Origin of the sequence: Neolewinella maritima (genome assembly GCF_923081025.1) — a bacterium.
Classification (GTDB): domain Bacteria; phylum Bacteroidota; class Bacteroidia; order Chitinophagales; family Saprospiraceae; genus Neolewinella; species Neolewinella maritima.
Window position 1 is genome coordinate 57,672 of record NZ_CAKLPZ010000005.1, and the last position, 213,820, is coordinate 271,491.

Consider the following 213,820-nt stretch of genomic DNA (forward strand, 5'->3'; position numbering starts at 1 on the left):
CATCCGGCCCGGTGATGTGGCGGTAAGTCCCAGCATCGCCTATTCCGCGCCGGAGAGTCTGGCTCAGGGAGAATTATCGAAGTTCACCGTAGGCTACGAGAACCTCTCTCCGACAGCTATGGATAGTTTACTCATCGCCCTTACCGTAATTAATGAGCAGAACGACGTATCCGAGCTTAGCCAGCGGCAGGCCCCGGTAGATGGCCGGGGATCGGGTATCGTCACCTTCAACCTCCCCATCAGCGAACAGGATACGCGCATCCGCCTACAGCTCACCCTGAACCCCAACGGCGATCAGCCCGAAACCTTCACCTTCAACAACTTCCTGAATACGGACCTGGGGGTAGTTTCCGATCGTATCGCGCCCGACCTGAAAGTATACTACGACGGCCACCGCATCCGCGACGGCGAGCTCATCAGCGCCAAGCCCGAGATCCTAATGCAACTGCGCGACGAGAGCCCCTTCCGCCGCCTGGACGATTCGAGTGCCTACTTCATTCAACTCACCGCCCCCGATGGCGCGAAGGAGACCATCCGCATGGCCGACAGCCGGGTGGAATTCATCGCCGCTAACCCTGACGGAGAGAATATGGCCGAAGTATACTTCCGGCCCGAACTGCTACAGGACGGTACCTACTCGCTGGTCGTCCAGGCCAGCGACCGCTCCAAGAATGCCTCGGGTAAGCTGGCCTACCAGCAGTCCTTTGAAGTAGTTAACGCCCAGCTCATTACCAACGTGCTGACCTACCCCAACCCCTTCACCAGCCAGACCCGCTTCGTCTATACCCTCACCGGCAATGCCGCCCCCGACGTGTTCCGCATTCAGATCATGACGGTCAGCGGCCGGGTCGTGCGCGATATCGACCTGCTGGCCTACGAAGACATCAGCCCCGGCACCCACCAGACCGACTTCAGTTGGGATGGTACCGATGAGTATGGCGACTTGTTAGCCAACGGCGTATACCTCTACCGCGTCATTACCTCTGACGGGGAGGGCGACGCACTCGAGGCTTACGACAATGGTACCGATCAGTACTTCCGCAATGGCATTGGCAAGGTGGTTATCCTGCGGTGATCCGCATTTAGTACTATCCCGTGTAGATACACGACAAGTTTTGTATTTAGTAGATATTGCAAAATATTGTTCTACATAAATCTATGTAGACAATATTTTCGTATATTCAGGTAAGGTTATACAATATATCTTCATTTGTTGATGTATCTCACCTGTACTAAACTACTTACACTATGACATACACGTTGCCCACCGGGCAGGATTAGGGTAACACCCCTTCCCCCCCTCTCTTCCTTTTTATGATTTAGCTGTTTGGCGTGAGCTATCCGGTGGACTCCCTTTCGCGAGGGTCATCACTGGTAGCCCGGCCTCTAATCCCTCCTGGCTTCTTAGCTCGGACTAGGGGCGGTACGCAGGTACCCCCAACGGTGTAATTGTCCTTATCCACCCTCTTCCAGGGGTGTACTGCCTGGCTTGTGTCCGGGCTGAACGTCTGCTCCGCAGCCGACCACCCCCCTCATGCTTAAATACTATGACTATGAACTTCTACACATTACCTTACTTCGTCAGCTTGCTGCTGCTCTTCTCTTTCACCGCATCCGGTAAGCCTCCTGGGTCCGCAGCCTCCTGTGCCTGTGAGATCAGCAAGGTCAACGATAAGCTGAGCTATTCTCCGGCTTGCAGCGTACCGGAGGACATTTGTACATTGGTTCTCCACGAGGGAGTCGGCGCGGTAGACCTGACCGCCTTTATCGACCTGCGCGATGTGTACATCAAGTTTCATGATCATACCCATCCTACCCTGCTAGCCAGTGCGCTAGTCAGCAAGCATACCCGCCTGGAAGTGACTGACCGCAACGTTCGTCTCGACGTGGTTGCCGGAGGGGCAGTAGTTGGTAGCCTGGTCGGTCCGGAGATCGCAGACTACTACAATACGGCATTCCTGAGGCTTGATCTGTTGGTATGCCTAAGCATCAACATTACCCTATTTTCGGTCGACCAACCCTATACCGGAGCCTGTCAGTTCAACACTGGTGGCATTTTACCCGTCACGGTAACGTACTTCAGTGCCATTGCCCATCCCGAGGGAATAGCGCTGCAGTGGGAGACGGCTGATGAGACCGACAATGACTATTACCGGCTGCTACGCAGTACCGATGCCACTTCGTTTACCCATCTGACCTCCATCAGCGGTAGGGGTACTACGGGGCAGGTAAGTACCTACCACCACCTTGATCGAACCCCCACCAGTAGTGCAACCCTCTACTACCAACTGGAACAGGTCGACTTCGACGGAACCGTACGGCAGCTCGGCATCCGTGCCGTTACTATGGGGGAATACCATACACCGCTGGTTGCTTACCCTAATCCCATCTCGGCAGCAGGGGATCGGCTACACTTAACCGGTCTGCCGAAGGAGGGTCCCCGTAGGGCAGTATTGCGACATACTAATGGAAGTAGCGTATCTCAACTGACTATTGGCCCCGACGGGACGCTTGCGCTACCGATCGGTGTCCGGCCGGGCCTATATATGCTACAGGTAGGCACTACCACGCTACGCCTTAGTATAGCGCCCTGAGCGCGGCTAGCGCTGCACCCGGTACAGGGTCACCTCCTTCACCCACAGACCGGTCTCGACACCGGTCTGGGTGGGGGTACTGATAGTGAGTTCGCTGCTGCCCGCAGGTATGCTTAGAATACCGAGCTCGTGTTCCGCCCAATCGTAGGGGTACACCTCCTTGCGTTCAACGCGGTCGGCGACGGGAAGTTGCTCCACCTTGGTTGCCGGGAGGGTGGCCTCCAGCGGGGGGCCATTTTCTGCCCGAAGTATTACTGCCTGACCTACATCAGGCTTATATCCAGGGTCCTCACCCCGGTCAACATGTACCCCAGTTGACGCAGCATTCAGTGCGTAACGTAAGGTAACGGCGTAATTGGCCGCGCGGTCGGTGGTAATCGGCCAGTATGCACCGTCTATCCCCAGGTCCACAAAGAAGTCGTTGGCCCAGCCATATGTATCCCGGAAGTGGGTACGCCCCAGCGGTTCGCCCTCATGGGCCAGCAGGCGTACCGGCCCCGGGGCCGCGTCCAGGGCTATCTGGGGAGCCACCAAGTCCGGCCTGCCAATACTGAGTGCGAACTTTTGGTAAGTAGCGGCTAGTAGCGCACCGGTATCGCCAGCAGTAGTGTAGATATTGGTAGTCTGGCCGGGATCGCGGGACAGATCGTAGAGTTCATGGCTAGTACTATCCCGCGCTACGTACAGGTACTGGCTATCGCGCATACTGCCAGGGTAGCCCGTGTAGTCGTAGCCCTGTTGAAAGGCGTACACGTAACGCTCGGTGAGCTGTCCGCCGTCAAGCAGCGGCTTCAGGCTCACGCCATCCAGGTCCTCCGGTACCGGCTCACCGAGTAGGTCGAGTAGCGTAGGCAGCAGGTCGATATGTGCAGCCGGAGTAGTGAATACCCGCCCGTTGGCCGGATGGTCACCGGGGAGTTTGATGCTGAAGGGGACCCGCACGCTTCCCTCGTCTACCTGCCCCTTAGTGCCTTTGAGTCCCATCCGGTAGCGGTTGCCGTTGGGTCCGTTGTCGGTGGCAAATACTACGATGGTGTTCTCTAGCTTTCCTGCGGCCCGCAGCCGGTCGAGCAGCTCGCCGATCCGGTCGTCGACGGATTCTACCATGGCGTAGATACCGGCATTGTAATCGCTCAGGCCCCGCGCCTGCTTACGCTCCCAGTACCGGTCGGCCACCTGCACGGGGGTATGCGGCGCTTGGTAAGTAAGCATACAGAAGAAGGGTTGCGGGGTATGTACCATAAACTGGGCCGCTGAGTCGGACAGGATTTGCGTCAGATCGCCCACAAAGGGGACCGGCTCATCCCGCTCGTCGCGCAGTTCCCCCCGAAAGTAGTCGTTAAAGTGCCCCAGGGTGAAGCCCAGGAATTCGTCGAAGCCCTGTCCGCCCGGGTGGTAGGGAAAGGTCGCTCCGTTATGCCACTTGCCGTACAGTCCGGTGCGGTAACCCAGGCGCTGCAGCTGCTCGGCTAGGGTGACGACCCCATCATCCATAGTCTCGCGCCGCCGCGTCACGAATACGGCCCCGGTACGCGGGTGGTACTGTCCGCTCAGAAAGCTGGCCCGCGTGGGTGCACAGACCGGACTGACGTAGAAGCGGTCGAATTTGGCACTAGACTGCAGCAGGGCATCCATATTCGGCGTACTGATGCTATCGTTACCGTGCAGAGACAGGTCGCCGATGCCCTGATCGTCCGTCAGGATGAAGAGGATGTTCGGACGTTCAATTCCCCCGGAAGTATCCTCCTCCAGCCCGGTAACCGTCGATGTAGTGCAGGTACAGAGGAGTAAGCCAAACAGGGCCAGGAGGCAGGTGCGCATACTAGCTAAAGTAAGTCGATTCGCAGCTTAGCTATCCTGCTAGATTAGCTGATCCGATCGCTGTGCAGCCTACCTTGACAGTATGCCCCGGCCAGGCTATCAGCGACTGCTAGTGGCAACCAGCAGAGCTTTTCTACCTTTAGTACATACCACCTCCTATCCAGTATGCTCATTCGTCTGCTATGCTGCTGTTTCCTGACGGGCGCGCTCAGCGCCCAGCCTCTCCTTGACACCCTAGCCGTGAAGGTCTGTGATTGCATGCACGCTACGCCCGAACTCGTCTACCCCCGCCTGCAGGCCAACCGCTGTGTACTCACGATCAGCACCGCCTACGCCAGTCGTATCCGTGCCGAACTGCAGCTATCGCCCCGTAAAGCCAGCGACCGCCGCCGTCTCGGGGAACTGCTGGTAGAGCCACTGACCGCCGACTGCCCCCTACTACGCGCCCTCGCTCCCGGAACCCTCGAACCCGAGCTTCACTACAGTGACTTCCCCCTGCTGAAAAAAGCCCGACTCCCCAAGGTGGATAAGGAGCCTCCGGCTAGTCCGGCGGCCACCACTACGCGGGAAGTGCCTACCCTCTTGCGGGCCAGCGGCACCCTTACGCAGCTCCCCAACGGAGACCGACTGCGCGTGCTGCTTGCCGAAGGAAGCACCCAGACGTTCACCCTACCCCGGGCCATCGCACGCCGCCTGACCCTCACTCGCGGACAGCCCATCACGGTAGTCTACCGCGAAGACTGGCGCACGGACGGATACCACATCAAGCTCACCGTCGTTCGTATTGAATAAGTCGATTAGTTGCTTTCAGAAAAAACTGAAAGTTGACTGAGGTGTTGAATAGACGTCCCCAATCTCCCCACACATGCACACGCCGTCCGTAGCCATGGTCCTTCGCGACCCGACCCTTTCTCCGCACCTGCGCGCCGCCGCCCGCAAGATTTACGACGGTGTACGGCTGACCCCGGCCGACGGCCTGCTGCTGTACGAAGAAGCCCCCCTCGGCTACCTCGGTGCACTGGCTAACTACGTCAGGGAACAGAAGCACGGTGACCGCACCTACTTCAACCGTAACTTCCACGTGGAGCCTACCAATGTGTGTCTGTACACCTGTAGCTTCTGCAGCTACAGCCGGCGCATGAAGAAGCGGGAAGACGGCTGGGAGTACAGCCTGGAGGACATCATGGACATCGTCAAGAAGTACGACGATACGCTGGTGACCGAGGTCCACATCGTAGGAGGCGTGCTGCCGCAGTACGATGTACCCTTCTACACCGAGCTGTTTCAACGCATCAAGGCCCACCGCCCGGAACTGCACATCAAGGCGCTGACGCCGGTGGAGTACCACTATATTTTTAAAAAAGCCAAGATCAGCTACGAAGAGGGCATGCGCCTGATGAAGGAGGCCGGTCTGGACAGTATGCCCGGCGGCGGTGCCGAGATCTTCGCCGATGAGATCCGCGACCAGATCGCCGGTGGCAAGTGCTCGGGCGAGCAGTGGCTCCGCATCCACGAGATCTGGCACGAGCTCGGCATGCGCTCCAACGCGACCATGCTCTACGGCCATATCGAGAACTACGGGCACCGCATCGATCACCTGGAGAAGTTGCGGGCACTACAGGACAAGACGGGCGGCTTCCAGACCTACATCCCCCTCAAGTTCCGCAACGAGAACAACGAGCTCAGTCACCTGCCCGAGACCACCGTCGTGGAGGATCTGCGCAACTACGCCATCGGCCGGCTGTACCTCGACAACTTCGACCACGTGAAGGCCTACTGGCCCATGATCGGCCGCACTACCGCCCAGCTCAGCCTGGCTTTTGGTGTCGACGACCTGGACGGCACTATCGACGACACCACCCGCATCTACTCCATGGCCGGCGGCGAGCAGCACCCAGCCATGAGCACCGAAGACCTGGTGAAGATGATCCGCTCCGTCGGCCGCCAACCCATCGAGCGCGACACCCTCTACGGTGTACTGAAGGACTTCACGGACGTGGGGTTTGCCAGCGACAAGGAGTACCGGGGGTATACGGCCCTACCGGTCGTTTAGCCCTTCCCCACCCCACTACCAAACTATGAAGACCATCTACCTCGTCCGCCACGGACAGACCGACTACAACCTACGCGGCATCGTGCAGGGCAGCGGCGTCGACGCCAGCCTCAACCACACGGGGGAGACGCAGGCGCGCCACTTCTACCGGCATTATAAAGACACGAACTTCGATGTCGTACTCACCAGCGTACTCAAGCGCAGCTGGGAAACCGTACAGGGCTTCATCGACGACGGCATACCCTGGGAAAAGCACATCGACATCAACGAGATCTGCTGGGGCAGCCACGAGGGTAAGGCCGGCACCAAGGAAAGCATCGCCGAGTACAAGCGCGTCAAGGACGAGTGGGCCGCCGGCGAGCTGGACGGTCGCATCGGCGGCGGCGAGAGTGCCCGGGAGCTCAATGAGCGGCTGCAGCGCTTCATCACCCACCTGAGCGACCGCCCGGAAGACAAGCTCCTGATCTGTAGCCACGGCCGCGCGATGTGTGCCCTGGTAACACTGATGATGGGTAGGCCCATCAGCATGATGAACGAGTTGGTGCACCATAACCTAGGCCTCTGGATCGGTGAACTGCAGCCCGACGGACTGTACAAATTCAGCCTGCAGAACGACCGCACCCACATCCCCGAACCCCTAACCCTCGGCAAATGGTAGCCCGGTCCGCACCGCACCGCCTGGTGGCCGTCAGCTACCTCAATACGAAGCCGCTGCTGTACGGCCTGCTGCGTAGTCCCATCAGCGACACGCTGGCGATGGACCTGGCGATCCCGAGCGAGTGCGCCCGGCAACTGGTGGAGGGGGAAGCGGACATTGCCCTGGTGCCCGTAGCCGTACTGCCCGAGCTGCCCTACTACGAGATCATCAGCGACTACTGCATCGGAGCGGACGGGGCCGTGGCCACCGTCTGCGTATACGGCGACGTACCGCTGGAAGAGATGACCCACGTATACCTGGATCACCACAGTCGCACCTCCGTCATGCTCACCCGCCTGCTGCTGGAGGAGTACTGGCAGCACGAGGTCACCTTCCTGGATGCCGAAGACGGCTACATCGACCACATCAACGGCAGCATTGGCGGCCTGGTCATCGGGGACCGTACGATCGGACTCGATAAGCGCTTCCAGTACGTCTACGACCTGGGCGCAGCCTGGAAGGATCACACCGGACTTCCCTTCGTCTTCGCCGCCTGGGTGACCACCAAGAAGCTACCGAAATCCTTCATTGCCGACTTCAACGCCGCCCTGAAGGAAGGTCTTGATCACCTGCCGCAGCTGCAGCTCCTGCTCCCCTCCCCCAGTCCGGATTTCGACCTCACGGACTATTTCACCCACCACATCGACTACATCCTCGATCAGGGCAAGCGCAGGGGCATGGATCGTTTTTTGGACTATGTCGCTGCGGCTCTGGTCGTCTAGCTTCCGGGCATACTGAGGGTAATGCTTCCTCCACGACTGAAGCTCGAGCCGACGACGGCACGGTAGCGCTGTTCGAACTCCCTGGCGACGTTTCGACCGTACGTTTTGTCGTTGATGGTAAGGCTGTTGCGCTCAGCGCGAAGCTTCTTCACTGGCTCATTGTCGATAATACCTTCTAACTGCAGCTCACGGATCAGCGCTCCGAGCTGATTCTCCATTTGGTCGAGAGAGGGGTTGGGAGTGAGTGCCCCCTGCGCTTCGCCGGATTCAGGTTCAAGTTCTTCACGCATACGCTCCAGGTGTTGTTCCAGCTCCTCCTGCAAGTCGCGTAGTTCACGTAGATCATTGAGCCGTTCGATCGCCTCGTCACTAAACCTTGCCTCCTGCAGAGCCCGCAGCCGCTGCCCGGTGATTCCCTGCTGTCGGAGGCTCTGGAGAACACCGTCACGGATTCCCATCAAATATGACCGCTTGCTGATCAGTTCCCGCGGCGTATTCATGTAAAGCCTGATGAATGTGTCCTGCTCGAATCCCCCCTCGAAATTATTAATTACAATACTCGTATCGGCCGTAGCATTTCGCATCATAGTTTCCATATCTACGGACTCCAGCGCCTGATTGGCGATCCACTGCAGGCTGTCCAATGAGTGCGTCAACCACTTAGCCCTACCCACCGACGCTAGCGCCCGCTCGGCGATCCGGTGCAGGCTATCCGGTGGAAAGTCGAAGTGCCATTCGTTGTCGAAGCGGAAGGGCTCGGCCGGCGGCTGTACACCGAGGAGCTCTTCAGCTAAGGCTTCATTCTCTTCAAATTCGTCGGGGGGCACCGCCTGGCCGTCGATCTCAAGCTCCTGAATCTCGCGGTCTGCGACCTTGAGCTTGGTCACCTTGCCGTTCGATATTCTGGTCACTTCGTGGGTGCCCGGCGGCAGGGTATCCGGGGCGGGGAGCGCGGGTGCGGAGATGGGAGTGGTGGCTACGGGCAGAGGCTCCATGACCTCCTCTAGCTGCGGGGTATAGACGGCCGTTGCGATTAGGCACAGCAGGGCAAGTAGGGGCAGTAAAAACAGTCGGTTGTTCATGGTGTAGTTGCGTTCTTGGTGATGAATGAAGCGGCGGACGCGGGCCAGTAGGCCGCCCCCATCCGTTAGGGAGAGCACCGTGGCGGGGGCAGTCTCTGCGGATGCAGCCTGCTCGCCGTAGTGCAGCAGGGCCCGGGCATAGGGTAGCTTACCCGGTCCGTAGGCCAGCACCAGATCGTCGCAGCAATGCTCGCGTTCTTCGCGGATGCGGGCCCCGATCCAGTGCACGGCCGGGTGGTAGTAAAACAGCACTTCGATCAGGCACTGCAGCAGGTTGAAGTAGTGATCGTAGCGGCGCAGGTGGGCCAGTTCGTGCAGGATGACGGTTTCGGTCTCCTCGGTAGTTAGCTGATTGACGAGCGCGATCGGTAGCAGCAAGATGGGTTTGAGGTGACCGACGAGCATGGGCCCGGTAATACCCTCCCCGGTACGGAGGTGGAGCGGACCCCGGTAGCCCAGTCGGTCGGCCAGCCGTTGTACGGTCCGGCGCAGCGGCTCGGGTACCGCCCCCCGGAACGAACGTTGCATCCGGCGGACGCGCCAAAAAGATATAGCCAAACGCAGGGCACCTACGAATACGGCGATCAGCCAGCAGGCAACTAGCGCAGTCATCCAGAAGTCTGGATCGGTGAAGCGGTCGTAGGCGGGGGAAGTGTCTGAGGGGAAGCCTACGTAAGCGATTACGTACTGCTGCATGGAACTCTCCAGGTGGCCGGTAGGCGTATAGTACCAGGCGAAGGTGGCCGCCGACAGGGCGAGCTGTAGCAGCAGTGCGCCGTAGGCTGTGCGGTACCTGCCGGCCGCGCTCAGCGTACCGTAGCGCGACACGCCCCAGAGGAGCAGGGCCAGCAACGTAGCCTGCCAGAGCGAGTGGAGCAGCGTGGTGCCCAGTGCGGTGATCTCAGCCATGGGTGCGGTCGTTTTCGAGGCGGGTAATGAGATCCTTAATCTCGGCCAGCTCTTCGGGGGTGGCCTGTCCATCGCCCAGTGCGCGCAGTACCAGCTCCGAGCGGGAGCCGCCGAAGGTGTTGGCTACAAAGCGACCGAGCAGACTGCGCTGGGTCTTCTCCTGCTTGGCGGCAGCGGTATAGATGTGACTGCGCTGGCTCTCGTCACGGGTCACCAGGCCCTTTTCCGCCATGAGCTGCAGTAGCTTGAGGGTAGTGGTGTAGCCGATGGCGCGATCCGGTGGGTCGCTCTGGGCAGCCAGGGTATTGAGCGCTTCGTTGACGGCGCGTACCGTGGTGGGTCCCTGGATCCAGAGGACCTGGAGGATGGCGAGTTCACTTTCAGTCGGCGTCATGTACGAATAGTTTCGTACAAATATATACGAAATGGTTCGTAGTTGCAAATTTGCCTGTCGTTGGCCGAGCTATACGAAGTTTTGCTCGTCCGCCGACGGGCAGGATCACTCCACCTCCTCGGCCGACGAAGGAAGCTGCGCAACCGTCGGCGGACGAGGGGCTATGCCTTTCCCAAAGTGATGCCGAAGGTGGAACCCAGCCCCGCCGTGCTGCGCACGTTGATCGTCTGCTGGTGGGCCTCCATGATGTGCTTGACGATGCTGAGCCCGAGGCCGCTGCCGCCCTTCTGTCGGCTGCGGCTTTTGTCTACCCGGTAGAAGCGGTCAAAGACGTGCGGCAGGTGCTTTTCCGGGATGCCGATGCCGTTGTCCGATACCTCGCACAGGATGTAGGTATCCATGTCGTAGAAGCCGAAGCGGGTCGCCCCCCCCTGGTTGCCGTACTTGATGGAGTTGGTGACCAGGTTGATGAGTACCTGCCGGATGCTCTCGCGGTCGGCCTCCACGATAAAGCCCTGTCCGGCCCCCTCCTTGAAACCCAGGGTGATACCCGCCTCGCGGGCCTTTAGGTCTACCTCTTCGATCACCTCCTGGGCCAGCCCCTTGATGTCGAAGGGCTCGGGGTCGAACATCAGATCGCCCGCCTCCAGGCGACTGATCGCGCTCAGGTCCTCCACGATGGTCTGTAGCCGCTCCACGTTCTTGGCGGCCTTTTTGATGAAGGACTTCGTGATCTTCTTGTCCTCGTAGCCGTGGTCCATCAGGGTATGCAGGTAGCCCTGGATATTGAAGATGGGTGTTTTGAGCTCGTGGCTGATATCGCCCACGTACCGCCTCCGGTACTCGGCAAAGCGCTCGTACTGGTCGATCTGCTCCTGCTGGTTTTCGGCCCATTCGGCGACTTCCTGCTCCACTTCCTCGATGATCGGCTGGTCGGGATCGATGCCCTCCCGCTTCACGTCGTGGCCCACCTTCTGATTGTGGATCGTCTTGTAGATCAGCTTGATCTTGCGGTAGATATAGTGGTCCAGCGTAGCCAGCACGATGCCGTAGCTAATGGCCGCGGCCGCAGGTGCAAGGCAGAGCGCCAGCCACCAACTGAAGGGTACTGCGGGCAGGGCCATGAGCAGCAACAGCACGGCCTCCGTGGCCAGCCCGATGTAGACGGCGGTCCGGATGGATATCTCCCGGGGTGTACTGTTCTTCAGCATGGTGGATCGCACGCGGCGCGGCGGCGGTTAAAATTCGAATTTATAGCCGATGCCCTTGATCGTTTTAATGTAGTGGTCACCGAGCTTCTCGCGCAGCTTACGGATGTGCACGTCGATGGTGCGGTTACCTACGATCACGTCCGTACCCCACACCTTATTGAAGATCTCTTCCCGACTGAACACCTTGCCCGGCTTAGAGGCGAGTAGGGTCAGCAGGTCGAACTCCTTTTTGGCCAGCTCGATGGTCTGATCCTTGCGGCGTACGACGATGCGTTCCAGGTCGATCTCCAGGTCCCCGATGCTGATCACGCTGGCCGCTTCCTCCTCCTGGCGGGCGTTACGGCGCAGCAGGGCCTTGACCCGGCTAATGAGTACCCGCGGCCGGATGGGCTTGGTGATGTAGTCGTCGCCGCCAATATCGAGGGCTGCGATCTGGCTGTAGTCCTCCTCCCGGGCAGTAAGAAAAGTGATGACAGTATTGTCGAAGCTCGTATCGGTGCGCAGTTGCCGGCAGACCTCCACGCCGTCCATAATGGGCATCATGATGTCGAGTACGATCAGGTCGGGTCGGAACGCGTGGGCCAGTTTCAGGCCTTCCTCGCCGTTGCCGGCCGTGGCTACTTCGAAGCCCTCCTTGCGCAGGTTGAACTCCAGAATCTCCAGAATATCGGGCTCGTCATCGACTAAAAGTATCCTCGGCGGGGTAGCGGGCATGCGGTGGGGGGAGTTTAGGGCGGGGTAAAGTTAGCCTAAGTGTATAGCTTGCAGCTTAATTCCGCGTTAAGCACAGGTAAAGCCACTCAGAACTAAGCAAGGTGAAGCACGTATATCTGGTCCGTCACGCCAAGAGCAGCTGGGCCGACCCCGACCTCAAGGACCACGACCGCCCCCTCAACGGCCGCGGCCGCTCGGACGCCCCCCGCATGGCCGCCCGCCTCAAGAAAGAAGGCGTCAAGATCGACGGCATCCTCACCTCCAGCGCCAAGCGCGCTCGGCAGACCGCCCAGTCCTTCGCCGAAGCCTACGGACTGGGGAAGGACCACGTGCTCAAGGAAAAAAAGCTCTACCACGCCGGCCCCAAGACCATCGAACGCTGCATTCAACAGCTGCCCGATGACTGGTCCACCGTACTGGTCTTCGGCCACAACCCCGGCTACACCGAGGCCGCCAACGCCCTGAAGAACGACGACTACATCGGCAATGTCCCCACCTGCGGCATTGTCGGCAGCAAGGCGGATACCAAGAAATGGTCCAAGTGGAAGCTCACCGAAGCCAAGCGCACGCTGTTCTATTCTCCTAAAGACGCAAAGTGACCGTAGTCCGGCTTCTGCTGCTGCTCCCGCTCCTCCTCGCCACCAGCTGTGCGAGTCTGGACCCCGGTCCGCCCCCCGTAGACATCGTGGCCCTTTCCGAAGTGATCGCCGACCTACAGCTCGCGCAGTCCATCACCACAGAGATCCCGGTTGCGGTACGCGATTCCATGCAGGCGGTGTACCACGAATCCGTGCTGGCCGAGCACGGCCTCACCCGCCGGTCCTTCGACAGCCTGCTGTGGATCGTCCGCCAGGAGCCGCAGTGGATCGATACGGTGTATTCGCGGGCTGGGGAGCTTATTGCGCGGAAGATGGTAGAATAATAGACCCAGGCGCGATGCGCCGGGGGTAGACCGCTAAAGCGGCGTAGAACGCTGCACCCTACACCGAACCACGCGGTAGCTCTACCCCGGCGAAGCCGGGTCTACTAAGCCGAAGGCGATCTACCCCGTAGGGTCTATCGAGCCGATAGGCGACCCAACTCCCGTACCTTTGCAGCAATGAGCAAGTTCATCGTCTCCGCCCGCAAGTACCGTCCCGTTCGCTTCGATGAGGTGGTGGGGCAGCAACACGTCTCGCAGACCCTGAAGAATGCCCTGCAGACCGATCACCTGGCACACGCCTTTTTGTTCTGCGGACCGCGGGGCGTAGGCAAGACGACCTCGGCGCGCATTCTGGCTAAGGTGCTTAACTGCCAGAACCGCACGGCAGACTATGAGCCCTGCAACCAATGCAGCAGCTGCGTGGCGTTTAATAACAATGCCAGTCTCAATATCACGGAGCTGGATGCGGCGAGCAACAACTCGGTGGATCACATCCGGGCCCTGACCGAGCAGGTGCGCTTCCAACCGCAGCAGGGGGAGTACAAGGTGTTCATCATCGATGAGGTCCACATGCTCTCGACCCAGGCCTTCAATGCTTTTTTGAAGACGCTGGAGGAGCCGCCCTCCTACGCGGTGTTTATTCTGGCTACGACGGAGAAGCACAAGATCATCCCTACCATCCTGTCGCGCTGTCAGATCTTCGACTTCAAGCGAATCCAGCCGCATAACATCATCGAACACCTGCAGGGGATCTGTACGCAGGAGGGTATCACGGCAGATGAGGAAGCTCTCCACATCATTGCCCAGAAAGCGGACGGCGCACTGCGGGATGCACTGTCTATCTTCGACCGGATCGTGAGCTTCAGTGGGGATAGGATCACCTATGAGGCCGTGATCGAGAACCTCAACGTACTCGACTACGACTACTACTTCCGGGCGGTGGACTATGTGCTGACCGAGGACCGCGCCGGCATGCTGCTCCTGTTCGACGAGGTGCTGCGCCGGGGATTCGACGAGGATCTATTTCTCAACGGACTGGCCGCTCACGTACGCGACCTGCTGGTCTGTAAGGATCCCGCCACCCTCAAGCTTCTCGAAGTAGGTGAGCGCCTACGCACCCGCTACCACCAGCAGGCTGCCATCGCCCCTCCCGACCTACTGCTAACCGTGCTCGACCTGGCCAACGACTGCGACCTCCACTTCAAGGTAGCCCGAAACAAGCGGCTTCACGTAGAGATGAGTCTGCTGCGCATGGTGACCATCCGCCGGGCTTTCCGCAACGAGCCGGTCCACCTCACGCCCGCGCTAGCCGACACCGCACCTGCGGCCGCGCCCCTCCCTCCAGCTGACGAATCACCTCAGGAGGTAAGCGAAACTGCCCCAGGCACCCCCATGGAGCCAGATTTAGAGGAAGAACCCGCGCTGGAAGAAACGCCCCCCGTAGAAGAACTACAGCCCGTACCCGACGCGGCCCCTACCCCACCCACGCCAACGGCCTTCGCTGCCCTTGACATGGGCAGTATGCTAGCCGAAGCGGCCGAAGAACTGGAGGCGACCGTACCCCTCGGGGATCTGCCCGAACTCGACGATGAGACCCTGCGCGGTGCCTGGGATGCCTTCATCCTAGAGCATAAGGAGACTACCCTGGCGCTGTTTATGAAACAGGCGCTGCCGCTGGTGGAGGGAGACGACGAGCTGAAGGTCAAACTGGGCTCCTCGCGTGCGCTGGCTTCTCTGCGCGACGATAGTACGCTGATCGCCTATTTGCGGGAGGTATTTGCCCGACCCAACCTGGCCATGACGCTGGAGGAGGACGAGAGTCTCAAACCGGTACAGACCAAGACCAAGAAGCGGCTGACGGCCAAGGACAAATTTCTGGCGATGCGCGATAAGAATCCGGCGCTGGAGGAGCTGCGGCGGCGATTCGATTTGCGGCCGGAGGAGTAGGAGCTATACCCGCTCCGCTAGCATCAGATCCAGTAACTCCTCCGCCGCCGCACCGATATTCGTGCCGGGGCCGAAGATGCCCACGACGCCAGTCTGGCGCAGAAACTCATAGTCCGCCGGAGGGATCACCCCGCCGACGACCACACGAATATCAGCCGCATCCTGGGCGGCGAGCTCGGCGATGACCTCGGGGACCAAGGTCTTGTGTCCTGCAGCCAGGGAGCTGATGCCCAGTAGGTGAACGTCGTTCTCTACGGCCTGTCGTACGGCTTCGGCGGGGGTTTGGAAGAGAGGGCCTACATCTACATCGAAGCCCAGGTCAGCAAAACCGGAGGCGATGACCTTGGCGCCGCGGTCGTGCCCGTCCTGTCCGAGTTTGGCGATCAGGATGCGGGGCCGGCGGCCGTAGGCGGTGACGAAGCGGTCCGATAGCTTGCGTACCGCCTGCAGGCGACCGGCGTCGGAGTGTCCGGCATAGACACCGCTAATGAGCTGATGGGTAGCGCGGTAACGGCCGAAAACCTCCTCCAGGGCGCTGCTGATCTCTCCGAGAGTGGCTCCGGCCCGGGCGGCGGTGACGGCGGCGGCCAGCAGGTTATCGTCTCCCTGGGCGGCCAGTTTGAGGGCCTGTAGGGCATCCTGATGGGTGGTGGCATCGCGGCGGCTGCGTGCACCTGCGATCTGCGCGAGTTGTTCTTCGCGGACCCGGTCGTTGTCTACTTCCAGCAGGTCGAAGTCGGCCCCCTCCTTGGTGCGGAACACGTTGACGCCTACGATCTGCTCGCGACCGGAGTCGATGGCGGCCTGCTTGCGGGCGCTGGCCTCCTCGATGCGGAGTTTGGGTAGACCGGTCTCGATGGCCTTGACCATACCGCCGGCTTCCTCGACTTCCTGCATGAGCGTGCGGGCTTCGGCGAGCAGGCGGTCGGTTTCCGCTTCTACGGCGTAGCTGCCGCCCCAGGGGTCGACGGCCTGGGTGATCCCGAGCTCGTGCTGGAGGTAGAGCTGGGTGTCACGGGCGATCTTAGCACTATAGTCGGTGGGTAAGGCGATGGCCTCGTCCAGGGCATTAGTGTGCAGGCTCTGTGTGCCACCGAAAACTGCGGCCAGGGCTTCGATGCAGGTGCGAGCTACGTTGTTGTAGGGATCCTGCTCGGTAAGGCTGTAGCCGCTGGTCTGACAGTGGGTACGGAGCATGGAACTCTTCGGGTTCTTGGGTTGAAACTCGGCCATCAGCTCGGCCCAGAGCTGGCGGCCTGCCCGCAGTTTGGCGATCTCGGTGAAGTGCTGCATACCGATACCCCAGAAGAAGCTGAGGCGGGGGGCGAAGTCGTCGATGTCGAGTCCGGCAGCCACCCCGGCGCGCACGTAGGCTAGTCCATCGGCCAATGTATAGGCCAGCTCCACCGCAGCGGGGGCGCCGGCTTCGTGCATGTGGTAGCCGCTGATACTGATGCTGTTGAAGCGCGGCATGTGCCGGGCGGTGTAGCCAAAGATATCCGCCACGATCCGCATACTGGGGGCCGGGGGGTAGATGTACGTATTGCGCACCATGAACTCCTTGAGGATATCGTTCTGGATGGTGCCGGCGAGCTGGTCCGGGGACACACCCTGCCGCTCGGCAGCTACGATATAGAAGGCCATGATGGGCAGCACGGCACCGTTCATGGTCATGCTCACGGACATCTTCTCCAGCGGGATCTCATCGAAGAGCCGCTCCATATCCTCCACCGTATCGATGGCTACGCCGGCCTTGCCGACATCGCCGCGGACCCGGGCGTGATCGCTGTCGTAGCCCCGGTGGGTGGCCAGGTCGAAGGCTACGGAGAGTCCGCGCTGGCCGGCGGCCAGGTTACGCCGGTAAAAGGCGTTGGACTCGGTGGCGGTACTGAAGCCGGCGTACTGGCGGATCGTCCAGGGCCGGCCTACGTACATACTGGCGTAGGGACCGCGGCGGTAGGGGGGGTGGCCGGCTACCTGGGGGGCGGTTGGGGTGGTAGTTGCTTGGGAGATCCGGCCGAGTTGGTGGTCGGGGTGGTGGGGAAATTCGGGTCGGGACATAGGGTACGGGTCGTGGGCAAATTACACATTCCGGCAACGGCGAACAAGCCGGCGCGGCAACGCTTTACAGTTAGCAAAGCAGCTACCGTGGCGCAGGAAAATATTTTTAAACGCATCGTTGGGTTTACCAAAGACCTGTTCACCAATTTCGGTAAGGACGACGCCTTCACCCTGGGTGCTGCGCTGGCCTACTATACGGTGTTCAGCTTCGCGCCCCTGCTGGTCGTGGCCATCGCAGTGGCCAGCTACTTCATGGGAGAGGAGGCCGTAACGGGACGGCTCTACGGGGAGCTCGAGGGGCTGTTGGGACCGGACGCCGCCGAGACCCTGCAGGAGATTGTCAGTAATGCCTACTCCACGGGGGATAGCCTGTGGGCTACTGCGCTTAGTGTGGCTACCCTGGTTTTCACGGCTACCACGGTATTCGCTACCCTCAAGACCAGTCTAAACCGGATCTGGGAGATCGAGGCCCGTCCGGCCAACAACATTCTGGGCTTCCTCATCACCCGCCTGCTCAGCTTCAGTTTCGTGATCGGTCTGGGCTTCCTGCTCATGACCACCCTGGTCGTGAATGCACTGATTATCGGCTTCATGGATAAACTGGCCGCTATGGTGCCCGCCCTGGGGCCGGTTGTACTAGCTGTCACAAGTTGGGTAGTGGCCACCGCCGTCACGGCCGTCATCTTTGCCCTGCTATTCCGCTACCTGCCCGATGCTAAAGCACGCTGGAAGGATATCTGGGCTGGGGCCATCTTCACCGCCCTACTCTTCGGTCTGGGCCGATTTCTGATCGGCTTTTACATCGGCAACTCCGACTTCAGCAGTACCTACGGGGCCGCCGGTGCGCTGGTTACGCTGCTCGTGTGGACGTACTACAACAGTCAGATCCTCTTCCTCGGAGCGGAGTTTACCGCCACCTGGGCCAAGCGCCGCGGCTTCCCCATCCGACCGGATAAAAATGCCGTGCGTATTGTTAAGGAGGTACGTAAGGTGGATGGGATCAAGGTATAGTTATCGGGGCAGGTGCAACCACGCTTTCGCGATGGCAAATACCTCTTTTCGACTTACCCCTAATTCACGTACCCCACCAGCCCCCTGACTCTTCGAGAGCTTTCCGCCATCATGCAGCAGCAAGGGGTGGTGAATAACATCCATCCGCTCCTCCAGCTTAGGATATCCGAGCAGATCCGACACAACTGCCTGCGCCGCGGTACTGGCCCGCAGGTCTTCCCCCCGCGCGCAGGTCGTGATCCGGTAGTGGTAGTCATCTACCGTGCAGGCTAGTTGATAGCTTGGCCGACCGTCCTTCTTACGTACGGCGAAGTCGGGCATCTGCGCATGTAGGGGTAGTCCCCGGGTATCGATCCGCCAGGCCACCTGTGGCGCAGCCAGTGCGATACCGGCGGTGGGACAGTCGTAGAAGTGGACACCGTCAGCTAGTTCTTTGCGGGAGCAGGGGCAGGCGAACAGTTGGGGTCCGTTAGGCGCGGTACGGGTGCGGAGGGTCTCCAGGGCGGCGCGGTACAACGGCATCCGGTGTTCCTGCGACCAGTGGGCGGTGAAATCCTCTACATCTCTGGGTCCCTCCGTAGGTTCGATCCCCAGCCAGTCTAACACATCAAACACGTCCTGCAGGTAGGCCGGACGGACGCGAGCGCGGTCGAGGTCATCGATGCGCAGGAGCAGCCGGCCGTCGGTGCGCGCGGCCAGCAGCGCGTTGGCGGCGAAGTTGGCGGCGTTGCCGAGGTGAAGGTAGCCGGAGGGCGTGGGGGCTATACGGGTCATACAAATCAACGGTCGAGTGGCCTCCGGTCCGAGATGAGAAGCAGTATTCGATATAGAAAATACACACAGATCACGGATGTTTACATCAAACACGCCCTTATGGATAGGCTCGGCAATGTCTCACACTTCCCCGTAGGCATCACTCCCGTACACATCAACTACCGGCTATACGGCAGCATCCCCCAGGCCGAACTCAAACGCATACAACTGCTCCGCCGGTCGGCCACGGCTGATATGAAGCGTCAATTTGGCAAGCTATCCGATCAGCACTTCGCGGAGGCATCCAAGCAGGAGATGGCGCGCATAGACCGTATGGTAGAAGCCAAAATGGAGCATACCCTTCACCAATCCGGTAGTGGGCCGATGTACCTTAGACAGCCCGAACTGCGCGATACTGTTCTTGCCTCTTGGCAGTTTCTACACCAACGAAAGGAGCTCGTCCTATACGCAGCTTGTTTAATGTCCAACCACGTACATGCGATCGTCAGTAACATAAACCGTCAAGAATCCTTAGCGATAGGTCAGCTGATGAGTAGACACAAAACCTTCACGGCTGGCCAGGCTAATAAGCTGCTTCAACGCTCGGGGCAGCCCTTTTGGGAACGGCAGTACTTCGATCGTACCGTTCGCGACGGCAAGTTTCTGACGGCTATGTGGTATGTACTGAATAATCCCGTCAAGGCACATCTAGTGGAACGGTGGCAGGACTGGCCAGGCACCTTCGTGAACCCGCTTTACTTGTCTCACTTTACAGAGTAGGTACCTCGGACCGGAGGCCCTCGACCTTTTACTTTAGTGCACGACAGTGCCGGTGTAGATACGCTACATTTTACCTTCACCGTTCAATGATGACACACAAGCACTACCACACATGACCTTCCCCCGCCTGATCAAATTGTCGCTCCTACTTTTCTTCACCGTAGGCCCCCTGCCCCACGCTTCGTGGAGCACCTGCGTACGCGCCCAACAACCCTATGGCACCGCCAAGAGCCCGGAAACCCTGCAGGGACTGAGCGACCTGACCACCATCGACCAGCTCATGTACTACATTCCCGGCATCGGCAGCGCGTCGCGGGAAGAGCTGCTGCGGCAGAACATCAAGCCCTACATGATGCCCATCCGCCAGGTGCCACAGACGGGCATGGAGTGGGCCTACGCCCTAGCCGACTGCCTGGAGTACTACACCAACCTCAACAGCAACTTCAAGGATAACCTCAGTCCCGACTACATCACCATGAGTCTGGCCAATGCCGGACAGCGCCCCAACCTGGTCGACGGACTGGCGCTGCTCATCAATTCCGGTACCGTCTCGGCGGCCATCGTGCCCTACAACAGTGCGGCGATCCCCAATTCGGTGTACTCCGTGGCCCGCTTCGGCATCACGAACTTCGGCTACCTCTTCCGGCCCGAGACCAAGGCGCGCAACCGCGTGTTTGAAACCCGCAAGGCACTGAGCCGCGGCAACCCCGTGCTGGTGGAGCTGTCTACCGACGCCGGTTTTACCAGCGTACAGGGCAGCACCTACACCCCCGAGGGACCGGGTACCGAGACCCACTTCCTCACCGTAATCGGCTACGACGGCGAGGCCGAAACCTTCGAACTGCGCAGCAGCCTGGGTCGCAACTGGGGCGCCGGCGGCTACGTGACGGTGAGCTACGACGACTTCGGCCGGCTGGCACAGACGGGCTACGTGCTCATCCCTAAGGAGTGAGGCAAGGGGTTAAGGGCTTAGGGGGAAAAGGGGTTAAGGCGCTGCTGGTAGGCGTGATACTGCTGTGCGTGACTGGGGGGGCGGGCGCGCAGGTGCAGGAGCAGGTCACGCTGGATAGCAGTATCCTCCTCGAATCCGCTACCGTGATCGGGCGTAGGGACGAGCCGGCTACCGCCCTACCCTATCAGATCGAACTGGTGCGGAATGCGGAGCGGCGGCGGGTGCAGAGTCTGACCACGGCCGATGCGCTGGCCTCCCTGAGCGGAGTGTACGTACAGAAATCGCAGCTGGGCGGGGGCAGTCCGGTGCTCCGGGGGTTCGAGGCAAATCGAGTGCTGCTGGTCGTCGACGGGGTGCGGATGAATAATGCGATCTACCGCAGCGGCCATTTGCAGAATGCCATCACCGTAGATCCCAATGCCCTGGACCGGATCGAGGTCATCTACGGTGCCGGTGCCCTGGCCTACGGCAGCGATGCCATCGGGGGGGTGGTGCATTTCCGTACCCGCCGGCCCGACTACCGACCGGATGGAGGCTCGGCCGGTTACCTACAGACGAATTACAGTACGGCCGCCCACGCCGCCAATCTGGCCGGTGGACTAGACTACGGCAGCACGCGCTGGGCCGCTACTACCCAGTATGCGCTCACGCGCTTCGGTGACCTGCGGGCAGGGGGCTACCGTCCAGACAGCTACGGGGACTTCGGGCTGCGTACTGAATACGTAAGGGGCGATGAGGTGGTCACCAATTCCAATCCGCAGCGCCAGCTAGGGAGTGGCTACGCACAGTATAACCTGCTACAGAAAGTCCGCTATCGGGTAGGCAAGCAGCTGGAGCTGACCGCGAACCTACAGTTCTCTACTACCGGCAACGTGCCCCGCTACGATGCCCTGATCGAACGCCGTAACGGACAGCTGCGCTGGGCGCGCTGGGATTACGGCCCGCAGACCCGCGCCCTGGCTAGTCTGCGGCTGGATGATCGGCGGGGTACCGGGCTCTATGACGTGGCGAGTTACCTACTATCGTACCAGTACGTAGAGGAGGACCGAATACAACGTCGCCTCGGCAGTTCGATACTGGAGGAGAGCCTGGTCGACGTCGGCAGCTGGAACCTCCAAATTGATTACGCCAAGGGACTGCAGCCGGGGACCGACCTGCGTTATGGATTCGATCTACGGACTGAGCGAGTGGATGCTACGGCTAGTCCCCCTACCGAACCCACGCGCTACCCAAGCCAGGGCAGCGGGCTGGCGGGCGGTGGGGCGTACCTTGAGCTTAGTCATTCACTGGGCACCTACTGGCAGCTGCGGGGCGGACTGCGCTACAGCTACCAGCGCCTCACCGCAACCTTCGATGCGGATGATCCAGTGGCCTGGCCAGCGGACTACCTGACAGGTATTGTGAACCCTTCCTCAGCAGTGACCGGGGCGGTGGGACTGCAGTATCGTCGGGACGAGCACGGTTTGCGCGTACTGCTGGCCCAGGGCTTCCGCGCGCCAAACGTAGACGACTTTGCCAAGTTTCGGGAACAGAGCGGACGCATTCAGATACCTAATCCGGACTTGCGTGCCGAACGCTCGAATACGCTGGAGCTTGGGTATACCCGTACGGCGGGTCCCCTCCGGCTGGTGCTTACGGCCTACGGCACCCTGCTGCAGGACGCGATCATTCGTCGGGCCGGCACGCTACCCGACGGGCGGACGGCCTTCGTGAGCCGGGGGGATACACTCTTCGTTGACACCAACGTGAACGCCGAGCGGGCCTGGGTGTACGGCGTCGATGCGGTAGCCACCTGGAATATCGCTCCGACCTGGGAGCTTCGCGGGGAGGCGCACTGGCTGCGCGGTCGGCGTTGGCAAGCTACTCCTGACGGCCGGGAGCTGACGCTGCCACAGGATCACATTCCCCCTGCTTACGGGCGGTTGGGGGTACACTATGCGTCGGGACGCTGGTCAGGGGAGGTGCGCCTGGCTGCTCAGTTGCGTAAGCAGTTCGAGGATTACGCAGTGAATGAGATCACCGGTACGGCATCCACCGGCTACACTTTCGACCGTACAGGCAGTGCTGACAACCCGGAGCTTACGCCCTTCGGTACGGGCAGTCCGGCTTGGTGGACGGTGAGCTTATACGGGACCTATACCCTGAGTGACCGCTGGTCGGTACAGCTGAAGGGGGAGAATCTGACAGATCGTTTTTACTGGCCGTATGCCGGGGGGATCGGGGCGGCGGGAATTGATGTGGGGGCGGGGGTCACCTGGCGGTGGTAGTGCGTTGCTCCGGCAGACTACCGCGGATCGTCATCTGGCGTATCCCACTTCGAGCCGCTGATGTCTTCCCCACGGGCGGTAGCGAGTTGTACTTCTAAGGCATCCACCAGACGGTCGCCCAGAAACGAAGCCAGGGGGGTGTAATCTCCCCGGTCTGCTTGCTCCAGAGACCGATAGTAGTCTAGCCGATCGTCGACGGGTACGATTAGCGGAGGGTAGCCTGCCCGCATGAGAGCAAAGTTCATTACGATTCGGCCGATACGTCCGTTACCGTCGTCAAAGGGATGAATAGCCACGAACTCGTGGTGGAGTACGGTAGCTCGGAGGAGTGGGTGAAGTACATCCTGCGCCTCCGCTTCGGTGTACCAATCTACCAGCACTTCCATCAGGCCGGGTACAGCATTTGGTTCGGCGAAGTAGTGCATACTTCCTCTGGCAGTACGCACGTGGTTCGGCTCCGCCTTATATCTCCCTACATGGATCGTACGGAATACTTCTTGTCCATCCGGTCGCACCGCCCGCTGGGGGTAGTCCTCTTTGAGCATAAGTTGGTGCAGCTGGCGTACATCCGACTGTCGCAGGGGTCGGTCGCCCTTTACCAGGTCCAGCATTAGGTGAACGGCATCGCGGTGGCCGATGATATCCAGGTGGTCCTTCAGCGGTTTGCCCTTTGCGGTGATACCGTAGAGTAGTAGGGTCAGCGTCTCTCCGTAGGTGAGCTTGTTTCCCTCGATGGCATTAGAGTTATAGTTCCAGATATGGAGGGTTTGCTGCAGGACATGCGCTTCCATATTGCGGCTGAAGGGGCGCATACTGTCCACCTGTTCCTTCATCGCACGGGTCTGCGCTAGTACCGGCAGAGCGGCGAGTGCCTCCCAATTAACCTTATCGTGTAGGCGGGCTGCTCCGTAGGGTTTCTCCGGCTCAGCCACCTGAGGTACCGATTCGGCAGTGTAGGCATATCGCCGGTGCAGAAACAGCAATTGAGGATCACGATCCATGGCCCGGGCCAGGTTGGCGATGCTGGACAGCTTCAGGTCGCTACGCCCATTGAGCAACTGAGATATATAGCCCTTACTTACCCCGAGCTTTTCCGCAAACTGGGTCCGGCTCATCTCCTGCTCCTTCAGGTATATATTGACTTCCTGGATGATTGTAGCAGCCAGTTGCTCTCCGACGGGTATAGTGGTCACGTCTTTCATAGTTAACCTACAACTTAACTATTCACTGAGAAGTTCCGCTGGAGATACATATTACACTTATCAACCCCGCACCAGCGACCCCGCCCGCCCACACAAAAAAAGCGCCCGGCAGTCCAAAGACCACCGGGCGCTCCCAAAATCTATAGAACCGTACTAGTCGCGATCCCGCCGATCCCGGCCACGACCGCCGCCGCCTCCGCGACGCTCGCCGCGATCCCGACCACCGCCGCGGCGGTCGCCGCGATCACGTGACTTGCTGGCGGTACGCTCTTCCTCCAACTCTTCGTCGGTAGGAATGGTGCCGTCGGCGCGGGGCATGATGGCCTTGCGGCTCAGGCGAAGCTTGCCCGTGCGCTCGTCCACGTCCACAATCTTGAACTTGACGGTGTCGCCTTCCTCGAATTCGTCCTCGACGCTTTCGATGCGGCTGTGACTCATTTCACTGACGTGCAGCAGTCCGTCGCGGCCTCCCTCGAAGCCGACGAATACGCCGTAGGGCATGATCGTCTTGACGGTGCCTTCGTATACACCACCCACCTCGGGGGTGAAGGTGATCTTCTTGATGCGGGCTACCGCGTCGTCGATGGCTGCCTTGTCGTTGCTGGCGATGCTGACGTGGCCCTTACCATCCACCTCGTCGATGTTGATATTGGTGCCGGTCATCTCCTGCAGTTCCTGGATGATCTTACCGCCGGGTCCGATGACCGCGCCGATGAAGCTCTTCTCGATCACCAGTTTCACGATCCGGGGAGCGTGGGGCTTGAGGTCCTCACGGGGCTCGCTCAGGGTCTTGGCCATCTCGCCGAGGATGTGGAGGCGTCCCACGCGGGCCTGCTCCAGCGCCTGCTCGAGCTGCTCGTAGGGCAGTCCATCGATCTTGATGTCCATCTGGCAGGCCGTAATGCCCTTGTCGGTACCGGTGAGCTTGAAGTCCATGTCTCCGAGCGCGTCCTCATCGCCGAGGATGTCACTGAGGATGGCAATCTTGCCGCCCTCGGCTACCATACCCATGGCGATACCGGCTACGGGACGGGTGAGCTGTACGCCGCCGTCCATCAGGGCCAGCGAGCCGGCACAGACGGTAGCCATCGAGCTGGATCCGTTGGACTCCATAATGTCCGATACGATGCGGATCGTGTGGGTCATCTCTGCGGGCAGTACCTGGCGGATCGAGCGGGCGGCCAGGTTGGCGTGCCCTACTTCGCGGCGGCCGGGACCGCGCATCGGCTTGGTCTCCCCTACCGAGTAGGCCGGGAAGTTGTAGTGAAGGATGAAGTTGGCGTAGCTGTTCTCGTGGGCTACGTCCACCATCTGCTGGTCAGTCTTGGTACCGAGGGTGAGGCTGGTCAGGGCCTGGGTCTCTCCGCGATTGAAGATGGCCGATCCGTGGGCGCTGGGTAGGTAGTCGACTTCCGTCCAGATGGGGCGTACCTCGTCAAAGGCGCGTCCGTCCAGGCGTACGCCTTCGTTGAGCATCAGGTTGCGGATGGTCTTCTTCTGTACCTTGTCGTAGGCGGCGTAGATCTGCTCCTTGTTCTCGCTCATCCACTCCTCGCCCTTCTCTTCGACCACGGCCTCCTTGAAGTTGGTCTTGATCTCCTTCAGGGCGTCCTTACGCTGCTGCTTGTTGAGCGCACCGCGGGCCATGGTGGAGATGGCGTCCTTCACCTTACTCTCTACGTAGCTGAACACCTCTTCGTCCTGCTCCACGGTCTCTACTTCGCGGGTGGTGGCTTTATCGCCGACCATTTCGCGCAGTTCGAGCTGCTTCTTGCACATGAGCTTGATCGCTTCGTGACCGGCCTTGAGGGCACCTAGGATGGACTTTTCGTCTACTTCCTTTCCTTCGCCTTCCACCATCATGATGTTGTCGGCGTCGGCGGCCACGATCAGGTCGAGGTCGGCATTAGCCAGGTCGGAGCGGTCGGGATTGACGTGGTACTCTCCGTCGATGCGGGCTACACGGCACTCCGAGATCGGCCCGGCGAAGGGAATATCGGAAACCATGAGGGCGGCCGAGGCGGCCAGACCGGCCAGGGCGTCGGGCATCACCTCCTTATCCAGGCTGATGAGGTTGATGATCACCTGGGTGTCGAACATATAGCCCTTCGGGAACAGCGGCCGGATGGCGCGGTCGACGATGCGGCTGATGAGGATCTCGTAGTCGTTGAGGCGGGTCTCGCGGCGGAAGAAGTTACCGGGGATGCGGCCGGCGGCGGCAAATTTTTCCTGGTAGTCGACGCTTAGCGGAAAGAAGCTCTGTCCTTCGCGAACGCTGGTGCTGGAGACGACGGAGCAGAATAGCATGGTATTGCCACACTTGACGACGACGGAGCCGTCGGCCTGGGTGGCTAGTTTACCGGTTTCGATGGTGACTTCGCGGCCGCTGGGCAGGGCGAAGTTGACCGTCATTGGGGTTTGATTACCCATTATTTGTTGGAGATTAAAATGAATTATGCAGGTTGGCCCCGTAGCCCGTAGGCCCGGAGGATCGACACAAAACAGCCAACAAGTAGGGGGGTTAAGGGCGTCCCGGTAGCTACCGGGGCGGGTGCCATGCACCCTCTGTTACACCAAGTAAAACCGGTAGCGGACCGGTCACCTTCTCTCGTTCCCGCCGGGGGTCGCTGGAGACCGACGGATGCCACACGGGCGTGGCACGAACTTTTGTCATTTTGTATCGCCGCGAATATACAGCATTTTGCTACAGTTCTTGTGCAGTGTATGCTCAAGCCTGCGGTTGCGTTGTATTTTAGCCCCGAACCCGGCAAACCACTCCCCCGTCTCCGCCCCCCATCCATCCGACGCTACGAGCAGGCAGGGTAGCCGGCTGTTCCGGACCCTCTACATCGGCCTCATCTTACTGATGACGGTGGTGCTGGCGTCCGTAGTCATGGAGGTCGCCACCTTCGATACGCGGCGCAAACTAGATAACGCCCTGCAGCTGGAGCGCGATTTGGGACTGCTCCTCTCTACCCTTCTGGATGCCGAGACCGGCCAGCGCGGCTATCTGCTCACCGGCCAAAATGACTACCTGGAGCCCTACCACCTGGCCCTGGATACGGTAGCGCCCATTCTGGCCCGGATCGGTGGCAAAGTACGCGAAGACTCCATCCAGCAGCTCCGGCTCCAGCGGGTCAATGCGCTGACGGCCGATAAATTTCGTGAACTCTCCCAGACCCTGGTGCTCCACACGACCGAGCAGCGCGATAGCCTTTATATGCTGTTTGACGGTAAGCTGGATGAAACGCTGATGGACCGGATCCGCCACACTATCGACCTACTGCGCCAGGAAGAACTCGAAGATATCGCCAGACGCTACCGCCAGGTCAACCGCCTGAGTAGTATCACCACCGTACTCCGCCTGATCGGCGTGGTGGGACTGGCGCTAGTGTTTTATTACATCTATACGCAGCTACGCCCCCTATTTGCCCAGAAACTCCGCATCATTGCCGATCGCGATCACGAGATCGAGGAACGCATCCGGATCGAGCGGATGAACACCGATCTCATTGCTACGCTCAACCTCAAGAACCGCGAGCTCGACCAGTTCGCCTACACCGCCAGCCACGACCTGCGCGAGCCGCTTCGCACGGTCAGAAATTACGTGGAGATACTTACGGAAGATCACGCGGAGCAGCTCGATGACGAGGGGCACGCACACCTACACCTCATCCACCGTACTACGGATCGCATGCGCGTGCTGATCGATTCTCTGCTACAGTATAGTCGGGTAGGAGTAGGTGAGCAGCTCGTCCAGGTCGACCTGCAGCGCACGCTCACCGAGGTGCTCGAAAACCTACAGTTTGCGATCGAGCGATCCGCCGCCATCGTCACCGTAAGTGCCCTGCCCCGGGTACCCGGTTATCCCATCGCACTGCGGCAGTTGTTCCAGAACCTACTGACCAATGCCCTGAAGTTTCACCCCCCCGGAGTGCCGCCACAGGTCACCATATCGGCACACTGCACCAGCGATCGCGCAGTGGTATACGTGCAGGACAACGGAATCGGAATGACGAAGGCCGACCAACAACGAATATTTGCCCTTTTTGAACGTTTACACCCTGCTGATATTTACGAAGGACAGGGAATCGGGCTCGCATTTTGCCAAAAAATAGTACAATTGCACCGGGGTGAGCTTACCGTTACCAGCAAGATTAGCCAGGGTAGCACCTTCAGTGTAGCCCTTCCCCTAGCAGACGTACATGAAGAAACTGGGCCGAATACTCCTGATTGACGACTCCGAGGCGGATAACTTTATCCACCTCCGTCGCTTCCGTAAGCTGAAGATCGCCGACGAGGTGGTGGTGCGCATGAACGGGCGTGAGGGACTGGACTACCTGACGACCCCCCTGCCAGATGGTAGCTATCCACGACCCGACCTCCTGTTCCTGGATATAAATATGCCCGTTATGGATGGTTGGTCGTTCCTCGATACCTACCAGAAGCTGCCCGCTGCCCACCGGGCGCGCGTCACTATAGCTTTGCTGACGAGCTCGAAGGGAGATGCGGAATCAATCCGTGCCGACTCCTATACGGTACTCGATGGTCACGAGTCGAAACCGCTGCACCGCGACCTGATCCACCGCCTGCTCATCACCTTTTTCCCCGATCGCTTCGATCGCGCGTCCAGCGCCCTACACTAAGCGCTGCAGCACGAGCACGGCACCCAGGTGGAGTGTCTCATGCATATTATTGAAGGTTAGCGCCTCCTCCACGGTACCGAAGCCCACTCCGAAACTCGTCGTGTACGGGGTATAGCCGGACCAGTCCAGCGCCGCGTAGTCGTGCCGCAACCGCTGACTTCCGGCCAGCAACTCGGCCTTGATGAAGTCTAGCTCCGCCAGACTTGCCGGTCCGTCCGGTCGGCTACCCTTACGGTAGCGGTCGATGAAGTCTTTGCCGCTGGGGGTCCGGTGCCCACTCAGCGCGTACACCAGCAGCTCGGAGGTGGCAATGACGTGACCGGCATTCCAAAGCACGTTGTTGTTCAGCCCCTGGGGTATGCGATTGACCTGCTCCAGACTCAGGGCGCTTACCACCTGGAGCATATTGGTGCGTGCCTGCAGGTGCAGGTCAAAGAGTCGATCGGTAGCTGAGGTGTCCATGGGGCGGGTTTGCCGCAAGGTACGGCGTCACCCATCGCCGCGTTTTGTTTAATAACGGCAGCTGCAGCAGCGTCCGCTGAAGGGGGGCGGGGCCGCCGGTGCTATGAAAGTCGCAACGCCCCCCCGATGCGGTTTTAGGCACACAGAGCCCCCGCCGTTCCAGTAAGCGCTGTACCTGCCGCGCCGCGGCGCCCGATGGATCGATGATGTGTACCCCCGGCCCTGCCACCGCCCGGATGTCCTCCAGAATGAGGGGATAGTGGGTACAGCCGAGTACCAATGTATCCAGTACCCCAGCCGGGGGCAGCAGCGCCCGCAGATATTCCCCTACTTCCGGCGATCCACTACCGTATGCTTCGATCAGGGGCACCAGACCTGCGCAAGGGTCTTCCCAGACCGGCCGGTCGCTCAGGTAGCGGGCCCGCAGGTCGAGGTAGCGTGCGCTGCGCAGGGTGACCGCCGTAGCCATGATACCGACGTGACGGCCCGCAGCCGCCGGCTTCACGGCCGGTTCCAACCCCACGAAGGGTACATCCGGATACGACGCGCGCAGTGCATCGATGGCTACGCTGGTGGCGGTATTGCAGGCTACGACGACGAGCTTCACCCCGGCGGCTAGCAGAAACTCCGTGATCTGCCGGCTGTAGTCGAGCACCTCGGCGTCGGTGCGGGCGCCGTAGGGTGCGCGGGCATTATCGGCTACGTAGAGTTGGCTCTCCCGGGGCAGTAGCCCACAAATAGCATTGGCGACCGAGAGGCCGCCAATGCCGGAGTCGAATACTCCAATACTTCCGTGATGATCGGGTAGGTACACGCCTAGAGGCCGAGCTTGGCCTTCACCATAGCGCTTACATCCTGGCTCTCTTCGCCGTACAGTAGCACCTGCTGGTCGAAGATGAACTGGTAGCCGTTCTCCTTAGCGACATCCTCGATGGCCTGGTTGATCTCGTTATAGATCGGCTCGAGTAGTTCGGCGCGCTTCTTCTGTAAGTCGGCCATCATGGTCTGCTCGAAGGTACCGATCTCTTCCTCGCGTACCTGGAGCTTAGCGGCGGCTTCCTGCTGCTGCTTGGGGCTCATGGTACCCTCCTGCGCCTGCGCCTGTAGGGCCTGGTAGTCAGTCTGGAAGGTCTGTACCATCGCCTGTCCTTTCTTCTGGAGCTGCTTCTGCAGGCCTTCCAGGTTCGATTCGGCGGCCTTCATGGCGGGCAGTTCGGCCAGGATCTCCGCGGAGTTCACGTAACCGAATTTCTGTGCGGTGGCGGTAGCCGTGGCTGCGATCAGTAGGATAGCAACGAAGGCGAGTTTGAAGATTTTCATAATAAGAGGTAATTCAATTTGGGGAAATATGTGAGCGGGGGGGGCGTAGTTTGGTAGTTCTGTGGTTCTGTAAGCGGTCGTCGGAGGCGGCTTTGCGTATGCACGTGACGCCTTCACTGACGGTCTACAAAACTATGAGACTACAGCACTACGGCACTAATTCTTCAGGCTACGCAGGATCTCATCCGTCTTGTCGTATGCATCGGTACTGAAGATGATGCCCGCGCTACCCGCCCGGTCGAAGATGAAGTCGTAATTGTTCTGATTGGCGTAGGCTTCGACGGCCTCGTAGATTGCATCCTGAATGGGCTTGACCAGCTCATTCCTACGCTGGAACAGGGCACCGTCGGGACCGAAGCGCTCCTTCTGCATTTCGCGCATCTTGGTTTCGCGGTCGATGATGGCCTGCTCGGAGGCCAGCCGCTGGTCGTCGCTCATCAGTACCTGCTCGGCCTGATGCTTGTTGTACATGCCCTTGATGGCATCCTGCTCCTGGCTGATCTCCTGCTGCCAGGTGGCGGCCAGTTGATCGAGCTGCTCCTGAGCTTCCTGGTATTCGGTGATGCTGCTGAGGATACGCTCCATGTCAATGGAGGCGATCTTCTGGGCGGACAGGGTGGTGCCGAAGCCAGCAAAGGCTAAAACGGCGATCATCAAATAGTTACGCAGACGCATGGCACTTGATTTTGGGTGGCAAAAGTACAGAGGAGCGAGCCACTCTGCTATACTATAGACGTACAAGTACCGACGAAGTTACTCCCTTGAGGAAGGTTTAACCCTTCCTACACCGGCCTAACTCACTATTTATCAGTTCATTACATCCGCATTCCTGCGTCCGCGCCCGCTTGCTTTTAACGCCACCTTAACGGGGCATTAGGAGCGCCCACGGCGCGAGCGGGTCTTCTTCTCGACCTTTTCCTCGCCGTGGATCTTGAGTACCTCCACCAGCGACATGTCGATGCGGCGGCGCTCCAGGTTGACGTCCTCGATCTTTACGCGGACCAGGTCGCCCATCTTGAGCTTCTTGCCCGACTTCTTACCCACGATGCTGAGCTTGCCGGCACTGAGGTCGTAGGGCTCGTCCATCTTGTCGAAGGAGATCATGCCCTCCACGAAGCTTTCGGTGAGCTCGATGAACACTCCGAAATCGGCCAGTCCGTTGATCACACCGGTGAATTCCTCCCCGATATTGTCGAGCATGAACTCGGTCTGCTTGTACTTGATGCTCTCGCGCTCGGCGGTGACGGCCTTGCGCTCCTGGCTGCTGATGTGCTTGCAGGTCTCCTCGAGCTTCTCGGCGTTGGCCTTGAAGAGGCTGCCCTTTTCGAGGTTCTGGGCGAGCAAGCGGTGCACCAACACGTCGGCGTAGCGGCGAATGGGACTCGTAAAGTGACTGTAGTTCTCGAAGCCTAGTCCGTAGTGCCCGATGTTCTCGGTGGTGTAGACGGCCTTGGACATCGTGCGGATCGCGATCGGCGACAGCATCTTGACCATGGGGTCTTCCTCGGCCTTCGCGAGCAGGGCGTTGTAGCTCTTGCTTACCGTCTGCGGCGAGCTCAGGTCCATCTCGTAGCCCAGGGCGGCGGCGAACTTGGCCAGCTCGGCGACTTTCTCCATGTCCGGCTCGTCGTGTACGCGGTACACGAAGGGGATGATGGTCTTGAGCCGCTCCTGCTTCTTCTTGATGAAGCCGGCGACCTCGCGGTTGGCCAGCAGCATGAAGTCCTCGATGAGCATATTGGTGTCGATCCGCTCCTTGACGTAGACGGACAGCGGCTTGCCATCGTCGTCAAGCTTGAAGCGCACCTCGTTGCTGTTGAAGTCGATGCTGCCCTCCTTGAAGCGGCGCTTGCGCAGCTTATCGGCGATACGGTCCATGATGTCGAGCTCGTCGACGAAGTCGCCCTCCCCCGTATTCAGTACCTCCTGGGCATCCTCGTAGGTGAAGCGGCGGTCGGAGTGGATCACGGTGCGGCCGAACCAGCGGTCCGTCACCTTGAAGGTCTTGGGGTGAAACTTGAACACGGCGCTGAAGGTCAGCTTGTCTTCGTGCGGCCGCAGGCTACACAGTTCATTACTGATGCGCTCGGGCAGCATGGGGCAGACGCGGTCGACCAGGTAGACGCTCGTCGTGCGGTCGGCGGCCTCGGCGTCCAGGGCACTGCCGGGTTTGACGTAGTGGCTCACGTCGGCGATGTGCACACCGATCTCGATCTGCCCATCGTCCAGGTACTGGATACTGAGCGCATCGTCGAAGTCCTTGGCGGTCAGGGGGTCGATCGTGAAGGTAGTCACCTCGCGCATGTCGCGGCGGATGTTGATCTCCTGGGGGGTGATCTCACCGGGCAGGGCCTCGCTTTCGGCCAGCACGTCTTCGGGGAAGGTGATCTGGAAGCCGTTGTTGATCAGGATGGACTGCATCTCGATGTCGCTCGAGCCGGGCGTACCGAGTACGGCGGTGATCTTGCCGCTGATCTGTCCGTAGCGGTTGACCTCCCAGTCGGTGATCTCTACGACGACCTTTTCGCCATCCTTGGCACCGATGAGTTCGGCCCGGTGTACGGCCACGCTGAGCGTCTTGCCGCCGGGGCCGTCGACGTTCACCTCGGCGTACTTGTCGTGGATCTTGAGGCTACCGACGAAGTGGGTCACGCTATGCTCCAGCACTTCGGCCACTTCGCCCTCGGGCTTGCGGCGGCCGCCGGGGGTCCAGAAGCGGACCTTCACCTTATCGCCGTCCTGGGCATTGTTCATGCGCTGGGCGGGTACGTAGATGTCGTTGGCCTCGCCGTCCATGATGACGTAGGCGGCACCGCTGCGGGTCATATCCACGCGGCCCTCGGCGTAGTCGTTGGAGCGCTTACCGCCCTTGCTGCCACCGCCGCCGCCGTCGCTACCGTTGCGTTGCGACCCGGCATACTGGTAGCGGAAGTCACCGTTGACCTTGACCTTGCCGGTGCTGACGAGCTTGTCGAGCGCGGCCTGCACGCTGTCCTTGCTGTTCTTGACCTTGAGTTTGCGTTGGAGTTGCTTGGGGTTGAGTTGCTTGCGGGCGTTGGCCTTAAACTCCTGATAGATGGCGCGCTCCAAATCGCGGGCCTTGAGCTTACCGCTCGTAGTTATATTCTTAGCCATGTAGGGGAAACAAATACAGCCGCCCCCGTTGGGCGACCGGTGCGCAGACGTGGCGCAGCGTAATCTAATATTGTCAATTCGTCCTGAGAACGAAGGACTTAGGGCAAAAGTTCTTCGGGGCGCGCGCGCAGGTGCAGGGAAAGCGCTGTAACACGCAAACAGCCAAGGTGACGGAAATCGAGTCCCTGAGAACCGGCTGTGAGGTCGGGGGTTATCTTCGCAGCCTTGTTTCACCGCACCCCGATAGCTAGCCCTAACGCTTTATGACCCCTATTCTGATTATCGGTGCCGGTCCGGCCGGCTGCGCTACCGCCCTGCGGCTTTCCTACTCGGGTATACCGAGCGTGCTGGTGGACAAGGCCACCTTCCCCCGCGACAAGGTCTGCGGCGATGCGATCTCCGGCAAGGTCCCTACCCTGCTCAACCGCCTGGACCCGGCCATTATGGACCGCTTCCGCCAGCGCTTCACGCCGGCCGATGTATGGGGGATCCGGTTTTACCCACCCAGCAAGAAACTCATCGAGCTACCCTTTAAGGTGGGCTACGAACGGGTACCGGACGAGGCTCCGGGCTACGTCAGCAAGCGGATCGACTTCGACGCCTTCCTCATCGAGGAGGTACAGCGGCGGGCGGACATAGACCTGCAACTGGGCACCGAGATCGTAGCTACGGTACGCAACGAGGACGGCTACTTCATCAAGGCCAAGGATGGTCAGGAGTGGCAGTGCCGCTTGCTCATCGACGCCAGCGGGGCGCAGAGTAAGTTCAGTCGCCACGAGGCGGGGCAGGAGATCGACAAGGACCACTACGCTGCCGCCGTACGCAGCTACTACCGGGGCGTGACCGGCTTTCACCCCGACAACTTCATCGAGCTACACTTTTTGGAGCAGTACAATCCGGGCTACTTCTGGGTGTTCCCCCTGCCCAACGGGGAGGCCAACGTGGGGCTGGGCATGCGCTCCGACATCGTAACCAAGAAAAAACTCAATCTGCGCAAGGAGCTCGACAAAATCATCGCCTCGGAGGAGTTCCGCGACCGCTTTGCGAACGCCGAGCAGATCGACCCCACGGTGGGCTACGGCCTCCCCCTGGGCTCGAAGGACCGTCACCTGAGCGGCGACCACTACCTGCTGACGGGCGATGCCGGTCACCTGATCGACCCCCTGACCGGCGAGGGCATCGGCAACGCCACGTACTCGGGCTTCATCGCCGCCGAGCTGGCCGAGCAGTGCCTCAAGGAAAACCGCTTCGACGCCAAGTTCCTGGCGGCTTACGACGTGCGCATCGAGCGGGTGCTGCGTACGGAGCTGCGCCTGAGCTACCGGCTGCAGCAGATCATGCAGCACAAGTGGATCACCAACTTCCTCACCGGCATCGTGGCGGCGAATCCTAAGCTGGTCGAACTGCTCTGTCGGATGTACACCGATTTCGAACTGCGCAAGCAACTGGTGCGGCCGACTTTCTGGTGGAAACTGTTCCGCGCCAAGTCGGGCAAGCTGCCCGCCACGGTCACGGAAAAGTGAAGCATTTGTTAAAACGCAAAATTTTTGAGTCTGTATGTAACAAATGCGATTGTCGTGGGGTTATCCAAGCAGTTGATTAAGTTTCATATATACTAGTGAGTGTAAAGTGAGCCTCCGACCCCAATTTGGGAGTACGGAGGTTCTTTTTTTGGGTCTGTCCCCCAAAACTGATTTTTGGTTCCTCCCGGTTCGTGGCTTCCAGCCGCGGCACTCACCCCGCCTCAACACCCGGAACCAACACACCCTCCACCCCCATACCGAAGAGCGCAAAATCGTAGCGGGTAGGATCCTGCGCATCGTACTGCTTGAGATTTTCCGTCAGTTCCAGGACGGCCTGCCAGTCGCACTGCTTGCGGGTCAGCAGGCCGAAGGCGCGGGCCGTGCGCTCCACATGCACGTCGACCGGGATACAGAGCTGATCGGGGCGGATGCCCGTCCACTGCCCCAGGTCTACCCCCCGGCCGTCGTCGCGCACCATCCAGCGCAGGAACATACAGAGCCGCTTGCAGCGCGACTTGCGGGCCGGCGTAGCTACGTGCTTGCGGGTCCGCTGCGGCGCATCCGGCAGACTGAAGAACAGCTCATGGAAACCGCGCAGGGCCGGCTCGATACTACTATCGTCCGCCGTGAGGTGCTGCGTAAAGGCCTGCTCCAGACTATCGTGGCGCGTATAGAACCACTGCAGCCACTGCAGGAAGTAGGTGGTATCGGCAAAGGTAAAGGTGCGGTGCTTCCAATCTCCGAGCTCGCGGCTGATGGTCTCGGCGCAGTTGCCGTGCTGCATCACGAAGTCGTACGGTGCCCCGCCCATCCGCTCGATCAGTTGCTGCCCCTTATCGATGATCGTGGCCCGGCGGCCCCAGGCCAGCATGGCGACCCAGAAGGCTACGATCTCGCGGTCGCGGGGGTCGTCAAAGGCATGCACCAGCCCGATGGGATCGTCGGGTACGAAGGCCGGCCGGTTGAAGCGGTCGTGGTAGTGATCTAGCAGGGCGTGGGTATCGGGATGGGGCACGGGCTGAATACTCCTTAAGAGGGCGGATAGTTGCCCCTACCAGCTACCGGTGAGCCGCAGGTAGTCCTGCACGACTTCCAGCGCCGCCGCCCGCGCCTCGTCTTCCGCGAAGCGCTCTTCCTTTCCCGTCTGTAGTCCGCGTTGCAGCTCGAGTACTTCCGTGCGGGTCAGGACTTGACCGTCCAACCGTAGCTCGGCACGGTCCTCCAGCCAATGCTCGACCAGCAGCAGATCGCCGCCTCCCTCCAGGGCGTCGTGGCGGTAGCTTTCTATGCCTTCGTCCAGGGTAGCGGACTGGTAGTCCCGACTGCGGATGTTCTGAAAGTACAGGTGGTCCGGCGCACTCACGTAGGCATCACCGCGGGCGGCGCGGCGGTCGCGGGTGGCTCCGTCGCAGGCGGCGAGCAGCAGGCAAAAACAGCAGAGGGACAGTATGCGCATGGGGGCAAAAAACGCGTGAGGCAGTATAATGGTGGAGCACGGCAATGGTTCGCTCCGGGGTATGGGGGCCGTCGCGTACCTTGGGCCCCCGCCCCCTACCCCTATGCGCTGGATTCCTGCCCTTCTTTCCGGATTACTGCTTGCCGCCTGGCTGCTGCTGGGCAGTGTGAGTGGACTCTTCGGTCTCCCGCTGCCCGCGCTCGGTGCCTTTTTCAACCCCGCCCGGGGCTTCTGGCAGAATACGGGCGAGGGCATGCGGACCGAGCAGCTTGACTTCCACCTGGAGAACCCAGTAGCCCGCGGTGAAATCCACTTCGACGACCGCGGGGTGCCCCACATCATCGCCGGCAGCCTGGAGAGCGCCTGCTTCCTGCAGGGCTACGCCAATGCCTACGACCGCCTGTGGCAGATGGACATCAGTACCCGGTCTACGGAGGGGGCGCTGGCGCAGGTGCTGGGCCCGTCCATGGTGGCACGTGATCTGCTGCAAGTGCGCCGGGGATTCCGCGAGATGGCCCGGCGCAGCATCGATACCATGCGCCAGCACTTCCCGGAAGACCTTGCCGCCCTGCAGGCCTACGCCGACGGTGTCAACGCTTACGTAGATCAGCTGGCACCGGCCGACTACCCCATCGAGTACAAGCTGCTCGGCCACACGCCGCTGCGCTGGTCTCCCTACCGCACGGCCCTGCTCATGAAGGGGATGTCGGCCGGACTGAGCGGACGGTACTACGACGCGGCAGCCACCAAAACCCGGGCCGCCCTGCCGCCGGAAGAATTTCGGGAACTGTTCCCCGAGCGGTTTCCGCGCAACAGTCCGGTGGTGCCCGATGCGGGTAGCCGGGTCAGTCAACTGTCTATCCTCCCCGATTTCACCGCCTGGTTGCCTACCATCGCACCGGCGAGCGCGCCCGCTGCCGTATCCGCTGAGCCGACAGCCTATACCCTGATGCCGCCCGACCCCGACAACGGCAGCAACAACTGGGCCGTGGCCCCCGCCCGCACGAACACCCGGGCCCCGCTGCTGGCCAGCGATCCCCACCTGAGCCTCAGCTTTCCGAGCGTGTGGTACGAGGCGCAGATCACCTTTCCGGGCTGCAATGCCCGTGGCGTGGGACTGGCCGGCGCACCCGGCCTGATGATGGGCTTCAACGACTACGTAGCCTGGGGTGAGACCAACGTAGGCCACGATGTGACCGACTGGTACCGCATCCGGTGGACGGACACGGCCCGCACGGCCTACCTGCTCGACGGGCGGGAAGTGACCACCGACTTCATCGCCGACACCGTGCGGATCAAGGGGGAGGACGAGCTGGTGGTGCGGACGCCCTGGACCTACTTTGGTCCCGTGCCGGAAACGGAAGGTCCCTACGCCGAACTGGCCATGCGCTGGCTGGCGCAGGACGAGCCCGGCCGGACCGTACGCCCCCATACGACGGTTATGACCTTCCTGGACCTGATGCAGGCGCGCAACTACACCGACTATGTGGATGCGCTGCGGGGCTACGTTGATCCGGCGCAGAACTTCGCCTTTGCCGCGCGGGATGGCGACATTGCGATCCGGCCTAACGGCTTCTTCCCCCTGCGGGCGCCCGGGGAGGGACGCTACATCCGCGAGGGAGACAGTAGCAAGCACAACTGGCAGGGTACTATTCCCTTTGCCGAGCGGCCGGTCCACTACAATCCGGTTCGGGGCTACGTCAGCTCGGCCAATCAGGAAACTACCGGGCCTGGCTACCCCTACTACTACCTCGGGGGCTTCGATGAGTACCGGGGGCGCTACATCAACCGGGTGCTCGACCGGCAGCCCACCATGAACCAGCGCCGCATGAAGGAGCTGCAGCTCGACGACTACAGCCTGCTCGGCGAAGAGCTGGCCCCCATCCTGCTGGCCCGCCTGGACCGCACACAGCTGGACGGAGACGAGCGCCGCGTGCTGCGCCTACTGTCGGAATGGGACTACCGCTTCACGGGGGAAAGCCGGGGGGCCACGCTGTTCGACCGCTTTTACCGACGGCTGTATGCGCTGACTTTTGACGAGTTTCCGGCAGATAGTGGTCTGCTGCGGATAGAGAACTGGAAGTGGAACGACCTGCTCCGCGAACAGCCTACCCATCCGGTCTTCGATATCGTGGCGACGGACTTTCGGGAGACGGCTGCTACCCTCACCCAGCGGGTGTTCGACGAGCTGCTGGAGGAGCTGGACGGCGCGCTCCCCCCCAGCTGGGCGGAGGAGCGGGATGCGCACATCGATCACCTGGGAAAGATCCCGGGCTTTGGCTCACCGCTGATCACTACGGGGGGTGCGCGGTCTACCCCCCGCGTGGTGGGCGACAACTTCGGCGGCAGCTGGCGGATGGTCATCGAGTTGGGGGCGGAGCCGCGGGGCTGGGGGGCCTTACCGGGCGGGGCATCGGGCAATCCCGGCAGCCGCTATTACGACAACGGCTTTCAGGAGTGGAACGAGGGGCGCTACCACGAGCTGACGCGGTGGTCGAAGCCCGTGGACCCCATTGGCAGTTGGATCTTTGAATAAGCACTATGTACCGACTCTTTCTCTTGCTATCCGTGATGCTAGTCTGCGTAGCCAGTCTGCTTGTCGGGGCAGCCTGGTACATGCCGGCAGTGGGTGCGCTGATTCTGGCCTTCCTGTTTCCGGTATGGCGGCGCGGTGGCTTCTGGTTTGCGTTCCTGGCGGCAGCCATGGTGTGGGGGGCGTACGCGGGCTACCTGCATGTGATCACGGAGGGGCGGCTGGGCGACCGGCTGGCGGTGACCTTCGGCGTGCCGACGGGTTGGGTACTGGTGGGGGTGACGGCACTCTGGGGCGGCCTCACGGCGGGGCTGGGGGGCTTGCTGGGGGCGTCGGTACGGGTGGCTTGGCGCGGGGGTAAAAAGTAAAGTTGTTTCTTGGGGGATGCTGCTCGCTCCGCTCCCCGGGAGCTTAACCACGGATCGACACAGATTATCGCACGGATCAAAACACGGATTAGTCTATGAATACTACTACTGTACGGCACCCGGAGGATGGGGGCAGCATCTTCGGTCACCGGCCGGGACTCTTCGTACTCTTCTTTACGGAGATGTGGGAGCGCTTCAGTTATTATGGGATGCGGGTGCTGCTGGTAGTGTTCCTCGTAGACGTAGCCTTCGGAGATCAACCCTGGGATCGTGCGGATGCCCTGGCGCTCTACGGCATTTACACCGGGCTGGTCTACTTCACGCCGATGATCGGAGGCATCATTGCCGACCGCCTACTGGGCTACCGTAAGGCTGTAGTGCTAGGCGCCTTCATCATGACACTGGGGCATGCTGCTATGGCCTTTGAGACGTCTGGCTTGTTCTATACGGGTCTGGGTCTGCTGATCATCGGTAACGGACTATTTAAGCCCAATATCTCGTCCATCGTGGGCCAGCTCTACGAAAAGGATACCGAGCGTAAGGACGGGGCGTACACCATCTTTTACATGGGCATCAATGCCGGGGCGTTCCTGGGTATCCTGCTGTGTAGCTACTACGGAGAAAACCCTAACTACGGTTACGGTTATGGCTTTGGTCTGGCCGGGATCTTTATGTTCATCGGCCTCGTACAGTTCTGGTTTGCCCAGGATATCTTCGGTGATATCGGACTCTCACCAGGAGAGGCTGATAGGCGCAACCAGGCGAAAACGGCGACCACCGAAGCCGTGGCCGTAGAGCCGGAGGGCTTCATCGTGGATGCATCCATGGAGCCGCTTGACAGTCGGTCTGCAGCGGGAGAGGACTTCACTCCTTCGGTAGGCGGTGACGAAGACGGCAAACGGGCCCTGGTCTGGGGCCTCATCGGACTGGCGATCATGGGGATCGTGTACTATTTGCTGGCCACATATACCGAAGCCAAGCCGAACGCGCTGCAGACCTTCAGTAAAGAATTTATGCCACCCATCATCCTGGGTTCGGTGATCGCCTTCGTGGGCTGGATCGTGACCGATAAGTCGCTCACCAAGGTAGAGCTCGAACGGGTATGGTCGATCATCGTATTCAGCTTTTTCATCGTCTTTTTCTGGTGGGCCTTCGAGCAGGCCGGCGGGTCGATGACCATCTTCGCACGGGACTACACAGCGCGTACCTTGACTGGAGATGGTGCTACTGTATTCCGTATCGCAAACACTTTGATCACCGTAATTCCCGTACTGGTACTCACCTACGTACTCCTACGGCTATTCGGTATCACCTTCAAGCGGTACACCGTGGCCAACCTTGTGCTAGCGATTGCCTTCGTGATCATCTGGATCCTGATCGGCATCATGCTGTACGAGCAGTTTACGGAGTCTGCCCCCGAGGTACCCGCCGGTTGGTTCCAGATCTTTAATAGCCTGTTTATCATCTGTTTCGCCCCGGCCTTCGCCAGTCTATGGGAGCGTAAAATTTCCTTCCTGCGCCGCGGACCGGTCAAGTTTGCCCTGGGTCTGATTCTTGTAGGAATAGGTTTTGCCATCCTCGCGGTGGGCTCACTGAGCATCCCGGATGGCGCTAAGACGGCTAGTGTAAGCATGTTCTGGCTCATTGCCGCTTACCTCTTCCACACGCTGGGCGAGCTCTGCGTGTCTCCCGTGGGCCTGAGCTACGTTTCCAAGCTCGCCCCCGTTCGCCTGGTGGGATTGATGTTTGGCATTTTCTTCGTGGCCAACTTCATTGCCAACTTCGCGGCCGGACTGACGGGCTCCTACATCGACCCCATCGCCGAGCAGATCGGTCTGAGTGGCTTCTTCGGCATCTTTGCCGCGGTGCCGATCGTAGCGGGTATCGTCTTCGTACTGATTTCCGGCTGGATGAAAAAGATGATGCATGGCATCGAATAGGTGGTACTCCCGACTGCAGACCGTCTTCTACGCCGTGCTCCTGGCCCAGCTGATCTTTGCCGTGGTGGTGTGGTTCCTCATTCGCGGACAGCCCGTGCGCTACTTCGTGGATGCGGATACGGACATCTACGTGGTGACGGGCTACGCAGTCTGCATGGTCGGAGGGGCGTGGTTTATCGATCAATTCAGGGCCCGCACCATGACCCGGCAAAAGGGCGTCCGCAACCGGGCTACGAGCAGCTACCGGGCTACGGTATACATCCGCTTGGCTATTCTGGTCAGTGCGACCTTGTTGCTTACCATGATCGCGCTGCTGACCGCCAACTTCGAGCCCCTGGCCCTGGTGGTGCTGATGCTGGCGGCCTTTTACTGGTTCCGGCCGCGGGCGGGGGAGTTTGCTGAACGGTATAGTTAGACCGCCTTCGGCGGGGTAGACTGCTTTCAGCAGATTAGACCGCTTTCAGCGGGTTAGATCGCCTTCGGCTCGTTAAGTAGGCGTGGAAGGTATGACAGCTCCGTGTTTAACCCTATCACACATATCCCTGCCCGTGCTGCTCCTCCACTCGACTCCGCAGCGCCTTGATCTCCTGTTCGCGGTTGCGGGGGTAGACGAGTAGTACGTCGCCTTCATCAATGACGAGCAGATCGTCTACGCCGCCTACAACGACCAGCTTACCCTTGGGGGCGCGGATGAAGCTGTTGTGGGTATCTTCCAGGACGACCTGACCGGTGAGGACGTTGCCGTCCTTATCCTTATCGCTTTCGTGGTACAAGGCACCCCAGGCACCGAGATCCGACCAGCCGAACTGGGCCGGGATGGTGTAGATGTTGGTAGCGCTTTCCATGATGGCGTAGTCGACCGAGATACTGGGCGTCTGCGGGTAGAACTCATCGATGAAGGACTGCTCCTCGTCGGTATTGTAGTAGTTCAGGCCCTGGCTCAGGAGGGCGTAGATCTCGGGGGCGTAGCGTTCGTAGGCGTCTAAGATGGTCTTGGCGCGCCAGATGAAGATACCGGCGTTCCAGAGGTAGTCGCCCGACTTAAGGAAGCCCTTGGCGGTGGGCAGGTCGGGCTTCTCGGCGAAGCGCTTGACGCGGTAGACGTCGTCGGTCGCGGTCTGCTCGTCCAGGAACTGAATGTAGCCGTAGCCGGTGTGGGGCGCATCGGGGGAGATGCCCAGGGTGAGCAGGGCATCGTTCTCGGCCGTGAAGCGCAGGGCCTTGTTGATGTTAGCGGCGAAGAGCGTATCGTTGACGATGAGCGCATCGCTGGGGGCGATCACGAAGTTGGCCTCCGGATCGATACCGTGCAGTTTGAAGGCGGTGTAGGCTACCGAGGGGGCGGTGTTGTTGCGACTGGGCTCACAGAGGATCTGCTGGTCGGTGATCTCGGGCAGATGATCCTTGACGAGCTGCTTGTACTTGTCGTTGGTGACGATGAAGATCTTATCGGCCGTAGTGAGTTTCAGGAAGCGGTCGAAGGTCATGCGCAGGAGGCTGCGGCCGTCCCCGGCAATATCCAGGAACTGTTTGGGCTTGTCTTCCCGGCTGGCGGGCCAGAAGCGGGAGCCGACGCCACCGGCCATTATGGCTACGTAGGTATGTTCGTTCATGGAGGTAGTACCGCCGGTGGGGGGAAATGTTTGCGCGTTGCGGTGGTTGCGGAGGCAGCCTCCCGGCTGCGCGGTCCGCAGCTACCTCCGGTAGCGCGTGGCTGTTACGCTACCCGTAGATCAATAAAGCCCCTTTGTAGCTCGGGTGCCCAGTAGTTGCCGTACCAGTTTACGGCATCATCCGTCAGTCCGGCCTTCACCGGGTTGTTCAGTACGTACCAGAACACCCGCTCGAACTTCCCGTGCCGAACAGTGCGGCAGTACTCTTTTTCCGCCCAGACCCGCCGACCCGGACTTGCGTGCAAACGATTCAATCGGGTAGCTGTAAATTTCTTGTGATCGCGCAATACCTCGCTCAGTGGAATGCGTGCTGTTCTAACGTCACTCTTTAAGATCACGTGGACATGATTGCTCATGACACTGATAGCGTAGATAGTCAAGTTACGCTGTTCGGCGATAAAGCGCCAGGAGTCAATGATGACCCTTTTAGCCCTATTACCTGCTAAGTAGCGCGGTCCCTTAGTAGGATGATCGAGTAAGCGATCGAATGCTATGTAGTATTCCCGCTCCGTCTCCGTAAGTAGCTCCTTGTGCTGTACGCGGGCCCCCCGATTCACGGCGCGGGTTGATCGGTTGAACTTCTTATTTAGCTCCGCCTTGCGAAGTTTCAGCTTAGTGTGTAGTTGACTAAGTGGCAGGTTGGGAATACTTCCATATAGACGGTAGGTGAGGTGAGTAGGAGTAGAGGGGATAAACTCTGTTCGCATAGTAGGTAGTAGTCTGGAGCATAAACATACAGATAGTTTTTATTTTTATTCAAACAAACTTTTTGTTTCCTCGCTACCGGAGGTAGCTGCGTACTGCGCAGCCGGGAGGCTGCATCGTACACCGTACTTTGCACAGCGGTGACTGAATCCGACCTGATCGAGCGCTTCCGGCGCAACCCTACCCCCGCGCAGCTACTGCCCGTCTACGAGCGGTACGCGGAGCGCATTTACGGCTGGTGCCTGCGCTACTTGGGTACGCCGGAGCGGGCGGAGGACGCGGGTGCGGAGCTATTTCCCGTCCTGCTACGGAAGCTGCCGAAGCACGAGGTCACTAATTTCGGGTCCTGGTTACAGTCTGTGGTGCGCAACCACTGTCTGATGCAGCTGCGCCGGGAGCAGCGCGACCCCCTGGCGCTGACGGCGGCGGAAGACGCAGGTATGCAATCTGCGAATCTGCAGCATCTATCCCAGGAACCCACTCCCGATACCCGCCCCCTTCACCACTGCATGAAACAACTGAGCGAAGACCAGCGCCGCTGCATTCATCTGTTCTACCTGCGGGAAGGACACAGCTACCAGTCGGTGGCCGCAGAGCTGCATCTAAGTGTAGGGCAGGTGCGTTCTCACCTGCAGAACGGACGGCGTACCTTGAAACTGTGCCTGGAAGCATACGCCGCCCCTAAAACCGATCCCCGTGCCCACTGACGACACCCGTAGCGACTACCTGCTGCGCCGCTGGATCAGCGGGGCCCTCACCGCGCCGGAAGAAGCTGAACTGGAACGGCGGGCCACCACCGAGCCCGGCCTGCAGGACGCACTGGACGGACTACGGACAGCCCCCGAAGCGGATCACCAGGCGCGCATCACCCGCATGCTGGAACGGGCCGAATCAGGCGTGCGGACCAGCCGCCGCAGCATCTCCCGCTACACCACCTTCGCCATCGCGGCAAGCATCGCCATGCTACTGGGCGTATCGGTCTGGCTGCTCCCGGACTACTTTGCGGCCGAAGCAGAAGCCGAGATCGCCATGGACCGCCGCGCGCCAGTTACCCCCGCACCTGCGCTCCCCGCCCGTGAGGAAGCGAGCCCTAGCTCAGCCCCGGTAGCGGCGGAATCGGAACCAGAACCAGAACCGGAGCCGGAGCAGCCTGCTACCTACGCGGAACGTGCACCGGAACGGGAAGAAAGGGAAGAAATCATGGAAGATGCGGCCGCTGCTGCTCCCGCCGCCGCACCGCCTACCCGGAGCGTGCGCCCGCTGAGTGTACCACCGCCCCGGGCTGCCGCGCCCAGTAGTACGATCGTACTGACCCCGCCCGTGATCGGTGAGGTTACGGACGAGTACGGTACCCCCATCGCCGGGGCCGAGGTGCTGCGGATCGGTCAAGCCCTCGGCACGCGTACGGATAGTAATGGCGTGTTCCAGTTGACGCAGGACCAAGCCCTGGATCAACTCCTCGTACGGGCCGCCGGCTACGAGGACGAGACGGTGCAGGTATTCGACGCCGACGAGCGGCTGCAAATCAGCCTGAGCCCCGTAGCCTCCCGGGCGCGGGCGGATGTCTTTGCACAAAACTCGGCGCGCACCGAAGTCGGTATCGAACCCCTGCGGGAGGAACAAAGCCGGGCCCTGCCCGTAGAAGGGTACCGGGAACTGCGGCAGCGCATCGAAGCCGAGCGGCCGCAGACGGTGCCGGCGGGGAAGGTACGGGTGAGCTTCCTGGTGCAGCCCGATGGAGAGCTGACCGACTTCCGCTTCCGCGGCCAGCCCGACCGGGCAACGATGGATTATGTGGGTACTGCCCTGGTCGAATCCTCCACCTGGCGGGTCGTGCCCACAACTAAGCGCCCCGTGCGGGTTTACTTTACCTTACGTTTTGACTAAGCGATACGAGCGGATATGACCTACGAGAACTTTACGACCAAGGCCCAGGAGGCCATCATCCAGGCGCAGAAGATCGCTAAGGAAATGGACCAGCAGCAGGTGGATACTCCCCACCTCCTGGCCGGTATCATGACCGTAGACGAGAGCGTGGCCGACTTCATCCTCAAAAAAGTAGGCGTGACGCTGGCCGACGTGCGCCGCGAGCTCAAGGCCGTACTCAGCGACTACCCCCGCGTCAAGGGCGCCTCCAAGCAGTACCTGACCGGAGATGCTAACCGCGCCCTCAGCCGGTCCAAAAAGATGCTCGTCGACTTCGGCGATCAGTACATCAGCATCGAACTGATGATGCTCGGTATCATCCAGGGCGCCAGCGACAAGGGTGCGCGCATCCTCAAGGAGCTCGGAGCCACCAACGACGGCATCCGCGGGGCTATCCAGGACCTCCGCAAGGGCCGCAGCGTCGAAGAACCCTCCGGCGACGATACCTATAACCTGCTGGAGAAGTATACCGTCAACCTCAACGAACGGGCGGAAAACGGTAAGCTGGACCCCATCGTAGGCCGCGACGAAGAGATCCGTCGCCTGCTACAGATCCTGAGCCGCCGCAAGAAGAACAACCCCCTGCTCATCGGCGAGCCCGGCGTGGGCAAGACCGCGATCGTGGAAGGCATCGCCTGGCGTATCGTCAAGGGCGACGTACCGGAGAGCCTGCAGGAGAAGAAAATATTCGTCCTCGATATCGCCGGCATGCTGGCCGGGGCGAAGTATAAGGGCGACTTCGAAGAGCGCCTCAAGGGGGTGATCAAGGAGGTGACGGGCAGCGACGGACAGTTCATCCTCTTCGTCGACGAGATCCACACCCTCATCGGGGCCGGTGGGGGCAATGGCGCCATGGATGCGGCCAACATCCTCAAACCCGCCCTGGCCCGCGGCGACCTGCGCACCATCGGAGCTACCACCCTGGACGAGTACCAGAAGTACTTCGAAAAGGATAAGGCCCTGGTGCGCCGCTTCCAGACCGTGCGGATCGAGGAGCCCAGCGTGGAGGACACCATCTCGATCCTGCGCGGACTGCAGGAGCGCTACGAGGTGTACCACAAGATCGAGATCCTGGACGAAGCCCTCGTAGCCGCCGCCGAGCTCAGTAATCGCTACATCGCCGACCGCTTCCTGCCCGATAAGGCCATCGACCTGATCGACGAGAGTGCCGCCCGTCTGCGTCTGGAACTGGACAGCGTACCCGAAGAGATCGATGAAAGCGACCGCCGCGTCCGTCAGCTCGAGATCGAGCGCGAGGCGATCAAGCGCGAGAACAGCGCGCCTAAACTGAAGATCATCGAGGAGCAGATCGCCAACGCCCGCGAAAAGCGCGACTCCCTACGCGCCCGCTGGCGCAACGAAAAGGAGCTGGTCGACAACAGCCAGAACATCAAAAAGACCATTGAGGAGCTAGAGCACGAAGCCGCCAAGGCCGAGCGCAACAGCGACTTCGAAACCGTAGCCAAGATTCGCTACGGCCAGCTGCAGGACCTGCAAAAGCAGCTCGCCAACGCCGACAAGGAACTCGAGAACCTGCCGGACGAAAAGCGCTTCACCAACGAGGAGGTCACGGCCAACGACATCGCCGAGGTCGTAGCCCGCTCCACCGGCATCCCCGTGCAGCGCATGCTGCAGAGCGACCGCGACAAGCTGCTCGTCATGGAGCAACAACTCCACAAGCGCCTCATCGGTCAGGAGGAGGCCGTACGCGCCGTATCCGACGCCGTGCGCCGCAGTCGTGCCGGACTACAGGACGAGAACCGCCCCATCGGCAGCTTCATTTTCCTTGGACCTACCGGAGTAGGCAAGACCGAGCTGGCCAAGGCCCTGGCCGAAGTGCTGTTCAACGATGAGCGTGCCATCACCCGCATCGATATGAGCGAGTACCAGGAGCGGCACACCGTCAGTCGGCTCGTAGGTGCCCCTCCCGGTTACGTGGGCTATGACGAGGGCGGACAGCTCACCGAAGCCGTGCGCCAGCGCCCCTACTCCATCGTACTGCTCGACGAGATCGAAAAGGCCCATCCGGACACCTTCAACATCTTGCTGCAGGTGCTCGACGACGGCCGCCTGACCGACAACCGCGGACGGGTGGCCAACTTCAAGAATACCCTCATCATCATGACCTCCAATATGGGGTCGGACACCATCCTGGAGAACTTCGAGGACCTGGCCAATGTCGATGAAAAGCACCGGCAGGATATCATCAACACTACCCGCGAAGAGGTCTTCGAGACCCTTAAGGATAACCTGCGGCCGGAGTTCCTTAACCGCATCGACGAGCGCATTATGTTCCTGCCGCTCGACCGCACGGAGATCAAGCAGATCGCCCGCCTGCTCCTGCGCCGCACCGAGAAGATGCTGGCCCGGCAGGGGCTGGTCATGAAGATCAGCGACCGCGCCCTCGACTGGCTCGCCGAGCGGGGCTACGACCCACAGTTCGGTGCCCGCCCCATGAAGCGGGTGCTGCAGGCCGACCTGAGCGACAAATTATCTAAGGACCTCATCTCCGGCAAGTTCCTGGCCGGCGATACGATCTACGCGGACCTGGGCGACGACGAGCTGGCATTCAGCAAGGAGCCCTTTCCGGTAGAGTCGGCGGCTGAGACCAGTCCGGAAGACGCCGCCGAGGCCAAGGCCGTAGCGCGCGAGCGGGCCGAAGAAGACGACAGCAGTGGCGGCAAACGCAGTCGCCGTCGCGGCAAGAAACGCTCCACCGACGACGAGCCCACCGATGAACCGGAGGGTAATGTAGCGGAGCTCAAGAAGGCTACCCAGGATCTGCTGGACGCCACTAAAGACGCAAAGAAGGGGGCCTGATGCCGCACCGCCCGGCGAGCGGCCGCCTGCACTATCTCGTACTGACCGTCCTGCTGTGTTGGGTCACCGCCAACATCAACCTGGATCGCTACTGGACGTCCGTACTGGAGTATGATATCGCCGGCTACTACGCCTACCTGCCGGCGGTATTCATCTACGACGACCTGCGGTTCGACTTCTTCGAGCCGGTGCGCGACCGCTATCAGTCCGACCGCGATCGGGGTGATTACCGGGTCATTACCGAGACGGGGGCCGTGGTCGATAAGTATTACGCAGGTACGGCGGTTGCCCAGCTGCCCTTCTTTGCACTGGGTCACGTGGTGACGGTGCTGACGGGTAGGCCGCAAGACGGCTATTCCTACTATTACATCGTGGCGCTGGTACTGTCCAGTGTAGCGTATACCCTGCTTGCCCTATACTTTTTCGAATGCATGCTGCGGTGGTACGGCGTACGTAGCCGCTACCGCTGGGCGGTCATCTACGCTATGGTGTTCGGTACGAATATCTTCGTGTACGCGGCCGTCGATCCGGGTATGTCACACCCCTACTCGTTCGCCTGCCTGACGGGCCTGGCCTGGTGGTTTCTGCGCTTCTGCGATACGGGGCGGCAGCGGTATTACCTCCTGATGGCGGCGGCCTTCGGCTTGGCGGTGTTGATTCGTCCCATCAACCTGATCGTGCTGCCGGGACTGTTTGCGCTGTTGCGATCCCGGGGGCAGGTAGCCATCGTGTGGCAGCAGCTACTCGAGCTGCGCTGGAAGTTACTCTGGGGGGTACTGCTGGTCGTAGCGATCTGCTCCATTCAGTTGATCATCTACCGGCTACAGACCGGGCAGTACTGGTTCTACGCCTATGGGGAGGAGGGCTTCGATTTTCTGCGTCCCGCCATCGCCGACTTCCTGTTCAGCTACCGCAAGGGGTACTTTCTCTACACCCCGCTGGCCCTGCTAGCCACTCTGAGCCTGGCCTACCGCTACCGAGTGCACCGGTACCAGGCTACTGCACTACTCCTATTCCTGGCGCTGCTGGTCTACGTCTTTTCCTCCTGGTGGTCGTGGTGGTACGGCGGCAGTTTCTCCTCGCGGGTGATGCTGGAGTATAGTGCCTTCGTCTTCCTACCCCTGGCGCTGTTGCTCGAACGGGTCGGGCCGCAGCTGCGCAGAGTTACGGTGGGGGCGGTGATCATTCTTACCCTTTTCGCCCAGCTACAGATCTATCAGTTTCGGCACGGACAGCTCCACTATGCCGACACGACGCGCGCGCAGTACTGGGATAGCTTTCTGCGGGTAGACCGGTTCCTCCAGAAATAACAGCGGGCGCATCAGGCAAGCGAGGACTACTTAGCAGGCCGCAGCTCCAGCACTGTTTCCCGCGCGATCGTCAGGGCAAGCGCCCTGCGTCAATTGACTGTACCCCCCAAGCAATCGAGGCGCGGTCGCGGGTGCAAGTGTATATAACATCCAATACTACCTTTTGTAACCCAATATAAATAGAATGAATACTAATTTATATAACTGAAGCAGAAATTGCTTACTTTAGGGCTACTAGTTACTTAATCAACAAAAGCATAAGGTATGAGACGGTTCCTACTGGTCCTAGGGTTATCCCTATTTGCCCTGGGCGTCGCCGTGGCCCAACGCACCGTAAGCGGCACGGTGATTGATGAGACGGGAGAGACCCTGATCGGGGTGAGCGTGCTGGTGAAGGGCACGAGTACGGGTACGGTGACCGACATCGACGGCAACTACAGCCTGAGCGTTCCCGAAGACAACAACGTACTGGTCTTCAGCTACACCGGCTTCGGCAGGGAGGAGGTCAACATCGACAACCGCTCCGTCGTCGACCTGACGCTGAAGCCTTCGGCGGCCCTGCTGGAGGAGGTCATCGTGACCGCCTACGGCGTCACCACCAAGGAGGCCTTTTCCGGCTCGGCCGACGTGGTAGGCTCCCAGGAGCTGGAAACCCGAAACGTCACCTCGGCTATTGCTGCCATCGAGGGCAATGCGACCGGGGTACAGTTTACCTCAGCCTCCGACGGACCGGGCTCCTCCCCGGGCATCGTGATCCGGGGCGTAGGAACGCTGAACGGCGATACCGATCCCCTATTTATCGTAGACGGTATTCAGTTCGAGGGTGCCCTGACCAACATCAACCAGGAAGATATCGAGTCGCTGACAGTGCTTAAGGATGCCTCGTCCACCTCGCTGTACGGTTCGCGCGCCGCCAACGGCGTGGTACTGATCACCACCAAGCGGGGCTCGCGGACGGGGGGCACCAGGGTCAGTGCTTCCGTGCAGCACGGGATCGTATCGCGGGCCATCCCGCTCTACGACGAAGTTACACCCGGCCAGTACTACGAGGCGATGTGGGAGGCGCTCAGAAATTCGAGCGCCGCCGGCGGCGACGGGGCCTTCGCCTCGGCCAATATCTTCAACAGCCTGGGCTACAACCCCTTCGATGTACCCGACGACCAGATCGTCGGGGAAGACGGCCGGCTGAACCCCGCGGCCAACGTTGTCTACCAGAGTCTCAATTGGTACGATGAGCTGGAGGAGCGTAACACCCGTACGAACTACAACCTCAATGTATCGAGCGGGGGGGAGAACCACCGGGTGTTCTTTTCCACTTCCTACCTCGACGAGGGGGGCTACATCAAGCGTTCGCAGTACGACCGCCTGACCTCCCGCGCCAACGCCGACTTCGACGCCAACAACTGGCTCTCGCTGGGGGGTAGCGCGAACGTGACCATTTCCAACACCTCGGGCCCCAGCTCGGCGGGCGCCAACAACATCGTCAACCCCTTCGGTTTTGCCAAAAATATCGGTTCGATCTACCCCGTCTACGTCAACGACCGCCAGGGGAACCTCGTACGGGATGCGGTGGGCGACCCCATCTTCGATTCGGGCGAGGGCTTTCCGGAATTCGGCATCGGTTCGCGGCCCATCAACCAGGGGCGCCACGCCCTGCAGGAACTCCTGCTGAACGATGAGCGCGACCGCGACAACACCTACGGTTTTCGCTTCTACGCCGACTTCAAGATCCTAGCGGGGCTGAACTTCCGGCTCAATTACGGTCGGGACATCAACGAGGGCCTCGAGAAGGAATACGAGAATAACATCATCGGCGATGCTCAGCCTACCGGCCGCTACGGGGAGACGCGCTTCAGAAGGCAGGTAGAGAACTTCAACCAGCTCCTCACCTACCAGACGGGGCTGGCCGGCGGCCACAACCTCGACTTCACGCTGGGTCACGAGAACTACGACCGCACCTACAGCGAAAACGATGCGCTGGCCGTAGAGCAGACCGCCGAGGGCATCTTCGAGTTCGCCAACTTCGCCACGCCGGTGAGCGTGGGCGGCTTTACGACCGTCAAGCGCATCGAGGGCTACTTCGCCCGCGCCAACTACAACTACGACCTGCGGTACTTCCTGAGTCTGTCGGCCCGGCGCGACGGCTCGTCGGTATTCAGTGACGGTGTCCGCTGGGGCAGCTTCTACTCCGTCGGAGCCTCCTGGCAGATCGGAAGCGAATCCTTCATGGACAACGTCTCCTGGGTAGACCGCCTCAAGCTGCGGGCCTCCTACGGGGAGGTGGGCAACGACGACCTCAACGACTTCTTCCTCTCGCAGGCGCGCTACGACCTGACCTCGAATGCCGGTAACCCGGCCATCACCGCCTCGGAGATCGGCAACGATCTGTTGGTGTGGGAGACGATCGAGAGTTTCGACGTGGCAGTCGAGTTTACCCTGTTCGACAACTTCCTGGATGGCTCGCTGGAGTACTACCGCAGAAACTCCTCCGACCTACTCTATGACCTGCCGATCGCACTGAGCAACGGGTACAATGCCTTCCCCGCCAACGTCGGGGATATGTACAATGCGGGCTTCGAGTTGGGTCTGACCGCCAACCTGATCACTTCCTCCGACTTCCGCTGGTCACTGCGCACCACGGCCTCGACCTTTCAGAACAAAATCACCAGCCTGCCCGACCCCTTCATCAACGACAACCAACGCTGGGCGGAGGGCCGTTCACGCTATGACTTTTACCTCCTGCACACGGCAGGGGTCGACCCCGCAACGGGCGATCAGTTATTCTTTCAGTATGTATTCGACGACACGGGCGAAACGGTACCCGTACTGGCAGCAGACGGCAGCCACGCCGTGACCAACGACTGGCAGGAGACGGAGCGGGCCTACACGGGGGCTACTTCCATTCCCGACCTGCTCGGCTCCGTAACCACCAATTTCTTCTTTCGGGGCTTCCAGCTCAATATTCTGTTCAACTACGGGATCGGGGGGGAGATCCTGGACAACGGCTACTCCGTCATGATGGAAAGCGACCGCTACGGCTCCTCCCTCCACCCAGACATCCTCAACGCCTGGCGCCAACCGGGGGACATCACGGACGTGCCCCGCCTGGAAAATGGTAATAACGGACTGGTGCGCAACCAGTCTACCCGCTTCCTGACCGATGCCTCTTTCTGGGCCCTGCGCAACGTCAACCTCAGCTATACCCTGGGCAGTAGGCTGACCGACCGGATCGGACTGGGGAACGTACGGATATCCCTCACCGGGGAAAACCTCTACCTGAACGCCAAGCGTGACGGTCTCAACCCGCAGTACAACCTGGTCGGAACATCACCCGGAGACGATTTCAGTCCCTCCCGCATCGTCTCGCTCGGAGTGAACGCCAACTTCTAGTCCCCGGACAGCCAATGTCCCCCCCTCAAAATTCGATACCCATGTTGTCCTATATAAAATTCTCCCTACTCGTCTGCCTGGCCCTCCTTGCGTATTCGTGCGAGGACGATTACCTGGACACCAGGCCGACGGATGCCATTTCCGCCACCGATGCCCTTGCGACCGAGGCCAATATGGAACTCATCATCAGGGGGATGCACCGTGCAATGTACTCCCAGTCGCAGACCGTCCTTCCCGGAGGTACCGCGGTCGGCAACACTGCCCGGGCGAACGAGCACTACTGGGTACCCCTGGGCGATAACCTCGCCGGCGGCTTGATCCACAGTGCCAGCGCCAATAACCTCGGCTGGCTGGACCAGGCGCAGTGGACCTCCCATACGGATCAGACTTCGCTGACCGTAGAGGTCCACTGGTACCACCGCTATAACATTATCGCGAACTCTAACGCGCTCATCAATCGCATTAGCGAAGGCGATCTACCGGAAACCCCGCGGTTGCTCAACATTCTCGGACAGGCCTACGCCTACCGTGCTTACGCTTACCTCTCCCTGGTACAGCACTACGCAAAGGGCTATCTGATCGGCAATCCGAGCACCGACCCCGGCGTTCCCATCCTCTTCTCTTCGGAAACGCCCTTCGAGAGCGCTCCCCGATCTACCGTCCAGGAAGTCTACGACCAGATCAACGCCGACCTGGATGCCGCCATCAGCACCTTCGAGAACGCCGCTCCCCGGCCCAGTGGCAACGCCTTCGATAAGTCGAACCTCAACATTGACGTAGCCTGGGGACTCAAGGCGAGAACCGCCCTGGCCAGCGGTGACTGGGAGACCGCCGCGCAGGCGGCCGTGAACGCCCGTCAGGACTACCCCATCATGAGTGAGGCCGACTGGAAGGCGGGCTTCAATACTACGCTACTACCTGAGGTGATTTGGGGTAGTAACGTGATCGGCACCGAGACCACCTTCTTCCGCTCCTACTTCTACCTGGCCTCCAATACCTTTAACGGCAGTCAGGTACGGAACAACCCCAAGATCGCCGATCGCCGGCTGGTCGACGCTATCCCCGACACGGATTACCGCAAGGATGTATTCCTGATCAACGCCCCCAACTCCAACCTTTCGGCGGCCAATGGCGAGGGGGGCTTTACTAACAACACCAATCCGCTGTACCCCACGGAAGAGGAGTTCGAAGCGGAGATTGCCCGCCTAGCCTCCGAGTGGGGCTGGACCTCGGCCCACAACACCCACCCCTACATGCACGTCAAACTCCGGCAGCAGAATCCGGGGGGCATCGAGCCGGACGACATCATCTACATGCGCTCCTCCGAAATGTACCTGATCGAAGCCGAGGCCCGGGCCTACATGGGCGACATCGCGGGGGCCCAGGAAGCGCTCCGCCCCCTGGGGGAGGCCCGCGACAGTGCGTATGACGTCACCCAGTACGATACGGAAGAAAGCTTCATCGAGCACATCAAGTTCCAACGCGGCGTAGAGCTCTGGGGCGAGGGCTTTCTCTTCCAGGACAAGATCCGCTGGGACGACCCCATCGACCACGGGGCCAACGGCGGCTCGGGTGCGTCCGAAACACTCTACCAGGACGGCTACTTCCAGGAGCGTCCCTCCCAGAACGACGACTGGGTCTGGAAGATCCCCCAGCGGGAGATCGACGCCAACCCTAACCTGACCTCCGCCGACCAGAACCCCTAGTCGCCCCACCCCTTCCAGCAGCACCGGGCGGGGACGCGGGTGCGATGAATGCTTACCTTAAGGCTCATTCGGCAATCAACGAACCCTATGCGCACCCCACTGATCCTTCTGCTCCTGCTTTCTACGGCTACTGCCTTCTCCCAGGATGACTTTGCTATGCTCGCGCGCTACCAGGCGGCCAACGCAACACTAGCAGCCCCTGCGGCTACGGAACAGCGGGTAGTGCTTCTCGGCAATTCCATTACGGAAGGCTGGGTACGGGAGGATTCCGCTTTCTTTGCCGACAACGGACTTGTCGGGCGCGGCATCAGCGGACAGACGTCGCCTCAGCTCCTCCTGCGTTTTCGCCAGGACGTGATCGCGCTGCAACCCACCGCCGTGGTCATCCACATCGGCACCAACGACGTAGCGGAAAACACCGGCCCCTACGACCCCGACTACACCCTGGGCAACATCCGATCCATGGTCGAGCTAGCACAGGCCAACGATATCCAGCCCATCCTAGCCGCCGTTCTACCGGCCACCGGATTCAGTTGGCGCCCCGAGCTAGGCGACCGCTCCGCAATGATCGTCGAGCTGAACCGTCGCCTCGCCGAGCTGGCTGCCGAGAAAGACATCCCCTTCGTCGACTACCACACCGCCCTGCGCAACGCCAGTAACGGCATGGACGCGGAGCTCGCCGAAGATGGAGTGCACCCCACGGCGCGGGGGTATGCGATTATGGCGGACTTGGTGCTGCCGGTGGTGGAGGAGGTGCGGGGTCAAGATTAGACGGAAGCACTAAACCACGCAATACAAGGACTACTAAACAGGCCGCCGATCCACCAAAAACGGCAACCGCCGCCGCAAGTCCAGCACCTCCTGCCGCGCGATCGTCAGCGTAAGGGTAGTATCTACTTCAGATAGCGCAGCGAGTACACCCCGGGGGCCGGGGTCGATTACCCGACTGTCTCCCCGGTAGCGGAGGCCGTTCCCATCTTCGCCTACCCGGTTCACGGCGGCTACGTAGCACTGATTCTCGATGGCGCGCGCGGCGAGTAGGGTGCACCAGTCCGACGCCCGGGCACTGGGCCAACTAGCCACGTAGATCAGCAGGTCGAAGGGATCGGCCGGGTCGTTGCGCGACCATTCCGGGAACCGCAGGTCGTAGCAGACCAGGGGGCAGATCTTCCAACCCCGGTAGTCTACCACGAGCCGTTCGCTGCCGGCGCTGTAGTGTTCGTGCTCCCCGCCCGGCGTGAAGAGGTAGCGCTTGTCGTAGTGTAGGGTGCGTCCGCCGGGCGCTACCCAGTAGAGGCGGTTGTAGTACCGGCCTCCGTCGGCGACGATGATGCTTCCGCACAGGGCTGCCTCCAGGCGGTCGGCCTGCGTGCACATCCAGTCTACGGTCGCTCCGTCGTGGGGTTCAGCGAGTCGGGCGGCGTCCATGGAAAAGCCGGTCGTAAACATTTCCGGTAGGATGATCAGATCGGTCCGGCCGGCCAGTGGAGTAAGCCGTTCGGTCAGCTGGGACCGGTTGGTAGCGGGGTCTTGCCAGATTGGATCGCTTTGTAGGAGGGTGAGGGTGAGCATACCGGACCAATATACTGCACCTGCGTGCCCGCCCCCTACTCCCGCAGCAACACCAGCCGCGTATGTACTTGGTGGCTGATCGGACTCTCCCGGTTGCCACCGAACCAGGGCCCCACCGGCACGGCATAGGTGAGTGGCTCGAAGCGGTGGACGGTAGTCTGACTTCCAGACGCGGTAGTGAGTAGGTACGTCACCTGATCCTGCTCGATCCGGGCCTCGACGTGCACCGTATCCCCCGCTGTGATCGCCACACTGGGTCCTGCCTCCCAGCTGCCGTCGGCAGCATTGGTGTAGGCACAGACCTCGAAATCGCCCGGCGTGAGCCCAGGGCGCATGCCCACCAGTACAGCATGACGGTTTTTCGGGTACGTACCGGGCCGCCACAGTGATAGGTAACTGATGCCGCCCACCTTGTTCCAGTCTTTGCCGTCGCGACCCAGCGGACCCTCATCGGAGGGATCGAACCAGGCGGACTCCGGCAGAAAGAAGGTCAGCTCGAAGCCGACTACCCCCCTCGTGAGGGAAAAGCCGTGTCCGGGCGAGTAGTCGTGGGCCCCGGCGCGCACCAGGTGCGGTATCAGGCGATCGGGCGGTTCGGTCATCCGTTGGGCAGACAGACCACTCAGAAACGTAGCCACTAGCGCCGTTGCCACAAATCGCAGAACCCTCGTTTTCGGTCGTATCCTCATCCCACCCCGTAAAGTAAGCAGCTAGGGCATGGGGCGGAGATCGATCTGGTAGTGGAACGGGGCGGCCGCATCATAGGATTGATCGAGGTAAAGGCCGCAGAGGTACCCAAACTCACCAGGGGCTTTCCATACCGCCCGTGAAACACTGGGCTTCCCCCCTACGTACATCGTGCGTTTCGGAACGGGAGCAGCCTACGCACCACGTGAAGGGGTTACGGTGATCGGCACCGACGGAATTGCAGCTATGGTCGAATTGTTGGTAGGATAAGCCAATGTTCATTCACGGGCCGGGGACGCGGGTGCGGTATGTATGAGCGGGACGGCAAATCAGGTACAACGGTCGGACGGTGTATCTTTAGTTGCTTCAATTTCAGACCATGCTACGCTACCTCGCTCCTTCACTCCTCGCGCTTCTCTTCTGCACCTGCGGCCCCGCCCCCGGTGAGGACAATGACATGGGCCTTAATTACCCAGAGCGGGTGGTGGAGCTGGATCCTAGCGGTGCCGAGGCCCTCGCCCAGAAGATCCGGTCGGAAGCCAACGTGCAGCTCGACGGGGAGCTGGAGCTCAGCCTCTGGGCTTCGGACTCCCTGGTGACCGACCCCATCGCGATCAGCGTAGCACCCGATGGCCGCGTGTTCTACACCAGCGCGCACCGGATGGAGCACTCCGAATTCGACATCCGCGGACACCGCGACTGGATGACGGCCTCGCTGTCCTTCGAAACGGTGGAGGACCGGCAGGCCTTCCTGCGCAAGACCTTTACGGAGGGCAGCGAGCAGTCGGAACGCCACCTCAAGGACCTGAACGAGGACGGCGTGCTCGACTGGCGCGACCTGACCATGGAAAAGGAAGAAGTATGGTTCGTGACCGATGAGAGTCAGGACGGCGTGGCCGACCGGGCACAGCTGTACCTGGAGGACTTCAACAGCGAAATGACCGACGTAGCCAACGGCGTAGAATACGTGAACGGGGAGGTCTATCTCTCCGTAGGTCCGGATCTATGGCGGACCAGTGACACCGACCAGGACGGCATTGCCGACGAGAAAACATCGGTCAGCAATGGCTGGATCGTGCACGTGGGCTTCAGCGGGCACGGGATGTCGGGTGTAACGGTAGGCCCCCAGGGCCGTATCTGGTGGGGGGCCGGCGACGTGGGTATGAACGTGGTGGACCGTGACGGGAAGCAGTGGAAGTACCCCAACGAGGGCACGGTCGTACGCTGTGACCCCGACGGCAGCAACTTCGAGGTGTACGCCCACGGGGTGCGCAATACCCACGAGTTTGCCTTCGACGACTACGGCAACCTGATCAGCGTAGACAACGACGGCGACCACGCCGGGGAGAGCGAGCGGCTGGTATACCTCGTGGACGGCTCGGACACCGGCTGGCGCATCAACTGGCAGTTCGGCAAGTACAGCGATCAGAGCAACAACGACTACAAAGTGTGGATGGATGAGCGCATGTACCAGCCGCGCTGGGAGGGGCAGGCCGCCTACTTCCTGCCTCCGATCCAGAACTACGTGAACGGTCCTACGGGGCTGGTCTATAATCCGGGTACCGCCCTGGGACCGGATTACTACCAGCACTTTTTCGTCGCCGAGTTCCGCGGCAATCCGGGCAACTCGCCCATCCACGCCTTTACGCTGAAGCCGGACGGAGCGGGCTTTGCGCTGGACAGTACGCGGGAGGTGGTAGCCGGTCTGCTGCCCACCGGCATCGACTTCGGCGCCGACGGTAGCCTGTACTTCGGCGACTGGATCAACGGCTGGGGCAAGAAAGAGGAGGGAAGGATCTGGAAACTCGACGTACCGGGGGGTGCCGAGTCGGCTATCCGGCAAGAAACGCAGCGGCTGCTGAACACGGACTTCGGTACCGTCTCCATAGATTCGCTGGCTCTGCTGCTGGCCCACCAGGACCAGCGGGTGCGGCGTCAGGCGCAGTTCGAGTTGGCCAGTCACCGTGGCGGGCAGGGCTATGATGTACTACTGGCTGCGGCACGGACGGCTACCAACCAGCTTGCGCGGATTCACGCCATTTGGGGGCTGGCGCAGATGCACCGGCGCGGGGGCAAATCGATCGACGTAGTAGCTGATTTCCTGACGGATAGCGATCCCGAGATCGTAGCACAGGCCGCCAAGATGATCGGCGACGTACGCTTCGGTGGGGCCAGTCAGGCACTCATCGCTGCCCTGGACCATGCGGAGCCCCGCGTACAGTTCATGGCTATGGAAGCGCTGGGGCGTACCGAAGACCAGAACGCCGTAGCGGGCATCCTGCGCCTGGTCGAGGCCAATGACGATCAGGACACCTACCTCCGCGCCGGTGCGATGATCGCGCTGGGCCGGATCGGGGATGCGGAGGCCATGGCGGAGCTGCAGGATAGTCCCTCCCGCGCCCTGCGTACCGTGGCCGTGGTGGCCCTGCGCCGGATGGAATCGCCGCGCATTGCCGACTTCCTCGACGACGAAGACGAGTACATCGTAGCCGAGGCCGCCCGGGGCATCAACGACGACTACTCCATCGAGGAAGCACTGCCCGCTCTTGCAGCTACGCTAGCGGAAGAACGCTTCAGCAGCGAGCCGCTCGTACGTCGGGCCATAAATGCCAACCTGCGAGTCGGCGCAACGGAGAATATTCAGCTCCTCGTCGACTATGCGACCCGCCCGTCTGCGCCCGAAGCCATGCGGGCCGAGGCGCTGGCTACCCTGGCCAACTGGGGTACTCCCTCGCTCTTCGACCGCGTAGACGGACGATACCGGGGTGAGCTGGACCGCGACTCTACGGAAGTAGCCCGACTGCTGGAACCGGTGGTAGCAGCGCTCATCGCCCGCGGACCCACGGCAGTACGCCGGGCCGCCATCCTTGCTGCCGGTAACTTACGCCTGGAGGAGACGATCCCGCAGCTAACCGAGCTACTGGCCCGGGATCAGGACCCGGCCGTACGCATCGAGGCGCTCAATGCCCTCACGCAGCTCGACGCACCCGAGCTGGACCGAGATCTACAGACCGCCCTGGCCGACCGGACCAGCGAGGTGCGGGCACGCGCCCTGGAGATACTGCCTAGCTCGGGCCTGCGTCCGGACCGCTCGGTGGAGCTCTACGATAAGGTACTGCAGCAGGGATCCGTCGTAGAGCAGCAGGCCGCCCTGCAGGGGCTGGCCGAGATCCACGATACTACGGCTACTGCCCTACTCGGACGCCTCCTCACCGACCTGGAGGCAGACCGGGTGCCGGCCGACGTACGCCTCGACCTGGCCGACGCCATCGAGCAGCACGGCGATCCGGCTCTCAATGCGCTGCTTACCGATTACGCCGGCACCCTCCATGGCGACTACGGGCTATACGCCATGGCCCTGGAGGGGGGAGATGCCGAGCGGGGTCAGCAGATCTTCTACCGCAATGAATCCGCTCAGTGCGTACGCTGTCACGCAGTGTTCGAGTACGGGGGCAACGTAGGTCCGGGACTAGAGGGTATCGGAGACCAGCTAAGCAAGCTGGAGCTACTGGAGTCCCTGATCCGTCCTAGTGCCCGCATGGCGCCGGGCTACGAGACGGTATATATCACACTCAACGATGATAGCGCCGTAGCCGGCGTAGTCCTGGAGCGCACCGCGGATGCCCTCAGGCTAAAGATCGGTAAGGAGGACATCCAGACCATCGCGCAAGCCGATATCAAGGAGGAAGAGACGCTACCCTCGAGTATGCCCTCCATGGAAGAGAAGCTGACGCGGCGGGAGGTCCGCGATGTGGTGGCCTTTCTTGCTAGTCTGCGGGAGGAGGAAGCGCGCTGATCTGGCCCGAACGATTCACGGGCTGATGGGGTACTATTGCTAAACTACATACCATGCCCACTTCCACCCACCCCGCCGAGCAATCCGGCACCTACACCCTCGGCGGCGACCTCGAGATCTTCCGCCTCGGCTACGGCGCCATGCGCATCACCGGCGAGGGCATCTGGGGCCCGCCTAAGGATGAGGCTGAGGCCATTCGCGTACTCCAGGCTACGCAGGACCTAGGCATCAACTTCATCGACACCGCCGATAGCTACGGCCCCAACGTATCCGAGGAGCTGATCGCCCGGGCCCTCTACCCCTACCCCAGCGAGCTACTCATTGCCACCAAGGGCGGTCTGGAACGCACCGGCCCCAACCAGTGGCCCGTCAATGGCCGACCCGAACACTTAGAAAAGGCGCTCAAGGGCAGCCTTCAGCGCCTGAAACTGGAACGGATCGACCTCTACCAGCTCCACCGCTTCGACGAGAAAGTGCCCGCCGACGAATTTCTCGGCAAGCTGGCCGAGCTACAGCAGCAGGGCTACATCCGCCACCTGGGCCTGAGCGAAGTCAGCATAGACCAGATCGAGCAGGCGCAGCAGCACTTCGAGGTCGTCAGCGTACAGAACAAGTACAGCCTGACCGACCGCAAGTGGGAAGACGAGGTCGAGTGGACCCGCCGGCAGAATATCGCCTTCATCCCCTGGTACCCCCTGGACGCCGGCGCGGTAGACAACGACACCCTCCAGCAGATCGCCAAGAAGCACAATGCCAGCGTCTACCAGATCGCCCTGGCCTGGTTGCTGGCGCACAGTGATAATATCCTGCCCATCCCCGGTACCAGCTCCGTAGCGCACCTGAAGGAAAACACGCAGGCGGCCACCATCGAGCTGCAGGAGGACGATATGGAGCTGCTGGATGGGCTGGCGGACTAGGAACCTAAAAGGTCGAGTGGCCTCCGGTCCGAGCTGTCACGTACTGTTGCCGCGCGTTGGAGTCTCGGACCGGAGGCCGCTCGACCTTAGCGGAGGAACACCCGCCAGGCCCATGGCTCCAGCGTCAGCTCGTCGCCCTCCCGCAGCGTCACGGCCGCTTGCGTCATTCCATCCCGATAGTCGCCCGGGTAGAGCCGTTCGCCAAAGCGGAGCACCTGCGGCCGCGCACTGAAGTTAAGTACGGCGAATATTTTGCTGCTGCCGTCCTGACGCACGAAGCTCAGGACGTCCGACTCCTTCGTGTTCGGTACGCGGATCATGGTGGCACCCCAGGGGGCGTTCCAGAGGACGCTGGTGGCTCGCTTCAGGGCGATCAGCCGCTGGAATAGCTCGTTCAGGGGATGGTCGCGCCACGGGATGGGGTCGCGCTCGAAGAAGGCCAGCCGCTGGTCCAGGCCCGCTTCCTGTCCGTTGTGGATCAGGGGGATGCCCTCGCCGAGGAAGGACAGGGCGATGGCCGCTTCGAGCCCGTCGCCGAGCAGCTCGTACATCGAACCCTCCCAGGCGTTCTTGTCGTGGTTATCAGTGAAGGTCATGCGCATGGCATCCGTGGGCCAGGCCCGCTCGTTCCAGGAGTAGTAGACGTACAGGCTGCTCACGTCAGCCTTGCCGTGGCAGATGCGGTGCACCGCCTCGTGCCAGCTCCAGGCGTAGGTAGCATCGAAACTGCTCCGGTGCAGGTCGCGCGCCTCCCACTCAGCGAGCAGGAAGACGGGCTTGATGGCGTCGAGTGCCTGACGGGTGGGCTCCCAGAAGTCGAGCGGTACGTAGCCGGCCACGTCGCAGCGGTAGCCGTCGATGTCCACCTCGCGTACCCACCAGCACATTACGTCGCGCATGTAGGTATGTAGCTCGGGCTGCCGGTAGTCGAGGTCGATGATGTCCGTCCAGTCCCACCAGGGCGTGGGCCGGAAGTCGCCCTTGTAGTCGCGGGCGTACCAGTCGGGATGGGCACTTACGAGCACATTGTCCCAGGCCGTATGATTGGCCACCCAGTCGAGAATGACGTACAGCCCCAGCACGTGGGCTCGCCGTACGAAGTCCTTCAGGTCCTCCAGCGTTCCGAATTCCGGATTCACGCCGTAGTAATCCCGGATCGCGTACGGACTGCCCAGCTCCCCCTTCCGGTGCAGCTCCCCGATGGGGTGCACGGGCATGAGCCAGATGATACCCACGCCGAGTTGCTGTAGCCGTGGCAGCTCCTCCGCCGCCGCCCGCAGCGTTCCCGCGGGGGTGAACTGGCGGGTATTCAGTTGGTAGATCGTGGCGGTCTTTGCCCATTCCGGATGTGTCATAGGTATGCGGTACGGTGCCCCCCTCTCCTATGGAGAGGGGCCGGGGGAGAGGAATTAGCGTGTATCTTGGAGCAAAACTAGTCAATCGTGGAACGTAGGAAATTTATCAAGGGCGGGGTCGCAGGTGCATTAGCCCTGGCGGGAAGCAAAACCAGTCTGGCCGCCAGCCGCGCGGTGGGTCCAGAGCCCGAAGTGATCGAGTGGCGCACCTATGAGATGAACTTCGGCGGCGATCAGGGACTACTGACGCGCTACCTCACCGATGCCCTCGAGCCGGCCCTGGACCGCAAGGGCGCCACCCAGTTCGTGCAGTTCAAGGAGTACGGCGACCCCAACCCCGCCAAGCTCTACGTGATGATCAGCTACCCGGACGCGGCTACCTACCTGTCGGTGCAGGACCTTTCGGATGATCAGGACTACACCGCTGCCGCCGCCGACTACGATGCGCTCAAGGCAGCCAAGCCGATCTACACTCGCTACTCCAGTTGGCTGCTGTCTGCTTTTTCCGGTATGCCGCAGTCGGTCACCCCCGACGCGGCCTCCGGCCTGTTCGAACTACGCACCTACGAGGGCTACTCCGAAGATGCGGTGCGCCGCAAGATCGGCATGTTCAACGACCACGAGCTGACCATCTTCGACGAAACCGGACTCAAGCCCGTCTTTTTCGGTGATATGCTGGCCGGCCCCTACCGCCCGGCCCTGGTGTACCTGCTGCAGTTCACCGATATGGAGGCCCGCAACACCAACTGGGGCAAGTTCAGCGACCACCCCACCTGGATCGAGATCAAGGGTATGGAAAAGTACGCCGACTCGGTATCTAACATCCGCCGCACCTTCTTAGTCCCCGCTTAGGGCCTGCTCCAGCGCGGCGGCGAAACGGTCGAAGTCTTCGATGTGCGGCAGGTGACCTAGGCCGGCCAGCTCCAGCAGCCGCGCGCCGGGGATCTTGTCGGTGATCGTGCGGCCCAGGCGGTCGTAGCGCCCCATGGTTTCGGCTACGGCGTTACTCACCAGATCTTTGCCCAGGGCCGTACGATCGCGGGTGCCGATGATGAACACCGTAGGTACCTGCAGACCGGGTAGCTCGTACACCACCGGCTGGGTAAACACCATATCGTAGGTCAGAGCTGCATTGTAGGCCACCAGCCCGTAGTCTTCACTCTGTGCCCAGCCGGCCAGGATATTGACCCAGGGGTCGTAGGCCGGCTCCCACTGCCCATCGTAGTAGTTGGCCTGCTGGTAGGCGCGGATGCTATCGTAGGATTTATCCATTTCCCGGGCGTACCACGCATCGATCGTACGGTAGGGCACCTTCAGCTTCCAGTCTTCCAGTCCGATGGGATTGACCAGGATGAGTTGCTCCGTCTGTTTGGGATACATCAGCGCGAAGCGGGCAGCCAGCATACCGCCCATGGAGTGCCCCAGCACGATGGTGGTATCCACGCCCAGGTGGTCGAGCAGCTGCCGGGTGTTGTCGGCCAGCTGCTGGAAGGTGTACTGGTAGCGCTCCGGCTTGGAGGACTTACCGAAGCCGATCTGGTCCGGCACGATGACGCGGTAGCCGAAGCGGATCAGCCATTCCATAGTGGTAGCCCAGTAGGCCCCGTTGAAGTTCTTGCCGTGTAGGAGCACTACGGTCTTTCCGTTGGGCTGGTCGGCCCGCTCGTCCATGTACAGCATCTCCAGGGGCTGCTGCTGGGACTCGAGCCGAAGGGTATCTACGGCATAGGGGTAGGCGTAGTCACTCAGTCGGGCATCCAGCGGACGAACGGAATCCGCCTGAGCAGTCACGAACAAGGGCAGAAAGAGCAAATAGATGAAACGCATCAGTGGTGGATTTTTCGGGGCAGCTACGGCAGCGGGACCAGCTTATACGTCACGGGTGCGTCGCTGGCTATGAAGCCATTCACCCTCTTAGTTGTTCTCTTAGCCGTCTCTATTTCCGCCGTTGTACGACTGATGTTCCAGCGTCACGGGGCACCTGCTGTATAATACAGTCGGCGCGTAGCTACCGGCGCCTTACGCGCGGGAGTAAGCCGCTAGGCGGCCTCCGCCGTCTTCGTACGCTCCCCCTCCGAGATCCGTGCGGCGGCATACTTCTTGAAGATGTGCCGCTGCATGTAGCGGCCCACACTGGCTACGGCACGGATGCGCTGCCAGTGCTCGCTCGGCACCCCGAAGTAGGCGTATACCGCCCCGTTGTTGCGGAACTTTACAAACAAAGTGTTGGCCGCCCGGAGGTATCCCATCTCGGACAGCATCTGAGAGTTGACCTTTTGCATCACGATCGGAAGTGCCATAACAAGATGATTTTCAGCGTACTGGTGTACGTAGAAAACACTTCGTTCAAACAATTGGTTTGCTTTTAACAAACTTTTTGTTTGTTTTATGTCGTAAAGAAGGCGCGTACGGTTTGGCAGACATAAGCCAGCGTATCTTCCGTCAGTTCGCTGTGCATGGGCAGGGAGAGCACCTCCCTACAGAGGGCATCGGTGACCGGCAAAAAGTCCACCGCATTAGCCGCCGTGCCGCGGAAGGCGTCCTGATCGTAGAGCGGTACGGGGTAGTAGATCATACTGGGCACGCCCGCCTCGCGGAGGTGTTGCTGCAGCGCCTCCCGCCGGCCGCCCGCGATACGCAGGGTATACTGGTGGTAGACGTGGGTACTGGCCGGCAGACGGGCGGGAGTCAGCAGGCCATCGATGCCGGCCAATTGCTCGTCGTAGTAGCGGGCGGCGGTGCGGCGGCGGGCATTGTAGTCATCCAGCCGCGTGAGCTTACAGTTGAGCACGGCGGCCTGGATCGAGTCGAGCCGGCTGTTGCAGCCTACCACGTCGTGGTAGTACTGCCGATTTTGTCCGTGGTTGGCGACCATGCGCAGGCGGGCGGCCAGCTCGTCGCTGTCCGTATTGATGGCACCCCCGTCGCCGTACGCACCGAGGTTCTTACTGGGGTAGAAGCTGGTGCAGCCGATATCCCCCAGCGCGCCGGTGCGGCGCTGCTGCCCGTCGCTAAAGGTGTACTCGGCTCCGATGGCCTGGGCGTTGTCCTCCACGATGTGCAGTCCGTGCTGCTTAGCCAGGGCGACGATGGGCTCCATATCGCAGCTCTGTCCGAACAGGTGGACCGGGATGATCGCCTTCGTGCGCGCCGTGATGGCCGGCTCGATCTGTGCGGCGGTGACATTGAAGGTGAAGGGGTCCACGTCTACCATGACCGGACTGAGGCCCAGCAGAGCGATCACCTCGGCGGACGCCACGTAGGTAAAGGCCGGTACGATCACCTCGTCTCCCGGCTGGAGGTCCAGGGCCATGAGGGCGATCTGCAGCGCGTCCGTGCCGTTGGCGCAGGGAATCACGTGGGCACTGCCCAAAAACTCCTCCAAGCCCGCCTGAAACTGCTTGACCGCCGGTCCGTTGATGAACGCTCCGCTGCGCACCACGTCGAGGATGGCCCCGTCTACTTCCTCCTGCATCTGTTCGTACTGGGTCTTGAGGTCGACCATCTGGATGGACTGTACGGGCGGTAGCTGGGCGCGGCCGTCGGGTGCGGTGGGGGTAGCCATAGGGTGGGTGGTGGAGGGCGGGGTGAAGGATCGACCGGCGCGTACGCAAGTCAGAGGGCTAAGGTACGGAGATAAGGCTTGAGCACCCCTTACCTCCCCAGATTCCCTAACCCCCTGTAGTTTCCTCCTGCCGTGCGCGGTATCTACCCCCCGAAACTTATCTCCTGGATCGTCACCCCCTCCGTGTCGAAGAGCGACCGGTCGACGCTACCCTCGCCGACGCGGATGTCCGTGAAGTACATCTCGGTTTCGGTCTTTCCGTTGCGGGTGGTCGACTGGATGGGGAAGCCGTCAAAGGACTGCATCCCACCCTCCGGCGTGCGGAACAATTGCTTGCCCGCGCCCATCATGCCTACCATCCCCCCGAAGACGTCCTCGGGGGTCAGGGCCAGGTCTTGAGTCACCCAGCTCGTGGTTGTCGTGCCGTGCTTGCTGTCTTCTACGAGGTACTTTTCGCAGGCGTAGCCGTCGATCGTTTTGCGCTCGCCGGTGCGGGTGATCGTAATGTAGTCCGCCATTTCATCGCGCACTCCATCCACCTTGCTCCCCAGATTAGGTATCCGCATACGGAAGCCCTCTTTCTGCCCCTTTTTGTTGGTCGTGATGGTGGTGGTCTTCCCATCCTGGGTGTTGAGGATCATCTGGCTCTGTCTGCCATCCTCGTCGGTCACCAGCATAGCAAACCGGTCGGGGATAGCCCCCAGCTGAATCGTACTGCGGTTTTCTTTCCCACTCTTTTTGCGCTCGGTGATGAGCATCCGCAGACTGAAGGCAGTAGGGTTCTGGTACGCTTCAAACTCCCCCTCCTCCAGCGCTGTGCCGTACAGTACGGACTGAACGTAAGCTTCCTCCGCTACGGTATCGACGGGCGCGGCCGCCGGTGCCTGTTTCTTTTTGAACAGGCCCTCGATGGCACCGAAGGCCTTATCGACCCCCTCGTCCACTTTCTGATCGATGCGCTGATTGGCCCGGTTTTCCGTGCGGTGCTTGGCCCGCTGCTTGGCGCGTTTGACCGGTTGCTGGGCGGCCAGGCACAGGCCGATAAGGAGAAAGAACAGGAGGAACAGGATGCGGTAGGTCATAGCGGAATTGGCTTGCTTGTGTGTGCCTTTATCGCACCTGCGGCCCCGCCGTTACGCTTACCCGATTTTTATCCGCTGCCGGTTTTGTTAAAGTGCGTGCCGGACCGAACGGACGCCTTCCGCGGCCCGTTTAGTGAATAGGTGTATGTACACCATTTTTCCCCAAAGCACAGCACACATGAAACGTTCCGCAGAAGTTGGTGGCGACCTCGCCCGCATCCTCTTTATGGTTTTCCTGACCCTCGTTTTTCTTTCGCTCTTCTTTATCCCTACTATCGCGAAGTTCCTCTAGCCCTGGTTAGCGGGGTGGAAGGACAGGATGGTCTCACGCAGGAAATCCGTATCCAAATGGGTATAGATCTCGGTGGTCAGTATCGACTCATGGCCCAGCATTTCCTGCACCGCCCGTAGGTCCGCGCCGCCCTCGATCAGGTGGGTAGCGAAGGAGTGTCGAAAGGTGTGCGGACTCACCTTCTTATCGATCTCCGCCGCCACGGCGTACTTCTTTACGGCCGTAAAGACCGATACCCGACTGAGCGCCCCACCCCGTCGGTTCAGAAACACGATGTTCTCATCTACTATCCGGGGGAGCACCTTGCGCACGTACTCCAGGTAAATCTCTACGTGCCGGATCGCGCCGCCGCCGATGGGTACGATACGCTCCTTATTTCCCTTGCCGGTCACCCGGATAAATTCCTCATCCAGGTACAGATCGGAGAGCCGCAGGCCGGTCGCCTCACTCACCCGCAGTCCGCAGGCGTAGAGCACCTCCAGCAGGGCCCGGTCGCGCAGTCCGTGATCAGTGCTCAGATCGATGGCGCCGAGCAGGGCACGGATCTCTTCGTAGGTCAGGACCTCCGGGAACTTACGTCCCAGTTTGGGTGCGCGCAGCAGTTCGGTGGGGTCCGTGTCGATGACCTGTTCGTCCAGCAAAAAGGCAAAGAAGGTCTTGAGTGCCGAGACCAGCCGGGCCTGGGAGCGGGGGGCCAGACCGAGCTCCGCCAACTGCTGCACGAAGCTGTCCAGGTGCATCCGCTCCACGCCGCGCACCCCCGGTTGCCAGCCGCGCAGCTCGAGGTAGGCCGGTAGCTTTTCCAGGTCGCTGCGGTAGGCCTTTAGGGTATGGGGGCTGTAACCCCGCGTCAGCGTCAGGTACGCCTCGAAGGCCCGGAAGTGTGGGATCCAGGGGTTCACTGGGCGAGCAGGAAGCCGTCCTCCCGCCGTTCGATGAGCAGGCCGCGGAAATCTTCGCGGAAGGCCGCCACGTCCAGCCCGTCAAATTCGTCCCGCGAGTGGGTAGTGGTGAGCACGACTACCGGACAGCCGGCGTTATTGGCCGCCCGGGCGCCGGTCACGCTGTCCTCGAAGATGAGGCAGTTCTTCAGGTCCACCCCGATGCCATCGGCCGCCTGCTGGAACACCTCCGGGTCGGGCTTCCCGTTGGTCACCATGCCGGAGTGTACGATGTGGCCCATCATCTCCCGGATACCCAGTCCGTCGATGACGAAAAAGGCGTTCTCCTTCGGTCCGGCCGTGCCGATGGCCAGGGGCACGTCCTGGGCGTAGGCCTTGCGGATGAATTCGAGGGCACCGCCTACGGTCTTTTCCGTCAGTTCCGGGGCGAAGATGTCGCGGTAGGTGGCTTCCTTATCCCAGGCGATCTTCACCCGGTCGTCGTGGCTGTAGCGGTCGCCGAAGAGCCGTTCGAGGATCTCCAGGTTCACCCCGTGGATCTCCTCCTTGACCCGCTCCAGGGAGTACTCCAGGCCGAGCTCGCTGAGCTTGCGCTGCCAGGCCCGGTGGTGGACCATCATATTGTCGACCAGGGTGCCGTCGAGATCAAATAGGATTCCCTTAAACGAGATAGGACGCACGGGCGTAAATTTTAGGTTCTTCGATCCAGCCCCATTTGGCCAGGCGGTACTGTAGACTTACGCGCAGCACACCGAGTCCGTACGTACTGCTCCGCGCAAAATCGATACTACTGGCCTCGGCAAAGTACTTGGTCGGGCAGGTCACCTCCGCAACATCAAAGCCGTGGTAAATGATCTGTGCCAGCATCTCATTGTCGAACACGAAATCGTCGTCGTTCGCCGCAAAGTCGATCGTCTCCAGCACCTCCCGGCTAAAGGCCCGGTAGCCCGTGTGGTACTCGCTCAGCTTATAGTTCAGCAGCAGGTTCTGCACGGCGGTCAGGGCACGGTTGGCGACGTATTTGTACAGCGGCATCCCACCCTGCAGCGCCCCCTTGCCCAGGATCCGCGAGCCCAACACCACCGGGTACAGCCCCTCCCCGATGATATTGCACATTGTCGGGATCAGCTTCGGCGTATACTGGTAGTCGGGGTGCAGCATGATCACGATATCCGCCCCGATATCCAGCGCCCTGCGGTAAAGGCTCTTCTGGTTCGCCCCGTAGCCCCGGTTGCGGGGGTGGGTGATCACGTGATCCACGCCGAGCTGTCTGGCCAGGACTAGGGTCTCATCCCCACTCGCATCGTCGCACAGCACCACTTCATCCACCAACTCCCGCGGCACCTCCAGGTAGGTCTGCGCCAGGGTACGCGCCGCATTGTAGGCGGGCATGACTACTACTACTTTTTGGTTTTTGTACATGTAGGGGGAAGATAGACCCTTCGGGGTAGACCGCTTCGCGGGGTAGACCCTTCGGGGTAGCGTGTCTACCCGCGGTAGCGGTCTACCCGCCAAAGGCGGTCTAATACACCGAAGGCATACCTTTGCTCCATGACTCCAGGTACCGTAGCCTTTTACACCCTCGGCTGCAAGCTCAACTATAGCGAAACTTCCGCGATCGGACGCCAGTTTACCGCCGCGGGCTACCGCGAGGTGCCCTTCCGGGAGGGGGCGGACGTGGTCGTGATCAATACCTGCTCCGTCACCGAATTTGCCGATCGCAAGTGCCGCAACGTCGTACGCAAGGCGCTGGGCGCGAACGCAGGTGCGAAGATCGTAGTGGTAGGCTGCTACGCCCAGCTCAAGCCCGAGGAGATCGCCGGCATCGAAGGCGTGGATCTGGTGCTGGGCGCGGCGGAGAAGTTCCGTATTCTGGACTACATCGACGGCATCACGGCCGGCAGCGGTAAGGGGATGGTGCGCGCCGGCGAGGTGCGGGAGGCCGATACCTTCGTGTCGTCGTTCAGCTTCGGCGACCGGACGCGCTCGTTTCTCAAGGTGCAGGACGGCTGCGATTACAGCTGCAGTTTTTGCACGATCCCCCTGGCCCGCGGAGCGAGCCGCAGCAGCACCGTAGAGCAGATCGTCAGTGACGCGGAAGCTATTGCCAGGCGCGGCGTGAAGGAGATCGTACTGACCGGCGTAAATATCGGTGACTTCGGTAATGGCACGGCCGTGATCGAGGGACAGCGGCCGCGTAAAGAGGCCCTATTTGTCGACCTGGCCCGTGCACTGGATCGAGTGCAGGACATCACCCGCTTTCGGATATCCAGTATCGAGCCTAATCTGTGTACGGACGAGGTGATCGACTTCGTGGCCGGTAGCCAGCGCTTCGCGCCCCACTTTCATATGCCCCTGCAGAGCGGCAACAACAAGCAGCTTGCCCAGATGCGCCGCCGCTACCGCCGCGAGCTGTACGCCGAGCGGGTCGCCCACATCAGGCGAGTGATGCCCCACGCCTGTATCGGGGTGGACCTGATCGTCGGCTTTCCCGGGGAGATGGAGGAGGACTTCGAGGAGACCTACCGCTTCGTGGAAGCGCTCGACGTCAGCTACTTCCATGTATTCACCTACAGCGAGCGGGCCAATACCCCGGCCGCCAGCATGGAGCGCGCCGTGCCCCTGGCCGAGCGCCGGCGCCGGAACAAGCGACTGACCGTACTGAGCGAGCGCAAGCGCCTTGCTTTCGCCGCCCGCCACCTCGGCGAGGTACGCCCCGTGCTTCTGGAACGCAGCCGGACGGACGGCCTCCTCCACGGCTTCACCGACAACTACGTTAAGGTAGCCTTCCCGGCGGAGGAGAGCTGGGTGAACCACCTCGTAGAGCTCGAACTACAGGAGCTGAACGAAGACGGGCTAGTACAGGCCGCGCTGGCCCCACAGTTCGCGCACTGATTCCGCCCCCTAGCTATTGATAGGCCACATTGACCTTATCGGCTTCGACGATGCGGAGGATGTCGTTGCGGAAGTCGGCGTAGTGATCGGGCTGGACGATGTCGGTCTTGAGGCGCATACTGCGTTTGAGCTGGAAGCCGGTATCGGTGGGCGTAAACTCGATGGTGTAGTCGATATAGTCGTTGCTGACCGAAATGGACTCCGGGATCTCCACCAGCGTTTTACCGGCGGGCGTGGCTACGTCTAGGGTCTGCTCGTAATACTCGGCGCGGAAGGTCTTCCAGAGATCGATGGGTAGCTTGCGCGTGGCGGTGGTCGTGTAGGAGGGCGATGTGAACTGGTCGCTGAGCACGATGGGGTAGATCTTCATCCCGCCGATCTTGCTGCTGGGGTCGGCTACGCGGTAGCTGTAGTCGTAGCCTACGGTGTTGCTCGACACATCCTCCAATCCGGCGTCGAAGGATAGCTTCGTCAATTCTACGCGGGGGTAGTTGTCGCTGATGGCTTCCTGCATGCTGCGGCGGCGGTTGTCCTCGCTGTCGGTCCGGTAGCTGCTACGCATACCGGAGGCGACGGCATTGATCTTCTGATTTTTGAGGTCGAAGATCATGTCGCCGTTATCGAAGGTGACCGTACCACTGCGGACCACGCTGTTCACGCCGCGGGATGGCGGGTTGACCGGGCCGGCCGTACCGTCGAACGACTCCCCCCGGCGGGGGATCGCCAGGGCGAAGGCATTGTTGACCGACCAGTCGCCGGTGCCGAAGGGCAGATTCTCGTCCGTCAATTCCACGTAGTAGGGGGTATTGTCCAGATCCACGCGAGCGATACAGTGGTTGAAGCCGGTACCGGGCAGGGCCAGGTCATTGCGGCTGCGGTTGCGGGTATTGATGAGCACCAGGTTGGCGTCGATACCGCGCACGTCGCACATGGCTACGAAGAGGGAGCTGACGTCCTTGCAGTCACCCTGTCGCGTAGCCAGCGTCTTGGCGGCGCTCTGGGGCACGTAGTTGGACTGCAGGAACGGGACGGAGATGTAGCGGATGCTACCGCTCACGAAGCCGTAGATCCGTTCGACCTGCTCGCGCTCGGTCAGTCCGGCCGGCGCGTCGGCGAACAGCTCCTCGGTGGCCTGCCGAACGTTGTCGTCTACGCGCACCTTGGCGTAGGTCAGCTCGCTGTACCATTTGGCGATGAACTCCCAGTCTTCAATGTTGGATACTCGCACGGTGGTGTTGATGTCCGAGTAGTCCGGCGTGACGGCCTCGACCTGCAGGCCGGGCTGGTCCTTGATCTGCCAGACGTAGAGGTCGTTGCCCTCCACGGTGCTCCGCTCGGGCTGCAGATCGGTGTACTGCATACCGGTGATCTTGGTGGTGAACTCGGTGCCCTTCGGTACCAGCAGACTGAAGGTGCTCTGCAGGCTGGGCAGGGCCATGGTGAGGGGGTGATCGTTCCAGAACTTCCCGGCTAGGCGACCGTACTTGTAGTCCTTCACGCGGTACACCAGGTAGATCGCACCGCCGGGCTGCAGGCGGTCGAAGACGATGTCGGCACCCGAGCGGGAGGCTTCGTGGCGGCTGCCGTCGGGGTCAAGTACTTCGACCGTTTCCACCACACCCTGCTGCGAGCTGTAGATACCGATGCTGTATTCCTTCCACTGGTCTACACCGGCGGGGTTAAGCGCTTTGGCGAGTACGACGGTACGGGTCTCGCTGGCCCCGCCCGGGTGTACGATCTGCTGCACGTCGTAGGCCAGGATGGCGCTGTTGTCGTCGGGAAAAGCGTCCTGCCCTCCCGCCCCGGCGTACAGGGCGTAGTAGTCCGTTTTGGGCAGGGCATCGAAGGCGGAGCTGGAGGTGCCGCGCAGGTTGCGTAGGGCATCCCGGCTATCGAAGTCGTAGGGGTTGAGGGCCAGTGCCTTTTCGTAGGCCGTGGCCGCCTTTTCCTTTTCCCCGCCCTCGGCGTAGATACCGGCTAGGCTACTGTACAGCGTACCCGTGTAGGGCGAGAGGGCCAGCGCCTTGTCCAGTGCATTCTGGCTGCCGCGGTAGTTACCCATGAGGTAGTACAGCCGGCTCAGGCGTGCGTAGAGGTTCACGTTCGTCGGTTCGCGCTCGATGAGCATATCGAACAGTTCGAGCACCTCGCTGGCCTCTCCGGCCTGTAGCCGCAGCTCGATGAGCTGCTCCACTACGGCGTCGCGGTAGTGCTGCTTGAGGTATTTCTCCAGGGTACTGATGGCCTGTCGCGGCCGCTTGCGGAAGCCACTCTCCAGTCCGGCTTTGGCGGTAGCCACGTCGGCGCTTTCCGGGTAGCGCTTCATCCCGGCTTCGACCAGGTCCATGACCCGCTCGGTCTCCTTGCGGCCACCGGCCAGGACCACCTCCTGCCCGAGGGTTACTTCGGACTCTCCGTACAGCCGGCGGTAGGTGTTCAGTAGGGATTCGAAGGTGGGCCAGTCCTCCAGGTCCTTCGCATCCTGCATCCGCTGCATCAAAGAAAAGGCATTCTCGGGGGCGTATTCCACCAGGTATTCTTCGAGTTCGGAGGCACCGGTCTGGTCGTCTACGTAGCGCCGTGCGGCGATCAGTTGTTCCATCACGTGCTCGCTCTCGGGGTAGCGCTTGCGGGCCGTTTCGAGCAGACTGCGGGCCTCCTCGTGGAAGCCGTTCATGAGGTAGAACTGGCTGAAGGCCAGGTAGTCGATGTAGTGCGCCTGCTCGTTGGCGATACGGGCCCGGAAGTAGGCTTCGGTCGGATTGGGGTAGGCGCGCTGCTCCTGCTGGACTGCCTTGGTGTAGGGCTGCGGCTGGTCGGTGAACTCGAGGGCGGGGATCAGCTGGCCACCGGTATCCGTGATGCGGAGCAGGAAGTTGGCTCCCGTGCCGGAGGAGGCACCGATCTGTACGACGATGCGGTTGTGCCCCGCCTGCAGGGGCACGGCGAAGGTGTAGGCATCCAGGTGGGTATCGCGCTCGTGCCATTCGGTGAATACGGGCTGGTCGTTTACCCACACCTTGACCGAGCCGCTGGCGCCGAGGCGGAAGACCACCTCCTGGGCGCGCGGACTGCGGCAGAACGTCTGGGCGTAGCTGATCGAGTTGCCGGTATTCATGTGGTTGCCCATATGCAGCCAGCCCTGCCGGCCGGGCTCCACGCCGGGGATCCAGCCGACCGGCACCCCCAGTTTGTTGGTGAATACGGCGTCAGCCTGGGGCTGATCCAGTACGCCGAAGTCGCGGTCAAAACCGCTCTCCGAAATATTCTCGAAGGGGCCCACCACCTGCCAGGGGCGTACCGTGCCGATCTCGGCGAAGTAGTTGCGCGCTTTCTTGACGTTACCCGACAGGTGCTCGTGCTCCCCCAGAGCGTAGTAGGCCAGCGGACTGATGCGGGTGTAGGGGTTATCGACCAACTCTTCCAGCCAGTCGTACTGCTCCTTGCTTACTTCGCTGCGTCCGGCCGACCAGAGCGCGTCCAGGTAGGCATTGCGCCGCGCCGCATCGGTATCACGTGTGGTGTAGTCGTAATAGGTAGCGGCCGATGCTGCTCCCCGCCGCAGCTGTAACTGGGCGAACGACAGGGCGATCGTAGCCTCCGCGCCCTGGGGGCCGGTCAGGCGATCGCTGAAGTAGTTGAGGGCCTCTTCGGTTTTACTGGTGGACAGCAGGTCGTAGCCGGGCTGGAGGGGATTGGACTGGGCAAAGAGCGTAAGGCTACTGGCGAGCAGTAGGCTGAGGGATAACCAACGATTCATGTACAGGGGTAAGTGCTGTTCAATAGGGGATAAGGTGGAGGACGAAAGATATTCACTTCCTCACTATCCAAACCCCCACATCGGGCATCACCATCTACATTAGCGGCACTTTAACAAGCCTCCCGGTCAGCTAGCGTACGATACGAATGTCCCAGTCGGAGCGTACCCGCAGCTCGGTACCGAAGTCGACATCTTCCTCCGTCTCATCCGTCTGCGTGCTCAGGTCAGTGCGCAGGTCACGCTCGAAGTCGGTCACGACCAGGGGCTGGGCGAGGGAGAAATTCCCCACTCCATTGTAGTTCTGCAGTCCGTCCAGGTAGAGCGTATCCTGGCTGAAGGTCCAACTCCCCTGACCGATGCCCTGCTGCTGGGTCACCTCCGTACCGTCTTCGGTCGTGATGCTCAGGTCGTAGTCGCCGGTAGAGCTCCAGCTGCCGTCCTGCCGCAGGGTCATTTCGAGCGCACTGCTGCTGATCTGACTGCTGCCCGACTGGTCGACGTCCTCCCCCAGGAAGGTCCCCGTGGTAGTGAACTCACTGTCGAAGCGATCTACCGCCCAGGTGCCGTAAAGGTCCGAGGTGATCAGAAAGTCGTCCTCCGGCTCATCGCGTGGGCAGCCGCTGAAGACGAGCAGTCCCAGAAGAAGGATGGGTAGTAATCTGGACATAGGCGATAGTGTATACGGTATGAAAAAGCCGTCGCCGCACCCATTGTGCGACGACGGCTTCGGGGTCCGCACTTTTGTAAGCTGGGGTACAGACCGGCTTACCGGCTGAGTTCCTCGCGGATCTTGTTGAGTGCACTACCCGCGCGTACCCAATCGATCTGGGCCAGGTTGTAGGTGTGTGCTACCTGGAACGATTCGTGGGTGCCGTCCGCGTGGTCGAGCTGTACGGTCAGGTGACGGTCGGGCGCCATGGCGCTGAAGTCCGTGATGCTCACCTTATCGTCCTGCCGGATCTTGTCGTAGTCGTCGGGGTTGACGAAGGTCAGCGCCAGCATACCCTGCTTCTTCAGGTTGGTCTCGTGGATGCGGGCAAAGGACTTGACCAGCACGGCGTGTACGCCCAGGAAGCGGGGCTCCATGGCGGCATGCTCGCGGCTCGATCCCTCGCCGTAGTTCTCCTCGCCCACTACGATCTGGCCGATGCCGTTGTCGCGGTAGGTGATACCACTGTCGGGTACGGCCATGTACTCGCCCGTGACGTAGTTGAGTACCGTATTGGTCTTCTCGCTGTAGGCGTTGATGGCCCCGATCAGACAGTTCTGCGAGATGTTCTCCAGGTGACCGCGGTACGTGAGCCACGGGCCGGCCATCGAGATGTGGTCGGTGGTACACTTGCCCTTGGCCTTGATGAGCACGCGCATATTCTGCACCTGCTCGGACTGAATGGGCTTGAAGGGCTCCAGCAACTGCAGGCGGTCGCTGGTCTCGCTCACCCGCACCTCGATGCCGCTGCCGTCTTCGGCGGGCGACTGGAAGCCGGCGTCCTCTACGGCAAATCCATTGGGGGGCAGCTCGTAGCCGGTGGGGGGATCCAGTTTGACCTGCTCGCCCTTATCGTTGGTCAGGGTATCGGTCAGGGGGTTGAACTTCATACTGCCACTCAGGGCCATGGCGGTCACCAGTTCGGGACTGGCCACAAAGCCGCGCGTCTGCGGATTGCCGTCGTTGCGCTTGGCGAAGTTGCGGTTGAAGCTCGTGAGGATGGAGTTGGCTCGGTTGGGGTCATCCGTATGCCGCGCCCACTGTCCGATACAGGGGCCACAGGCGTTGGCCAGTACGGTGGCACCGGTCTCCTCGAAGGCGGCCAGAATACCGTCGCGCTCCACCGTATAGCGGATCTGCTCCGAGCCGGGGGTCACGGTAAACTCGCTCTTGAAGCGCAAGCCCTTGGCCTTGGCGTCCTTAGCGATATTGGCCGAGCGGTCCAGGTCTTCGTAGCTGGAGTTGGTGCAGCTACCGATCAGACCTACCTCGAGTACGGGGGGGAACTCGAACTTCTCCACCGCAGCGGCAAACTGGCTGATGGGGAAGGCGCGGTCCGGCGTGTAGGGACCATTGATGTGCGGCTCCAGCGTATTCAGGTCGATCTCGATGACCCGGTCGAAGTACTGCTCGGGGTTGGCGTATACCTCGGCGTCGCCCGTCAGGTGCTCGGCTACGCGGTCGGCCAGCTCGGCCACATCGGCGCGGTCGGTGGCCTTGAGGTAGCGGCTCATCGAGTCGTCGTAGCCGAAGGTGGAGGTCGTGGCGCCGATCTCGGCACCCATGTTACAAATCGTGCCCTTACCCGTACAGCTCATGCTGCGGGCGCCCTCACCGAAGTATTCGACGATGGCTCCGGTACCGCCCTTCACGGTCAGTACGCCGGCCACCTTGAGGATGACGTCTTTGGGGGTCGTCCAGCCACTGAGTTTACCCGTCAGCTTCACGCCGATCACCTTGGGCATCTTGAGCTCCCAGGGCATACCGGCCATGACGTCTACGGCGTCCGCGCCGCCTACACCGATGGCGACCATGCCCAGTCCGCCCGCATTGGGGGTGTGGCTGTCGGTACCGATCATCATGCCGCCGGGGAAGGCGTAGTTCTCCAGTACGATCTGGTGGATGATTCCGGCGCCGGGCTTCCAGAAGCCGATACCGTACTTATCGCTCACCGTACTCAGAAAGTCATAGACCTCGCTGTTCTCGTCGTTGGCCCGCGCCAGGTCGGCGTCGGCGCCGGTCTCGGCCAGAATCAGGTGATCGCAGTGCACGGTGCTGGGTACGGCTACCTTATCGCGGCCGGCCATCATGAACTGCAGCAGGGCCATCTGGGCGGTGGCATCCTGCATGGCTACGCGGTCGGGCTGGAAGAAGACGTAGTCCTTGCCGCGGCCGTAGGCCTGTAGGCGGCTCTCGGGGTGTAGGTGGGTATATAGGATCTTTTCGGTCAGGGTCAGGGGCTTGCCCAGTTGCTGGCGTGCCGCGGCTACTTTAGCGGGTAACGCGTCGTATACGCGCCGGATCAGATCAATATCAAAAGCCATAGGTTGCGGTGATTTTTAGCGACTTCAAAGCATGAGGTACATCCGGTGAACGCCGTCAGCCCCAAAAAAGTCAACAAATGTAGCGGATTAACCACTAGTACATGGGGCAGCCACAGCCCGCCGCCCGGCATCCCTGCAGGAGCAGCAGACACAGCAGGAGCAGGAACAGGTACAGCGGACGGGTCATCCCGTAAATATAGCACCCGGGGCGGGGCCGCAGGTGCAGTGCAAACACCTACCTTGTCCGTGATGCCTATCCACGACCCGCACCCTGCGCTCGACCATCAACTGCTGGTCGGTGCCCGGCCCGTTTCCGGCTCCACCAGATGGATCAGAGCCTTCACCATCTGTTGCGTCGCGCTGGTGATCGCACAGTGCCACTATTCGTTCTTTACGAATCTGGCGGTGCATCTGACCGGCCCTCCGGGCTCGTTTCCACTGCTGCTGGGCATACTTGCTTTACTCACCGGACTTGCCTTCACCAGCATTCCTCCGCTGTATCGGTGGCGGAGCCTGGGGTGGTACCTGGCGGTAGGGCTGTTCGCTTTTCAGGGTAGCTTTCTGGCGCTACTCAGCAGTCGCTACGTCTTATACGGTGAGCCATTTTCGTGGACCGATTTTACGGCGACGTACCTGCAGCCGTGGCCACTGTTTGAGATCTGCTTTGTACTGTTTATCTGCTGCCTGCCACTAGCCCTTTGTTGGAGCCCCGCGGTCCGCGCCGCGTTCGGGGTGCACCGGGGCAGGGCAGTCCTGGCCGTCGTTTTGGGGGTAGTGGCACGGCTGGCACTTACGTACACTACTCGCCTGATCTTCCTGGGTATTTAGGTGCACCTGTACATGTTACACTAAGTATCCTGATTCTACCGTTGGATACACCGTACGCTTTCACCGCTTTTATGGCACTGGAAGCACCGGCTTTTGCCCCATTCGATCCCACCCATGAAATTCTGGCCCCTCCGCACCCGGGAAAACTCCCCCCAGCGTGCCTACCTATTTTTAGATGAGCGCGGGCTCGGCACCCTGCATGTCGACCGGCCGCAGGCCCTGACGGCCATGCGGGCGCTGCAACGGGGCGAGCTGCCCGACGGGGCCGTGCTGTTCCCCAATCCCCAACTCCGGCGTATTCGCTCCCGCCACGATACCACCACGGTCACGGCGCACCTGTACCGGGGTAGGCGGCAGCGCTTCCAGCTCCGCTCGGTGACTGACCGCAACCAGGTGATGGATTCCCTGCGGGGCCACCCGGCCGTGAAGGCCTCCACCATCAAGACCACCCCCCTGCTGCACCACAGCGGCCGCCAACTGGCCATGTTTGCCATTCTGGGAGCCGTGTTCTGGATGTCCTACCAGACGGCCCTCACCACCAGTAGTGGGTCCGATCTACAGGATCAGCTCTCCTTCATGGGGTGGAACGGCGTACCCGTCCCGGCCCTACCCTACGTAGCTGCCGTGACCCTTTTACTGGCCGGCGGCTACAGCGTATGGCGTCCCCGCCGCAGCCGACTGTATGACGAGCTACTATTTCAGTAGCTCTACGACCGCTGACCGGCTGTTTATCGTATGGAGTGTATGCCGTACCGTTTTCTGCTCCTCTGTTGCTGCTTTCACGCTGCGCTCTTCGCCCAGTCTACCCCCCTCCGGGGCCGGGTGAACGTGCAGGGCGGTGAACCCGCTGTCGGGGCCTACGTCCTTCACCTGCGCACCGAAGCCCACACCCACACCAATGAGCTGGGCAATTTTCAGGTCGATGGCGTAGTTCCGGGTGATTCACTACGCGTGTCTTACCTGGGCTACCGCACCGCCACCGTGCCCGCCCCGGCGGCTGGATCGGAGCTTCGCATTTCCCTCAAGGAATCCTTCATCGACCTGCGCACCATCACGGTACGCCCCACGGTAGCGGCCCTGAACGTAGTGGCGGACATCGACGCCCGGCTCCGCCCCGTCAATTCCAGCCAGGAGGTGCTGCGGCGCGTACCCGGACTCATCATCGGCCAGCACGCCGGCGGGGGCAAGGCCGAGCAGATTTTCCTGCGCGGCTTCGACATCGACCACGGCACGGATGTGGCCGTATCCGTAGAGGGTATGCCCGTCAATATGGTGAGCCACGCCCACGGACAGGGTTACGCAGACCTGCACTTCGTAATTCCCGAGACGATCCAGAAGATCGACTACGGCAAGGGGCCCTACTACGCCGGCCGCGGCAACTTCGCCACGGCGGGCTACGTCGACTTTTCCCTCAAAGACCGGCTCGATCGCTCCCTGATCACCGCCGAGGCAGGCTCCTTCAATACCCTACGGCTTGTAGGACTCTACGACCTGCTCGATCGCCCGCAGAGCAACGCCTACCTAGCTACCGAGTACACCCTTACGGACGGCCCCTTCACCTCCAGCCAGCACTTCAGCCGCCTCAACCTGATGGGGCGCTATACTACGGAGCTGGAAAACGGGAGCCGACTGTCGCTACTAGCCAGCCACTTCAGCAGTAAGTGGGATGCCTCGGGCCAGATACCGGTACGCGCCGTAGAGCAGGGGCTGATCGGCCGCTTCGGGGCCATCGATGATACCGAGGGTGGCTTCACCAGCCGCAGTAACCTGATCGGAGCGTTCGTGAATGTGGTCGACCGCAGCACCTTCGTGAAGACCACCGCCTACTACACCCACTACGACTTCGAGCTCTTCTCCAATTTCACCTTCTTCCTGGAAGATCCCGTCAACGGAGATCAGATCCGCCAGTACGAAGACCGGGAGTTGTTCGGCTTCCAGTCCGAGCTCACCCACGACTTTCATGCCGCCGGGGGAGAAAGCCAGTTGAAAGCCGGTATCGGACTGCGCTACGATGATATCGACGACAACCAGCTCAGCCGTACCCGCAACCGGCAGGACCTGCTGCAGCGCCTGCAGTTCGGCGACATCGACGAGACGAACCTGTTTGCCTACGCCGGGGCGGACTTCGAGTTTGGGCGCTGGCTCATCCACCCCGGTCTGCGCCTGGATCAGTTCGTGTTCAACTACGTGGATAAACTACAACCTACCTACGACCGGCAGGAACAGCGCAAGGCCGCGGTGAGTCCAAAATTCAATATCCTCTACACTGCCAATGACCGCACCCAACTATACCTCAAGATGGGTGTCGGCTTTCACGCCAACGACAGCCGCGTAGTCCTGGATCGCAGCGCGGCCGCCATCCTGCCCCGGGCACTCGGTGCCGACCTGGGCACGATCTACCGACCCACCGACCGGCTGTTCCTCCAGGCCGCCCTCTGGTACCTGTACCTGGAGCAGGAGTTCGTCTACGTAGGCGACGCCGGTGTAGTGGAGCCGAGTGGCGAAACCCGCCGACTGGGGGTAGACCTGGGCCTGCGCTATCAGTTTACGCCCTGGCTCTTTGCCGACTTCGATCTGAACTATGCGCTGGCGCGTAGTATCGACGAACCCGAGGGCGCCAGCTACATTCCCCTGGCCCCGAACCTGACCGGCACGGGAGGCTTAAACGTAGTACACGAGCGGCTCACGGCCGGCCTACGCTACCGCTACGTACACGACCGCCCCGCCACGGAGGATAATGCCATCGTAGCCGAAGGCTACCTGATCGTCGATGCCAGCGCCAGCTACCGCTTCGGTCCCCTGACCCTCGGCCTCGTCGTAGAAAATGCCCTCGATACCGAGTGGAAGGAGACCCAGTTCGCCACCGAGTCCCGCCTCCGCAACGAAGCCGCGCCCGTGGAAGAGATCCACTTCACCCCCGGCACGTCCTTCGCGCTGCGGGCGGCTGCTTCTTACCACTTTTAGACTGCCGGACTACCGGCTGGCTACCCGTGGCGCTTCGTAGAAGTCCGCTACCGAGCGGGTATAGATGAACTTGTCCATCATCCGCTTACGCTGAAACCGCGTTGGCTCGGCGGCTCCCTTGGGTACGAGCATCAGCTGCGTTTTGCCCTGGTAAGTGATCGGACTGTAGGGCTGCGCCAGGCGGCGCTCGTCGAAGCGGGTATTGAAGTAGTAGAGGTAGCGCTCGATAAACTCGCGGTAGCGCTTCTGCTTGGCTGGTTTGACCGGCCCGGCGGCACTCACGTACCCAACGGCCTCGTCGTTCTGTAGCGCACGCTTGAATTCCACGGCGTTGAGGGCCCGGCCATTCACTACCGGCATCAGGTTGTACTCCCCGTCGATGACGACCCACTTGTCTTCATCGGCCAGCCATACTTCGGCGACCATGTGGCCCCCTCCGGCTACGGCGGTCTCCACCGACTTCTTCTTCAATCCCACCCGACGGGAGGGCATACCCAGCGCACTCAGGGCAGCCGAGGTGACCGTGGCGTACTCTACACAGCGGAACTTGCGGCCCCGGTCGGCCTCCTCCAGGATGGTGAGGGCATCGCCCTTACTGGGCAGCTTCTTACCGTGGCCGTTCCACTGCTTGCGCGACCAGTCGAGTACCCGCAGGGCGCGCTCGCGATCAGACTGCGCACCGGCGACGACCCCCTCCAGGCGGTACTCCTCGCGGAGTTCCCGCAGGTAGGTGTTGCCGGCCGTGTCGGCGTATTCGAAGGGATAGCCCGCTGCGGCCACATCATCATGATCGATCGCCTCGTGTTTGGTGACTTTACAGGCGCTGAGCGCCAGAAAAAGCAGTGGAAAGCAGAGCAGGGTAAAGATGCGCATGGGTGGTGATTTTCATGGGTGCAGGCAGACCACAAAGTCCACTGCGAAAAGCTAACGCAGCCAGGGCGTCGTTTCTTGTCTGCCACGGGCACCATACTAGGTATTCCCGCCCGTCCGTTGTCTTGCCAATGCATACCCTTATCGCTCCACTCGACTGGGGGCTCGGACACGCGGCCCGCAGCCTGGCCCTGGCCCGCCAGCTGCAGGCCCGGGGCGACCGGGTCAGCTGGGCCTGCAGTGGCCCGGCCGCCGAGATGCTGCGCCGCGAGCTGCCGGAAGGGACGCGCATTCACCGCCTGCCGTCCTACCGCGTGCACTACCGCAGCACCTCCATGGTCTGGAACGTCAGCCGGCAGCTCTGGCACTGGCAGGCCACCATCCGCGCCGAACGCCGCGCCACCGCCCGCCTCGTTACGGAACTTGGCCCGGACCGGATCGTATCCGATAGCCGCTTCGGCTGCTACGACCCCAGGGTGGAATCCGTGTTCCTGAGTCACCAGTTGCACCCGATCACCCACTTCGCACCGGCGTCCGCGGCCTATGCCTGGCAGCTGCGGCACTTCGATGCGTACTGGGTGCCCGATCATCCCGGTCACGACCGGCTGAGTGGCAAGCTGTCTTCCGCGCGGGGCTTCGACCGGGTGAAGTACATCGGGCCCCTCCCCCATACCGCTCCCGCCGCGGGCGAACAGCCCTACGACCTGCTGGCCCTACTCTCCGGCCCGGAGCCCATGCGCACCCGCCTGGAGGATATTCTGCTGCCGCAACTCGGTGCTACTCAGCTGTCCGTTCGTCTGGTGCGGGGCCTGCCCGCGCCCGATACACCGGAGCTCCGGCTGGACCACACCGAGGTGCTGCCCTTTGCCGACACTCCTACCCTATCGCGGTTGCTGACGGCGGCTGAGTTTGTCATTGCCCGGCCCGGCTACTCCACGCTGATGGACCTGCGGGCCATGGGCAAGCCCGCCATTCTCATCCCCACCCCCGGGCAGACCGAACAGGCGTACCTGGCCCAGCGGGCACAGCTGCAGGGCTGGGCCGTGGCGGTGATGGACCAAAGTAAACTGGATCTGCATGCAGCCGTAGCACGGGTGCGGACGCTGCGCTAGTCTATCTCCAGTGCCCGCAGGGCGGCCTTGGTGGCCCGGTACCGTTCGCGCTTTTCGACCACCAGCGGCGGAGAGGCCCGTACCCGGCAGTCGGGGATCGGACAGCGTTCGCAGGTCGTGTTGACCACCACGCGGGGGATGGCCGGGTCGTCGACAAACGCCAGTTCGCGGCGCAGCTCGTCGCTGATGAGCAGCCCCAGGGTCACGCTCACGTTCTTGCCCTCGCGGGGATAGTCAGTGCGGGCCAGGGTGATGCAGAGGTACTCGTCGTCCGTACCGTAGTACAGGCTGCGCTGCGCCTCGATGCGTAGGTTCTCGCGGGGGTCGGCGCTGAGCTCCCGCAGCAGGTGGAGGCTGATCCAGCGGCGGCAGTAGTGCTCGGCCAGTCCGTTCTCGTGGGGGTGGTGGTGGCGGTTGAGGTGCAGTTCCTTATCGACGACGAAGTGGTCCGTGCCCCGGTCATGTACGAAGCGGAGGAAGAACAGCTCCCGCAGGCCGAAGAACTGAGGGATCACGTTGGTCAGCCGGTGGTAGAACATCTCCGGCGTAGCGTTGAAGCGCTGCATTAGCTGCAGAAAGGCCGCCGCATCCCAGCGCGGCAGCTGAAAGAAGGTGCGCAGTTCCCGCGTAAAGGGGGCCAGGGGCAGGTGCAGGGCTACGCTGAAGTAGGTGGCCTTACTGTGGTTGAGCACCTCCTCGAAGACGCGGCCCTTGAGGATACTACTGGTATTGGCGCGCTCCTCGAGCTTGAGGTGGTTGAAGGCCAGCTCCTTGCCGAACTGAAAGCCGCGCTGCACGGGGGTGAGCTTGCCGTTGAGCAGCAGCCGACCGGTAGCCGGCTGGTACACCGAGCGCAGACCCGCCAGGGCCGGCTGCTGATCCAGCCCCTCGGGCACGATCTCGTAGCCGAAGCGGTCTTCCAGCAGTTCGCCCAGCAGCCGCGGGGGCAGGGGGCGGATACTGGGCAGGTCATACTGCTCGGCGAAGGTCTCCACGGCCTGCTCCAGGTCCGGGAAGTAGTTGGCATTAAGCTCCAGGTAGGAGCGCAGGGCGGCGAAGTAAAAGTTCTCTTCCCGCAGGGCGTAGCTGCGGCTGATCTCCAACAGGGTACTGATGAAGGCGCCCACCTGCAGGGGAGCCGCGGCGATGATCTCGGCCACCTTGCTGAGCTCGATCCCGAAGAGCTCCAGGGGCAGCTCGTTGAGGAAGTTGCTCTGTAGCAGCCGGCTCACCGGGGCCAGCTCGCGGCCCAGCTCTCCATCGGTCAGCTCCGCCGTAGTGGAACCCAGGGCGGCGGCCAGGCTATCGACCTTGCCGAGCTTGGGAAATTTCTTGCCCTTTTCGATCTCGTTGAGGTACGACAGCGAGATGCCCGACGCCTTCGACAGCTGGTCAAAGCTGAAGCCGCGCTGCTGCCGCAGCTGCTTCACCTTTAGTCCGAATATAATGCGCTCGTTGGCGGTTTTTGCCCTCATGGTGGGGGCAATTTACAGTACCGGGGGCGAAATTTCGCTTTCGACGCTTACTGCCACGCCAGGGTTTCTACAATGCGGAAGATATCCTCCTTCACGTAGTCGATCACCGGGGCCAGGGAATCGGGATTGGGCTGGGTCTCGAAGTACAGGGCGCCGCGCAGGAAGTGCTCGGTGCTATCCGTAAGAAAGAACTGAAACGGACTGGCCGCCGGCCCCGCGATATCGAAGGCCACGCCGTGCACCCGGGCCGCGTCGCGGTGGATCACGATCTCCTCGATGCTGCTGGCCCGCTGGTTGTGCACGCCCACCAACTCGAAGGCCTCGTCGCGCAGCTCCTCCCACTGATCCGGGGAGCGGATGGGGTAGTACGAGAAGTGCAGCGTGCCGTTGAGCGCGCCGGCCAGCCGCAGGTTGAACCAGCAGGGATCGGCCGGTGCCTCGTCGAAGTAGCTCGTCTCCTGCTCCACGGTGGTGGAGGCGGGCCGCTCGAAGGTGAAGCGGCAGTAGTCCGCGCCCAGGTCAGTATACTGCCGTGGCGGGTACTCCACCCGGGGGTAAGAGCGGGGTTTGGGTACGGGGGGTGGCGCGTCGCCGCAGCTACCCAAACACAGAAGGAGGCCCACCAAGATCAGCATACGCATGCGCAGCTAACGTCGGGGGCCTCCTTCAGGATTAGGGTGCGGCGGTATTTACTTCCACTCACTGCACAGGATGCCGGCGGCGGACTTCACCACCACCTGCCGGCGGACGGTCTTACCCTGCTTCACGGTCAGCAGGTAGCGGCCGGCGGGCACCTCGTCCAGTTGTAGCGTCAGGGTATAGCCATTATGCTCCTTCACGCGGGTCTGATAGCCGGTGGTGCCGTCGAGCTGTTGTAGGGTAATTACGGCGCGCTGCCCCTGCAGATTGATGAGTTGTACGTTCAACTCAAAGGCGTCGACCTGCGTACGTGCGACCAGGGCATCGGTATCCGTCACCTCGGTATGGGCCAGGGCGGGGACGCTGGTGCAAAGCAGGGCAAGAAAGAAGAAAGATTTCATACTATATCGGTTAAATAAAGTGACTGCTCCGGGAGCATTTTAAATTGATTCCACTAAAGTGAGTCAGGAATACTGCCCGGGCAACTTTTACCGATCAACAAACCGCCCCGCTCGACGAGTCGGGCGGGGCGGTAAAACAGTCAGCGGGGGCTCAGTTCAGGCCCAGTCGCTGCACATCAGCAGGTCACCGTCCTTGAGTACGACCTGCTTGCGCACGACGTCGCCTTTCTTGACGGTGATCACGTAGCGGCCGTCGTCCAGGTGTTTAAGGTTCAGCATGGCGGAGTAGCCGTTGTGCCGTTTGATGTGCTTCTGGAAGATGGCTTCACCGGAGCCCATCCGGGTAATACTCACCCGCGTGCGCACCCGTTCGAGGTTCGCCAGGACGATCCCGAGCTGCTGGTCGACGACCATGGTACGGGTGATCAGGGGTTCTACGGCAGCTTTGGCGGTGGGCGCGGCAACGCCCTGCTGGGGTGCGGGATTAGCCGATACGGCAGCGGCACACAGGAGACAAACAAATAGCAGGGTTTTCATGACAAAGTGGTTAATGATGAATGTACAGTACCAAGAGTAGGTGATGTACTGGAATGACTATAAGATCACGGGACCCGTTGCATGTGCCACCATTAATCCGATGAGCTTAGTAGAATTTCCGACGATTTGCCCATCCGCTGGTGTTTATTCGCTACGGCCGGCGCACTATTGGGTAGGGTAGGCGTTGCACCCCCATGAAGATCACGGAGCATACCCTGGATGGTCTAGACCAACCCGCCAAGTTGCACTTGCTGGAGTTGCTCCTTAACGACCTATACCGCCAGGGTATAGTGAGTAACCCGACGCTGATGCATATTGCCAGCGACGTGATGCTACTGGAATATCAGCAGGAGGACGATCTTCTGTGCTTCAACTGTCTGGACCACGAATACGAAGAAGAATGAAGCGCGGAGAAATCTGGTTGATTAACCTAGACCCCACCGTAGGGGCCGAAATTTCCAAGAGGCGCCCCGCGCTCATCGTCAATATGGACGACGTGGGTAAGCTACCCCTGCGCATCATCGCGCCCATTACCAACTGGAAGTCCCACTACCGGGTCGTACCCTGGATGATACACCTACCGAGTGACGACGTCACCCACCTGGATAAGGAAAGCTCGGCGGACTGCTTCCAGACCCGCAGCATCAGCGAGAAGCGCATGATCCAGAAGATCGGTCACGCTACGGACGAGCAGATGGAACTGGCGGAAAAGGGCCTGGGGGTAGTATTTGGATTAGACCGCTAACCCGGGGGGCGCTTACTACGTTACCGCAGTACAATGCGCTACCGTGACCTCCCTGGATAAGACCCCCGATCTACTCGATCAACTCCGCACCTTCGACATCTTTGACGAAGTGGACGACTCCGCCCTGCAGTGGCTCATCGATCGGTCGGATTACGTGATGTACCCCAAGGACAGCCTGATCTTCCGCAATCGCGAGCCCGTAGACCACATGCAGGTGATGCTCAAGGGGGGCTACGTGATCCGCCGCGAATCCGACGGGCGCAAGAAAGAGCTCGGCGTCTGGAAGGCCCCCTACGTGGCCGGTATCCTGCCCTTCAGCCGCATGAAGGAAACGCTCTCCGAGGGGGTTTGCATCGCCGATACTTACGTGCTGCTGCTCCACAAGGACTGCTTCGTCGAAATGGTCAATACCAGCTACGACCTTACGCAGGCACTCGTAGCCGTGATGACCAACCGCGTCCGCGACTTCCAGCAGATGCGCCTCATGGACGAAAAGCTGATGGCGCTGGGTAAGATGAGTGCCGGACTGGCCCACGAGCTCAACAACCCGGCCTCGGCCATGGTGCGCGGCAGCCAGGAACTGCACAAACACCTGGTACAAACTCCCGAGCGCTTTAAGTCGGTAATGACCATGCGCGTCACTCCGGAGTCCGTAGATGAGGTCAATGAGGTACTCTTCGACCGCATCGCGTACCGTCAGTCCGGCGAAGAGCTCAGCCTGATGGAGCGGGAGGAGCGCAGCGACGAGCTGATGGACTGGCTGGACGATCACGGCGTACAGGAATCCGACCGCATCGTAGATACCTTCGTCGATTACGGCTTCACGGAAGATCACCTGGAAGCTATCGCCGCGGCCATTCCCGCCGAAGCCGTCGAGCCGGTCCTCTGGTGGGTCGAGACCAATCTCACCACCGAAACCCTGGTCAACGAGATCCAGACCGCTAGCAGCCGTATTGCCGAGCTGGTCAAATCCATCAAGGTCTACAGCCACATGGACCAGGAGCCCAGCCTGGAGGCGGTGGACGTGCACGAGGGCATCAAGTCTACCGTGACCATGCTCTACCACGCGATGAAGAAGAAAAACATCACGGTATGCAAGGACCTGGCCAATGACCTACCCCCCGTCAAGGCGCTGGCCGGCGAGCTCAACCAGGTGTGGACCAACCTGATCTCTAACGCCATCGATGCGCTACCCGAGCAGGGTGGCGACCTCACGATCCGTACCTTTCAGGAGCGTGACTGCGTCTGCGTAGAGATCGAGGACAACGGTCCGGGCATCCCCGAAGACATCCAGACGCGCGTCTTCGAGCCCTTCTTCACCACCAAGGGCATCGGCGAAGGCACTGGCATGGGCCTGGATATCGTGCGCCGCGTCATCGACCACCACAACGGATCGGTCGCCGTAGAAAGCGAGCCGGGCCACACCGTGTTTCGCGTTTGTTTCCCCGTCCACTAGCCCCCGCACATCCGGCCGCATTTCTTTGCACCTGCGGCCCCGCCCCTAGCGTACCTACCCTATTCGCGACCCCTATCCTAGCCATAGCACCTACCCCACCCGACTACCCACTACCCAAGCACAGAACTACCCAACTACAGAACCACCTCCCATGGCTAAAGACCGCAAACCCATCATCCTGTCGGTCGACGACGACCAGCAGGTGCTCCGTAGCCTGAAGCGCGACCTGCGCAATCAGTACAAGGATGACTACCGCATCATCAGCACCGACAGCGCGCAGGAAGCCCTGGACGCCGTCAAGGAACTCAAGAAGAAGGGCGAAGTGATCGCCCTCTACCTCTCCGATCAGCGCATGCCGGAAATGCTGGGCGTAGACTTTCTGGAGAATGCCAAGCCGTTCTTCCCCAAGGCCAAGCGGGTGCTCCTCACTGCCTATAGCGATACCGATGCCGCCATCAAGGCGATCAATGAGGTACAACTCGACTACTACCTGATGAAGCCCTGGGACCCCCCGGAGGAGAAGCTGTACCCCGTACTCAATGAGCTGCTCGAGGACTGGAAGATGGCCTACCGCCCCGAGTTTCAGGGCATCCGCGTGGTGGGCTACCAGTACTCGCCTAAGTCGCACAACATCAAGGACTGGCTGGCCGCCAACCTGCTGCACTACCGCTGGGTCGACGCCCGCAGTCCGAAGGGCGAAGAGGTGATCGGACTGCACAACTGCGAGGTGAAGGAGCTGCCACTGGTCATCTTCGAGGACGGCAGCACCCTGGCCGACCCCGCCCTGGACCAGATCGCCGAGAAGCTAGGCATGAGCGCTACGGTGAGCGAAGAATTGTACGACGTGGTTATCATCGGCTCCGGTCCTTCGGGCATGGCCGCGGCGGTCTACGGCGGCAGCGAAGGCCTCAAGACACTGGTGATCGAAAAGCGGGCTCCGGGCGGACAGGCCGGCAGCAGCAGCCGCATCGAAAACTACCTGGGCTTTCCCAGCGGCCTATCCGGCTCGGAGCTGACGCGGCGGGCCATGGCGCAGACCCTCCGCTTCGGAGTGGACGTGGTGAGCCCCCGGGAGGTGACTGCCATTGAGATCCAGGACGACTACAAGATCCTCACCCTGGACGACGGCAGCACGGTCAAGACCAAAGCCGTGATCCTGACCACCGGCGTAGAGTACCGCAAGCTACCCGCCGAGGGGGCCGATACCTTCAATGGGGCGGGCGTCTACTACGGCGCGGCCATCACTGAAGCCAAGGCCTGCGAAAACCAGAACGTATTCATCGTGGGCGGCGGCAACAGTGCCGGGCAGGGCGCGGTGTACCTCTCCAAGTTTGCCCGCCACGTCACGATCATGGTCCGCAAGCCCGACCTGACGAGCAGCATGTCGAGCTACCTGATCGAGCAGATCGACAACATCGACAACATCAGCGTGGAGGGCTACCGCGAGGTGGTCAAGGTCTGCGGTGCGGACGACCACGTAGAGCGGCTGGTCCTCAAGAACATGGAGAACGACAGCACCTACGAGGTGGACGCTGACGCGCTGTTCATCTTCATCGGCGCCCGCCCCCGCACCGAGTGGCTGGAATCCGGACAGATTATGATCGACAAGCGCGGCTTCGTCATCACCGGCCGCGACCTGCTCGCCACCGAAGCCCGCAGCAAGGGCTGGCCCCTGGAGCGCAACCCCTACCTCCTGGAAACCTGCCAGCCCGGCATCTTCGCGGCCGGCGACGTACGCAGCGGTGCCATGAACCGCGTAGCCAGCGCCGTAGGCGAGGGGGCCATGGCGATCAAGTTCGTGCATGCTTATTTGGCGGAGCATTAGGGTAGGCCGCTGTCGCGGAAATAGACCGCTGTCGCGGAGTAGATCGCCTTCGGCTAAGTAGACCGCTTCGCGGGTAGACAGTCTACTCCGCGAAGCGGTCTACCCACGATAGTGGTCTACCTCCGCGACAGCGGTCTATCCCCGAAGGGTCTACTTCCCAGCAGCTTCATAAATAGCATAAGCGGCCAGGACCACCTTGAGTAGTAGGCTGATGAACTCGAGCCAGGGCTTTTTTTCGGCGAGTAGGCCGGTCTTTTTGGTGGGGGTGAGGGGGTAGGTGACGATGACGACGATGATGTCGCGCAGGCGGTCGCGTTCCGGGGGTTTTGGTAGTTTACCGGGCGCTTTGGTGGTGGGGGTGGTGCCGGCTGGGTCGGTGTTAGGTAGGGACATGAGATGAGATTGAGCTAGGTGATTCCCCGGGTGGCGCTACAAATTTAGGGGCTGAGACCCACATTAACAAACAATTTGTTTTAAATACAAGCACTTTGAACGCTGCAAAAGTTTCCTTTCCTAATGCCGCCGGCGTCCAGCTTTCGGCGCGCCTCGAGCTGCCCGTGGATCGCCACGCCCACGCCTTTGCGGTGTTCGCCCACTGTTTTACCTGTGGCTCCGGACTCACGGCCTCGCGCAACATCAGCCGCGAACTCAATATGGTCGGTATCGGCGTGCTGCGCTTCGACTTCACGGGCCTGGGGGATAGCGAAGGCGACTTCGTGGACACCACCTTTACGACCAATATCTCCGACCTGGTGGCCGCCGGGGAGTGGCTCGCGGAACACCACCTGCCCCCCGCCCTGCTGGTCGGGCACAGCCTGGGCGGTGCAGCAGTACTGTGCGCGGCCGGGCAGCTTCCTTCCGTGAAGGCGGTGGTGACCGTAGCCGCCCCCTTCGCGCCGGATCACGTCTCCCGGCACTTCGCCGAACAGCTCGATCAGATCGCCGCGGAGGGAGAGGCCACCGTGGATATCGGAGGCCGTCCCTTCCAGATCGCCAAGCAGTTTGTCGACGATCTGGGAACTCACCGGTTGCAGGACAACATCCGGGACCTCGACGCCAGTCTGCTCATCCTCCATTCTCCGCAGGATAGGACCGTTTCCATCGACGAGGCGGCCAAGCTCTACACCGCCGCCCGCCACCCGAAGAGCTTCGTCAGTCTGGACGGGGCCGACCACCTGCTGTCCAGCAACGAAGACAGTCACTACGTAGGGCAGGTGATCGCAGGCTGGTCTAGTCGCTACCTGCCGCAGCCGGAAGTCACTGCGCTGGAGAGCGACCATAAAGTAGCCGTCCGCCTGGGACAGGAGGGCTTCACGACGGAAGTCATGGTCCGACAGCATCACCTGACGGCCGACGAGCCGGTGAAGGTGGGCGGCAATGACTTCGGCCCCGGCCCCTACGAATTGGTCAGTGCCGGACTGGGCGCCTGCACCGCCATGACCATCCAGATGTACGCCCGCCGCAAGGGCTGGGTCGTGGAGGAAGTACAGGTGCACCTCAACCACAAGAAGGACTACGCCGCCGATATGCAGGCCTCGGATCAGCGGCCCACCAAGATCGATCACTTCGAGCGCGTCGTCGTTCTGAAGGGTGACCTTAGCGAGAAGCAGAAGGCCCGCCTGCTGCAGATCGCCGACCGCTGCCCGGTCCACCGCACCCTCCACGAGACCGTAACCGTGACGACCGTATTGGGATAACCGTGTCATCATGACGCAGATTAGCGTATCTTAGCCGTCAGACCACGATCTATGTACCACACCTTGCTACTGGCGTTCCTGACGCTGCTCACCGCTGACGTCTTCGCCGCCGATACGCTCCGCCATCACCTCAACCTCAATGCCGACTGGCAGTACCTCGCCGAGCCACTCACCGACGTAGCGGATCTCGGTGCGGCCACCGATTGGGAGCCGGTCACCCTGCCCCACACCTGGAACCAGTGGGACGCCGTAGACGATGCGGCCGGCTACCGCCGCGACGCCAGCTGGTACCGCAAGACCCTCCCCATCCGGGACTACGGCGATGCCCGCTACCTGCTCTACTTCGAGGGGTCCAATATCACCACCGAAGTGTACGTCAACGGCCAACGTGCTGGCGGACACGTCGGGGGCTACGTCGGCTTCCGGGTCGACATCACCGACTTCATCACCCCCGGCGCGGACAATACGCTCGCCATCCGGGTAGACAACGGCTACAATCCCGACGTCATCCCGTCTCAGAAGTCGGACTTTTTCATTTACGGCGGCATCACGCGCGACCTCTGGCTCGACGTGGTCCCCGCTACCTACCTCGTCCACACCCACGTCAGTACCCCCGAAGTCACCAAGGACCGGGCGCGCACGCAGGTGCAGGGGCGAATACAGACGGCCACCACCGTCCCCACGACCTACCGGGTCAAGGCCGCCGTCATCGATCCCGACGGAACGCAACTGAGCAAGATCCACCGCGACTTCACCAATGCAGGAGACAGTCTCGACTACCGCATCGACTTGCCCGAAGTGACCGCCCCCCGCCTCTGGTCACCGGCTAGTCCTGACCTATATACGCTGTTGGTAGAGGTGTACGAGGGTGACCGGCTCATCGACACTCACCGCGAGCGCTACGGCTACCGCTTCTACCGCTTCGAGCCCAATGGAGCCTTCTACCTCAACGGCGAACGGCTCCTCCTGCGTGGCACCCACCGCCACGAGGAGCACGCCGGACTGGGAGCGGCCATGCCCGACTCGCTGCACCGCCGCGATATGGAAATGATCCGTGAGATGGGTGGCAACTTCGTCCGCCTGGGCCACTACCCCCAGGACCCGGAGGTATACCGCGCCTGTGACTCACTGGGACTGATCGTCTGGGACGAGCTACCCTGGTGCCGCGGCGGCAAGGGCGGCCCCGCCTGGGAGGCCAACACCCAACGCCTGCTGGAGGAGCAGATCGTGCAGAACTACAACCACCCCAGCATCTTCTTCTGGTCGTTGGGCAACGAACTATACTGGCTGCCCGACTTCGAGGGTGGTGACGATACCGAGGGGCTCAATACTTTCCTACGTACCCTCAATCAGACCGCCAACCGGCTCGACCCCTACCGGTTCACGGCCATGCGCAAGTACTACGAGGGGGCCGGCATCACCGATGTGTTCTCCCCCTCCATCTGGTCGGGCTGGTACGCCGGGGTGTACAGCAACTACGCCAGGGCACTGGAGGATAGCCGGCAGAAGTACCCGCGCTTCCTGCACATGGAATACGGAGGCTCCAGCCATATAGGCCGCCACACCGAGAACCCCATCACGGGGGAGGGTTCCGTAGCCGAAGACGACTGGGCCGAGGCCGTCAGTCAGGTGGGCGTAACCAACATCGCCCAGACCGGCGACTGGACCGAGAACTACATCGTCGATCTGTTCGACTGGCACCTGCGGGTGTCCGAGACCACCGACTGGTTCGCAGGCAATGCTCAGTGGGCCTTTAAGGACTTCGGTACCCCGCTACGTCCCGAAAACCCTATCCCCTACCTCAACCAGAAGGGGCTGGTCGACCGCGCCGGCAATCTCAAGGATGCCTACTACGTCTTCAAGAGCTACTGGTCGGACGACCCCTTCGCCTGGATCGAGAGCCACACCTGGACCGAGCGCAGCGGACCGGAGGGCAAGGAGCGTGAAGTGTCCGTATTCAGCAACGGCGAGGAGGTAGAGTTTTTTCACAACGGCACCTCCCTCGGCCGCAAGACTAAGGACATCAACGCCTTTCCCGCCTCGGGCCTCCACTGGCCGGTCGACTTCACCGCCGGGGCCAATACCTTCGAAGCCGTCGCCTACCGGGCGGGCGCCGAAGTGGCCCGCGATACCCTGACCGTCAACTACACCTTCGACCGGGCCGGCACGGCCAGCCGCATCGTGCTCAGCCACCGTGCGCTAGCTAACGGCAACGTACTCGTCGAAGCCATCATGCAGGATAGCGAAGGCCGCCGCGTGCTGGACTACGAGGGTCGGGTCTACTTCGACCACAGCGGGCCTGGTAAGCTGCTGGTCGACTGGGGCCTGCCCACCCGCAGCCAGGTCATCGAGATGGCTAACGGCCGGGCCGCCATCGAGCTGGTACCGGCTGCGGGCCGTACCGTGATCGAGGCGCGGAACCAGGACTTCAAGGGCAGCTACCTCGTCATCGAAGCGGGGGATACCACTAAGCGCTAGCAAACCCAGGTCGAGGCGTTGCACGCCGAGTGACTGCTGATCACCCGCCTACACTCGGCGTACAACGCCTCGACCTTAATACACACTACTATGATCCATCCATTACGCGCCTGCTTGTTTTTCCTGTGCTTGTTTAGCCTCACCGCCTGCCAGCAATCCACCGCACCGGCGGACGCGCCCGTAGTGACGGCAGTGGACGATACGACGGACTACTTCGACCGGGACGAACTGCTGGAAACCGCCGAGGCCTACCTGGACGAAGCGCCCGTGCCCCTGACCGCCTCCGTGAGCGAGCGCAGTGCGGGCGGTCCGCGCGACTTCTACTCCGAAGGCGACTACTGGTGGCCCGATCCCGCGAACCCGGACGGCCCCTACATCCGACGCGACGGGGAGAGCAATCCGGAGAATTTCGTAGCCCACCGGCTAGCCATGGTAGACATGAGCAAGCAGGTAGCCACCCTGGTGGCCGCCTACAAGCTGACCGGCGAGGAGAAGTACGCGGACAAGGCGATGGAACACCTGCGCGCCTGGTTCGTAAGCGATGAGACGAGTATGATGCCCAACCTGCTGTACGCCCAGGCGATCAGCGGTCGGGTGACGGGTCGGGGCATCGGCATCATCGATACCATCCACTTGATCGAGGTGGCCAAGGCCATCGAAGTACTGCGGGCGCTAGGCTACCTGGACGGGCCGGAGGACGAAGCCCTGACCGGCTGGTTCGATCAGTACCTGACGTGGATGACGACCCACGAATACGGTCTGGCCGAGCGCGATAACGGCAACAACCACAGCACCTGGTGGGCCGCCCAGGTGGCCGCCTTCGCCAGTGTGGCCGGCCGGGAAGCCGAGCTGGGACTGGCCCGTGAAGCCTATAAGAACATGCTGACCGTACAGATGGACAGCACCGGCGGCTTCCCGCAGGAACTGGAGCGTACCAAGCCCTACATCTACACCCTGTTTAACCTGGAGGGCTTCGCGGTGCTGGCCGACTACGGCTCGCGGGACGGCGACCACAAGCTGTGGGACTACGAAAGCGCGGACGGCGACGGTAGTCTGCAGCGCGCCTTTGCCTTCATGGCCCCCTACCTGATGGACAAGGACGGCTGGCCCTACCCGCCCGATGTGGCCTACTACGACGAGGTGCCGATCCAGTCGCCCGGCATGCTGCTGGCGGCGCGGGCGTACGACGACGAGCAATTGCTGGACGCCTGGAAGGAGCTCGACCCGGAGCGGAAGTCCCAGGAGATCGAGCGCAACTTCCCGATCCGGCGCCCGTCACTGTGGGTGGAGTAAACGCAAACGGCCTACTTCCAGTGCTGGAAGCAGGCCGTTTTACTCGTAGCTAGTGTTCGACTAGTTCTGCGACTCGATGATCTCCAGGGCGATATCGGTGTGCTGCTTATCGGCCTGCTCGGCTTCCTTGCGGCAGGTTTCCATATTCTTGGAGGTCTGGGTGAGGCCGGCGCGCTTAGCGTAGGCATCCATGGTACCGAAGGCGGCGATCCAGTAGTGGAGGGCGAGCTGTCCGGTCTCGATGATGGCCAGGTCGCGCGAGTAGTCGTCCGTGTACTTCTTCACGACGTCGGTGCTCACGTCGTAGAGCGCCTCGATGATGCGGTTACCGGGCTCGGAGCTGCCGCCGGATTCTTTGAGGGCTTCGTCGACGCGCTTGCGCCACTGCTCGGCGGTCTTGTTGCCTGCTTCGAGGGCGGACTTCAGTTTCTGATTGCTCGCTGCGTTGTTGATCTCAGCGGTAGCTTTCTTGGCGATTTCGCCGCCGGCCTTCATGGAGGCGAGGCTTTCTTGGATCAGGTAGGTGAGTTGGTCGTTGGCCATGGGTCGGTTTGGTTGGGGGTTAAATGTGCTTGTACTACCCGAACCCGGGGGTTTTTGTTCCCACTTTTTGGTGGGTGGCTACGGTAGCTTGGCTTTTGTTTCCTCTCCCCCGGCCCCTTCGGAGTACTGTGAGGAGTAGAGGTATACGATGTCGATCTACTGATTAGCCTCCAGGTAGCCCAGTACGTAGGTGAGGGGGGCGTTCCAGTTGAGGCAGATCTCGTTGCTGGCGTAGCTCCCTTCTTCGTCCACCCAGCTCTGCATGGGGGCCAGACCGTCGGCGTAGCTGACGTACGCGCTGTCCTGCTGTTTGGCGTTGGGTCCGCCGGAGAGCAGGCCGGGTACCGGAGCGGCGATGCCGTCGGCGATGCTGGGTCGGTGGTGGATATTCATGGGCGAGCGGCTGCCGAAGCCGGTGAGGTAGCAGACCCCGTTCGGGTTGTTGCCGAATACGTAGTTGACGCAGTCTTGCATGGCGGTCAGGTAGGTGGGCTGTGGATCCTGCCGGTGGGCGGCGGCCAGGAGCATGGCGGCGTTGAGCACATCGGAGTTGCTGCCCCACTCGAAGTCCGTGATGGGCTGGCGGTACGGGTTCTGATCGATGCCCAGGACCAGGCTATCGGCCAGGGTGATGACCAGTCCCCGCAGCTCGTCGTGCAGTTCCTGCGGCACCCGGTCCGGAAAGCGCAGCAGGCTGAAGGCAGCCAGGTTGGCCATGTAGCCGGTCCAGCTCTCGCCGGCGTGGTAGCGGATGCGGGGCGGGCGGGCCTGCAGTTCATTGTAGTACGCCTGCTCACCGGTAGTGGCAAAGAGCTCGGCGGCGGCCCAGGCGCGCTCGTCGTCGGCATTGTCGTCGCCGTACTCTCCGGTGCTGACGTCGGCGGGGTTCCGGAACACGGCGGAGGGATGAGCGATACCCCAGTCGTAGGCCCGGCGGGCGGCGGCAAGGAGGCGGTCGGCGTAGGCGGCATCCAGGGGGCGGTACACGCGGGATGCCTGGGCGGTAGCGGCCGCGAAGTCAAAACTGGCGGTCGTGCTCTTACCCACAATGTAGCGCGGACTGGTAGCCGCAGCGGGCAGTACCATGCCCTCGAATTCCAGCGTGGTGAGTTTGTGAAACAGCCCGCCGTCGCTGTCCTGCATGGTCAGCATCCAGTCCAGCTCCGTGCGGAGTTCGTCCAGGTAGTCGCTCCGTCCGTTGCCGCTTTCGGGGATATTCAGGCTGCCGTCGGGCGCGGGGTCGCCCACATCCTCGTACAGACTCAGGTACTGCCCCAGTGGGAACGCTCCGTTGACGATATACTTATTGTAGTCGCCCGCATCGTACCAGCCGCCGGGGCAGCTCATGCTTCCCGCAGGCCGACCGCTAGACGGATGAAACCGCACGTCCGTATCGGGGTGCCCCGCCGCCCGGGCGTATTCCCCGGCATATCCTTCCGGCAGTGCTTCACCGGCCCGCTGGTAGTACAGTCCCCGCACCGAAGCGATGAACGGCTCCTGCAGCACCCGATCGGATACGTGCACAACGTCCGAATAGCCAGCCCCAGAGATATATATGCGGTAGTCGCCCACGGGCAGGGGGTCGCTGCGGGTGGGCTGGGCGAGTACGCCGGCCAGGGCGGTCCAGTCCTGCCGCCGACCCAGGTAGCCCTGGCGTACGATGCTGTCCCCGGCTACGTTGGTGATGTAATAGGTGGAGTCCGGCCGGTCGGTGGCCATCCTACCTTCCGCTACGTAGGTGAACTGCAGGTCCTGATCGGGATAGTAGCCCACCTGGTTGAACTGGATACCGGGAGTGGTCTTGCCGTCGAAGCCCGGCGGGCTATCCGCTTCCGACTCGCAGGACAGCAGGCAGAGCGTAAGGAATAAAAGTAGAAGAAGGGAGACACCGCGCACGGACATGAATTTGGGAGAAAGATACGGGCTGCCCCATGTGATCTGTCCGGGTCCGGACCACGCATCCCCCACCCCACCGTATCTTGGGTTTAAACCCCAGCGCCCCGCAATGCTGAGCATGAAGGAAAAAGAACTCATCGAGGGTGCCCTGCGCAACGACGAACGCTGTCAGCGGGCCCTCTTCGACCGCTACGCACCGCTCCTGATGGGCGTGTGCCAGCGCTACTGCCGTACCCAGGCCGAGGCCGAGGACGTGCTGCAGGACACCTTCGTGCGCCTGTTCGCCAAGCTGCCCAAGTACGGCTTCCAGGGCTCGTTCGCCGGCTGGGCCCGCCGGCTGTGCGTCAACGTAGCCCTCAAGACCTACCAGCGCAAGCGCTTCACGATGGAGCAGACCGGCCTGGACAATACCCCCGAGCGCGGCGGCGCGCCCACCGCCTACGCCGACCTGGGGGAACAAGAACTGCTGCAACTGATCCAGCAACTGCCCGACGGCTACCGCATCGTGTTCAACCTCTACGCTATCGAGGGCTACAGCCACAAGGAGATCGGCGAGCGGCTCGGCATCCAGGAGGCCAGCTCCCGCTCCCAGCTCCTCAAGGCCCGCAAGACCCTGCAACAACAAATCGCTCACCGCCAACGCATCGCTATATGAGTGACGTAGACCAACTGTTCCGCGACGGCCTCGGCGATCGCAAACCCGACGTACCGGCCGACCTCTGGCAGCGCATCGCCGCCAACAAGGCCAGCATCCCGGAAGGGGAAGCCCTCGACCAGGCCTTCGCCGGCGCACTAGGTGCCCGACAGGCCGCCGTACCCCCGAATATGTGGGCCCGCATCGCCGCCGCCCGCCGCACCACCCCGTACTACCGCTACGCCGCTGCCCTCCTACTACTCCTCGGCCTAACTACCGGCTACTTCGTATGGGATACGGCCCCTACACTCGATTCTTCCCCCCTTCCAGACGGGCGGGGCACGCAGGTGCAAAATGAAGTACCGGTCGCGCAGGCTGCATCTACGGAGCTGTCTACCTCCAACGATCGAGCGGATGCACCCCTTTCACCGCAGTCTTCTTCTGTTGATATCGGCACGGTACCCCCCGCCACGCCGCCGGCTAATACCGCAGCATTAGCTTCCTCAAGCGCTCCACCTATTGCACAGTCAGCTGCGGCAGCCGATGCACCCGTGCGGGCACCCCGCAGCGCGACCACCGCCCGGTCGGTCGCTACCCTACCCGCTGACTTCCTGCCCGTAGCCAATCTGCTTCCTGAGACCGGACCAGTGCTTGTCGCCTCCGAGGGAGGCTTTCGGGCCAGTGGTCGCCACCGCCTGCAGGGGGAGGTACTGCTGGGCGCGGCCTACGCCCATCAGCGCTTCGGACTACAGCGCCCGACTGCGCAGGAGCAGCGCACGCTGCGTGAGGTGAGCGAGTTTCCGGAAGTGAGCTACCAGCTCAGTGCCCGCCTGCGCTACCGACTGGGGGGTCCGTGGCGCATCCTCACCGGACTTACCTACGTCGAGTTGCGCAACCAGTTTGAGTACGAGGCGATGCTACAGGGTAGTCCCCGCCTGCTGCGCAGCAACAACCGCCTGCGCATGCTGGAAGTGCCCCTGCTGGCCAGCTACGAACTGCCCGGCCGGCGGCTGCGGCTCAGTGTGAATGCCGGTCCGGTAGTACACCTCAGCACCGGCGTCAGCGGCCAATTCCTACACCCCGACTCAGCACAGCCCCGCGACCTCGCCGCCGACGGGCAGTACCGCCGCTCCGTCGGGCTGGGCTGGACTACCTCCCTGACCACCACCTACACGGTGGGCAAGCAGCGGGGCATCCAACTGCTGCTGGAGCCCTTCTTCAAGCAGTACCTGGGTTCCTTTACCGCTCCCGAAGCCACCCTGGCGGAGCACTACTGGATGGGCGGTCTGCAGGTCGGACTGCGGAAGCAACTCAGGTAGGCCGCAAGCCGTACATTTAGCGCCATCTAACTGCCGCTCATGCCTGCTTCCGTCGCTACTCCCTCCTTTCCCGACTCCGACAAGACCGACTGGCTGGAACGGGCCACCAAGGAACTCAAGGGCCGCGACCTGGACCGACTGGATTGGGAGGTCAACGAGCGCATCCGCCTATCGGCCCACTATACCGCCGAAGACGTCACCCCCCTCCCCGCGCTGGATCGCTCCGCGGGCTGGACCATCGGGGCCTACGTCGACTCCGGCACGAATGACGCGATCAACGCCTCCGCCCTACGGGCACTGAACCAGGGCGCCGAAGGGCTGCTGTTTCGCCTGTTCCGGCAGCCCGGCGCGGCGGATATCGATGCGCTGCTGCACGACGTGCGGCTAGACTTCATCTCGCTGCACTGTGCGCTGCGCTATCCCGGTCAGGATCCGGCGGAGCTCTTCCGCGACCTGGTCGGTTACCTGCGGCGGGAGGGCTACGACCTGCGGCAGATCCGCGGCTCGGTAGACTTCGACCCCCTGCTCGACTGGAGCGAGCCGCCCTTCCCCCCGCTGATCCGCCTGCTGGGCTTCGTGAATCGCTGGATGCCCGACTTCCGGGTACTACAGGTCAATGCGGCCGGATTCAATAATGGTCCGGCCCTGGCAGACGCCGAGCTGGCCCTGGCCCTGGCCAAGGGGGCGGAGTACCTGCAGCAGCTGCGGGAGCGTGGGGCCGAGCCCGCGGTCGTCAATCAGCACCTGCAGTTCGCCTTTACGGTGGGCAGCTCCTACTACGTAGACATCGCCAAGTTGCGGGCCTTCCGCGTGCTGTGGGCGAATGTGCTACGGGGATTCGGGATCGAATCGGCCCCGCCGGTGGTGATCGCGGCGCACTCCGACGTAGCTACCCTTATGGCGGACCGAGACCAAAATCTGCTGCACCTGACCACCCAGGCGCTCTCGGCCGTCACCGGTGGGGCAGAACTGCTCTTCCTGGCACCACCCGAGGGGGACGATGCGCCGCCTACGCCGCTTGGCCACCGGCTGTCCATCAATATCCAGCACCTGCTGAAGCTGGAGGCCGGACTGGCGGACTACGCCGATCCCGCCGCCGGCAGCTACTACCTCGACACCCTCACCGCGCAGCTGGTCGATGCCGCCTGGGAGCGCTTTCGCACCATCGAGGCGCAGGGTGGTTTTGCGGAAGCCACCGATTTCTAGCCACCAAGACATTCTGATATGCCCTCTATTTCCGTAACCCCCTGGGGCAACAGCCCCGCCGGCCCCGTCGAGCGATTCACCCTGACCAACGACTCAGGCAATAGCATCAGCGTACTAAGCTACGGCGCGATCATCCAGTCGATCCGGATGGACGGACAGGAGATGATCCTGGGCTACGACGACTTGTCCGGCTACCTGGGGGAATACCCCTACTACGGCGCGCTGGTCGGCCGCTACGGCAACCGCATCGCCGGGGCCCGCTTCGCGCTGGACGGCACGACCTACGTGCTCGACGCCAACGAGAACGCCAATCAGCTCCACGGCGGCAGTGTGGGCTTTAACCGCCACCCGTGGCAGGTGGAGCAGACGACTACGGAGGATTCTGCTACGGTTATGTTGTCGCGGATCAGTCCGGATGGGGAGATGGGCTTTCCCGGCAACCTGCGGGTCAGCTGTAGCTACGCGTGGACGAACGATAACACGCTGCGCATCCACTATACCGCTACGACGGATAAGGACACCATCGTCAACCTGACCAATCATGCCTACTTCAGCATCGGGGGCGGTGGCAGGTCGGTGCTGGACCAGATGCTGCGGCTGGATGCGGACCGGTATACGCCGGTCGACGCGCAGCAGATCCCGACCGGACAGCTTACCGAGGTAGCTGGTACACCCTTTGACTTTCGCGTGGCGAAGGCTGTGGGTAAGGACATCGCATCGGATCACCCACAGATCGCGCGGGCCGGGGGCTACGATCATAACTGGGCGATCAACGGCTACGACGGGAGCCTGCGGGAGTTTGCGTTGCTGTCTGACCCAGTGTCGGGGCGCAGCCTACGCTGCTTTACTACGGAGCCGGGGGTACAGGTATTTACCACCAATTTTACGCCGGGTGAATTTACCGTACGCGACGGTGCACCAGTGCAGCCACACACCGGCATCTGTCTGGAGACACAGCATTTCCCCGATTCCCCGAATCAGGCTAACTTTCAGACTCCCCTGCTCAAAGTGGGCGACACCTACAACACTACTACGGTGTATCGCTTTGAGTAGCTAACACCCTCCGCGTATGACCCGCGACCTCAAACACGTCATCATTTACGGCGCCTTCGGCCTGCTGCTGGGTGCCAAGGTCGTCGAAGTGCTGCTGACCCGCACCGATACCAGCCTGCTCGACTGGTGGCTGCTGATCATCGGCGTAGTCGCGGCCGTCATTCACTACCTCCCCACTACCAAACCCACCGCCGCGGATGAGCCCGACGACACCCTGGTGCTCCGTGATCCTGCCCACCTTGAACGAAGCCGACCACCTGAGCGCGACGCTGCGGCGGCTGCATCAGCACCGGGAGCGGAGCGGACAGCAGACGGTAGCAGGGGCAGTAGCGGCGACGGATTCGTATGAGGTCATTGTCGTAGATGGAGGCAGCACGGACGGTACCCAGGACATCGCGCGCCGCCTAGGCGCCCGGCTTATCTCCTGCACCCGCGGCCGCGCCCGGCAGATGAACGAGGGGGCCCGCCACGCCCGGGGGCAGAGTCTGTACTTCCTCCACGCCGATAGTTTGCCGCCCGTCGACTGGCTACGGCAACTGCGGGAGCACGGTCCCCTACCCTGCTGCTTCCGCCTGCGCTTTGCGGGGCAGGAAGGGATGCCGCTGCTGCGCCTCTACGCCGCCTTTACGCGACTGGACGTGCAGGCCTTCCGCTTCGGCGACCAGTCGCTGTGGGTACGACGGGAGGACTTCGAGGCGATCGGTGGCTACGCCGCGGACTGGCGGTTGCTGGAGGACAACGAGCTGATCCGGCGACTGCGGCGTCACTGCGGAGGGTTCAGGATACTGGCGGGATCGGTGACGACCTCGCCGCGCAAGTACCTGCGATTCGGTTTTGTACGCACCCAGCTGGTGTACGTGCTGCTGTACACGCTGTACCGGCTGGGCGCATCGCAAGATGTACTGACTGCGGTCTACGCCCGGCTGCTGCGGACCTAGTCTTCTTCGAGCAGTTCCAGGAGTCCGCGCAGGGGGATGCTGGCCTGTCCGGGACGGTAATTGAGGTCGTAGCGGAGTTCCTGTAGTGCCTTTTCGATACGGAAGGTGTCGAGTAGTACTTCCAGGTCGGACTCGTCGGCGGGCAGTAGCCGGGTGCCGGTCGTCGCCTTGCGGTAAGCGGTGAGGTACTCGGCCGAGAGGTAGCGGCTGGCGGTGCGCAGCCAGTCGGCCAGAGCGCTCTTCGTGCTCTGCTTGAGGCCGGGGATATCCTCGTCGTAGACCATGCCGGCGGCGTAGCTGATGGAGCGCATCATATTGGCGATGTCCTTGGCGGGGCTGCGGCGCAGACGGCGCTGGCTGTAGCTGCGGTCGGGATCACCGTCGAAGTTGGCGATCAGCAGTTTTTCGTCGCTGAGGATGAGTTGCTCGAGCGTGAAATCACCGTGGATGCGGATCTTATCGGACTCGATCTTGTGGTGGTAGATGCGCTTGAGCTTCTCGTGCAGCACGTCTTCCTTGGCGATGAATGCTTCAGCCATGGTGGCGGTTTCGCCCTCCAGTCCGCCATTGACGCGTTTGATCAGGTCGATGGTGGCGCGCACGTCGCCCTTCAGTCCGGCGTACACGCTGCGCTGGTAGTGGATACTCAGGGCTTCGGGGAGGAAGCCGTTCTCGGTCACGTCGCTCAGCACCGTATGGTAGGCGGCCGTGGCGCGGCCCAGCTCGGCGAGCTTAATGACGAAGCTGGGGCCGAGAATATCCTGGATCACCTCCGGCATATCGCGGTATACGATCGAGTCGGTGACCTGGATGGCGTCGGGCTGGGCGTCGGCCGTACCGTTATTCTGTAGCCGGTTGATGATCTCTTCGGCGAAGCGGCGCAGGTTATTGAGCACGTACTCCCAGGCGCTGCCTTCGTTGTACTGCCGCTGTTCGAAGATGGCCAAGGTGGCGTTGAGCCCCTGGGAGGGGGTGAAGTGCAGGGTACCGAGCACGCTGGGGGCCGAGTTGTAGCCCCGGCGGTTGAGCATATGCTTGACCTCCAGATCGGGTACGTCGTGGGCGTCGACGCGACGGTAGAACTTGATGTTGTAGTCGCGGCTCTGCAGCATCATGTACTCGTTGCCGGAGTGGACCAGGTTGGCGTCCTGCTGTCCGGCGGTAGCCATGATCTCCTGGGCGAAGAAGCGGAAGTCCTTCATTTCGCCGTATTCCCGGAGTCCGCTGGGGAGCCCGCGGCGGTAATCCTCGTCGTACAGCGCATCGAGCAGCACCACGTGGCGGTCGTCCTGGGTGAGGATGGCCAGCACTTCCTCGCGGGCGGCGTAGTCGACGTCCTCGCGGAACTTGTGGAAGGCCAGCGGCAGCTGGACCAGTTCGGGCAGGCCCTCCAGGTAGGTGACCTCGAGCAGCAGCCAGCCGAAGTGGCGTTCGCCGGTGGCCTGCATGCGGTAATCGTAGATCTTGACCTGGTCGAGCTGCTTGGCGCGCGCGCCCATCCAGGAGACGGACCGCAGGTAATTGGGCAGCACGGTCTGCTCCAGGGCGCGCAGGTTGGACTTGCTGAAGAAGTCCTTGATCTCGGCGGTGCGCAGTGTGGGCCGGCCCAGTTCGCGGTTGTCGATCAGGGGGCCGCTGGCGGCTTCGATCTCGAGCCAGTAGTAGCCATGGCCGGAGAGCGTCACCTGGTAGAGGTCGCGCGTGATGTCGTTGAAGTAAGTACGGCCGAAGGCTTCCTGCACCTTGCTGCCGGCGTACTCGCTCAGATCGAGTAGTACGGCCTGGGGGTGGCGGCTCAGGTTCACGATCACTACGACCCGCTCCTCCTGGTATTCGCGCACGAAGGCCAGGATGCGGCCGTTGTCGGGCTTGAGCCAGGTGATGGTACCGCGGCCGAATACGTTGAAGGCCTTGCGCTTGGCGAGCAGTTTTTTGGTCCAGTTGAGCAGGCTGTTGGGGTTCTGCTGCTGGCGGCGCACGTTGACCCAGCGGTAGCTGTACTCGGTATCGCGGATGACGGGCAGGTAGAGTGAGTGGGGGTTAGCTTCCGAGAAACCGGCGTTCTCATTGTTGTTCCACTGCATGGGGGTGCGTACCCCGTCGCGGTCGCCGAGATAATAGTTGTCGCCCATCCCGATCTCATCGCCGTAGTACAGCACCGGCGTGCCCGGCAGACTCATCAGCAGCACGTTGAGCAGTTCGATCTTATTGCGGTCGTTGTCCATCAGCGGGGCCAGCCGGCGGCGGATGCCCAGGTTGATGCGCGCCGTGCGGTCGCTGGCGTAGACGTTGTACATGAAGTCGCGCTCCTCGTCGGTGACCATCTCGAGGGTCAGCTCGTCGTGGTTCCTCAGGAAGGTGGCCCACTGGCAGTTTTCGGGGATCTCGGGTGTCTGGTCGAAGATATCCGTGATGGGGTGGCGGTCTTCCATCTTGATGCTCATGTACATGCGGGGCATGAGCGGGAAGTGGTAATTCATGTGGCACTCGTCGCCGTCGCCGAAGTAGCTGGCACTCTCCTCGGGCCACATATTGGCCTCGGCCAGGAAGAGCACGTTGTCGTAATTGTCGTCGACGTGCTTGCGCAGTTTCTTGAGGAAGACGTGGGTCTCGGGCAGGTTCTCGCCGTTGGTGCCTTCGCGCTCGAAGAGGTAGGGAATGGCGTCGAGGCGGAAGCCGTCGATACCCATGCTCATCCAGTAGTCGAGCACCTTGAAGATCTCGCGCTGTACGTCCTCGCTGTCATAGTTGAGGTCGGGCTGGTGGTGGAAGAAGCGGTGCCAGTAGTACTGCTTGGCTACGGGATCCCAGGTCCAGTTGCTGGTCTCGGTATCGGTGAAGATGATGCGTACGTCGGGGTACTTCTCGTCGGTATCGCTCCAGACGTAGTAGTCGCGCTCCTTGCTGCCCTTGGGTGCGCGGCGGGCCCGCTGAAACCATTCGTGTTGGTCGGAGGTATGGTTGATGACCAGTTCGGTGATGACCTGCAGGTTGCGGGCGTGGGCGGCGTCGAGGAAGCGCTTGAAGTCTTCCAGATTCCCGTAGGGGGGGCTTACGTTGTAGTAGTCCGAGATATCGTAGCCGTCGTCGCGCAGGGGACTGGGGTAGAAGGGCAGCGTCCAGATGGCGGTCACGCCAAGCTCTTCCAGGTAGTCGAGTTTTTGCTCCAGGCCGGCGAAGTCGCCGATACCGTCGCCGTTCGCGTCGAAAAATCCTTTAATGTTTAGCTCATAGATAATGGCATCTTTATACCAAAGGGGCTCGCGGCGGTAGGGAGTGGTCATGCAGTTGGGATCTAGTACGTAGGGGGTGCGGGTGGGAAAACCGAAGGTAGGGCGTGATGTTGAGTTGGAGGGTGGGTCGCCTGCGGCTGGGTAGATCGCCTTCGGCTCGTTAGATCGCTGCGCTCGTTAGATCGCCTTCGGCTCATTAGATCGCTGCGCTCGTTAGATCGCCTTCGGCTCGGTAGATCCCTTCGGGGGGTAGACCGCTTTCAGCGGGTAGAGGGCTTCGCTCGTTAGGTGGGACAGTACGCAGCGGTCTCCGACTGCGGTTGTGGGAGGCTTTCTCCGAAAGCGGGAGGTGCTTTAGCGGCGACTTACCCGGCACACCGTCAGAACAAATACCGCACCGTGTTCCAGGGTATCACCGCGTCGTGGACGGCTAGCCACTCTTCGCATAGTTGGGCTTTGAAGCCGCGGGCGTAGCGTACGGCGCTGCTGCCGTAGCCTGACTTTTTGTGCTCCTGAATGTCGGGCCGCCAGAGGTGGGCCTCGGCTTCGGTCATGCCGGCGGCGAGGTTGCGCTCGTGTTGCCAGGGGTTGTGGGTGACCATGATGGCCTCGGCCTGGACCATGGCGCGGTGGGCGGGCGTGGTGACTGCGGCGGCGAGTTGCTCGAAGAGCTCGCGGTAGTCGTCGAGCCAGCCCTCGCAGAAGATGATGGGACTGAAGTTGACGTGCACGTCGTAGCCGGCGGCGATGAAGCGGGAAATGGCCGCTATGCGGTCGGCGATCTTGCTGGTGCGGGGCTCGACCAGGTCGCTCATCTTTTGGGGCATCAGGCTAAAGCGGATACGCACCTTGCCCTGGGGATCGAAGTCTAGCAGCTTGTCGTTGACGTACTTGGTGGCGAAGGTGGCCTTGGCCGTGGGGTGATTGCGGAAGAAGGCGAAGACCTGGAGCCAGTCGTAGTGCTTCCAGTGCAGGCCGATGTCGGTGCTGCAGCCGATGTCGTAGGTGTAGTAGGTCGGGTCGGTCTGATTGGGGCGCTTGGGCCAGGCGAGGGCGTCGGCGTGCTTGGCGACGCTAGCCAGTAGCTGCTCGGTATTTTCGTTGATATAGACCTTGTCGTGATTGTAGCGCATCACGTAGCAGTAGCTATCGCGGCAGCCCCCGAGGCATCCGTAGATGAAGTTAGCCGTGACGTAGTCGGCCGAGCGGCCGTTGTCCTTGACCTTCAGGGTCTTAGTGCGTTGTCGTTTCAGTTGCGGCATGGGAAATAGTGGGTGATAAAGGGGGGTCGGTCGTTGGGTCGTGGGTTGGGTTGGCGTATTTACCATATTTTCGGGGCATGGATACACATCCTATCGGCAGTCTCGGGGTCACTTCGATCGGCATCGGCTGTAACAATTTTGGCTGGCACATTGACGATGCCGCGGCCCATCGCGTAGTGGACGCAGCTTTGGATGAAGGGGTCAATCACTTCGATACGGCCGACCTGTACGGCGAGGGGGAAAGCGAGCGCTTTCTGGGCCGGGCCCTGGGTACGCGGCGCAAGGAGGTCGTGATCGCTTCGAAGTTCGGGCTCGGCACCAACGCCCGGCCCGACAACGTCTTCGCCTGCGCGGAGGCCAGTCTCGGGCGGCTCGGCACCGACTACATCGACCTGTACTACCTGCACCGGCCCGACCCGGAGACCCCCATTGCAGACACCCTGGGGGCCCTATCGCGGCTCGTCGAGCAGGGTAAGGTACGCGAGATCGGCTGCTCGGGCTTTTCGGCGGCGCAACTGCGGGAGGCGGCAGCGGTCGACAGTCCGGCGCACTTCGCCGCGGTGCAGAATGAATTCAGCTTACTCTCCCGCGAACCGACGAGCAACGGCGTACTGCAGGCCTGTGGGGAGCTAGGTATCGCCTTCATCCCCTACTTCCCCCTAAAGAGCGGCCTGCTTACCGGCAAGTACCGGCTTAACGGGGCTGTTCCCTCCGACAGTCGCCTGGGTGGCAAAGAGGGCAGTCGTTTTGAGGGTAGCGGTAACAAGCTACTGACTACCGATAACCTCACCACCGTCGAGCAACTCATCGCCTGGTCGGAAGCGAAGGGGCATACCGTTTTAGACCTTGCCTTTGCCTACTTGCTGGCGCACAAGACCGTCGGCAGTGTCATTGCCGGGGCCACCAAGCCCAGTCAGGTAGCGGGCAACGTGCGGGCCTCGGAGTGGCGGTTGACGGAGGCGGAGGTAGTGGCGGTAGAGGGCTTGCTGGGCTGACGTTTGGCGGGGACGCGGGTGCAAGGTCAGTTGGAAGGGAGCGACTATCTTCCCGGCAAAACTATGGTCACCAGATCCGATCGCCGGGAGCTGCCGAAACTGTACCGGATATTCAATCTCATCAAGCTGCTCAGTGCACCTCCGTACTACTCGGTAAAGGAATTGGCCGCGCGACTTGACGTTAGTCAGAAGACAGTATACAACTACCTGAACCTGCTGGAAGTAATTGGCTACGAACCAGACGTCAACAAGCACAATCAGTATTTCCTGCCCCTTGAACGCAGATCGAATTTAGCGGACGGCCTGGGGGTAGACGAAGCCAAGTACCTACAGGAGATGCTGTGGCAGATGCCGGATACCGACCACCGACGCAACCAGCTCCTGCTGTGGCTCAACAAGCAGTACGCCATCGGGCCGGTGGTAGAGAGTCTCACCCGCTACACCCCCTCCGAGCACCGGGCAGTACTTACAAAGGCCATCGAAAACAAGCTACGGGTCAAGCTTATCAACTACCGGGATGCGCGCGGCACCATAACCACCCGCTACGTAGAGCCGGTAGCCTTCCAGCAGGATTACACCTATGTGTATGTCTACGACCTAGACCGCAAAGACTACCGGCAGTTTCACCTGAGCAGGATCAGCTACGTTGAGCTAACCCAACAACCGATCACGGGCGAACACACGCAGGCTATCCCGGACCTATTCGGCTGGACGGGCGACGGCTGGTACAACGTGAAGCTGGAACTAACGAGTCGGTCGAAACAGTTGCTGCTAGAGGACTACCCCGCCGTGCGCCCCTATCTCACCGAGCTGGACAAGGATCGGTTCCTGGCCGACCTGACCGTCAGGGGCTTCCAGGGCGTAGGGCGGTGGGTACTGGGGTTATGTGCCGAGGTTCGCGTACTGGCCGGGGGAGACGGGGCGGCGTTTCGGGAGTACTTGAACGGGAAGTGGTGCAGCTTTTGACACAAAAGCTTGTAGGTACGGGAATAATCCTTTATACTTGCACTATCGCTTCGCTTTGATCAAATTTCACTGTTAGAATTGAAACATCAACGCGAAACGATTAACTAATTCCACTACAAAGCGGATAAAATAAACGCGGCCCCTCCGAAGAGGAGGCCGCGTTGGGCCAGGGATGCTATCCCTGGGGGGGTGATGCAGGCTTTCGCCTGCGACACGAAGATACAGTTATCTGACAAATTTTACAAGTTGCAAAAGGTTAATCTCTACGTTGATGGCTTCAACCTTTACTTTGGTTTACGTCATTTTAGAAGTAAGTATAAGTGGCTTGACCTGCTGGAGATGGGCAAGCAGCTCTGTAGAAAGGACCAACAGTTGGGTACTGTTTACTATTTCACGGCTCGGATAACAGGTAAAGATAAACTGAAGATCAAGCGTCAGGTAACCTACCTGGAGGCTCTTGCAGTCACCGGAGTCGAAATCGTGCTGGGCAAGTATCTTAACAAACAGGTGAAGTGTCGCAAGTGCGGTAAAACATACGTGGTAGCGGAAGAGAAAGAGTCCGACGTAAATCTGGCTACTCACTTGCTTGTTGATGCCGCCGCGGGGGCCGCCGATGTCTGCCTCGTGGTTTCTGCCGATAGCGATCTCATCCTGCCAATGGAGAAAGCTCGTGATGTCTATAAAAAGATAGTTGTACCGGTCTTTCCACCCAACCGGCAATCACGGGAAATCAAGAAACGTATGGGTAATCACTTTTACATGAACGAAACGCTGCTCAGAAACAGTCAGCTACCTCCCACCGTACCTAAGGCAGATGGTTACAAACTTTATCGACCTAGCGGCTGGAAGTGATTGAAGGTAAGCTACATTGAGCTACCCCATCTTTGACCCATCAGTTGACTACCCCATGATCCAATCTCTCTACGCGCTCGGCCAGGCACTCAAGACTAACGAAGATTTTGCCCCCTACTTTGCCAGCTACGCTAATCCTTTCGCCGGCTTTGACGAGCTGGACCGGGCTAAGGTGATCGTACTCGAAATCAAGAACGACGAGGTGATGGGCACGGACATGGAGACATTTTCACCCGCTCACGCTCATCGCTACCTTTACCGAAAGCCAAAGGGAGCGCGCGGTGCTCCACTGGTAGCGACTGGGCCCTTTTACCCCGTACATAGCCTGGAGACGGAAAAACAGCAGGAGACTCAACGCGACAATGTCGAAAAGATCATGAGTCGGATCGGTCGTGCTATTCCGGACGGTAAGAGTGTCTACTTCAGTTCTACGGCAGCTAAAGAAGTCGGCCTGGCACGGATCAATGAGCTTCTCTATAACGAGACGGGCAGTAAAGACCACCGCTACATCTATACCCTTAGGGTTAACGATAAGTATCTGGGAGAGTACGAGGAACTTCGCGATTTGCTGGACCAGGAAGCCTACACGAAGTACTACGAAAAAAGTAGGGGTAAGGCCAAAACCTGTGCCCTCAGTCACGAAACGGACGTCGAGGTATGGGGAAGGATCGACACCCTGGGATTTACCGTCAACGACATCAGCTTCAGCCGTGGGGGATTTGACGGGGCAAGCTCTTTTCGGATGTTCCCGGTAAGTAAGGATGCGGCGCTGGCACTAGAGGCCGCCCGACGCTACGCTTTCTCTAACTTGACCGATCGCTTTTATACCCTGGAATATCTAATTGTACCAAGGATGATTGAGGGCAGCCCGTCACAGTTGCTCACAATGGCGCGTAAGATGATCAAAGACAAGAATGACACAACCCTTGCGGGTAAAGCTACACCCATACTAAAGGCGGGTGGTCTGATCGACATACTGGCCAGTGATGAAACCATACAGCGGTCGGGCGTCATCTTTGATATTCTATTCTACCAGCGCAAGCAGGCGCAACTGGCCCTGCAACTTCACTTACAAGATGTTGCGCCCGCCCGGCTCGTACAGCTCCGGAACACTATCAAGCAAATCGGTGATCGCTACGGTAGGGCTTTCGGCTACCGCAACAAAGACAAAGAACTTGTTCCGTTCCGGATTCACTTCGGTATGGTCAAAAACTTCTTTTCGGAGGGTAAGGGGCTAAAGATCCGTTTCGACCCTGCCTTTTTTCGCATACTCGAAGGGGTATTTTACGGCCAGCCGCTCGATGAAGCGACCATCGTTGCCGCCCTCACCCGCAAGATTCGCGAAGCCTTCAAAACGGACGGCGACGATTATCACCTGCCCTTCCACACCACCGTGCAACAGGCCATAGCCACCCGTACGCTGCTGGGACGGTTAGGCCTTTTTAATCATACATCTTACCAAATTATGGACGAACCCAGTAGCCCGATTACCCTCCGCAGGGAAGCTTATCTCACGGAACACGCCGCTTTCTTCGACCCGCAGCCGGCGCTCAAGGGTGCTTTCCTGCTCGGCTGCCTGACGAGTATGCTCGCTTACGCGCAGTACGATCACCTAAGGAGTAAGCCATTCCTGAAAAAGCTCAATAACCTGAATATGGGACTGGATGAGCTGCGTGCCTTATCCGCCCCGCTACTGAATAAGATTCAGGAATACCAGGGACGAAAATCCGGCGGCTATGCACCCTCACACACGGAGACTACGCAGTTACTTTCTGAAGCAAATTCCTTGCTGATCGAGGGTAAGAAACCCAGTCGCGACGATCTTTCTTTCGCTTTTTCTACCGGCCTAGTAATGCAGGATAAATTCGGTATGGATATGGCCCGGGAGCGCAGAGAAGCCAAAGAGCAGCAGGAGCCCGCATCCACTGAATAAGCCTGCACCCGCGTCCCCGCCCACCAACTTTTCTTCTACAATTGCCGCCATACCGGCACAAACCCCCAGTACTTATGTCAACTATTAGCCACCGCAGTGAGCTCCTCTTTCTCTACGACTGCAAAAATTGCAACCCTAACGGCGACCCCAATAACGGCAACCAGCCGCGCCTGCACGAAGCGACCCGCACCTGTCTGGTGACCGACGTGCGACTGAAGCGCACCATCCGCGACTACCTGATGGAAAAGGGCTACGATGGGAGTACACCCGATAAGGACATTTTTATCCGCGACGAAGACGGCCAGCCCGTGACCGGCGCCAAACGCTCGGAGAGCTACGAAGACAAGGAGGAATTTACCCGCAAATTCATCGACGTACGGCTGTTCGGCGGAGTATCGGCACCGAAAGGGAAAAAGAAAATGTCATTTAACCTTACCGGTCCGGTACAGTTCGGTATGGGCACAAGCCTGCACCCCGTAGAAATGAATTATCTGAAGGGAACGGGGGCATTCGCAACGACGGAAGGCGCGCAACAGAAAACCTTTCGCGAAGAGTACAACATCACCTACGGGCTCATCGGCTTCCACGGCGTCATCAACGAGCAGGCTGCGCGACATACCGGCACCACCGATGAGGACATCTCCGAACTGATGGAAGCCATCTGGGCCGGCACTAAAGGGCTACTTAGCCGCTCCAAGAAGGGTCACATGCCCCGCTTACTCGTCAAAATCGACTACAGTGAGCCCATGTTTTTCATCGGTGACTTGCTGGAGCGACTGGCGTTTCAAAACCAAGAGAATATTGACTTTAAGGAGGTAACCGACGTCACAGATTACGTGCTGGACACCACCACTCTCAACCGCGTACTCGCCGAGAATGCGGACAGGATTGCTGCCGTACACGTCCGTCAGGACGACCGTCTGCAACTCAGCGCGCCAATTTTCACGAAGTGAGTGAGCTAGACGGAATGCCGGTGCTCGTGTTCGACCTGACCGGGCCATTCGCGCACTACAAAAAGATTTTTGCGACCACTACGGCGCTGACCTATCCAATTCCACCGAAGTCAAGTCTTTACGGGCTCTTCGCCGCGATACTGGGATTGGAAAAGGAAGGCAATAATTATCTCAACTCGTTTCGAGAAGGGAGTTGTCGGGTGGCTATTCGGCTGATGCGGCCCGTGGCAGTGCAGCGACTGACGATCAATCTGCGTCCCTCCTTCGGCGCACTGCGCGGCACTGAAAATCGTAAGCCGACCCTGATGGAGTTCGTCGATCGGCCGCACTACCGAATCTACTTCACGCACCGAGATGAGGAGCTGTACGGGAAACTGAAAGACCTACTCGAGCGGGGACAAAGCTTTTATACCCCTACCCTAGGCATCGCCAATCTCATCGGGCAAATTACTTACGTAGGCGAGGGAAAAGCCGAGAGCAGTAGGGAGGAAGACATTGATAGCGTACTACCCAAGCGCGCGCTCGAAAAGCTACTACCCCCGCCACCCGGTCGCAACACCCGGCTGATGGAGGTCGGACAGTATGCCGTAGAGATGCTGCCAAGCCGCGACGTAACGGTGCGGGAGAACATCGTACTAGATCGCGGCGGCCTTCCTATTGCCGCTCGCGTGACCGACGCCTATCGAATCACAGGACTTTCAGAAAATGCCGACCGTGTCTTATTCTTCTAAGGACCGCTTGGTCAGCCACCCCCACCAATCGCTGTGGCAGCACCTGAGCTCGGTCGACGAGGCCAGCGCGGCGGCACTGAAGGGGAAGGTGTTATCACCAGACTTTTTTGGGGAGCAAGAGATCGAAGCGATCCGGCGATTGCTGGTCTATTTCCATGATTTCGGAAAGGCTACCGATTACTTTCAGTGGCGCATTACCGAGGTTGCCCGTAAAGAAAATGCCGGTTTGAAAGGACTGGATACGGCCTATGTCAAGGACTTTGCGCGCCACCCCGACCGGCGCACGCTCGAAGCGGCGAAAGATGATGGCGACCTGCGGGGCCATTCCCTGATCGGTGCTTTTATCGTGCAGTCGCCGTTACCGGACGATACGTCGCCCCTACAACGCACAATGATCTACGAAGTCATTGCGCGTCATCATGGAAACCTAAAAGACTTTGACGACGATGTTCAGCGAGGAGCTGAACACCATCAGCGTACGCTGGTCGAGCAGTGGGCTCACTTCAACCACGATGACTATCGCGCGATTTTGAAAAAGGTAGGCGTTGCGTATGCGGCTGAATTAAAAGGGCTCCAGGCAGCGTATAGAAGTATTTACTTTTCACGAGTATACCTGGAGCTGATGGATAACAAGTCGCTCCTACCCTACCTACGCACCGTGTTTCTTTTTTCCCTGCTGCTGTCGGGTGACAAGGGTGACATGATGCTGCGCGACCGCAAGCTCATTGGTACGGTAGCCCGGCTGCCGGCAGACCTTATCGACCGCTATAAACAGCTCGCTTTCGGCGAGGCACAGCCTTCGCAGATGAATGCCTGGCGGGAAGAAGCTTACCAGCGCGTGCAGGAGAATTTACTGGCTAACCCGAAGGCGGGCTTCTACTCCATTACCCTGCCGACGGGTATGGGAAAAACCCTGACGGCCTACAATGCAGCTGTTCGTCTACAAAGGGTTGATCCAGACTGCCTACCGCGAATTATCTACTGCCTGCCGTTCACCTCCGTGATCGACCAGAACGCAGCTATACTGGAAAAGATACTAGCTAGCACCGACATCCCCCTGACCGGAGAGCTGGCTAAGCACCACTACCTCGCCGACTGGCCCGATACTCGTGGTGGGGCCGGTGAAGAGAACAACCTGGAGTACAGCGAAAAGGAATACTTAGTGGAAGGTTGGGAGTACACCCTTACGGTGACCACCTTCGTGCAGTTTCTTGAAACGCTAGTTAGCAACCGCAACCGCAAACTGCGTAAATTTCATAATCTAGCAAATGCCGTCGTTATCTTGGACGAGGTACAGAGCATACCCCCTAGATACTTTAATCTAGTCAGCGACCTGTTCGAGGGCATACATAAGTACTTGGGGACACGCTTCATTTTCGTGACCGCGACGCAGCCGTTTTTAATGCGCGACGCAACGGCGGTGATCGAGCTTACCGATCCCACGTACGTCTACACCCGCGAACTATTCGAGCGTATGCCGCGCATAGATCTTGACCTTAGCCTTTGGTTGGAAGGGCCGGACCAGCTCGAAGCACAGATTGAGCTCTTTGACATCGCGGTGCGTGAAGAAACGAGCCGATCTTTCTTGTTCATTTTCAACTTCGTGAAGGATAGCCGATTAGTGTTCGAAGCGTTAGCGGCACGGGCACTACCCAACGTAGAGTACATCTACCTTTCTTCCGCCATCCTACCGATCGAACGTAAGCGCCGCATCCGTCAGATCAAATCGAGCAATGGGCTACGTAAGGTGGTCGTAAGTACGCAAGTCGTGGAAGCTGGAGTAGATATTGATCTCGACGTGGTCTACCGGGCTTTCGCTCCGCTGGATAGCATCAACCAGTCGGCGGGCCGTTGCAACCGCAACATGAAGGGCGGGGCCACGGGTGCGGTGCGCTTGTTTAAGAGCATACGGGCAGATAAAATATACGCACCCGAGCTACTCAAAAAAACCGAACGCGTGCTGAAGGCCAAACTCCGCGAAACGGGCAAGACGACGATTTCGGAGGCACAATTCTACTCCCTCAACGAAGCCTACGCCGTGGAGGTACGCAAGGCGGTCGCCGACGGTAGCGCCACTTCAAAAACCATACTAAATCATCTTTACCAACTCCGTTTCGAGACGGCGGAAAAAGCGTTTTCCCTAATTGAACAGGAATACATTACCTATGGCGTTTTTATCGACGACCCCGACCGTCTACCGACGGTTACTCACAACGACATGTCGCTGACGAGCCGTGAAGTGTATGACCGGATGGTCGCTATCCTACACAACGATGAGCTGGGCCGTTGGGATAAGAAACGTGAACTCCGGCTGCTAAGGCCTGCCCTACTACAGTACGTCGTCCAGTTTCCTACTAAGTACCTGCCGGAGGAATTGCGGGAGGAAGCGGAGAACAAACCCTTCGTGCGCCTAACTGCCGAACCCGGCAAGTATGACTACCGCCGCTGCTACGACCTCACCACTGGCTACTTCGAACCAGACGACAAGCCGACCGAATGCTTCTAGATGCTACGACCACCGTCGACCTCACCACCCTAACTTTTCCCGCACTACGCCTACGCGCCGCGGATGCCGGTAAACTCCGCGGCTACTTCGCCGGTGCCTTCGGCCAGGATTCGGTATTGTTTCACAACCACACGCCGGAGGAAGGTTTCCGATATGCTTACTCCCTAATCCAGTACAAAGTGATCGGGGGCACACCGACCGTGCTCGGCGTTGCGGCCGGTGCCGCCCCGGTGCTCGACACCTTCATGAACGTAGACAACATTGACATCGCTGGCCAGTCAGTAAACGTTGATGATAAGGAGCTGGAAGTAAAAAAAGTGCGGGCCGGCGTGGTGAGCGAGTTGCACGAATACCGCCTTGCCTCCCCCCTCTTCGCCTTCAATCAGGATAACTACGCCATCTTTCGTAAACTGCCGGAAACAGAGCTACGTGGTTTTATCACCAAGGTGCTTACCAGTCACCTCATCACCGCCCTCAGGGGTATCGGATGCACGGTGACCCCCGAGCAGCCCATTATGCTTAGCCACCGGCTAAGCCCGCGCCTAATCACCGTGAAGAACCAGCGCATGCAGATGTATACCGGCACGTTCACCGCCAACGTACTGTTGCCCCCACGATTGGGTATCGGAAAATCGATTAGCAAAGGGTTCGGCACGGTGGTGCCTGCGTAACGGAATTTCTTCGCACCCGCGTCCCCGCCCGCTGAAGGTAATCTACACCGCCCCGCCCCAGCTTTACGGCCATGCAAGTTTACTTGAATAGCTTCGGTACCTACCTTCACGTACGAGACGCCATGTTTGAAATACGGGTGCCCGGCGAGGGGGGTGAAAACACCGTGCATCACCTAGCGGCTAAGAAAGTCAAGGCGATCATACTGACCGTGGCCGGAGCAATGAGCAGCGATGCGATACGTCTGGCGCTCGTGCATAACGTCGATTTGATCCTCGCCGATCGCTCCGGACAACCGCTCGGCCGGTTCTGGCACGCGAAGCTCGGTAGTACGACCAAGATCAGGAAGCGGCAACTGGAGGCCAGCCTCGGTAGCGAGGGGTTGGCGTACACCGGCAGGTGGCTGACGGCCAAATTGGCGGCGCAGTGCGACCTACTCCACAGTCTCAGAAAGCACCGTAAAGCGCACCACGAACTTCTCGATGAGCGGCGAGAGCGTATTGCCGCACTGTCGGCGGCCATAACCAGCTGCGTGACGGACGGTCAGCGGACGGGCGACGTTGCCGAGACACTACGCGGGCTAGAAGGCACGGCGGGCAGGCTCTATTTTCAGACGCTGAGTGCCCTGATACCGAAGCAGTATTGCTTTGCGGGGCGCAGCTCGCGTCCGGCTGCGGACCCCTTTAACGCTTTTCTCAATTATGGCTACGGTATCCTTTACGGGCGGGTCGAGAAGGCACTGATGATCGCCGGTCTCGACCCCTACGTAGGCTTCATGCACCGCGACGATTACAACCAGAAAAGCATGGTATTCGACTTCATCGAGCCCTACCGGCCGTGGGTAGACTGGGTGGTCTTTCGCTTGTTTTCCCGCAAGGTAGTAGGCCTCGATGACTGGGGAGCGTTGGCCGGTGGTATCACGCTCCTAAAACCCGGCAAGGAGAAACTAATCGAGGCAATGGGTAAGTTTTTCGAGGGAGAGAAAGTCCGGCACGGGCGGCGCAACCGCTGTCGGGCCAACGCTATGCTGGCCGATGCGCACCGGTTCGCACAAGAACTGCTGGAAGTCGAAGTAGGCGATGTAGAAATAATGGAGGTATGATCCTGTGGGTACTGTATGACATCGCCGACGATCGGGCACGCACCCGGGTTTCCCGCTTCTGTAAGCAGGCTGGCCTTTACCGGGTACAGTACAGCGTATTTCTGGGAGAAGTATCGGCCGACGAGCGCGACGCCCTACGCCTAGACGTGCTGGATGAGATCGACGAGAATGTGGACAAGGTCTACCTCTTTTCCCTGACCAAACAGGAGTTGAAGCAGGCCATTCTACTCGGGCAGGCCTTCAACCGCAAGTTCGTTACCGCCGAGGTGCGCCACTTGCTACTTTAGGGCGGGGACGCAGGTGCATAAAACTTACAAAGAGCAATGTTCAGCATTACCCCTTCTCATATCATTCAGCACTTATACTGTCCGCGCTTCACCTACTTTGAGTGGGTGCTACGGCTTCCGCAAAATGAGGAGAAGTATAGTAAAGTACTACGCGGCCGCCAGCTACACGACGAGCGGCTGGAGCGTAACAAGGGTTACCTGCGTAAGCGGCTGGGAGTAGTCAGCCGCCTAGACGATCAGTACCTGACCAACGATTTTTTGCGCGGCCGCATCGATGAGGTCTTGGAGCTCGAAGACGGCACTTTTGCACCGCTAGATTATAAGTTTGCAGAATATAAAGATCGGGTATTCTCAACCTACCTGACGCAACTCTACTGCTATGCCTTACTGATCAAGAGCATCTTCGGTAAATCGGTGACCCGGGGCTTCATCGTGTATACCCGGAGTAATAATAAAGTCGTTGAGCTTCCGACGCCCGAACTGGCCCTCGACGGCGTGAGGCAGACAGCCGCTGAAATTCGGGAGGTGGTAGAAAATAATACCTTCCCTAGAGCCACCAAGTATAAGAAACGTTGCCTAACTTGCACCTACCGAAAGGTGTGTATCCAGTGACCGGACGCGTTCATATTTATTCTTCCCGTAAAAGTCGGGCTAAGCAATTGACGCTCAACCGTTTGCCAATGCGGAGCCTTAGCCCTTTCGACCCAGTACGGGAAGTAGTTGACCTGCTTCATTGGCAATTTTCCAGTGCAAAATTGGACGTAAGTTATTTATTTTCAAAAGGTTATGGAGAGGGACATCCTCCGGGCCATCTTCCAGCGGTAGTTGGATTGAAACCTGCTACCCCTGTGTGTCGCAGCACAGATCCCCATTCCTCCGGGCCATCTTCCAGCGGTAGTTGGATTGAAACCCTCGGCAAATGGGGGACCGGCTTTCTGTGGATGTTCCTCCGGGCCATCTTCCAGCGGTAGTTGGATTGAAACATAGGCCATCGCCGTGAAACCAATACCGCTTACCGCTCCTCCGGGCCATCTTCCAGCGGTAGTTGGATTGAAACCCTGATATACGCGGTCACGATATACTAAAAAGTCGTCCTCCGGGCCATCTTCCAGCGGTAGTTGGATTGAAACCAGCGCTTGCAGTGTTTACCATCTTTAGCATACTTGCCTCCGGGCCATCTTCCAGCGGTAGTTGGATTGAAACAGGATTCAGCGCCGGGACCGATCAGCAAGCGCCTTGCCTCCGGGCCATCTTCCAGCGGTAGTTGGATTGAAACCGGGTACCGCATACATCGACAAGAAAACCGGCGACCCCTCCGGGCCATCTTCCAGCGGTAGTTGGATTGAAACTTTCATCATCACGTCCATGCGCAAGGGCGGCAAACGGCCTCCGGGCCATCTTCCAGCGGTAGTTGGATTGAAACACACTCGCAGCCGACCTGGACGAAGCGGCAGGACGGCCTCCGGGCCATCTTCCAGCGGTAGTTGGATTGAAACGTAGCCCCGGAATGGTGGTCCCGCATCATGTAGATGCCTCCGGGCCATCTTCCAGCGGTAGTTGGATTGAAACGGACACCGCCCACGGCCTTATTGTGCGCAGGGGTACCCTCCGGGCCATCTTCCAGCGGTAGTTGGATTGAAACCTTCCTCCCTGGGTACTGCTCGGCGTGTGATGCGCTCCTCCGGGCCATCTTCCAGCGGTAGTTGGATTGAAACATGTCGCTTTGGGCTTGATCGAGGCCCAGAATCTGTCCTCCGGGCCATCTTCCAGCGGTAGTTGGATTGAAACATACCACCCCTCCCGTCACACTTACGTCGATCAAGGCCTCCGGGCCATCTTCCAGCGGTAGTTGGATTGAAACCGTACGTGTAACGGTTCTCACCGGCGCTGCTGTATTCCTCCGGGCCATCTTCCAGCGGTAGTTGGATTGAAACACGTACAGTCCTGGAATAACAGTCGGAACAGATATACCTCCGGGCCATCTTCCAGCGGTAGTTGGATTGAAACAGCCGTACGCTCGGCATCTTGGCAAGTTCGCGCTGCCCTCCGGGCCATCTTCCAGCGGTAGTTGGATTGAAACAAGTGATTAGTAGGTGGTTCCGTGCCAGTGAATCACCTCCGGGCCATCTTCCAGCGGTAGTTGGATTGAAACAAAGAGGTGATCGGGTGTTAGTGCGGGATGTCGAGACCTCCGGGCCATCTTCCAGCGGTAGTTGGATTGAAACACCCCACTGCGCTTCAGGCTCAGGTAGACGACAACACCTCCGGGCCATCTTCCAGCGGTAGTTGGATTGAAACACAAAGGCAGGCTACCCGCACGACGCATACGTGGAGCCTCCGGGCCATCTTCCAGCGGTAGTTGGATTGAAACCTTTTGGGCTGATCTTTGCGGTAATGCGCTGCCTACCCTCCGGGCCATCTTCCAGCGGTAGTTGGATTGAAACTGATCTCGGTCCAGTCGGCCGGTCCACCTCCGGCGGCCCTCCGGGCCATCTTCCAGCGGTAGTTGGATTGAAACAAAAACCCGATAATGTCAAGTAAAGCGCCTAAATGGCCTCCGGGCCATCTTCCAGCGGTAGTTGGATTGAAACCCCGTCCCTGACTAGTACACCGGTTGTACCGTGTGGGGCCTCCGGGCCATCTTCCAGCGGTAGTTGGATTGAAACTACCTCATGCTGCTGGACGCCTCTATGCCCGCCATCCTCCGGGCCATCTTCCAGCGGTAGTTGGATTGAAACGCCCAGGCTATCTACATACCAGTAGGTCAGGGTGGGCCTCCGGGCCATCTTCCAGCGGTAGTTGGATTGAAACTGTCATAGTGTGTTAAAAAGCACCCCCGGCCAATCACCTCCGGGCCATCTTCCAGCGGTAGTTGGATTGAAACGTATTCATAGCTCGTTTGATTTAATCGGTTGTGATGCCTCCGGGCCATCTTCCAGCGGTAGTTGGATTGAAACCCCGCAATGTTTGCGAACAGGACAAATACCGCTAGGGCCTCCGGGCCATCTTCCAGCGGTAGTTGGATTGAAACGGGTGAAGCCGGCGCCTGGGTAGTTGCCGGTGATATCCTCCGGGCCATCTTCCAGCGGTAGTTGGATTGAAACAAATGTCATCGGCTGCTTGGCCCATGGTGTAGTGTGCCTCCGGGCCATCTTCCAGCGGTAGTTGGATTGAAACTCACCCTGCAGAAGCTGATTGATAGGAGTCAACCACTCCTCCGGGCCATCTTCCAGCGGTAGTTGGATTGAAACATCCCTAGATGATTAGCCCATCCCCGATGATCGAAACCTCCGGGCCATCTTCCAGCGGTAGTTGGATTGAAACCAGGCGTGCGCGGCGAACAGCAAGGCCGTGACGATGCCTCCGGGCCATCTTCCAGCGGTAGTTGGATTGAAACATACTACACTATGACCGCCGTAAAACGTCCCGCCCTCCTCCGGGCCATCTTCCAGCGGTAGTTGGATTGAAACACTTCACCAATCCGGTAGCTGATGGTCAGCGTGGGTCCTCCGGGCCATCTTCCAGCGGTAGTTGGATTGAAACTGCACGTAGGCCGACTTCATGAAGGCGTTGCGCACGCCTCCGGGCCATCTTCCAGCGGTAGTTGGATTGAAACGTGTATACGATGTTGCACATATTGAGATGTTCTACACCTCCGGGCCATCTTCCAGCGGTAGTTGGATTGAAACATTTGCTGAGCAAACTCAGTATCAAAGTAATCGTAACCTCCGGGCCATCTTCCAGCGGTAGTTGGATTGAAACCCATCTCTAATATCGTAGCCCACATGAACAGTGACGCCTCCGGGCCATCTTCCAGCGGTAGTTGGATTGAAACTCTCTACAACCTCGTATATCTGATTTCCGAAAAACACCTCCGGGCCATCTTCCAGCGGTAGTTGGATTGAAACCCACCAACACCCACTACCCGAAGGCGAATAGCTGTCCTCCGGGCCATCTTCCAGCGGTAGTTGGATTGAAACAATGGCGGCCTGACCTACATTCTCGACCGGGGCAAACCTCCGGGCCATCTTCCAGCGGTAGTTGGATTGAAACGAAATTCTCACACATGACCCCCAATCTCGAACCCTTCCTCCGGGCCATCTTCCAGCGGTAGTTGGATTGAAACATGTGCTGGTTGAGGTCTTGCAGCGTTGTGCGAAGCCTCCGGGCCATCTTCCAGCGGTAGTTGGATTGAAACCGTATACGACTCAGACTACAACTGGAACGAGCTATCCTCCGGGCCATCTTCCAGCGATAGTTGGATTGAAACGTTACCTAAGTCAGTACCAACTACGTCGGCTAAAAAAGCCTCCGGGCCATCTTCCAGCGATAGTTGGATTGAAACAATAATTCTATTATGGCCGATAGTGTCGCCTTTACGCCTCCGGGCCATCTTCCAGCGATAGTTGGATTGAAACATCGCCATCTTTGTACTAGCAATACCATCGCTAATGCCTCCGGGCCATCTTCCAGCGATAGTTGGATTGAAACCCCTATTCACGAAGTACAAAGCCGCGTCCCAGCAATCCTCCGGGCCATCTTCCAGCGATAGTTGGATTGAAACCGCTGACGTTAGCGGGCCGCACTTCGATCGGGCGGTCCTCCGGGCCATCTTCCAGCGATAGTTGGATTGAAACTAGCTACTCCGGATGGTGTTGCGGTTGACGAGCAAACCTCCGGGCCATCTTCCAGCGATAGTTGGATTGAAACATCGGTTCACGTTAGAGCCGGTCTCTACTGCCTTAACCTCCGGGCCATCTTCCAGCGATAGTTGGATTGAAACATGCTGCCGGTTTCGGTGACATGGAAGTGAGCCCCACCTCCGGGCCATCTTCCAGCGATAGTTGGATTGAAACTAATATTCTTCCATCCCATCCTCCAGAACCCAACCGGCCTCCGGGCCATCTTCCAGCGATAGTTGGATTGAAACTTGCTTATAAACAGCATAAGCAGGTTCAAGTAAAGTCCTCCGGGCCATCTTCCAGCGATAGTTGGATTGAAACATCACACTAGTACGCCGTCACGCTAAACACCTGTTGCCTCCGGGCCATCTTCCAGCGATAGTTGGATTGAAACGCTATAGCGGGTGCGGGCCTCGCAGAACTTGCGGTTCCTCCGGGCCATCTTCCAGCGATAGTTGGATTGAAACATCCGGCCGGCTTCATGGGCTCGCATGATCTGGCTGCCTCCGGGCCATCTTCCAGCGATAGTTGGATTGAAACGAAACTTCCACACATGACCCCCAATCTTGAACCCTTCCTCCGGGCCATCTTCCAGCGATAGTTGGATTGAAACAATAACCGAGGTCAAAGTCGCGGTGCCCGGTGATCCCCTCCGGGCCATCTTCCAGCGATAGTTGGATTGAAACATCCCGGCGAGTTCCTGCGCAACTACGTCCGCAAACGCCTCCGGGCCATCTTCCAGCGATAGTTGGATTGAAACACGAAGGATTCCGAACGTGTCGCCAAGATCAAACCCCCTCCGGGCCATCTTCCAGCGATAGTTGGATTGAAACAGCAGGGGTTCTTCGACCAGGGAGGTCTTGAAGTCCATCCTCCGGGCCATCTTCCAGCGATAGTTGGATTGAAACCTACCAGCTCGACCGGCTTCATGGTGGGGTGTAGGCCTCCGGGCCATCTTCCAGCGATAGTTGGATTGAAACGGTATACATTGTGGACCTAAAGCAGAACCCCCGCACCCTCCGGGCCATCTTCCAGCAGTAGTTGGATTAAAACTTGGGTGATATTCACCGTTACGCGAATTCGCGTAACGGTCCTCCGGGCCATCTTCCAGTAGTAGTCGAATTGAGAATGGAAATTCTTGAAATGATAAACAATTTCCTACTAGCCTCCAGGCTATTTTCAGACCCAGTTGAATCTAAACAGATCACCGATACGCTTTTTCGCGTATCGGTGATTTCCCTCACAGTTCCCTATCAGCAGTGGTCAGATTACAACGGACAATTCATGAGCGTACGCCTGCTGCTACGCATACTGATCCTCCAGTAAGCATCCCATCAAAACAGATACCGTACGGTGTTCCAGGGTATCACCGCGTCGTGGACGGCTAGCCACTCTTCGCATAGCTGGGCTTTGAAGCCGCGGGCGTAGCGTACGGCGCTGCTACCGTAGCCTGATTTTTTGTGCTCCTGAATATCGGGGCGCCAGAGGTGGGCCTCGGCTTCGGTCATGCCGGCGGCGAGGTTGCGCTCGTGTTGCCAGGGGTTGTGGGTGACCATGATGGCCTCGGCCTGCACCATGGCGCGGTGGGCGGGCGTGGTGACCACGGCGGCAAGTTGCGCGAAGAGCTCTCGGTAGTCGTCGAGCCAGCCTTCGCAGAAGATGATGGGACTAAAGTTGACGTGCACGTCGTAGCCCGCGGCGATGAAGCGGGGGATGGCCGCGATGCGGTCGGCGATCTTGCTGGTGCGGGGCTCGACCAGGTCGCTCATCTTCTGGGGCATCAGACTGAAGCGGATGCGCACCTTGCCCTGGGGATCGAAGTCTAGCAGCTTGTCGTTGACGTACTTGGTGGCGAAAGTGGCCTTGGCCGTGGGGTGATCGCGGAAGAAGGCGAAGACCTGGAGCCAGTCGTAGTGCTTCCAGTGCAGTCCGATATCGGTGCTGCAGCCGATGTCGTAGGTGTAGTAGGTCGGGTCGGTCTGATTGGGGCGCTTGGGCCAGGCGAGGGCGTCGGCGTGCTTGGCGACGCTACCCAGTAGCTGCTCGGTATTTTCGTTGATATAGACCTTGTCGTGGTTGTAGCGCATCACGTAGCAGTAGCTATCGCGGCAGCCCCCCAGGCATCCGTAGATGAAGTTAGGCGTGACGTAGTCGGCCGAGCGGCCGTTGTCCTTGACCTTCAGGGGCTTAGTGCGTTGTCGTTTCAGTTGCGGCATGGGAAATAGTGGGTGATAAAGGAGGTCAGCCGCTGGGTCGTGGGTAAGCTTATGCTAACAAGTTGGAGGTGCGTAGGGTTGGCGATTTGGCCGTGTTTCTGGCGTATTGATGGGCATTAAACGGGTGCTTTCACTACCACTTTTTGATAGCGTCTACACCGCTTACTACATCAGGTAAAAGCCCTCCGCCGGCAGTTTTTCCGGCACCTCCCCCTCCCCGATCATTTGTCGGAGGTTGATGTCTATGGTGCGGGCAATGGCGGTCATCGGGGTGTCGGTGGGTCTGTTCTCGAAGGGGTCCTGAAGGTAGATGGCTGACTTCTCGATCAGGAAGAAGGCGGCAGCTACTACGATCACGATCGGGATCTGTCCCAGACCGAAGGACTCTACCAGTGCAAAGGGCAGCGAGAATACGAAGAGGTAGATGAATAGTACGATGATGATATTGTAGGCACTGGGAAATACTGTATTCTTGATCCGCTCGCACTTTCCCATCGAATCACACAGGCGGCGCAGGGTATCGTCGAGCTGGACCTGCTGGTAGGGGTTCACCCACTCGCGCCGCAGCAGCTCGGCCAGGTCGTCGCCGTGGAGCTGCAGGAGTGCATTGGGTACGTTATCGTGGCGGCGTAGTAAGCTGCGCTCTTCTGTATCGATCAGTCCGCCGATAGCGGGTAGCGTATCCATACCGCGTAGGGAGTTGCCCAGCGCATAACAGAAAGCGATCTGCCGGTGCGCGACGCGTCGGTAGAGGTCCGGTAGGTAATCCCCATGGTCGTGCGTGAAGGCGAGCAGTTGCCGGATCAGCGTGCGCGAGTCGTTGACGATGGCACCCCAGACGATGCGGGCCTCCCACCACCGCTGGTAGCCCTGATTGGTGCGGAAGGCCAGCAGAAGCGAAATGGCCGTACCCAGAATAGTGGGCACCGTAGCGGGAATAGCGAGGTTCAAAAACTTATTTTCGTCGATTACTCCGATGATCACCACGAATAGGGTCACGAGGAGCAGTTCCAACCGGATCTGACGGAAGATAAATCGGAGCGGAATACCGTTGCGAAGTAACATATCAGCGCCGTTAACGAATGATACCTACCAATAACCAATAAATATTAAGGGAGGTTTGGATCGCCCCACTGGCGGGAAAACAAAAAAGCCCCACGACGATCCGTCGCGGGGCTTTCTGTATGGGTGCTAAAGCGGGTCAGCTTACTTGCCACCCAGCTTCTCGGCACCGGCTTCCAGTGCGCTGGCGAGGGCGCTCAGGCCCTGGTTGCCACCGCTCACGGAGCGGGTTTCGCTGGCGAGGGTCGAGAGCAGCTCGGAGACGCGGCCTCCGTCGATGCTGCCGGAGGTCAGTTCCCCCTTGAGGCTCTGCAGGTTGGAGACGATACCGTCGGTACCGTCCATTCCGTCGAGCTTGTTGATCCAGGTATCGATGTTGGATACGGCGGCGTCGGCGGGCAGGGCGGTGATGTCACCACCGGTGGACTGTACCGCATCGATGGTAGCCGTCAGGGTAGGATCGGCGGCGGGCATGTCGACCTCGGGGCGGTCCATGTCGGGGGTGGTCACCACATCGGTGTCCATGTCGGTTTCGGTAGTGTTGGCGGGTTGTTCGGCACAGGCCAGAACGGTTAGTGCAAGCACTAGGAGAAGAAGATGTTTCATGGTAGTTGGTTTGTTTGAATACAGTGCTAAAACTTTCGCGGCGGCAAAAGGTTCTGAGCGAATTTTCGCCGGTAGTCGGGGCGCGGTCGCAGGTGCAAAGCTACGTGCAAAACCCCTCACCGCCCCCAGTTCTTATGGGGCACACTATCCGTAGTCAGTTCCAGCACGCCTCCCCCGCTTACCCGGTCGAAGGGCAGGTCTACGCCGGACCACGCCTGCCCGTCGAGTGTTGCGCCACGGATATAGAGCTCTTCCTCCGGCTCGCCGGCTACGCGGATCGTGAAGGTATCGCCGGTATAGTAGTCCGGCGAGAGGTGGACGATGATTTCCTTGAATACCGGCGTAGTGATCTGGTAGCTGGGCTCCGCAGCGGCGCTGCCGTCTACGCTGAACAGTCCGATCGCCATGAGTACGCCCAGGGCGCCCATTTGCCCCTGATCCTCATCGCCGTGGTAGCCGCCGTAGGCCGTGGTGTCGGCGTAGGTATCCTTGATGGCGCGCACCCACCGCTGACTGAGCCAGGGTGCTCCGGCCACATTGAATAGGTGGGCCATGGCCGTGCCCGGCTGATTGCCGTAGTCGACCCAGTTGGCGGCGTGCACCTTGCCGGCGGCCTTGAGCCAGTCCTGCTCCGCTTTTTCGAATGATCCGTTGAGGGAATCGAGGTAGGTCTGGCGGCCGCCGAAGAGCTCCATCAGTCCGGGCAGATCGTGGGGTACGTAGTGGGTATAAATGGCCGAGTTCGCCTCGCAGAAGCCGCGGGCGTTGAAGTCGTCGACGACCGGCTGAAAGTCCTCCATCCAGCTGCCATCCATCTCGCGGGGGTGCATGTAGCCGGTGGCGGGGTTCCACAGCTTGCGGTAGTTCTGCGACCGTTGCAGAAAGAAGTCGTGGTCCTCCTGCTTGCCCAGGCGGCGGGCGATCTGGGCCAGGCACCAGTCCTGATAGGCGTACTCCAGGGTCATGCTGGCGCCGTCCTTGTGTCCGCCGGGCCCCTCGATGCCCTCGGGGACGTAGCCGCGCTCCTCGTAGTACTGCATGCCGCCCCCGAAGGCCAGCGTACGGTGCTCGTAGCCGGCGTGGTCGCGGATACCGCCGACGAAGGCGTTCTTGCGCAGTCCGGCGTAGGCGGCTTCCACGTCGTAGTCGTCGATGCCCTTGTTGAGGGCCGCGGCGAAAAAGCTGGCTGCCGGATCGCCAATCATCACGTAGGTGTAGTTGCCGCCGGAGGGACCGCGGGGGATCAGTCCGCCATTCCGGTACATATCCACCATCGTATTGCAGAAGCCGTCCATGATCTCCGGGTAGGCCAGGGACCAGAGTTGATTGAGCGACCAGTGGCTGCCCCACCAGGCATCGAAGTTGTAGTGAGGATAGCCGTGGGAACTCTTACGCACCTGCGTTACCCCGCCCGTATTATCGGGGTAGCTGCCGTCTGCGTCGCTGATGATGCGCCGGCCCAGCAGGGCGTGCCAGAGATCGGTGTAGAACTTGACGTGGCGGGCCTCGGTGCCGCCGCTGACCTCGATGCGCCCCAGCATAGCGTTCCACTCCGCGCGGGCGTCCTGGCGGACGCGGTCGAAGTCCCAGTGATCGAGCTCGGCCGCCAGGTTGGCGCGGGCAGCGGACAGGGAGGTGTAGCTCAGGGCCACCTTGAGCTGGAGGTCGGTGAGGGTATCGGCGAAGGTGAGGTAGGCCCCGATGTCTTTGCCGGCTAGGCTGTCGGTGGGGCCTTCCGCGAGACCCGGCACCAGCGACCCCGCACGCCAACCGCCGAATGCCGCTGCGGGCGCGTCAGTATGCGCGATGAAGTACAGCCGGACGGGCTTGGGCCGGCGGTGGGTGGGGCCCAGGATGACGTAGCCCTCCAGCTCGGTCGGCGATACGCGGCGGACCATGGAGTAGTCGGTCGAATCGTGCGCCAGGAAGGCCCCGGTGTCGAACAGCAGGTGGCGTGGCTGCCCGTCGTCCGCAAAGCGGTAGCGGTGCAGGCCCACGCGGGTGGTGGAGGTGAGCTCCACGTCGATGCCGTAGCGGTCGAGGTGCAGCCGGTGGTAGCCGGGGCTGACCTGCTCCGTAGCATGGGAAAAGGTGCTCAGGGTGCTATCCATGCCGAGGTGGCCGCGCATCTCCCCGGTCGTGGGCATGACGGGCACCCCGGCGAGCTGCCAGGCGTGCACGTGGCTGAAGCAGCGCACCACGGTAGAGTCGTACAGGTAGCCCGACTCCCAGCTCCCCCGCACGTTCGTATCCGGACTCAGGTTCACCATCCCGAACGGCCGGCTCGCCGACGAGAAGTAGAACCAGCGCGACTGGTGGGTATCGATCAGGGGGTTGACGTAATCTACGGGCTGGCGGATCTGCGCCAGGACACACGCAGCCAGGAGGAGCAGGCAGAGGGTAAGCCGGTAGCGCATCGGTAGGTCGGGTTGGTGGTGTGGAAGATACGGTGGGCTTGATGCACCCGGAAGCTGTACAATCTCAACGTTAGGGCTGTGTAAAAGCTGAAGTTGGGGGGTGGGTGTGGTTTGGTACTGCATCCAACTGGTGGTGTAACACATGATTGCGGGCGCGGTCGCCGGTGCGGGGGATAGTCTGGAGGGCAGCTTCTACCCCTTATTCTAAAAGGTATTAGAATAGCAGTCATATGTGGAGCAGGCTTGCTATGTTTAGGCGGTGCTACGGATTAGACTTCCAGGGGTGCAGCTAGGGGCAGGCGGGGCGACGCATGGAGGGCGAAGCCGTTTGGGGGTAAGGCAGTTCTATTGCGTATATACAACAGACGGGTGGAGTGTTTACGCAACTGGGGGAACAACGACAACCGGGCGCTTCACGTCAAGTGGTGTATTCACGTCAGGTTATTGCCGTAGATTGGGGGGCTTTACGCAATCGTTGATACAGATGATGGGCGACAATTAAATAGATATCTATGTTCTTAGAAGAAGAAATTGAATTTCCGCGAAAAGATGACAAGTTATTTATAGATGACGGTCCTGTCATTTACAAAGCCTGGTTGCATAAATCGTTCCAACAGTTCGGCACCTACGCGACTAGTTATGGATATGCAGCAAAATATTTAATAGATAGTATCGTGCTTAGAGAAGAGCAGGACGGTAAAGACTTCCTAGTTTATCCGATCGTTTTCTTAATCAGGCATTATGTAGAGTTAAGGCTGAAAGAGTTAATTCAGGGTCTAAACTATTGCAACAGTCAAAACTATGGATTCCCATCTCACCATAGAATTGATAATATGTGGGGAGAGTTTAAACGGCAATACCGAGAAATAGGTGAAAAGGATGACGATGACGAATTTAAAGCTATGGATCAAATTATTAAGGAGTTATCTGGATCAGATCCAATCTCAATGCACTTCAGGTATCCAGTAGACAAAGCGGGAAACCTTACGCAAATACATGACTATATTTGTATAAAAAATTTGAGGAGTACATTCAAAAGGCTATCAATGTTGCTTGATGGATTGTCAGATCAAATAGATCACTATAAAGACATCACTAGGAGCTTAATGGATGATGCGTAAATCTGATGTATATAGCATTAAAGGTTAATGAATTTTTCTCGTGTAAAGCTCATAGAACAATGAAAAAAACGATAGTATCGCTGGAGTGTGTAGTATGCCTTCGCGTATCAAAGATGGCAATTCTTGATACTATGAGCTATTATGAAGAAGAAGAATATGATGAAGATGCAGAACATACTTTCTCCTGGGGCACCATTTTTAATCTATGTAAATGTAGAGGATGTAATTGTTTGAACGTCTTCTATTACGATTGGGATGATACCATGATGCCTGAGATAGATAAACCAAGGTATCAAGCAATTTATCCGGTGAAAAGCAAGGTGCCTATTGGACTTCCAAAGAAAATATCTATAGCCTTTCAGGCGGCTTACAAAGTTAAGCGTATTGATGTGAACGCGTATGTAGTATTGATTAGAAGGATGCTTGAAATGGTGTGCCTAGATAAGGAAGCCAACGGAAATACGCTAGCTTCGATGCTTAATGATCTGGCTAGTAGAAGCATATTGCCTGATGAGTTGGCGTCAATCGCAAAGTATTTGAAGAATTTTGGCAATATAGGAGCTCATGCTGGAATAGGCGAGTTGAGTAATGATGAAATTCCTATCGTTGAAAATCTATCGCTAGCTATTTTAGAATACATCTATTCTGCACCAAAACTTGTTGAAATAGCGGTCAATTCAATGGAAAAAGTAAAAAAATAATGCCGCTAACACCGCCTCAACTCCATTAAGCTAAGCTCTTCCCTACCATAATGTCTTAACCACGGTTGCTTAGCGGCTACTCTTGCGTCGAGGTAGCTTAGAAAGTAACTTTAGGGCATAGTGTCCCCGTCCGGCCGTGAGGCGGATCGTGCCGTGATCTGCTGCCTTGGTATTCCATTAGTGTGCTGAGCGATAGTTGGGTTCGCCGATAGGTATCGGGTCCTTCGGCGTAGACATGTCGGTCCTGGCTGCGGATGATCTGTCTTAGACGAACACGGCTCGGGCGGGGCCTATCGGGTTCCAGGTGCTGGACGAGTTCGTCCAGCAGGACCTTGGTGCGGGTGCGCCAGCGCCGCACGCCATCCAGGAAGAGGGTGGGTAGCCACCGCTTGATCAGACCGGCGGTCACGTTGCGGTTGATCCGATAGCTGTACATACGGTGTTTGGTTCGGGCCTGCTTGGCCAGCTCCCGGTCTAGCAGGCAGGCACTCTGTACATTGTAAAACCAGCAGGTCGACCAGAGGTCCTGTTCTACGCCAGGTTGGGTGTAAGCGGAAGTAAGCGCTAGTTGGAGAAAGGACTTCAGGTGAGAGATGCCCGTTTCCACGCCCCACCGTAGCCCGTAGAGTTCTCCGATACGGCGGTGGTGGAAACGGCGGCGGTTCATGAGCGTAGTCAGCAATACTTCGACTTCCCCCGTGCTGAGCTCGACGCGCACCAAGCGGAGCTCCAGGGGGTGACGCTCCTCAGGGCGGAGTCCCAACTGTCGCAGCGTACGCAGGGCCCGCCCCAGGAGCGGGACAGTGATGAGCCGGTCGGGCTGACCACTGCGGACGAAGTCTACGACTTCGGGACTCATACTCACGGGTAGGCGGATGATACAGTCGGAACCGTGGCGGCGGTGCAGGAAGGGCAGCCCGTAGCCGGCGTAACCACGGTCGTAAATATATATAGCCCGTTGGGGCAGGTGCTCGACATTGGGATAAGCATGACGGATCTCACCGCTGTGCTGAGTATGCAGGTCCGCCCGGAGAATGATGCGGTTAAGCAGATCGTAGGTCAGCAGGATACGGGTGGAGGGCACCTTGTCGTGCTGGTTCTGATGAAAGCCAAAGGCCTGGCCGATCCAGTGCTCGCGGGGTAGGGTCTGCCCGGTACCGTCCACGGCGAAAATCAGATGAGATCGCCAGCGGCGTGCGTGGCGGAAGCAAGTCTAAAAGTCTTGGACCGAGCGGTAGAAGAAATCGCGGAAGAAGGCCGGGCGGATGGCCCGCCAGCGCTGGGCGAAGGCGGACTTAGTGACCGGGGCCCGGCCGAGGGAGCCGAAGAAGTCGTGTAGTTCCACGGCGGTGGACTTACGGACCAGCTGCAGGATGAAGGCTACGGTGCGGCGGAAGGTCAGGGGGCTGGAACGGGTGAAGTGCCGGTGGGGCTCGACGATATACTGCGCGCGTTGGGCCTCCGTGGTGAGATCAGGGAAGCTGCGCAGAAGAGTCAGAAAGCGGGTCAGGGCGCGGGTCATGCTCCTAATTTCGGGAGTAGACAAATGCCAGCAAATGCTTAGCTTAATGGCCGTGAACACTGCGCCCAGCGTCAACCGGAGCTGGTGATTTTAAAGTTGGTTAAGTGCTATTGCTGGCCGGGTTCGTCGCGTCGTCAATGGCCCGAAAGCTCCCTACGGTCGGTTTCGGTCTATGCCGCCGCGCCGCCCCCTTGTGGGTGGGTTATGAAGAATGCCCCGGCTGCTTGGGCGCCCCCGTTAGCGGCAACAAATAAAATAGTATCTTCGATCTATGAAAAATGCTAGTTTAGCTACAGCTAAAAGAGAAAAGAACGATGAATTCTATACAATTTATCATTCTATCGAAAAAGAGATGAATGCTTATTTGGAATTTAACCCAGATGTGTTCAGAAATAAAGTTGTACTGTTACCGTGTGATGACCCTGAATGGAGTAATTTTACAAAATATTTCGCACAAAATTTTAGTCGTTTTGGACTCAAAAAATTGATCAGCACAAGCTATTCGATTGATAGCAAAAAGCATACCAGTGATTACCAACCTTCATTATTTGAAACGAGTGATCCATCGTATGATGAAGTAAAGGCAATTAAAAATGGTAAAATATTTGAATTAGGATATGATAAAACAGGAGACGGAAAAATTGATATACAAGACTTAGAGTGGAAATATCTAGAAGGTAATGGCGATTTTAAAAGCAAGGAAATTACAAACCTTCGAGATCAGTCTGATATAATTATTACGAATCCTCCTTTTTCATTATTTCGAGAATTCGTAGAATGGGTTTTTGATGCAAATAAACTATTTTCTGTAGTTGGAAGTATGAGTGCGGCTAACTATAAAGAAATCTTTCCTTTAGTCCAAAATGATAAGTTGTGGTTAGGTGCTACGGCAAATGGTAGTGATATGGTGTTTTCAGTACCAGAAGGTGCAGTTGTAAAAGAAAAGGATAAGGAGAAGGCTGAAAAGCTAGGCTATATTGGTAATTATACTAGGCTTGGAAATTCCTGCTGGTTTACCAATATTGATCATGGAAGAAGACATCAACCAATCCCATTAATGACGCAAAAGGATGTCGTCAAATTTGGACTAAAAAAGCCATTCGAAAAATATGTAAACTATGATGCGATTGAAGTTCCTAAAGTCAAATTTATACCAAGTGATTATGCAGGTGTTATGGGAGTACCTGTTAGTTTCCTTGCTAAGCATAACCCCAATCAATTTGAGATTGTAGGAATGTGTGAGAATGAAAATTTATACGATCTAAAGTCTAGAGTATTTACAAGAGAAGAATGCAAGCAAGCCTACCTGGCTAAATTTGGTAAAAAAGGTTCATATGACTTAAATTCAAACGGTGTTGTAGAAAGAGATGGGTTGCTTGTCAAAGTATTTCAACGGATTTTAATCAACCATAAATAGATATGCATGAGAACGGAACTTAAAATAGAAATAACAATTGGTGACATTACTAAAGGATTTGTGTACAACGAATTGGAAGGGCGAGGTCTATTTGGCCTGTCAGGCAACTTAACTATTCAGCCCGAATACCAAAGGAATTATATATATGCAGATGGGAAAAAGGATGTCGCAGTAATCAATTCAATATTGAAGGGTTATCCATTAGGACTCATATACTTTAACAAAGTAGCAGGTGAAAAGTATGAAGTTTTAGATGGCCAGCAACGTATTACTAGCTTTGGAAGATTTGTAACTAATAAATTCGCAATAAAAGATTCCAATGGTATGGAACAGTACTTTACCGGATTGGCTGCGGATAAAAAATCGAAAATACTGAATACTAAGCTCTTGATTTATGTATGTGAAGGTTCGGAATCGGAGATTAAAGAATGGTTTAGGACAATCAATATTGCAGGAGTTCCTTTAAACAGTCAAGAATTATTGAATGCTGTGTATTCAGGACCATTCGTTACCAAAGCGAAAGAAGAATTCAGTAACAGTTCTAATGCAAATATTCAAAAATGGAGTTCTTATATTAGGGGGTCTGCAAATAGACAAGATTTTCTCGCAACAGCATTAGCATGGGTCAGTAAAGAAGAGGTTGGGAATTATATGAGTAAACACAGATACAATGATAGTATTTCAGAACTGAAAGTATATTTTGATACTGTTATTGATTGGGTTTCAAACATATTTATCGACGTTGAAAAAGAAATGAGAGGATTAGAATGGGGAATGCTATATGAGTCATATCACAGAATAGCTTATGATCCTGAAGAAATTTCTAGAAAAGTCCAGGTATTGTATAGTGACCCATTTGTTAAAAATAGAAAGGGAATATTCGAATATATCTTAGGGGGACTTCAAGACACAAAACTTTTAGATATTAGAGTATTTGACGAGGATACTAAGAGAAAAGTCTACAAAAAACAAACTGTAGAAGCAAAAAATGTAGGTTTATCTAACTGCCCACTTTGCACACTCGGTCATCAATCTAATAAAGATAGGGTCTACAAGCTTTCAGAAATGGATGCGGACCATGTAACTGCTTGGAGTAAGAATGGAGCTACAGATATTAAAAACTGTCAGATGCTTTGTAAAACTCACAATAGGTCAAAAGGGAATAAATAAAATGCCGCTAACACGGCGCCAACTCCATTAAGCTAAACGCTTCCCTACCATACTGGAGCCTTGACCACGGGTGTTTAGCGGCTACTCTTGCGTTGCGGTAGCTTAGAAAGTAACTTTATGTCATAGTGCCCCCGCCCGGCCGTGAGGCGGCTCGTGCCGTGACCTGCTGCCTTGGTAGTCCATTAGCGTGCTGAGCGATAGTTAGGTTCATAAACGTGTCGGTCCTGGCTGCGCATGATCCGTCTTAGTCGAACACGGCTCGGGAGGGGCCTATATAGCTCTCTGATACACTTTTTGCAAAAGTCTCAGTGGGCAAGATCACCGTGCTTATTTTAGCAATAGGTTAAATTCAGCCACTCCCATTTCAGTGTACCCTCCACAGGTCAATTTTGCACTCCGACAATAGTTACTATAACTCAATATAATTTGGACTATCTATACATGAAAATCAATAACCTACTAGTATCAATACTGTTAGTGACTACTTCTGTAGCCTCCTGTGGCTTAGGTAGTGACGAAGCTATTCTACTTGATGCGCAATCTTATCGCTCTGACACAGTAAGTATAGTTGACCCAGAAAGTTACTATCATATGTGGGTAATAGAGAAAAGGAGTAAGTTGTTAGACGATGGTATTGAGGTTCAATATCGAGATACTTTGGAAGACGGTACGGAACGTGGTTTTGGCAAACATGAAGGCTCAACTTACCAGCTTTATGAGGTTACCTTGGTCATAGCTTCCGAAGACAACTAATCCTACCTATCCATTCTGCCCGTTCATACTGAAGCCAATGCACGATTTATGATCCGGGGGGACAACGGAACGAAGGGCAACGGAAACTCCCCCTTGTTCGTGGTCGATGGCCGTCCGTCGGGACATGACTACGCAGCGATCTACAACTCGATCAGCATGAGCGATGTCAAGTCGGTCAAAGTACTTAAGGGACCGAGCCAGACCAATGTATACGGAAGCGATGCCACCGGCGGGGTGATTGCGATCACGTTGCGGCGTGACTAGGGTTCCGTGCGTTAGCCTTAGGGTGAATGGTATGGCGATGCGCAATAGCTGATCCGAGCCCCAATCCCCGTACCTTCCCCCCATGCCCATCTCTCCCATCCTCACCGGCGCCAGCGGCATGGTCGGTCGCGCCGTATTGCTCGAGTGCCTGGACAGTCCCCACGTCGAGCGGGTGCTGATGATCAACCGGCAGCCCGTAGCCCTGCAGCATCCCAAGCTGACCGAGCTGCTGCACCGGGACTTCACCGACATCGGCTCCATCCGCGGTCTGCTGAAGGGCTACGACGCCTGCTTCTTCTGTGCCGGCGTCAGTGCGGCGGGGAAGTCGGAAGCGGAGTATACCCAGCTGACCTACACCCTGGTCACCTCCTTCGCCCGCACGCTGCACGAGGTCAACCCCGACCTGGTCTTTACCTATGTTTCCGGTTCGGGTACCGACCGTACGGAGACCAGCCGCATGATGTGGGCCCGCGTCAAGGGCCGCACGGAGAACGCCCTGCTGGAGCTCGGCTTCCGCGCCGCCTATATGTTCCGGCTCGGGGTACTGATCCCGGATACCGCCGTGCAGTCCAAGACCGGCTGGGTCAACACCTTCCTTACCGTGCTGCGCCCGCTGTTCCCCCTGCTGAAGCGCTTCGACTGGGCCACGACGAGCAGCCGCATCGGACGGGCCATGATCCAGGTCGCACTACACCCGCCCGAGCAGCAGATCCTGGAGAACAAGGATATTAACCGGCTAGCGGCCCAGCGGATGTGAAGAGATTAAGGCTTTCCGGAGGAGTTCACCACAGATCTACGCAGATTGTATTCGCGGATTAACGCTGATTTTGCCGTGTCGGTAAGACAGTTCCGGTTTTTAGGTGCCGCCGTGGTGGATACCTCGCACCTGCGTCTTGCGCCCCTTGTAAACATCTGGTGCCAAGCTACCAACCTCACTTCTTCCCCCGCTGCCTACTGCACGCTGCATGGGCACCCTACGAAGCCACGAGAACAGCGTGCAACTAATTAGTTCTATCCAGATAGAACTAACGGAACTTTTAGGTGTTTGCCGAATAATTATCGCGCTACGTGTGCTCTTTCGAGTACTTAGGATCCCACCTGTTAGCTTTTGTCCTCCTAGCTGTCCGCCTTTATGATCGGACAGTAGCCCAAAACTTCCCTTCCCTACCCATGAGCTGGTGACGGACTAGACCAGTGGGATCCGGTAATGCGAACCTAAGACTATCTAGTTTTGAGAGATTTTTTCGGATGGCCGGCTGTGAGTACTCACGGTTGGCCCTCTATTGCCGGGTACCGATACACTGGTAAATTAGTTTTTTATTTACAGAACCAAACGCACCTTTTGTCAGTTAGTAGCGTAGCGGCTCTGAGCTACCCCAGAGAAATAACACGGAAGCACCTATAGGTGGCTTCCCGCCCCAGAATAGCCTAATTAGTGAATGTAGGGGAGTGGGGTGTTTAGTGTTTGCCCTCCTCCCCCTTTATCAGGCTCACCTACCGTCCGTACGCTAGATCCAGTACTGCGCAGCACTCGATCCAGCTATCCCCCCTGCAGTTAGTTGTAAGATTTATCGCCGGAATACCGTTCCTGATGCAATTTTTTATCATATTTCAGCAACTTTAGCAACAGCCGTCCTGTTACCGATTGGCACGGAACGAAAAAACCTGGCGGTACTTCTGGCCTCCCCATCCCCTCACTACCTTGATCAAAGACATCAAACTGCGCGTCGAGGAGATCGGCAAATTCTTCGAGTCCACCGGACTCACCCCCGTAGAGGCCCGCACCTTCGCGCTACTGCTCCTCTCCGACCCACCGGAATTGGATTTCTTTGCCATTCAGGAATTCCTCGGCGCCAGCAAGAGTACGATCAGCAACGCGCTCAAGCGGCTGATGAACGAAGGGCGGGTCGACTATACGACCAAGCCCGGCGACCGCAAGCGGTACTTCCGCGTAAGCTCCCAGAAGTGGCTGGAGCAGATCCAGGACAGCTTCACAACCATCACCCCCTTCGTGGCCACGATGAAAAAGGTAGTGGACCTACGCAAGGACACGGAGGACGAAGCGTTCAACGCCGATCTCCGGCGCATCCAGGACTACTTCCTTCACCTCGAGCAGGAGCTGCCCCGCATCAGAGCAGAGTGGGAGCAACGCCGTGCGGCCGCCGCCGCCGCAGGCCGATCACCGGCATAGCATCCGCCTTACCGACCAGCTTTACGGGCGCGAAGGTCTGAGCGGTGTAGTCATCCCCCAGCGGCAGAGCCTCGTGCAGGGCAGGAGAGATCAGGAGCAATTCCCCGAGTTCGTTGCACTTGCTCTGAATACGTGCGGCGGTATTGAGTACGTCGCCGTGGTAGGCCAGCTCGCGTTTGATGATGCCTACCTCGGCTACCGTGGTCTCCCCCAGGTGGGCACCAGCCTTGAACACGGGCTGCAGGCCGTACTCCCGCTCGTAGTGCGCGGCGTGGTTATCCAGGGTACGCATGAAGTGAAAGTAGGCTTCTACGCAGTTGTTGTCGCGCAGTCCGGCGGCGGAGGTCCAGCACAGGATCACCTCGTCCCCCACGTACTGGTAGATCTCGGCCCGGTACCGGGTGACCGCATCCGTGACATCAGCAAAGCAGTCCTGGATCAGCCGGCTGAACCGTACGTGCCCCAGCTGCTCGGCGATCGTCGTGGAGGAGCGCAGGTCGATGAACAGAAAGATGCGCTCCTCCGTGCGGGGATGGTGGTATTTGCCGCGCAGCATGTTGGGGAGAATGCCCGGACCCAGCTTCTGATTCATCAGCGTAAACAGCGTGATGGCCAGGCTGATCACCGAAAAATAGACCAGCGCTACCAGGAGTAGCCTGCTGAATAAAACCTCCTGGAAGGTCAGTCCCACACGCACCTCTCCACCAAAGACGGGATACAGTAGAACGGCCAGCGAAAACAGTCCAAGCGCCAGCAAGAAATGCATGATCAACTTCAGTCCCGCCCAGCGCCCGAAGGACAGCCGCCGAAATATGCGGCGCTTCATCAGTAGCTCGATCAGAAAGTAGACCGTGCCCACTACCAGACCCAGCGCCAGGTGCAGACCGAAGGAGTTGCTATAGGACGGATCGAATCCGCTAGCCTTCGGCCAGCCGAAGTTGCGCAGGAAACCGAAGAGCACGAAGGCCAGCGTCCAGGTAGTGACCAACTGCGCCCAAAAAACCAGCCTGCGGCCCAGTACGCTCATGCGGCCAAGGTAAGTCAGCGCAGCGTAAGCAACTGCCGCAGATCGAGCAGCCGCAGGCCAACCGCCACCACTACCCCACTCCCCCCTAGCAGCAGAAACTCCGCCAACCACCCCAGCCCGGCGTAGCGGACGAGCAGCACACCCATCCCCACTAGTAGTGCGCAGAGTAGTGCGAGTCGGCCCCAGTAGACGCGCCCGGCCGGCAGCGCCAGCCAGCGGTGGGCCAGTCCCGCCTGCAGCAGCGCTACGAAGGACTGCGTCAGTAGCGTCACCGCCGCCGCACCCGCTGCCCCGTAGCGCGGCAGCGCCCACAAATTGCCGGCTACATTGACGAGGATGCCCAGCGCAAAGACGTAATTCATGCGGCCCAGTAGACCGGTCGCGCCGAGCAGGGCCCCGTAGGCGTAGTTGAGGCACTGCGCCACGAAGGTGAGCGCCAGGAAGAACAGAACGCGGGCCGTACGCGGCTCCGCGAAGTCGTACAGCAGTTCCACGATCGGCGCGGCGTAGGTCGCTACCGCCACCGCTACGATCAGACTCCCCCCCACCAGCAGGTGCACACTGAAGCGCAGCAGCTCCGTCACATCCTCCCGCCGCGCGTGGAGCCGGGCGTACATGGGCAGTAGCAGGCCGGCCAGCAGCCAGCCCACCGTATTGATGGCGTCGAGCAGCCGGTAGCCCGCGGCGTAGTGCCCGGCCGCCTCCGCCCCACCGGGCAGCAGGCGCTCGATCATGATGGCGTCGGTGCGGCTGTATGCCGTCTGTAGCAGGATCGCCAGCGCATACGGTGCCCCGCCCCGCAGCAGCATCCAGAGCGTAGCCGCCCGGAAGGTCGGCCAGCGGAACCGCAACTTACCCCGCAGCAGCACCGCCAGGCCCACCGCCGTGATCAGCCAGCTCAGCACCTGCGTCCCCGCAAACAGGTGCATACTGAGTCGCTCCGGAGCCAGCAGCAACAGCGCCCCGATGCCCGCGATCATACACAGCTTATCGAGCACGCTGAAGGCACTGTCCAGCGCGTACCGCCCCAGCCCCGCCAGGTTAGAGCGCAGGTACAACACCAGGCTATTGAGTAGCTGACCGGTGCCGATGAGCAGCAGCAGACCGATCTCCGCCCCCCGGTAGCCCAGCGCGTAGCCCACCACCAGCAGGGACAAAAAGAACGCCCCCCCCAGCACCGCCTTGAGCAGCAGGAAGTAGGGAAAGTACTTGGCCAGCAGCTGCCGGTGCCCGCTGATCGTGCGGCTGTTGTACAACTGCAGGCCCGCATCGGCGATGATCTGCAGGATCAGCCCCAGCCCCAGCAGCGAGAAATACAGTCCGTACTCAGCCTCCGGCAGCAGGTTCTGCACCGTCCGCTCGATGGCAAAGAGGTAGACGCCCTTCACCCCCAGGTTGAGCACAAGCACCAGCACGGCATTGCGAAAAAAGGAAGAGAGCAAGGGGTAGTTCTGTAGTCTTGTGGTTCGGTAGTTCTGTCCGGACAAGGTACATCTGCCCACCACACCCTACCTTACTTAACCCCCTAACTCCTTAACCCCTAACCCCATGCTCCAAGTCATGATCATCAACGGTCCCAACCTGAACCTGCTCGGACGGCGCGAGCCGGAGGTGTACGGGGAGGATACCTTCGAAGACTTTCTGATCCACCTCAAGGGCAAATTCATCGACTCGGACGTCGAGCTGAGCTATTTCCAGAGCAACCACGAGGGCGAGCTACTGGACAAGCTGCACGAGATCGGCTTCAACTACGACGGCATCGTGCTCAATGCGGGGGCCTATACGCATACGAGCGTGGCCCTGGCGGATGCGGTGGCGGCCATCGAGACGCCGGTCATCGAGGTACATATCTCCAATGTGCACAAGCGGGAGGCCTTTCGGCAGCATTCGTACCTGTCGCCGGTCTGCGAGGGCATCATCGTGGGCTTCGGCCTGCGGGGCTACGAGCTGGCCGTGCAGTATTTTGTGTGACGCACAACGAGATGCACCCACGGGGTGTTTTATAAGCTAACTAAACGAATCTACATGTCTTTATCCGATCGCTTTAAGCAGTCCAGCAACCCCATCCTGAGTGAGGAGCGGCTGGCCAAGGCATCCCAGCGACCGCTCGACGGCGGCTTCATCACCCGGGCCGACGATACCGTGATGACCGTCAGCGGCGCGGTCAATAAAACCCTCTTACTGGCCCTGCTCCTGGCGGGCACGGCGGTGTATTCCTTTCTGTTCCCCAGCAGCCTCTTCCTATGGGGCGGCGCGATCGGCGGACTGGTGCTGGTCGTGATCATGTCCTTTAAGCCGAAACTATCCGGCACGCTGGCACCGATCTATGCGCTGCTGGAGGGTCTGTTCGTGGGCTCCGTCACGTCGATGTACGTAGCGGGCTTCGGCGTCGGCCTGGCGTTCAACGCGATCATGATCACGATCGCCCTGTTGTTCATGATGCTCTTCGTCTACAAGGCGGGCCTGATCAAGGTGACGGAGAAGTTCCGTTCCGGTATCATGATGGCTACCGGCGGCATCCTGCTGGTCTACCTGCTCAATATCGGCCTCGGCTTTTTCGGCATCAACATGCCCTTCCTGCACGAGGGGGGCCTGATCGGTATCGGCATCAGCCTGTTCATCATCGGTATCGCTACGCTGAACCTGCTGCTCGACTTCGACAACATCGAGCGCGGCGCCGCCATGCGGTCCCCGAAGTATATGGAGTGGTTCTGCGCCATGGGCCTGATCGTGACCCTGGTGTGGCTGTACGTGGAGGTACTGCGGCTACTGAGCGTGATGAATCGCGACTAATAGGTCACGAACTAAAAAACGCAGGGGAAAACGGGTGTCCGTTTTCCCCTGCTTGCGTTAACAGCCAGTTGATAGTAGTGAGTACAAAGTGAGGCTGCAGTAATTATCAAAACTGTAGCCAAAACGGTAGGCGGGGGGATAGCGCTGCCTGCACCACCAAATCTTTTACCAATTAGTTAGCAGCCGGGTGTACATCGCCACGGCCTCCTCGATCTCCCGCAGGTAGATGTACTCGTCTGCCGTATGGCTGCGGGCACTGTCTCCCGGCCCCAGCTTGAGTGTAGGAAAGGCCATCAGTGCCTGATCGCTCAGCGTCGGCGAACCGTACGGACGGGCAGCGGGGCGGGCCACGCAGGCTGCAAGGACGAGCGGATGATCGGTGGCGATGCGGCTACTCTGCAGGCGCAGGCTCCGCGGACTGAGGGTAGCGTGCCGGCAGACGGACTGCAGCTCCGCCACCGCCTCCTCGTTCGTATAGGCTTCATTGACCCGCAGATCCACCACGAAGGTGCAGCGGTCGGGCACCACATTGTGCTGGGTGCCGGAGGCGATGACGGTGACCGTCGCCGTCGTAGGACCGAGCTGCTCACTCGGCCGGGCGAAGGTATGGTCACGGATGGCGGCGATATCGTCTACGGCCAGGTACAGCGCGTTGACTCCCTCCCGGCGGGCGGCGTGGCCGCTCCGGCCCTGGGTTTGCCCATCGAGTACGACCAGTCCGCGCTCGGCCACGGCCAGGTCGAGCAGGGTTGGCTCCCCGACGATCCCCGCGTCGATGGGTGATAGCAGGGGCAGCAGGGCGGCAATGCCGTTGGCTCCGCTGATCTCTTCCTCGGCGGTGGCGGCCAAGACCAGGTTACACTTCAGCGCCGGATCGTTCTCCAGGGCTACGAAGGTGGCGATCAGACTGACCAGCGCGCCCCCGGCGTCGTTGCTGCCCAGTCCGTACAGTTTACCGTCGATCACCTCGGCGTGGTAGGGATCGCGGGTGTAGCCCGCAGCGGGCTTCACCGTATCGTGGTGGCTGTTCAGAAGAATGGTGGAGCGGCCGTCCTGCCAGTTGCGGCTCCTGGCCCAGACGTTGTTGAGGTGCCGGTGGGGGGTGATGCCGCGGTCCGTGAGGTAGTCCGCGATCAGGTCGGCGGTGGCGTCTTCCTGCCGGCTGAGGGAGGGGGTCTGGATGAGGCGGGTGAGAAGCTGGATCGGGTCGGTCATGGCGGAAGCGTAGCAGTAGCGTACCGCAAGCTACGCTCCACCGACCGGCTGACCTTCCCTAGCGATTGATGATGAAGCTGGCGCCTACGTTCAGACCAAGTGTAGTTGTCGAAGATGCGCCGTCGAAGATGTGTCGAACCTGCGGCATCACATCCAGCGAGACATTTTCTCGAAGGAAGTACTGGGCGCCTGCACCTGCGGACAGGTTGAAACTGTTGCTCCGGCTACTGCTCTCCTGTCCAATCGCTACACTGGTGAAGCTGGAGCGTCGGAAGCCCGCCCCGCCCTCGGCAAACCAGACCAGCCGCTTGCGGGTCGTAAGGTAGTACCGGCTCCCCAGGTCGATGGAAAAGCTACCGGAACGGTAACTACGCGGCTGGCTGGAGGTGCCGAACTCGAAATCGCTGGCGCCGCCCCCCAGGTAAAGTGCGGCGGTAAGTCTATCGGTGAGGAAGTAATGCCCGCCGATCGCGATGCCGCCCTGCGCGATGTTCTTGCGGAAGGAGGCGGAAACGAACTGGCTACCCAGCATGATCGACCCCTTGCGGAAACCCGCTACTACCGGCTCTTCCGGTCGCGTGTTACTCCCCAGCCGGATCTCGAAGTTGGCGCCGAAATTGACCGTGTTGCGCCGCCCGCCGAGGGTATAGTCTATAGTGGGTCCAAAGAGAATACCCGGAGCTACGGGAAATTGCAGCCCCATGCCGAGGTTCAGCTCGTCGAAGAGGGATACGCCATCACTATCGGCCGAAAATCCCGTGGATACCTGGGCGAACGCACTGAGTTTTTCCTTATTCAGCACGTAGTAGCGGGCGTAAGGATTGAGGTAAAAGACTGTATTGGCTCCCAGGCCCATCGAGGCCATAAAGCCCGTCGTACCACCGAGCACGATCCGATCCGTCAGGGCGTAGCCGAAGGTAGGCAGCACGTATACCGTAGCAGCGTCGAACTTGGTATCGTAGCTGGCGCCGCCGATCGTACCGCCGCGGTTGAGCCCCCCTATACCCCCGAGGGTCAGTAGAATATCTCCGCGCTGTATCTGTGCGTGAATACAGCTAATAGAGAGGAATAATAGTAGAAGGGTAATGGGTGCTTTCATAATAGGCGGTTTAATCAATTGAGGGATATTATCCTAGTATGGTTGTAATCATAAGCCTAATTGCCTGTAGTAGCGGAAGCTAAAGCCCTAACCCGAGCGAGGTTCGTAGCGGTCGGCGCAGGCGGCAACAAGGGCCTTACTGTGCCAGGGTCCCCTCTCCGGGGACAGCAAAACAGCCTCTCGTGCGATACCTAGAGTAAAAACCGGATACCCCCGTTTAGGCTGAACAGGCTGTAATTAACTCCGTCACCGAAAAAGCGCCGAAACTGCGGACCGGCCTCCAAAGCCACATTATCCCGAATAAACAACTGCCCCCCGGCACTCGCCGTCAGTAAGAATACATCGCTACTCGACCGGATCTCGCCGTTGCCGAAGTCGCGGCGGGAGTAATTCGTCTGGTAGCCCACTCCGGCCTCCGCGAACCACAGCAGGTGCCGCTCGGTGGTAAGGTAATAGCGGCTGCTCAGACCGACCGCGTAGTTGCGCAGCGTAGTGATGCGGGTGACATTAGGCCGGCTAAAGTCCGTCTGGTAGCCCTCCATGCCTATGGTCGGTGCGGCGGTCAGTCGGTCGGTAAGAAAGTAATGCCCCCCTACCACTACTCCCGCCGAACTCACGTCTTCACGCACTACCGCCCCGACAAACTGACTGCCCAGCATGATGGCCCCCTTGCTGAAACTACCCACCGCAGCTTCCTGCAGCCGGTTGTTCCTTCCCAGAATAAGCTCGACCCTGATCCCCAGTTCGAGCGTGTTCCCGGCTCCACCGATGACGTAATCCACAGAGGGACCAAAACGTGCTCCCACCGCGAGGGGCAGCTGTAAGCCAGCGCCTACGGTCACCGCGTCAGGGCCGGTAAGGTCTCCGTTGCGGTACCCCAATCCCGTCATTACCTGCCCGTATACTCCCAGCTGCGCGCGATTGATGCCGTAGTAGCGGAGGTAGGGGGATAGACCGATACTTCCTATATCGCTTCTGCTCCCGAAGGGGTGCACCGCGGTCAGGGATCCCCCCACGATCAGCCGATCGGTGAGCGCAAGGCCGTAGGCCGGTGTAGCGTACGCCAGCCCTTCACTAAAGGTGCCGGGCAATACGATCCCGCCCAGATCCCCCGAAACCAAGGGGGTGACCGAAGCCCCCGTAAGGGAGGCTCCGGCCCGGCCATCCACCGATAGGAAGCGGTCGCCGCGCTGTATCTGGGCGGATACGGAAGCGGTGACTAATAGACTTAAAATAAGGCCAAAAAATCGCACGGTACGGGGTTTTAGGGTAAACGACACTACTACTTCGAAGGATTACTGATCCTAACCGACCCGTAGGCCTGCCAATCCAGGCTAAAGCACGAACTGGATACCAAAGTTGACTCCCGCGTTTAGCAGTCCGATCTCGTAGCGGGAGTTGTACTCCAGGCGGGCCAGGTTGTCCCCATCCAGCGGGGTGGCTCCAATGGGCTCGAGATACAGTGGAGATTCCAGGCGAAGCAGGCGATCGCCACGCTGCATTTGCCCGTATCCGATTAGGCTAAGACACAGCAAAACACATAGATTAATGTGACGCATGACAAAATATTTTTGGTGTGAAACGATGCGTAAAGCTATACGCAGACGGGTACAGCACGCAATAGCCTGCACCCCGCCAAACTCACTTTTAACGATTATTTACCATGCGCACACCACATCCCCCCGCCTTTGCTGTTTCACTCGAACTCTTCGCACCCGCGGCGCCCCGCCCGGACGTCCTGGATGCGTCGACTCACCTTCACCAAACCACCTTACTATGATTAAGTCTATCCTCTTTACCCTATTTGCCTTTGCCCTGTTTGCCTGCGAGGCAGAGACCGCCGCTGCCGTAGAAGTACCCGCCGTAGTGCAGAGTGCCTTCGAAGCCTCCTACCCCGGTGCCACCGACGTGGAGTGGGAAGAAGACGGCGACCACTACGAAGTGGAGTTCGAGTTCAACGGCGAGGAGTTCGAAATGGAGTACTCGGCCCTGGGTGAGCCCATGGAAATGGAGGAGGACTAGTCCACCAGCTCAGCGGCCACGTACCGGCGCACGTGCTCAGCGAGTAGCGACATCGTTACCGCCCCACTGCCCAGTACCACCGCATGAAATGCAGCGAGGTCGAAGCGTGCCCCCAGGGCGGCTTCGGCCTCTTTGCGTAGGGCGCGGATCTTCAGCTCGCCCATCTTGTAGCTCACCGCCTGCCCCGGCCAGCCGATGTAGCGGTCCACCTCGGAGTTGACCTCCCGCAGCGACAGCGCCGTATGCTCCGCCATGTAGGCCACCGCCCGCTCGCGCGACCAGCCGAAGTAGTGCATGCCCGGATCCACCACCAGGCGGCAGGCCCGCCACATCTCGTAGGTGAGGCGGCCAAATTCATCATAGTCGGTCTCGTACACGCCCATCTCCTGCCCCAGGTATTCGGCGTACAGGCCCCACCCCTCCCCGAAGGCCGATAGGTAGAGGTCGCGCCGGAAGTCCGACAGTCCCTCCAGCTCCGCGGCCAGCATGATCTGCGTGTGGTGGCCCGGCACCCCCTCGTGCAGCGCCAGGGCCGGCAGGGTGTACAGCGGCCGGCTCGGCAGGTCGTAGGTGTTTACCCAGAACTGTCCGGCCCGGCGCGTATCGTAGGATCCTTGACTGTAGCGGCCCCCGGTGTAGTTCGGCGCCAGGGCCGCGGGCACGGGCGCTACCACCAGCGGCATCCGGGGCAGGGTACTGAAGTAGCGCGGCGCGGCGGTCTGTATGCGGTTAGTAATCCAGCTGGCGCGGTCCAGTAAGTCCTGCGGCGAAGCAGCGTAAAATTGGGCGGCGGTGCGCAGGTGCAAAAGAAAGTCGCTGAAGGAACCGGTAAAGCCCGTGCGGGCGATCACCGTATCCATCTCGGCCCGAATCCGCGCGACCTCCCGCTCGCCGGTGGCAAAAACGCTCTCGGGCGTAGCCAGTGAGTCGGAGGTGAAGTAGCGGATGCGCTGCCGGTAAAAGTCCCGGCCGTCGGTGATCGCCGCGATGCCGATCTCCTCGGGCAGCGCGGGCAGGTACTCCTCGGCCAGGAAGCGGCGCAGGTGGGCGTAGGCGGGGTAGATGGTGTCGCGCGTGATGGTCACTGCGGTTTGCTTCCAGTCGGCCCGCTCCGGGGGATCGGCGAACAGCCCCTCCCCTACCGGGCTGGCCAGTTGCCGGTCGATCAGCGCCAGGTTCAGCTCCACCACGCGGCGGGGATGGACCTTACCCTGTGCGAGTCCGCGGCGCAGATTCGCCTCCTGACCGCGCAGGTAGTCGGGCAGGGTGCGCAGGTCGTTGAGGTACTTGCGGTAGTCGGCCTCCGTAGCCACCCGCCGGCCGCTGAAGCGGTAGATGATCTCGGCCAGAAAACCACCCTCGGCATCGAGCGGCAGCAGGTGGTGGCCGAACCGCAGGCGGTACATGCGGTCGTCGAGTACGTAGGCCAGCAGGTCGCGGTCGATCCGCTGCCGGTCGCTCAGCCGGTCGCGGTCGGGCAGGGCCTCGCGGAAGCTGGTCAGGGCGGCGATCTGTCCGGGCGTACTTTGCTCGGTATCCAGTCGCCAGGGCAGTCCGGTACTCAGCTGGTCGAAGGTGAGGTAGGCCGTGAGGGTGTTTTCCAGCCGGGCGGAATCGGACTGAGCCGACAGACTGGACGCTACGCAGAGAACTAAAAAGAATAGAAATAGAGGCATAGCTAGGAAGGGCGAGTACAGGTTCGGACCGGATAGAATGACAGGCGAATCGAACTCACAGTCCGAACTGTGCGAAGTGGTGCTCCAGGTGCTTCTGGTACATGGTACTCCACTCCTCCGCCGAGAGTTTGCCGAAGGATTCGTTCTCCTTCCCCTCGTAGCCTGCCTCCCCGCCCGCGGCTACCCGCTTCAGGTGGCCGATCAGCTTCTCTTTTTCCCGCGCGAAATCCCGCTCGTCGCTGATGATGAACTGCGGAGCGGTGCGGCTATTTTTTTTGTAGGGCTTGGGGCCGGTGACGATCGATTTGGCGAAGGTGCGGATCAGGAAGCGCGATATGAAATTGTTCTTCACCACCACGGCCCCGGTCTCCATATCGTAGGCGACGTTGAGGTGAGCCAGCATCTGGGCGGCGTTCATCTTTCCCCACTGGGGGCGGGTATCCGGCCGCAGGCGATCCAGGCGGGCCAGGTTGTCGGCAAGGGTTTCCGGAGCGAAGGTGGAGCGGTAGGTCATTCGCCTAATGTACGGCTCGCGGACTAATTTAGGCATATGATAGGACCCCATCTGCTCGTCGTTCTGCTGCTGTTCACCACCCCGGCCTTCGCGCAGACTGACCGCACCCCGCTACTCACCGACGCGGCCCTGACCGGCTGGCACATCATCGTCCGCGACCAGGGGCCCATCCCTACGGCTGATCAGCCTTACTTCGTCTGGGAAGACAGTCTGCTTCATGTCCTCGGCACACCCGAGGCCGGTAGCGCACAGCCCTTCGCTGCCCTGGTCAGCGACAGCAGTTACACCCGCTACCGCCTCCACATAGAGTACAAGTGGGGGGAGAAGAAATTTGCCCCGCGTACCGAAGCCGTCCGCGACGCGGGCGTACTATTTCACGTATTCGACACCACGATCTTTTGGCCCTCCAGCCTCGAGTGCCAGATCCAGGAAGGCGATACGGGTGATGCCTGGCTGATCGGTACGCGGGCCACCTCGCGGCGCGGCCAAGGAAATGACTTCGCCCCGGACGGCGCGGAGCAGATCCGCACCGGCGAGCGCTACGTCCGTTTTACCCGCAGCGCCTCCTACGAGCAACCCGGCTGGAATACCATCGAGCTGGAGGTCGACGGCCCTACGGCTAGCTTCTACGTCAACGGCCATCACGTTAACACCATCACCGATACCCGCCGCCCGGGCAGTACGGACGACCAATGGATACCCCTCACCGCGGGCCCGATCGGTCTGCAGGCCGAGGGAGCGGAAGTGTATTACCGAAATGTGTGGATCGAGGCGCTGTAGGCCGGGCGGATAGTGTATGTGAAAAGGGAAAGCAATGCAGCTAAAAGGGTGAGGATTTTCATTGCTGAGTTTTGAACCATTGATGTAGGTCCTGCTCCATAGTAATGCCCTGATTAATGTGGCATTACGTGCCATATCTAGACAGTAGGCGCCCTGCGGTACGTTGTGAAGGGGGTGGCCTTTACGGCTTTAGCAGAAATTCCTCCCCGGCGGCTTTCATCTCTTCGTACACCTCGGCATTGTAGGTATAGTACCACGAGCCCTTACGCGAGGTGGTGACATCCTTCTCGTTCTGCCGCTCGAGGTAGTCCATCTTGCGCAGACGCCGGCGGAAGTTGCCCGGATCGATGGGCCGGTCGAAGATCGCTTCGTACAGCGATTGTAGCTGCGTAAGCGTGAATTTTTTCGGTAGCAGCGCGAAGGCCACCGGCTCGTGGGTGGCCCGGTAGCGTAGTCGTACCAGTGCGGCTTCCACCATTTTATTATGATCGAAGACCAGGGCCGGCACGTCCCTGATCGATACCCAGCGTGCATCGTGGTGCTCCGAGAGCTGACTTGTGGCACTCTCCTGATTGACCAGTGCATAGTAGGCCAGCGATACGGTACGCTCTTCCTCGGTCCGCCCCACATCACCAAAGGCCTGGAATTGTTCCAGGTAGACGTTCTCGAGGCCGGTCAGTTCGTGGGTCACCCGGGCGGCAGCTGCGTCGATCGATTCGCCCTTTACGACGAGCCCTCCCATAAGCGACCATTCTCCGAGCCGCGGCTCCTGATCCCGCCGGGTGACTAGTAAATTTAGTTGCCCGTTTAGAAAACCAATAATGATGCAATCGACGGCCAGTAGCAGTCGATCCGGGTGAGTATGTTTAGCCATAAATAGTTAAGTGCACATAGCCGTTTCGGCCTTTCTTTAACCAAAAAAGTGATAATGGTGTTCTAACGAATACATGCTATTATCGGCCACGCCGGGTAATTGATCACTCCACACCGATCAGTTTGCGGTAGGCTTCCATCCGTTCGTTCGGTACGGCTACACTCAGGGTGTAGTGTGCGATTCGCCAGTTACCCACCGGATCCCGTTTGGCGATGGCGGTACCCCGGCAGGGGCCCATCCAGGTATCGAGTAATTCGTCCCAGTAGGCCGTATCGCTGTCCGGGTCATAAAACACGTGCCGCTCCACCGCCGTAAAGTCCCAGGCCTCTCCCGCAGTGAAATAGGGGGTGGCGAATGCTTGAAATTCGGCTTTCGTCCAGTGCTCGGCCGGGTCAGTACCGATGTATACGGCCTCATCCGTCATCATCCCAAAGTAGGCTGCGGCATCGGCGCGGGCGGCGGCGTAGTGCCACTCGTTGGCCAATTCCTGCAGTTGCTCCACGGCGGGTTTTGGGCTGAATAGGGTACAGCCCTCCGTATGCCTGGTGTCTACGATATGCAGGATCTGCCAGCTACTGTCCGCTCCCGTTTGGGCCAGTTGGAAGGCATTGGTGCCGCAGTGGCTGACCTCGCCGTTCAGTACGAAGGTGTAAGGCGTCCAGGCCGTAGCCAAACGCGCGTCGATGCGGATACTGGTGTAGTGAAGCTGCTCGTCGAGCATACCGGCTTGCGCTGCGGCGATCCCTTCCATCCACTTTGTCAGGTCGCCCCGTTGCACCCGCGTCCGGCCCGCTTCATCGATGCTTACGGAATGAAGATCCGCTGCGGGATGAAAGAGGGCGGACATGCCGGTCGTGTCGGCTTAGCGCATCCCGTCGAACAGCTGGCGGAGCGTGGTGCGGGGGCTGGATTGCCCGGGCAGCAAACCCGACAGCGAGAAGAGCAGTAGTAAAGTCGGAATGCGACGTACCATAACATGATCGGTGTAGCGGAAAACCTGAAAGGTAATTTTTTTCCGGCTACCCTATCGGTGCCTGATCTATTTGCTATTGGGGAATCTCCCTTGCACCCAATTGCTTAAGGATACCCAACTCATCCGAGCTTCCCCAACGCTCCTTCAGTTGGCCGTTTTCAAAGCGGCCGATTTGCAGGCCCCGTACGCTAAAGGATTTTCCCGTCGGCTCCAGTCCCATGAAGGGCCCGCGGTGGGTGCCCGAGACGGTGTAGGCAAAGGAAACGTTGTCCTCGTCCGTGACCATGTGCTCGACGTCGAGATGGAGGTCGGGAAAGGCGGTACGCATCATGGTGAAGAAATCGATAAATCCCTGGGGTCCCTGCTGTTGATCGGGTGCGGGGTCGTGGTCTACTGCGTCTGCCGCAACGACGTCGCGGACCATTTCCAGTTTTCCGGTATTGACGGCTTCGCCGAATTTCTTTTGGGCTGCTTGGTTGGTCATAGTGATTGGTATTCGTGCTACCCCAAGGGATTGCGGAGACGATTGTTCGGTTGCGCTGGTCCGATAGCGAAGTGCGTCGTCCGGATCGGTCGACGTCAACGGCGGCAAAGCGGCCCCCCGTCAAAAGGTCATAGGACTTGGCATTGCGGCCGGTGGCAAAACGCTGATCCCCGTACCTTGGCGGCATGACTGCCACGCCCGCACCGCTGTCCTACGCCGGCCATTCCCTGGATGCCGCCACCCTCCTTCGCCTGTACGAGCACCTCCTGCGCCCCCGCCTCATCGAAGAAAAGATGCTGAAGCAACTCCGGGGCGGGGTCATTTCCAAGTGGTTCTCCGGCATCGGACAGGAAGCCATCAGTGTAGGCTGTACCCTGGCCCTGGAGCCCGACGAGTACATTTTCACCATGCACCGCAACCTGGGGGTATTCACCAGCCGGCAGGTGCCGCTGCTGCAGCTGTTCGCGCAGTGGCAGGGCAAGCCGGCGGGCTTCACCAAGGGGCGCGACCGCAGCTTTCACTTCGGTAGCGCGGCGCACCATATCGTAGGTATGATCAGTCACCTCGGCCCCCAACTGGCCCTGGCGGTAGGTACGGCCCTGGGCCATAAGCTACGCGGGGAGGCCAAGGTCAGTCTGGCCTTCACCGGAGACGGGGGCACCAGCGAGGGCGACTTCCACGAGGCCCTCAACATCGCCGCCGTCTGGAAGCTGCCGGTCATCTTCGTGATCGAAAACAATGGCTACGGCCTGTCCACCCCGGTCAGTGAGCAGTACGCCTGCGATAGCCTGGCCGACCGCGCCGTAGGCTACGGCATGCGCGGACTGAGCATCGACGGCAACAACGTACTCGAGGTCTATGAGACCATCCGCCAACTGGCCGAAGAGCTGCGGCACGATCCCGCCCCCGTACTCGTCGAATGCCGCACCTTCCGCGTACGGGGCCACGAGGAGGCCAGCGGCGTGAAGTACGTACCCGACGAGCTCATCGAACGCTGGCAGGCACGCGATCCGCTGGACACCTTCAGCGACTACCTGCGCGACCGCGAGCTGCTCACCGAAGAGCACACGGCTACACTCACCGCCAGCATTAAGGCCGAGATCGAAACCGCCCTGGCCGCGGCGGCGGAGCTACCCAATGTGCAGCCAGCCGTAGCGGAGGAGTTGGAGGATCTCTTTGCACCCGCGATCGCGCCCGCGCCTACTCCCGCTGCTGCCTCCCGCGAACTGCGCTTCATCGATGCGATCAGCGACGGACTGCGGGAGGGCATGCGCGCCTACCCCGAACTGGTGCTGATGGGCCAGGACATCGCCGATTACGGCGGGGTATTCAAGATCACGGACGGCTTTTTGGAGGACTTCGGGGCCGGGCGGGTCCGCAATACTCCCCTTTGCGAGAGCGGGGTGATCGGCGCGGCCCTGGGCTACGCGATCGGCGGGGGCAAGGCGATGGTGGAAATGCAGTTTGGCGATTTCGTGACCTGCGGCTTCAACCAGATCGTCAATAACCTGGCCAAGCTGCACTACCGCTGGGGACAGGCGGCCGACGTGACGATCCGTCTGCCCGTGGGCGGCGGCGTAGGGGCCGGGCCCTTCCACAGTCAGACGATGGAAAGCTGGTTCACCGCCGTGCCGGGACTGAAGATCGTCTACCCCAGCACCCCGGAAGACGCCAAGACCCTGCTGCTGGCGGCCCTGCATGATCCGAACCCGGTGCTGTACTTCGAGCATAAGGCGTTGTACCGCTCCCTGTCCGGTGAGGTGCCGGAGGGGCTAGTGATCGCCGAGCTGGGCAGGGCGCGGATCGTACGTCCGGGTGCTGCCCTGAGCGTGATCACCTACGGCGCGGGCGTACACTGGGCCACCGCCGCCGCGGAATCTACCGGCGCGGACCTGGAGATCGTGGACTTGCGCAGTCTGGCCCCGCTGGATTACGCCGCTATCCGTGCTACGGTAGCGAAGACCAGTCGTGTCATCGTACTTCACGAAGCTTCCCTGACCGGTGGGTTCGGCGGCGAGCTGGCCGCCTGGATCGGCGAGCACTGCTTCGAGCAGCTGGACGCCCCGGTACGGCGGGTAGCTAGCCTGAATACGCCGGTGCCCTTTGCCGGTGGACTCGAGGACCAGTACCTCCCCAAAAGCCGGCTGATAGATGCCATCACTGAATTGCTGGCCTACTAGGTCGAGCCGTTGTACGGCGAGTACAGGCAACGCCTCGACCTATCACCAGGAGCAAAGGTCGAGTGGCCTCCGGTCCGAGTCTCTGACGGGCGGTAGCTGTGTGTGTGCTCGGACCGGAGGCCCTCGACCTTAGTTTTCCCAGCATCGGCATACGCTCGGCGTGCAACGCCTCGACCTGAGCCTAGCTCAGAGTCGGTCATCCTCAAGGTCGAGCCGTTGCACGGCGAGCACAGGCGGGTAGCGGCATACACTCGGCGTACAACGCCTCGACCTGAGCCTAGCCCAGAGGCGGTCATCCTCAAGGTCGAGCCGTTGTACGGCGAGTACAGGCGGGTGGCAGCATACACTCGGCGTACAACGCCTCGACCTAGGGGTGGAGCAGCTTTAGCGCTTCGGTGAGCAATTCGTGGGTGGGGCCCGGGAGGAGGGTACCATCTTCCGCGTACGTCAGATCCGCCCGGTAGAGCCCCGTTTCCGCTACTACGCGGGCGTTCAGCGCTTCGAGGGACCAGAGGAGGGACTGCCGCGCCCGCTCACCCCGTGGCGCGTGGGGGGTGAGGGTGAAGACGAGCGTCGGCTTCTCGTGGAACTCGCCAGAGCTAGTCAGCCATTCGAGGGCATTCTTCAGTACGGCGGGCATATTGTGCAGGTAGGCGGGCGTGGAGATGATGACGGCCGAGGCATCTGCCACGGCCGCGCGGAAAGACAGCACGGAGGCCGGCCACGGCGCACGGTCGCGAGCGGGCTGGAAGACGGGCAGGTCGGCGGGGTTCGGGGCGGGCTGCACGGTATGCTCCGTCAGTGCAGCGAGTGCGGCGAGGAAGCGGGAGTTGGCACTGTCGGGGGCGGGGGAGCCGGAGAGGGTCAGGTAACGCATGCCACAAGCTAGCGCGCACCGCACTACCTTCGCCCCACTAACCATACGCACCATGAAATTCTCGGACCTCATCGCCGTCAGCAGCCTGCCCGGACTCTATACCGTCGTCACCGAACGCAAGGGCGGCCTCATCGTAGAAGCCCTCGATACCAAGAAGCGCCGCTTCGCCCCGGCCCGTAAGCACCAGTTCGCCCCCCTGGAAAGCATGGCCGTATACACCGAGGACGGAGACGCCGAAGGGCTCCGCAAGGTCTTCGAGCGCATGCAGGAGCAGCACGAGGATAATCCCGCGCCCGCCCCCAATGCCCCCAGTGCCGATCTTTTTGAATACCTCGAAGACGTACTACCTACCTACGATAAGGACCGCGTCCACGCCAGTGACATCAAGCGCCTGCTCAAGTGGTACCACTTTATGCTGGACCAGGACCTGTTCGCTCAGCTGAATGATGGGGAGGAGGAATAGTTAAACACGGATTTCACGGATTAAACGCGGATCGTTTTTTATCCCGCGACGAATCTGTGCCTCAATCTGAGTGATCTGTGTTTAACTCAGTCAAAGCGAGCCAAGCCGTACCCCTCCACTACCCGTACAATCTCTGCTGCGGTAGCGCCCCGATAGCCTAGCTCTTCTAGTCCTAGGGCCCAGCGGCGGTAATCCCGCGCATCGAACTGCTGTAGCCGGGTGTAGGACCCGGAGGTCAGGTAGGTACTGAAGTCCCGGAAGCTGGCCCAGGCCGATTCATACTGCCGCTGGCAACTGCCGGCTACCTGCCCCGTCTGTCCCGACCAGCCGCGGTCGCAGGTCAGCGCGAAGTAGTTATTGAGCTGCTGACTGGTCGGTGCCTGCCCCGCCTCGCTATTTAGTAGTCCCAGGGCAAGGATCACGCTGGCCGGAATGCCAAACTTGTCCTGTTCCGCCTGCGCCACGTGGCCGAAGCGCTCGACAAAGCCCCGTATACGCACGTCTCCCTGTAAAGCAAGCAGGTCGACCCGGTCTGCCGCATCGCCTCCGGCGCCGAAGAAATTGAAGCGGGAGAAGAAGCCACCCGCCCGGGCTACCATGGACGGACCGTCTTCCGACAGCAGCAGCGGCGGCTCCTCCCCGGCTACCGGATCGGTGGGCTGCAGCGGTACGGTGGCGGGGGTGCCGTTGAGGTCCGGATGGCCGAGTTTTACGTTGAAGTTGACCTGCTTCTGCGACAGCAGCATCAGCGCTCCTACAATCAGTCCAATACGCAGCCAGTGCCGGCCGACGAAGGCCGTCAGGCGAGTTAATTCACGTTTCATTTTTTGCAACCTTTATCTACAATACGATGTGACAAAGCTACACCATTCCAACTAATCAAACAAATTGTTTGATTAGTTTTTTTCGGCAAACTCGGTCAGTCGCAGACCTAGGGTGCTAGGCTCGGCGCTCAGGTAACCGCCGGGGCCAACGCGTATGCGACGTTCCGCAGCCAGGGTTTCCGGCAGACCGTCGAGGGGTGTGACGGCGAGCTGTCCGGGCTGCCAGATCCAGTTGCCGGTACTGCCGGTGCCGAGTAGTCGGGGAGCGTTCCAGGAGACGGATTCGGCGTCGGGTAGCTCGATCCAGCGGCGAAACTGTCCGTAGTTGGTGAATACCGCCAGGCGGCCCACATCGGGGAAGTAGAGCATGACCGTATTGCGGTCTACGAACAGGGCGGTCGGCTCTCCCGGCTCGTCGAGCTGCAGGCGGAGGTTATTGGTTTGCTGGTCTACCTGCCCGCGGTCGTCGAGGCGCAGCAGGCGGTAGGCCCAGTTGTCGAACACCCAGATGCCATTGTCGTAGCTGCGTGCGATCACCCCGGGTTGTTCGATGGCGGGGTTGCCGAACAGGTCCAGGCGGTCTAGTTCGCTCAGCGTGCGGTCCAGTACTACCACCGTGCCGTAGTCGCGGTAGTACACCAGGATCTGGAAGGGGTTGGTCACGTCCACGTAGTCGGGCGAGCCGAGGCTGCTGTCGTACCAGCTGTAGGTGTTGGCACCGAGGGGGTTAGCGGTTACCAGGCGGTCGTCGTCGAGCAGGAAGTAGGGCTTGCCGACGGGGTCGAGGAAGAAGTCGGCCACCCCCACCGACGACTGGGCCAGCGCGGGTATTGCCCACGCTACGCACCACAGTATCATGACGAGCCGCATCCTCACAATACCTTTAACGCATAAAGCCCGCACTTTTATCGCCTCCCCCCCACTTTCTCCGCACCCGCGCACGCGCCCGCTTCTTTTTCTGCTGTTCGTACTGGCTATGGCGGGGCCGCAGGTGCTGTGTTCGCAGACGGATAGCAGTGCCGTAGTCTCCCGCCTGCAGGTGGGTGTGACCGGAGGCTATATGCTGCACGAAGTAGACTTCACCCCCAGCGTGAACGTGCAGACCCTGCCCGGCCGCAGCTACGGACTGGCCCTGCGCTACTTCGACAAACAGCTCGTGGGTTTCCAGGCGGAAGTGAACTACGTGGAGGCCGGCTGGGAGGAAACCTACGGGGGAGAATCCACCCGCTACGAACGACGGACCCGCTACGCCGAGCTGCAGCTCCTGACGCAGTTCAGTATCGGGCGCGGGCTGGTGCAGCCATTGATCCAGCTGGGTCCTTATGTATCGGTACCGCTGTCGGAGGAAGAGCTACTCCCCGCTGACTTCAACACCGGCACCAATACCGAGCCGGACAACAGCTACCGCGGCCGCCCCCTGCCCGGCCGCATCAACTACGGGCTGCGGGCCGGGGTGGGACTGAACGTGGAGCTGGGTCCCGTAACCCTACAGGTGGACGGTCGCTACCTACAGGGGTTCAGTAACCTGATCAAGCCCGGGGAGAGTCAGGCATCCACCAGCATCCGGCAGGGGTACGGGGGGCAGGCGGCGCTGTTTTTCGCCTTGTGAGCGGGGCAGCGAACTAGCACGGCCTTAGCTACCTTATACCTCCACAATCCAAATCCGACGCACGTGCCGATCATCAACGATAACCCCTACGAAAGCCTCTCCTTCGCCATCGAAGACCTGAAAAGCAAGGGCTACGATAAAGACTTCAACCAGAAGGAAGAGTACCTGGAGTGCAAGCAGAATAAGAACAACTACAAGCCGGAGGACTTCACCATCACCCACGCCTACCGCTTCGAGGGGATGAGCAGCGCGGGCGACAACTCGGTACTCTATGGCATCGAGGCCGCTGACGGCACCAAAGGCCTGCTGGTAGACGCCTACGGGGTATACGCCGACAGCCTCTCCACGGAGATGATCGAGAAGTTTCGCGTTGAATACGAGGACCCGGACGAGGTGTAACTAGTATGGTGGTACTGTAGTCCTGTAGTTCTGTAGTGCACCATTAGTGATACCGGTACAGAACTACAGCACTACCCCACTACAGCACTATCCCCATGACGATCTTCTGGCACCGCCGTGACCTCCGCTTCAGCGACAATGCCGGCCTCTACCGCGCGCTCAAGACCGGCGACCCCGTCCTGCCCATCTTCATCTTCGACCGCAACATCCTGGATAAGCTGCCGAGCAAGACGGACGTGCGGGTAGAATTTATCCAGCGCAGCGTGGTCGAACTGGCCGAGGCCTACCGGGCACATGGCAGTGATCTGCGGGCGTACTACGGGCACCCCGTCGAGATCCTACGGGAGCTACGGGATGCACACCAGCCTACGGCCGTATACACCAACCGTGACTACGAGCCCTACGCCATCGCCCGCGACCTGGCCGTGAAGGAGCTGCTCGATGAGCACGATATCCCCTTCTATCACTTCAAGGACCACGTGATCTTCGAATCCGACGAGGTGCAGAAGCAGGCCGGCGGCCCCTATACCGTCTATACCCCCTACATGAAGCGCTGGCGCAAGCAACTCGCTACGCGCATGAGTACGTATGAGGGAGAGGACATCAGCTACTACCTCAAGCCCTACCCCACCGAGAAGTACGCCGGCAATCTGCTGCCCGGCAAAGCGCCCAGTCCGGTGCCTACGCTGGAGGAGATGGGCTTTACTCCTACCGAGATAGAGATTCCGCCCAAGGAAGCCTCTGACGAAACACTGAAGCACTACCACAGCACCCGTGACTACCCCGCTACGACGGACGGTACCAGCCGCATCAGCCACCACCTGCGGCACGGTACGGTGAGCATACGGGCCAAGATGCTGCGGGCCATGCAGCTCGAGGACGATACCTTCTTCCGGGAGCTGATCTGGCGGGATTTCTACTCCAACGTCCTACAGGCCTTTCCCCGGGTGGTGGACGAGAGCTACCGCCGGGAGTACGATACCATCCCCTGGGTCAACGATGAGGAACAGTTCCAGGCCTGGTGCGAGGGCCGGACGGGTGTACCCCTGGTGGATGCCGGCATGCGGCAGCTCAACACCATCGGCTGGATGCACAACCGCGTGCGCATGATCACGGCCAGCTACCTGGTCAAGCACCTGCTCATCGACTGGCGCTGGGGGGAGGGCTACTTCGCCGATAAGCTGCTCGACTACGAGCTGGCCAGCAACAACGGCGGCTGGCAGTGGGCGGCCGGCAGCGGCGCGGATGCCCAGCCGTACTTCCGCATCTTCAATCACCACAGCCAGCAGGTGAAGTTTGATAAGGATTACGCCTACGTCAAGGAGTGGGTACCCGAGTACGATACGGACGACTACCCCAGCGAGCCGCTTGTGGAGCACAAGTTTGGCCGGGACCGGGCACTGCGGGTGTATAAAAAAGCACTCACCGAGGCACGAGAAAGTTAGGCTTGTACGTAAATGGGGTGCGAATGGGGTGGCCGCGTGCAGCCCCGGCGAACTAATTTTGCGCTTTAACTACCCAGCTAATGAAAATTTTGCCCGTCGCCAGTTGCCTGGTGCTGCTACTGATGGTAGTCACCTCGGCGTACGGGCAGACTCGCCTCAACCTGTTCACCGACTGCGAGTGCAATAAGACGCTGCTCAAACAGGAGCTCAACTACGTCAACCACACCATCGATCCGGTCAACGCGCAGGTGAACCTCTTCATCGTCACCAACTACCTCAGCAACGGAGGCCGCGTGTACGACCTGCAGTTCAAGGGGCAGCAGCAACTGGCCGAAAACAGCCTGAGCTTTAAGGTCTCCACCACCGCGGTGATGACCAGCCTGGAGCGCGACGAATACCTCAACAAACGCATCGAGCTCGGTCTGGCCGGTTTCCTGGCCGGCACCACCTATGCCGATCTGGTCGACCTCACCGCCCAGGCCCCGCCGGAGCCGGAAGTGAGTGAAGAGGAAGCCGACGGCAGCGGTAGCGGTGGCGGCAGCAGTGACGGCTGGAACAACTGGATCTTCGAGACCTCCGCCAGCTTCTTCACCAGCAAGGAAAGTCAGCGCAGCAAGACGCAGGTGCGGCTGGGCTTCGAGGCCGACCGCACCACCCCTGACTGGCGCCTCCGCTTCAGCCCCAACTTCTTCTACCGCATAGAAAAGATCAACCAGTCGCAGGGTGAGCCCATCACCTCCGTACGCCGCGATCAGTGGTTCGACGGCAAGGTGGTCAAGAGCATCAGCAACCACTGGTCGGTGGGCATTCTGGGCAGCGCCAACTCCTCCACCTACCGCAACATCGACCTGGGCATCTTCCTGGCCCCGGCCATCGAGTATAATATTTTCGACTACAATCAGGTGCCCTTCAAGGAATTCACGGTGGCCTACCGGATGGGCTGGGTACGGAATACTTACACCGACACGACCGTCTTTTTCCAGACCCAGGAGAGCCTGGTGCGCCAGAGTCTGGATATCGACCTGCGGCTGCGCCAGCGCTGGGGTCAGGTATTCGCGGGTATCTCGGCGGCCAACTACATGGACGACTTCAGCAAGAACCGGCTGTCGCTCGACGCCCGGGCCGACGTGCGCATCATCAAGGGCCTGAGCTTCAATATCGGCGGCAGCTACGACATCATCAATGACCAGATCAGTCTGCCCGCCCGCGAGATCTCCGAGCAGGACCGCCTGCTGGGTATCACCCAACTAGCCACCAGCTACAGTGCCGACATCAGCGTAGGCTTCAGCTACACCTTCGGCTCCCTGTTCAATAACGTCATCAACACCCGGCTCTAGCGATCGTGCCCTACTGGAATTCCACCGCACCGGCGAACTCCGCCCGGAAGGTATTGAACTGCTTGCGGGAGGCGATGAAGCGGACGCGCTTACCGAAGGCACCGGCCCCCTTCAGCTCCAGCGTACAAACCCGGAAGAATAGCAGGCGGCCGTCGATGATGCCGCGCACATCGTCGATGAGGTGGTAGCGGGCCGTGCGGAAGTAGTTGCTGACGTAGACGTACTCGCCGTCCGTCTCCACCCGCTTGAGGGGCCAGAGGACGAAGAAGGACAGACCCAGCCAGGTCAGCAGGACGAAGGTCATGCCGTAGCGCAGCGAGGTGAGTGACACCCCGCCGAAGTAGTGCTCCGGGGAGAGCCAGATGACCAGTGTGATGCCGGTGAGGACGGTCGTCCAGAACACGGGCAAAAAGAGCTTGAGGAAGAGCGTGATGTTGGAGGATAGACGGAGCAACGGCGGGTCGGTTTATACTTTACTTCTTATAGTAATACAGCAATAACAACACCACCCCGGCCGAAATGGCTACGTCGGCCACATTAAAGATGGGCCGAAAGAACAGGTAGGGTGTGCCGCCGACCAGCGGAAACCACTCCGGATACACTCCATAAAAGAGCGGGAAGTAGAACATATCGACCACGCGGCCGAAAAACAGGCTCTCGTAGCCGCCCGCCGCCGGTAGGAATTCCGCCACCCCGCCGCCGGGGGTAGAGGCCGAAAAGAGCACCCCGTAGAACACACTGTCGATGATATTACCCAGCGCCCCGGCCGTGATGAAGGCAAAGGCGGTGAGCAGCAGGGGGGAGGCCCGGCGGCGCAGCAGCTCTACCAGGTAGATGCTCAGCACGACGACGGCGCCGATGCGGAACAGGCTCAGGACCAGCTTACCGATACGGCCGCCGAAACTGAGGCCGAAGGCCATACCGTTGTTTTCGACGAAGTGGATGAGGGCACGGTCTGCCCCCAGGATGCCGAACTCCTCGCCGTAGGCCATGTGGGTCTTGACCCAGACCTTGAGCAGCTGGTCGAGTAGCAGGACGGCAAAGACGACAAAGCAGACGGTGGCCTTACGGGACATAGGGGCGTGGTGAAAGGCCTAAACGAAAGCAACCCCTCCGCGATGGGCGAAGAGGTTGGCAATTTACGTAATCGACTTTGTATCGGTGGCCGCCGGTCAGCGGTTCTGCTTGGCCTGAATGCTCAGGGTAGTGTGGGGTACGATGCGCAGGCGCTCGGCGCTGATGAGCGTGCCGGTCTGCCGGCAGATGCCGTATACCTTGTTGTGGATGCGCAGCAGGGCGTTCTCCAGGTGCTGGATCAGCTGCTGCTGCCGCACCGCCAGGCGGTTGATGTCTTCGTTAGTGGCGGTGGTGCTCCCGTCGTCCAGGCCCCGGGGGCGACCGTCTTCACTGTTCGTCTGCTCGCTCATTTGCTCGCGGTAAAACTGTAGTTGGCGACGCGCTTCGTCTAGTTTGGCGTCAATGATCGTTTTAAATTCGGCCAGCTCTGCATCACTGTACCTAGTCTGTTGTTGTGTTTGCATGGTGTGGTGCTTTATGATCAACACTATTCGCAATAGGTACACAAATATAACCGCAATACCCATACGGTGCATATCGCAATAAAGTTAAACTCCCACCTAACAAACGCTTTCCCCTACCCCATATCACCACTTTAACTTCTGTTTTCACTGTCCCGTACTTACCTGTTCGCCGTTTCGGTGACTGCGCATTATCCCGCTAACCCGTACGGATCACCCCACACGCTCCATGACCCCCCGCCGCATCGTATCCACGACCACCGTCCCCCGCCCCCTGGCCACTACCTGGGAGTTCTTCAGCCGCCCCGAGAACCTCGAAAAGCTCACCCCCCCGAAGGTCAAATTTGAATTCCTCACCCCCGTAGCCGGCGTGGAGATGTACGAGGGCATCGTGATCCAGTACCGCATCACTCCCTTTCCGGGCTTCACCACCGACTGGGTCACCGAGATTACCCACATCCGCCACCACGCGCACTTCATCGACGACCAGCGTGTAGGCCCCTTCGCTCTCTGGCACCACCAGCACCACTTCCGCGCCATCGACGACCATACCACCGAGATGCGTGATATCCTCCACTACCAGGCCCCCCTCGGCATCCTGGGCACCATCGCCGACAAGCTATTCGTCCACCGCCAGGTACAGCAGATCTTCACGGATCGGGAAGAAGCTATTACCAGACTTTTCCCGGTTTAGATCACCTAACCAGCCGAAGGCGTCTAACCAGCCGATAGGCGTCTAACCAGCCGAAGGCGTCTAACCCCGGCGCAGCCGGCTCTACTCCACATACTCCTGCCGCTTGATCAGCAGCACCCATTCCCCCTCCTCGACCTTGTAGCCGTAGTCGTAGCAGAAATGGTACAGCGTCTTATTGCGGGTGATGTACTCGTTGGTGAAGTAGCGAAATTTGAAGCCGCGGTCGATCATGCGTTCCCGCTTTACGTTGGCCTTGCCGTCGGGGTTGAGCTCGGCCAGTACGTTGCGGTTGTGGCGCAGAATATTATTGATGCTGCGCTGGAAGACCTGCTCCTCGGCCCGCGCCCGGTTGTGGAAGGTGGCCCGGCAGGCGGCGGAGCAATACTTCTTATCGGAGCGGCCAGTGTACTCCTCCCCGCATTCAGGACAAATCCGTTTCATTCCGGCAAATTAAGGAACTTGCCATCGTTGACCAGCAGGTAGTTGCCCCCCGTATCATACAGGTACGCTGCCGCGAACGCAGGTGCAAAGGTCTCGGTGAAGTAGGCCTTCGCGGCGTTGCGGTCCGGTATACTGGACGCGATGCGGTTATAGACCAGCGCACCGCCGGGCAGTAGGGTCTCGCGGCACAGGGCCAGGAAGTCTACGTGATCCAGGTGTGCGGGTACCGTAGCATCCTGAAACACATCCACGCAGATCAGGTCGAAACGCCGCTCATCCAGCTGCAGGAACGCCAGTGCATCGGCCTGTACCACCTCAATGGGGGCGGCCAGGCCCGGCAGACTATACTTGCTGGCCAGGGCGATGATCACCGGATCGATCTCTACGGCCACGAAGGTGTAGTCTACGCCGATGTACCGTTCCAGCAGTTCGGGGATACTGCCCAGGCCCAGGCCCAGCACGAGGACCGAGGCCCGCTCCGGCAGGTGGTCGTAGTCGAAGACCTCGAAGAGCCGGCGGAAGTTGAGGTAGTAATCTCCGAAACTATAGATAGCATCCTCGGCCACTAGCTGCAGGCGGCCGTGTACGATGCAGACCTCCAGGTAGGCGTTGTAGTCGGAGGCCGTAACCTCCAGGCGCTGCTCCCACAGGTAACTGAGCCAGTAGCGAAGACGGGAGACGGAGGTAGGGCGCGGCATCGGCCTACGAAGGTACCCTTGCGCGTTCGATGTCTGGACCGATCGCTTACCTTTATCCTCAACCCCCGGCCAGCCGCCGCGTTACTCCAAGCGAATTCAGCATCCACCCAACCTAACCTTACGTATGAGCATCGTCGAAATGAAAGTCCCGGTCATCGGGGAAAGCGTCACCGAAGTCACCCTGAGCGAATGGCTCAAGGGCGATGGCGACTACGTAGAGCTCGACGAGCCCATCTGTGAATTCGAGTCCGACAAGGCCACCCTGGAGTTCCCCGCCGAGGCCGCCGGTAAACTGATCTACGTAGCCGGTGAGGGCGACGACCTGAAGATCGGTGCCCTGGTCGCCAAGATCGATACCTCGGCAACGAACGGCTCGTCCGCCGAAAGTGCGAGCACTCCATCGGCCGAGCCAGCCGCAGCAGCCCCTGCAGCAGCCCCCTCGTCCGATGAGCAAAAGGCCCCGGCGGACCAAACCACTTACGCTACTGGTACCACCGGTCCGGCCGCCGGCAAGATCCTGCGGGAAGCCGACGTAGACCCCAAGAGCGTCAACGGCACCGGCCGCGATGGCCGCATCACCAAGGCCGACGCCCAGCAGGCCACGCAGGCCAAGACCACCGCACCCGCGGCCCCCGCCGTCGCTGCCCCCCCGGCCGCTGGCGTACAGGTCACCGGCACCAGCGGTAAGGTAGCTGCTACCCACGCCGGACAGAGCGCCTTCAGCCGCGACACGCGCACCGAGAAGATGAGCCGCATGCGCCGCACCATCGCCAGCCGGCTGGTCAGCGCCAAGAATGAAACGGCCATGCTCACCACCTTCAATGAGGTAGACCTGAGCGCCGTGATGGCCCTGCGCAGTAGTGTACAGGATAAGTTCGTGAAGAAGCACGGCGTCAAGCTCGGCTTCATGTCCCTGTTCGCCAAGGCCTGCGCCCAGGTGCTCATGGAGATGCCCGATGTGAACGCCGAGATCAGTGCCGACGAGAAGGAACTCATATACCACGACTACGTAGACATCAGTTTCGCCGTCTCCACCCCCACGGGACTGGTCGTACCCCCGATCCATAACATCGAGTCGCTCCACTTCGCCGAGATCGAAACCAAGCTCAAGGAACTGGCCGCCAAGGCCCGCGACAATAAGCTGAGCATCGACGAGATGAGCGGCGGCACCTTCACGATCACCAACGGTGGCGTGTTCGGCAGTATGATGAGTACGCCCATCATCAACAAGCCACAGTCGGCTATCCTGGGCATGCACAACATCATCGAGCGCCCCGTGGCCGTAGACGGACAAGTCGTCATCCGCCCCATGATGTACCTGGCCCTCAGCTACGACCACCGCGTCATCGACGGCAGCAGCTCAGTCACCTTCCTGGTCAAGGTGAAGGCGTTGCTGGAGGATCCTACGTTGCTGTTGTTAGGACTGTAGGTAGACCCTTCGGGTAGACGGTCTACCCGCGAAGCGGTCTACTCTGCCCTAAGGCAGTCTACTCCCTTTAGGGTCTGCGTCGCCGCAGGCGACTCAATACACCTCAATATCCCCATAGTTAGTAGTCACCTTGATCAGGCCGCTGCCGCTGCCCTTCTTGGTGCCCTTCACGGATTCCGTGTTGCTTTCGTTGGCTACGTTGCGGGGGCTGAGCTCGCCGGTGGGGGCATCGATGTCGCCGTAGCGGGCGGAGAGGTCTAGGGTATAGCCGGCCTCGTTGGCTACGTCGATCTGGACGTCGGTGTAGGAGGCCCGGATGTCGACGTGGTCGAAGCCGGCCAGGAGGGAGCCTACTTCTACGTCGCCGTAGCTGGCGTCTACTTCCAGCACCTGGGTGACGGTGCCCAGCTCGAACTCCGTGTAGTTACCGTCGAGGTAGACGCGGTCTACCCGCTCTACGGACAGTTCGTTGTAGTTGCCGTTGAGGCGGATCTCGGTGGCGGACTGTACGTCGATCTCCTCGTAGCCTACGTCCAGCCGCAGCACGCCGCGGACCGTGCCGAAGCGGACCTCGCTGTAGCGGCCGTCGTAGCGTAGCTCGCCGGCGTTGCGGAAGCTGCCCTCGCTGTAGCGCAGTTTGACCAGGCTGTTGGTGCCGACCTGCTCGACGCGGGCCGAGCCGTAGCTGATGCTCATCTCGGTAGCGGCCGTCAGCTTGCCGGCGACCAGGTCACCGTAGCCTACATTGAGGACGGTGGCTCCGCTCAGACTGGGTAGCTCTACGTCGCAGTACTTGGCCTCGACGTCGAGACGGACGGTGGCGGGCATAGTTACCGTATAGTAGATCTTAAAGTCGTCGTTGCTGTTGCCGCCCGTGATGAAGCTCCACCAACTGTTGTTGTTGCCCGACCCGATGGTCGTAGTAGCGGATACGCTATTGCCACCGCCACGCAGGCTTACGTCGATCCGTTCCAGGACCTTTTCGAACTCGTCTTTGTCACTGGCCTGTACCTTGATGAGCACATCGATCTTGACCCGGGGCTGTGACCAGGTGACGACCTTGATCTCACCGTAGCGGTTGTCCAGGCTCACGCGTCCGTCGCTGCTGATGTCGAAGGTTTCGGACAGTCGTTTTTCGAAGTCGGTCAGCGGGACGGTCGTGGCGTACGCGCGGCCGGGTAGCAGGAATGCCACTACGGCCAGGAGGAGGATAAAATTAGCTTTCATGAGTAGACGTATTGGAACGGGGCCAGGGGGCTCCGGGGGAGTTTGATTGGGGAAAATGTTGCTGAATACGCAGCAGGATATCGAGTTTGGTGCGATGGGCCTCGATGAGTTGGTTGACGAGCATGGGGCGCTGGCTTTCGGGTACTTCCAGTAGCTGATTGCGAATCTCCGCCGTGGCGGCATCCAGCTCACGCAGGTCGCGCCGCAGTTGGGGGTCATCATTGACCAGGTCGACCTTAGTGAGTTCGGCATCGATGCGTTGCTGATAGAAGCGCTCGGCCTCCGCCAGTTCGGGGTGGAGTCGTTCGAGTTGCTGGGCTACGGTCTGTTCCTGTCCGGCCCGGTAGCCCGCCCGGTTGCCGAAGCGGTAGGCGGTGAACATGAGCAGCAGGGAGGCCGCGATAGCCATGAGGTACAGGAAGGTGCGCCGGCGGCGGTGGGTGACCTTCAGCGCGGGTCCTGACTTGGTCGGGAGTGCGATGACCTGGTCGAACTGCAGAGAGGGCGTGGCGTCATCAAAGGCCTCCCGGTGCTCGGCCACGAAGGACTCGAGGGGGTCCGTCGTGACCGTTTCGTCAGCGTCGCCGGCCGACAATGCGGCTTCCACCCGGTCCCAGAGGCCGGCGGGGGGCGTGGCGTCGTCGAAGTCCGCCCGGTGGTCCTGAATGTAGTCTTGGAGTTTATCGGTGTGCATGATCGTTTTATTGAGGGGTGGTGAGCAGCTGGGCCAGGCGCCTGCGGGCCCGGCTGTACTGCGACTTGGAGGTGCCAACGCTGATCCCGAGGATCTGGCTGATCTCCTCGTGGTCGTAGCCCTCGAACAGGTACAGACTAAGGACTACGCGGTAGCCCTCGCTCAGTTGACGTACCGCCGCGCGGATCCGCTCTACGGTGTAGCAGGGCGCGTCCAGGGGCGTGTCTTCCTCCGTTGAGCCGTGGTCGTGGCGTACCGGATCGAAGGCCGTGGTGAGCAGGCGTCGCTTTTTGAGGTGATCGATACAGCGGTTGACCACGATGCGCTTGATCCACGCGCTGACCGAAGCCTCGAAGTTAAAGGTGTTGATCTTGCTGAAGACCTGTACAAAGGCCAGTTGGAGCACGTCCTCGGCGTCGTGGGCGTGCTTGAGGATTCGGAGGCAGACGTTGTACATCGGCTTAGCGTAGTGGCCGTACAGCTGGCGCTGGGCCGTACGGTCTTTACGCTGGCATCCGAGTACGATGTCCCGGTGGGTATCCCGGTAGTCGGCGGCGGTCGGCATGGTGAATATGATTGGGTGAGCTCCCACAGGGGTGATTTGACGGGGTGTGTACGTGTATACGGGAAAGGACGAGACCGCACCCTCAGGGTTGCACCGGATAGCATCGATCGGCTCCACCGGAAGAAATAGTCAGCTGTGGAGTGACCGTTTCCGGATCGGGAGTCTTTCGTACAGGGGATACCCTGCTGCCTATCGTTGACAAAATACGTTTTAGTTGAACCTCTACGGACCGATCGGCTTATGATACCTCCGGGCGAGTACACAGCGAATTTTTACTCCTGATCGCCGGATCCCGAACATTTGTGAATTAAATCGACATATAATCGGGACCCACTAGTCTATTACTAACCTACATTTTTATGCGTAACTATCTACTCCTAACGATTACCCTATTACTGGCAGGCTCCGCGTTCGGGCAGGTCAGAGGGGTAAGCTACACGGTAGCTCCATCGGCAGCTTACAACTGGTTCGGTAACGAATCCGGTCTGGATGACGCCTTCATGTTCGGCGGGCGCCTCGGCTTTGGCTTCGGTGAGTACGTTGAGCTACGGGCTACCTACATGCAGACCCTCGATCAAAACACTGATTTTGCCGGACTGGACCTCGATATAGACAGCACCTTTGCCAATCAGGGCGTCGATCTTCAGCGCTACGGCGCAGAGCTGAAGCTGAACATAGGTCGGGGCACGCTACTACCCTATCTGTTGCTAGGGGGTGGCATTCAGGATACTAAGCGGGAAGGTTTGGAACGTGCCGAGAATATCTTTGGCACGCTCGGACTGGGGCTTACCCTTAGCGCTGCCGACCGCTATACCTTCGGCATCGAGGGTAAATACATCGCCTACTCCGGCAATACGGTACGCAATCTATTCGACGAGGTCGAGCGTCAGGCCAATAACCTGGATCTGGATGCCTTTGATTCCGACCAGATCGGCACCTACGCCGTAGCGGCCAACCTGCAGTTCTACCTCGGTGGCCGTCGCCCCGGTCAACTCAGCGACATCGACCAGGAGTACCTGCGCAACTTCCAGGGTGGCCTTACCGGTCTATCCTTGCCCGTAGAAGTAGGCCTGGCCCAGATGGATTGGGACGATGCCCTACCCTACCGCGATGCCTACTTCGCCGGTGGTACGGCAGGCTTCAGTTTCGGTCCCCTCATCAGCCTGCGTGGTTTCTACTACCGGGGCATGACGGACGATGAGATCAACTTCGACTTTGACGATATCAGCCTCTACGGTGCCGATGTCCGCTTCAATCTCACACAGGCTTCCTCCGGTCTGGTGCCTTACCTGAGCATTGGCGGTGGATACATCGACCTATCCGAGGGCTATAATGAAGGAGTAACGGAAATTGGTGACTTCGCCTCCAGCCAGGGCTTTGCCTCCGGCGGTGGTGGTATCTACCTCAAGTTCGGTGAGCGTGCGCGCCTCAACGGCGGCGTCAAAGCCGTGCTCACTACCGGAGCTGACCTGGAAGACGTGAACAGCACCGAGCAGATCACCACCAGCTACATGTACACCGCCGGCGTAGGCTTTACCCTCGGTGGCAACAACCGCAACAACCCCGACGTCGTACGCCAGTCCACCCTGGAGGACCGGCTAGAGTCACAGCAAGACGCCTTCGAGCGGCGTGCTGACAGCATCCGCACCGCCAATCAACTCGAAATCGTCGAGCTACGGCAGCGCTACCAGGATAGCATCGCTGTACTGGACCAGGAGCTCATCGACGCACTTGATGCCGGTGACCTGGAAACGGCCGAGGAAATTCAGCTCGAACGGGAAAATGCTACCGCCGTGGTAGCTGAGCTTGAGACCCGCCAGGACCAACTCACTGTACGCAGTCTCGAGGCAGATGCTCAGCGCGATGCCCGCGAACGTGCGGAGATCGACGCAGCACTGGGACGGCCGATCCAGCCCATCCCCTCCAGCAGCGCCGCTACCACCTACCCCAACAGCTCGAACGGTAGCGTGATCGTCCTACAGGCCGAGCAGATCGACCGACTGATCGACGCCATTGGCAACCGTGGTGGCAACACCGGCCAGATGAATCAGGGGCAGCAGCCCATGGTGCAGAATGACCAGCTCGACCAGATCAACCGCCGCATCGAGCGCATGGAAGACATGCTGTTCCAGCTTAATACCGGAGGTGCCGCACCCCGGCGGATGGACTACAGCGACCGCGCTCCCCGCAGTGACGAAGAACGCATCGAGCAGCTCGAACAGCGCCTGGAGCGTCTGCGTGATCAAGGCGGCGACATGGAGGGTATGACCTCCGAACAGCAGCGTATGCAGGAGCTGGAACGCGAGATCGAAGACCTTCGCTCGGAACGTGGAACCACCGGTACCGGCCTCCGCCTGAGCGATTCTACCCGTACCGACAGCCGCACGGTCATCACCGATCGCCGCATTCAGGACCTGGAGCGCGAACTCGAAGAGGCACGCCGCAACGGAATGGATCGCAACACCGGCAGCGTCGACGACGAGCGCATGGAGGAGCTCGAGCGCCGCATGACCGAGCGCATCAATAGCCTGCGCGAAGACCGCGACCCCAGCGAAACGGAGGAGTTGCGCACGGAAATGATCCGTGACCTGACCGATTACCAGAGCGAAATGATGGAAGAGATCCGCGACCTACAGCGTGACCTCGACCGCGCCAACCGCGAACTCGCCCGCCGCGAAGCCGAGCAGAACGCCATCGACGAGCGGATGGACCTGGAGCGCGATAAGCTCCGTCAGGAGCGCCGCCTGGCCCGCCAGGAAGCGGCTACCAAGACCACGGTAGACTCCCTGGGTAATCGCGTAATCGTACCCGGTACCCGTACCCTGGAAGAGATCAGTGTAAATACCGGCGGCGTATACCTTGCCGACGACAACGCAGAAGGCTTCTTCTCCAACTTCACCTACACGGGGATGTCCGGTACCGCCGGCTTCAACTTCGGTGATGCTACGGGACTGGGCCTGGGCGTACGGTGGCACTACAAACTCGGCCCCGATCAGCGTGCCGAGTTTATGCCCGAGGCCTACTTCGGTATCGGTAGCCCGACCACCTTCGGCCTGTTCGCCAACATCATCTACCCCCTGATCACGGACGAGGCCCGGGAAATCGGCTTTATTCCCTACGCCGGTATCGGAGTAGGTGCCATGCAGATCAAGGACGATGAGAATAGCGACGAGCTGAACTTCCGCCCCGCACTCAATATCGTAGTGGGTAGCTACCTACCCGTGGGCAATGGCCGGTTCTTCGCCGACTTCTCCACCCGCAACTTCTTCAGCGTGAATCAGCTGACGGGCGGCTACCGCTTTAACTTCTAATCACCGGAATGGTCGAATGCAGCCTCCCGGCTGCGAAGCCCACAAGCTGCCTCCGGCAGCGCATCAGAACGGGTAAGTGCACTGGCTGCACTTACCCGTTTTTTATCAGCAGCCCTACACTTCTCCGCGGTGCTTATCCAGCTTGAGCAGCACGGCGATCATCAGCGTGAAGCTGAGGAGGGAAGAGCCGCCCTTAGAGATGAAGGGAAGGGGAATACCGATGACCGGTACCAGGCCCATCGTCATACCTACGTTGACCAGAAAGTGGACCAGGAGAATACCCGCCACCCCGTAGGCGTAGGCTCGTGCGAAGGTGCGCCGCTGCCGCTCGGCAATGACCGTAATACGCCAGAGGAGAAGCCCGAAGATGAAGATCAGCATGCCTACCCCGATGAAGCCCTGCTCTTCGCCGATGGCAGAGAAGATGAAGTCCGTCAGCTGCTCGGGTACGTAGTCGAAGCGGGTCATCGTGCCCTGCTGCAGGCCGCGGCCGCTGAGTCCGCCGGCTGCAATGGCGAGCTTGCTCTGGAGGAGGTTGTAGTAGCTGCCCCGGGGGTCGGCGTCTTCGGGATGCAGCCACACGACGATCCGCTCGTGCTGGTGAGCGGGTAGCACGTCGCTGGTGTAGATGTAATTTGCCGTGAACGTGAGCAGTAATCCCCAACTGATGAAGAACAGGCTGGTCGCCACCAGGCGCATATTGCGTTGCACCAGATGATAGCCGATCAGCCCCAGCAAGAGGGTGACCAGACCCACCACCGGCTGCCAGTCATACCCGGCCTGCACGGCCCAGAAGGCCCCCGCACCCGCGGCCACCGCCCCGAGCCCGTATAGCAGTCCCCGCCGCGGCAGCGAAAAAGCAAATAGCGCCGCCGACAGCGTTAGCAATCCCAGGAGTAAAGCCTGGAACGGAAAGAGCATGCCGAGCACGACCATGAAGGCCGTAAACCCACCCAGCACGAAGAGCAGTGGCGTGAGGCCCTCGCGGTACATCACCAGTAGAAAACCGAAAAACACGAGGGTAGATCCCATGTCCGGCTGCCCCAGAATGACAATGGCCGGAATAAGCCAGATGATGCAGGCGTATACTACCGTCCGCAGCTGCTGCAGCTTACCGGAGTACTGACTCATGAAGGCCGCCATGGCCAGACAAGCCCCGAACTTCGCCAATTCGCTGGGCTGAAAGGTGAATCCCGCCAGGCTGAACCAGGAACGGGCACCGTTGATCTCCTTGCCGATCACCAGTACCAGGATCAGCAGGAGTACCGTAAAGGCGTAGATGGGATAGGCGCCCACGACCCAGACCTTGCGGTCGATCAGGTAGTTGACCACCACCCACATGCCCACCGATATGATCGCCCAGACGAGTTGTTTGCCTACCGGGGTAGTGAGCAGACCGCTAAGTCCGCCGGGGTAGCCGTCTGCCGGAGCGCCGACCGAGTAGATCATTAGCAGGCCGGTGCACACCAGGAAGATGTACAGGATGACGGTAGTAACGTCGGTGCGCGGCCGCTTGAGGGATCGGGCCATAGCCTAGTACATGTCCAGCAACTCGGCTTCGGTGACTTCGTCCTTGACCAAGTAGACGCCCTCGAACTCGCGGCTGAGGCGCTGCCGCAGTCCGTCGGCTTCGGCGCGGGTGAAGAACGCTCCGGCACGTAGCTTGTAGTACGGCGAGTTGTGCACCCAGTCTACGGGCACGCTGGGGTAGGTAGCCTTAAACTCCGTCTCGGTACGTTCCAGCTGCTGCCGGTCCGTGGTGGCCAGGATCTGCACCCGCCAGCCCTCTACCTCTTCGTTGGTCTCGTTGATCTCGGCGAATAGGTTGAGTACGCGCTCCACATCCGCATCGGGCGTGACCATGATCATACGCTGCTGCTGGGCCGTGGCCAGCGCGGAAGCCGTAAGGAGTAGAGTAAGTACGAGCAGGTGACGCATACGGGGGGATGACTTAAGTGAGGATAAGCAGACTGGAGGAAGTGCCGAGGCGGTCCGCGCCGGCGTCGAGTAGTGCCTGGGCATCTGGGCCGGTACGAATACCACCGCTTGCCTTGATCTTGATCTCGGGATGTAAGTTAGCCCGCAGGTAGCGAACCTGTTCCGGCGTGGCGCCGCCCTGCAGACCGGAGGAGGTCTTGACGAAGTCGGGCCGTACGGTATTGCAGATATCGATGAGGCGGTCGCGCTCTTCGTCGGTCAGGGTACCGATCTCGAGGATCAGCTTACAGACCTTACCCTTCAGGCGTACGGTAGTGGCCATCTGCTCGATCTCGGTCTTGACGTAGCTCCAGTCGGCCGACTTCACTGCCGCGATATTGATGACAATATCGAGCTCGTCGGCTCCTTCCTCGATACTGCGGCGGGCTTCGGCCACTTTGATGAGGGTCTCCGAGTATCCGTAGGGGAAGCCTACTACCGTAGCGATACGCACGGGAGTGTCCTGGAGCTCGGCCAGGGCGCGGGAGACGTAGTAGGGTGGAATGCAAACGGCGTGAAAACCGTGGGTCACGGCTTCTTCGCAGAGGCGCTTGATCTCAGCCGCCGTGGCGTGCGGACTGAGGAGGGTGTGGTCGATAAGCTGGTTCAACACTGAGGTAAATCTGATGTGGGCGGGGCTAGGCGCAGAAAGCGCGGCAATATACGCCGGTGGGGGGCTTACCGGCCGTGGCAGTGCTTGAACTTCTTGCCACTTCCGCAGGGGCAGGGGTCGTTGCGTTTCACCTTTGCCGTGTCCCGTTGAAAGGTCTCTACCTTCTGCGGCTGGCTCACGGATTCGGCGGCCTGGCGGGCGGCGGCGGCCTGTGCATCGGCGGTCACAGGCTCGCTGCTGCTCCGGTTGACCCGGGTAGGCGGCGTGACCACGCGGCGCGGCGGGCGCGCCTCCTGGATATCCTGCGGCTCGGCTACGACCAGGTCACCGGTCGCCAGGTAGCTCGTGGTCTTCATATTGATGCGGCTGATGAGCTCCTCGAAGAGGTTGTAACTCTCCATCTTGTACACCACCAGGGGGTCCTTCTGCTCGAAGGACGCCATGTTGGTACTGGTCTTGAGCTCGTCCATGCTGCGCAGGTGCTCCTTCCAGTTCTCGTCGAGGATGGCCAGGGTGACGGTCTTCTCGATATCGGTCTTGATGCTGCGCCCGTTGGTCTCCAGCGCCCGCTCGATGTCGGCGGTGATCTGCAGAGGGTGGGTGCTGCCGTCCGTGAACGGAATGATGATGCGGCGGAAGCGGCCGGGCTGCTCCTCGTTGACGCGACGGATGTGCGGCATGACCCGGTCGATCAGCAGCAGCATCTTCTTGTCGTAGAAGGCCCGGAACTCCTCCAGCAACTGATCGGCTACGTCGTTGACATCCTTGTTGTCGAAGTCGGCGGCCTGGATCTCGGACTCGTAGCCCAGCAAGCGCTGCGTGGCCAGGCGGAAGGTGTCGTAGGTACCGTTCTCCTTATGGGCGTAGACGATGTCGTCGATCAGCCCCTCGAAGGAGTTATTCAGGTCCAGGTTCAGGCGCTGGCCGCTCAGGGCGTTATCGCGCTTGCGGTAGATGGCCTCCCGCTGGATGTTCATCACGTCATCGTACTCGAGCAGCCGCTTGCGGATACCGAAGTTGTTCTCCTCGACCTTCTTCTGGGCGTTCTCGATGGACTTGGTTACGATGCCCGCCTGGATCACATCACCCTCCTTGTGGCCGGCGCGGTCCATCCACTTAGCGATCCGGTCGCTCTGGAAGTAGCGCATCAGCTTGTCTTCCAGACTGACGTAGAACAGGCTCGACCCGGGGTCTCCCTGCCGGCCGGCACGACCGCGCAGCTGGCGGTCTACCCGCCGACTATCGTGGCGTTCGGTACCGACGATGGCCAGGCCACCGGCCGCGATCACTTCCGGGCCGATCTTGATGTCCGTACCCCGACCCGCCATGTTGGTGGCGATGGTCACCTTACCGGGCCGGCCGGCCTCGGCGACGATGTCGGCCTCGCGTTGGTGCTGCTTGGCGTTGAGTACGTTGTGGTCGATGCCGCGCAGTTTCAGCATGCGGCTCAGTTTTTCACTGATGTCTACGGCAGTGGTACCTACCAGTACGGGACGGCCGGCATTGCTCAGCTCTACCACATCGTCGATGACGGCGTTGAATTTCTCCCGGTCCGTCTTGTAGATCTTGTCGTTCTTATCGTCGCGCTGAATGGGTCGGTTCGTGGGGATCACGACGACGTCCAGCTTGTAGATCTCCCAGAACTCCCCGGCCTCGGTCTCGGCCGTACCCGTCATGCCACACAGCTTGTGGTACATGCGGAAGTAGTTCTGCAGGGTCACCGTAGCGTAGGTCTGCGTGAGCTCGCCCACCTTGACGTTCTCCTTTGATTCCAGGGCCTGGTGCAGCCCGTCGGAGTAGCGGCGGCCTTCCATCATCCGGCCGGTCTGCTCGTCTACGATCTTGACCTGTCCATCCATCACGACGTACTCCGAGTCCCGCTCGAAAAGCGCGTAGGCCTTGAGCAGCTGGGAGATCGCGTGCAGTCGCTTCGACTTGACGCCGAAGTCCTGCGCCAGCTTATTCTTCTGGAGTGCTTTTTCCTCCTTGTCCAGGTCAGCCCGGTTGTCCACTTCGGCCATGCTGGTGGCCAGATCGTGGAGGATGAAGAAGTTGGGGTCTTCGTTGTACTTGCTGAGGTAGTCAGTGCCCTTATCCGTGAGGTCTACCTGGCGGTTCTTCTCGTCGATGGTGAAGTACAGCTCGGCGTCTACCTCCGGCATCCGCTTGTTGTTCTCCGACATGTAGGTGTTCTCCGTCTTCTGCAGCAGCACGCGGGCGCCTTCGGTAGACAGGAATTTGATCAGCGGACGGCTCTTGGGGTAGGCGCGAAAGGCGCGGTAGAGCGCCAGGCCAGCCTCTCCTTCCTCAGGACCTAGGTAGCCTTCCTTAAACAGGCGCTTGGCCTCGGTAAGGAACTTGTTGGCCACCTTCTGCTGGGCGGCGATCAGTTTTTCGATGGCGGGCTTCAGCTCCAGGTAGTCCTGGTCGTCCGTGTTATTGGTTACGGGGCCGGAGATGATCAGGGGCGTACGGGCATCGTCTACGAGTACCGAGTCGACCTCATCGATCATGGCGAAGTGGTGCTCGCGCTGCACCTTGTCGGCGATCGAGCGCGCCATATTATCGCGCAGGTAGTCAAAGCCGAATTCGTTGTTGGTCCCGTAGGTGATATCCGCCGCGTAGGCCTGCACCCGCTCGGGGCTATGGGGCCGGTAGAGGTCGATACAGTCGATGCTGAGCTTGAGGAACTGCATGACCGGGCCGATCCACTCGGCGTCCCGCTGCGCGAGGTAGTTATTGACCGTGATGACATGCACGCCGCGGCCGCTCAGGCCGTTCAGGTAAGCCGGCAGGGTGGCTACCAGGGTCTTACCCTCACCCGTTTGCATCTCGGCGATCTTACCGTCGTGGAGTACCTGTCCGCCGATCAGCTGCACGTCGTAGTGGATCATCTGCCAGGCGATCTCGCCGCCGGCGGCCATCCAGACGTTGTTGTAGGTCGCCTGCCCGTTCGCGTCGATGGTTACGTAGTCGCGCTTGGCGGCCAGTTCGCGGTCGGCGTCGGTGGCCGTCATGGTCAGGGGCCCTTCGGTAAAGCGGCGGGCGGCTTCCTTCACCGTAGCGAAGGCGGCGGGCAGGATCTCCTTGAGCACCACCTCCAGTTCTTCGTTCCGCTGCTCCTGGAGCCGGTCCACCTCCTTGAATATCTCGTCCTTTTTCCGGAAGTCGGGCTCCGCCTCCGCCTCCTCCCGCAGGGTAGCGATTTCGCCGTCGATGCCGGAGAGGTACTCCGCCACGCGGGCCCGGAAGGTATCGGTACGCCCCCGCAGTTCGTCATTCGACAGACTGGTCAGTTCCGCATAAATAGCATTGATCTCCTCCACGACGGGCTGGTAGATAGCAACATCACGGTCTTGCTTGGAACCGAAGAGTCGTTTGAGGGCCTTTAACATAAGTAGACAGCTTTTCGTGATAATAGGGGCGGGAACGCAGGTGCGGTGAAGGTGGGGCGAATACCAGGCCAGTCGACCGGGTGCGCCAATGTGTCACCAAACCTACCTAACGGACTGACACCGCCGGCGGTTGTGCTACACCAGCCCCGCACGGGCGCGTTCGAGCAGCCGGCTCCGTTCATCCAGGGTAAGGGACAGCGGCAATTGCGCAATTCCGATGATGCGGCGAATAATTTCTACGTAGCAAAATTGTCGGGCCAGTGCCACCTCGAATCCGGGGGGCTTCCCGTAATCGGTGTCGATCTGCAGGATGCGTTTCTCCGAGGCCCGGCTCATCAGCAGGTGCGCCATCAGCACGCCGATATCGAACTCGGGCCGCCCCAGGTGGGCAAACTCAGCGTCGATGACGTACAGTCCATCCTCCGCGTCCAGAAAACTACCGGGATAGAAATCGCCGTGGATCAATGTCGTGCCGGTGGCCAGATAGCGCGCTCCCAGGCCGGCAACCACCCGGCGCAGGGCTTCATCGTGCTGATAGGGCTGGGCCACGCGGGCCAGACCGGGGTAGATCGCATCGAGCGGGAAGCCGTTATCCGCCCGTAGTGGCAGATCGAAGATGTGGGCGTGGTTGAGTGTCTTGAGCTTATCGTTGGCGGGGAAGTCCGCGGGCGTACGGCGGTGCAGCTTACCGGCAAATTCCAGCAGGGTGGCGAGCTGTCCGCGGCTCATTCCATCGTCCTGCTGGTATACCGTGGTGAGATCGCCGGCATCGCCCAGATCCTCCAGTAGCAGTACGTAGTTTTTCTCGTCGGCCTTGAGCAGTTCGGGCATCTTGTTGGCGAGGTAGCGGTCGGTCACGATGGCGCGGTGGAAACTGTGTTCTACCAGAATGCGCTCTACGGGTGCGTCGAGCTGGGGAAACTTGGCGACCCAGGGGCGGCTCTGCTTCAGGATGAACCGGTGACGGCTGGTCATCACCCGCAGCGTTACGTTCATATTACCCTCCCCGGCCGGCGCGACGGCTACGACGCGCTCTCCGTGGATCAGGTACCCCAGCTGCTGCAGGTAGGCTTCTATACGCTCCGGGTCGTCGGCCGTGAGGTAAAACGGACTACCGGTGGCTGCGGTAAAGCGATCGGCCAACTCATTCATACACTACTAGCTTGAACCCGCAAGGTAGACCAAAAAAAGAGCCCTGGTGTAGACCACCAAGACTCCCGAAACAGGTTGCAAAAAAAGAAAGGAGGACTACTTGCCCTCCTCCCGTAAATACTCACTCAAAACATGTAATTCTATCCGGATTGCTGCTTCCGATTGCTCCACAAATTTACGGAAATCTTCACTATAAAACAAGCAAAATGATTCGAAACATCAGCTATTTCACTCGATGTAACTATACTGATTATACCTTTGCCTTAACTGTCATCTACTGTACGTTTACCCCATGAAAACCCCACAAACGATCGCCGTAATCGGCTCCGGCTGGCTGGGTCTCCCCCTGGCAAACTTCCTCGCCACCCAGGGCCACCGGGTACGGGCCAGCTACCGGCGGGAGGCCACCCAAACGGCGCTGTTGGATCAGAATGTCACGCCCTATCTCCTTGACCTTCCGGCTCAATTGGATAGCCTGGACGCCTTCCTCCAGGACGTCACTACGCTAGTCATCACCCTCCCGCCGGGTGGCAGGCGACTAGGCCCGGCCGCACCGGCTACCTACCTCGCAGCATTGGCTCCCCTGGCCCCCTACCTCTCCGCCGACAGGCACGTCATCTTTACTAGTAGCACCGGCGTCTACGGCAGTACTACCACGGGAACAGTTACTGAGGCTAGTCCGCTGGTACCGGACAGTCACTCCAGTCAAGCCGTGGCGGCGGCAGAGCAGTGGCTGGGTATGCACGCGGACCGGCTCACCGTGCTTCGCCTGGCCGGACTCTTCGGCCCGGGGCGTGACCCGGCTACATTTTTCGCTTCCGGCCGAGCGGTGACCCGCGCAGATGCTCCGGTAAACATGGTCCACCAGGCGGATGTCGTCCGGGCGATCGGCCTGTGTTTGGATGGCCGTACGACCGGCACCTTCAATGTCTGTGCGGCTACACATCCCGCAAAAAGAACATTTTACGGTAATTTGTCCCGCCGTACGGGCCGTGCGCTTCCCATCTTTGTGGCGGGCGGCGCTTCCGGAAAGACGGTAGACTCCTCCGCACTGCGCAGACTAGGCTGGGCACCCCAGTACGATAACCTCCTTATCTAGCATGCTAATCTGACTTCAACCTAGACCCGCTAGACCTACTCACCTTCCTTACGTTCGAACTCCTGATGAAGCACCTCGCCTCCCTTATTGTTTTCCTCTGCCTGACCGTGCCTATCCTCCGGGGCCAACAGCAAGCTGCCGGTTTTCTTATCACCTGTGGAAATGACGGCGACACCACCTTCGTCCAGGAGCAGCCCATAGAATTCCGCCAAGCCAACCGCCCCCTCACCTCTAAGTTCGTCTTCGCCTTCGGCGATAGCGTACCGGCGGAGGCTAGGGCGAGCATTCTCTTTGCCGGCAATGTGTGGGGTTCCTTCCTACAGTCTGACGTGCCCATCAACGTAGCGGTGGACTGGCGCGACCGCGGCGACGAGCGTCTGCTGGCCAGTGCCGGCCCTACCAGCGTCTTTGCTGAGTTCAGGGGCGCGCCGGATTCCAGCGTCTGGTACCCCACCGCACTGGCAGAGGCACTGTTCGGCGCGGAGCTCAACGAGCCGGACTCGGCCGATATCGCCGTCACCGTCAATAGCACCGCCAATTGGAACTTCAATACCACCGGTCCCCTCTCCCGGGCACGTACCGACCTGGCGACGGTGATGATTCACGAGCTAGGTCACGGCCTGGGCTTTCTGAGCAGTATCCGGGTCGATAGCATCGCCGATACCACCGCCAACATCGGGTTTACCGGCAGCGACGGGGTAGACCGCTTCATCATCTACGACAACTTCCTGGAAACCCCTCCGGGGCTCCGGCTGGTCGATACTTTCGAATTCGGTGCGGCCGGTCTGCCTTCCGCCGGACGCTTGACCGCCATCATCACCCAGCTCGACTGGGCCGGCGACAGCGGCGTGGCTAAGAACGGCGGCGAACTCGTCCCCATGTTCGCCCCCGCGACCTTTGATGTAGGCAGTAGTGTCAGTCACATGGATGAGAGCACCTATCGCCGAGGAACGCCGGATGCGCTGATGACTCCCCAGATCGGTAACGGCGAGGCGATTCGTGTACCCGGTCAGATCCCGCTGGGCATCTTCTTCGATATCGGGTGGCCCCTCAACTTCGACGCTACGGTGATATCTACCGGTACATCCGAGATCATCGCCGATCGCCTACGGGTATATCCCAACCCCGCCAGCGGCTCGTTCATCCTGCCACTCGGGGAGCTACGCAATCCGTCTACCGCTATACTATTCGATGCCAGCGGTCGTCAGGTCCGCCGCGTAGATATTCGGCAGGCCGGCCCCCAGGCTACGATCAGCGTAGCGGGCTTGTCCACGGGCGTGTACAACTTATTCGTACCGGACGGAGACCGTGCCTTTACGGCCCGGGTCATGGTACGCTAGCGGGCGTAGGCTACTGAGCGGGTCTCCCGGATCACCATCACCTTGATCTGACCGGGGTACTGCATCGTCTCCTGGATCTCCTGACTGATCTTGAAGCTCAGTTCATCAGCGTGGGTATCGCTCACCTTATCGGCCTCCACGAGTACGCGTAACTCCCTGCCTGCCTGCATGGCAAAGGCGGAGTTGACCCCCTCGTTCTTCTTGGCGATATCCTCCAGCTCCTTGATGCGGGTGATGTAGCCTTCGAGGATCTCGCGGCGGGCACCCGGGCGGGCCCCACTGATGGCATCACAGGCCTGCACGATGGGAGAGATGATGTTATTCATCTCGATCTCGTCGTGGTGGGCCCCGATGGCGTTCACTACGATGGCGCTCTCCTTGAGCTTTTCGGCCATCTGCATGCCGTAGAGGGCGTGGCTGAGCTCGTTGTCCTCATCGGCTACCTTGCCGATATCGTGGAGCAGGCCGGCGCGCTTGGCCAGCTTGACCTGCTTCTTACTCAGGCCCATTTCGGCAGCCATCACGGCACAGAGGTGGGCCGTTTCTACGCTGTGCTTGAGCAGGTTCTGTCCGTAGCTGCTGCGGTAGCGCATGCGCCCCACCATGCGGATCAGCTCGGCGGGCAGGCCGTGGATATCGAGTTCGATGACCGTCTTCTGGCCGATCTCCTTGATGCCGGACTCCAACTCCTTACGCGTCTTGGCGACCACCTCCTCGATGCGGGCGGGGTGGATACGGCCATCACTGACCAGCCGCTTCAGGGACAGCCGGGCTACCTCGCGGCGGATGGGGTCGAAGCTGGAGATCACGATCGTCTCGGGCGTATCGTCTACTACCAGCTCGGCGCCGGTGGCGGCTTCGATGGCGCGGATATTGCGTCCTTCACGACCGATGATCTGCCCCTTCACGCTGTCGCTTTCCAGGCTGAAAACCGAGACGGTATTCTCGATCGTCATTTCGGCACACATCCGCTGGATGGTATTGATGACCACTTTGCGGGCATCCTTGGCGGCGTCTTCCTTGGCTTCGACGAGGAGCTCACGGCGTAGGCTCATGGCGTCGGTTTCGGCCTTGGCGCGTACTTCCTCGAGCAGGCGTTGCTTGGCTTCGGCCTGGGAGAGGCTGGCGATCTTTTCGAGCTCCTGGGCGAAGCGCTCGTGCTGGGTGTCCAGCTCGGCCTGCTTACTGCGGGTGCGGTCGATCTCTTCGGCGAGCTGTTGCTTGCTGGTCTGGAGCTCCGCTTCGCGCTGCTTGAAGTTCTCCTTGGCCTTGAGGATCTCATCGAGGTCGGCCTTGAAGCTGGCGCGCTCCTCCTTCATGCTGGTCTGCTCCTCCTTGAGGGCTTCCCGCTTCTGGCGTAGTTCTACCAGTTCTTCGGCTTTCTCCTGCTTGAATTCTTCCTTGTAGCGGGCAAATTTCTCGCGGCTTTCGGCGATCTTCTGTTTCTTGAATTCTTCCTGCTTGTCCTTGAACTCGGCGAAGGTCTGCTCGGCTTTAAGGCGGGCATCGGCGAGTTCCTTGTCGGCCTTGAGGCGGGCCTCGGCCAGGAGTTTTTCGGCTTCCTGTTGGTGGGTTTGGTCCTGTGCTTTGGCCTTGCGGCCAAAGATGAAGTAGGCGATCGTAGCGCCTACAAGGAGCCCGATAACGAGCCCGATGACGATTTCCATGGTGTACGTAAGTTAAAAAAAGTGAGGGCGCTAGCCTAGCATCCCCTCCACCAGCTTATCCAGCCGGCTCAGCCGCTGCGTGAGCTCCTGATCGCTGCTACCGCCCGAGTCGGCCTGCTCGCGGGCACTGCGTAGTTCGCTGGCGTAGGTCAGCAGGGTCATCACCAGACAGTCCTGCTTGTCGCGGTCGCGGTACTTGATCTGGAAGTCATTGAAGCGGTCGTTGATCTCGCCGACGAGGGCGCGCAGGCCCTGCTCCTCCGTGTCCGCTACGCGGATCGGGTAGGGGCGGCCGGCGATGACTACCGTGATGGGCTTGTTATCCTGAGCGTTGGCCATAGCTTAGTTACGGTGGAGCCAGTCGAGGCAGCGATCGATCTCCTGCAGGCAGTACGCGACGGTCTGTCGCTGCTCGCTGAGGTCGGGTGCCGGGGAAGACGATGCCGCCGGGGCGGCGGAAGTGGAAGTGGCTTGGGCTAGCTTATCCCGCAACGAGGTCACCACCGCCTCCTGGCGGTCGAGCTGCTGTTGCAGGCGTTCGTTTTCGGTCATCGCCGCCTGGTACTGCGCCCGTTGGCGGTCTACCTTGGCGGTGAGTTGCCGAAGTTTTAGTTCAATGCCGTCAAGTTGTGTTGCCGGTGTCATGAGGGTTGATCTAGCGGGGTGAAGGTAGGCATTAACGACGAACCTCCGCGCCCAGTTGTTTGACCAACGATCCTTCGATCGCACGCATGGTCTTGTCTACTTCCTTGTCCTGCAGCGTTCGCTCCGCACTCTCGAATACAAAACTCACCGCGTAGCTTTTCCTGTCCGCGCCCAGCTGTTCGTCGTTGCGGTAGACGTCGAATAAATTTACCGCGCTCAGCAATTGCTTGCCGGCCTTCCGCGCCAGCCGTTCTACGTCCGCAAAGGTGACCGAGCCATCCAGCACCAGGGCTAGATCGCGCCGCACCGTAGGATACTTGCCCGGCGTGGTGACCTGTACCGGTTTCTTGGGCAGCACCCGCAGCAGATTGTCCCAGTTGAAGTCAGCATAAAATACATCCGTTTTCACCGCCCCCCGGGCCAGCACCGCACCGGCGACCGCGCCGAAGTCCACCAGTTCCAGCGGTCCCTTGTGGTAGCGCAGGCCGTAGGCGAACTGCTCCGTAGGCGCCTCCGCCGTCCGGTAGTTATCGATGCCCAGCCGTTGCAGCACCAATTCTACGGCGGCCTTGAGGGTGTAGTAGGTCGCCCCGGGCTGCTGATCACCGGCCGTATGCCAGGATTCGGGCTGACGGCGGCCGGTCAGGGTCAGGCTGAGGTGGTTGACCTCGCGGTAATCCTGCCCCTCCAGGTGGTAGCTGCGGCCGAACTCGAACAGGCGCAGGTCGCGCTGACTGAAGGCCTGGTTGTGCCGCACGGCTTCTACGGCCGACAACAGCAGGTCAGGCCGCATGATATCCAGGTGGACGTTGCTGGTGTTATTGATGCCGACCAGGTCGTCGCGACCGTCATAGTGGCGGCTTTCGGAGAGGCTCAGCGCCATCATTTCCAGGTAGCCGTTGGCGGCGAGCAGATCACCCACCAGTTCGCGCAGGGTATTGGGGTCGGGGTGCGGGGCCACGATCATGGCCGTGGTGATCATCTCTGGTTCCGGGATCTTATTGAAGCCGTAGATGCGCAGCAGCTCTTCGATCACGTCGACTTCCCGCGTCACCTCCACCTTGTTCGTAGGCACGGCTACGGTGAACTGCGCGTCACTGTCGCGCACGATCTCCATATCCATACTCTGCAGAATGGTGCGTACCCGCTGCCGACCGAGGTCTACGCCGATCAGGTCCGTGATCCGCTGGTAGCGCACGTCCACCTCGAGGGGCTGCACCGGGGCGGGGTACAGGTCGAGCAACTGACTGCTCACCTTACCGCCGGCCACCTCCTGTAGCAGCAAGGCGGCGCGCTTGAGGGCTTCGACGGCGACGTTGGGGTCGCTGCCCTTTTCGAAGATGCGGGCGGCATCCGTACGCAGGGTATGCCGCATGCTGGAGCGGCGGGTGGTACCGGCCGCAAAGTGAGCCGATTCCAGGAAGATGCGGGTAGTGCCCTCGCTCACCCCGCTATCCGCTCCACCGAATACGCCGGCGATACACATGGGCCGCTCGTTGCCGTCGCAGATGACCAGGTCGTCGGCCGAGAGGCTACGGTCTACCCCGTCGAGGGATTTGAATACGGTACCCTCTGGCAGTTTCTTCACGACGATCTGCCCCCCACCGATCTTGTCCAGGTCGAAGGCGTGCAGGGGCTGGCCGTACTCGTGCAGTACGTAGTTCGTCACGTCTACCACATTGTTGATGGGCCGCACGCCGATGCTATGTAGACGGGCGCGCAGCCAGTCGGGACTAGGTGCTATCTGCAGATTTTCGATGACCAGTCCGGCGTAGCGGGGTGCCTGACACGCATCCAGCACCCGGGCGGGGAACGCCGGTGCGGTGCCGGGGGTGAAGGCGGAGGTATCCGGCTTGCGTACGCTGACTTTCTCGCCGGCCTCGACGCTCATGGTGGCGGCCAGGTCGAAGGCTACGCCCAGGTGATTGGTGGCGTCGGAGCGGTTGGGGGTCAGGCCGATCTCGTAGACGTAGTCGGTTTCCAGCTCGTACACTTCGGCGGCGGGGGTGCCGGGAGGGTAGGCCCGGTCGAGTACGGTGATGCCGTCGTGGTCGGTGCCCAGGCCCAGCTCGTCTTCGGCGCAGATCATCCCTTCACTGACCTCACCGCGGATCTTGCCCTTCTTGATCCGGAAGGGTTCGCCGTCGGTGGGATACAGCATGGCTCCTACAGTAGCCACCAGTACGTACTGACCGGCGGCCACGTTGGGTGCGCCGCAGACGATGGTGACGGGCTCCTGGCGGCCGATATCGACGGTGGTGAGCGAGAGCCGGTCGGCACCGGGGTGTTTGCCGCAGGTCAGCACGTGACCGACTACGACACCCTCCAGCCCCCCGGGTACGGACTCTACCTTTTCCATTCCTTCCACTTCGAGTCCGGTGCCGGTAAGCACCTCACCGATGCGTTCGGGGGCGAGCTCCAGGTCTACGTATTCGCGCAGCCAGTTGAGTGATACTTTCATAGGCGGGCAAAGGTAGGGAAGTAAATGAATGTTAAATTCAAGCTATACGGAGGGAAAAGTGCCCCGGGGCGGATTATTATTGTCAACTCACTAACCTTGCTGCTACCACGCCGTTGCGGATAGGGAACATACCTTCCTATACGTCCCCACTGCCTATATGAAAACGCTCTACCTGCTGCTGATCTTCCTTACGTGCACCTGCCTACAGGCGCAGGATGGGGGCGTACTCCGCGTGGAACCCGCGGAGATCAACAAAGAGGTAGTGGTAGATAACCTGGAGGAGCACTTCGAAGATGTCACCTCCATAGTAGTGACCAATAATTCGGGGCGGAGCATCCGGTTGGCGCGGCAGACCGTGCGCCGGCCCCAACCCGCCGCCTGGAGCTACCGGGCGCTCGACCGACTGAGCCGCACGACCCCCTACGTACTATCGGCAAATGAGCAGGAGAACGGTCGCTACATTCCACTGGCCCCCGGACAGTCGGCTACCTTCTACGTGGTACTGCGGCCGGATGGGGTGACGGGTAGCGGGAGTACCGAACTTCAGTTTTCCGACCTTACGGTTCCCGGTGCCACGCTGGCTACCGCGCGGGTCAGTACGGTCATTCGTCAGCGGGCCGTGGTGCCGGTGGCGGCCCCCTCCCCTACTTCGGTACGGCTATATCCTAATCCGGCTACGGAGCGCTTCTTCGTGGAGACGCCCCAGGGTACTACGATCAGTCGTATCGAGGTGACCAACACGCTCGGTCGCCAGATCCGCTCGTTCGACGGGCCGGCCGATGTGAACGGCTACGATATTCGCAAGCTGCCCGACGGGCTGTACCTAATCTCGATCTACGATACGACGGGCAAGAAGCTCAAGACGCTGCGCTTGCTTCACCGGGCGTTCGGTGCCTGAGCCCCGCTTACCGCAGGGTGGCGATATACTTATCGGCCTGGGTCGCTTCGTTGCTGAGGCTGAAGTCAGCCTTCAGGCGCTCGAAGGCGGCGAGTGCTTCGTCGGTCCGTCCTTCCTTTCGCAGCAGTAAGGCCAGCTTATTGAGGTAGTAGCCACCCGTGACGTAGTTGTCACCGGCTTCCTCTACGGCTTCTTCGTAATCTTCGATGGCGGCGTCAAAGTCGTCGAGCTCGCTGTGCAGGTCACCGCGCACACCGGCCTTCATGGCGGGTAGTAGCTCGCCCTCGGCGTCGAAGTCTTCGAGGTAGTCCAGGGCAGCGTCGTACTTGCCCAGGTTCAGGTAGCTGACGGCTGCGTAGTAGTTGGCCAGGTTGCCGGCCTTGGTGTTGCCGTACTCGTCGGCGATATCCAGAAAGCCGGGGTATCCCTGCCCGGGATTGGTCAGGGCAAGGCTGAAGCTGTCCTGCTCAAACTGGTACTGAGCCTGTTGCATCTGCTCGGCGGCATTGCGCTCCGCGGGGGCCTTGATGAAGGTCTGGTACAGCAGGGCAGCGGCGACCAACACGATCAGCGCGATCACCGCACCGATGATGATCGTGCGGTTGCGCTCGAAGAAATCGAGCCCTTGATCGCGTACTTCTACGATATCAACCAGGGTATCATCCTCTTCGATCCGGACCTGATCGCCTTCGTTTCCTGCATTTCTGCGCCCGCCCCGTGGGGTGCCGGTCGGCCGACGACCGATGTTGTTCTTTTTTGCCATAACAGTCTAGCTTCCTACCCATTCCACACTGGAGCGGGGTCGAAAAAGTCGCGCAAAGATAGGACGCAACTTCCACAACTAAGTACGTGATGCCCGCCGGCGATGCCCTAGGTCAGGAAGGGGTACGGCTGGGAGTAGTTGTCCGCGTACAGATCCGCGCCCTCCGGGTACGGGCTTTCCTCGGCAAATTTGGCAGCCTCGGCGATCTCTTCCTTGACACTGGTCTTGATGGCTTTGATCTCCGCTTCGGTGGCGATGCCATTTTCCAGGATAGTGCGCTCGGTCACCTTGATGGGGTCGCGGTCCTGGTAGGTCTTCACCTCGTCCTTCTCGCGGTAGCGGGCGGGGTCGGAGACGGAGTGCCCCTTGTAACGGTAGGTTTTGATCTCCAGGTAGTAGGGACCCTTACCGGACCGGATGTGCTCGGCGGCACGGCTTACGGCCTCGTGTACGGCGGCGGGGTCCATGCCGTCGACGCTCTCGCTGGGCATATCGAAGCTGGCACCCAGCTGACTCAGGTCGGTGACGTTACTGGTACGCTCTACGCTGGTACCCATGGCGTAACCATTATTCTCGCAGATGTAGAGGGCCGGCACCTTCCAGGTCATAGCCATGTTCCAGCTTTCCCAGAGGGCACCCTGGCGGGATGCTCCGTCGCCGAACATCACTACGCAGAGGTTCTTGGTCTTTTTATACTTTTCGGCAAAGGCGATACCGGTACCGATGGGGATCTGCGCCCCTACGATGCCGTTGCCGCCGTAGTAGTTGTTCTCGCGGCTGAAGAAGTGCATGGAGCCCCCCTTACCCTTGACGATACCGGTGCTCTTACCGTAGAGTTCGGCCAGGGCCTGCTTGGTGCTTACTCCGCGTCCGATGGCCGTACCGTGCTGCCGGTAGGCGGTTACGATACCGTCGTCCTTGGTCAGGGCGCTCTCGATGCCGGCGGCTACGGCTTCCTGTCCGATATAGACGTGGCAGAAGCCGCGCACGTCCTGCTGCCCGTAGGCCATCAGGGCACGCTCTTCGAAGCGGCGGATACGCAGCATTAGGGTATACCATTCCAGGTACTGTTCCTTACTGTAGGTGGTGCCCTTCGCTACACCATTGGGTTTAGCGGTCGTAGATGGGCGAGAGGTCTTGGGGCTGTCTTGCTGAGCTGTCTCCATGGCTAGGGGCGAAATTTCGCTGGCTTCGGTAAATGTTACGGCTAAATATAGGACGCAGCGGCCATTCCCGACCGCCCGCCTCATACAACCCCACGCGGGGAGCTTAGTTTAGGTACCGTAGATACAGTGCGGATCGAATGCATACCACGGGTGGGTTGAGGTGGACCGGTTGTACACCACTGTACGTGATACGGGGCGGAAAATGCCAAAATTGGTCGTAAAGCGACAAATAATGCTCTTCAAGTAGGTTAAATAGCATTTATAAATACAAAAGTGTACTTGACAATATACATCCCTGTATATTAGCTTACGAGCCTATACGCCTGCAGTGTGAGTGGCACAGTGTGACGCAAACAGTCTGGGTACGGCTGAACGTAATCTTCCTCTACACTAGTTGTACGAACCCACCGATCGATGCAAAAACTATACCTCAGGAGCCTCGGCCTGCTGTTCCTTCTATGTACCCTTAGCGCCACGGCCTGGGCGCAGGTCAGCGTGACCGGTACGGTAACCGACGATGCCGGTCTGGGCTTACCGGGTGTCAATGTAGTGGTGGTAGGTACCAGCTCGGGTACCATCACGGACCTGGACGGAAACTATACGCTCTCGGCCCCAGCCGATGGGACGCTACGCTTTTCCTACACGGGGTTCGGATCTCAGGAGGTACTGATCGACGGGCGCAACCGTATCGATGTCACTCTAAGTACTGACGCCGGCTTACTCGACGAGATCGTTGTCGTAGGCTACGGCAGCCAGGGCCGCGAGTCGGTTACGGGGGCTATTAGTGCCGTAGACAGCGAAGCTCTTACGGAAGTGACTACTCCCAACCTTGGGGAGGCTATTCAGGGACGACTGGCCGGTGTACAGGTTATCGCTAATGGGGCTCCGGGCGACGCCCCCCAGATTCAAGTGCGCGGTATCGGCTCTATCAACTTCGGCTCCGGCCCGCTCATCGTGGTCGACGGAGTCCCCGGTGCCGGAGGGCTCAATCAATTCGATAGCCGTGATGTGGAAAGTATCACGGTGTTGAAGGACGCTTCTTCAACAGCCATCTATGGATCGCGCGCCTCCAACGGGGTGCTGCTTGTCACGACCAAAATGGGCAGCCGCAATCAGCCCATCCGTATTTCGGCCGAGACTACGCTGGGCGTACAGACGCAGCCGGAGCGGTACGAAGGATTTTCTACGGCGGATTACGTAGACTACGCAGAGGTACTCTCGGGTATCCCCCTGGCCCGGCCCCTCGATGAAGTGCCTCCGGGTGAGACGGTCCCCTACCGCCAACAGCAGGTCGACTATCAGGATGCCCTGTTTCAAGACGGCCTGCTGACGCAGAACAGCCTCCACGTCAGTGGGGGTAGCGATCGAAGCAGCTTCTTCTCCTCCTTCGGTTACCTCAGGCAGGAAGGCGTCATCATAGGCGGCGGGTACGAGCGCTTCAACTTTCGCATAAATAGCCGCCACGACCTGGTGGAAAGCGGCCGTTTCCGATTCACCCAAACACTAAGTATAGCCAATGATGAACGCAACGGATTGGAGAATAACCTGCTCCGCGATGCCGTACAGAGTATCCCGTATTTGCCAATCCGCAACCCCAATAATATTGGAGGCTTCAACGGCGCTCAGCAGGGCCTGGACAGTGCCGACCCACGCAACCCGATCCGCAATGCCCTGCAGGAAATCAACCGCACGCGTACCACCCGCCTATTCGGTACCGCTGCCCTGGAGTACGATATTATAGGAGGATTGACAGGACGAGTCCTCATTTCCGCCAACAACCAAATATTCCGGACGTATAACCAGGATCCTATTTACCAAGCGACGGTCAGCAATGATATCAACGTGATTACTGAGCAGCGCTCCAATGATTACTCCCCCCTTTACAGTGGGCAGCTGACTTACGACCGCATCATAGGAAACCACAGTATCAATGCTACCGCTGTGGGAGAAATTCAGGAGAGCTACAACGGTTTTATGAGTGTGCAGGGCAATCATACGACTAACGGCTTGGTCAATCTGGAAGGAGCTACGATCACGGCCGGTACCACTACACGGCGTAAGACGGTTCTTCAGTCGGCACTAGGCCGCTTTACCTATGGCTACAAGGGACGTTACCTTATTAGTGGTAGCGTACGCCGCGACGGCTCGTCGATCTTCGCCCCGGGCAACGGGACGGAGATATTCCCCGCCGGCGCCGTGGCCTGGCGGATCAGTGAGGAGCCCTTCATGCGGGATACGCGGGTATCTACCCTGAAATTACGCGTCAGCTATGGCCGGACGGGTAGCATCGGGTTGAATCCATATAACTTCCAGGCCCCAATTCAGCAGACGATCGGCGCGGTACTCGGGGGTGACGGCGTACCGGTTCTCGGTGCATACATCAACGATCTAGCTAATACACAACTGAGTTGGGAGATCACGGATATGCTCAACGTAGGTCTTGACGTAGGTTTTTTGAACAACCGCCTCAACTTCAGCATGGAATATTACGACCGCGAGGTAGATAACCTAATCCTCGATATTCCCCTGTCGCCCTCCTTCGGCCCCGACGGTACCTCGGTGAATATCGGGGCGATGCGCAACACGGGAGTAGAGTTCCAGGGGCAGTTCTTCAGTCCTCGAAGTCAGACCTTCGTTTGGAATGTATCGGCTAACCTGAGCACCAATACGAATGAAGTGCTGCGTCTGGCGGTAGAAGATGGCGCCATCTTTTTCGGTCGCGACGAGGTTGGACAGGGATATACCGGCGAGTTCGATCCTACGATCACTCGCGTCGGTGACCCGGTTTTTTCTTTTTACGGCTTCGAAACCGACGGACTCTACCAAAGCGTGGATGAGATCAACGCGGCCAATGCACTGGACGATGATCCTTCCACCTCGTTTCAAGACAACGCTAGCCCCGGTGACGTCCGATTCGTAGACCAGAACGGCGACGGCCGCATCACCGAGCAGGACCGGGTCATTCTGGGAAGCTACCTGCCTGACTTTACCTACGGGCTGAACTTTACCGGTAGCCTGCGCAACTTCGATTTGAGCCTGTTCCTGCAGGGTAGCCAGGGCAATGACATCTATAACGGCTTTCGTTCACTACGCTACCAGACGACGCGGCTGTTCAATGGTGCACCCGAAAAGTTTCTCGACGCCTGGACGCCGCAGAATACCAGCACGGATGTGCCCCGTGTCGCGCTGACGGATCCAAATAACAACCGTCGAATGTCAGACCGTTTTCTGGAAGACGGCTCCTATTTGCGCCTGAAGAATATCACTTTAGGCTACAGAATGCCCTTTGGCGGTGATTCGCCCATCGCTAACCTGCGGGTTTACATAAGTGCACAGAACGCCATTACACTAACTGGCTACAGCGGTTTAGATCCGGAAATCGGGCAGATCACGGGTGGTCTGGTCGGTTTCGACGCCGGTCGCTATCCGGTTGCCCGATCGTTCCTATGCGGCCTTCAACTTGGTTTCTGACATTTTACGACCACTGCCCTTCGGCAGCGCTCTTAGTACATCAAATAACATGCAATCATGCGCTTAACAAGTATACTATCCATAGTGGTCTTACTCTTCGTTAACTACAGCTGCAGCGAAGACGATCTTACTCAGTTGGACCCGAACCGGATCGACCCGGAGGATTTCTTCGAGAGTGAAGGGCAGCTCGATGCAGCCATTATCTCGGGCTACGCTTCTATGCGCTCGCAACATCTGACCCTGCGGCACTACTATATAATGCATGATCTGATGGACGATCATCATACGGCCACCTCGGCAATGCAGATTGCACCGGAGTTGAACCTGGGCCAGCAGAATTCGAGTAGCCGCCACGTCCGCGAGCTTTTCGATGCCCTCTATGATATGATCCACCGAATGAATACGGCCCTGGACGGGATCGCCAGCAATACAACGGTGAGCGAGGAAAAGAAAACCGAGTTTGAGGCCGAGGCCAAATTCTTACGGGGTTGGGCATATAACGAGATCGCTACCCTATGGGGTGGCGCGCCGATCTACCTGACCCGCTCGCTCTCTACGGAAGATTACAAGCCCCGATCGAGTCGCGAAGACGTATTCGCCCAGGCCCAGTCCGACCTGCGCTTCGCCGTCGAAAACTTAGCCGAAAGCCGCACCTTAGGTCGGGGAAATAAGGGTAGTGCCCGGGGGTTCTTGGCCCGTAGTCTAATGCAAAGTGGAGATTTGGTCGAGGCTAGGGAGGTCTTGAATGATATTGTCGCTATGGATAAGTATTTCCTCCTAGAAAATTACGGCGATAACTTCATCGTTGAGAATGACTTCCTTGGAGAAGCGCTCTTCGAGGTCATCTTCGCTCCTAATGGTGGCTACAACTGGGATGACTCCGGTGACAGCAGCTGGGGTGGCCCAAACTCCCAGAGTGCCCGCGCTCAGGAGTACGGTCCGTTCTGGCGTAATGCCGTGCCTAGCCAGGCGCTCATCGATCTAATTCCTCACGTGGATAAGGGAGACAGCTACACCGATCCCCGTTGGGATGAGATCATCATCCTGAACGGCGAGCGTTACGGTCCGAATAAGGAATTTGTGATTGATATCAATGCGAACAGCGCTCCGATCAATTATGCGGGTAAGGAGGTGCTCGCCAACTTCTACAAGTACGGGATCTACTACCGTGGAGAGGAAGTGCCGGGCTTTCAACTCACCTCTTCAAACCTGATCATTATGCGCTATGCCGATGTACTGCTACTACTGGCCGAGACCGAAGCCCGCACCGGCGGCGATCTGGATCGGGCCCGTGACCTGATCAATCAGGTTCGCGCCCGCGTCGGTGCACCCCTGCTAGATGAGGCCGGTATCCCAAACGGCTCGGCCGACGAAATTATGGACGCCATCGTATTCGAGCGCGCCGTCGAATTGGTGACCGAACAGGTCCGCGGTCGCGACCTACGCCGCTGGCACGAAGCTGGCATCGTAAATGCAGAGGCTTTGCTTGGTTACAATGCCCAAAAGTTTCTCCTGCCCATCCCACTGGACGAGATCATCAACAATCCATTAATCTCCCAGGCCGATCAAAACCCCGGCTACAACTAGTCCTCCAGCAAGTCTATCCTCAACCACCGCTACCGAGAAGGATCGCTTTTCCGTAAAGCGATCCTTTTCTATTTTATCCGCTCGCTCCATATATGCGTACTGCTCAGGCTAGATCGGCTCCCGATTTACTTCACCGCACAACCGTGCTGGCCTGCTCCGTACTGATCGTCCTGTTCTGTGCGTGTGAGGCTACACCGCCCCCCCTGCTCGAACCCCAGTCAGCCGCCACGACTGGCGTACACTTCGTCAACCGACTTGTCGAAGACGATACCACCAACATCCTCTACAACGAATACCTCTATAATGGAGGTGGCGTAGGCGTGGGTGATTTCGATGGCAATGGGCTACCGGACCTATTCTTTGGCGGAAATAAGGTAAGTAGCCGGCTGTATTTGCAACTCGCCCCCTGGCAGTTCACCGACGTGACCGAGCTAGCCGGCCTCACGACCAGCAGCTGGATCAGCGGAGTAAACGTACACGACGTAAACGGCGATGGATCTGCAGACCTATATCTCACCGTCCTCAACCCCACCGGCGCACTTAACGCACCGAACCTCTTGTTCATCAATCAGGGTAACGGGGAGGATGGCACCCCCACCTTCCGGGAAGCAGCCGCGGCGTACGGGCTGGACAACCCCAGCTACAGCGTACACTCTGCCTGGTTCGACCTGGAGCAGGACGGCGACCTGGACCTATACCTTCTCAATAATGCCATCGAATCAGCCAGCCGCAAAACCCTGCGCGGCACGGACAGCAGCGGCACGGCCCCTAGCCTGGACGTAGTGTACCGCAACGACGGTCCCCAGGTAGACGGTCCCCAGTTCACCCGCACCAACGACATCAAGATGGAAGGTTGGGGACTGGGCGTAGTACCCCACGACTTCAACCTCGACGGTACCACCGACCTCTACGTCGCCAACGACTTCATCTCTGACGATGCGCTGTTACTCAATGCTACGGGTCGGCTGCAGCAGCGGGCCAGGCAGGCCTTCGTGCACACCTCCAAAAACTCGATGGGCGTAGATGCCGCAGACCTTAACAACGATGGCTACCCCGACATCGTCACCGCCGATATGCTACCCGACGATAACCTGCGCAAGAAAACCATGTTCTCGGATATCCCCTTTCAACTGGACGCCAGGGCCCAGGAGCGGGGCTATGTGAGGCAGTACGTGCGCAATACGCTACAGGTCAGCAACCGCGACGGTACCTACAGCGACCTGGCCTTCCTGGCCGGTATCGCCGCCACCGACTGGAGTTGGGCGCCCTTGATCGCCGACTTCGACAACAACGGTCACCGCGACGTATTCATCTCCAACGGCTACCTGCGCGACGTGACCAACCGGGACTTCGTCGACTTCGCCCAGCAAACCGCCATGTTCGGTACCGATGAGGCGATCATGCAGAACACCCTAGCTGCCCTCCATAAGCTAGCTGGTGTCCACCAGCCCAACTACGTGTTCGGTAACCGAGGTGAGTTGGACTTCTTTGCCTCCGACTGGCTTCCCCCGACGCCGACGTATTCCAATGGGGCGGTATACGTCGACCTCGACCGCGATGGCGATCTCGACCTGGTCACCAATAATATTAACGAACCCGCCGGTCTGTACCGCAACCAGAGCCGCGAACGTGCGCCGGACAGCACCCACTACCTCCTCCTGCAACTGGACGGTCCACCCACCAATCTAGACGCCCTGGGCGCAAAGGTCTACCTCAGCTACGGGGAGGGGCAGCACAGCTACGCCGAGCAGCAGCGGCAGCGGGGCTACCTAAGCACCGTAGATGCCCTGCTGCACTTCGGGTTGGGGACCAGTACGGCGGTAGATACCCTAGTGGTCATCTGGCCGGACGGCAGAGTCACCGAGCGGACAAAGATCACGGCCGATCAATGCGTTCGCCTGTCCTTTGGGGAAGGCACCGCACCTGCGCGCCGCCGCCCTGACTGGGTGAAGGCTGCCTCACCTACCCTACGCGAGCAGCACTTAGCGGGACCTACTCACGTAGAGAGCCCATACAGTGATTTTGACAATTTCGCGCTGGCGGTGCGGGATCGGAGTCATGACGGTCCGGCCCTGGCAGCAGCGGATCTGGACGGTGACAAAAGAAGTGAGCTTATCGTAGGAGGGGCCGCGGGTGAGCCTACTACAATCTATAGGCAAACCAAACACGGCCTCGTAGAAGTACAGGTACTGGAAGGAAGCGAGGCCAGTGAGGCCACTACACTAGTCACCCTGGACTACGATGGCGACGGAGACACCGACCTCTTCGTAGGCAACGGCAGTCGAGAATTTACGGGGCGGGAGGTGTACTACCGCGACCTGCTGTACGCGAACGTAGGCGGCACCCTGGAGCTTACGCAGCATGTACTTCCTGCACTGTTCACCGTGACGGCCACAGCCGTAGCCGCCGACCTGGAGGGAGATGGTGACCAGGATCTCTTCGTGGGTAGCGCCTACCGGGCGGGTGCCTACCCGGAGGCGGAAGCGTCTTACGTACTACGCAACGAGGGAGGAAAGTACGTAGTGGGTCAACAGGTCGCAGCGGGTCTAGTGACGGACGCGGTGTGGACCGACCTGAACGGCGATCGGCTACCCGACCTAATGACGGTAGGTGAATACGCTCCCCCCACGGTGTACCTCAACCGTACCGGCACCCTGGAGGCTCAGGCGGCGGACGAAGCGCTCGCCGGTTGGTGGTACAGCCTCTCCGCTGCCGACCTGGACGGAGACGGAGATACCGATCTGCTCGCCGGCAACGTCGGACTCAACAGCGCCTATCACGCCAGTCCGCAACAGCCGCTCGAATTACGCGTAGCCGACTACGACGACAACGGCACCCTGGACCCCATCATGACCATGTACATAGCCGACCATGCGCACCCCGTGCATCCCCGCAATACGCTGGGCCGACAGTTGCCTGGTTTTAAGAAGCAGGCTACGACTTACGCTATGTACGGTAGTTGGGCGGCGGAGAATATGCCGCCGCTTGGAGAGAAGGGCTTCCTTCTGCAGGCCAAGGAGTTCCGTTCGGTGTACCTAGAAAACGACGGCAGCGGCCACTTTACGACCCACTACCTGCCCAAGTCCGCACAAACGGCACCGATTCGGGACGCGCTGCCGGTCCGGCTGCCGAACGGTCGTACCGCCCTGCTCGCGGTGCAGAACGACTACGCCCTGGAGGTACTGGGCGGTCGCCTGGACGCCGGTACGGGCTTTGCCCTATCTGCGGAAGGAGGTACGTTGCGGGTAGATCCGGACTATTGGTCAGTCCGCGGCGATGCGCGCTCAGTAGTACAACTGGATAGCCTGACTGTAGTGGGTATAAATAGCGCACCGCTGCGGTACTTCAAACCGGCAGGGCGGTGGGTATACCCATACAGTAGGTAGTTAGTGGACCGCTATGATAGAGGCAAGCGCCTAATAGCAGTCCGCTCCGATCTGTCCCTCATTGCACAGTACAGTGCCGCTCTGGGGAATGATCGTGAGGATAATCTGGGCGCAGTCGTAGTCGTCTTCGGTAAACCCGCCGCCGCTGACCGTCTCGATCTCTACCGTCGTGCCGGGGTCCACGTTCTGTACCCCACCGATACCGTTGAAACTCTGCTGGACATCGGCATCCAGGTAGCGGACCGCTATGCTGTAGCTGACAGTTTGCGCCGAAGAGTTGCGTAGCGTGACCGTAAAGTCATCATCACCAAACTCGGTCACGCTTACCAACTCGACCTGACAGGGGTTGCCGTCTCCGTCGTCCTCATCGTCCCCACCACAGCCGGTAGCGAAGGTGAGCGTGAATACCAGAAGCAATAGGGAGAACAGGCGTGGATCGGTCATACGATAGCGTGGGTTAGTAGGTTGGATAGTAAAAGTACAGCCCCCCCTGCGGTTTAGTCCGGGCGTTTGCGTCTCCTCCGCTACATTTTCTTAATCAAGCGGGCGGGCGGGCGCTGCATCCTGCCCGTGTAGGTAGCGTAGCACGTTGCGCACTGTCGTTACCGATATTTCCCGGTAGGTCAGCGTAGTCAAGCTGGCTGCGTGAGGGGTGATAAGCACCGCTGGGTGCTTCATCAATTCCGCTACTATTTCGGGGGGCCCTACGGGTAGCAGGTCGCTTGCGTAGCCCGCCAGTCGCTCGCCCTGTAGGGCTTCTAACAGCGCGGTAGCGTCCACTACTTCCGCCCGCGCCGTATTGATCAGGTAACTCTCCGGTATCATCATGCTCAGGGCATTCTCATTGATCATTCCACGCGTTTTCTCGGTGAGAGGGACGTGTAGGCTCACCACATTACTATCCTTCAGCAACCGTTCTATCGCCGCCGGGTCCCGGCCCGCACTTTTTACCTCCATACCCAGCATTCCTGCGAGCGTGCCCACCCGGGTACCGATGTTGCCCATCCCGATGATGCCGCACGTGAGGCCACGGAGCTCCTGTTCCGCGTAGTCGTTGCGGTAGTCCCAGTTGTCGTCCTTCACTTCCCGCACCAGGCGGTACATGCCGCGCACCAGCATGAGCATGAGCCCCAGGGTGTGTTCGGCTACGGTGGCGGCGTTCGCCCCGGGCACGTTCACCACCTGTACGCCACGGGTAGTAGCGTAGTCGACATCGATAGCGTCGAGCCCCACCCCGCAGCGGGCGATGACCCGAAGGGCCGGACAGCGATCGATCAGCGCCCGGTCTACCCGCCCCTTCCCCCGGGTGACGATGGCTTGTACGTTGCTGTAGTCCGCTAGTGGACTGCCGGGCAACACAATGTCGTACGCTGCCGGAGCGAGCAACGACATGGCTGCCGGGTCGATGGATTCGAGAAAGAGAATGGTAGGCTTCATTCGGTGCCGGGGGGATGGTACAGCGTAGCGTTCTCGGCCTTGTAGCCACGAAAGTCATTGCGCCCGCTGACGTACAGGCCTTCCTGGTACAGCTCGTCTTCCAGAATTTTCGGATCGATGGGGGCATCCGGGTAGGAAGTGAGTTCGAGCAGGTTACCGGCCGGGTCGCGGATGAATGCCTGCATAGCCCCATCCGGCAGGCGGCGCACCTTACCCCAGGGAGCGGTATCGATACGGCCCTGGGCCTTGAAGCGCCAGAACATCGCCGAGAAATCGTCGACGCGCAGGCAGAGGTGACCGCGGAAGGACCGCGTATCCTCCCACTCACTCAGGTGCAACTGGGTGGTATCCGTGATCCGAAAGAAGGCCGTAGGGTAGTCGAATACGAAGGCGGGAACGGGCACCAGGCCCATCTCGTATTCGTAGAAGGCGGCGGCTTTTTCGAGTTGGTCTACGATGAGGGTGACGTGGTTTATTTCCAAGGGGTTAAGGAGTTAAGGGGTTAAGGGCAGGTGTTGGAGGTGTTGGAGTGGAGGTGTGGGGGCGGGGTCGCGGGTGGCTATGGTTGTAGCTTGAATTTACGTAAAAACGCTGCATCTACTTCTACCCCCAGCCCGGGGCGATCGGGGGCCTGGATACGGCCGTCAGTAACTAGGGGAGCTTCCAGGACCAGATCGTATAGGAGCGGATTTCCCCCCAGGGAGTGCTCGATGTAGTGGGCCGAACTGGAGCTGAAGGCTAGGTGCACGCCGGCCATGAAACTGAAGGCCGAGCCCCAGCAGTGGGGAGCCAGTTCGAGCTGGTAGGTTTCGGCCAGGGCAGCGACGCGGCGGGCTTCGGTGATGCCGCCAACGATGGCACAGTCGGGTTGCAGCACGTCGACGGCGTTCTGCGTGATCAGGTCCCGAAAATCGAAGCGGGTGAATTCGCTTTCGCCCGCCGCGATCGGGGTGGTCGTACCCCGGCGGACCTCGGCGGTGCCCGCTTTGTTATCCGAAGTGACGGGCTCCTCGAACCAGTACAGTCCGAGGTCTTCGGTCAGGCGGGCGTAGCGGCGGGCTTCGCTGACCGAGAAGGTGCCGTGGGCATCTACCATCAGATCGACGTCGGGCCCCAGGGCACGGCGGGCTTCCTCCGTGCGCGCTACCGTTTGGTGCAGGCTGCCGTCCATCACCCCGACTCGCATCTTCACGCCGCCGTAGCCGTGGTCTACGTATCGGTTCAGCTGATCGCCGAGGGCACCCACGTCGGCCCAGCCCCCACTGGCGTAACAGGGCATGGTATCGCGGCAGGCACCGCCGAGTAGTTCGACGACGGGTACGCCGAGCCGCTTGCCCTTCAGGTCCCAGAGGGCCGTATCGATGCCACTGAGGGCGGACAGGGTGGTACCCCGGTTACCGAGTATGGGAAAGACGCGGCCCCGATCACGGGCGTAGTGGTAGCGGCTGCCGTTGTACACGCGGTCCCAGAGGGCGGTGATGTGACCAGCTTGTTGACCAATCAATTGTGGGGCAAGCTCCTGCTCGATGCAGGTGACGATACTGGCACAGGCACCGGTGGCTCCTACGGCGGCCTTAGCTTCTCCGTAGCCCGTCAGTCCTTCTTCGTCGATCACCTCCACGAGCGTCATATCAAAGTGGGTCAGCTGACCGTAATCGGACCGCCACTGTCGGCCAGGCGGGATCGGACAGCGGAGCCAGTAGGCGTTGATCGCTTTGATCTTCACAGTAGCGGGAGCAAGGTTTCGGCGGAGGTACGGGTGAGCATGGTATAGAATGCTTCGGTCAGGGCGGAGCTACCGTGGTCCTCCAGAAATTTACGTGCCTCTTCGGAAAGCCCCTGCGGGTCGGTATCGACATTGCCGGGGTAGGGATTAGCGGGCGTGCGGTCGACCGGGGCGGCAAACTCTACGGAGAGTGGGCCGGTGTATCCCACCTCCTTCAGGGTAGCGACCAGGGCGGGCCAGTCGATGCTGCCCATGCCGGGCGCCATGCGGTTGTTTTCCGCTACGTGAAAGCCTACGAGCCGGTCCTTGGCGCGGTGGATGGTCGCGTGGGGGTCCTGCTCCTCGATATTCATGTGAAAAATGTCGAGACAGACACCACAGTCCGGCCCCACCGCCTCGGCCAGGGCCAGCGCCTGATCGCCCCGGTTGATGAAGTAGGTCTCGAAACGGTTGATGGGCTCGATCCCGAGCCGCACCCCCGCCGCCTGGGCGAAGGTGTAGCACTCCTGCAGCGAGGCCACCGCCCAGTCCCATTCCTCTTCGGGTCGTGCCCCGGGCATGATCTTACCTACTGTGCCGGGCACCACGCTGACCATCTCGCCACCGAGCTCCTTGACCATGGTGATGATGTCCTTGACGTACTGTACGGAGCGGGCCCGGGCACCTGCGTCCGTAGCCAGTAAGTTGCGCTCACCGAGCATGAGGGTGACCGATCCCCAGCACTTGATGCCATACTTCTCGAGTAGTCGGTTTACGTCGGTCGGGTCGTAGTCGGCCGGTGTGCCCTGAATCTCCAGGTACTCATAGCCCAATGGTGCGATCCGGGCCAGGGTGGCTTCCAGAGGTTCGGCGCGCATCCAGTTGTGGATGGCTAGGGGCATACGCGGTCGGTGGTTGGTGGACTAGTAAGATAGCATAAAGTAGCTTAGGTCGGTCCGGCCCGATCCATACGTGCCGATCAGGTACACGCCCCCTCATTTACTATGCACATCTAGTATCCGTATGCGCTAAGCCCGAAATATCAGTAATACAGCCCGTTCAATTTTCGCATCACCTTCTTATTATCGAGTAGCGAGGCAAATCGCATGTCCTCGTACACCATGTACATTTTGAAGGTACTATAGCTGTGGGAGCGGGCGATAGCTTCTACGGCCTGTTCCGGCTGGTTGGTCAGTGCATAGTACTTAGCCAGGGCCTCGAACGCCATGGCTTTGTCTTCCCTACTTTTCGCCTGTTGGAGGGCGTACTGCAGGTATTTCACTCCCTCTATAGGATCGCCGGACTGTGTCATCACGAGCCCCTTTTCGGCAACCACCGTCAGCATCTTGGGGGCGAACTGTAGCATAGTATCCAGGTAGCTCAGCGCCAGTGGGTAAGCGCCCTCGCTCACGGCCCGTGCCTGATCGGCCCACAGCTTGAGTAAGGTTTGCTCGTACTCGCCCCGCCAGTCGAGCTCGGGCGGACCCAGGAGGGTAAAGGTGTACGCCTGCCAGTCGTAGGTGCAGGGCAGGTAGGTAGATTCCTGACGCAGGTATTCGTTCGGCTCGGCCAGGTCGATGCGGCTCCAGCGACCGTCCGTAAAGAGTTCCAGCCACAACTGGTTCTCCGCTACGACGCCGAAACGCAGGTTTTTGCCGGCGACTAGGCGGTGCGGAATGCCGTGGTACTGCAGGCCCAGCGAGAGCAGCTGATGCTTGCGGCGCGCGGTGGTCTGCCGACGGTACGTATCCTCCAGTAGTGGCTGCGTGTGATCGAACCGTTCGGGATGGCGTACAGCCTTCACCCGGCGCAGCACCTTAAGTAAGTGGTATATGGTAGTGGCTTCGTCGCGCTGGCCTGCTTTACCTAGCGCCGTTCTTGCGACGTCCTCGCGTACAAGCCTCGGTAGTGGATAGGCCGCTGTACTGGCAGCGGCGGCCGTCCGTTCCCCCATGGTGTCGCTGGCTACGGCGGCGCTTCCCCACTCCGGCAGCGGGGTGGCCGCAATCCGGTAGGTCAGGTGTATGCTGTCTGCCATAGGCTTGTCCCATACATAGAGCGAACCATCCTCCGCTACCGTAGTGGGTAGGGGACTCACCTCCATGACCTCGACCCCCTGCCGCGCATCGATCAGCGGTAGCTGCATACTGACGTAGTAGTCCGTACGGTCACTGCGGGGTACGAAGTAGACGGTCTGGGTGACGTCAAAGATCATTTGCCCGTAGCCCGCGGCAGCCAGTAGCACGCCAATAAGGAGCATTACCATTCGCCGCAGTACGATATACCGTGAATAGTACATACCACACATACCGGCAAGATAGCAAGGCCATGGAAAAACCGGGCGGGGTACGCGGGTGCGGGTAATTTATCCGATGAATAATTTTGCACCTGCGGCCCCGCCCGGTTTACTACCTTACTACGGTACTTACCTGACCTATACTATGTTACGTTACCTCGTTGTTCTGCTGCTAGTGACTGCCTGCACCCCTACCCCACCCGTAGCGGATGCGGTGAATGCCGAGGCGGTTGATTATTACGATACTAGTGGCCGCGACGATGTGCTGTCCGGCGGCGTACGCATGATCCCCATCACGACCCCCGCGGGGGACTACCGGGTGTGGACGAAACGAGTGGGTAATAGTCCCCATAAAAAAGTGCTCCTGCTACACGGCGGCCCGGGTGGCAACCACGCCTACTTCGAGGCCTTCGATAGCTACTTCCCCGGGGCGGGGATCGAGTATTACTACTACGATCAGCTGGAGAGTGGCTACAGCGATAAGCCAAACGATCCGACGCTGTGGACGATCCCCCGCTTCGTCGATGAGGTGGAGCAGGTGCGCAGCGCGCTCGGGCTGGATGCAGATAATTTCTACCTGCTCGGCCATTCCTGGGGCGGTATCCTGGCCCTGGAGTACGCCTTTGCACACAGGGATAAGCTGAAGGGACTCATCGTATCCAATATGATGGCCTCCATACCGGCGTACAACCGCTACGCCGAGGAGGTGCTGGGGGAGCAGCTAGACCCCGACGTACGCAGGGAGATCCGCGAGCTGGAGGCCGCCGAGGACTACGGCAACCCCCGCTACGAAGAACTGCTAATGAGCAGCTACTACCCCGAGCACGTGCTGCGGATGCCGGCCGAGGAGTGGCCCGAACCCGTGCTGCGCGGTTTCGGCGATCTGAGCTACGATATCTACCTGGCCATGCAGGGACCTAGCGAGTTCGGCATACGCGAGGGGGCGGTGCTGGAGTCCTGGGATCGCTTCGACGACCTCAAGAACCTGGAGGTACCCACGCTGTGTATCGGCGCGGAGTACGATACGATGGACCCCGACTACATGGCCAGCATGGCGGAGGAGCTGCCCAATGGCTACTCGCTCTACCTGCCCGAAGGGAGCCATATGGCGATGTACGACGATCAGGCCCGCTACTTCGCCGGACTGATCGATTTCATTAACATGGTGGACACGGGCCGGGCCGAGCAGTAAGGGTGAACCAACTGTCAGCTACGGCGATTGGCATAGTGTACCCTTAACCCCCTAACCTACCCGACTATGGCTACCAATAACAACACCGAACTCGACACCACCATCGCTGCCCTCGACCAGGGGCTGAACGAAGCAAAGACCGATGCCTCCGCTACCATCCACAACTGGATCGGTACGCTGAACGGCAGCAACGACCAGGCCCAGAAGAAGATCGCCGGCGACCTGCAACTACTGGAGAGCGCCCTAGGTGCGGATACGGTCAATACCAACGAGGTCAAGCAGCTCCTGGCCTCGCTGGGTCAGCAGACCACTGCAGCGGCCGGACGCGCAGAAGGGCTCACCTCCAATAAGCTCGCGCAACTAGGCCGTAAGCTGACGGACGCCGCCGCATCTATGGACGTGCAGTAAGCTCACTTACACTACGATGCCCTATTGTTCATATAATTCACTCTTTTATCCGATTGTTATTATTTGCAACAAAGGGTGTAGCGGCTCCATTACATCAGGGAAACCAAACAACCCTTTACTATGGCAACTACCGCCCAACTCGACGCCACCATCGACTCCCTCGATCAAGGCCTACAACAAGCCAAGTCCGGTGCCTCCAGCAACATCAGTAGCTGGGTAGACACCCTGAATGGCACCAATGATCCCGCCCTACAGACCCTCGCCTCCGAACTCCGCGACCTGGAGAAAATGCTTAGCAGCAGTAATCCGGATGGAAAGAAGCTCCGCGAGGCGCTGGACTCCATCGGTCAGCACACCACCGCCATGGCCAGCAAGGCCAGTGGCAGCGAAGCGGATAAGATCCGCCAACTCGGTAAGCAACTGACGGATGCGGCTAACACGATCTAGGTTCCCTATCTGATTTATGGTAAAGGAGGTCCGGCCCAGTGTCGGACCTCCTTTTGTACGTCGGGAGTAAACCTTTTATCTTCCGCCCTCGTACCACCTACTCCATTTCAATACACTATCCATGACCCAAGATCAAGTTCTTACCCGCCTCCAGGAAGGCAACGCCCGCTTCGTAGACGATAAGCTGGACGGCCAGCTGCAGGATTCTAACCGCCGCAACTCCCTCACCTCCGGCCAGGAGCCCTACGCCATCATCCTGAGCTGTGCCGATAGCCGGGTCGTACCCGAGTTAGCCTTCGACGCCGGACTAGGTGAGCTATTCGTGATCCGCGTAGCCGGCAACATCGCCAACAGCTCCTCGATCGCTAGTATCGAGTACGCCGTAGCGAACCTGGGTACGGGTATCATCATGGTGCTCGGTCACGAAAGCTGTGGCGCGGTAACGGCAGCCATGAAGGGCGGCGACAACGGCAAGAACCTGAACCACCTCGTGGAACACATCACCCCGGCCATCCAGTCGGCCCCCGAGGGTGCCTCCGTCAACGATGTCGTTAAGGAGAATGCTCGTCTGACGGCCAAGCAGCTGAAGGACAGCAGCGACATCATCCGCGATGCCGTATCGGCGGGCAAGGTGCAGATCGTACCGGCCTTCTACCACCTGGGCTCCGGCAAGGTGGATATCCTGAACTAGTCTTCGGTCAGCACCGGTAGCGGGATCGTCCAGGTATCTCCGGCCCGCTTTCCACCCAGTTCGTCTACGACCACTCGGTCCACGATAGCTACGCCCCGTTCGGCCATGCGCCCGAAGGTGTCGATGCCGTCGTTCGGGAAGTTCCTGCGCGTCCGGTGAATATCGTAGCGGTCGGAAAAACTACGCCCGAAGGCGTCCTCTACCCCCTGCTCACCGAGGATAAAGCCGATCATACCCCCCCAGGTAGCGGTGGGGTTATCACTATCCCAGCCGGCCAGACTTCCGATCTTGATGGTTTCCTTCAGGTCCCCCTCCCCGTAGAACAAGCTCACCAGACTGGCCGCGAAGTTGATGCCCGCGGCAAAGCAACCATTGCAGTACAGCTCCCGGGCGGTCAGCTCGTAGCCGTCCCGCTGATCGACCTGGTAGCGCTGGTACAGGCTGTCGCGGGTAGCTTCCCAGGGCTGACCGCTACGGTACTGCGCCAGGGCAACGTCGTACATCTTGGCCGCATAGGAGGTATCCGGCAGGTAGGTGCGTGCCCGTTCGGCATTGGCCAGTAGCTGAGGACCGAGCGGCCGGTTCCGTTCTACTCCTGGGGCCAGGGCGTACATGACCACGTAGAAGTCCGCAATGTGCGCCGCATTCCCCCGGGCTACGGTGCGTATCGGTAGGTCCGCCAGTTGCAGCGCTACATCGGGGTGCAGGGGCGCGTACAGTCCAAACAGCTCCGTGGTGAGCTGCGCGTCGATCATATCGTAGTGTTCGTTGCGGTTGAGATCGCCCGTTTCGGGGGGCAGTACGCCCTCCTCCATCAGGTCGTACGCGCGCTGATTGGCTACCCAGAGGTAATTTTCCTCCTCGCTGGCGATGTGCTTGAGCCAGCCGTCCCGGATCTGCTGCGGGGTGAGGCGGGTGGTGCCGAGACTATCCAGCAAGTACTGATACAAATACTCGATATCCGTATCGTCGTCGGCCCCCCAGATACTGTCGGGGTCTACGAATACGAAGTCGATCGTCGCGGAGAGGTCACTGGGCACGCCTTCCCCCCAGATGCTGGGCTGATCCGGCGCTCCCCAGTCGTCGCGGGTGTAGAATGCACCGGTTTGGAGTTCGCCGATATTGCCGATCTTATCCATCTCGGTGACCAGCCCCGTCCAGTTCGCGATGCACTGTCCGAGCCAGAATCCGGCGAGCCGGTCGGCGTAGTCGGTCCGGGAAAGGGTTATCGTACGGTCCTCCGCGCGGTCAGACAGCGGGGCGCGGTCGCAGGTGCAGAGTAAGGGAAGGAGAAAGAGCAGGTAGCGCATGGTACACTAATTACTCGTTTTTGAGCAATTAGGGCGTACACACGGACTAACTTTCGACGATTCGTGCCAGCCGGCTATCCAGGCGCTTGGCGATGTACTGGGCACCGTACTTGGTGAGGTGTTCGGTATCCTGGCTCAGGAACTTCCCTTCGGGGGTGAAGACAAGGATGTCGCCACGGCCATCACCGAGTAGCTCGATGAGGTCGATGTAGCGGTCCTGCCACTCGGCCTTGAGGGCGTCGTTGCGCTCGGTGGCGTGCTCCTCCATACGGGTACGGTAGGTGGTGAAGTCCGTAGTCGCATCAATGCGATTGTAGTTGATGCCGTTGCTGAAGCCGAAGTCCTTGGTACCGATCACCCAGATCTTGTCCCGGTCGATCTGGAAGTTGTAGCGTTGTTCCAGTTCGGCAAACCAGTCCTTACTCAGGGGCCCCTGCGCACCGATGAAGATCTTATCGGCCTGCTGCATTCGGATGGCCAAGGAGTCGTCTTCCATAGCCCGCCCGATCTCGAAGTAGCGCACTTCGAGCTGGTCGGCTACTGCGGATTCCAGGAGGATGTTGGCCGCATCCCGGCCGAAGCTGTTACCCAGTACCAGGGTATTGATCTTGCTCAGGTCATCGAAGCCGCGGTCGAGTTGGCGTACCTGCTCGTTGTACCGAATGTGGATGTTGCTCGATCCGCTGAAGAAATTGCGGTCATTGGCCACATCGGCGCGCGTCAGTCCCAGCTCCGGATAGTCCTTGACCACTCCCCCCAGGGTATAGACGTAGAAGGCGCCCGCCGTGGTGACGACGAAGGCCGTCGCGGTAGCGAAGAGTACGGTCCGGGTGCTCATCACGCGGCGCTGCCGGAAGACGTTCTCGATGCCGTAGTAGGTGGCGATGGACAGTACGAAGGTGAGGGCGGAGAGCGCTATGCCCCACTCCGGCGTAATCTCGTCCAGGAAGGCGTAGCGGGCAAAGGCGAAGATTAGCTGATGCCACATGTACAGGCTGTAGCTGATCATACCGATGTAGCGGGCTACCGGATTGGCCATCAGGCCCTCGTAGAACGCATCCTTGTCGAAGTACTCCTTACCCACGATCAGCAGACCTACGGTGAGCAGGGTGGTCAGCAGCACCTTGATGTCGTTGCTCGGGATGATGGGGAAGTACAGAATCACGGCGATCATGGCCAGCAGCGCATACAGCAGGAAGCGGCCCGTACGGTAGTTCTTGATCAGGGCGTCGCGGAACATGATGGCCCCCAGGCCCCCGATGGCCAGCTCGAAGAAGCGGTACTGGATGAAGTAGAACTTAGCGGCTACGTTATCCTGTAGCAGAAATGCACCCAGGGAGAGTGCGGTGAGTCCGATGAGGATGTACTTAACCCGGTGCACCTTGCTGCCCTTGAAGAAGTAGAACAGGAAGGGGTATAGCAGGTAGAACTGCTCTTCGATACCCAGACTCCAGGTGTGCATGAGGGGCTTGTAATCGTTCTTTACCGCCCAGTAGTCGGAGCTGGTGATGTACATCAGTACATTATTGGCTGAAACGTTGGAGGCTACGATGGCCTGACAGAGGTTCTCGAAATCGTCCGGCAGCATGAGCCAGAGCCCCAGTACGAAGGCTACCGCGGTGATGAAGAGCACCAGCGGTATGATGCGCCGGATGCGCCGCATGTAGAAGTGGGTGATGGAGAACTTATCCTGCTCCGACTCCCGGTATACGATGCTGGTGATGAGGTAGCCGCTGATGACAAAGAACACGTCTACGCCGAGGTAGCCGTTAGGCAGGAACCCTAGGTGAAAGAGAATAACGGAGACTACGGCCAGGGCGCGTAGGCCGTCAATGTCGGTTCTATACTTCAACTGGTGGCTGATTTCATGGATTTAGCCGGACACGATCCGCGGCATAAGCCGCAAAAGTACGCCGCCCCCGACTGGACAACGGGTATTGAACGCCAAAAGCGCACGGAGTCATGTGTGTTTGCCTGTAGAGATTTCATCGCACCTGCGTTCCCGCCCACTTTAGAAGTGACTACACAAAACCGCACCCTGTGTCCTTCCGTTCCCCCCCTATGTCCACGAACCGAAACGAGCAGACGGCCGCCGACCTGCGCACCGCGATTTTTATCAAGGGTGCCCGGGCCAACAACCTGAAGAATGTAGACCTCACCATCCCCAAGAACCAGCTCGTGGTAGTGACCGGCGTGAGCGGTAGCGGCAAGTCGAGCATCACGATGGACACGCTCTTCGCCGAGGGGCAGCGCCGCTACGTAGAATCCCTGAGTAGCTACGCCCGGCAGTTCCTGATGCGTATGAAGAAGCCCGAGGTGGACTACATCCGCGGCATCTGCCCGGCCATCGCCATCGAGCAAAAGACGACTACGGCCAACGCACGCTCTACCGTCGGTACGCTGACGGAGATCTACGACTACCTCCGCCTCCTCTATGCGCGGGTGGGGCGCACCTATAGCCCCATCAGCGGGGAAGAAGTACGCCGCCACACCGTAGCCGACGTAGTGGACTACATCAACCGCCAGGACGAGGGCAGCCGCATGTACCTCTACGCTCCCGTGCCGCGTACCTACGGCGACCGTACCCTACGCCGCGAGCTGGAGCTCCTGCAGCAAAAGGGCTATACCCGCGTACTGGTAGACGACGAACCCCAGCAGATCGATGAGGTACTCGAAAGCGACCGGCCGAGCCTGGCCAAAGTGCTCAATGCCCTGGAGACGGAGGAAGAGATGATGGTGCTCATCGACCGCTTCGTGGTACGCCCCGAAGACGAGGAGAACACGAAGCGCATCGCCGACTCCGTCCAGACCGCCTTCACGGAGGGCGAGGGCGAGGTGATCGTGAGCCTGGAGGGCGGCCAGTGGGAAGCCTTCAACAACCGCTTTGCGCTGGATGGGATGACCTTCCTGGAGCCCTCCCCCGCCCTGTTCAACTACAACAACCCCTTCGGAGCCTGCCCGACCTGCGAGGGCTTCAGTCGCACGATGGGTATCGACGAGGATAAGGTGATCCCCAATCCGAGCCTGTCCGTCTACGAAGGCGCGGTCGTACCCTGGTCGGGAAACACCTACGGAGAGTGGCAGCGCAACTTCCTGCGGGTGGCCAACAAGTTTAGCTTTCCGGTCCATACTCCTTACGGCGACCTTACGGCGGAACAGAAGGCCGTACTCTGGGACGGCAACCGGCACGCGGGGGGCATACATGCCTTTTTCGAAGAACTGCAGAAGAAGCTCTACAAGATCCAGAACCGGGTGATGCTGGCCCGCTACCGCGGTCGTACCCTCTGCCCCAGTTGCAAGGGCGGCCGCCTACGCAAGGAAGCCGGCTACGTTAAGATCGACGGTAAGCCGATCACGGACCTGGTAGACCTACCCATCGACCTGCTCCAGCAGCACTTCCTGGACCTGCGCCTCAACGAGCACGATACCACCATTGCCCGCCGTCTACTCCTGGAGATCAACAACCGGCTCCAGAGTATGACCGACCTGGGCCTAACTTACCTGACGGTCAACCGCCTCAGCAATACACTCTCCGGCGGAGAGAGTCAGCGCATCAACCTCACGCGCACCCTGGGCAGTAACCTGACTGCCAGCCTTTACATCCTAGATGAACCCAGCGTTGGTCTGCACCCGCGAGATACGGAACGGCTGGTAGCCGTGCTTCGGCGACTGCGCGACCTTGGCAATACCGTGCTGGTCGTAGAACACGAGGAAGGCATCATCGCCGCTGCGGATTACCTGATCGACGTAGGTCCACAGGCTGGCGTGTACGGCGGAGAAGTGATCTTCGCCGGTCCGTACGCATCGATCTACGACGAGGCTACCGAGAGCCTCACTACAAAATACATGAACGGGACGATGGCCATCGAGCCACCCGCCCAGCGCCGCCGCCTCACCAACTGGATCAAACTAACGGGCGCGCGCATGCACAACCTGAAGAAGATCGACGTACAGATTCCCCTGAATGCGATCACGGTCGTCTCCGGGGTATCCGGCAGCGGAAAGACCAGCCTGATCAAGGGTATCTTCTATCCGGCCCTCCGCAGGGCCCTGGGGGAAGGCACCTCGCAGGCTCCCGGCCCGTTCACCAGCCTGGACGGTGATACTAAGCTGGTCACCCAGGTAGAGATGGTGAATCAGAGTCCGATCGGCAAGAGCAGTCGTTCCAACCCCGTCACCTACGTGGGTGCCTACGATACCATCCGCAACCTGATGGTCAAGCAGCAGCTGGCCAAGATCCGCGGATACAAGCCGAGCTTTTTCAGTTTCAACGTGGATGGTGGTCGTTGTCCGACCTGTAAGGGGGAAGGCGAGCAGATCGTAGAGATGCAGTTCCTGGCCGACGTACGGCTAGTCTGTGAAGAGTGCAATGGTGCGCGCTTCAAGAAGGAGATCCTGGACGTACAGTACAACGGCAAGCATATCGCCGAGATCCTGGACCTGAGCATCGCGGAGGCGATCGTGTTCTTTGCCGATGAGGCTGACGTGGTGAAAAAGCTACAACCCCTTGAGGATGTAGGCCTAGGTTACGTAACCCTCGGACAATCGAGCTCCACGCTATCCGGCGGCGAGGCGCAGCGCGTCAAGCTAGCCAGCTTCCTGACCAAGGAGAAGGCGGGCGAGCACATCGTATTCATCTTCGACGAGCCCACCACGGGACTGCACTTTCATGACGTAAAGGTGCTACTTACCGCCCTGAACGCGCTGGTCGAGAATGGCCACACCGTCCTCATCGTGGAGCACAACATCGACGTGATCAAATCGGCGGACTACGTCATCGACCTGGGCCCCGAGGGAGGCCGCGACGGCGGGCACCTGATCTTTCAGGGCCGGCCGGAGGAGCTGGCTGGGGTGGAGGGTAGTTATACTGGGCGGTATCTGGGTTAAACACGGATTACACGGATTTTGGGCACGGATTACAATCTGTGCTTTAATCCGTGTCCCTCCGTGGTGAGTTCTTCCCCCCGCGCCCCCCTTAAACGGAGAATGCCCCACCGCTGCAGTAGCGATGAGGCATCCATAAAATTGGCGGCGACCTACTCTCCCGGGATCAAGTCCAAGTACCATCGGCGCTGGGCAGCTTAACTTCTCTGTTCGGAATGGTAAGAGGTGATCCTGCCCGCAATAGCCACCAAAGTCTTTGTA

At 60.0% G+C, this 213,820-nt stretch carries 179 protein-coding genes, 1 rRNA gene and 1 CRISPR repeat array (1 of these 181 running past the window's edge); of the genes, 91 read left to right on the forward strand and 89 right to left on the reverse strand.

All coding sequences use genetic code 11. The features are described from left to right. Both porU2 and MJQ68_RS16080 read left to right on the forward strand, forming a co-directional pair. On the forward strand, positions 1-1,075 hold the final stretch of the coding sequence (gene porU2, locus MJQ68_RS16075; RefSeq protein ID WP_238752178.1) for a putative type IX secretion system sortase PorU2. 3,893 nt of this gene lie to the left of the window's left edge; only the last 1,075 of its 4,968 coding nucleotides appear in the window; its start codon lies beyond the left edge, outside the window; its stop codon occupies positions 1,073-1,075. A gap of 478 nt (positions 1,076-1,553) precedes the next feature. After that, positions 1,554-2,594, forward strand: coding sequence for a hypothetical protein (locus MJQ68_RS16080; protein WP_238752179.1), 1,041 nt, complete (start codon positions 1,554-1,556; stop codon positions 2,592-2,594). A gap of 6 nt (positions 2,595-2,600) precedes the next feature. Here MJQ68_RS16080 and MJQ68_RS16085 read toward each other — a convergent pair whose 3' ends face one another. Continuing rightward, positions 2,601-4,415: a sulfatase-like hydrolase/transferase gene (locus tag MJQ68_RS16085; RefSeq protein WP_238752180.1), complete on the reverse strand. Its 1,815-nt coding sequence runs from the start codon at positions 4,413-4,415 to the stop codon at positions 2,601-2,603. A gap of 165 nt (positions 4,416-4,580) precedes the next feature. Here MJQ68_RS16085 and MJQ68_RS16090 point away from each other — a divergent pair, with 165 nt between their 5' ends. The 4 genes from MJQ68_RS16090 to MJQ68_RS16105 all read left to right on the forward strand — a co-directional run bounded on the left by MJQ68_RS16090 (position 4,581) and on the right by MJQ68_RS16105 (position 7,887). Next, positions 4,581-5,207, forward strand: coding sequence for a hypothetical protein (locus MJQ68_RS16090; RefSeq protein ID WP_238752181.1), 627 nt, complete (start codon positions 4,581-4,583; stop codon positions 5,205-5,207). A gap of 73 nt (positions 5,208-5,280) precedes the next feature. Further along, positions 5,281-6,468, forward strand: a complete 1,188-nt coding sequence (gene mqnE / locus MJQ68_RS16095) for an aminofutalosine synthase MqnE (protein WP_238752182.1) — start codon at positions 5,281-5,283, stop codon at positions 6,466-6,468. A 25-nt stretch (positions 6,469-6,493) separates the two neighbouring features. Next, a complete protein-coding gene (locus MJQ68_RS16100) occupies positions 6,494-7,126 on the forward strand; it encodes a histidine phosphatase family protein (RefSeq protein ID WP_238752183.1) in 633 nt (210 codons plus the stop codon). Beyond that, entirely contained in the window at positions 7,120-7,887 is a 768-nt protein-coding gene (locus MJQ68_RS16105; RefSeq protein ID WP_238752184.1) for a menaquinone biosynthetic enzyme MqnA/MqnD family protein, read from the forward strand. The genes MJQ68_RS16100 and MJQ68_RS16105 overlap by 7 nt, the downstream gene beginning before the upstream one ends. On the opposite strand, the gene MJQ68_RS16110 is transcribed toward MJQ68_RS16105, so the two are convergent. From MJQ68_RS16110 to MJQ68_RS16125, 4 genes are all read right to left on the reverse strand, one after another. After that, positions 7,884-9,878 (reverse strand): M56 family metallopeptidase, encoded by a 1,995-nt coding sequence (locus MJQ68_RS16110; protein WP_238752185.1) that lies wholly within the window; start codon positions 9,876-9,878, stop codon positions 7,884-7,886. The genes MJQ68_RS16105 and MJQ68_RS16110 overlap by 4 nt on opposite strands. Then, entirely contained in the window at positions 9,871-10,272 is a 402-nt protein-coding gene (locus MJQ68_RS16115) for a BlaI/MecI/CopY family transcriptional regulator (RefSeq protein WP_238752186.1), read from the reverse strand. The genes MJQ68_RS16110 and MJQ68_RS16115 overlap by 8 nt, the downstream gene beginning before the upstream one ends. 161 nt (positions 10,273-10,433) lie before the next feature. Then, positions 10,434-11,495, reverse strand: coding sequence for a sensor histidine kinase (locus MJQ68_RS16120; RefSeq protein ID WP_238752187.1), 1,062 nt, complete (start codon positions 11,493-11,495; stop codon positions 10,434-10,436). A gap of 15 nt (positions 11,496-11,510) precedes the next feature. After that, a complete protein-coding gene (locus MJQ68_RS16125; RefSeq protein WP_238752188.1) occupies positions 11,511-12,197 on the reverse strand; it encodes a response regulator transcription factor in 687 nt (228 codons plus the stop codon). A gap of 101 nt (positions 12,198-12,298) precedes the next feature. Between MJQ68_RS16125 and MJQ68_RS16130 the strand changes: the two genes are divergently transcribed. The 3 genes from MJQ68_RS16130 to dnaX all read left to right on the forward strand — a co-directional run bounded on the left by MJQ68_RS16130 (position 12,299) and on the right by dnaX (position 15,066). After that, positions 12,299-12,796 carry a SixA phosphatase family protein gene (locus MJQ68_RS16130; RefSeq protein ID WP_238752189.1) on the forward strand — a complete coding sequence of 166 codons (498 nt, stop codon included), beginning with the start codon at positions 12,299-12,301 and terminating at the stop codon, positions 12,794-12,796. After that, complete coding sequence (locus tag MJQ68_RS16135) at positions 12,793-13,119, forward strand: hypothetical protein (protein ID WP_238752190.1); 327 nt, start codon at positions 12,793-12,795, stop codon at positions 13,117-13,119. The genes MJQ68_RS16130 and MJQ68_RS16135 overlap by 4 nt, the downstream gene beginning before the upstream one ends. A gap of 177 nt (positions 13,120-13,296) precedes the next feature. Further along, the gene (gene dnaX, locus MJQ68_RS16140) at positions 13,297-15,066 is read left to right on the forward strand and encodes a DNA polymerase III subunit gamma/tau (RefSeq protein WP_238752191.1); all 1,770 of its coding nucleotides are present in this window, start codon (positions 13,297-13,299) and stop codon (positions 15,064-15,066) included. Between the two features lie 3 nt (positions 15,067-15,069). Here dnaX and scpA read toward each other — a convergent pair whose 3' ends face one another. Continuing rightward, a complete protein-coding gene (gene scpA, locus MJQ68_RS16145) occupies positions 15,070-17,127 on the reverse strand; it encodes a methylmalonyl-CoA mutase (protein ID WP_238752192.1) in 2,058 nt (685 codons plus the stop codon). Positions 17,128-17,214: 87 nt separating this feature from the next. Between scpA and MJQ68_RS16150 the strand changes: the two genes are divergently transcribed. Further along, complete coding sequence (locus MJQ68_RS16150; RefSeq protein WP_238752193.1) at positions 17,215-18,138, forward strand: YihY/virulence factor BrkB family protein; 924 nt, start codon at positions 17,215-17,217, stop codon at positions 18,136-18,138. Here MJQ68_RS16150 and MJQ68_RS16155 read toward each other — a convergent pair whose 3' ends face one another. Continuing rightward, complete coding sequence (locus tag MJQ68_RS16155; RefSeq protein WP_238752194.1) at positions 18,139-18,912, reverse strand: glutamate--tRNA ligase family protein; 774 nt, start codon at positions 18,910-18,912, stop codon at positions 18,139-18,141. It lies immediately after the preceding gene. A 99-nt stretch (positions 18,913-19,011) separates the two neighbouring features. Here MJQ68_RS16155 and MJQ68_RS16160 point away from each other — a divergent pair, with 99 nt between their 5' ends. From MJQ68_RS16160 to MJQ68_RS16170, 3 genes are all read left to right on the forward strand, one after another. Then, positions 19,012-19,671 carry a transposase gene (locus MJQ68_RS16160; RefSeq protein WP_238752195.1) on the forward strand — a complete coding sequence of 220 codons (660 nt, stop codon included), beginning with the start codon at positions 19,012-19,014 and terminating at the stop codon, positions 19,669-19,671. A 112-nt stretch (positions 19,672-19,783) separates the two neighbouring features. Beyond that, positions 19,784-20,623, forward strand: coding sequence for a C1 family peptidase (locus tag MJQ68_RS16165; RefSeq protein WP_238752196.1), 840 nt, complete (start codon positions 19,784-19,786; stop codon positions 20,621-20,623). 53 nt (positions 20,624-20,676) lie between these two features. Continuing rightward, positions 20,677-22,890 (forward strand): TonB-dependent receptor plug domain-containing protein, encoded by a 2,214-nt coding sequence (locus MJQ68_RS16170; RefSeq protein WP_238752197.1) that lies wholly within the window; start codon positions 20,677-20,679, stop codon positions 22,888-22,890. Between the two features lie 17 nt (positions 22,891-22,907). Here MJQ68_RS16170 and MJQ68_RS16175 read toward each other — a convergent pair whose 3' ends face one another. Beyond that, entirely contained in the window at positions 22,908-24,092 is a 1,185-nt protein-coding gene (locus MJQ68_RS16175; protein WP_238752198.1) for a Fic family protein, read from the reverse strand. Between the two features lie 153 nt (positions 24,093-24,245). After that, positions 24,246-26,522 (reverse strand): polyribonucleotide nucleotidyltransferase, encoded by a 2,277-nt coding sequence (gene pnp / locus MJQ68_RS16180; protein ID WP_238752199.1) that lies wholly within the window; start codon positions 26,520-26,522, stop codon positions 24,246-24,248. A 310-nt stretch (positions 26,523-26,832) separates the two neighbouring features. Between pnp and MJQ68_RS16185 the strand changes: the two genes are divergently transcribed. Continuing rightward, positions 26,833-28,329, forward strand: a complete 1,497-nt coding sequence (locus tag MJQ68_RS16185; RefSeq protein WP_238752200.1) for a sensor histidine kinase — start codon at positions 26,833-26,835, stop codon at positions 28,327-28,329. Further along, entirely contained in the window at positions 28,298-28,738 is a 441-nt protein-coding gene (locus MJQ68_RS16190) for a response regulator (RefSeq protein WP_238752201.1), read from the forward strand. Before MJQ68_RS16185 ends, MJQ68_RS16190 begins: the two co-directional genes overlap by 32 nt. Here the strand turns inward: MJQ68_RS16190 and MJQ68_RS16195 are convergent. The 5 genes from MJQ68_RS16195 to rnr form a co-directional block, all read right to left on the reverse strand. Beyond that, entirely contained in the window at positions 28,730-29,200 is a 471-nt protein-coding gene (locus MJQ68_RS16195; RefSeq protein ID WP_238752202.1) for a DinB family protein, read from the reverse strand. The two genes, MJQ68_RS16190 and MJQ68_RS16195, sit on opposite strands and share 9 nt — an antisense overlap. Continuing rightward, a complete protein-coding gene (gene murI, locus MJQ68_RS16200) occupies positions 29,169-30,014 on the reverse strand; it encodes a glutamate racemase (protein ID WP_238752203.1) in 846 nt (281 codons plus the stop codon). Before murI ends, MJQ68_RS16195 begins: the two co-directional genes overlap by 32 nt. A 2-nt stretch (positions 30,015-30,016) precedes the next feature. Further along, positions 30,017-30,520 carry an OmpH family outer membrane protein gene (locus MJQ68_RS16205; protein ID WP_238752204.1) on the reverse strand — a complete coding sequence of 168 codons (504 nt, stop codon included), beginning with the start codon at positions 30,518-30,520 and terminating at the stop codon, positions 30,017-30,019. Positions 30,521-30,676: 156 nt separating this feature from the next. Beyond that, on the reverse strand, positions 30,677-31,195 hold the full coding sequence (locus MJQ68_RS16210; protein ID WP_238752205.1) for an OmpH family outer membrane protein: 519 nt from the start codon (positions 31,193-31,195) through the stop codon (positions 30,677-30,679). A 198-nt stretch (positions 31,196-31,393) separates the two neighbouring features. After that, entirely contained in the window at positions 31,394-33,655 is a 2,262-nt protein-coding gene (rnr, locus tag MJQ68_RS16215) for a ribonuclease R (RefSeq protein ID WP_238752206.1), read from the reverse strand. A 263-nt stretch (positions 33,656-33,918) separates the two neighbouring features. Between rnr and MJQ68_RS16220 the strand changes: the two genes are divergently transcribed. Further along, on the forward strand, positions 33,919-35,178 hold the full coding sequence (locus MJQ68_RS16220) for an NAD(P)/FAD-dependent oxidoreductase (protein ID WP_238752207.1): 1,260 nt from the start codon (positions 33,919-33,921) through the stop codon (positions 35,176-35,178). A gap of 211 nt (positions 35,179-35,389) precedes the next feature. On the opposite strand, the gene MJQ68_RS16225 is transcribed toward MJQ68_RS16220, so the two are convergent. Continuing rightward, positions 35,390-36,193 (reverse strand): TIGR02757 family protein, encoded by an 804-nt coding sequence (locus MJQ68_RS16225; protein WP_238752208.1) that lies wholly within the window; start codon positions 36,191-36,193, stop codon positions 35,390-35,392. 36 nt (positions 36,194-36,229) lie between these two features. Next, on the reverse strand, positions 36,230-36,634 hold the full coding sequence (locus tag MJQ68_RS16230) for a hypothetical protein (RefSeq protein ID WP_238752209.1): 405 nt from the start codon (positions 36,632-36,634) through the stop codon (positions 36,230-36,232). A 103-nt stretch (positions 36,635-36,737) separates the two neighbouring features. On the opposite strand from MJQ68_RS16230, the gene MJQ68_RS16235 reads away from it, so the two are divergent. The 4 genes from MJQ68_RS16235 to MJQ68_RS16250 all read left to right on the forward strand — a co-directional run bounded on the left by MJQ68_RS16235 (position 36,738) and on the right by MJQ68_RS16250 (position 41,890). Then, positions 36,738-39,170, forward strand: a complete 2,433-nt coding sequence (locus MJQ68_RS16235; protein ID WP_238752210.1) for a penicillin acylase family protein — start codon at positions 36,738-36,740, stop codon at positions 39,168-39,170. Positions 39,171-39,175: 5 nt separating this feature from the next. Then, positions 39,176-39,535, forward strand: coding sequence for a hypothetical protein (locus MJQ68_RS16240; protein WP_238752211.1), 360 nt, complete (start codon positions 39,176-39,178; stop codon positions 39,533-39,535). Between the two features lie 95 nt (positions 39,536-39,630). Beyond that, positions 39,631-41,475, forward strand: a complete 1,845-nt coding sequence (locus tag MJQ68_RS16245; protein ID WP_238752212.1) for a peptide MFS transporter — start codon at positions 39,631-39,633, stop codon at positions 41,473-41,475. Next, positions 41,462-41,890, forward strand: a complete 429-nt coding sequence (locus MJQ68_RS16250; protein ID WP_238752213.1) for a hypothetical protein — start codon at positions 41,462-41,464, stop codon at positions 41,888-41,890. Before MJQ68_RS16245 ends, MJQ68_RS16250 begins: the two co-directional genes overlap by 14 nt. Positions 41,891-42,005: 115 nt before the next feature. Here MJQ68_RS16250 and MJQ68_RS16255 read toward each other — a convergent pair whose 3' ends face one another. Then, entirely contained in the window at positions 42,006-43,088 is a 1,083-nt protein-coding gene (locus MJQ68_RS16255) for a mannose-1-phosphate guanylyltransferase (protein ID WP_238752214.1), read from the reverse strand. Positions 43,089-43,192: 104 nt separating this feature from the next. Next, complete coding sequence (locus tag MJQ68_RS16260; protein WP_238752215.1) at positions 43,193-43,855, reverse strand: transposase; 663 nt, start codon at positions 43,853-43,855, stop codon at positions 43,193-43,195. A gap of 138 nt (positions 43,856-43,993) precedes the next feature. Between MJQ68_RS16260 and MJQ68_RS16265 the strand changes: the two genes are divergently transcribed. From MJQ68_RS16265 to MJQ68_RS16295, 7 genes are all read left to right on the forward strand, one after another. Next, the gene (locus MJQ68_RS16265; protein WP_238752216.1) at positions 43,994-44,560 is read left to right on the forward strand and encodes an RNA polymerase sigma factor; all 567 of its coding nucleotides are present in this window, start codon (positions 43,994-43,996) and stop codon (positions 44,558-44,560) included. Beyond that, positions 44,550-45,740, forward strand: a complete 1,191-nt coding sequence (locus MJQ68_RS16270; protein ID WP_238752217.1) for a carboxypeptidase regulatory-like domain-containing protein — start codon at positions 44,550-44,552, stop codon at positions 45,738-45,740. The genes MJQ68_RS16265 and MJQ68_RS16270 overlap by 11 nt, the downstream gene beginning before the upstream one ends. A gap of 15 nt (positions 45,741-45,755) precedes the next feature. Next, on the forward strand, positions 45,756-48,599 hold the full coding sequence (locus MJQ68_RS16275; RefSeq protein ID WP_238752218.1) for an ATP-dependent Clp protease ATP-binding subunit: 2,844 nt from the start codon (positions 45,756-45,758) through the stop codon (positions 48,597-48,599). Then, positions 48,599-49,909, forward strand: a complete 1,311-nt coding sequence (locus MJQ68_RS16280; protein ID WP_238752219.1) for a hypothetical protein — start codon at positions 48,599-48,601, stop codon at positions 49,907-49,909. Before MJQ68_RS16275 ends, MJQ68_RS16280 begins: the two co-directional genes overlap by 1 nt. 264 nt (positions 49,910-50,173) lie before the next feature. Continuing rightward, positions 50,174-53,299: a SusC/RagA family TonB-linked outer membrane protein gene (locus MJQ68_RS16285; RefSeq protein WP_238752220.1), complete on the forward strand. Its 3,126-nt coding sequence runs from the start codon at positions 50,174-50,176 to the stop codon at positions 53,297-53,299. A gap of 41 nt (positions 53,300-53,340) precedes the next feature. Then, positions 53,341-55,005 (forward strand): RagB/SusD family nutrient uptake outer membrane protein, encoded by a 1,665-nt coding sequence (locus MJQ68_RS16290; protein WP_238752221.1) that lies wholly within the window; start codon positions 53,341-53,343, stop codon positions 55,003-55,005. An 87-nt stretch (positions 55,006-55,092) separates the two neighbouring features. Beyond that, complete coding sequence (locus MJQ68_RS16295) at positions 55,093-55,776, forward strand: GDSL-type esterase/lipase family protein (protein ID WP_238752222.1); 684 nt, start codon at positions 55,093-55,095, stop codon at positions 55,774-55,776. A 33-nt stretch (positions 55,777-55,809) separates the two neighbouring features. Here MJQ68_RS16295 and MJQ68_RS16300 read toward each other — a convergent pair whose 3' ends face one another. Together MJQ68_RS16300 and MJQ68_RS16305 are read right to left on the reverse strand one after the other, a co-directional pair. Further along, entirely contained in the window at positions 55,810-56,577 is a 768-nt protein-coding gene (locus tag MJQ68_RS16300; RefSeq protein WP_238752223.1) for an amidohydrolase, read from the reverse strand. A gap of 35 nt (positions 56,578-56,612) precedes the next feature. Beyond that, positions 56,613-57,230 (reverse strand): hypothetical protein, encoded by a 618-nt coding sequence (locus tag MJQ68_RS16305; RefSeq protein ID WP_238752224.1) that lies wholly within the window; start codon positions 57,228-57,230, stop codon positions 56,613-56,615. 413 nt (positions 57,231-57,643) lie between these two features. On the opposite strand from MJQ68_RS16305, the gene MJQ68_RS16310 reads away from it, so the two are divergent. Together MJQ68_RS16310 and MJQ68_RS16315 are read left to right on the forward strand one after the other, a co-directional pair. Then, a complete protein-coding gene (locus tag MJQ68_RS16310; protein ID WP_238752225.1) occupies positions 57,644-61,060 on the forward strand; it encodes a HEAT repeat domain-containing protein in 3,417 nt (1,138 codons plus the stop codon). 53 nt (positions 61,061-61,113) lie between these two features. Then, positions 61,114-61,977: an aldo/keto reductase gene (locus MJQ68_RS16315; protein ID WP_238752226.1), complete on the forward strand. Its 864-nt coding sequence runs from the start codon at positions 61,114-61,116 to the stop codon at positions 61,975-61,977. 86 nt (positions 61,978-62,063) lie between these two features. On the opposite strand, the gene MJQ68_RS16320 is transcribed toward MJQ68_RS16315, so the two are convergent. After that, a complete protein-coding gene (locus MJQ68_RS16320) occupies positions 62,064-63,332 on the reverse strand; it encodes an alpha-amylase family glycosyl hydrolase (RefSeq protein WP_238752227.1) in 1,269 nt (422 codons plus the stop codon). 87 nt (positions 63,333-63,419) lie between these two features. On the opposite strand from MJQ68_RS16320, the gene MJQ68_RS16325 reads away from it, so the two are divergent. Further along, positions 63,420-64,184: an NIPSNAP family protein gene (locus tag MJQ68_RS16325; protein ID WP_238752228.1), complete on the forward strand. Its 765-nt coding sequence runs from the start codon at positions 63,420-63,422 to the stop codon at positions 64,182-64,184. Here MJQ68_RS16325 and MJQ68_RS16330 read toward each other — a convergent pair. The 7 genes from MJQ68_RS16330 to MJQ68_RS16360 form a co-directional block, all read right to left on the reverse strand. After that, entirely contained in the window at positions 64,170-65,159 is a 990-nt protein-coding gene (locus MJQ68_RS16330) for an alpha/beta fold hydrolase (protein WP_238752229.1), read from the reverse strand. The genes MJQ68_RS16325 and MJQ68_RS16330 overlap by 15 nt on opposite strands. A 212-nt stretch (positions 65,160-65,371) precedes the next feature. Continuing rightward, on the reverse strand, positions 65,372-65,632 hold the full coding sequence (locus tag MJQ68_RS16335) for a KTSC domain-containing protein (protein WP_238752230.1): 261 nt from the start codon (positions 65,630-65,632) through the stop codon (positions 65,372-65,374). Positions 65,633-65,718: 86 nt separating this feature from the next. Next, a complete protein-coding gene (locus MJQ68_RS16340; RefSeq protein ID WP_238752231.1) occupies positions 65,719-66,897 on the reverse strand; it encodes a DegT/DnrJ/EryC1/StrS family aminotransferase in 1,179 nt (392 codons plus the stop codon). A gap of 143 nt (positions 66,898-67,040) precedes the next feature. Then, entirely contained in the window at positions 67,041-67,979 is a 939-nt protein-coding gene (locus MJQ68_RS16345; protein WP_238752232.1) for a DUF4412 domain-containing protein, read from the reverse strand. Between the two features lie 288 nt (positions 67,980-68,267). Continuing rightward, the gene (xerD, locus tag MJQ68_RS16350; RefSeq protein ID WP_238752233.1) at positions 68,268-69,173 is read right to left on the reverse strand and encodes a site-specific tyrosine recombinase XerD; all 906 of its coding nucleotides are present in this window, start codon (positions 69,171-69,173) and stop codon (positions 68,268-68,270) included. Next, positions 69,170-69,853, reverse strand: a complete 684-nt coding sequence (locus MJQ68_RS16355; protein WP_238752234.1) for an HAD family hydrolase — start codon at positions 69,851-69,853, stop codon at positions 69,170-69,172. Before MJQ68_RS16355 ends, xerD begins: the two co-directional genes overlap by 4 nt. Further along, positions 69,834-70,595 carry a glycosyltransferase family 2 protein gene (locus MJQ68_RS16360; RefSeq protein WP_238752235.1) on the reverse strand — a complete coding sequence of 254 codons (762 nt, stop codon included), beginning with the start codon at positions 70,593-70,595 and terminating at the stop codon, positions 69,834-69,836. Before MJQ68_RS16360 ends, MJQ68_RS16355 begins: the two co-directional genes overlap by 20 nt. A gap of 129 nt (positions 70,596-70,724) precedes the next feature. Between MJQ68_RS16360 and mtaB the strand changes: the two genes are divergently transcribed. Then, a complete protein-coding gene (mtaB, locus tag MJQ68_RS16365; protein WP_238752236.1) occupies positions 70,725-72,068 on the forward strand; it encodes a tRNA (N(6)-L-threonylcarbamoyladenosine(37)-C(2))-methylthiotransferase MtaB in 1,344 nt (447 codons plus the stop codon). A gap of 13 nt (positions 72,069-72,081) precedes the next feature. On the opposite strand, the gene MJQ68_RS16370 is transcribed toward mtaB, so the two are convergent. The 3 genes from MJQ68_RS16370 to MJQ68_RS16380 all read right to left on the reverse strand — a co-directional run bounded on the left by MJQ68_RS16370 (position 72,082) and on the right by MJQ68_RS16380 (position 78,861). After that, entirely contained in the window at positions 72,082-75,828 is a 3,747-nt protein-coding gene (locus MJQ68_RS16370; RefSeq protein ID WP_238752237.1) for a tetratricopeptide repeat protein, read from the reverse strand. 130 nt (positions 75,829-75,958) lie between these two features. Beyond that, positions 75,959-76,495 carry a hypothetical protein gene (locus MJQ68_RS16375; RefSeq protein WP_238752238.1) on the reverse strand — a complete coding sequence of 179 codons (537 nt, stop codon included), beginning with the start codon at positions 76,493-76,495 and terminating at the stop codon, positions 75,959-75,961. A 98-nt stretch (positions 76,496-76,593) separates the two neighbouring features. Beyond that, a complete protein-coding gene (locus MJQ68_RS16380) occupies positions 76,594-78,861 on the reverse strand; it encodes an aconitate hydratase (protein ID WP_238752239.1) in 2,268 nt (755 codons plus the stop codon). Between the two features lie 249 nt (positions 78,862-79,110). Between MJQ68_RS16380 and MJQ68_RS16385 the strand changes: the two genes are divergently transcribed. The 3 genes from MJQ68_RS16385 to MJQ68_RS16395 all read left to right on the forward strand — a co-directional run bounded on the left by MJQ68_RS16385 (position 79,111) and on the right by MJQ68_RS16395 (position 82,653). Beyond that, positions 79,111-79,689 carry a hypothetical protein gene (locus tag MJQ68_RS16385; protein ID WP_238752240.1) on the forward strand — a complete coding sequence of 193 codons (579 nt, stop codon included), beginning with the start codon at positions 79,111-79,113 and terminating at the stop codon, positions 79,687-79,689. 114 nt (positions 79,690-79,803) lie between these two features. After that, the gene (locus MJQ68_RS16390; RefSeq protein ID WP_238752241.1) at positions 79,804-80,394 is read left to right on the forward strand and encodes a hypothetical protein; all 591 of its coding nucleotides are present in this window, start codon (positions 79,804-79,806) and stop codon (positions 80,392-80,394) included. 39 nt (positions 80,395-80,433) lie between these two features. Next, positions 80,434-82,653 (forward strand): TonB-dependent receptor, encoded by a 2,220-nt coding sequence (locus tag MJQ68_RS16395; protein WP_238752242.1) that lies wholly within the window; start codon positions 80,434-80,436, stop codon positions 82,651-82,653. Between the two features lie 9 nt (positions 82,654-82,662). Here MJQ68_RS16395 and MJQ68_RS16400 read toward each other — a convergent pair whose 3' ends face one another. Next, the gene (locus MJQ68_RS16400; protein ID WP_238752243.1) at positions 82,663-83,526 is read right to left on the reverse strand and encodes a transglutaminase-like domain-containing protein; all 864 of its coding nucleotides are present in this window, start codon (positions 83,524-83,526) and stop codon (positions 82,663-82,665) included. Positions 83,527-83,654: 128 nt separating this feature from the next. Between MJQ68_RS16400 and MJQ68_RS16405 the strand changes: the two genes are divergently transcribed. Continuing rightward, positions 83,655-84,635 carry a glycosyltransferase gene (locus tag MJQ68_RS16405; protein WP_238752244.1) on the forward strand — a complete coding sequence of 327 codons (981 nt, stop codon included), beginning with the start codon at positions 83,655-83,657 and terminating at the stop codon, positions 84,633-84,635. Here MJQ68_RS16405 and MJQ68_RS16410 read toward each other — a convergent pair. The 4 genes from MJQ68_RS16410 to MJQ68_RS16425 form a co-directional block, all read right to left on the reverse strand. Next, positions 84,632-86,110, reverse strand: a complete 1,479-nt coding sequence (locus tag MJQ68_RS16410; protein ID WP_238752245.1) for a helix-turn-helix domain-containing protein — start codon at positions 86,108-86,110, stop codon at positions 84,632-84,634. The genes MJQ68_RS16405 and MJQ68_RS16410 overlap by 4 nt on opposite strands. 47 nt (positions 86,111-86,157) lie before the next feature. Beyond that, positions 86,158-86,751, reverse strand: coding sequence for a gliding motility lipoprotein GldD (gene gldD / locus MJQ68_RS16415; RefSeq protein WP_238752246.1), 594 nt, complete (start codon positions 86,749-86,751; stop codon positions 86,158-86,160). Positions 86,752-86,799: 48 nt separating this feature from the next. Further along, entirely contained in the window at positions 86,800-87,150 is a 351-nt protein-coding gene (locus tag MJQ68_RS16420; protein ID WP_238752247.1) for a hypothetical protein, read from the reverse strand. A gap of 156 nt (positions 87,151-87,306) precedes the next feature. Next, on the reverse strand, positions 87,307-87,687 hold the full coding sequence (locus MJQ68_RS16425; protein ID WP_238752248.1) for a hypothetical protein: 381 nt from the start codon (positions 87,685-87,687) through the stop codon (positions 87,307-87,309). 194 nt (positions 87,688-87,881) lie between these two features. On the opposite strand from MJQ68_RS16425, the gene MJQ68_RS16430 reads away from it, so the two are divergent. The 4 genes from MJQ68_RS16430 to MJQ68_RS16445 all read left to right on the forward strand — a co-directional run bounded on the left by MJQ68_RS16430 (position 87,882) and on the right by MJQ68_RS16445 (position 91,713). Beyond that, positions 87,882-88,091 (forward strand): hypothetical protein, encoded by a 210-nt coding sequence (locus MJQ68_RS16430; protein WP_238752249.1) that lies wholly within the window; start codon positions 87,882-87,884, stop codon positions 88,089-88,091. Beyond that, positions 88,088-88,432: a type II toxin-antitoxin system PemK/MazF family toxin gene (locus MJQ68_RS16435; RefSeq protein ID WP_238752250.1), complete on the forward strand. Its 345-nt coding sequence runs from the start codon at positions 88,088-88,090 to the stop codon at positions 88,430-88,432. Before MJQ68_RS16430 ends, MJQ68_RS16435 begins: the two co-directional genes overlap by 4 nt. Before the next feature lie 43 nt (positions 88,433-88,475). Then, a complete protein-coding gene (locus MJQ68_RS16440) occupies positions 88,476-89,888 on the forward strand; it encodes an ATP-binding protein (protein WP_238752251.1) in 1,413 nt (470 codons plus the stop codon). A gap of 151 nt (positions 89,889-90,039) precedes the next feature. Then, positions 90,040-91,713, forward strand: coding sequence for an FAD-dependent oxidoreductase (locus MJQ68_RS16445; protein WP_238752252.1), 1,674 nt, complete (start codon positions 90,040-90,042; stop codon positions 91,711-91,713). Positions 91,714-91,863: 150 nt separating this feature from the next. On the opposite strand, the gene MJQ68_RS16450 is transcribed toward MJQ68_RS16445, so the two are convergent. Beyond that, positions 91,864-92,106: a hypothetical protein gene (locus MJQ68_RS16450; protein WP_238752253.1), complete on the reverse strand. Its 243-nt coding sequence runs from the start codon at positions 92,104-92,106 to the stop codon at positions 91,864-91,866. A 95-nt stretch (positions 92,107-92,201) separates the two neighbouring features. Here MJQ68_RS16450 and MJQ68_RS16455 point away from each other — a divergent pair, with 95 nt between their 5' ends. From MJQ68_RS16455 to MJQ68_RS16465, 3 genes are all read left to right on the forward strand, one after another. Then, positions 92,202-93,410 carry a bifunctional alpha/beta hydrolase/OsmC family protein gene (locus MJQ68_RS16455; protein ID WP_238752254.1) on the forward strand — a complete coding sequence of 403 codons (1,209 nt, stop codon included), beginning with the start codon at positions 92,202-92,204 and terminating at the stop codon, positions 93,408-93,410. A 51-nt stretch (positions 93,411-93,461) separates the two neighbouring features. Then, positions 93,462-95,888: a glycoside hydrolase family 2 protein gene (locus tag MJQ68_RS16460; RefSeq protein ID WP_238752255.1), complete on the forward strand. Its 2,427-nt coding sequence runs from the start codon at positions 93,462-93,464 to the stop codon at positions 95,886-95,888. A gap of 90 nt (positions 95,889-95,978) precedes the next feature. Beyond that, positions 95,979-97,181, forward strand: coding sequence for an alginate lyase family protein (locus MJQ68_RS16465; RefSeq protein ID WP_238752256.1), 1,203 nt, complete (start codon positions 95,979-95,981; stop codon positions 97,179-97,181). A 60-nt stretch (positions 97,182-97,241) separates the two neighbouring features. Here the strand turns inward: MJQ68_RS16465 and MJQ68_RS16470 are convergent, their stop codons facing one another. Together MJQ68_RS16470 and MJQ68_RS16475 are read right to left on the reverse strand one after the other, a co-directional pair. After that, positions 97,242-97,724, reverse strand: a complete 483-nt coding sequence (locus MJQ68_RS16470) for a DUF892 family protein (protein WP_238752257.1) — start codon at positions 97,722-97,724, stop codon at positions 97,242-97,244. A 156-nt stretch (positions 97,725-97,880) separates the two neighbouring features. Next, positions 97,881-99,626, reverse strand: coding sequence for a glycoside hydrolase family 9 protein (locus MJQ68_RS16475; RefSeq protein WP_238752258.1), 1,746 nt, complete (start codon positions 99,624-99,626; stop codon positions 97,881-97,883). A 112-nt stretch (positions 99,627-99,738) separates the two neighbouring features. Here MJQ68_RS16475 and MJQ68_RS16480 point away from each other — a divergent pair, with 112 nt between their 5' ends. From MJQ68_RS16480 to MJQ68_RS16505, 6 genes are read left to right on the forward strand one after another with little or no spacing between them, the layout of a single operon-like run. After that, positions 99,739-100,275 (forward strand): RNA polymerase sigma factor, encoded by a 537-nt coding sequence (locus MJQ68_RS16480; protein WP_238752259.1) that lies wholly within the window; start codon positions 99,739-99,741, stop codon positions 100,273-100,275. Beyond that, positions 100,272-101,573, forward strand: coding sequence for a hypothetical protein (locus tag MJQ68_RS16485; RefSeq protein ID WP_238752260.1), 1,302 nt, complete (start codon positions 100,272-100,274; stop codon positions 101,571-101,573). The genes MJQ68_RS16480 and MJQ68_RS16485 overlap by 4 nt, the downstream gene beginning before the upstream one ends. A gap of 39 nt (positions 101,574-101,612) precedes the next feature. Next, the gene (locus MJQ68_RS16490) at positions 101,613-102,779 is read left to right on the forward strand and encodes a methylmalonyl-CoA mutase family protein (RefSeq protein ID WP_238752261.1); all 1,167 of its coding nucleotides are present in this window, start codon (positions 101,613-101,615) and stop codon (positions 102,777-102,779) included. Between the two features lie 18 nt (positions 102,780-102,797). Then, entirely contained in the window at positions 102,798-103,832 is a 1,035-nt protein-coding gene (locus MJQ68_RS16495) for an aldose epimerase family protein (RefSeq protein WP_238752262.1), read from the forward strand. 16 nt (positions 103,833-103,848) lie between these two features. Further along, positions 103,849-104,181, forward strand: a complete 333-nt coding sequence (locus MJQ68_RS16500; protein WP_238752263.1) for a hypothetical protein — start codon at positions 103,849-103,851, stop codon at positions 104,179-104,181. Next, the gene (locus tag MJQ68_RS16505; protein WP_238752355.1) at positions 104,063-104,770 is read left to right on the forward strand and encodes a TIGR04283 family arsenosugar biosynthesis glycosyltransferase; all 708 of its coding nucleotides are present in this window, start codon (positions 104,063-104,065) and stop codon (positions 104,768-104,770) included. The genes MJQ68_RS16500 and MJQ68_RS16505 overlap by 119 nt, the downstream gene beginning before the upstream one ends. On the opposite strand, the gene treS is transcribed toward MJQ68_RS16505, so the two are convergent. Both treS and MJQ68_RS16515 read right to left on the reverse strand, forming a co-directional pair. Then, entirely contained in the window at positions 104,767-108,054 is a 3,288-nt protein-coding gene (treS, locus tag MJQ68_RS16510) for a maltose alpha-D-glucosyltransferase (RefSeq protein ID WP_238752264.1), read from the reverse strand. The genes MJQ68_RS16505 and treS overlap by 4 nt on opposite strands. Positions 108,055-108,383: 329 nt before the next feature. Next, positions 108,384-109,265 (reverse strand): SPL family radical SAM protein, encoded by an 882-nt coding sequence (locus MJQ68_RS16515; protein ID WP_238752265.1) that lies wholly within the window; start codon positions 109,263-109,265, stop codon positions 108,384-108,386. Between the two features lie 77 nt (positions 109,266-109,342). Between MJQ68_RS16515 and MJQ68_RS16520 the strand changes: the two genes are divergently transcribed. From MJQ68_RS16520 to cas4, 11 genes are all read left to right on the forward strand, one after another. Next, complete coding sequence (locus tag MJQ68_RS16520) at positions 109,343-110,260, forward strand: aldo/keto reductase (protein ID WP_238752266.1); 918 nt, start codon at positions 109,343-109,345, stop codon at positions 110,258-110,260. A gap of 63 nt (positions 110,261-110,323) precedes the next feature. After that, positions 110,324-111,226, forward strand: a complete 903-nt coding sequence (locus MJQ68_RS16525) for a helix-turn-helix transcriptional regulator (protein WP_238752267.1) — start codon at positions 110,324-110,326, stop codon at positions 111,224-111,226. A 192-nt stretch (positions 111,227-111,418) separates the two neighbouring features. Continuing rightward, positions 111,419-112,078 carry an NYN domain-containing protein gene (locus MJQ68_RS16530; RefSeq protein WP_238752356.1) on the forward strand — a complete coding sequence of 220 codons (660 nt, stop codon included), beginning with the start codon at positions 111,419-111,421 and terminating at the stop codon, positions 112,076-112,078. Positions 112,079-112,133: 55 nt separating this feature from the next. Further along, positions 112,134-114,011, forward strand: coding sequence for a TM1802 family CRISPR-associated protein (locus MJQ68_RS16535; RefSeq protein WP_238752268.1), 1,878 nt, complete (start codon positions 112,134-112,136; stop codon positions 114,009-114,011). Positions 114,012-114,085: 74 nt separating this feature from the next. Next, positions 114,086-114,964 carry a type I-B CRISPR-associated protein Cas7/Csh2 gene (gene cas7b, locus MJQ68_RS16540; protein WP_238752269.1) on the forward strand — a complete coding sequence of 293 codons (879 nt, stop codon included), beginning with the start codon at positions 114,086-114,088 and terminating at the stop codon, positions 114,962-114,964. After that, on the forward strand, positions 114,961-115,695 hold the full coding sequence (gene cas5b, locus MJQ68_RS16545; RefSeq protein WP_238752270.1) for a type I-B CRISPR-associated protein Cas5b: 735 nt from the start codon (positions 114,961-114,963) through the stop codon (positions 115,693-115,695). The genes cas7b and cas5b overlap by 4 nt, the downstream gene beginning before the upstream one ends. Continuing rightward, positions 115,679-118,201: a CRISPR-associated helicase Cas3' gene (gene cas3 / locus MJQ68_RS16550; RefSeq protein WP_238752271.1), complete on the forward strand. Its 2,523-nt coding sequence runs from the start codon at positions 115,679-115,681 to the stop codon at positions 118,199-118,201. The genes cas5b and cas3 overlap by 17 nt, the downstream gene beginning before the upstream one ends. Beyond that, positions 118,192-118,872: a CRISPR-associated endonuclease Cas6 gene (locus MJQ68_RS16555; RefSeq protein ID WP_238752272.1), complete on the forward strand. Its 681-nt coding sequence runs from the start codon at positions 118,192-118,194 to the stop codon at positions 118,870-118,872. Before cas3 ends, MJQ68_RS16555 begins: the two co-directional genes overlap by 10 nt. 71 nt (positions 118,873-118,943) lie before the next feature. Continuing rightward, positions 118,944-119,972, forward strand: coding sequence for a CRISPR-associated endonuclease Cas1 (gene cas1 / locus MJQ68_RS16560; protein ID WP_238752273.1), 1,029 nt, complete (start codon positions 118,944-118,946; stop codon positions 119,970-119,972). After that, positions 119,969-120,259 carry a CRISPR-associated endonuclease Cas2 gene (gene cas2, locus MJQ68_RS16565; RefSeq protein WP_238752274.1) on the forward strand — a complete coding sequence of 97 codons (291 nt, stop codon included), beginning with the start codon at positions 119,969-119,971 and terminating at the stop codon, positions 120,257-120,259. Before cas1 ends, cas2 begins: the two co-directional genes overlap by 4 nt. 36 nt (positions 120,260-120,295) lie before the next feature. Continuing rightward, positions 120,296-120,871, forward strand: coding sequence for a CRISPR-associated protein Cas4 (gene cas4 / locus MJQ68_RS16570; RefSeq protein ID WP_238752275.1), 576 nt, complete (start codon positions 120,296-120,298; stop codon positions 120,869-120,871). Positions 120,872-121,059: 188 nt separating this feature from the next. Beyond that, a CRISPR array of direct repeats spans positions 121,060-126,070; the repeat unit is 37 nt; unit sequence CCTCCGGGCCATCTTCCAGCGGTAGTTGGATTGAAAC. A 205-nt stretch (positions 126,071-126,275) separates the two neighbouring features. Here the strand turns inward: cas4 and MJQ68_RS16575 are convergent. The 4 genes from MJQ68_RS16575 to MJQ68_RS16590 all read right to left on the reverse strand — a co-directional run bounded on the left by MJQ68_RS16575 (position 126,276) and on the right by MJQ68_RS16590 (position 131,242). Beyond that, complete coding sequence (locus tag MJQ68_RS16575) at positions 126,276-127,157, reverse strand: SPL family radical SAM protein (protein WP_238752276.1); 882 nt, start codon at positions 127,155-127,157, stop codon at positions 126,276-126,278. A gap of 165 nt (positions 127,158-127,322) precedes the next feature. Then, positions 127,323-128,222, reverse strand: a complete 900-nt coding sequence (locus MJQ68_RS16580; protein WP_238752277.1) for a bestrophin family protein — start codon at positions 128,220-128,222, stop codon at positions 127,323-127,325. Positions 128,223-128,363: 141 nt separating this feature from the next. Beyond that, positions 128,364-128,825 carry a hypothetical protein gene (locus MJQ68_RS16585; protein ID WP_238752278.1) on the reverse strand — a complete coding sequence of 154 codons (462 nt, stop codon included), beginning with the start codon at positions 128,823-128,825 and terminating at the stop codon, positions 128,364-128,366. Positions 128,826-128,941: 116 nt separating this feature from the next. Continuing rightward, positions 128,942-131,242 (reverse strand): GH92 family glycosyl hydrolase, encoded by a 2,301-nt coding sequence (locus tag MJQ68_RS16590; RefSeq protein ID WP_238752279.1) that lies wholly within the window; start codon positions 131,240-131,242, stop codon positions 128,942-128,944. Between the two features lie 512 nt (positions 131,243-131,754). Between MJQ68_RS16590 and MJQ68_RS16595 the strand changes: the two genes are divergently transcribed. After that, positions 131,755-132,363 carry a hypothetical protein gene (locus tag MJQ68_RS16595; RefSeq protein ID WP_238752280.1) on the forward strand — a complete coding sequence of 203 codons (609 nt, stop codon included), beginning with the start codon at positions 131,755-131,757 and terminating at the stop codon, positions 132,361-132,363. A gap of 131 nt (positions 132,364-132,494) precedes the next feature. Further along, positions 132,495-133,064 carry a DUF4145 domain-containing protein gene (locus MJQ68_RS16600; protein ID WP_238752281.1) on the forward strand — a complete coding sequence of 190 codons (570 nt, stop codon included), beginning with the start codon at positions 132,495-132,497 and terminating at the stop codon, positions 133,062-133,064. Positions 133,065-133,161: 97 nt separating this feature from the next. On the opposite strand, the gene MJQ68_RS16605 is transcribed toward MJQ68_RS16600, so the two are convergent. Next, positions 133,162-134,241, reverse strand: a complete 1,080-nt coding sequence (locus tag MJQ68_RS16605; RefSeq protein ID WP_319937479.1) for a transposase — start codon at positions 134,239-134,241, stop codon at positions 133,162-133,164. A 36-nt stretch (positions 134,242-134,277) separates the two neighbouring features. After that, positions 134,278-134,586, reverse strand: a complete 309-nt coding sequence (locus tag MJQ68_RS16610; protein ID WP_238752283.1) for a hypothetical protein — start codon at positions 134,584-134,586, stop codon at positions 134,278-134,280. Positions 134,587-134,857: 271 nt separating this feature from the next. Between MJQ68_RS16610 and MJQ68_RS16615 the strand changes: the two genes are divergently transcribed. The 6 genes from MJQ68_RS16615 to MJQ68_RS16640 all read left to right on the forward strand — a co-directional run bounded on the left by MJQ68_RS16615 (position 134,858) and on the right by MJQ68_RS16640 (position 140,381). Further along, entirely contained in the window at positions 134,858-136,003 is a 1,146-nt protein-coding gene (locus tag MJQ68_RS16615; protein ID WP_238752284.1) for an adenine-specific methyltransferase EcoRI family protein, read from the forward strand. 6 nt (positions 136,004-136,009) lie between these two features. Continuing rightward, positions 136,010-137,173 (forward strand): HNH endonuclease family protein, encoded by a 1,164-nt coding sequence (locus tag MJQ68_RS16620; protein WP_238752285.1) that lies wholly within the window; start codon positions 136,010-136,012, stop codon positions 137,171-137,173. A 441-nt stretch (positions 137,174-137,614) separates the two neighbouring features. Next, the gene (locus MJQ68_RS16625) at positions 137,615-137,926 is read left to right on the forward strand and encodes a hypothetical protein (RefSeq protein WP_238752286.1); all 312 of its coding nucleotides are present in this window, start codon (positions 137,615-137,617) and stop codon (positions 137,924-137,926) included. 15 nt (positions 137,927-137,941) lie between these two features. Then, a complete protein-coding gene (locus MJQ68_RS16630; RefSeq protein WP_264759017.1) occupies positions 137,942-138,190 on the forward strand; it encodes a TonB-dependent receptor plug domain-containing protein in 249 nt (82 codons plus the stop codon). A gap of 82 nt (positions 138,191-138,272) precedes the next feature. Beyond that, positions 138,273-138,947, forward strand: a complete 675-nt coding sequence (locus MJQ68_RS16635; protein ID WP_238752288.1) for an NAD-dependent epimerase/dehydratase family protein — start codon at positions 138,273-138,275, stop codon at positions 138,945-138,947. A gap of 945 nt (positions 138,948-139,892) precedes the next feature. Then, on the forward strand, positions 139,893-140,381 hold the full coding sequence (locus MJQ68_RS16640; protein WP_238752289.1) for a GbsR/MarR family transcriptional regulator: 489 nt from the start codon (positions 139,893-139,895) through the stop codon (positions 140,379-140,381). Here the strand turns inward: MJQ68_RS16640 and MJQ68_RS16645 are convergent. Together MJQ68_RS16645 and MJQ68_RS16650 are read right to left on the reverse strand one after the other, a co-directional pair. Beyond that, positions 140,320-141,408, reverse strand: a complete 1,089-nt coding sequence (locus tag MJQ68_RS16645) for an adenylate/guanylate cyclase domain-containing protein (protein ID WP_238752290.1) — start codon at positions 141,406-141,408, stop codon at positions 140,320-140,322. The genes MJQ68_RS16640 and MJQ68_RS16645 overlap by 62 nt on opposite strands. Before the next feature lie 14 nt (positions 141,409-141,422). After that, the gene (locus tag MJQ68_RS16650) at positions 141,423-142,850 is read right to left on the reverse strand and encodes an oligosaccharide flippase family protein (RefSeq protein ID WP_238752291.1); all 1,428 of its coding nucleotides are present in this window, start codon (positions 142,848-142,850) and stop codon (positions 141,423-141,425) included. A 106-nt stretch (positions 142,851-142,956) separates the two neighbouring features. Between MJQ68_RS16650 and aroQ the strand changes: the two genes are divergently transcribed. Together aroQ and MJQ68_RS16660 are read left to right on the forward strand one after the other, a co-directional pair. After that, positions 142,957-143,379 (forward strand): type II 3-dehydroquinate dehydratase, encoded by a 423-nt coding sequence (gene aroQ, locus MJQ68_RS16655; protein ID WP_238752292.1) that lies wholly within the window; start codon positions 142,957-142,959, stop codon positions 143,377-143,379. Positions 143,380-143,433: 54 nt separating this feature from the next. Further along, entirely contained in the window at positions 143,434-144,201 is a 768-nt protein-coding gene (locus tag MJQ68_RS16660) for a Bax inhibitor-1/YccA family protein (RefSeq protein ID WP_238752293.1), read from the forward strand. 165 nt (positions 144,202-144,366) lie between these two features. Here MJQ68_RS16660 and MJQ68_RS16665 read toward each other — a convergent pair whose 3' ends face one another. From MJQ68_RS16665 to MJQ68_RS16680, 4 genes are all read right to left on the reverse strand, one after another. Next, entirely contained in the window at positions 144,367-145,416 is a 1,050-nt protein-coding gene (locus MJQ68_RS16665) for a M20/M25/M40 family metallo-hydrolase (protein WP_238752294.1), read from the reverse strand. Positions 145,417-145,474: 58 nt separating this feature from the next. Continuing rightward, positions 145,475-146,515: an outer membrane protein gene (locus MJQ68_RS16670; RefSeq protein WP_238752295.1), complete on the reverse strand. Its 1,041-nt coding sequence runs from the start codon at positions 146,513-146,515 to the stop codon at positions 145,475-145,477. Between the two features lie 191 nt (positions 146,516-146,706). Beyond that, the gene (locus tag MJQ68_RS16675) at positions 146,707-147,768 is read right to left on the reverse strand and encodes a hypothetical protein (protein ID WP_238752296.1); all 1,062 of its coding nucleotides are present in this window, start codon (positions 147,766-147,768) and stop codon (positions 146,707-146,709) included. A gap of 81 nt (positions 147,769-147,849) precedes the next feature. Further along, complete coding sequence (locus tag MJQ68_RS16680; RefSeq protein WP_238752297.1) at positions 147,850-148,074, reverse strand: hypothetical protein; 225 nt, start codon at positions 148,072-148,074, stop codon at positions 147,850-147,852. Between the two features lie 217 nt (positions 148,075-148,291). Between MJQ68_RS16680 and MJQ68_RS16685 the strand changes: the two genes are divergently transcribed. After that, complete coding sequence (locus MJQ68_RS16685; protein ID WP_238752298.1) at positions 148,292-148,537, forward strand: hypothetical protein; 246 nt, start codon at positions 148,292-148,294, stop codon at positions 148,535-148,537. Here the strand turns inward: MJQ68_RS16685 and MJQ68_RS16690 are convergent. After that, positions 148,534-150,213, reverse strand: coding sequence for a DUF885 domain-containing protein (locus tag MJQ68_RS16690; RefSeq protein WP_238752299.1), 1,680 nt, complete (start codon positions 150,211-150,213; stop codon positions 148,534-148,536). The genes MJQ68_RS16685 and MJQ68_RS16690 overlap by 4 nt on opposite strands. 55 nt (positions 150,214-150,268) lie before the next feature. Further along, positions 150,269-150,727, reverse strand: coding sequence for a DUF1569 domain-containing protein (locus tag MJQ68_RS16695; protein ID WP_238752300.1), 459 nt, complete (start codon positions 150,725-150,727; stop codon positions 150,269-150,271). A gap of 36 nt (positions 150,728-150,763) precedes the next feature. Here MJQ68_RS16695 and MJQ68_RS16700 point away from each other — a divergent pair, with 36 nt between their 5' ends. Then, positions 150,764-151,507 carry a 3-keto-disaccharide hydrolase gene (locus MJQ68_RS16700; protein WP_238752301.1) on the forward strand — a complete coding sequence of 248 codons (744 nt, stop codon included), beginning with the start codon at positions 150,764-150,766 and terminating at the stop codon, positions 151,505-151,507. A 181-nt stretch (positions 151,508-151,688) separates the two neighbouring features. Here the strand turns inward: MJQ68_RS16700 and MJQ68_RS16705 are convergent, their stop codons facing one another. The 3 genes from MJQ68_RS16705 to MJQ68_RS16715 form a co-directional block, all read right to left on the reverse strand. Continuing rightward, positions 151,689-152,381, reverse strand: coding sequence for an NUDIX hydrolase (locus MJQ68_RS16705; RefSeq protein WP_238752302.1), 693 nt, complete (start codon positions 152,379-152,381; stop codon positions 151,689-151,691). A gap of 103 nt (positions 152,382-152,484) precedes the next feature. Next, positions 152,485-153,228, reverse strand: a complete 744-nt coding sequence (locus MJQ68_RS16710; protein WP_238752303.1) for a nuclear transport factor 2 family protein — start codon at positions 153,226-153,228, stop codon at positions 152,485-152,487. 199 nt (positions 153,229-153,427) lie between these two features. Continuing rightward, positions 153,428-153,838: an ester cyclase gene (locus MJQ68_RS16715; protein WP_238752304.1), complete on the reverse strand. Its 411-nt coding sequence runs from the start codon at positions 153,836-153,838 to the stop codon at positions 153,428-153,430. 185 nt (positions 153,839-154,023) lie between these two features. Between MJQ68_RS16715 and MJQ68_RS16720 the strand changes: the two genes are divergently transcribed. Then, positions 154,024-156,018, forward strand: coding sequence for an alpha-ketoacid dehydrogenase subunit alpha/beta (locus tag MJQ68_RS16720; RefSeq protein ID WP_238752305.1), 1,995 nt, complete (start codon positions 154,024-154,026; stop codon positions 156,016-156,018). Positions 156,019-156,385: 367 nt separating this feature from the next. Here the strand turns inward: MJQ68_RS16720 and MJQ68_RS16725 are convergent, their stop codons facing one another. Beyond that, a complete protein-coding gene (locus MJQ68_RS16725) occupies positions 156,386-156,895 on the reverse strand; it encodes an NADPH-dependent FMN reductase (RefSeq protein ID WP_238752306.1) in 510 nt (169 codons plus the stop codon). A 52-nt stretch (positions 156,896-156,947) separates the two neighbouring features. Here MJQ68_RS16725 and MJQ68_RS16730 point away from each other — a divergent pair, with 52 nt between their 5' ends. Continuing rightward, positions 156,948-157,358 (forward strand): DUF5606 family protein, encoded by a 411-nt coding sequence (locus MJQ68_RS16730; RefSeq protein WP_238752307.1) that lies wholly within the window; start codon positions 156,948-156,950, stop codon positions 157,356-157,358. Positions 157,359-157,444: 86 nt separating this feature from the next. On the opposite strand, the gene MJQ68_RS16735 is transcribed toward MJQ68_RS16730, so the two are convergent. Continuing rightward, complete coding sequence (locus MJQ68_RS16735; RefSeq protein WP_238752308.1) at positions 157,445-158,182, reverse strand: glucosaminidase domain-containing protein; 738 nt, start codon at positions 158,180-158,182, stop codon at positions 157,445-157,447. Positions 158,183-158,254: 72 nt separating this feature from the next. Then, on the reverse strand, positions 158,255-159,052 hold the full coding sequence (locus tag MJQ68_RS16740) for a hypothetical protein (RefSeq protein WP_238752309.1): 798 nt from the start codon (positions 159,050-159,052) through the stop codon (positions 158,255-158,257). 106 nt (positions 159,053-159,158) lie between these two features. Between MJQ68_RS16740 and MJQ68_RS16745 the strand changes: the two genes are divergently transcribed. From MJQ68_RS16745 to MJQ68_RS16760, 4 genes are all read left to right on the forward strand, one after another. Next, a complete protein-coding gene (locus MJQ68_RS16745; protein ID WP_238752310.1) occupies positions 159,159-159,791 on the forward strand; it encodes a porin family protein in 633 nt (210 codons plus the stop codon). 63 nt (positions 159,792-159,854) lie between these two features. Next, positions 159,855-160,190 (forward strand): phosphoribosylpyrophosphate synthetase, encoded by a 336-nt coding sequence (locus tag MJQ68_RS16750; RefSeq protein WP_238752311.1) that lies wholly within the window; start codon positions 159,855-159,857, stop codon positions 160,188-160,190. 95 nt (positions 160,191-160,285) lie between these two features. Continuing rightward, complete coding sequence (locus MJQ68_RS16755) at positions 160,286-161,635, forward strand: cryptochrome/photolyase family protein (protein WP_238752312.1); 1,350 nt, start codon at positions 160,286-160,288, stop codon at positions 161,633-161,635. Positions 161,636-161,715: 80 nt separating this feature from the next. After that, positions 161,716-162,972, forward strand: coding sequence for a hypothetical protein (locus MJQ68_RS16760; protein ID WP_238752313.1), 1,257 nt, complete (start codon positions 161,716-161,718; stop codon positions 162,970-162,972). 10 nt (positions 162,973-162,982) lie between these two features. On the opposite strand, the gene MJQ68_RS16765 is transcribed toward MJQ68_RS16760, so the two are convergent. The 3 genes from MJQ68_RS16765 to MJQ68_RS16775 all read right to left on the reverse strand — a co-directional run bounded on the left by MJQ68_RS16765 (position 162,983) and on the right by MJQ68_RS16775 (position 164,513). Next, positions 162,983-163,426 (reverse strand): hypothetical protein, encoded by a 444-nt coding sequence (locus MJQ68_RS16765; RefSeq protein ID WP_238752314.1) that lies wholly within the window; start codon positions 163,424-163,426, stop codon positions 162,983-162,985. Positions 163,427-163,445: 19 nt separating this feature from the next. Next, a complete protein-coding gene (locus MJQ68_RS16770; protein WP_238752315.1) occupies positions 163,446-164,048 on the reverse strand; it encodes a lipoprotein signal peptidase in 603 nt (200 codons plus the stop codon). A 96-nt stretch (positions 164,049-164,144) separates the two neighbouring features. Continuing rightward, positions 164,145-164,513, reverse strand: coding sequence for a TraR/DksA family transcriptional regulator (locus MJQ68_RS16775; protein ID WP_238752316.1), 369 nt, complete (start codon positions 164,511-164,513; stop codon positions 164,145-164,147). A 226-nt stretch (positions 164,514-164,739) separates the two neighbouring features. Between MJQ68_RS16775 and MJQ68_RS16780 the strand changes: the two genes are divergently transcribed. Further along, positions 164,740-165,204, forward strand: coding sequence for an SRPBCC family protein (locus MJQ68_RS16780; protein ID WP_238752317.1), 465 nt, complete (start codon positions 164,740-164,742; stop codon positions 165,202-165,204). Between the two features lie 81 nt (positions 165,205-165,285). On the opposite strand, the gene MJQ68_RS16785 is transcribed toward MJQ68_RS16780, so the two are convergent. Both MJQ68_RS16785 and MJQ68_RS16790 read right to left on the reverse strand, forming a co-directional pair. Further along, positions 165,286-165,645 carry a hypothetical protein gene (locus MJQ68_RS16785; RefSeq protein ID WP_238752318.1) on the reverse strand — a complete coding sequence of 120 codons (360 nt, stop codon included), beginning with the start codon at positions 165,643-165,645 and terminating at the stop codon, positions 165,286-165,288. After that, positions 165,642-166,343 (reverse strand): spermidine synthase, encoded by a 702-nt coding sequence (locus MJQ68_RS16790; RefSeq protein ID WP_238752319.1) that lies wholly within the window; start codon positions 166,341-166,343, stop codon positions 165,642-165,644. The genes MJQ68_RS16785 and MJQ68_RS16790 overlap by 4 nt, the downstream gene beginning before the upstream one ends. Before the next feature lie 124 nt (positions 166,344-166,467). Between MJQ68_RS16790 and odhB the strand changes: the two genes are divergently transcribed. Then, positions 166,468-167,772, forward strand: a complete 1,305-nt coding sequence (gene odhB / locus MJQ68_RS16795) for a 2-oxoglutarate dehydrogenase complex dihydrolipoyllysine-residue succinyltransferase (protein WP_238752320.1) — start codon at positions 166,468-166,470, stop codon at positions 167,770-167,772. Between the two features lie 93 nt (positions 167,773-167,865). Here odhB and MJQ68_RS16800 read toward each other — a convergent pair whose 3' ends face one another. From MJQ68_RS16800 to MJQ68_RS16810, 3 genes are read right to left on the reverse strand one after another with little or no spacing between them, the layout of a single operon-like run. Next, complete coding sequence (locus tag MJQ68_RS16800) at positions 167,866-168,999, reverse strand: DUF4097 family beta strand repeat-containing protein (RefSeq protein ID WP_238752321.1); 1,134 nt, start codon at positions 168,997-168,999, stop codon at positions 167,866-167,868. After that, positions 168,989-169,693, reverse strand: a complete 705-nt coding sequence (locus MJQ68_RS16805) for a hypothetical protein (protein ID WP_238752322.1) — start codon at positions 169,691-169,693, stop codon at positions 168,989-168,991. Before MJQ68_RS16805 ends, MJQ68_RS16800 begins: the two co-directional genes overlap by 11 nt. Positions 169,694-169,700: 7 nt before the next feature. Next, positions 169,701-170,258 carry an RNA polymerase sigma factor gene (locus tag MJQ68_RS16810; protein ID WP_238752323.1) on the reverse strand — a complete coding sequence of 186 codons (558 nt, stop codon included), beginning with the start codon at positions 170,256-170,258 and terminating at the stop codon, positions 169,701-169,703. A 359-nt stretch (positions 170,259-170,617) separates the two neighbouring features. On the opposite strand from MJQ68_RS16810, the gene MJQ68_RS16815 reads away from it, so the two are divergent. Then, the gene (locus MJQ68_RS16815) at positions 170,618-173,569 is read left to right on the forward strand and encodes a hypothetical protein (protein WP_238752324.1); all 2,952 of its coding nucleotides are present in this window, start codon (positions 170,618-170,620) and stop codon (positions 173,567-173,569) included. Positions 173,570-173,683: 114 nt separating this feature from the next. Here MJQ68_RS16815 and rodA read toward each other — a convergent pair whose 3' ends face one another. From rodA to MJQ68_RS16840, 5 genes are all read right to left on the reverse strand, one after another. Then, positions 173,684-175,099, reverse strand: coding sequence for a rod shape-determining protein RodA (gene rodA, locus MJQ68_RS16820; RefSeq protein ID WP_238752325.1), 1,416 nt, complete (start codon positions 175,097-175,099; stop codon positions 173,684-173,686). Between the two features lie 3 nt (positions 175,100-175,102). After that, the gene (locus MJQ68_RS16825) at positions 175,103-175,507 is read right to left on the reverse strand and encodes an SPOR domain-containing protein (RefSeq protein ID WP_238752326.1); all 405 of its coding nucleotides are present in this window, start codon (positions 175,505-175,507) and stop codon (positions 175,103-175,105) included. A gap of 13 nt (positions 175,508-175,520) precedes the next feature. Continuing rightward, entirely contained in the window at positions 175,521-176,156 is a 636-nt protein-coding gene (gene deoC, locus MJQ68_RS16830; protein ID WP_238752327.1) for a deoxyribose-phosphate aldolase, read from the reverse strand. A 68-nt stretch (positions 176,157-176,224) separates the two neighbouring features. Beyond that, the gene (secA, locus tag MJQ68_RS16835; RefSeq protein ID WP_238752328.1) at positions 176,225-179,554 is read right to left on the reverse strand and encodes a preprotein translocase subunit SecA; all 3,330 of its coding nucleotides are present in this window, start codon (positions 179,552-179,554) and stop codon (positions 176,225-176,227) included. A gap of 135 nt (positions 179,555-179,689) precedes the next feature. Then, entirely contained in the window at positions 179,690-180,706 is a 1,017-nt protein-coding gene (locus MJQ68_RS16840) for a phosphotransferase (RefSeq protein WP_238752329.1), read from the reverse strand. 292 nt (positions 180,707-180,998) lie between these two features. On the opposite strand from MJQ68_RS16840, the gene MJQ68_RS16845 reads away from it, so the two are divergent. Then, the gene (locus tag MJQ68_RS16845; RefSeq protein ID WP_238752330.1) at positions 180,999-181,805 is read left to right on the forward strand and encodes an NAD-dependent epimerase/dehydratase family protein; all 807 of its coding nucleotides are present in this window, start codon (positions 180,999-181,001) and stop codon (positions 181,803-181,805) included. 65 nt (positions 181,806-181,870) lie between these two features. Beyond that, a complete protein-coding gene (locus tag MJQ68_RS16850) occupies positions 181,871-183,145 on the forward strand; it encodes a T9SS type A sorting domain-containing protein (RefSeq protein WP_238752331.1) in 1,275 nt (424 codons plus the stop codon). On the opposite strand, the gene rny is transcribed toward MJQ68_RS16850, so the two are convergent. The 4 genes from rny to pheT are packed head-to-tail and all read right to left on the reverse strand — an operon-like array spanning position 183,142 to position 187,918. Next, positions 183,142-184,812 carry a ribonuclease Y gene (gene rny / locus MJQ68_RS16855; protein WP_238752332.1) on the reverse strand — a complete coding sequence of 557 codons (1,671 nt, stop codon included), beginning with the start codon at positions 184,810-184,812 and terminating at the stop codon, positions 183,142-183,144. The genes MJQ68_RS16850 and rny overlap by 4 nt on opposite strands. Positions 184,813-184,842: 30 nt before the next feature. Then, entirely contained in the window at positions 184,843-185,151 is a 309-nt protein-coding gene (locus tag MJQ68_RS16860) for a cell division protein ZapA (protein WP_238752333.1), read from the reverse strand. A gap of 3 nt (positions 185,152-185,154) precedes the next feature. After that, positions 185,155-185,457 carry a site-specific integrase gene (locus MJQ68_RS16865; protein WP_238752334.1) on the reverse strand — a complete coding sequence of 101 codons (303 nt, stop codon included), beginning with the start codon at positions 185,455-185,457 and terminating at the stop codon, positions 185,155-185,157. Positions 185,458-185,488: 31 nt separating this feature from the next. Continuing rightward, positions 185,489-187,918 (reverse strand): phenylalanine--tRNA ligase subunit beta, encoded by a 2,430-nt coding sequence (gene pheT, locus MJQ68_RS16870; RefSeq protein WP_238752335.1) that lies wholly within the window; start codon positions 187,916-187,918, stop codon positions 185,489-185,491. 157 nt (positions 187,919-188,075) lie between these two features. Between pheT and MJQ68_RS16875 the strand changes: the two genes are divergently transcribed. Further along, the gene (locus tag MJQ68_RS16875; RefSeq protein ID WP_238752336.1) at positions 188,076-188,816 is read left to right on the forward strand and encodes a T9SS type A sorting domain-containing protein; all 741 of its coding nucleotides are present in this window, start codon (positions 188,076-188,078) and stop codon (positions 188,814-188,816) included. Positions 188,817-188,823: 7 nt separating this feature from the next. Here the strand turns inward: MJQ68_RS16875 and MJQ68_RS16880 are convergent, their stop codons facing one another. After that, positions 188,824-189,579 carry a tetratricopeptide repeat protein gene (locus MJQ68_RS16880; protein WP_238752337.1) on the reverse strand — a complete coding sequence of 252 codons (756 nt, stop codon included), beginning with the start codon at positions 189,577-189,579 and terminating at the stop codon, positions 188,824-188,826. Positions 189,580-189,686: 107 nt separating this feature from the next. After that, complete coding sequence (gene pdhA / locus MJQ68_RS16885) at positions 189,687-190,745, reverse strand: pyruvate dehydrogenase (acetyl-transferring) E1 component subunit alpha (protein WP_238752338.1); 1,059 nt, start codon at positions 190,743-190,745, stop codon at positions 189,687-189,689. 414 nt (positions 190,746-191,159) lie between these two features. Between pdhA and MJQ68_RS16890 the strand changes: the two genes are divergently transcribed. From MJQ68_RS16890 to MJQ68_RS16900, 3 genes are all read left to right on the forward strand, one after another. Then, on the forward strand, positions 191,160-194,216 hold the full coding sequence (locus MJQ68_RS16890) for a SusC/RagA family TonB-linked outer membrane protein (RefSeq protein ID WP_238752339.1): 3,057 nt from the start codon (positions 191,160-191,162) through the stop codon (positions 194,214-194,216). A 57-nt stretch (positions 194,217-194,273) separates the two neighbouring features. After that, a complete protein-coding gene (locus MJQ68_RS16895; RefSeq protein WP_238752340.1) occupies positions 194,274-195,803 on the forward strand; it encodes a RagB/SusD family nutrient uptake outer membrane protein in 1,530 nt (509 codons plus the stop codon). 92 nt (positions 195,804-195,895) lie between these two features. Continuing rightward, positions 195,896-199,189 carry a VCBS repeat-containing protein gene (locus MJQ68_RS16900; protein WP_238752341.1) on the forward strand — a complete coding sequence of 1,098 codons (3,294 nt, stop codon included), beginning with the start codon at positions 195,896-195,898 and terminating at the stop codon, positions 199,187-199,189. A 30-nt stretch (positions 199,190-199,219) separates the two neighbouring features. On the opposite strand, the gene MJQ68_RS16905 is transcribed toward MJQ68_RS16900, so the two are convergent. The 6 genes from MJQ68_RS16905 to MJQ68_RS16930 all read right to left on the reverse strand — a co-directional run bounded on the left by MJQ68_RS16905 (position 199,220) and on the right by MJQ68_RS16930 (position 204,591). Continuing rightward, on the reverse strand, positions 199,220-199,633 hold the full coding sequence (locus MJQ68_RS16905) for a hypothetical protein (protein ID WP_238752342.1): 414 nt from the start codon (positions 199,631-199,633) through the stop codon (positions 199,220-199,222). A gap of 90 nt (positions 199,634-199,723) precedes the next feature. Further along, positions 199,724-200,626, reverse strand: a complete 903-nt coding sequence (locus MJQ68_RS16910; protein WP_238752343.1) for an NAD(P)-dependent oxidoreductase — start codon at positions 200,624-200,626, stop codon at positions 199,724-199,726. Beyond that, complete coding sequence (locus MJQ68_RS16915; protein WP_238752344.1) at positions 200,623-201,108, reverse strand: VOC family protein; 486 nt, start codon at positions 201,106-201,108, stop codon at positions 200,623-200,625. Before MJQ68_RS16915 ends, MJQ68_RS16910 begins: the two co-directional genes overlap by 4 nt. A 77-nt stretch (positions 201,109-201,185) precedes the next feature. After that, positions 201,186-202,352: a mandelate racemase/muconate lactonizing enzyme family protein gene (locus MJQ68_RS16920; RefSeq protein WP_238752345.1), complete on the reverse strand. Its 1,167-nt coding sequence runs from the start codon at positions 202,350-202,352 to the stop codon at positions 201,186-201,188. Continuing rightward, positions 202,349-203,233 carry a sugar phosphate isomerase/epimerase family protein gene (locus MJQ68_RS16925; RefSeq protein ID WP_238752346.1) on the reverse strand — a complete coding sequence of 295 codons (885 nt, stop codon included), beginning with the start codon at positions 203,231-203,233 and terminating at the stop codon, positions 202,349-202,351. Before MJQ68_RS16925 ends, MJQ68_RS16920 begins: the two co-directional genes overlap by 4 nt. A gap of 140 nt (positions 203,234-203,373) precedes the next feature. After that, on the reverse strand, positions 203,374-204,591 hold the full coding sequence (locus MJQ68_RS16930; RefSeq protein ID WP_238752347.1) for a tetratricopeptide repeat protein: 1,218 nt from the start codon (positions 204,589-204,591) through the stop codon (positions 203,374-203,376). A gap of 181 nt (positions 204,592-204,772) precedes the next feature. Here MJQ68_RS16930 and MJQ68_RS16935 point away from each other — a divergent pair, with 181 nt between their 5' ends. The 4 genes from MJQ68_RS16935 (at position 204,773) to MJQ68_RS16950 (ending at position 207,365) form a co-directional block, all read left to right on the forward strand. Continuing rightward, positions 204,773-205,819 (forward strand): proline iminopeptidase-family hydrolase, encoded by a 1,047-nt coding sequence (locus MJQ68_RS16935; protein WP_238752348.1) that lies wholly within the window; start codon positions 204,773-204,775, stop codon positions 205,817-205,819. Positions 205,820-205,885: 66 nt separating this feature from the next. Continuing rightward, entirely contained in the window at positions 205,886-206,227 is a 342-nt protein-coding gene (locus MJQ68_RS16940; protein ID WP_238752349.1) for a hypothetical protein, read from the forward strand. A 120-nt stretch (positions 206,228-206,347) separates the two neighbouring features. After that, positions 206,348-206,674, forward strand: coding sequence for a hypothetical protein (locus tag MJQ68_RS16945; RefSeq protein ID WP_238752350.1), 327 nt, complete (start codon positions 206,348-206,350; stop codon positions 206,672-206,674). Positions 206,675-206,795: 121 nt separating this feature from the next. Beyond that, positions 206,796-207,365: a carbonic anhydrase gene (locus tag MJQ68_RS16950; RefSeq protein ID WP_238752351.1), complete on the forward strand. Its 570-nt coding sequence runs from the start codon at positions 206,796-206,798 to the stop codon at positions 207,363-207,365. Here the strand turns inward: MJQ68_RS16950 and MJQ68_RS16955 are convergent. Together MJQ68_RS16955 and MJQ68_RS16960 are read right to left on the reverse strand one after the other, a co-directional pair. Beyond that, complete coding sequence (locus MJQ68_RS16955; RefSeq protein WP_238752352.1) at positions 207,362-208,675, reverse strand: ADP-ribosylglycohydrolase family protein; 1,314 nt, start codon at positions 208,673-208,675, stop codon at positions 207,362-207,364. The genes MJQ68_RS16950 and MJQ68_RS16955 overlap by 4 nt on opposite strands. A 46-nt stretch (positions 208,676-208,721) precedes the next feature. Continuing rightward, positions 208,722-210,527, reverse strand: coding sequence for an acyltransferase family protein (locus MJQ68_RS16960; protein WP_238752353.1), 1,806 nt, complete (start codon positions 210,525-210,527; stop codon positions 208,722-208,724). Positions 210,528-210,736: 209 nt separating this feature from the next. Here MJQ68_RS16960 and uvrA point away from each other — a divergent pair, with 209 nt between their 5' ends. Beyond that, on the forward strand, positions 210,737-213,562 hold the full coding sequence (gene uvrA / locus MJQ68_RS16965; RefSeq protein WP_238752354.1) for an excinuclease ABC subunit UvrA: 2,826 nt from the start codon (positions 210,737-210,739) through the stop codon (positions 213,560-213,562). A 136-nt stretch (positions 213,563-213,698) separates the two neighbouring features. On the opposite strand, the gene rrf is transcribed toward uvrA, so the two are convergent. After that, a 5S ribosomal RNA gene (gene rrf / locus MJQ68_RS16970) occupies positions 213,699-213,811 on the reverse strand. Positions 213,812-213,820 lie beyond the last annotated feature (9 nt).

What these genes read in the sequence shown, in the direction of transcription:
- MJQ68_RS16080 (WP_238752179.1), top strand. Translation starts at nt 1,554, where the DNA reads ATGAACTTCTACACATTACCTTACTTCGTCAGCTTGCTGCTGCTCTTC.
- MJQ68_RS16085 (WP_238752180.1), bottom strand. Translation starts at nt 4,415, where the DNA reads ATGCGCACCTGCCTCCTGGCCCTGTTTGGCTTACTCCTCTGTACCTGC.
- MJQ68_RS16090 (WP_238752181.1), top strand. Translation starts at nt 4,581, where the DNA reads ATGCTCATTCGTCTGCTATGCTGCTGTTTCCTGACGGGCGCGCTCAGC.
- mqnE (WP_238752182.1), top strand. Translation starts at nt 5,281, where the DNA reads ATGCACACGCCGTCCGTAGCCATGGTCCTTCGCGACCCGACCCTTTCT.
- MJQ68_RS16100 (WP_238752183.1), top strand. Translation starts at nt 6,494, where the DNA reads ATGAAGACCATCTACCTCGTCCGCCACGGACAGACCGACTACAACCTA.
- MJQ68_RS16105 (WP_238752184.1), top strand. Translation starts at nt 7,120, where the DNA reads ATGGTAGCCCGGTCCGCACCGCACCGCCTGGTGGCCGTCAGCTACCTC.
- MJQ68_RS16110 (WP_238752185.1), bottom strand. Translation starts at nt 9,878, where the DNA reads ATGGCTGAGATCACCGCACTGGGCACCACGCTGCTCCACTCGCTCTGG.
- MJQ68_RS16115 (WP_238752186.1), bottom strand. Translation starts at nt 10,272, where the DNA reads ATGACGCCGACTGAAAGTGAACTCGCCATCCTCCAGGTCCTCTGGATC.
- MJQ68_RS16125 (WP_238752188.1), bottom strand. Translation starts at nt 12,197, where the DNA reads ATGCCCGCTACCCCGCCGAGGATACTTTTAGTCGATGACGAGCCCGAT.
- dnaX (WP_238752191.1), top strand. Translation starts at nt 13,297, where the DNA reads ATGAGCAAGTTCATCGTCTCCGCCCGCAAGTACCGTCCCGTTCGCTTC.
- scpA (WP_238752192.1), bottom strand. Translation starts at nt 17,127, where the DNA reads ATGTCCCGACCCGAATTTCCCCACCACCCCGACCACCAACTCGGCCGG.
- MJQ68_RS16155 (WP_238752194.1), bottom strand. Translation starts at nt 18,912, where the DNA reads ATGACCCGTATAGCCCCCACGCCCTCCGGCTACCTTCACCTCGGCAAC.
- MJQ68_RS16160 (WP_238752195.1), top strand. Translation starts at nt 19,012, where the DNA reads ATGGATAGGCTCGGCAATGTCTCACACTTCCCCGTAGGCATCACTCCC.
- MJQ68_RS16165 (WP_238752196.1), top strand. Translation starts at nt 19,784, where the DNA reads ATGACCTTCCCCCGCCTGATCAAATTGTCGCTCCTACTTTTCTTCACC.
- MJQ68_RS16175 (WP_238752198.1), bottom strand. Translation starts at nt 24,092, where the DNA reads ATGAAAGACGTGACCACTATACCCGTCGGAGAGCAACTGGCTGCTACA.
- pnp (WP_238752199.1), bottom strand. Translation starts at nt 26,522, where the DNA reads ATGGGTAATCAAACCCCAATGACGGTCAACTTCGCCCTGCCCAGCGGC.
- MJQ68_RS16190 (WP_238752201.1), top strand. Translation starts at nt 28,298, where the DNA reads ATGAAGAAACTGGGCCGAATACTCCTGATTGACGACTCCGAGGCGGAT.
- MJQ68_RS16195 (WP_238752202.1), bottom strand. Translation starts at nt 29,200, where the DNA reads ATGGACACCTCAGCTACCGATCGACTCTTTGACCTGCACCTGCAGGCA.
- MJQ68_RS16205 (WP_238752204.1), bottom strand. Translation starts at nt 30,520, where the DNA reads ATGAAAATCTTCAAACTCGCCTTCGTTGCTATCCTACTGATCGCAGCC.
- MJQ68_RS16210 (WP_238752205.1), bottom strand. Translation starts at nt 31,195, where the DNA reads ATGCGTCTGCGTAACTATTTGATGATCGCCGTTTTAGCCTTTGCTGGC.
- rnr (WP_238752206.1), bottom strand. Translation starts at nt 33,655, where the DNA reads ATGGCTAAGAATATAACTACGAGCGGTAAGCTCAAGGCCCGCGATTTG.
- MJQ68_RS16220 (WP_238752207.1), top strand. Translation starts at nt 33,919, where the DNA reads ATGACCCCTATTCTGATTATCGGTGCCGGTCCGGCCGGCTGCGCTACC.
- MJQ68_RS16230 (WP_238752209.1), bottom strand. Translation starts at nt 36,634, where the DNA reads ATGCGCATACTGTCCCTCTGCTGTTTTTGCCTGCTGCTCGCCGCCTGC.
- MJQ68_RS16235 (WP_238752210.1), top strand. Translation starts at nt 36,738, where the DNA reads ATGCGCTGGATTCCTGCCCTTCTTTCCGGATTACTGCTTGCCGCCTGG.
- MJQ68_RS16240 (WP_238752211.1), top strand. Translation starts at nt 39,176, where the DNA reads ATGTACCGACTCTTTCTCTTGCTATCCGTGATGCTAGTCTGCGTAGCC.
- MJQ68_RS16245 (WP_238752212.1), top strand. Translation starts at nt 39,631, where the DNA reads ATGAATACTACTACTGTACGGCACCCGGAGGATGGGGGCAGCATCTTC.
- MJQ68_RS16250 (WP_238752213.1), top strand. Translation starts at nt 41,462, where the DNA reads ATGGCATCGAATAGGTGGTACTCCCGACTGCAGACCGTCTTCTACGCC.
- MJQ68_RS16255 (WP_238752214.1), bottom strand. Translation starts at nt 43,088, where the DNA reads ATGAACGAACATACCTACGTAGCCATAATGGCCGGTGGCGTCGGCTCC.
- MJQ68_RS16260 (WP_238752215.1), bottom strand. Translation starts at nt 43,855, where the DNA reads ATGCGAACAGAGTTTATCCCCTCTACTCCTACTCACCTCACCTACCGT.
- MJQ68_RS16275 (WP_238752218.1), top strand. Translation starts at nt 45,756, where the DNA reads ATGACCTACGAGAACTTTACGACCAAGGCCCAGGAGGCCATCATCCAG.
- MJQ68_RS16280 (WP_238752219.1), top strand. Translation starts at nt 48,599, where the DNA reads ATGCCGCACCGCCCGGCGAGCGGCCGCCTGCACTATCTCGTACTGACC.
- MJQ68_RS16285 (WP_238752220.1), top strand. Translation starts at nt 50,174, where the DNA reads ATGAGACGGTTCCTACTGGTCCTAGGGTTATCCCTATTTGCCCTGGGC.
- MJQ68_RS16290 (WP_238752221.1), top strand. Translation starts at nt 53,341, where the DNA reads ATGTTGTCCTATATAAAATTCTCCCTACTCGTCTGCCTGGCCCTCCTT.
- MJQ68_RS16295 (WP_238752222.1), top strand. Translation starts at nt 55,093, where the DNA reads ATGCGCACCCCACTGATCCTTCTGCTCCTGCTTTCTACGGCTACTGCC.
- MJQ68_RS16300 (WP_238752223.1), bottom strand. Translation starts at nt 56,577, where the DNA reads ATGCTCACCCTCACCCTCCTACAAAGCGATCCAATCTGGCAAGACCCC.
- MJQ68_RS16310 (WP_238752225.1), top strand. Translation starts at nt 57,644, where the DNA reads ATGCTACGCTACCTCGCTCCTTCACTCCTCGCGCTTCTCTTCTGCACC.
- MJQ68_RS16315 (WP_238752226.1), top strand. Translation starts at nt 61,114, where the DNA reads ATGCCCACTTCCACCCACCCCGCCGAGCAATCCGGCACCTACACCCTC.
- MJQ68_RS16320 (WP_238752227.1), bottom strand. Translation starts at nt 63,332, where the DNA reads ATGACACATCCGGAATGGGCAAAGACCGCCACGATCTACCAACTGAAT.
- MJQ68_RS16330 (WP_238752229.1), bottom strand. Translation starts at nt 65,159, where the DNA reads ATGCGTTTCATCTATTTGCTCTTTCTGCCCTTGTTCGTGACTGCTCAG.
- MJQ68_RS16335 (WP_238752230.1), bottom strand. Translation starts at nt 65,632, where the DNA reads ATGGCACTTCCGATCGTGATGCAAAAGGTCAACTCTCAGATGCTGTCC.
- MJQ68_RS16340 (WP_238752231.1), bottom strand. Translation starts at nt 66,897, where the DNA reads ATGGCTACCCCCACCGCACCCGACGGCCGCGCCCAGCTACCGCCCGTA.
- MJQ68_RS16345 (WP_238752232.1), bottom strand. Translation starts at nt 67,979, where the DNA reads ATGACCTACCGCATCCTGTTCCTCCTGTTCTTTCTCCTTATCGGCCTG.
- MJQ68_RS16360 (WP_238752235.1), bottom strand. Translation starts at nt 70,595, where the DNA reads ATGTACAAAAACCAAAAAGTAGTAGTAGTCATGCCCGCCTACAATGCG.
- mtaB (WP_238752236.1), top strand. Translation starts at nt 70,725, where the DNA reads ATGACTCCAGGTACCGTAGCCTTTTACACCCTCGGCTGCAAGCTCAAC.
- MJQ68_RS16370 (WP_238752237.1), bottom strand. Translation starts at nt 75,828, where the DNA reads ATGAATCGTTGGTTATCCCTCAGCCTACTGCTCGCCAGTAGCCTTACG.
- MJQ68_RS16375 (WP_238752238.1), bottom strand. Translation starts at nt 76,495, where the DNA reads ATGTCCAGATTACTACCCATCCTTCTTCTGGGACTGCTCGTCTTCAGC.
- MJQ68_RS16380 (WP_238752239.1), bottom strand. Translation starts at nt 78,861, where the DNA reads ATGGCTTTTGATATTGATCTGATCCGGCGCGTATACGACGCGTTACCC.
- MJQ68_RS16385 (WP_238752240.1), top strand. Translation starts at nt 79,111, where the DNA reads ATGCCTATCCACGACCCGCACCCTGCGCTCGACCATCAACTGCTGGTC.
- MJQ68_RS16390 (WP_238752241.1), top strand. Translation starts at nt 79,804, where the DNA reads ATGAAATTCTGGCCCCTCCGCACCCGGGAAAACTCCCCCCAGCGTGCC.
- MJQ68_RS16395 (WP_238752242.1), top strand. Translation starts at nt 80,434, where the DNA reads ATGCCGTACCGTTTTCTGCTCCTCTGTTGCTGCTTTCACGCTGCGCTC.
- MJQ68_RS16400 (WP_238752243.1), bottom strand. Translation starts at nt 83,526, where the DNA reads ATGCGCATCTTTACCCTGCTCTGCTTTCCACTGCTTTTTCTGGCGCTC.
- MJQ68_RS16405 (WP_238752244.1), top strand. Translation starts at nt 83,655, where the DNA reads ATGCATACCCTTATCGCTCCACTCGACTGGGGGCTCGGACACGCGGCC.
- MJQ68_RS16410 (WP_238752245.1), bottom strand. Translation starts at nt 86,110, where the DNA reads ATGAGGGCAAAAACCGCCAACGAGCGCATTATATTCGGACTAAAGGTG.
- gldD (WP_238752246.1), bottom strand. Translation starts at nt 86,751, where the DNA reads ATGCGTATGCTGATCTTGGTGGGCCTCCTTCTGTGTTTGGGTAGCTGC.
- MJQ68_RS16420 (WP_238752247.1), bottom strand. Translation starts at nt 87,150, where the DNA reads ATGAAATCTTTCTTCTTTCTTGCCCTGCTTTGCACCAGCGTCCCCGCC.
- MJQ68_RS16425 (WP_238752248.1), bottom strand. Translation starts at nt 87,687, where the DNA reads ATGAAAACCCTGCTATTTGTTTGTCTCCTGTGTGCCGCTGCCGTATCG.
- MJQ68_RS16430 (WP_238752249.1), top strand. Translation starts at nt 87,882, where the DNA reads ATGAAGATCACGGAGCATACCCTGGATGGTCTAGACCAACCCGCCAAG.
- MJQ68_RS16435 (WP_238752250.1), top strand. Translation starts at nt 88,088, where the DNA reads ATGAAGCGCGGAGAAATCTGGTTGATTAACCTAGACCCCACCGTAGGG.
- MJQ68_RS16445 (WP_238752252.1), top strand. Translation starts at nt 90,040, where the DNA reads ATGGCTAAAGACCGCAAACCCATCATCCTGTCGGTCGACGACGACCAG.
- MJQ68_RS16450 (WP_238752253.1), bottom strand. Translation starts at nt 92,106, where the DNA reads ATGTCCCTACCTAACACCGACCCAGCCGGCACCACCCCCACCACCAAA.
- MJQ68_RS16460 (WP_238752255.1), top strand. Translation starts at nt 93,462, where the DNA reads ATGTACCACACCTTGCTACTGGCGTTCCTGACGCTGCTCACCGCTGAC.
- MJQ68_RS16465 (WP_238752256.1), top strand. Translation starts at nt 95,979, where the DNA reads ATGATCCATCCATTACGCGCCTGCTTGTTTTTCCTGTGCTTGTTTAGC.
- MJQ68_RS16470 (WP_238752257.1), bottom strand. Translation starts at nt 97,724, where the DNA reads ATGGCCAACGACCAACTCACCTACCTGATCCAAGAAAGCCTCGCCTCC.
- MJQ68_RS16475 (WP_238752258.1), bottom strand. Translation starts at nt 99,626, where the DNA reads ATGTCCGTGCGCGGTGTCTCCCTTCTTCTACTTTTATTCCTTACGCTC.
- MJQ68_RS16480 (WP_238752259.1), top strand. Translation starts at nt 99,739, where the DNA reads ATGAAGGAAAAAGAACTCATCGAGGGTGCCCTGCGCAACGACGAACGC.
- MJQ68_RS16485 (WP_238752260.1), top strand. Translation starts at nt 100,272, where the DNA reads ATGAGTGACGTAGACCAACTGTTCCGCGACGGCCTCGGCGATCGCAAA.
- MJQ68_RS16490 (WP_238752261.1), top strand. Translation starts at nt 101,613, where the DNA reads ATGCCTGCTTCCGTCGCTACTCCCTCCTTTCCCGACTCCGACAAGACC.
- MJQ68_RS16495 (WP_238752262.1), top strand. Translation starts at nt 102,798, where the DNA reads ATGCCCTCTATTTCCGTAACCCCCTGGGGCAACAGCCCCGCCGGCCCC.
- MJQ68_RS16500 (WP_238752263.1), top strand. Translation starts at nt 103,849, where the DNA reads ATGACCCGCGACCTCAAACACGTCATCATTTACGGCGCCTTCGGCCTG.
- treS (WP_238752264.1), bottom strand. Translation starts at nt 108,054, where the DNA reads ATGACCACTCCCTACCGCCGCGAGCCCCTTTGGTATAAAGATGCCATT.
- MJQ68_RS16515 (WP_238752265.1), bottom strand. Translation starts at nt 109,265, where the DNA reads ATGCCGCAACTGAAACGACAACGCACTAAGACCCTGAAGGTCAAGGAC.
- MJQ68_RS16520 (WP_238752266.1), top strand. Translation starts at nt 109,343, where the DNA reads ATGGATACACATCCTATCGGCAGTCTCGGGGTCACTTCGATCGGCATC.
- MJQ68_RS16525 (WP_238752267.1), top strand. Translation starts at nt 110,324, where the DNA reads ATGGTCACCAGATCCGATCGCCGGGAGCTGCCGAAACTGTACCGGATA.
- MJQ68_RS16530 (WP_238752356.1), top strand. Translation starts at nt 111,419, where the DNA reads ATGCAGGCTTTCGCCTGCGACACGAAGATACAGTTATCTGACAAATTT.
- MJQ68_RS16535 (WP_238752268.1), top strand. Translation starts at nt 112,134, where the DNA reads ATGATCCAATCTCTCTACGCGCTCGGCCAGGCACTCAAGACTAACGAA.
- cas7b (WP_238752269.1), top strand. Translation starts at nt 114,086, where the DNA reads ATGTCAACTATTAGCCACCGCAGTGAGCTCCTCTTTCTCTACGACTGC.
- MJQ68_RS16555 (WP_238752272.1), top strand. Translation starts at nt 118,192, where the DNA reads ATGCTTCTAGATGCTACGACCACCGTCGACCTCACCACCCTAACTTTT.
- cas1 (WP_238752273.1), top strand. Translation starts at nt 118,944, where the DNA reads ATGCAAGTTTACTTGAATAGCTTCGGTACCTACCTTCACGTACGAGAC.
- cas2 (WP_238752274.1), top strand. Translation starts at nt 119,969, where the DNA reads ATGATCCTGTGGGTACTGTATGACATCGCCGACGATCGGGCACGCACC.
- cas4 (WP_238752275.1), top strand. Translation starts at nt 120,296, where the DNA reads ATGTTCAGCATTACCCCTTCTCATATCATTCAGCACTTATACTGTCCG.
- MJQ68_RS16575 (WP_238752276.1), bottom strand. Translation starts at nt 127,157, where the DNA reads ATGCCGCAACTGAAACGACAACGCACTAAGCCCCTGAAGGTCAAGGAC.
- MJQ68_RS16580 (WP_238752277.1), bottom strand. Translation starts at nt 128,222, where the DNA reads ATGTTACTTCGCAACGGTATTCCGCTCCGATTTATCTTCCGTCAGATC.
- MJQ68_RS16585 (WP_238752278.1), bottom strand. Translation starts at nt 128,825, where the DNA reads ATGAAACATCTTCTTCTCCTAGTGCTTGCACTAACCGTTCTGGCCTGT.
- MJQ68_RS16590 (WP_238752279.1), bottom strand. Translation starts at nt 131,242, where the DNA reads ATGCGCTACCGGCTTACCCTCTGCCTGCTCCTCCTGGCTGCGTGTGTC.
- MJQ68_RS16595 (WP_238752280.1), top strand. Translation starts at nt 131,755, where the DNA reads ATGTTCTTAGAAGAAGAAATTGAATTTCCGCGAAAAGATGACAAGTTA.
- MJQ68_RS16600 (WP_238752281.1), top strand. Translation starts at nt 132,495, where the DNA reads ATGAGCTATTATGAAGAAGAAGAATATGATGAAGATGCAGAACATACT.
- MJQ68_RS16610 (WP_238752283.1), bottom strand. Translation starts at nt 134,586, where the DNA reads ATGACCCGCGCCCTGACCCGCTTTCTGACTCTTCTGCGCAGCTTCCCT.
- MJQ68_RS16615 (WP_238752284.1), top strand. Translation starts at nt 134,858, where the DNA reads ATGAAAAATGCTAGTTTAGCTACAGCTAAAAGAGAAAAGAACGATGAA.
- MJQ68_RS16620 (WP_238752285.1), top strand. Translation starts at nt 136,010, where the DNA reads ATGAGAACGGAACTTAAAATAGAAATAACAATTGGTGACATTACTAAA.
- MJQ68_RS16625 (WP_238752286.1), top strand. Translation starts at nt 137,615, where the DNA reads ATGAAAATCAATAACCTACTAGTATCAATACTGTTAGTGACTACTTCT.
- MJQ68_RS16635 (WP_238752288.1), top strand. Translation starts at nt 138,273, where the DNA reads ATGCCCATCTCTCCCATCCTCACCGGCGCCAGCGGCATGGTCGGTCGC.
- MJQ68_RS16645 (WP_238752290.1), bottom strand. Translation starts at nt 141,408, where the DNA reads ATGAGCGTACTGGGCCGCAGGCTGGTTTTTTGGGCGCAGTTGGTCACT.
- aroQ (WP_238752292.1), top strand. Translation starts at nt 142,957, where the DNA reads ATGCTCCAAGTCATGATCATCAACGGTCCCAACCTGAACCTGCTCGGA.
- MJQ68_RS16660 (WP_238752293.1), top strand. Translation starts at nt 143,434, where the DNA reads ATGTCTTTATCCGATCGCTTTAAGCAGTCCAGCAACCCCATCCTGAGT.
- MJQ68_RS16665 (WP_238752294.1), bottom strand. Translation starts at nt 145,416, where the DNA reads ATGACCGACCCGATCCAGCTTCTCACCCGCCTCATCCAGACCCCCTCC.
- MJQ68_RS16670 (WP_238752295.1), bottom strand. Translation starts at nt 146,515, where the DNA reads ATGAAAGCACCCATTACCCTTCTACTATTATTCCTCTCTATTAGCTGT.
- MJQ68_RS16680 (WP_238752297.1), bottom strand. Translation starts at nt 148,074, where the DNA reads ATGCGTCACATTAATCTATGTGTTTTGCTGTGTCTTAGCCTAATCGGA.
- MJQ68_RS16685 (WP_238752298.1), top strand. Translation starts at nt 148,292, where the DNA reads ATGATTAAGTCTATCCTCTTTACCCTATTTGCCTTTGCCCTGTTTGCC.
- MJQ68_RS16690 (WP_238752299.1), bottom strand. Translation starts at nt 150,213, where the DNA reads ATGCCTCTATTTCTATTCTTTTTAGTTCTCTGCGTAGCGTCCAGTCTG.
- MJQ68_RS16695 (WP_238752300.1), bottom strand. Translation starts at nt 150,727, where the DNA reads ATGACCTACCGCTCCACCTTCGCTCCGGAAACCCTTGCCGACAACCTG.
- MJQ68_RS16700 (WP_238752301.1), top strand. Translation starts at nt 150,764, where the DNA reads ATGATAGGACCCCATCTGCTCGTCGTTCTGCTGCTGTTCACCACCCCG.
- MJQ68_RS16705 (WP_238752302.1), bottom strand. Translation starts at nt 152,381, where the DNA reads ATGGCTAAACATACTCACCCGGATCGACTGCTACTGGCCGTCGATTGC.
- MJQ68_RS16710 (WP_238752303.1), bottom strand. Translation starts at nt 153,228, where the DNA reads ATGTCCGCCCTCTTTCATCCCGCAGCGGATCTTCATTCCGTAAGCATC.
- MJQ68_RS16715 (WP_238752304.1), bottom strand. Translation starts at nt 153,838, where the DNA reads ATGACCAACCAAGCAGCCCAAAAGAAATTCGGCGAAGCCGTCAATACC.
- MJQ68_RS16720 (WP_238752305.1), top strand. Translation starts at nt 154,024, where the DNA reads ATGACTGCCACGCCCGCACCGCTGTCCTACGCCGGCCATTCCCTGGAT.
- MJQ68_RS16725 (WP_238752306.1), bottom strand. Translation starts at nt 156,895, where the DNA reads ATGCGTTACCTGACCCTCTCCGGCTCCCCCGCCCCCGACAGTGCCAAC.
- MJQ68_RS16730 (WP_238752307.1), top strand. Translation starts at nt 156,948, where the DNA reads ATGAAATTCTCGGACCTCATCGCCGTCAGCAGCCTGCCCGGACTCTAT.
- MJQ68_RS16735 (WP_238752308.1), bottom strand. Translation starts at nt 158,182, where the DNA reads ATGAAACGTGAATTAACTCGCCTGACGGCCTTCGTCGGCCGGCACTGG.
- MJQ68_RS16740 (WP_238752309.1), bottom strand. Translation starts at nt 159,052, where the DNA reads ATGCGGCTCGTCATGATACTGTGGTGCGTAGCGTGGGCAATACCCGCG.
- MJQ68_RS16745 (WP_238752310.1), top strand. Translation starts at nt 159,159, where the DNA reads ATGGCGGGGCCGCAGGTGCTGTGTTCGCAGACGGATAGCAGTGCCGTA.
- MJQ68_RS16755 (WP_238752312.1), top strand. Translation starts at nt 160,286, where the DNA reads ATGACGATCTTCTGGCACCGCCGTGACCTCCGCTTCAGCGACAATGCC.
- MJQ68_RS16760 (WP_238752313.1), top strand. Translation starts at nt 161,716, where the DNA reads ATGAAAATTTTGCCCGTCGCCAGTTGCCTGGTGCTGCTACTGATGGTA.
- MJQ68_RS16770 (WP_238752315.1), bottom strand. Translation starts at nt 164,048, where the DNA reads ATGTCCCGTAAGGCCACCGTCTGCTTTGTCGTCTTTGCCGTCCTGCTA.
- MJQ68_RS16775 (WP_238752316.1), bottom strand. Translation starts at nt 164,513, where the DNA reads ATGCAAACACAACAACAGACTAGGTACAGTGATGCAGAGCTGGCCGAA.
- MJQ68_RS16780 (WP_238752317.1), top strand. Translation starts at nt 164,740, where the DNA reads ATGACCCCCCGCCGCATCGTATCCACGACCACCGTCCCCCGCCCCCTG.
- MJQ68_RS16785 (WP_238752318.1), bottom strand. Translation starts at nt 165,645, where the DNA reads ATGAAACGGATTTGTCCTGAATGCGGGGAGGAGTACACTGGCCGCTCC.
- MJQ68_RS16790 (WP_238752319.1), bottom strand. Translation starts at nt 166,343, where the DNA reads ATGCCGCGCCCTACCTCCGTCTCCCGTCTTCGCTACTGGCTCAGTTAC.
- odhB (WP_238752320.1), top strand. Translation starts at nt 166,468, where the DNA reads ATGAGCATCGTCGAAATGAAAGTCCCGGTCATCGGGGAAAGCGTCACC.
- MJQ68_RS16800 (WP_238752321.1), bottom strand. Translation starts at nt 168,999, where the DNA reads ATGAAAGCTAATTTTATCCTCCTCCTGGCCGTAGTGGCATTCCTGCTA.
- MJQ68_RS16805 (WP_238752322.1), bottom strand. Translation starts at nt 169,693, where the DNA reads ATGCACACCGATAAACTCCAAGACTACATTCAGGACCACCGGGCGGAC.
- MJQ68_RS16810 (WP_238752323.1), bottom strand. Translation starts at nt 170,258, where the DNA reads ATGCCGACCGCCGCCGACTACCGGGATACCCACCGGGACATCGTACTC.
- MJQ68_RS16815 (WP_238752324.1), top strand. Translation starts at nt 170,618, where the DNA reads ATGCGTAACTATCTACTCCTAACGATTACCCTATTACTGGCAGGCTCC.
- rodA (WP_238752325.1), bottom strand. Translation starts at nt 175,099, where the DNA reads ATGGCCCGATCCCTCAAGCGGCCGCGCACCGACGTTACTACCGTCATC.
- MJQ68_RS16825 (WP_238752326.1), bottom strand. Translation starts at nt 175,507, where the DNA reads ATGCGTCACCTGCTCGTACTTACTCTACTCCTTACGGCTTCCGCGCTG.
- secA (WP_238752328.1), bottom strand. Translation starts at nt 179,554, where the DNA reads ATGTTAAAGGCCCTCAAACGACTCTTCGGTTCCAAGCAAGACCGTGAT.
- MJQ68_RS16840 (WP_238752329.1), bottom strand. Translation starts at nt 180,706, where the DNA reads ATGAATGAGTTGGCCGATCGCTTTACCGCAGCCACCGGTAGTCCGTTT.
- MJQ68_RS16845 (WP_238752330.1), top strand. Translation starts at nt 180,999, where the DNA reads ATGAAAACCCCACAAACGATCGCCGTAATCGGCTCCGGCTGGCTGGGT.
- MJQ68_RS16850 (WP_238752331.1), top strand. Translation starts at nt 181,871, where the DNA reads ATGAAGCACCTCGCCTCCCTTATTGTTTTCCTCTGCCTGACCGTGCCT.
- rny (WP_238752332.1), bottom strand. Translation starts at nt 184,812, where the DNA reads ATGGAAATCGTCATCGGGCTCGTTATCGGGCTCCTTGTAGGCGCTACG.
- MJQ68_RS16860 (WP_238752333.1), bottom strand. Translation starts at nt 185,151, where the DNA reads ATGGCCAACGCTCAGGATAACAAGCCCATCACGGTAGTCATCGCCGGC.
- MJQ68_RS16865 (WP_238752334.1), bottom strand. Translation starts at nt 185,457, where the DNA reads ATGACACCGGCAACACAACTTGACGGCATTGAACTAAAACTTCGGCAA.
- pheT (WP_238752335.1), bottom strand. Translation starts at nt 187,918, where the DNA reads ATGAAAGTATCACTCAACTGGCTGCGCGAATACGTAGACCTGGAGCTC.
- MJQ68_RS16875 (WP_238752336.1), top strand. Translation starts at nt 188,076, where the DNA reads ATGAAAACGCTCTACCTGCTGCTGATCTTCCTTACGTGCACCTGCCTA.
- MJQ68_RS16880 (WP_238752337.1), bottom strand. Translation starts at nt 189,579, where the DNA reads ATGGCAAAAAAGAACAACATCGGTCGTCGGCCGACCGGCACCCCACGG.
- pdhA (WP_238752338.1), bottom strand. Translation starts at nt 190,745, where the DNA reads ATGGAGACAGCTCAGCAAGACAGCCCCAAGACCTCTCGCCCATCTACG.
- MJQ68_RS16890 (WP_238752339.1), top strand. Translation starts at nt 191,160, where the DNA reads ATGCAAAAACTATACCTCAGGAGCCTCGGCCTGCTGTTCCTTCTATGT.
- MJQ68_RS16895 (WP_238752340.1), top strand. Translation starts at nt 194,274, where the DNA reads ATGCGCTTAACAAGTATACTATCCATAGTGGTCTTACTCTTCGTTAAC.
- MJQ68_RS16900 (WP_238752341.1), top strand. Translation starts at nt 195,896, where the DNA reads ATGCGTACTGCTCAGGCTAGATCGGCTCCCGATTTACTTCACCGCACA.
- MJQ68_RS16905 (WP_238752342.1), bottom strand. Translation starts at nt 199,633, where the DNA reads ATGACCGATCCACGCCTGTTCTCCCTATTGCTTCTGGTATTCACGCTC.
- MJQ68_RS16910 (WP_238752343.1), bottom strand. Translation starts at nt 200,626, where the DNA reads ATGAAGCCTACCATTCTCTTTCTCGAATCCATCGACCCGGCAGCCATG.
- MJQ68_RS16925 (WP_238752346.1), bottom strand. Translation starts at nt 203,233, where the DNA reads ATGCCCCTAGCCATCCACAACTGGATGCGCGCCGAACCTCTGGAAGCC.
- MJQ68_RS16930 (WP_238752347.1), bottom strand. Translation starts at nt 204,591, where the DNA reads ATGCTCCTTATTGGCGTGCTACTGGCTGCCGCGGGCTACGGGCAAATG.
- MJQ68_RS16935 (WP_238752348.1), top strand. Translation starts at nt 204,773, where the DNA reads ATGTTACGTTACCTCGTTGTTCTGCTGCTAGTGACTGCCTGCACCCCT.
- MJQ68_RS16940 (WP_238752349.1), top strand. Translation starts at nt 205,886, where the DNA reads ATGGCTACCAATAACAACACCGAACTCGACACCACCATCGCTGCCCTC.
- MJQ68_RS16945 (WP_238752350.1), top strand. Translation starts at nt 206,348, where the DNA reads ATGGCAACTACCGCCCAACTCGACGCCACCATCGACTCCCTCGATCAA.
- MJQ68_RS16950 (WP_238752351.1), top strand. Translation starts at nt 206,796, where the DNA reads ATGACCCAAGATCAAGTTCTTACCCGCCTCCAGGAAGGCAACGCCCGC.
- MJQ68_RS16955 (WP_238752352.1), bottom strand. Translation starts at nt 208,675, where the DNA reads ATGCGCTACCTGCTCTTTCTCCTTCCCTTACTCTGCACCTGCGACCGC.
- uvrA (WP_238752354.1), top strand. Translation starts at nt 210,737, where the DNA reads ATGTCCACGAACCGAAACGAGCAGACGGCCGCCGACCTGCGCACCGCG.